This window comes from Corynebacterium provencense (genome assembly GCA_900049755.1).
GTDB classification, from domain to species: domain Bacteria; phylum Actinomycetota; class Actinomycetes; order Mycobacteriales; family Mycobacteriaceae; genus Corynebacterium; species Corynebacterium neomassiliense.
The window spans coordinates 537,378-766,484 of the sequence record LT160592.1 but is presented as its reverse complement, the minus strand read 5'-3'; the positions used below and the strand labels follow the sequence as shown (position 1 = coordinate 766,484).

The 229,107-nt window shown below is 66.5% G+C and carries 219 protein-coding genes, 2 tRNA genes and 2 pseudogenes (1 of these 223 cut by a window edge); 155 read left to right on the top strand and 68 right to left on the bottom strand.

The window, feature by feature from the left end:
* Positions 1–154: 154 nt before the first annotated feature.
* The 8 genes from BN3906_RS03480 to BN3906_RS03445 all read left to right on the top strand — a co-directional run bounded on the left by BN3906_RS03480 (position 155) and on the right by BN3906_RS03445 (position 12,875).
* A complete protein-coding gene (locus BN3906_RS03480; protein WP_261796814.1) occupies positions 155–1,270 on the top strand; it encodes a hypothetical protein in 1,116 nt (371 codons plus the stop codon).
* Between the two features lie 17 nt (positions 1,271–1,287).
* Complete coding sequence (locus BN3906_RS03475; protein WP_066585989.1) at positions 1,288–2,766, top strand: recombinase family protein; 1,479 nt, start codon at positions 1,288–1,290, stop codon at positions 2,764–2,766.
* Positions 2,767–2,841: 75 nt separating this feature from the next.
* The gene (locus BN3906_RS03470) at positions 2,842–3,432 is read left to right on the top strand and encodes an antirestriction protein ArdA (RefSeq protein WP_066584129.1); all 591 of its coding nucleotides are present in this window, start codon (positions 2,842–2,844) and stop codon (positions 3,430–3,432) included.
* 317 nt (positions 3,433–3,749) lie between these two features.
* Positions 3,750–5,063, top strand: a complete 1,314-nt coding sequence (locus BN3906_RS03465; protein ID WP_025253818.1) for an ISL3 family transposase — start codon at positions 3,750–3,752, stop codon at positions 5,061–5,063.
* A 222-nt stretch (positions 5,064–5,285) separates the two neighbouring features.
* Positions 5,286–7,883: a type I restriction-modification system subunit M gene (locus tag BN3906_RS03460; RefSeq protein WP_066585987.1), complete on the top strand. Its 2,598-nt coding sequence runs from the start codon at positions 5,286–5,288 to the stop codon at positions 7,881–7,883.
* Entirely contained in the window at positions 7,876–9,105 is a 1,230-nt protein-coding gene (locus tag BN3906_RS03455) for a restriction endonuclease subunit S (RefSeq protein ID WP_078057213.1), read from the top strand. Before BN3906_RS03460 ends, BN3906_RS03455 begins: the two co-directional genes overlap by 8 nt.
* Before the next feature lie 9 nt (positions 9,106–9,114).
* Positions 9,115–12,306: a type I restriction endonuclease subunit R gene (locus BN3906_RS03450; protein WP_066584121.1), complete on the top strand. Its 3,192-nt coding sequence runs from the start codon at positions 9,115–9,117 to the stop codon at positions 12,304–12,306.
* A 2-nt stretch (positions 12,307–12,308) separates the two neighbouring features.
* The gene (locus BN3906_RS03445) at positions 12,309–12,875 is read left to right on the top strand and encodes a recombinase family protein (RefSeq protein ID WP_078057076.1); all 567 of its coding nucleotides are present in this window, start codon (positions 12,309–12,311) and stop codon (positions 12,873–12,875) included.
* Positions 12,876–12,886: 11 nt separating this feature from the next.
* On the opposite strand, the gene BN3906_RS14985 is transcribed toward BN3906_RS03445, so the two are convergent.
* From BN3906_RS14985 to BN3906_RS03420, 6 genes and pseudogenes are all read right to left on the bottom strand, one after another.
* Positions 12,887–13,825: a hypothetical protein gene (locus tag BN3906_RS14985; RefSeq protein WP_261796884.1), complete on the bottom strand. Its 939-nt coding sequence runs from the start codon at positions 13,823–13,825 to the stop codon at positions 12,887–12,889.
* 499 nt (positions 13,826–14,324) lie between these two features.
* Positions 14,325–14,636 (bottom strand): annotated as a pseudogene (locus tag BN3906_RS15335) (relaxase/mobilization nuclease domain-containing protein); the annotation flags it as partial.
* Between the two features lie 142 nt (positions 14,637–14,778).
* Positions 14,779–15,156: a ribbon-helix-helix domain-containing protein gene (locus BN3906_RS03435; RefSeq protein WP_147592738.1), complete on the bottom strand. Its 378-nt coding sequence runs from the start codon at positions 15,154–15,156 to the stop codon at positions 14,779–14,781.
* Between the two features lie 200 nt (positions 15,157–15,356).
* The gene (locus BN3906_RS03430; RefSeq protein ID WP_066584113.1) at positions 15,357–15,713 is read right to left on the bottom strand and encodes a hypothetical protein; all 357 of its coding nucleotides are present in this window, start codon (positions 15,711–15,713) and stop codon (positions 15,357–15,359) included.
* A gap of 2 nt (positions 15,714–15,715) precedes the next feature.
* Positions 15,716–16,081: a hypothetical protein gene (locus BN3906_RS14360; protein WP_147592736.1), complete on the bottom strand. Its 366-nt coding sequence runs from the start codon at positions 16,079–16,081 to the stop codon at positions 15,716–15,718.
* A 75-nt stretch (positions 16,082–16,156) separates the two neighbouring features.
* On the bottom strand, positions 16,157–20,329 hold the full coding sequence (locus BN3906_RS03420) for a DNA polymerase (RefSeq protein ID WP_066584103.1): 4,173 nt from the start codon (positions 20,327–20,329) through the stop codon (positions 16,157–16,159).
* Between the two features lie 169 nt (positions 20,330–20,498).
* On the opposite strand from BN3906_RS03420, the gene BN3906_RS03410 reads away from it, so the two are divergent.
* Positions 20,499–21,718, top strand: a protein-coding gene (locus BN3906_RS03410; protein ID WP_147592734.1) for an IS3 family transposase whose coding sequence is annotated in 2 segments (ribosomal slippage) — positions 20,499–20,769 and positions 20,769–21,718 — 1,221 coding nt in all. Because the reading frame shifts where the segments join, the coding sequence is not laid out codon by codon here.
* Here BN3906_RS03410 and BN3906_RS13975 read toward each other — a convergent pair.
* A complete protein-coding gene (locus BN3906_RS13975) occupies positions 21,719–21,919 on the bottom strand; it encodes an excisionase family DNA-binding protein (protein WP_078057212.1) in 201 nt (66 codons plus the stop codon).
* A 628-nt stretch (positions 21,920–22,547) separates the two neighbouring features.
* Here BN3906_RS13975 and BN3906_RS03405 point away from each other — a divergent pair.
* The 4 genes from BN3906_RS03405 to BN3906_RS03390 all read left to right on the top strand — a co-directional run bounded on the left by BN3906_RS03405 (position 22,548) and on the right by BN3906_RS03390 (position 27,481).
* The gene (locus BN3906_RS03405; RefSeq protein WP_066584086.1) at positions 22,548–24,866 is read left to right on the top strand and encodes an FtsK/SpoIIIE domain-containing protein; all 2,319 of its coding nucleotides are present in this window, start codon (positions 22,548–22,550) and stop codon (positions 24,864–24,866) included.
* A complete protein-coding gene (locus BN3906_RS03400; protein ID WP_066584082.1) occupies positions 24,859–26,220 on the top strand; it encodes a type VII secretion-associated protein in 1,362 nt (453 codons plus the stop codon). Before BN3906_RS03405 ends, BN3906_RS03400 begins: the two co-directional genes overlap by 8 nt.
* Positions 26,221–26,277: 57 nt before the next feature.
* Positions 26,278–27,072, top strand: a complete 795-nt coding sequence (locus tag BN3906_RS03395) for a FadR/GntR family transcriptional regulator (protein ID WP_078057073.1) — start codon at positions 26,278–26,280, stop codon at positions 27,070–27,072.
* Between the two features lie 124 nt (positions 27,073–27,196).
* Positions 27,197–27,481: a WXG100 family type VII secretion target gene (locus tag BN3906_RS03390; protein ID WP_078057072.1), complete on the top strand. Its 285-nt coding sequence runs from the start codon at positions 27,197–27,199 to the stop codon at positions 27,479–27,481.
* Between the two features lie 84 nt (positions 27,482–27,565).
* Here the strand turns inward: BN3906_RS03390 and BN3906_RS03385 are convergent, their stop codons facing one another.
* The 4 genes from BN3906_RS03385 to BN3906_RS03370 form a co-directional block, all read right to left on the bottom strand.
* A complete protein-coding gene (locus BN3906_RS03385) occupies positions 27,566–28,801 on the bottom strand; it encodes a tyrosine-type recombinase/integrase (protein ID WP_066584079.1) in 1,236 nt (411 codons plus the stop codon).
* Between the two features lie 224 nt (positions 28,802–29,025).
* Complete coding sequence (locus tag BN3906_RS03380; RefSeq protein WP_066584078.1) at positions 29,026–29,601, bottom strand: MmpS family transport accessory protein; 576 nt, start codon at positions 29,599–29,601, stop codon at positions 29,026–29,028.
* Positions 29,598–29,999, bottom strand: coding sequence for an ImmA/IrrE family metallo-endopeptidase (locus BN3906_RS03375; protein WP_066584071.1), 402 nt, complete (start codon positions 29,997–29,999; stop codon positions 29,598–29,600). Before BN3906_RS03375 ends, BN3906_RS03380 begins: the two co-directional genes overlap by 4 nt.
* Positions 29,986–30,456, bottom strand: a complete 471-nt coding sequence (locus tag BN3906_RS03370) for a hypothetical protein (protein ID WP_066584061.1) — start codon at positions 30,454–30,456, stop codon at positions 29,986–29,988. Before BN3906_RS03370 ends, BN3906_RS03375 begins: the two co-directional genes overlap by 14 nt.
* A gap of 158 nt (positions 30,457–30,614) precedes the next feature.
* Here BN3906_RS03370 and BN3906_RS03365 point away from each other — a divergent pair, with 158 nt between their 5' ends.
* The 35 genes from BN3906_RS03365 (at position 30,615) to BN3906_RS03190 (ending at position 51,272) form a co-directional block, all read left to right on the top strand.
* Complete coding sequence (locus BN3906_RS03365; RefSeq protein WP_066585978.1) at positions 30,615–30,842, top strand: hypothetical protein; 228 nt, start codon at positions 30,615–30,617, stop codon at positions 30,840–30,842.
* Between the two features lie 31 nt (positions 30,843–30,873).
* Positions 30,874–31,671: a phage antirepressor N-terminal domain-containing protein gene (locus tag BN3906_RS03360; protein ID WP_078057070.1), complete on the top strand. Its 798-nt coding sequence runs from the start codon at positions 30,874–30,876 to the stop codon at positions 31,669–31,671.
* Positions 31,668–32,177, top strand: a complete 510-nt coding sequence (locus BN3906_RS03355) for a hypothetical protein (protein WP_066584060.1) — start codon at positions 31,668–31,670, stop codon at positions 32,175–32,177. Before BN3906_RS03360 ends, BN3906_RS03355 begins: the two co-directional genes overlap by 4 nt.
* Positions 32,174–32,671, top strand: coding sequence for a hypothetical protein (locus BN3906_RS03350; RefSeq protein ID WP_066584058.1), 498 nt, complete (start codon positions 32,174–32,176; stop codon positions 32,669–32,671). The genes BN3906_RS03355 and BN3906_RS03350 overlap by 4 nt, the downstream gene beginning before the upstream one ends.
* Positions 32,672–32,934: 263 nt before the next feature.
* Positions 32,935–33,008 (top strand) — tRNA-Leu (locus BN3906_RS03345).
* A 790-nt stretch (positions 33,009–33,798) separates the two neighbouring features.
* Positions 33,799–34,011 (top strand): helix-turn-helix domain-containing protein, encoded by a 213-nt coding sequence (locus BN3906_RS03335; protein ID WP_066584054.1) that lies wholly within the window; start codon positions 33,799–33,801, stop codon positions 34,009–34,011.
* Entirely contained in the window at positions 34,008–34,292 is a 285-nt protein-coding gene (locus BN3906_RS03330; RefSeq protein WP_066584051.1) for a hypothetical protein, read from the top strand. The genes BN3906_RS03335 and BN3906_RS03330 overlap by 4 nt, the downstream gene beginning before the upstream one ends.
* Positions 34,289–34,489, top strand: a complete 201-nt coding sequence (locus BN3906_RS03325) for a hypothetical protein (RefSeq protein ID WP_066584049.1) — start codon at positions 34,289–34,291, stop codon at positions 34,487–34,489. Before BN3906_RS03330 ends, BN3906_RS03325 begins: the two co-directional genes overlap by 4 nt.
* Positions 34,486–35,499, top strand: coding sequence for a hypothetical protein (locus tag BN3906_RS03320; RefSeq protein WP_066584048.1), 1,014 nt, complete (start codon positions 34,486–34,488; stop codon positions 35,497–35,499). Before BN3906_RS03325 ends, BN3906_RS03320 begins: the two co-directional genes overlap by 4 nt.
* Positions 35,496–35,846, top strand: a complete 351-nt coding sequence (locus BN3906_RS03315; protein WP_066584047.1) for a hypothetical protein — start codon at positions 35,496–35,498, stop codon at positions 35,844–35,846. Before BN3906_RS03320 ends, BN3906_RS03315 begins: the two co-directional genes overlap by 4 nt.
* Positions 35,847–35,858: 12 nt before the next feature.
* Positions 35,859–36,695, top strand: a complete 837-nt coding sequence (locus BN3906_RS03310) for a hypothetical protein (protein ID WP_066584046.1) — start codon at positions 35,859–35,861, stop codon at positions 36,693–36,695.
* 1 nt (position 36,696) lies between these two features.
* Entirely contained in the window at positions 36,697–37,167 is a 471-nt protein-coding gene (locus BN3906_RS03305; protein ID WP_066584043.1) for a single-stranded DNA-binding protein, read from the top strand.
* A gap of 782 nt (positions 37,168–37,949) precedes the next feature.
* Positions 37,950–38,219: a hypothetical protein gene (locus BN3906_RS03295; RefSeq protein WP_066584038.1), complete on the top strand. Its 270-nt coding sequence runs from the start codon at positions 37,950–37,952 to the stop codon at positions 38,217–38,219.
* Positions 38,216–38,536 carry a hypothetical protein gene (locus tag BN3906_RS03290; RefSeq protein WP_066584035.1) on the top strand — a complete coding sequence of 107 codons (321 nt, stop codon included), beginning with the start codon at positions 38,216–38,218 and terminating at the stop codon, positions 38,534–38,536. Before BN3906_RS03295 ends, BN3906_RS03290 begins: the two co-directional genes overlap by 4 nt.
* A 148-nt stretch (positions 38,537–38,684) precedes the next feature.
* Complete coding sequence (locus BN3906_RS03285) at positions 38,685–39,125, top strand: hypothetical protein (protein ID WP_147592732.1); 441 nt, start codon at positions 38,685–38,687, stop codon at positions 39,123–39,125.
* A 74-nt stretch (positions 39,126–39,199) separates the two neighbouring features.
* Positions 39,200–39,643, top strand: a complete 444-nt coding sequence (gene dut / locus BN3906_RS03280; RefSeq protein ID WP_066584029.1) for a dUTP diphosphatase — start codon at positions 39,200–39,202, stop codon at positions 39,641–39,643.
* Positions 39,643–40,293, top strand: coding sequence for a helix-turn-helix domain-containing protein (locus BN3906_RS03275; RefSeq protein ID WP_066584026.1), 651 nt, complete (start codon positions 39,643–39,645; stop codon positions 40,291–40,293). The genes dut and BN3906_RS03275 overlap by 1 nt, the downstream gene beginning before the upstream one ends.
* On the top strand, positions 40,290–40,523 hold the full coding sequence (locus BN3906_RS03270; RefSeq protein WP_147592730.1) for a hypothetical protein: 234 nt from the start codon (positions 40,290–40,292) through the stop codon (positions 40,521–40,523). Before BN3906_RS03275 ends, BN3906_RS03270 begins: the two co-directional genes overlap by 4 nt.
* The gene (locus tag BN3906_RS03265) at positions 40,520–40,720 is read left to right on the top strand and encodes a hypothetical protein (protein ID WP_066584018.1); all 201 of its coding nucleotides are present in this window, start codon (positions 40,520–40,522) and stop codon (positions 40,718–40,720) included. The genes BN3906_RS03270 and BN3906_RS03265 overlap by 4 nt, the downstream gene beginning before the upstream one ends.
* Entirely contained in the window at positions 40,717–41,091 is a 375-nt protein-coding gene (locus BN3906_RS03260; protein ID WP_066584016.1) for a putative PDDEXK endonuclease, read from the top strand. The genes BN3906_RS03265 and BN3906_RS03260 overlap by 4 nt, the downstream gene beginning before the upstream one ends.
* Before the next feature lie 9 nt (positions 41,092–41,100).
* A complete protein-coding gene (locus tag BN3906_RS03255; RefSeq protein ID WP_066584014.1) occupies positions 41,101–41,511 on the top strand; it encodes a hypothetical protein in 411 nt (136 codons plus the stop codon).
* Positions 41,508–41,702, top strand: coding sequence for a hypothetical protein (locus BN3906_RS03250; RefSeq protein WP_066584011.1), 195 nt, complete (start codon positions 41,508–41,510; stop codon positions 41,700–41,702). The genes BN3906_RS03255 and BN3906_RS03250 overlap by 4 nt, the downstream gene beginning before the upstream one ends.
* Positions 41,699–41,851 carry a hypothetical protein gene (locus BN3906_RS14650; RefSeq protein WP_154669486.1) on the top strand — a complete coding sequence of 51 codons (153 nt, stop codon included), beginning with the start codon at positions 41,699–41,701 and terminating at the stop codon, positions 41,849–41,851. Before BN3906_RS03250 ends, BN3906_RS14650 begins: the two co-directional genes overlap by 4 nt.
* Before the next feature lie 270 nt (positions 41,852–42,121).
* The gene (locus BN3906_RS03245) at positions 42,122–42,634 is read left to right on the top strand and encodes an excalibur calcium-binding domain-containing protein (RefSeq protein WP_066584008.1); all 513 of its coding nucleotides are present in this window, start codon (positions 42,122–42,124) and stop codon (positions 42,632–42,634) included.
* Positions 42,635–42,815: 181 nt separating this feature from the next.
* The gene (locus BN3906_RS03240) at positions 42,816–43,031 is read left to right on the top strand and encodes a hypothetical protein (RefSeq protein WP_066584005.1); all 216 of its coding nucleotides are present in this window, start codon (positions 42,816–42,818) and stop codon (positions 43,029–43,031) included.
* Positions 43,032–43,033: 2 nt separating this feature from the next.
* Positions 43,034–43,321 (top strand): HNH endonuclease, encoded by a 288-nt coding sequence (locus tag BN3906_RS03235; protein ID WP_066584003.1) that lies wholly within the window; start codon positions 43,034–43,036, stop codon positions 43,319–43,321.
* Positions 43,322–43,680: 359 nt separating this feature from the next.
* A complete protein-coding gene (locus BN3906_RS03230; protein WP_147592728.1) occupies positions 43,681–44,328 on the top strand; it encodes a hypothetical protein in 648 nt (215 codons plus the stop codon).
* Positions 44,329–44,444: 116 nt separating this feature from the next.
* Entirely contained in the window at positions 44,445–45,836 is a 1,392-nt protein-coding gene (locus tag BN3906_RS03225; RefSeq protein ID WP_187119881.1) for a terminase large subunit domain-containing protein, read from the top strand.
* 48 nt (positions 45,837–45,884) lie between these two features.
* Entirely contained in the window at positions 45,885–47,267 is a 1,383-nt protein-coding gene (locus BN3906_RS03220) for a phage portal protein (protein ID WP_066583995.1), read from the top strand.
* Complete coding sequence (locus tag BN3906_RS03215) at positions 47,267–48,406, top strand: VG15 protein (protein WP_066583993.1); 1,140 nt, start codon at positions 47,267–47,269, stop codon at positions 48,404–48,406. Before BN3906_RS03220 ends, BN3906_RS03215 begins: the two co-directional genes overlap by 1 nt.
* Positions 48,407–48,459: 53 nt before the next feature.
* The gene (locus BN3906_RS03210; RefSeq protein ID WP_066583991.1) at positions 48,460–48,990 is read left to right on the top strand and encodes a hypothetical protein; all 531 of its coding nucleotides are present in this window, start codon (positions 48,460–48,462) and stop codon (positions 48,988–48,990) included.
* 5 nt (positions 48,991–48,995) lie between these two features.
* Positions 48,996–50,084, top strand: coding sequence for a phage major capsid protein (locus tag BN3906_RS03205; RefSeq protein WP_078057069.1), 1,089 nt, complete (start codon positions 48,996–48,998; stop codon positions 50,082–50,084).
* 63 nt (positions 50,085–50,147) lie between these two features.
* Positions 50,148–50,603 carry a hypothetical protein gene (locus BN3906_RS03200; RefSeq protein WP_066583986.1) on the top strand — a complete coding sequence of 152 codons (456 nt, stop codon included), beginning with the start codon at positions 50,148–50,150 and terminating at the stop codon, positions 50,601–50,603.
* Positions 50,600–50,968: a hypothetical protein gene (locus BN3906_RS03195; RefSeq protein WP_147592726.1), complete on the top strand. Its 369-nt coding sequence runs from the start codon at positions 50,600–50,602 to the stop codon at positions 50,966–50,968. The genes BN3906_RS03200 and BN3906_RS03195 overlap by 4 nt, the downstream gene beginning before the upstream one ends.
* Positions 50,961–51,272: a DUF5403 family protein gene (locus tag BN3906_RS03190; protein ID WP_147592724.1), complete on the top strand. Its 312-nt coding sequence runs from the start codon at positions 50,961–50,963 to the stop codon at positions 51,270–51,272. The genes BN3906_RS03195 and BN3906_RS03190 overlap by 8 nt, the downstream gene beginning before the upstream one ends.
* 16 nt (positions 51,273–51,288) lie before the next feature.
* On the opposite strand, the gene BN3906_RS14355 is transcribed toward BN3906_RS03190, so the two are convergent.
* Positions 51,289–51,510 carry a hypothetical protein gene (locus BN3906_RS14355; RefSeq protein WP_147592722.1) on the bottom strand — a complete coding sequence of 74 codons (222 nt, stop codon included), beginning with the start codon at positions 51,508–51,510 and terminating at the stop codon, positions 51,289–51,291.
* A gap of 176 nt (positions 51,511–51,686) precedes the next feature.
* On the opposite strand from BN3906_RS14355, the gene BN3906_RS03180 reads away from it, so the two are divergent.
* From BN3906_RS03180 to BN3906_RS03105, 16 genes are all read left to right on the top strand, one after another.
* Positions 51,687–52,322 carry a phage tail tube protein gene (locus BN3906_RS03180; protein ID WP_066583966.1) on the top strand — a complete coding sequence of 212 codons (636 nt, stop codon included), beginning with the start codon at positions 51,687–51,689 and terminating at the stop codon, positions 52,320–52,322.
* 186 nt (positions 52,323–52,508) lie between these two features.
* On the top strand, positions 52,509–52,880 hold the full coding sequence (locus tag BN3906_RS03175) for a hypothetical protein (RefSeq protein ID WP_066583963.1): 372 nt from the start codon (positions 52,509–52,511) through the stop codon (positions 52,878–52,880).
* A gap of 86 nt (positions 52,881–52,966) precedes the next feature.
* Complete coding sequence (locus tag BN3906_RS03170; RefSeq protein WP_147592720.1) at positions 52,967–53,293, top strand: hypothetical protein; 327 nt, start codon at positions 52,967–52,969, stop codon at positions 53,291–53,293.
* A gap of 15 nt (positions 53,294–53,308) precedes the next feature.
* On the top strand, positions 53,309–56,239 hold the full coding sequence (locus tag BN3906_RS03165; RefSeq protein WP_066583952.1) for a phage tail protein: 2,931 nt from the start codon (positions 53,309–53,311) through the stop codon (positions 56,237–56,239).
* Positions 56,239–57,135 carry a hypothetical protein gene (locus tag BN3906_RS03160; RefSeq protein ID WP_066583950.1) on the top strand — a complete coding sequence of 299 codons (897 nt, stop codon included), beginning with the start codon at positions 56,239–56,241 and terminating at the stop codon, positions 57,133–57,135. Before BN3906_RS03165 ends, BN3906_RS03160 begins: the two co-directional genes overlap by 1 nt.
* On the top strand, positions 57,135–58,361 hold the full coding sequence (locus tag BN3906_RS03155; RefSeq protein WP_066583949.1) for a Gp37-like protein: 1,227 nt from the start codon (positions 57,135–57,137) through the stop codon (positions 58,359–58,361). The genes BN3906_RS03160 and BN3906_RS03155 overlap by 1 nt, the downstream gene beginning before the upstream one ends.
* A 335-nt stretch (positions 58,362–58,696) precedes the next feature.
* Positions 58,697–59,455: a hypothetical protein gene (locus BN3906_RS03150; protein WP_147592718.1), complete on the top strand. Its 759-nt coding sequence runs from the start codon at positions 58,697–58,699 to the stop codon at positions 59,453–59,455.
* 100 nt (positions 59,456–59,555) lie between these two features.
* Entirely contained in the window at positions 59,556–59,738 is a 183-nt protein-coding gene (locus BN3906_RS14350; protein WP_147592716.1) for a hypothetical protein, read from the top strand.
* Positions 59,735–59,989: a hypothetical protein gene (locus BN3906_RS03140; RefSeq protein WP_066583943.1), complete on the top strand. Its 255-nt coding sequence runs from the start codon at positions 59,735–59,737 to the stop codon at positions 59,987–59,989. The genes BN3906_RS14350 and BN3906_RS03140 overlap by 4 nt, the downstream gene beginning before the upstream one ends.
* Positions 59,990–60,272: 283 nt before the next feature.
* Positions 60,273–60,635, top strand: coding sequence for a collagen-like protein (locus tag BN3906_RS14975; protein WP_147592714.1), 363 nt, complete (start codon positions 60,273–60,275; stop codon positions 60,633–60,635).
* 8 nt (positions 60,636–60,643) lie between these two features.
* Complete coding sequence (locus BN3906_RS03130) at positions 60,644–60,940, top strand: hypothetical protein (protein WP_066583939.1); 297 nt, start codon at positions 60,644–60,646, stop codon at positions 60,938–60,940.
* A complete protein-coding gene (locus BN3906_RS03125) occupies positions 60,940–61,608 on the top strand; it encodes a glycine-rich domain-containing protein (protein WP_066583938.1) in 669 nt (222 codons plus the stop codon). The genes BN3906_RS03130 and BN3906_RS03125 overlap by 1 nt, the downstream gene beginning before the upstream one ends.
* A gap of 50 nt (positions 61,609–61,658) precedes the next feature.
* The gene (locus tag BN3906_RS03120; protein WP_066583936.1) at positions 61,659–63,005 is read left to right on the top strand and encodes a peptidoglycan DD-metalloendopeptidase family protein; all 1,347 of its coding nucleotides are present in this window, start codon (positions 61,659–61,661) and stop codon (positions 63,003–63,005) included.
* Between the two features lie 549 nt (positions 63,006–63,554).
* Positions 63,555–64,847, top strand: a complete 1,293-nt coding sequence (locus BN3906_RS03115; RefSeq protein WP_066583933.1) for a DUF4185 domain-containing protein — start codon at positions 63,555–63,557, stop codon at positions 64,845–64,847.
* The gene (locus BN3906_RS03110; protein ID WP_066583930.1) at positions 64,840–65,196 is read left to right on the top strand and encodes a hypothetical protein; all 357 of its coding nucleotides are present in this window, start codon (positions 64,840–64,842) and stop codon (positions 65,194–65,196) included. Before BN3906_RS03115 ends, BN3906_RS03110 begins: the two co-directional genes overlap by 8 nt.
* Positions 65,197–65,416: 220 nt before the next feature.
* A complete protein-coding gene (locus tag BN3906_RS03105) occupies positions 65,417–65,776 on the top strand; it encodes a hypothetical protein (protein WP_147592711.1) in 360 nt (119 codons plus the stop codon).
* A gap of 87 nt (positions 65,777–65,863) precedes the next feature.
* On the opposite strand, the gene BN3906_RS03100 is transcribed toward BN3906_RS03105, so the two are convergent.
* Together BN3906_RS03100 and BN3906_RS03095 are read right to left on the bottom strand one after the other, a co-directional pair.
* Positions 65,864–66,397 (bottom strand): hypothetical protein, encoded by a 534-nt coding sequence (locus BN3906_RS03100; protein ID WP_147592709.1) that lies wholly within the window; start codon positions 66,395–66,397, stop codon positions 65,864–65,866.
* On the bottom strand, positions 66,394–66,726 hold the full coding sequence (locus BN3906_RS03095) for a hypothetical protein (protein WP_147592707.1): 333 nt from the start codon (positions 66,724–66,726) through the stop codon (positions 66,394–66,396). Before BN3906_RS03095 ends, BN3906_RS03100 begins: the two co-directional genes overlap by 4 nt.
* A gap of 328 nt (positions 66,727–67,054) precedes the next feature.
* Between BN3906_RS03095 and BN3906_RS03090 the strand changes: the two genes are divergently transcribed.
* The 7 genes from BN3906_RS03090 (at position 67,055) to BN3906_RS03055 (ending at position 72,088) form a co-directional block, all read left to right on the top strand.
* Positions 67,055–67,372: a WXG100 family type VII secretion target gene (locus tag BN3906_RS03090; protein ID WP_066583915.1), complete on the top strand. Its 318-nt coding sequence runs from the start codon at positions 67,055–67,057 to the stop codon at positions 67,370–67,372.
* A 180-nt stretch (positions 67,373–67,552) separates the two neighbouring features.
* A complete protein-coding gene (gene rplM, locus BN3906_RS03085; RefSeq protein ID WP_066583912.1) occupies positions 67,553–67,996 on the top strand; it encodes a 50S ribosomal protein L13 in 444 nt (147 codons plus the stop codon).
* Positions 67,993–68,505, top strand: a complete 513-nt coding sequence (gene rpsI, locus BN3906_RS03080) for a 30S ribosomal protein S9 (protein WP_066583910.1) — start codon at positions 67,993–67,995, stop codon at positions 68,503–68,505. The genes rplM and rpsI overlap by 4 nt, the downstream gene beginning before the upstream one ends.
* Positions 68,506–68,779: 274 nt before the next feature.
* The gene (gene glmM, locus BN3906_RS03075; RefSeq protein ID WP_066583908.1) at positions 68,780–70,126 is read left to right on the top strand and encodes a phosphoglucosamine mutase; all 1,347 of its coding nucleotides are present in this window, start codon (positions 68,780–68,782) and stop codon (positions 70,124–70,126) included.
* 125 nt (positions 70,127–70,251) lie between these two features.
* Complete coding sequence (locus BN3906_RS03070) at positions 70,252–70,572, top strand: hypothetical protein (protein WP_147592705.1); 321 nt, start codon at positions 70,252–70,254, stop codon at positions 70,570–70,572.
* Positions 70,573–70,661: 89 nt separating this feature from the next.
* Positions 70,662–71,765 carry a hypothetical protein gene (locus BN3906_RS14340; protein WP_147592703.1) on the top strand — a complete coding sequence of 368 codons (1,104 nt, stop codon included), beginning with the start codon at positions 70,662–70,664 and terminating at the stop codon, positions 71,763–71,765.
* Positions 71,759–72,088, top strand: a complete 330-nt coding sequence (locus BN3906_RS03055; RefSeq protein WP_066583896.1) for a hypothetical protein — start codon at positions 71,759–71,761, stop codon at positions 72,086–72,088. Before BN3906_RS14340 ends, BN3906_RS03055 begins: the two co-directional genes overlap by 7 nt.
* Before the next feature lie 131 nt (positions 72,089–72,219).
* Here BN3906_RS03055 and BN3906_RS03050 read toward each other — a convergent pair whose 3' ends face one another.
* On the bottom strand, positions 72,220–73,164 hold the full coding sequence (locus BN3906_RS03050; protein WP_078057067.1) for a dienelactone hydrolase family protein: 945 nt from the start codon (positions 73,162–73,164) through the stop codon (positions 72,220–72,222).
* 274 nt (positions 73,165–73,438) lie between these two features.
* Here BN3906_RS03050 and glmS point away from each other — a divergent pair, with 274 nt between their 5' ends.
* The 6 genes and pseudogenes from glmS to groL all read left to right on the top strand — a co-directional run bounded on the left by glmS (position 73,439) and on the right by groL (position 81,854).
* Positions 73,439–75,322, top strand: coding sequence for a glutamine--fructose-6-phosphate transaminase (isomerizing) (gene glmS / locus BN3906_RS03045; RefSeq protein ID WP_066585970.1), 1,884 nt, complete (start codon positions 73,439–73,441; stop codon positions 75,320–75,322).
* Positions 75,323–75,382: 60 nt separating this feature from the next.
* Positions 75,383–76,489 carry an alanine racemase gene (gene alr, locus BN3906_RS03040; protein WP_066583894.1) on the top strand — a complete coding sequence of 369 codons (1,107 nt, stop codon included), beginning with the start codon at positions 75,383–75,385 and terminating at the stop codon, positions 76,487–76,489.
* A 7-nt stretch (positions 76,490–76,496) separates the two neighbouring features.
* Complete coding sequence (gene tsaE / locus BN3906_RS03035) at positions 76,497–77,063, top strand: tRNA (adenosine(37)-N6)-threonylcarbamoyltransferase complex ATPase subunit type 1 TsaE (protein WP_066583892.1); 567 nt, start codon at positions 76,497–76,499, stop codon at positions 77,061–77,063.
* Between the two features lie 279 nt (positions 77,064–77,342).
* Positions 77,343–79,807: pseudogene (gene tsaD / locus BN3906_RS15400) on the top strand (tRNA (adenosine(37)-N6)-threonylcarbamoyltransferase complex transferase subunit TsaD).
* Between the two features lie 123 nt (positions 79,808–79,930).
* On the top strand, positions 79,931–80,230 hold the full coding sequence (groES, locus tag BN3906_RS03025) for a co-chaperone GroES (RefSeq protein ID WP_066585967.1): 300 nt from the start codon (positions 79,931–79,933) through the stop codon (positions 80,228–80,230).
* Between the two features lie 7 nt (positions 80,231–80,237).
* Positions 80,238–81,854: a chaperonin GroEL gene (gene groL / locus BN3906_RS03020; protein ID WP_066583890.1), complete on the top strand. Its 1,617-nt coding sequence runs from the start codon at positions 80,238–80,240 to the stop codon at positions 81,852–81,854.
* Between the two features lie 201 nt (positions 81,855–82,055).
* Here groL and BN3906_RS03015 read toward each other — a convergent pair whose 3' ends face one another.
* Positions 82,056–82,373 (bottom strand): WhiB family transcriptional regulator, encoded by a 318-nt coding sequence (locus tag BN3906_RS03015; protein WP_066583888.1) that lies wholly within the window; start codon positions 82,371–82,373, stop codon positions 82,056–82,058.
* Positions 82,374–82,819: 446 nt separating this feature from the next.
* Here BN3906_RS03015 and shbA point away from each other — a divergent pair, with 446 nt between their 5' ends.
* Positions 82,820–83,419 (top strand): RNA polymerase sigma factor ShbA, encoded by a 600-nt coding sequence (gene shbA, locus BN3906_RS03010; RefSeq protein ID WP_066583885.1) that lies wholly within the window; start codon positions 82,820–82,822, stop codon positions 83,417–83,419.
* On the top strand, positions 83,416–84,459 hold the full coding sequence (locus BN3906_RS03005; RefSeq protein WP_066583884.1) for a hypothetical protein: 1,044 nt from the start codon (positions 83,416–83,418) through the stop codon (positions 84,457–84,459). The genes shbA and BN3906_RS03005 overlap by 4 nt, the downstream gene beginning before the upstream one ends.
* A 22-nt stretch (positions 84,460–84,481) precedes the next feature.
* Here BN3906_RS03005 and BN3906_RS03000 read toward each other — a convergent pair whose 3' ends face one another.
* The gene (locus BN3906_RS03000) at positions 84,482–84,901 is read right to left on the bottom strand and encodes a DUF5319 domain-containing protein (protein ID WP_227871189.1); all 420 of its coding nucleotides are present in this window, start codon (positions 84,899–84,901) and stop codon (positions 84,482–84,484) included.
* 168 nt (positions 84,902–85,069) lie between these two features.
* On the opposite strand from BN3906_RS03000, the gene guaB reads away from it, so the two are divergent.
* From guaB to BN3906_RS02965, 7 genes are all read left to right on the top strand, one after another.
* Positions 85,070–86,599, top strand: a complete 1,530-nt coding sequence (gene guaB, locus BN3906_RS02995) for an IMP dehydrogenase (RefSeq protein ID WP_066585961.1) — start codon at positions 85,070–85,072, stop codon at positions 86,597–86,599.
* Positions 86,600–86,634: 35 nt separating this feature from the next.
* The gene (locus tag BN3906_RS02990) at positions 86,635–87,792 is read left to right on the top strand and encodes a GuaB3 family IMP dehydrogenase-related protein (protein ID WP_066583874.1); all 1,158 of its coding nucleotides are present in this window, start codon (positions 86,635–86,637) and stop codon (positions 87,790–87,792) included.
* Positions 87,793–87,918: 126 nt separating this feature from the next.
* Complete coding sequence (locus BN3906_RS02985; protein ID WP_261796813.1) at positions 87,919–89,826, top strand: amino acid transporter; 1,908 nt, start codon at positions 87,919–87,921, stop codon at positions 89,824–89,826.
* A gap of 95 nt (positions 89,827–89,921) precedes the next feature.
* Complete coding sequence (gene guaA, locus BN3906_RS02980; RefSeq protein WP_066583871.1) at positions 89,922–91,511, top strand: glutamine-hydrolyzing GMP synthase; 1,590 nt, start codon at positions 89,922–89,924, stop codon at positions 91,509–91,511.
* Between the two features lie 251 nt (positions 91,512–91,762).
* Entirely contained in the window at positions 91,763–92,509 is a 747-nt protein-coding gene (gene imuA' / locus BN3906_RS02975) for a DnaE2-dependent mutagenesis accessory factor ImuA' (protein ID WP_227871247.1), read from the top strand.
* Between the two features lie 77 nt (positions 92,510–92,586).
* Complete coding sequence (locus tag BN3906_RS02970) at positions 92,587–94,203, top strand: Y-family DNA polymerase (RefSeq protein WP_066585955.1); 1,617 nt, start codon at positions 92,587–92,589, stop codon at positions 94,201–94,203.
* Between the two features lie 9 nt (positions 94,204–94,212).
* Positions 94,213–95,214: a ferredoxin family protein gene (locus BN3906_RS02965; protein ID WP_066583869.1), complete on the top strand. Its 1,002-nt coding sequence runs from the start codon at positions 94,213–94,215 to the stop codon at positions 95,212–95,214.
* Between the two features lie 100 nt (positions 95,215–95,314).
* Here the strand turns inward: BN3906_RS02965 and BN3906_RS02960 are convergent, their stop codons facing one another.
* The 4 genes from BN3906_RS02960 to BN3906_RS02945 form a co-directional block, all read right to left on the bottom strand.
* A complete protein-coding gene (locus BN3906_RS02960; protein WP_066583867.1) occupies positions 95,315–96,025 on the bottom strand; it encodes a methionine ABC transporter permease in 711 nt (236 codons plus the stop codon).
* Complete coding sequence (locus BN3906_RS02955; RefSeq protein WP_066583864.1) at positions 96,022–97,071, bottom strand: methionine ABC transporter ATP-binding protein; 1,050 nt, start codon at positions 97,069–97,071, stop codon at positions 96,022–96,024. Before BN3906_RS02955 ends, BN3906_RS02960 begins: the two co-directional genes overlap by 4 nt.
* Before the next feature lies 1 nt (position 97,072).
* Positions 97,073–97,972, bottom strand: a complete 900-nt coding sequence (locus BN3906_RS02950) for a MetQ/NlpA family ABC transporter substrate-binding protein (RefSeq protein ID WP_066583861.1) — start codon at positions 97,970–97,972, stop codon at positions 97,073–97,075.
* A gap of 105 nt (positions 97,973–98,077) precedes the next feature.
* Positions 98,078–98,683 carry a helix-turn-helix domain-containing protein gene (locus tag BN3906_RS02945; RefSeq protein WP_066583858.1) on the bottom strand — a complete coding sequence of 202 codons (606 nt, stop codon included), beginning with the start codon at positions 98,681–98,683 and terminating at the stop codon, positions 98,078–98,080.
* A gap of 113 nt (positions 98,684–98,796) precedes the next feature.
* Between BN3906_RS02945 and BN3906_RS02940 the strand changes: the two genes are divergently transcribed.
* Entirely contained in the window at positions 98,797–102,096 is a 3,300-nt protein-coding gene (locus tag BN3906_RS02940) for an error-prone DNA polymerase (RefSeq protein ID WP_066583852.1), read from the top strand.
* Between the two features lie 36 nt (positions 102,097–102,132).
* Here the strand turns inward: BN3906_RS02940 and BN3906_RS02935 are convergent, their stop codons facing one another.
* Complete coding sequence (locus tag BN3906_RS02935) at positions 102,133–103,071, bottom strand: MinD/ParA family ATP-binding protein (RefSeq protein ID WP_187119880.1); 939 nt, start codon at positions 103,069–103,071, stop codon at positions 102,133–102,135.
* A gap of 241 nt (positions 103,072–103,312) precedes the next feature.
* Positions 103,313–104,803: a lipase family protein gene (locus BN3906_RS02930; RefSeq protein ID WP_078057066.1), complete on the bottom strand. Its 1,491-nt coding sequence runs from the start codon at positions 104,801–104,803 to the stop codon at positions 103,313–103,315.
* 101 nt (positions 104,804–104,904) lie between these two features.
* Here BN3906_RS02930 and BN3906_RS02925 point away from each other — a divergent pair, with 101 nt between their 5' ends.
* Positions 104,905–105,981 (top strand): CE1 family esterase, encoded by a 1,077-nt coding sequence (locus BN3906_RS02925; RefSeq protein WP_066583849.1) that lies wholly within the window; start codon positions 104,905–104,907, stop codon positions 105,979–105,981.
* 38 nt (positions 105,982–106,019) lie between these two features.
* On the opposite strand, the gene BN3906_RS02920 is transcribed toward BN3906_RS02925, so the two are convergent.
* Entirely contained in the window at positions 106,020–107,513 is a 1,494-nt protein-coding gene (locus tag BN3906_RS02920; RefSeq protein ID WP_078057065.1) for a C1 family peptidase, read from the bottom strand.
* Complete coding sequence (locus tag BN3906_RS02915; RefSeq protein WP_066585943.1) at positions 107,510–108,910, bottom strand: C1 family peptidase; 1,401 nt, start codon at positions 108,908–108,910, stop codon at positions 107,510–107,512. Before BN3906_RS02915 ends, BN3906_RS02920 begins: the two co-directional genes overlap by 4 nt.
* Before the next feature lie 144 nt (positions 108,911–109,054).
* On the opposite strand from BN3906_RS02915, the gene BN3906_RS02910 reads away from it, so the two are divergent.
* The 10 genes from BN3906_RS02910 to BN3906_RS02865 all read left to right on the top strand — a co-directional run bounded on the left by BN3906_RS02910 (position 109,055) and on the right by BN3906_RS02865 (position 119,586).
* The gene (locus tag BN3906_RS02910) at positions 109,055–110,518 is read left to right on the top strand and encodes a circularly permuted type 2 ATP-grasp protein (protein ID WP_078057209.1); all 1,464 of its coding nucleotides are present in this window, start codon (positions 109,055–109,057) and stop codon (positions 110,516–110,518) included.
* A 10-nt stretch (positions 110,519–110,528) separates the two neighbouring features.
* Positions 110,529–112,340: an alpha/beta hydrolase family protein gene (locus tag BN3906_RS02905; RefSeq protein WP_066585940.1), complete on the top strand. Its 1,812-nt coding sequence runs from the start codon at positions 110,529–110,531 to the stop codon at positions 112,338–112,340.
* 77 nt (positions 112,341–112,417) lie between these two features.
* Positions 112,418–113,848, top strand: a complete 1,431-nt coding sequence (locus BN3906_RS02900; RefSeq protein ID WP_078057064.1) for a M18 family aminopeptidase — start codon at positions 112,418–112,420, stop codon at positions 113,846–113,848.
* Between the two features lies 1 nt (position 113,849).
* Positions 113,850–114,338, top strand: a complete 489-nt coding sequence (locus BN3906_RS02895; RefSeq protein ID WP_066583845.1) for a tRNA (cytidine(34)-2'-O)-methyltransferase — start codon at positions 113,850–113,852, stop codon at positions 114,336–114,338.
* A gap of 48 nt (positions 114,339–114,386) precedes the next feature.
* Positions 114,387–115,244 (top strand): bifunctional methylenetetrahydrofolate dehydrogenase/methenyltetrahydrofolate cyclohydrolase, encoded by an 858-nt coding sequence (locus BN3906_RS02890; protein ID WP_110482435.1) that lies wholly within the window; start codon positions 114,387–114,389, stop codon positions 115,242–115,244.
* Between the two features lie 13 nt (positions 115,245–115,257).
* Positions 115,258–115,632 (top strand): DUF3017 domain-containing protein, encoded by a 375-nt coding sequence (locus BN3906_RS02885; RefSeq protein ID WP_078057063.1) that lies wholly within the window; start codon positions 115,258–115,260, stop codon positions 115,630–115,632.
* Between the two features lie 192 nt (positions 115,633–115,824).
* Positions 115,825–116,982 carry an extracellular solute-binding protein gene (locus BN3906_RS02880; protein WP_066583836.1) on the top strand — a complete coding sequence of 386 codons (1,158 nt, stop codon included), beginning with the start codon at positions 115,825–115,827 and terminating at the stop codon, positions 116,980–116,982.
* Positions 116,979–117,788 (top strand): sulfate ABC transporter permease subunit CysT, encoded by an 810-nt coding sequence (gene cysT / locus BN3906_RS02875; protein WP_066583834.1) that lies wholly within the window; start codon positions 116,979–116,981, stop codon positions 117,786–117,788. The genes BN3906_RS02880 and cysT overlap by 4 nt, the downstream gene beginning before the upstream one ends.
* Positions 117,785–118,594 carry a sulfate ABC transporter permease gene (locus BN3906_RS02870; protein WP_066583832.1) on the top strand — a complete coding sequence of 270 codons (810 nt, stop codon included), beginning with the start codon at positions 117,785–117,787 and terminating at the stop codon, positions 118,592–118,594. Before cysT ends, BN3906_RS02870 begins: the two co-directional genes overlap by 4 nt.
* Positions 118,591–119,586, top strand: a complete 996-nt coding sequence (locus BN3906_RS02865; RefSeq protein ID WP_066583829.1) for a sulfate/molybdate ABC transporter ATP-binding protein — start codon at positions 118,591–118,593, stop codon at positions 119,584–119,586. The genes BN3906_RS02870 and BN3906_RS02865 overlap by 4 nt, the downstream gene beginning before the upstream one ends.
* 65 nt (positions 119,587–119,651) lie before the next feature.
* Here the strand turns inward: BN3906_RS02865 and BN3906_RS02860 are convergent.
* The 6 genes from BN3906_RS02860 to BN3906_RS02835 form a co-directional block, all read right to left on the bottom strand.
* A tRNA-Leu gene (locus tag BN3906_RS02860) sits at positions 119,652–119,737 on the bottom strand.
* Positions 119,738–119,836: 99 nt separating this feature from the next.
* The gene (gene metX / locus BN3906_RS02855) at positions 119,837–121,000 is read right to left on the bottom strand and encodes a homoserine O-acetyltransferase MetX (protein ID WP_066583826.1); all 1,164 of its coding nucleotides are present in this window, start codon (positions 120,998–121,000) and stop codon (positions 119,837–119,839) included.
* Between the two features lie 9 nt (positions 121,001–121,009).
* Positions 121,010–122,350 (bottom strand): O-acetylhomoserine/O-acetylserine sulfhydrylase, encoded by a 1,341-nt coding sequence (locus BN3906_RS02850; protein WP_066583819.1) that lies wholly within the window; start codon positions 122,348–122,350, stop codon positions 121,010–121,012.
* Positions 122,351–122,521: 171 nt separating this feature from the next.
* A complete protein-coding gene (locus BN3906_RS02845; protein WP_078057062.1) occupies positions 122,522–123,688 on the bottom strand; it encodes a SufD family Fe-S cluster assembly protein in 1,167 nt (388 codons plus the stop codon).
* Between the two features lie 118 nt (positions 123,689–123,806).
* Complete coding sequence (locus BN3906_RS02840; protein WP_078057208.1) at positions 123,807–124,592, bottom strand: ABC transporter ATP-binding protein; 786 nt, start codon at positions 124,590–124,592, stop codon at positions 123,807–123,809.
* 281 nt (positions 124,593–124,873) lie between these two features.
* Positions 124,874–127,135: an NADP-dependent isocitrate dehydrogenase gene (locus BN3906_RS02835; protein WP_066583816.1), complete on the bottom strand. Its 2,262-nt coding sequence runs from the start codon at positions 127,133–127,135 to the stop codon at positions 124,874–124,876.
* 383 nt (positions 127,136–127,518) lie between these two features.
* Between BN3906_RS02835 and BN3906_RS02830 the strand changes: the two genes are divergently transcribed.
* Positions 127,519–128,775, top strand: a complete 1,257-nt coding sequence (locus BN3906_RS02830) for an MFS transporter (RefSeq protein ID WP_066583813.1) — start codon at positions 127,519–127,521, stop codon at positions 128,773–128,775.
* A gap of 115 nt (positions 128,776–128,890) precedes the next feature.
* The gene (locus tag BN3906_RS02825; protein ID WP_066583810.1) at positions 128,891–129,865 is read left to right on the top strand and encodes an exodeoxyribonuclease III; all 975 of its coding nucleotides are present in this window, start codon (positions 128,891–128,893) and stop codon (positions 129,863–129,865) included.
* Between the two features lie 11 nt (positions 129,866–129,876).
* Here BN3906_RS02825 and BN3906_RS14960 read toward each other — a convergent pair whose 3' ends face one another.
* Together BN3906_RS14960 and BN3906_RS02820 are read right to left on the bottom strand one after the other, a co-directional pair.
* Positions 129,877–130,011, bottom strand: a complete 135-nt coding sequence (locus tag BN3906_RS14960; protein ID WP_261796875.1) for a hypothetical protein — start codon at positions 130,009–130,011, stop codon at positions 129,877–129,879.
* The gene (locus BN3906_RS02820) at positions 129,965–130,672 is read right to left on the bottom strand and encodes a TDT family transporter (protein ID WP_261796812.1); all 708 of its coding nucleotides are present in this window, start codon (positions 130,670–130,672) and stop codon (positions 129,965–129,967) included. Before BN3906_RS02820 ends, BN3906_RS14960 begins: the two co-directional genes overlap by 47 nt.
* A 96-nt stretch (positions 130,673–130,768) precedes the next feature.
* Here BN3906_RS02820 and BN3906_RS02815 point away from each other — a divergent pair, with 96 nt between their 5' ends.
* From BN3906_RS02815 to yhjD, 3 genes are all read left to right on the top strand, one after another.
* Positions 130,769–131,698 carry a LysR family transcriptional regulator gene (locus tag BN3906_RS02815; protein ID WP_066583804.1) on the top strand — a complete coding sequence of 310 codons (930 nt, stop codon included), beginning with the start codon at positions 130,769–130,771 and terminating at the stop codon, positions 131,696–131,698.
* Between the two features lie 11 nt (positions 131,699–131,709).
* A complete protein-coding gene (trpS, locus tag BN3906_RS02810; protein WP_066583802.1) occupies positions 131,710–132,747 on the top strand; it encodes a tryptophan--tRNA ligase in 1,038 nt (345 codons plus the stop codon).
* A 174-nt stretch (positions 132,748–132,921) separates the two neighbouring features.
* On the top strand, positions 132,922–134,076 hold the full coding sequence (gene yhjD / locus BN3906_RS02805; protein WP_227871193.1) for an inner membrane protein YhjD: 1,155 nt from the start codon (positions 132,922–132,924) through the stop codon (positions 134,074–134,076).
* A 66-nt stretch (positions 134,077–134,142) separates the two neighbouring features.
* Here the strand turns inward: yhjD and BN3906_RS02800 are convergent, their stop codons facing one another.
* The gene (locus BN3906_RS02800; RefSeq protein ID WP_078057060.1) at positions 134,143–135,552 is read right to left on the bottom strand and encodes a D-alanyl-D-alanine carboxypeptidase family protein; all 1,410 of its coding nucleotides are present in this window, start codon (positions 135,550–135,552) and stop codon (positions 134,143–134,145) included.
* Positions 135,553–135,588: 36 nt separating this feature from the next.
* On the opposite strand from BN3906_RS02800, the gene BN3906_RS02795 reads away from it, so the two are divergent.
* The 6 genes from BN3906_RS02795 to BN3906_RS02770 all read left to right on the top strand — a co-directional run bounded on the left by BN3906_RS02795 (position 135,589) and on the right by BN3906_RS02770 (position 143,962).
* The gene (locus tag BN3906_RS02795) at positions 135,589–136,926 is read left to right on the top strand and encodes an adenosine deaminase (protein ID WP_066583794.1); all 1,338 of its coding nucleotides are present in this window, start codon (positions 135,589–135,591) and stop codon (positions 136,924–136,926) included.
* A 169-nt stretch (positions 136,927–137,095) separates the two neighbouring features.
* On the top strand, positions 137,096–138,847 hold the full coding sequence (locus tag BN3906_RS02790) for an ABC transporter ATP-binding protein (protein ID WP_066583791.1): 1,752 nt from the start codon (positions 137,096–137,098) through the stop codon (positions 138,845–138,847).
* The gene (locus tag BN3906_RS02785; RefSeq protein ID WP_066583789.1) at positions 138,844–140,598 is read left to right on the top strand and encodes an ABC transporter ATP-binding protein; all 1,755 of its coding nucleotides are present in this window, start codon (positions 138,844–138,846) and stop codon (positions 140,596–140,598) included. The genes BN3906_RS02790 and BN3906_RS02785 overlap by 4 nt, the downstream gene beginning before the upstream one ends.
* Before the next feature lie 18 nt (positions 140,599–140,616).
* Positions 140,617–141,255 carry a TetR/AcrR family transcriptional regulator gene (locus tag BN3906_RS02780; protein WP_066583785.1) on the top strand — a complete coding sequence of 213 codons (639 nt, stop codon included), beginning with the start codon at positions 140,617–140,619 and terminating at the stop codon, positions 141,253–141,255.
* Between the two features lie 184 nt (positions 141,256–141,439).
* Entirely contained in the window at positions 141,440–142,504 is a 1,065-nt protein-coding gene (locus BN3906_RS02775; RefSeq protein ID WP_078057207.1) for an ABC transporter substrate-binding protein, read from the top strand.
* Positions 142,505–142,579: 75 nt separating this feature from the next.
* The gene (locus tag BN3906_RS02770; RefSeq protein WP_261796811.1) at positions 142,580–143,962 is read left to right on the top strand and encodes an aminotransferase class I/II-fold pyridoxal phosphate-dependent enzyme; all 1,383 of its coding nucleotides are present in this window, start codon (positions 142,580–142,582) and stop codon (positions 143,960–143,962) included.
* Positions 143,963–144,130: 168 nt separating this feature from the next.
* On the opposite strand, the gene BN3906_RS02765 is transcribed toward BN3906_RS02770, so the two are convergent.
* On the bottom strand, positions 144,131–144,808 hold the full coding sequence (locus tag BN3906_RS02765) for a LiaF domain-containing protein (protein WP_066583782.1): 678 nt from the start codon (positions 144,806–144,808) through the stop codon (positions 144,131–144,133).
* Between the two features lie 191 nt (positions 144,809–144,999).
* Here BN3906_RS02765 and BN3906_RS02760 point away from each other — a divergent pair, with 191 nt between their 5' ends.
* The 7 genes from BN3906_RS02760 to BN3906_RS02730 all read left to right on the top strand — a co-directional run bounded on the left by BN3906_RS02760 (position 145,000) and on the right by BN3906_RS02730 (position 152,268).
* Complete coding sequence (locus BN3906_RS02760; RefSeq protein WP_078057059.1) at positions 145,000–146,016, top strand: sugar ABC transporter substrate-binding protein; 1,017 nt, start codon at positions 145,000–145,002, stop codon at positions 146,014–146,016.
* Positions 146,013–147,086 carry an ABC transporter permease gene (locus BN3906_RS02755; RefSeq protein WP_066583777.1) on the top strand — a complete coding sequence of 358 codons (1,074 nt, stop codon included), beginning with the start codon at positions 146,013–146,015 and terminating at the stop codon, positions 147,084–147,086. The genes BN3906_RS02760 and BN3906_RS02755 overlap by 4 nt, the downstream gene beginning before the upstream one ends.
* The gene (locus BN3906_RS02750) at positions 147,083–147,883 is read left to right on the top strand and encodes an ATP-binding cassette domain-containing protein (RefSeq protein ID WP_066583769.1); all 801 of its coding nucleotides are present in this window, start codon (positions 147,083–147,085) and stop codon (positions 147,881–147,883) included. The genes BN3906_RS02755 and BN3906_RS02750 overlap by 4 nt, the downstream gene beginning before the upstream one ends.
* A gap of 87 nt (positions 147,884–147,970) precedes the next feature.
* Positions 147,971–148,669 carry a hypothetical protein gene (locus BN3906_RS02745; RefSeq protein ID WP_066583767.1) on the top strand — a complete coding sequence of 233 codons (699 nt, stop codon included), beginning with the start codon at positions 147,971–147,973 and terminating at the stop codon, positions 148,667–148,669.
* A 13-nt stretch (positions 148,670–148,682) separates the two neighbouring features.
* On the top strand, positions 148,683–150,266 hold the full coding sequence (locus BN3906_RS02740) for a serine/threonine-protein kinase (protein WP_066583765.1): 1,584 nt from the start codon (positions 148,683–148,685) through the stop codon (positions 150,264–150,266).
* Between the two features lie 145 nt (positions 150,267–150,411).
* A complete protein-coding gene (locus BN3906_RS02735) occupies positions 150,412–151,371 on the top strand; it encodes a hypothetical protein (protein ID WP_066583762.1) in 960 nt (319 codons plus the stop codon).
* 9 nt (positions 151,372–151,380) lie between these two features.
* On the top strand, positions 151,381–152,268 hold the full coding sequence (locus tag BN3906_RS02730) for a hypothetical protein (RefSeq protein WP_066583760.1): 888 nt from the start codon (positions 151,381–151,383) through the stop codon (positions 152,266–152,268).
* A 94-nt stretch (positions 152,269–152,362) separates the two neighbouring features.
* Here the strand turns inward: BN3906_RS02730 and BN3906_RS02725 are convergent, their stop codons facing one another.
* From BN3906_RS02725 to BN3906_RS02710, 5 genes are all read right to left on the bottom strand, one after another.
* Complete coding sequence (locus BN3906_RS02725) at positions 152,363–154,177, bottom strand: FUSC family protein (protein ID WP_261796810.1); 1,815 nt, start codon at positions 154,175–154,177, stop codon at positions 152,363–152,365.
* Between the two features lie 89 nt (positions 154,178–154,266).
* Complete coding sequence (locus BN3906_RS02720) at positions 154,267–155,541, bottom strand: SatS C-terminal domain-containing protein (protein WP_066583759.1); 1,275 nt, start codon at positions 155,539–155,541, stop codon at positions 154,267–154,269.
* Between the two features lie 11 nt (positions 155,542–155,552).
* On the bottom strand, positions 155,553–155,741 hold the full coding sequence (locus BN3906_RS14335) for a hypothetical protein (protein ID WP_110481095.1): 189 nt from the start codon (positions 155,739–155,741) through the stop codon (positions 155,553–155,555).
* Positions 155,738–156,739: a C40 family peptidase gene (locus BN3906_RS02715; RefSeq protein WP_078057057.1), complete on the bottom strand. Its 1,002-nt coding sequence runs from the start codon at positions 156,737–156,739 to the stop codon at positions 155,738–155,740. The genes BN3906_RS14335 and BN3906_RS02715 overlap by 4 nt, the downstream gene beginning before the upstream one ends.
* Positions 156,736–157,038 carry a hypothetical protein gene (locus BN3906_RS02710; RefSeq protein ID WP_066583758.1) on the bottom strand — a complete coding sequence of 101 codons (303 nt, stop codon included), beginning with the start codon at positions 157,036–157,038 and terminating at the stop codon, positions 156,736–156,738. The genes BN3906_RS02715 and BN3906_RS02710 overlap by 4 nt, the downstream gene beginning before the upstream one ends.
* A 62-nt stretch (positions 157,039–157,100) precedes the next feature.
* Here BN3906_RS02710 and upp point away from each other — a divergent pair, with 62 nt between their 5' ends.
* Positions 157,101–157,748 carry a uracil phosphoribosyltransferase gene (gene upp / locus BN3906_RS02705; RefSeq protein ID WP_066583755.1) on the top strand — a complete coding sequence of 216 codons (648 nt, stop codon included), beginning with the start codon at positions 157,101–157,103 and terminating at the stop codon, positions 157,746–157,748.
* Positions 157,749–157,827: 79 nt separating this feature from the next.
* On the opposite strand, the gene BN3906_RS02700 is transcribed toward upp, so the two are convergent.
* The 4 genes from BN3906_RS02700 to BN3906_RS02690 all read right to left on the bottom strand — a co-directional run bounded on the left by BN3906_RS02700 (position 157,828) and on the right by BN3906_RS02690 (position 162,211).
* Positions 157,828–159,480, bottom strand: coding sequence for a hypothetical protein (locus BN3906_RS02700; RefSeq protein ID WP_066583753.1), 1,653 nt, complete (start codon positions 159,478–159,480; stop codon positions 157,828–157,830).
* Between the two features lie 45 nt (positions 159,481–159,525).
* Positions 159,526–159,684: a hypothetical protein gene (locus tag BN3906_RS14330; protein WP_147592701.1), complete on the bottom strand. Its 159-nt coding sequence runs from the start codon at positions 159,682–159,684 to the stop codon at positions 159,526–159,528.
* 203 nt (positions 159,685–159,887) lie between these two features.
* The gene (locus BN3906_RS02695) at positions 159,888–161,354 is read right to left on the bottom strand and encodes a phospho-sugar mutase (RefSeq protein WP_078057056.1); all 1,467 of its coding nucleotides are present in this window, start codon (positions 161,352–161,354) and stop codon (positions 159,888–159,890) included.
* Positions 161,351–162,211: a purine-nucleoside phosphorylase gene (locus tag BN3906_RS02690; protein ID WP_066583750.1), complete on the bottom strand. Its 861-nt coding sequence runs from the start codon at positions 162,209–162,211 to the stop codon at positions 161,351–161,353. Before BN3906_RS02690 ends, BN3906_RS02695 begins: the two co-directional genes overlap by 4 nt.
* Positions 162,212–162,342: 131 nt before the next feature.
* On the opposite strand from BN3906_RS02690, the gene BN3906_RS02685 reads away from it, so the two are divergent.
* Positions 162,343–163,536 (top strand): amidohydrolase, encoded by a 1,194-nt coding sequence (locus BN3906_RS02685; protein WP_078057055.1) that lies wholly within the window; start codon positions 162,343–162,345, stop codon positions 163,534–163,536.
* Between the two features lie 10 nt (positions 163,537–163,546).
* Here the strand turns inward: BN3906_RS02685 and BN3906_RS02680 are convergent, their stop codons facing one another.
* The 7 genes from BN3906_RS02680 to BN3906_RS02650 all read right to left on the bottom strand — a co-directional run bounded on the left by BN3906_RS02680 (position 163,547) and on the right by BN3906_RS02650 (position 171,429).
* Complete coding sequence (locus tag BN3906_RS02680) at positions 163,547–164,185, bottom strand: DUF1707 SHOCT-like domain-containing protein (protein WP_066583746.1); 639 nt, start codon at positions 164,183–164,185, stop codon at positions 163,547–163,549.
* A gap of 10 nt (positions 164,186–164,195) precedes the next feature.
* Complete coding sequence (glpK, locus tag BN3906_RS02675; RefSeq protein ID WP_066583743.1) at positions 164,196–165,842, bottom strand: glycerol kinase GlpK; 1,647 nt, start codon at positions 165,840–165,842, stop codon at positions 164,196–164,198.
* A gap of 39 nt (positions 165,843–165,881) precedes the next feature.
* On the bottom strand, positions 165,882–167,699 hold the full coding sequence (locus BN3906_RS02670; protein WP_066583741.1) for an acetyl/propionyl/methylcrotonyl-CoA carboxylase subunit alpha: 1,818 nt from the start codon (positions 167,697–167,699) through the stop codon (positions 165,882–165,884).
* Between the two features lie 119 nt (positions 167,700–167,818).
* Positions 167,819–168,646: a sulfurtransferase gene (locus BN3906_RS02665; RefSeq protein ID WP_066583739.1), complete on the bottom strand. Its 828-nt coding sequence runs from the start codon at positions 168,644–168,646 to the stop codon at positions 167,819–167,821.
* Positions 168,647–168,761: 115 nt separating this feature from the next.
* Positions 168,762–169,457 (bottom strand): Maf family protein, encoded by a 696-nt coding sequence (locus tag BN3906_RS02660; protein ID WP_066585912.1) that lies wholly within the window; start codon positions 169,455–169,457, stop codon positions 168,762–168,764.
* 43 nt (positions 169,458–169,500) lie between these two features.
* Positions 169,501–169,752, bottom strand: a complete 252-nt coding sequence (locus BN3906_RS02655) for a hypothetical protein (protein WP_066583737.1) — start codon at positions 169,750–169,752, stop codon at positions 169,501–169,503.
* Between the two features lie 90 nt (positions 169,753–169,842).
* Complete coding sequence (locus BN3906_RS02650; protein ID WP_066583735.1) at positions 169,843–171,429, bottom strand: acyl-CoA carboxylase subunit beta; 1,587 nt, start codon at positions 171,427–171,429, stop codon at positions 169,843–169,845.
* A gap of 72 nt (positions 171,430–171,501) precedes the next feature.
* Here BN3906_RS02650 and BN3906_RS02645 point away from each other — a divergent pair, with 72 nt between their 5' ends.
* Genes BN3906_RS02645 through BN3906_RS02625 form a run of 5 tightly spaced genes read left to right on the top strand, consistent with a single transcriptional unit; the run spans position 171,502 to position 175,772 of the window.
* The gene (locus BN3906_RS02645) at positions 171,502–172,374 is read left to right on the top strand and encodes a biotin--[acetyl-CoA-carboxylase] ligase (protein WP_066583726.1); all 873 of its coding nucleotides are present in this window, start codon (positions 171,502–171,504) and stop codon (positions 172,372–172,374) included.
* 7 nt (positions 172,375–172,381) lie between these two features.
* Entirely contained in the window at positions 172,382–172,945 is a 564-nt protein-coding gene (locus BN3906_RS02640) for a hypothetical protein (RefSeq protein ID WP_066583722.1), read from the top strand.
* Complete coding sequence (locus BN3906_RS02635) at positions 172,942–174,207, top strand: 5-(carboxyamino)imidazole ribonucleotide synthase (protein ID WP_066583720.1); 1,266 nt, start codon at positions 172,942–172,944, stop codon at positions 174,205–174,207. The genes BN3906_RS02640 and BN3906_RS02635 overlap by 4 nt, the downstream gene beginning before the upstream one ends.
* A complete protein-coding gene (gene purE / locus BN3906_RS02630; protein ID WP_066583718.1) occupies positions 174,204–174,737 on the top strand; it encodes a 5-(carboxyamino)imidazole ribonucleotide mutase in 534 nt (177 codons plus the stop codon). The genes BN3906_RS02635 and purE overlap by 4 nt, the downstream gene beginning before the upstream one ends.
* Positions 174,738–174,746: 9 nt before the next feature.
* Positions 174,747–175,772, top strand: coding sequence for a YdcF family protein (locus tag BN3906_RS02625; protein ID WP_066583715.1), 1,026 nt, complete (start codon positions 174,747–174,749; stop codon positions 175,770–175,772).
* A gap of 49 nt (positions 175,773–175,821) precedes the next feature.
* Here BN3906_RS02625 and BN3906_RS02620 read toward each other — a convergent pair whose 3' ends face one another.
* From BN3906_RS02620 to BN3906_RS02600, 5 genes are all read right to left on the bottom strand, one after another.
* Positions 175,822–176,076, bottom strand: coding sequence for a hypothetical protein (locus BN3906_RS02620; protein WP_227871196.1), 255 nt, complete (start codon positions 176,074–176,076; stop codon positions 175,822–175,824).
* Positions 176,076–176,918, bottom strand: coding sequence for a carbohydrate ABC transporter permease (locus tag BN3906_RS02615; protein ID WP_066583713.1), 843 nt, complete (start codon positions 176,916–176,918; stop codon positions 176,076–176,078). Before BN3906_RS02615 ends, BN3906_RS02620 begins: the two co-directional genes overlap by 1 nt.
* Positions 176,915–177,937 carry a carbohydrate ABC transporter permease gene (locus tag BN3906_RS02610; RefSeq protein ID WP_066583711.1) on the bottom strand — a complete coding sequence of 341 codons (1,023 nt, stop codon included), beginning with the start codon at positions 177,935–177,937 and terminating at the stop codon, positions 176,915–176,917. Before BN3906_RS02610 ends, BN3906_RS02615 begins: the two co-directional genes overlap by 4 nt.
* A gap of 119 nt (positions 177,938–178,056) precedes the next feature.
* Positions 178,057–179,325, bottom strand: coding sequence for an ABC transporter substrate-binding protein (locus BN3906_RS02605; RefSeq protein WP_078057054.1), 1,269 nt, complete (start codon positions 179,323–179,325; stop codon positions 178,057–178,059).
* A 162-nt stretch (positions 179,326–179,487) separates the two neighbouring features.
* A complete protein-coding gene (locus tag BN3906_RS02600) occupies positions 179,488–180,660 on the bottom strand; it encodes an ABC transporter ATP-binding protein (protein WP_078057053.1) in 1,173 nt (390 codons plus the stop codon).
* A gap of 61 nt (positions 180,661–180,721) precedes the next feature.
* Here BN3906_RS02600 and BN3906_RS02595 point away from each other — a divergent pair, with 61 nt between their 5' ends.
* The 4 genes from BN3906_RS02595 to BN3906_RS02580 all read left to right on the top strand — a co-directional run bounded on the left by BN3906_RS02595 (position 180,722) and on the right by BN3906_RS02580 (position 184,710).
* Positions 180,722–182,023, top strand: coding sequence for a sensor histidine kinase (locus BN3906_RS02595; RefSeq protein ID WP_237559637.1), 1,302 nt, complete (start codon positions 180,722–180,724; stop codon positions 182,021–182,023).
* On the top strand, positions 182,020–182,757 hold the full coding sequence (locus BN3906_RS02590) for a response regulator (protein WP_066583709.1): 738 nt from the start codon (positions 182,020–182,022) through the stop codon (positions 182,755–182,757). Before BN3906_RS02595 ends, BN3906_RS02590 begins: the two co-directional genes overlap by 4 nt.
* Positions 182,758–182,910: 153 nt before the next feature.
* The gene (locus tag BN3906_RS02585; RefSeq protein ID WP_066585903.1) at positions 182,911–183,900 is read left to right on the top strand and encodes an ABC transporter ATP-binding protein; all 990 of its coding nucleotides are present in this window, start codon (positions 182,911–182,913) and stop codon (positions 183,898–183,900) included.
* 3 nt (positions 183,901–183,903) lie between these two features.
* Positions 183,904–184,710, top strand: a complete 807-nt coding sequence (locus BN3906_RS02580) for an ABC-2 transporter permease family protein (RefSeq protein ID WP_227871198.1) — start codon at positions 183,904–183,906, stop codon at positions 184,708–184,710.
* 247 nt (positions 184,711–184,957) lie between these two features.
* Here the strand turns inward: BN3906_RS02580 and BN3906_RS14645 are convergent, their stop codons facing one another.
* Positions 184,958–185,119, bottom strand: a complete 162-nt coding sequence (locus BN3906_RS14645) for a hypothetical protein (protein WP_154669485.1) — start codon at positions 185,117–185,119, stop codon at positions 184,958–184,960.
* 335 nt (positions 185,120–185,454) lie between these two features.
* On the opposite strand from BN3906_RS14645, the gene BN3906_RS02575 reads away from it, so the two are divergent.
* The gene (locus BN3906_RS02575) at positions 185,455–186,147 is read left to right on the top strand and encodes a hypothetical protein (protein ID WP_066583706.1); all 693 of its coding nucleotides are present in this window, start codon (positions 185,455–185,457) and stop codon (positions 186,145–186,147) included.
* Here BN3906_RS02575 and BN3906_RS02570 read toward each other — a convergent pair.
* Positions 186,131–186,841 carry a TIGR03089 family protein gene (locus BN3906_RS02570; protein ID WP_066583701.1) on the bottom strand — a complete coding sequence of 237 codons (711 nt, stop codon included), beginning with the start codon at positions 186,839–186,841 and terminating at the stop codon, positions 186,131–186,133. The two genes, BN3906_RS02575 and BN3906_RS02570, sit on opposite strands and share 17 nt — an antisense overlap.
* 130 nt (positions 186,842–186,971) lie before the next feature.
* Between BN3906_RS02570 and BN3906_RS02565 the strand changes: the two genes are divergently transcribed.
* Complete coding sequence (locus BN3906_RS02565) at positions 186,972–188,906, top strand: bifunctional ADP-dependent NAD(P)H-hydrate dehydratase/NAD(P)H-hydrate epimerase (protein ID WP_066583698.1); 1,935 nt, start codon at positions 186,972–186,974, stop codon at positions 188,904–188,906.
* 57 nt (positions 188,907–188,963) lie between these two features.
* On the opposite strand, the gene BN3906_RS02560 is transcribed toward BN3906_RS02565, so the two are convergent.
* The gene (locus BN3906_RS02560; RefSeq protein ID WP_261796809.1) at positions 188,964–190,472 is read right to left on the bottom strand and encodes an LCP family protein; all 1,509 of its coding nucleotides are present in this window, start codon (positions 190,470–190,472) and stop codon (positions 188,964–188,966) included.
* 517 nt (positions 190,473–190,989) lie between these two features.
* Between BN3906_RS02560 and BN3906_RS02555 the strand changes: the two genes are divergently transcribed.
* The 4 genes from BN3906_RS02555 (at position 190,990) to BN3906_RS02540 (ending at position 194,962) form a co-directional block, all read left to right on the top strand.
* Positions 190,990–191,898, top strand: coding sequence for an SDR family oxidoreductase (locus BN3906_RS02555; protein WP_066583694.1), 909 nt, complete (start codon positions 190,990–190,992; stop codon positions 191,896–191,898).
* A 150-nt stretch (positions 191,899–192,048) separates the two neighbouring features.
* Positions 192,049–192,936: a glycosyltransferase family 2 protein gene (locus tag BN3906_RS02550; protein WP_187119903.1), complete on the top strand. Its 888-nt coding sequence runs from the start codon at positions 192,049–192,051 to the stop codon at positions 192,934–192,936.
* 99 nt (positions 192,937–193,035) lie between these two features.
* Positions 193,036–194,157 carry a mannose-1-phosphate guanylyltransferase gene (gene manB, locus BN3906_RS02545; protein ID WP_066583693.1) on the top strand — a complete coding sequence of 374 codons (1,122 nt, stop codon included), beginning with the start codon at positions 193,036–193,038 and terminating at the stop codon, positions 194,155–194,157.
* Positions 194,158–194,656: 499 nt separating this feature from the next.
* The gene (locus BN3906_RS02540) at positions 194,657–194,962 is read left to right on the top strand and encodes a WhiB family transcriptional regulator (RefSeq protein ID WP_066585896.1); all 306 of its coding nucleotides are present in this window, start codon (positions 194,657–194,659) and stop codon (positions 194,960–194,962) included.
* Positions 194,963–195,030: 68 nt separating this feature from the next.
* Here BN3906_RS02540 and BN3906_RS02535 read toward each other — a convergent pair whose 3' ends face one another.
* Positions 195,031–195,540 (bottom strand): metallopeptidase family protein, encoded by a 510-nt coding sequence (locus BN3906_RS02535; protein WP_066583690.1) that lies wholly within the window; start codon positions 195,538–195,540, stop codon positions 195,031–195,033.
* A gap of 92 nt (positions 195,541–195,632) precedes the next feature.
* On the opposite strand from BN3906_RS02535, the gene BN3906_RS02530 reads away from it, so the two are divergent.
* The 3 genes from BN3906_RS02530 to manA all read left to right on the top strand — a co-directional run bounded on the left by BN3906_RS02530 (position 195,633) and on the right by manA (position 198,849).
* Positions 195,633–196,112, top strand: coding sequence for a DUF3499 family protein (locus BN3906_RS02530; RefSeq protein ID WP_066583687.1), 480 nt, complete (start codon positions 195,633–195,635; stop codon positions 196,110–196,112).
* 120 nt (positions 196,113–196,232) lie between these two features.
* Entirely contained in the window at positions 196,233–197,621 is a 1,389-nt protein-coding gene (locus tag BN3906_RS02525) for a phosphomannomutase/phosphoglucomutase (RefSeq protein WP_066583682.1), read from the top strand.
* Position 197,622: 1 nt separating this feature from the next.
* Positions 197,623–198,849, top strand: a complete 1,227-nt coding sequence (manA, locus tag BN3906_RS02520; protein WP_174217092.1) for a mannose-6-phosphate isomerase, class I — start codon at positions 197,623–197,625, stop codon at positions 198,847–198,849.
* A 39-nt stretch (positions 198,850–198,888) separates the two neighbouring features.
* Here manA and BN3906_RS02515 read toward each other — a convergent pair whose 3' ends face one another.
* Positions 198,889–199,776, bottom strand: coding sequence for a hypothetical protein (locus BN3906_RS02515; protein ID WP_066583680.1), 888 nt, complete (start codon positions 199,774–199,776; stop codon positions 198,889–198,891).
* A gap of 578 nt (positions 199,777–200,354) precedes the next feature.
* Between BN3906_RS02515 and BN3906_RS02510 the strand changes: the two genes are divergently transcribed.
* From BN3906_RS02510 to secA, 8 genes are all read left to right on the top strand, one after another.
* On the top strand, positions 200,355–200,726 hold the full coding sequence (locus BN3906_RS02510; RefSeq protein WP_066583678.1) for a DUF4259 domain-containing protein: 372 nt from the start codon (positions 200,355–200,357) through the stop codon (positions 200,724–200,726).
* A gap of 131 nt (positions 200,727–200,857) precedes the next feature.
* The gene (gene ahcY, locus BN3906_RS02505) at positions 200,858–202,375 is read left to right on the top strand and encodes an adenosylhomocysteinase (protein WP_066585892.1); all 1,518 of its coding nucleotides are present in this window, start codon (positions 200,858–200,860) and stop codon (positions 202,373–202,375) included.
* A gap of 17 nt (positions 202,376–202,392) precedes the next feature.
* Entirely contained in the window at positions 202,393–203,061 is a 669-nt protein-coding gene (locus BN3906_RS02500) for a dTMP kinase (RefSeq protein ID WP_066583666.1), read from the top strand.
* A gap of 87 nt (positions 203,062–203,148) precedes the next feature.
* Positions 203,149–203,823 (top strand): MtrAB system response regulator MtrA, encoded by a 675-nt coding sequence (gene mtrA / locus BN3906_RS02495; RefSeq protein ID WP_066585888.1) that lies wholly within the window; start codon positions 203,149–203,151, stop codon positions 203,821–203,823.
* A 13-nt stretch (positions 203,824–203,836) separates the two neighbouring features.
* Complete coding sequence (mtrB, locus tag BN3906_RS14955) at positions 203,837–207,742, top strand: MtrAB system histidine kinase MtrB (protein ID WP_390620314.1); 3,906 nt, start codon at positions 203,837–203,839, stop codon at positions 207,740–207,742.
* Positions 207,743–208,236: 494 nt separating this feature from the next.
* On the top strand, positions 208,237–208,554 hold the full coding sequence (locus BN3906_RS14950) for a hypothetical protein (protein ID WP_261796808.1): 318 nt from the start codon (positions 208,237–208,239) through the stop codon (positions 208,552–208,554).
* Positions 208,555–208,798: 244 nt separating this feature from the next.
* Complete coding sequence (gene hpf / locus BN3906_RS02475) at positions 208,799–209,479, top strand: ribosome hibernation-promoting factor, HPF/YfiA family (protein WP_066583663.1); 681 nt, start codon at positions 208,799–208,801, stop codon at positions 209,477–209,479.
* 265 nt (positions 209,480–209,744) lie between these two features.
* Positions 209,745–212,312: a preprotein translocase subunit SecA gene (gene secA, locus BN3906_RS02470; RefSeq protein ID WP_066583660.1), complete on the top strand. Its 2,568-nt coding sequence runs from the start codon at positions 209,745–209,747 to the stop codon at positions 212,310–212,312.
* A 106-nt stretch (positions 212,313–212,418) separates the two neighbouring features.
* Here secA and BN3906_RS02465 read toward each other — a convergent pair whose 3' ends face one another.
* The gene (locus tag BN3906_RS02465) at positions 212,419–213,066 is read right to left on the bottom strand and encodes an Rv3235 family protein (RefSeq protein ID WP_187119879.1); all 648 of its coding nucleotides are present in this window, start codon (positions 213,064–213,066) and stop codon (positions 212,419–212,421) included.
* Between the two features lie 59 nt (positions 213,067–213,125).
* On the opposite strand from BN3906_RS02465, the gene BN3906_RS02460 reads away from it, so the two are divergent.
* A complete protein-coding gene (locus BN3906_RS02460) occupies positions 213,126–213,536 on the top strand; it encodes an HAD family hydrolase (protein ID WP_066583658.1) in 411 nt (136 codons plus the stop codon).
* A gap of 2 nt (positions 213,537–213,538) precedes the next feature.
* A complete protein-coding gene (locus BN3906_RS02455; RefSeq protein WP_066583656.1) occupies positions 213,539–214,066 on the top strand; it encodes a DUF6912 family protein in 528 nt (175 codons plus the stop codon).
* Here the strand turns inward: BN3906_RS02455 and rsgA are convergent.
* Complete coding sequence (gene rsgA / locus BN3906_RS02450; protein WP_066583655.1) at positions 214,063–215,082, bottom strand: ribosome small subunit-dependent GTPase A; 1,020 nt, start codon at positions 215,080–215,082, stop codon at positions 214,063–214,065. The two genes, BN3906_RS02455 and rsgA, sit on opposite strands and share 4 nt — an antisense overlap.
* Positions 215,083–215,088: 6 nt before the next feature.
* Positions 215,089–216,372: a 3-phosphoshikimate 1-carboxyvinyltransferase gene (gene aroA / locus BN3906_RS02445; protein ID WP_066585882.1), complete on the bottom strand. Its 1,284-nt coding sequence runs from the start codon at positions 216,370–216,372 to the stop codon at positions 215,089–215,091.
* Positions 216,373–216,520: 148 nt separating this feature from the next.
* Here aroA and BN3906_RS02440 point away from each other — a divergent pair, with 148 nt between their 5' ends.
* The 3 genes from BN3906_RS02440 (at position 216,521) to rsrA (ending at position 218,289) form a co-directional block, all read left to right on the top strand.
* Positions 216,521–217,237: an SOS response-associated peptidase gene (locus tag BN3906_RS02440; protein WP_066583653.1), complete on the top strand. Its 717-nt coding sequence runs from the start codon at positions 216,521–216,523 to the stop codon at positions 217,235–217,237.
* A gap of 64 nt (positions 217,238–217,301) precedes the next feature.
* Positions 217,302–217,937 (top strand): sigma-70 family RNA polymerase sigma factor, encoded by a 636-nt coding sequence (locus tag BN3906_RS02435; protein ID WP_066583648.1) that lies wholly within the window; start codon positions 217,302–217,304, stop codon positions 217,935–217,937.
* A 7-nt stretch (positions 217,938–217,944) separates the two neighbouring features.
* The gene (rsrA, locus tag BN3906_RS02430) at positions 217,945–218,289 is read left to right on the top strand and encodes a mycothiol system anti-sigma-R factor (protein ID WP_066585880.1); all 345 of its coding nucleotides are present in this window, start codon (positions 217,945–217,947) and stop codon (positions 218,287–218,289) included.
* A gap of 124 nt (positions 218,290–218,413) precedes the next feature.
* On the opposite strand, the gene BN3906_RS15395 is transcribed toward rsrA, so the two are convergent.
* Positions 218,414–218,488, bottom strand: coding sequence for a 50S ribosomal protein bL37 (locus BN3906_RS15395; protein WP_370513275.1), 75 nt, complete (start codon positions 218,486–218,488; stop codon positions 218,414–218,416).
* Positions 218,489–218,623: 135 nt separating this feature from the next.
* Positions 218,624–218,884 carry a WhiB family transcriptional regulator gene (locus BN3906_RS02425; RefSeq protein ID WP_066583646.1) on the bottom strand — a complete coding sequence of 87 codons (261 nt, stop codon included), beginning with the start codon at positions 218,882–218,884 and terminating at the stop codon, positions 218,624–218,626.
* A gap of 496 nt (positions 218,885–219,380) precedes the next feature.
* On the opposite strand from BN3906_RS02425, the gene BN3906_RS02420 reads away from it, so the two are divergent.
* Complete coding sequence (locus tag BN3906_RS02420) at positions 219,381–219,821, top strand: hypothetical protein (RefSeq protein WP_066583644.1); 441 nt, start codon at positions 219,381–219,383, stop codon at positions 219,819–219,821.
* A gap of 101 nt (positions 219,822–219,922) precedes the next feature.
* Here the strand turns inward: BN3906_RS02420 and BN3906_RS02415 are convergent, their stop codons facing one another.
* A complete protein-coding gene (locus tag BN3906_RS02415) occupies positions 219,923–221,224 on the bottom strand; it encodes an Rv3212 family protein (RefSeq protein ID WP_066583642.1) in 1,302 nt (433 codons plus the stop codon).
* Between the two features lie 205 nt (positions 221,225–221,429).
* On the bottom strand, positions 221,430–222,800 hold the full coding sequence (locus tag BN3906_RS02410) for a DEAD/DEAH box helicase (protein WP_066583640.1): 1,371 nt from the start codon (positions 222,798–222,800) through the stop codon (positions 221,430–221,432).
* A 133-nt stretch (positions 222,801–222,933) separates the two neighbouring features.
* Between BN3906_RS02410 and BN3906_RS02405 the strand changes: the two genes are divergently transcribed.
* The 5 genes from BN3906_RS02405 to BN3906_RS02385 form a co-directional block, all read left to right on the top strand.
* Complete coding sequence (locus BN3906_RS02405) at positions 222,934–223,155, top strand: DUF3107 domain-containing protein (protein ID WP_066583638.1); 222 nt, start codon at positions 222,934–222,936, stop codon at positions 223,153–223,155.
* Positions 223,156–223,372: 217 nt separating this feature from the next.
* On the top strand, positions 223,373–224,350 hold the full coding sequence (locus tag BN3906_RS02400; protein WP_066583636.1) for a DUF3152 domain-containing protein: 978 nt from the start codon (positions 223,373–223,375) through the stop codon (positions 224,348–224,350).
* A gap of 10 nt (positions 224,351–224,360) precedes the next feature.
* Positions 224,361–225,572, top strand: a complete 1,212-nt coding sequence (locus BN3906_RS02395; protein ID WP_078057203.1) for a TIGR02569 family protein — start codon at positions 224,361–224,363, stop codon at positions 225,570–225,572.
* A complete protein-coding gene (locus BN3906_RS02390) occupies positions 225,553–228,987 on the top strand; it encodes an ATP-dependent helicase (RefSeq protein ID WP_078057051.1) in 3,435 nt (1,144 codons plus the stop codon). Before BN3906_RS02395 ends, BN3906_RS02390 begins: the two co-directional genes overlap by 20 nt.
* A gap of 1 nt (position 228,988) precedes the next feature.
* Positions 228,989–229,107, top strand: the start of a protein-coding gene (locus BN3906_RS02385; protein ID WP_066583634.1) for an ATP-dependent helicase. 3,517 nt of this gene lie beyond the right edge of the window; the window shows 119 of its 3,636 coding nt (coding positions 1–119); it begins with the start codon at positions 228,989–228,991; its stop codon lies off the right edge, out of view.

The following is a 229,107-nucleotide window of genomic DNA, read 5'->3' as shown; positions in this document are numbered from 1 at the left end:
CGTGACGCGACGTACGACGACGAGTGTAGGCGAGCCGGCCCTTACCGTACAGCCGTTTTTCCGGTACAGTTCCGGTCAGAAGTTCGTCGGGGGGCTGCGCGAGGGGTGCAGGGGACCGTCCGGCGACGGGGATCTGTGACAAGGGGGAACACAGGTGCAGACCCAGCCACCACCGTCCCTGCCGAAGAGCCGGCAGCCTTTCCTCCGCGTACTCATGCCTGCGGTGATGCTTGTCGCCGTGCTGGGCATGGTCGCGGCGATGGTGCTGTCTGGCATGGCGAGGAATCCGACCACATTCCTTTTCCCGTTGATGCTCGTGGGGAGCATGTTGATGATGTTCCAACCGGGCGGTCAGGATGTCGACGAGACCCGTCGCAGCTACCACCGTCATCTTGACGCTCTCTCCGACGGGCTCCGACGCTCCAGGAGAGAACAGGTGGAGCAGGCACTCGCCAGGCACCCCCACCCTGGGGCCCTCTGGACCTTCGTCACAGGGGACGACGAGAGGATCAACGGGACGGACCGGGAGCCGGGGGTCGTGCGCATCGGGACAGCGGTCCAGGCTCCGGACGACCCGCTCGACATTCCTGTGGACACCCCGCCCGAGGACCTTGAACCTGTGTGCGCGATGTCCCTGAGAGACCTGGCGATCCGCCATGCCACCGTCGAGGCTCCGGTCGCCGTCGACCTGCGCGAGTTTCCTGTGGTGGCGGTCACCGGTAAGGACGCGTCCGGGCTGGTCAGGGCAGTGCAGGGTGCACTGGTCATGCAGGACGAGGACACTGTGACTGTCACAGGTCCGCACGACCGCTGGTTGCCGCACCATGGTCCGTTGTCCGTCTGCTTCCTGCACGGTGGACCGCCGGCCACGCCGGTGGGACAGAACAAGGACACTGCCGCCGGCAGAGAAGTGGGGTGCGCCGTCGTAGCCCACCCCGACCGGGCGACCGAGGACGCTGCCCGCGACGGGGGTCTGCTTCTCCGCGCCGAGGACGGGGTGCTGTCTGCATGGACAGTCGACGGGTGGCGTCCTTTCGCCGTCGCCGACAGTCTCAGCGATGTGGAACTGGCGGCGTTGTGCAGGTCCCGGTGCCGTCACCGGCAGGAGAGGTCGCTGCTCGACCTGCCCGGAGGAGAGCTACGGGCACCGGTCGGTACGTCGGGAGGTGCCCCGGTCTACCTCGACATCAGGGAAGCCGCGAAAGGCGGGATCGGCCCCCACGGACTGTGTATCGGCGCCACCGGGTCGGGGAATTTTGAACCAGGGTAGTGGGTACGATGGGGTGTATGACCGACTCACCGCACCCCCGTGCCGCCATCTACGCACGTATCTCGTTGGACAAGAAAGAGGAGGCGGGCGTAAAGCGCCAGGTTCACCTATGCACCAAGCTCGCTGAAGCCGACGAGGCTGTGATCATCCCCGACGGCAAGTTCGTCGACAACAACATCTCCGCCTTCTCCGGTTCCCGCCGACCTGAATACGAGCGCCTGCTCCAGACCATCGAGGCTGGTGACATCGACACTGTCTATGTCTACGCCTTAGACCGACTCGCGAGACGGACAAAAGATACGCTCACACTCTTCGAGCTCTGCGAGCACCATGGCGTGAAGGTGAAAGCCACGCGCGGCTACAGTATCGACCCTTCCGACCCGACCTCCCGGCTGGTCATCGTCATCCTTGGGCTCATTGCCGAGCAAGAAAGTATCGACCGTGCAGCGCGAATCAGGTCAGCCTACGAGGACCGTGCCCGCACAGGCCGACCGAAGACCGGTGGCCGACGCATGTTCGGCTACGAGGCAGACGCGGTGACCATCGTGCCCGCCGAAGCCGAGGCGCTCCAGGAGGCCGCGCGCATGGTCGTGAGTGGCAAGACACTCCGCGAGGCTGCGCGCATGATTAACTCGCGCGGTCTGACTACGACGCTTGGCGCACCCATGAGCGCCTACACCCTGCGTGACCTGCTGTTGAATCCCCGCGCCAACGGCAAGTCCACCTTCAACCCAACTGACCCCGAAACCGGCTACCGACTGGTCAAAGACCGCCAGGTTGTTGGTAGGGGCTCCTGGCCTGCCATCATCGATGATGAGTTGTTCGCCCAGGTAGGCGCTGTCCTTAACGATCCCTCTCGGCGTACCGCTCACGCCGGGGCCGCTCCCACCAAGTTTCTCTCTGGCGTGCTCAAGTGCTCTTGCGGAGCGCCGATGTATCACCGCACACGGGCGCGGAAAGGTGGCCGAGCGCACTACTACGCGTGCAAGCGCGAGGTCGCCGGAGCCACCCACACGTCGGTCACCGACGACGTAGACGACTTCATTGAGAAGGTCGTCTTTGCCCGCATGGCCAAGCCGGACGCTTTCGACGTCCTCCGTGTCGCTTTGTGTCCGGACGACAGCGACGAGACCGGCGATAGGCTTCAGGAACTGGTGGCCCGACGAGCCGCACTACTTGCCCGCAGGGAGGAGCTGGAACAGCACGTCGTCGACGGAGCTATGGACACGTCTGCCTTCGTGAGGCTTGAGAACAAGTTCAGCCAGCAGATCGAGGCTGTCGACGTCGAGGTCCAGGAACTGACGATGCCGACCACGGCTGACCCCATCCTGGCGGACATCGCCGACGCTGTGGACTTTCCCGCATGGTGGGTGGGGGCTTCGATCGAGGACCAGCGGCGCCTCGTTCATCTGCTGATGGCGATCCACATTACGCGTGGCACGCCTGGGGCAAAATCTTTCGAGCCGGAGCGCGTGAAAGTGGTCTGGAAGTCGTAGATCACCGTACAGAAGCGGCAGAGCCGCATCCGGGGACAGAAGTGACCTACACCCACTCACAAGAGAGGCCGTCCCATGTCCCTGCCCACGACCACCCCCTCCATCCACACTCACGCCCCGCGCGTGTGGGCTGGGTGTCTGCACTGCTACAACTCCGGCCGCCTGGTCGGTGCCTGGTACGACGCTGCCGACATCGCCGACGCCCCGCACGTCTTCGACGTCGAGCGCATCCACCGCGACGGTGGGTACCTGAGCACACCCGAGTGCGAGGAACTCTGGTGCTTCGACATCGACAACATGCCCACAAGCGGGGAGATGGACCTGCTCGAAGCCACCCGATGGGGTGAGGTTTACATCGAGTTGGACGCTGAACACCTGTGGCCCGCCCTGTGCGCCTGGGTGACGACCGGGATGTACACCGAAGACAGTCATGGCACACCCTGCGTCTCCGACTTCATGGAGGCCTACAGCGGCCACTGGGATACGTGGGAGGACTTCGCCTATGACCTCATCGACCAGACCATCGACATGAGCGGATGGGACGAGCTGGCACAGAGGTACTTCGACTACGCTGGCTTCGTGCGCGACCTTAAGCACGACTTCTCGGTCGAGGGCTCCGAACGCTTCAGCGGTGAGTTCGGCGTTTACATTTTCCGCAATTACTGATAGAAATAGCTCTGCAATCGACACATGTGCGCTTAAGCCCTACCTGCCACTCATGGCAGGTAGGGCTTATTTTTTCAGCGTATGGAGAACGCCGTGGGAGCCACTGTTGCTCGGGGGGAGGGCAACTTTCGTGAGTCCCTCGGGGGAGGGGACTCTTTTTGTCTCAACCACGACGTTCGGTAGGAATCTGGCTCTTCGCGGTTCGGAGTGCGTAGATAGCTGAAGGGCGGGACGCGGGGTGGTACAACATACAGAGGCCCTGGCCGGTACAAGATGAGAGTTGCGAAGCTTCCATCTGACCGAACCAGGACCCTACCGTGCACCCTACTGGCAACCTCGTCGCCGACACCATCTGCCGCACCGCAGAACTCGGTCTGACGATCACCGATGCCGCCGACGCCGGCACCCTCACCATCATCAACGCCGAGCCGGTGGACGTAGCCGACACCTGCCCGGACTGCGCGATGCCTGGGGTGAAGCGGGACCACATCCGACGTCGACTCGTCGACCTACCGGTCGTGGGGTTCCCCACCCGCCTGAACGTCCGGGTACCCCGCTTCACATGCACCAACCCCACCTGCAGCAGGAAGATCTTCCAGACCTCACTGGCCTGCGCTGACGACGGGGCGAAACTCACCCACCGGGTGACCCGCTGGATCCTCCAACGCCTCGCCATCGACCGTATGAGCGTGGCCGCCACGGCGAAGGCTCTCGGAATCGGCTGGGAGTTGGTCAATACCGTCGCCGTCACCGCGGCCCGGAGCATGGTCTACGCTGACCCCTCCCACCTGGCTGGGGTCCGGGTCCTCGGCGTCGATGAGCACGTCTGGAAACACACCCGCCGACCCGGCGAGCCGTCTTCGATGGTCACCGTGCTGGTGGACCTGACCCCGCTGACCGACGGGGCAGGCCCGGCACGTCTGATCGACATGCGCCCGGGGCGGTCCGCAGACGTCCTGAAAACCTGGCTGGGTGAGCGGGACCCGGACTTCCGGGCCGGGGTGCAGGTCGTGACGATGGACGGGTTCACCGGCTACGCCACCGCCGTCGACCACTCTCTCCCTGCGGCGCGCAAAGTCATGGACCCGTTCCACGTCGTCCACCTGGCTGCAGAGAAGCTCAGCGGGTGTCGGCAACGCCTGCAGCGAGAAACCACCGGACGTCGGGGGCAGAAAGACGATCCGCTGTACAAGCACCGCCGGGCGCTGCTGACCAGGACCGATTTCCTCACCGACCGGCAGCGCCAGCGCCTGGATCGGCTGTGGGACACCGACGATGACTACGTCGCGTTGCAGGTGACCTGGGAGTTCTACCAGGACCTGGTCAGTGCCTATGGTCAGCCGGACAGAGCGCGGGGCAAGAAGTTGATGGGCAGGGTGATCGGCACCCTGCGCAAGGGCCTACCGACGGGGCTGGAGGAGCTGGCGCAACTCGGCCGGACCCTGTGGCGCCGACGGCACGACATCCTGGCGTACTTCGATATCGGCGCATCCAACGGTCCGGTCGAGGCCATCAACGGCAGGCTGGAGCATCTACGCGGCATCGCCCTAGGGTTCAGGAACCTCGACCACTACATCTTGCGGTCGCTGATCCACTCCGGCCAGCTGCAGGACCGGATCAACGCACTCTAAATCGAGAAGAGCCAGGAATCTTCGCACAAGGTCGGACACCGTGCAGGGTAGTTACCGCAACAAGCGAAACTATATGTTCCATAATCGTCAATTGGTCAGTTATGGTACAATGGAGAACCAGAACAGCGATTGTGGAACATCTTTCGGGCGTTGCGAGTCACGTCTCGACCCTCTCCGTCCAGAGGTGTCCATAATCGAGCGATTATGAACAGTGAGGTCCTCGTGAACAAACAAGAACTGGCCAACCGCATCTGGGAATCGGCCAACAATATGCGCTCCAAAATTGAAGCCAACGAGTATAAGGATTACATCCTCGGCTTCATCTTCTATAAGTTCCTCTCGGACCAGGTCGAGCAGTTCCTGCTACTCAACGACGCTGAGCCGGAAGACCTGCCTGATGCTCTGGTTGAGACGGACACCGACACTGTATCCCTGGTGCGCAACAACTTGGGATACTTCCTCACCTACGAGAACCTGTACTCCACGTGGCGGGACATGGGCAACGATTTCTCCATCGCGCACGTGCGTGAAGGGTTAGCCACGTTCAAGCGCAACATTGCTCCAGAGCGCAAGCATGTCTTCGAGGACATCTTCAACACCCTTGAGACCGGCCTGTCCAAGCTCGGCACTACCGATACCGCACGAACCGCTGCCATCAAAAAGCTACTGGAGCTTATCGACGACATCCCCACCGACGGCAAGCAGGGCTATGACGTGCTCGGCTACATTTACGAGTACCTCATCGAGAAGTTCGCGGCCAACGCAGGTAAGAAGGCGGGCGAGTTCTACACCCCACACGAAGTCTCGCTCATCATGAGCAACATCGTCGCCGACCACCTCAAGGGCCGCGAGGAGATTCAAATCTATGACCCGACCTCTGGCTCTGGCTCCCTGCTACTCAATATCGGCCAAGCCGTTGCCAAGCGCATGGGCGACCCAAGCCGCATCAAGTATTTTGCCCAGGAACTGCGCGAGAACACGTACAACCTCACGCGAATGAACCTGGTCATGCGTGGCGTGAAGGCTGACAATATTGTCGCTCGCAACGGTGACAGCCTGGCTCATGACTGGCCAATGTTCGACGAGTCCGACCCGGTGCAGACCTACCAGCCGCTCTACGTGGACGCGGTTGTCTCCAACCCGCCATATTCCCAGAAGTGGGAGCCGGAAGGTAACGAGGCTGACCCACGCTTCTCACGGTTTGGTCTGGCGCCCAAGACCAAGGCTGACTACGCCTTCCTGCTGCATGAGCTGTTCCACGTCAAGCCCGACGGTATTCTCACCATCGTCTTGCCGCACGGCGTGTTGTTCCGTGGTGGCTCTGAGGCTGACATCCGTCGCAATCTCATCGAGGCCAACCACATCGATGCCGTCATCGGCCTGCCCTCCAACATCTTCTACGGCACGGGCATTGCCACCATCATCCTGGTGCTCAAGCAGGAGCGTGACCGCGATGACGTGCTGTTCATCGATGCTTCTCAAGGCTTCGTTAAGCAGGGTAAGTACAACCACCTGCGTGCCCGCGACATCCAGCGGATCGTTGATGCTGTCCACAACCGTGAGGACGTGCCACACTTCGCTAAGGTCGTGACCCGCGACGAGATTCGCGAGAACGACCATAACCTCAACATTCCGCGCTACGTGTCTGCCACCCTGCCGCCGGAGGCTGTAGACCTGTACGCCACCATGCACGGTGGTATTCCAGTGTCGGAGATTGACGCCCTGGAGCACTACTGGACTGCGCTGCCTGGTCTGCGTGAGGCTCTGTTCACCGAAAACGCCAATGGCTACGCGGAGCTGAACACCACTAACCTCCGTGAGGCTGTCGACCAGCACCCTGCAGCTCAGGCACTGCGTGACCAGGTCAATGCAGCACTATCTGACCTGCCAGAGAAGCTGCATGCGCTGCTTGTGGACAGCGCCGCCACCGTGCCACTCAACACCACCGAAGACCAGCTCAAGGCTGGCCTATTCGACCGGCTCGACCCTGTACCGCTGGTTGATGCCTACGAGGGCTACCAGGTTCTCCATGACAGCTGGATCAACACTGCTGCTGACCTAGAGGTCATCCAGACCGAAGGCCTAGACGCCGTGCGGGTCAACGACCCTGTCATGGAGATGAAGACCCGCAAGGGTAAGAAGGAAGAAGTCCAGGTCGGCTGGGAGGGGCGTATCGCCCCCAATGAGTTGGTGCAGGAACTCTACCTGCCGCAGCTCAAGGACCAAGTAACCCAGCTGAGCCGTGACCTAGACACAGCGGTATCGGAGCTGACGCAGCTCATCGAGAGCTTGAGCGAAGATGACAAGACCGACCTGGCCGAGGTACTCAACGATAAGCAGGATGCTTTCACTGCTGCTGCACTGAAGAAGGCCATCAAGGAGCTACCGAAGCTACCCAAGGGCCAGACCTGGCCGGAGGGCAGTGTCGAGGCTGTCATGCTCAGCGCCAAGGCCCTCATCGAGCAGCGTGACACACTCAAGAAGGACCTCAAGGTTGCCGAACAGCAGCTTGAGGCAGACACCTACGCCACCATCGAAGCGCTCACCGACGCGCAGGTAGACGAAGTGCTCACCGCCAAGTGGATCACTGCACTCATGGATGACCTGCGGGACATCCCTGGTCACGTGCTTGCAGGTCTTGCAGCCCGCGTTCAGGCGCTGCACGACAAGTACGCGGTAGCGCTGACCGACCTCGACGTGCAGATTCGCGAGACGGAGCAGCAGCTGGCTAGCCTGCTCAGTGGACTCACGGGCAACACTGCCGATATGCAGGCTGTAACTGCACTGCAAGAGCTGCTGGGCGGTGGTCGTGATGCCTAAGCAGAACGTACCCGCACTGCGGCTGGAGGGCTTCGATGGTGAGTGGGAGACTGTGCCTCTGAACACCTTCACTGAAAGGGTGCAGCGGAAGAACACAGACCTGCAAAGCACCCTACCGCTTACTATCTCTGCTCAGTACGGTCTGGTGGATCAGATCACCTACTTCAACAATCGAGTGGCCAGTGCGAATCTCCGAAACTATCTGCTCGTAGAGAATGGTGAATTTGCATATAACAAAAGCTTTTCAGCCGGACATCCTGTTGGAACTGTAAAACGTCTCGACAAGTACGACCGTGGCGTCCTGTCATCTCTCTACATTGTGTTTCGACTCTTGGAACATCCACCCATTGATGGAGATTTCCTAGTCACTTTCTTTGAAACTTCCAGCTGGCATAGGTTTGTAGAAGCCAATTCCGCTGAAGGCGCGCGAAACCACGGCTTGCTCAACATATCTGCTCAAGACTTCCTGGAAGTTCCCGTTACGCTTGCACCCACCCTCGAAGAACAGCAGGCCATCGGCGCTATCTTCACCAATCTCGACGCGGCCATCAACCAGCACATGCTCAAGCACAAGGCGCTGCAGCAGGCCAAGACGGCGCTCATGCAGTGCATGTTCCCGCAGGAGGGCCAGACAGTGCCCGAGCTGCGGCTGGAGGGATTCGACGGTGAGTGGGATGTCGTTAAGGTAGGAGCAATCGCAGACTCGTTTTCTGGGGGAACACCTACTGTTGGCACAAACGCGTTCTACGGTGGGGACATCCCCTTTATCCGTTCCTCAGAAATTTCTAGCTCATTCACTGAGTTAACCCTTACTGAGGCAGGGCTTCATTTCAGTTCTGCCAAGATGGTTCAGCCAGGGTGGGTGCTCTACGCGCTTTATGGTGCGACTGCGGGTGAAGTAAGCCTAGCTAAGATTGAAGGTGCCATTAACCAGGCGATTCTCGCGCTAATTCCACGTGATGGGTTTAACGCTGCCTACCTAGTGGCATGGCTAAGGATGAACAAGAAGAACATCACTGACACGTACCTGCAAGGCGGGCAAGGTAATCTGTCCGGCGCCTTAGTAAAGAACTTGGAAGTCTTCATTCCACCCACCCTCGAAGAACAACAGGCCATCGGCGCAGTGTTTACCCGGCTAGATTCCCTCATTGCCGCTGAGGCTCAGTACATCGAGTCCCTCAAGCAAGCCAAGACGGCGCTGCTGCAACGGATGTTCATCTAAGGAGCTGTCATGACCACATCATTTCGCTGCGAGGCTGAGTTCGAGGCGGCGCTCATCGACCTGCTCACCCGCCACGGTTGGAGCGATGAGCTACTGCGCTACCCGACGGAACAACAGCTCATCGACAACTGGGCCAACATTCTCTACGCCAACAACCGGGGCCGTGACCTGCTGGGCGATGTGCCACTCACCGAGGGCGAGATGGCGCAAATCATCGAGCAGATCAACGTGCTGCGCACGCCGTTGGCTCTCAACGAGTTCATCAACGGTCGCACAGTCACCATCACCCGTGATGCGCCGCAGGCCCACAACTTCGGCGTGGAAGTCAGCCTGAAAATATATGACCGCCTGGAGATTGCCGGTGGCCAGTCGCGCTACCAGATTGCCGTCCAGCCTCGTTTCAAGACCGCTGATGAGCTGCTGCCGAAACGACGCGGCGACCTGATGCTGCTCATCAACGGTATGCCGGTCTTCCACATCGAACTCAAGCGCTCAGGCGTGCCTGTCTCGCAAGGCGCCAACCAGGTAGCCAAGTACGCCCACGAGGGCGTCTACCAGGGCATCTTCTCTCTGGTGCAAATCTTTGTGGCGATGACCCCGGAGGAAACACTCTACTTCGCCAACCCAGGGTCAGCTAAGTTCAACCCGGACTACTTCTTCCACTGGGCGGATTTCAACAACGAGCCGGTCAACCAGTGGGACGATGTGGCACGAGCACTACTGTCTATTCCGATGGCGCACCAGCTCATTGGTTTCTACACTGTCGCCGACCGGGCCTCTGGCAACCTGTTGGCCATGCGTTCCTACCAGTACTACGCAGCCTCTCGTATCGCTGACCGTGTGGACCGTCACGACTGGGACAGTGGTGACCAACTCGGTGGCTACATCTGGCACACCACCGGCTCTGGCAAGACGATTACCAGCTTCAAGACCGCGCAGCTTATCGCAGACTCCCACAACGCCGACAAGGTAGTGTTCCTCCTCGACCGTGTGGAGCTGGGCACGCAGTCGTTGGAGAACTACGAAAGCTACGGTGGCGACAGCATCGCCGTGGAAGATACCTCCAGTGCTGCCACGTTGATAACGTTGCTCAAGAACAAGCACTCCACCCTCATCGTGACCTCCCTGCACAAGATGAGCAGGGTTAATGCTGATTCCGTCAAGAAAGCCGACCTGGACATCATCCGCTCCAAGCGTGTGGTGTTCATCGTCGATGAGGCACACCGCACCACCTTTGGTGACATGCTCGCGACCATTAAGCGCACTTTGCCGAACGCGCTGTTCTTTGGGTTCACCGGCACGCCCATCCACGACGAGAACCAGAAGAAGCACTCCACCACGACCACGCTGTTTGGCAATGAGCTGCACCGCTATTCAATTGCCGACGGTATTCGCGACGGTAACGTCCTCGGCTTCGACCCGGAGATGGTGGAAACCTTCCGGGCGCATGATGTGCGCACTGTGGTTGCTCTCCAGGAGGCCAAGGCCACGTCCGTGGACGAGGCTCTGGCGGACCCCAAGAAGGCGGCTGTCTACTACAAGTTTATGGACAAGGACCAGGTCCCGATGGCCAGCGTCTATGAGACAGACACCGACAGTGGTACCAAGCGTGTCGCCAAGGGTATCGAAGACTACCTGCCTATCACTCAGTACCGTCAAGACAACCACCGCCAGGCGGTTGCCCGCGACATTAACGAGCACTGGGCACAGTTGAGTCGGGGCAGTATGTTCCATGCCATCCTGGCGACCTCCAGCATCCCTGAAGCAGTGGAGTACTACCGCATCTTCAAGGCGCAGTACCCGCACATTAAGGTCACGGCGCTGTTTGATCCTAATATCGACAACACTGGTGACAGTCAGCTGTTCAAGGAAGACGGTTTGCTGGAGATTCTCCGCGACTACAACGCTGCCTATGGCCAGCACTTCACCATGCCGACTCACGATGAGTTTAAGAAGGATGTTTCCAAGCGCCTGGCCCACAAGGCGCCCTACAACACCAAGGCCTTCCTCGATGACCGTAGCCAGCACATTGACCTACTCATCGTGGTGGACCAGATGCTCACCGGCTTCGACTCCAAGTGGCTCAGCACCCTCTACATGGACAAGGTTATCGAATACGAGTCCATTATCCAGGCCTTTTCACGCACCAACCGCATCTTCGGCCCGGAAAAGCCGTTCGGTTCCATCCGCTACTACCGCAAGCCACACACGATGAAGAACAACATCGACCGTGCGGTGAAGCTGTATTCAGGTGACAAGCCTTTCGGCCTGTTCGTGGACCACCTCGACGAGCACCTTAAGGCCATCAATGAATGTTTTGAGATCATTACAGTGCTGTTCACTGACCCGGCGACCGGCCAGACGGACTTCTCGAAGCTGCCCGATTCTGAGGCTGACCAGGGCGAGTTCGCCAAGACCTTCAATCGGATGTACCGCGAACTCCAGGCAGCACAGGTGCAGGGCTTTACCTGGGAGAAGGACACCTACTACTTCGATGCACTCCCTGAACCTATCGTGGTAACGCTCACCGAGGACGTCTTCACCACATTGCTCACCCGTTACAAGGAACTTGGCAAGGAGGGAGGCGATCCAACTGACCCACCCGGTGGGGCAGATGACGCGCCCTTCGATATTGACGTGCACATCACGCACATCGACACCGACCGCATCGATGCCGAGTACCTCAACAGCAAGTTTGAGAAGTACCTCAAGGCACTCCAGGACGGCGTGGCAGAGCACATGCTCGATGATCTGCTGGAGCAGCTACATGATAGTTTCGCCCGCCTAAGCCAAGACGACCAGCGCTACGCTAACCGTTGGCTGCATGATCTCCAGGCAGGCGACGTGGCCCTGCAACCGGGCAAGACAGTGCAGGACTACATCAACGAGTACCGCATCACCGAGCGTGACCGGCAGCTGGCACGTCTTCATGAGCGACTGGGGCTGGATACGGGACTATTGCGCCGAATACTCGACAGCCGTGTTACGGCAGCAACCATCAACGAGTACGGGCGTTTCGATGACCTCAAGGCATCCATTGACCTCGACTTGGCTACCGCCTACTTCACCGAGGTCACTGGCGCACCAGTGTCGAAGTTCAAGGTTCGTGCGATGCTGGACAAGCTCCTGCGCACCTACATCATCGATGGCGTGCTGCCTGCTGACCTCACGGTGACCGAGGAAGAGCTGACAGGTGAGTAAACATGCTTATTGGATATGCCCGCGTCTCAACAGCCCGCCAGGGCCAGTCACTCGACACCCAACGTGAAGCGCTCGTTAACGCGGGCTGTGACCCTAAACGCATTTACGAGGACGTTATCTCCGGCACCAACTGGAACCGCCCCGGTCTCGACGACGCATTGGCCTACATGCGCTCTGATGACACCCTGGTGGTCACCCGTCTCGATCGCCTGGGCCGTAACCTCGCCGAAACTGTCAACACCATCGCTGACCTCGCTGAGAGGGACATCAACGTCCGCGTCCTGGAGCCTGCACTCGACACCAGCCGACCAGCCGACAAGGTAGTAGTCAACGTTATGGCGAGCCTGGCCGAGTGGGAGCGGGACCTTCTCGTCCAACGCACCCGTGAAGGTGTGGCCCATGCCCGGGCTGAAGGCCGAGTGGCAGGACCGAAGCCGAAGTTGAGCATGGAACAGAAGCAGCAGGCCGCGAAGTTGGTCGACAGCGGCGAGAGCGTCGCATCGGTGGCACGCACCTTCAACGTCTCGCGGCAAACCATCTATCGCGCGCTGCATGAGGTCAAAGAATAGGATGATGGCACCTATCGATTACGCCTCAACAACGCCTTGTAGTCCTCCACGGGCCAGCGCCTTCCCATCCACACAGCAGCCGCAGCAATGGCTGCGATGGTCACGCACATGAGTACCACGGCACCGAGTGCCCAGCCCACACCTGACCACCACGTGTCAGCAGCCCATGCACGTGACCACATCTCCGGCACAGCCGCAGGGATACCGAGCAGTGATGCACCCATCCAGAGACCGCCCGCAACCACGATCACACCGACACCCAGCACAGTCACGAGCAGCACAATCGACACCACGCTAACCGTGCGATCTTCCAAACGCTCATCGAGACGATCCACCTCCGTCACCGTGTGAGCGGTGGCAGTCTCCAACCGCTTACGCTCACGGGCGACTCCCTCGACACCATCGTCCACCATCTTCTTGAACGACCGCTCATAGCGACTAAAAGTCCGGTCCATAGTCGCCTTCAGGTGGTCGAGGACCATCGGACTCAAGCGCTTCTCGACGCTGACGCTCAGCCTCTCCACTGCGTCGTCGCTGAGACTCAGCGGCCCTTCGACGAGTTCGAGCACGGTCTTCAGCAAGTCGCCCATCGACGTTAGCGGCGCCACGATCCCGGTCACCGACTTCTGCAGTCCCTCGTGCTGGCGCTGAATCGCCACCGGCAGCGCGGCCGCGATCTCCGCCATCGACTTCATCGAGGCCGTCGCTTGAGCCATCGCCGTCTCGTATTCCTTCGTCCCCACTGTTGAACGCTGCAAGGACTCCATGCGCTTGTTCAAGTCCGTCAGTTGCTTCTGATAACTCGCCAAGTGCAGCTCCACGTCCTCGGGCATCCCGACCGGCAGAGCCTTCACGTCCTCGACTTGTTTCGTTAGCGCCGTCAGCTGCGAGGCCAACTTGTTCAGCAACTCCGTGCTGTCCGTCCGTTGCCGTCGTTTGTTGTCCACCATTGTTGTCAATCTCCATTCCATCAATCAGTCGTTCTGCGTGTATTTCATGTAGCCGAGCGCGAAGCCCATCCATCGTGTAGTCAGAGCCGAGTCGAGACCCGGCAGTAGCCGCCTTAGAGCTGCCCTTGCCGTTGCGATCGGTCAAGCGCAGCTCCTTGCCGTCGTCGCCGACCAATGCGAACGACGACCGCTCGCTCTTGCGCGTGCGCTTGCCCCGCCCCTTGCGTGAGAAGGACAGGTGATACTCGAAGGCGATCTCTTCCATCACTTCCAAGCCAGGCTCCACACCACCACCGCCGTCGATGTCGAGGGCAGCGATTACGCGGTCGTCTTCTAACAACTCTTCGATGCGAGCACGGGCAAACTCACGCCAGGTCTCGCGTGTCAACTCCGACAGCGACAAGTCTGAACCGTCAATGTCAACGCCCTTCGCCTGCGCCACCCGCTCGTCGCGCGACAACGACACCGGATCACGACCAAGCACCTTCAAACCGAAGACCTCCATCACGTCGTCGTTGGTCTCGCGGACACGCCACGCGTTGCCTACCGCCTTCGGCGCGGCCCTCCCAGTTCCACGATCATGGTTGGCAACAATGATGTGGTTGTGAACATGTGCGGTATCGGTATGAGTAGCGACGACCACGTCGCAATCAGGAGCCATCTTCGCGGCCAAGGCGAGGCCCGCCGCATGCGCCTTCTCCACGTCCAAGGGGTTGTCAGGGTCTAGTTCGTCGGGACTAAACGACTGGATGATGTTGATCGTCTCGTTACGGCGCTGCACCGACTCCTGAACTCGCGACCGAGTTTCCATCACCCACACCACGGGGTTACTTCCGCGTGGACCGACAACGGAGACAGCAGCAGCACGCACCGAGCCAGCCTTCATAGCCTTCTTCGTTCCGTAGACGGCGTAGATCACGGCAGCGGCAGCATCCCTCGAGCGCTGAACCTTGCTAACAGACACGATCCACTGCCTCCCGCACGTGGCCTACGAGATCGTCGATCACACCGGGGACACCAAGAAGCCCCGGCAGTTCGTCGTCAGACCACCCATTCACGTGACAGATACGAACTATCTGGTTGATGTTCACGCCGACGCGGCACACCTCAGCGACCAAGCGGTCGAGCGCTTCGCGCAACTCCACCACTTCAGGCGGCACCGGAGGAGCCGCCACTTGCTCACCTACACCGACAGGCAACCTATCCGCCATCGCAATGATCGCCAGTCGTACAACCTCGCTATCGGTGACGCCGAGAGCCGACGCGGTGCTGCGCACCACCTCGTCCTCGGAGTCGCCGAGGCGCACTGTCATTCGTCGTCCGTTATTCATGCTTCATCACTCCTCACGCCAGCCCGCCCTGTGGGCTTACGCCCACCTGCCACATCCTGACTGTTCTGCCATCGGTATGCCTCGCTTCGCATTGGCACCTCGCAGACCAGTCAGGATGTGGGGCCAGCATCACCCTTGTCAGACATTCGGCCCTGGGGGCCTCGTCTGCCGGGTGAGCTGGCTAAGGGCGCTGCCGCCCCCTAGAACCCCTGGCTCCCGCCGACATAGCCGGTGCCACCACCGCCGTCGCTATCGACAAAGTCGTGCGGCAAGTGGTGACCGTCGGCGGGGACAGCGTCCGTGGCCGCATCGTCTACATTTGCCACGTCGTCGATGTCCACGTCGTCGACGACGTGGCGGTAGAATTCGGACACTGACACGTGAGCAAACTTCGCCCACTTCGACCGTGACTCGGTGACTGCCTGACGCACGGCACTACCGAGCACACGATCCGCTTCACGAGCGGCCTCCTCGGCTTCAGCCTGCAGTTTCAGCACCTGCTCCTGGACACGCTCGGCCCGAGCAATTGCACGATCAAGCTGCTTCTTCGTTGCCACGATTAAAACCCCATTTCTGGCTCATCATGAGCCGATTGCTTTGTCTGTTCCGACCAGGACCGCGACGGCACCGGCCGATGTTGTTGTGCGCGCTGACGCTGTTGTGCGCGTCGACGTTTACGCTTTTGTTCTTTGCCCTCTTGTTCTCGCCGCACGCGCGCGAGCCGCGCCACGTTGAGATCGCGCGTCACGGAATCCAGGTCCACGCACGCAGCCTGAAATTCCGCATCGTCATAGACGGGGGCAGGCCGGACTGCCTTCATCTCCTTGATGGCCTGTTGGGCCGCAACCACCTTCTCCGGACTAGGCCAATCGGCAGAAGCGATAGCACCCGCGAGGTGGACGAGGAAGTGATCTTGAGAACTCATCACTATCTCCTTAGGTTGTGTGCTTAACGGACGTGGCCACGAACACTGGGGGGCCGCGTGTGCCAAATTGGACGCTCACTTGCACTCACTCCAATCCCGACCCGGCCCCGCACTGTCCGCGAGGACTGGAACGTGCACGCCGTCGGCGGAGGGAAGGGCGACACTTGAGAAGGCATCGAGCACACACTGTCGCACCTCCTCAACGCGGTCCTTTGGCACCGACAGAACAACCTCGTCGTGGACGAAAATGCGGATCCTTCGTTGCACGTCCTCGGGCATGGCAAGCACACCGTGGAGGAATACGTCGCGAGCCGTTCCTTGGCCGTAAGCGGCAGGCGCTCGGGTGTACGCTTTGTCCCGATTAACAGCGACACGTCGACCGAAACCGGTCGTCACATACCCTGAGGTCTCCGCGCCTTTGCGCAGTTGTTCCTTGAAACTTTCGAGGCGAGGGAATTCGAGATGAAGGCTCGACAGCATCCGCTCCGCTTCGGCCACACTGCAACCGACATGCGCGGCAAAGGATCTCGCTCCCATGCCGTAGTTCGCCGCGTGCGCGAGCGCCTTCGCATCCGGGCGACGACCGGGATCACCGAACACCCGCACCGCCATTTCCGTGTGCGCATCACGACCTTCGGCAAACAGCGCCGCGTAGGCCTCATCACCGGCAGCAGCCGCCATGCAGCGAGCATCAATCTGCGACAGGTCGACAGACAGCAACCGCTCGCCCGGCTCGGGCAGGATCATCGCCCGCTGCGCAAGCAAGCGCTCACCACGCGAGCCAAAGATCGTCATGCCCGGCTTCGTCGTACTCAACCGACCCGTGGCTTGCGACGGCTGGATGGACGGGAACACCCGATCACTGCGCAGGTACTTCTTCACCGTCTTCGCCGGGCTGCGCGTCTCCAATAGCGCCACCATGTTCTCGCAGACTTCGACGACCTCACGCGAGTCAGAGTGCTGCTCGGCAAGCTCACTGAAGGCGTCTTTTGTCGTTGTCGGCGCACCCGTCTTCGTCAACGGTAGCTGGGCCCCGTAACGCTGAAGGTAGGACTGAATAGCTTCTTTACCGGCCTTCGTCGCCCACGGGGCCTTACCCTCATCCGGGATGCCGACGGTATTGACGAGCCAGCCACGGATGCCGTTTTTCACTGTGTCTTCGTCGGCCAGCGTTTCTTCAACGAGATCGACATCGACGCGGATACCCCGCGACTCAACGCCAGCCAGCACGCGAGCGACCTCATGCTCATAGGCCACGTACTCCGCATCCGGTACACGCTTCACGAGCGCACAGTGGACATCTGCCGTGGCACGCACATCCTGTCGGGCGTACGCAACATACTGCGGATCATCGACTGGAATCTGGTCGAAACCACCGTGCTGGCTGGCCAGAGCCTTCAGCGCCGTGTCACCATCGGCCAGCAACTTACCGCCGAGACCGAGGCGGGTAGCCACAGCGTCGAGGTGGTACTTCTTTCCCGTCGTGGGAGGGTCCACGAGACGGGCAAGCACGAGAGTGTCCTCGACGCGCTGCTCGGGCGACGGAGCAAAGCCATATAGGCGCTCCAGCGCAGGGAGATCGAAATGTGTGATGTTGTGCCCGACAATCGTGCCCGCGTTTCGCAGAACCGGCAGCAGCTCACCGGCGATGTCCGTCGTTGTCCTGATCTCGCCACCATCCACCTGATACGCCGCCAAGCGAACCCACGCAGGGTCATCGGTCGTGTGCAACCCATCGGCGCTAGCGGTCTCCAGGTCGAATACCACCGTGGATGCGCCAGTGTTGTCGGCATCGACAGCACTACCGCCAGGTGCAGGAGGGGGAGTGGGGCTACCACCGTCCGGGTCGTTGAGGCCGCCAGGACCACCACCGTTCCCGTCCGGGCCGAGATAGGTCACCTTAAAGCGCTTCGTGTGGTTGACCATCCCGGCCATCTTGACGACGAAACCAGCAAGATTACGGTCCTGAAGCTTCGTGTACACCCGACCCAACCGCTGCGCGGTCACCTCGTCCAGGGTCTGGATGTCTGACGGGAGCGGGATAAAACCCTGCGTTTCGCGAATCTTGCACTCCACGTCATAAGCACGGAAGGGCTCATCAAAGTTCACGCTCACCCAGTGCAGATGCGCCAGGTCCTCAAGTTCGCTCTCATTGTGCTGTGCCCGCTGCTCGCGCACGCCAAACATGAGGTCACGCCTACCAGCGTGCTCAAGGACGCCACCCACCACGTGGTACCAGTCCTCAAAGCTACCCACCGGCTGGCCCGGTGCCGGGGCAGGCTCACCAGCAACGATCCAGGCCCGGATGAGTGTGAACGCGGCTTCCAGCAGGGCCCGTCGGTTGTCTTTGACCCACACCAACAGGTCCGGGTGTGTGAAGTCGTCGCGAGCTTCTGGGCTCGCCAACGGCGTCTTCATCTCGACCATCACTGTTCGACGTCCAAGATCCTTTTTCACCGCGACGTTGTTTCCGGCTGCAAAAACGCAGGCTGAGTTCTTCACCGACAAGTGCCGGGACTCGCCGAGGATACGACCCTCGTAGTAGGTGGAGGTCAGCATGGCGGCCAGCGACAGGCTACCGATCCCCTCACCGGTCTCATCGAAGATCAGCATCGTCTGACCAGCGAGAAGCGCCGACGTGAGTACCTTCTGCATCTCTTCATCGTGATGGGGCATCTTCTGCACCCGCGCGCCGTAGCCGTGAGCAATCATGCTCACGGCAGACAGCAACAGGCCCTTGCCTGTGCCCGGTGTGTTAGCCGAGATGACGTGCATTGGCGAGGTCTCGCACGACGGGCGGACAAGCAGGGTGAGTACCATGCCGATAGCACGGGTCCGGTCAGCTTCCGTCTTGAACGGGAAGTCGGCGTAGACCTCCTCCAGGAGCTCGCGGGCAGCTGTGACCTCTTCCTGTGACGGGTCATCCGGCACGTGGAAGCCGTCGAGATCATCGGACAAGTCGAGTAACAGGCCGGTCTCTTCGTCGTAGCCGGGCTCGGACAAGACCCTGCCGCTCGGGGTGAGCACAGGCGTCTCCACGATGCCCTCGATGCGGGGATACCGTCCGACACGTGCGCCGTTGAAAACGGTAGCCGCGTCTTTGTCAGACAGCGCCCGAACCTTCGACTTCGTCTGCGTGGAGTGAACAATCCGAATCGCCTGCGCCGACAAATCCACCGCCAGAGCGTTACTCACCGGAATGAGGTGTTTGCGTCCATCACGATGCACGAGACACACGAGTTTGTGGTCGGTGCGAAAAAGCCGCTTACCAGCGAACTTCTCATATACCGCGTTGTCTACCGCGTCCCAGATCTGGTCGTCGGGCAGGTCCGTGCTAATAATCGGCTTGGCCGATCCGTCAGACCCCTGCGAAGTATCCTTCGTAGGTATCGTGCTGCTCAAGCTGGGCCGCTTCTTGGCAGGCTTATCCTCGGCCTGTTTGACCCACAGCTCCAGCATCTTCTCCCGCTGCGCGGGGGAATCAATACCGCCAAGCACATCGTCGATGCCCTGCTTACCGCTACCGGGGAAGCGAACGAACCGGACGGGGCTCGCGCCCCACTGTCGACAGAGCTCGCCGATACCTGCGGCCCCGTCATAGACCCTGCGGTTCCTCGCGGCGTCAGCGTCGGCGACGATATAGACCGGCAAGCCACCGACAAGCTGAAACGCCGAGCTAGGGCCATCATCGCCACCCATCCAGGACGTGATTCCCGACAGGCCGTAGACCGCAGTGCTCTCATCGCTTGCCGACATCACAGCCAGTGCCTGCTTCGTGCCCTCGACCACGAGGACACGGCGGGTCGTATCATCCACAGCCCGACGCTCAATGAGTGCTGGGGTGGGGTAGCCGGAGTCCTTGCTGGGGCCGATGTATTTGGGTGAGCGACCGTCGGTCAGCGTGACAAAGCCAGGCTGTGGCTTGGCCTGCCAGGTCTCACCCTTACCGGCCTCGGTCAGTGGGAACACCAGAGCGGGCAGCGCACCGTCGCGGTCACCGACCCATCGCAATGGATCGGGCAAATCATCCCTCTCCCAGGCCGTGTACGCACCGGACGCCTCGATCACATCGTCGCTGATCGCCGATGTCTGAAGCTCGGTGAAGTGCTCCGCAGAAAGTCGCTGGTCAAGTACAGATTGGACTGGCGCGGAGGAAGCGGAGTGGGTAGCATCAACTTCAGAAGCATTACCCAGATCCGCTTCTTTTGCCCCGTCGCTAGCAACGGCGGGGTTCTTCTCTTCCGTCATGTCTTAGGCACCCCCTACGAGGGATGCCAGACGCGAGCGTTGCTCGGACGACAAGGTAGGTGCAGCCGAAACGAGCTCGTCAATGGCGACATCGATGGGATCCTGGCCCTACCCTCGTTGAGTGGACACCCGATTTAGCGGGATCCGTCCCGCACGAGAGGATGTCACCATGACCGACAACACCGCTGGCCGGCGACCACGGCGAAACTTCAGCCCGGAATACAAACACGAAGCCGCCCGACTGGTCATCGACACCGGACGCACCATCGCCGAAGTCGCCCGCGAACTCGGCGTCGGTGCCCAGACCTTGGGCAAGTGGGTCGCCACCGAACGCGCTAAAGACGCCGGTGAACCCACCGGTGAGCTGGACCTGGATGAACGCGCCGAACTCAAACGACTGCGCCGCCAGGTCGCTGATCTGCACAAGGACAATGAGTTTCTGGGAAAAGCAGCAGCCTTCTTCGCTGCCAAGCAGCCACCGACGAACGGTTCGAACTGATGGCGCAGGAGAAGGCGAATTACGAGGTCACCCGTATGGCCCGCCTGCTGAGAGTGTCCCGGTCTGGGTTCTATGCCTGGGCGGCCAGGCAAGCGAGAGAACCATCGCCCAGACGCCGTGAGCGCGACGACCTCGACGCGAAGGTCCGGACGGTGTTCACCGAGTCCGACGAGGTCTACGGCGCTCCCCGGGTGCATGCCCAGCTGGCTCGTGAGGGGACGGTCGTTGACCGCAAGACCGTGGCGAAGTCGATGCTGCGCCAGGGCTTGGAGGGGATCAGTCCCAAGAAGTTCTCCCCGGTGACCACGCTGCCTGGTGTCAACACCCACGCGATCCCCGACCGGGCACGACGTTGCTGGGACAAAGGCGGGCTCGACCGGTGCTGGATTTCCGATATCACCTATCTGCGCACCGGTGAAGGCTGGGTGTATCTGGCGGCGGTCACCGACGCGCATTCCCGGCGGATCATCGGCTGGGCGATGGACACCCACATGCACACTGACCTGGTGGAACGAGCCCTGCGTATGGCCCACACGATACGCGGTGAGCTGCCCGTTGATGTGGTGTTCCACGCTGATCGTGGGTGCCAGTTCACCAGCGAACAGATGCACCGGGTGTGCCAGGACCTGCAGGCACTGCAGTCAATGGGCCGGACCGGGGTGTGTTGGGACAATGCGATGGCCGAGAGTGTGTGGGCGACGCTGAAGACCGAGTTCTACGACCGGTACACCTGGCACACCCGGGCCGAGGCTCGGCAGGCTGTGGCCCGCTGGATTGAAGTGGTCTACAACCGACGACGGCTGCACTCGTCGCTGGGGTATGTGCCGCCGGTGGAGTTCGAAATGAATCTGTTCAACAAACCTGCTGCTGAGGAACCTGAGGCAGCTTAGTTACCTGTCCACGATTTGCGGGCAAGGCCCATCCGGGCCAACGGGGGTCAGCAATGCATCGAGGTCCTCACGCCGCACCTTGATGCGCGAGCCTGTTTTATAAGCAGGTAGTTTGCCCTGGGCAATCCACATGCGAAGTGTTGAGTAGGCGCCGTAACCTTCTTCTACGGCTTCTTGAAGAGTGACTAGAGGAGCACTCATGAAAAAACTCCAGACAGCTTGAACTGTCCGGAGAGGGGTGCTTTCCCGGCTTGTCACCCAGGCGGCCTGAAGAACCGTGCGCAGCTCGCCAGCGGGGGGAGACCCCGCCATCGCTTTACAGGAGCGCTAACTCCCTACCTGGCCTCTTTCACTGCCTGGCGTGCCGCTCCAGGACTTACGCAATGTTTTCATTCTCGTCGGAGGATTACCGGTGCTACCCGTTCGGTGTGCTACACCGTGGTAGGAGATCTCATTGCTCCCATCCACCCTCGGGGTTATCCCCGCTCCAGCGACTCGCATACCGTCACCGAAGTGCTAGCGACAACATTACCAACATGCAGCGCCCAGCGTCAATAGGTAGTGCTGATAGGCGGTGCCGGTGCTTGCGGCATGGGGGCGTTAGGGGGATCGGGGGCCATTTTCGGCCCCTCTATGAATTTTCGGAAAAACACATTAGTGGGTAGAGGCCCAATATCGCACTGATAGTTGTTGCATCCCCAGTAATACGTTTTTCCGGATTTCTACGTTTTGAGTGAAAACATCCCCCTGATCCCCCGTGCAGTGCTGATTTGCCCCCCCAAGTGGTACCAACAACCCATGTTCGTTTAAATCCGAGTTCCTCCGGTCCGTGGTCACCAGCTTCGCGCACCATCATCCGCCGAGCGAACTGAACTTCGTGCTCGTCGACTTCAAGGGAGGGGCAGCATTCTCCGGAATGGAGCGTCTGCCCCACACATCAGCGGTGATCACCAACCTTTCGGAGGAGGCGTTGCTCGTCGACCGGATGAAGGACGCCCTGCTCGGCGAGATGCACCGGCGGCAGGAGAAGCTCCGGGCGGCGGGAATGACCACGGCCACGGACTTCAACGGCACCAGCCCCGGGGAGATGCCGTCGCTGCTGGTCGTGGTCGACGAATTCTCCGAACTCCTGATTACAAGACCAGAGTTCGCCGAGGTGTTCGCGGCGATCGGCAGACTGGGACGCTCCCTCGGCCTCCACCTCCTCCTCGCCAGCCAACGCCTGGAGGAAGGCAGGCTACGTGGTCTGGAGTCGCACCTGAGCTACCGGGTGGCGTTGCGGACCTTCTCGGCGGCGGAGTCACGGGCTCTCATCGGTTCACCGGCAGCCTATGAGCTTCCCGCCTCCCCGGGGGAGGCGATTCTCGCCGAATCGGCGGGAGGAGCAGGTCAGATACGCTTCAGATCCGCCTATGTGTCCGGGCCGCAGACTCCGGCGGACCGGGGACCGGTCAGAGAGCTGGGGGCCGGGCAGGAATCGACGGGAACGGTGATGGAACTGGTCATCGACCGTCTCGCGGGGCCCAACCTCAACCCGATCTGGCTGGAACCGTTGCCTGTCGACCTGCCGGCCAGTCTGCTGCTCGGAGAAAACCGAACCTGGGGTACCGGAACCGACGGTACGGGCCCGGATCTCCGACCGGTACCTGTCGGTCTGGAAGACCTTCCCTTCGACGGTGTGCAGAAACCCTGTGAAGTTGACCTGCGACGACGCCACTGGGCGGTCGTCGGATCACCGGGGACCGGGAAAACAACCGTGCTGCGGACGTTGACTGTCGGTCTCGTCCTCGGCAACCCGGGAGTGGTCGTCTACGTCTTCGACCCGGGTGGTTCACTGGCCGGTCTGGCCCGGTTGCCGCAAGTTGCTGCGGTTGTCGGGGTTGATCTGGTCGACAGAATGTTCGATGAGCTTGAGCAGGATCCTCCGGAAGGGGTCACCCACCGGATACTGCTGGTGGACGGGGTCGACGCTCTCGGGGAGGCAGACAGGCGGCTTTCCGCACTCGTCGCAGGGGGTCTGGAGAGAGGGGTCCATGTCGTCGTCACCGCACTGCGGTGGACCTTCCGGCCCAGTCTGCGTGACCTGCTCGTCGGGCAGCTGGAACTTCGGTTGCCTCCGGGAGAGTCCAACCACAGGGACATCCAACGCAGTCTTCCGGATGCCCCGGGCAGGGGTGTGTCCTGGACCGGACATCAGGTACAGATGGCGTGGTCGGACGCTGAAGCCGTGGAACACGCCCGCCGCGTCAGCGCGGCCCGTGGGGACACCGTCAGAACCATGCGGGTACTGCCGGCGTCAGTCACCTACCGTGCCGTGGTGGCAGAGGCTTCGGAGGCGGTGGAAACTGCGGAAGCGGTGGAGAGACGGGGAGACGGACACGGTGATGACAGGCGTACGGACGGGGTTCTCCTCGGGCTCGGAGGCGCCGACCTGGGACCGGTGTACTGGGATCTGCGGACCCTGCCTCATCTGACTGTGGCGGGGAGATCAGGTTCCGGGGCGACGACCGCCCTGCGCACTGTGGTCACCGATCTTGCAACCCGGAACCTTCACCGCTCCGACCAGGTTGAGCTGCTGGTGACCGACGTTCGAAGAGGACTCCTAGGCCTTCCCGGATACCGGTCCCCGGTGGGCTTCGTCACTGAACTGGAGCAGGTGACGGCCGTCCTCACCGCAAGGATTCCCGGCGACGTCACCGAGCTGAGTCCGGAGTCCCTGAGAAACCGGAGCTGGTGGTCCGGACCCGACTACATTGTCGTCGTCGACGACCTGGACCACTCCACGGAGCTGGCCGCGGCGCTGGAAACAGTCGTCCCGTTGCTCCCGTACGCCGCAGACATCGGCCTGCATCTGGTCACCGCCAGACGGAGCGCTGTGCTGGGCCGCAGCACCTACACACCCCTGTTCCAGGGCATCCGCGACAGTACAGCCTGGATCCTGTTGTCCGCGCCGCGAGAGGACGGGCCAGTCGCAGGACAGGCCCTGTGTCCCCGGCCACCGGGACGCGGACTCCTCGTACAGAACACGGTGGAGGAGCTGCAGATCGCCGTCACCGGAACGGGCGACATCCCCGGGGCAGACCGGAGTTCAGCGGACCGGCGGTCGGAACAGGAACCGGAAACAGAAGGGAAGGACGAGCATGTCTGAACAGTGTCCGTCCGGAGCCACAGGGTCGCAGACCGGGACAGTCTTCCGGGCACTGGCACTGGTGGAATCAGGGATCCTGGTCAACGGATCGGCCGTGACTGACCTGCTCAGCGGATTCACCGTCAGTGGTGACATCGACGGCACGGCCGTCAGTGGTGACATCGACGGCACGGCCGTCAGTGGTGACATCGACGGCACGGCCGTCAGCGCCGGTGCTGTGCCTCGTGACTCACCGGAATGGAGGAGAACCGGTATAGCGCTGACCCGGCTGGAGGCGGTGCGGGAACTGGTGTCGGAGGTTCTCACGGCCCGCGCCGCCGACCCCGAGTTGACCAGTCCCAACCCACTTGTCCCACGGACCAGGTTCCCCTGGGGAGTGGGAGAACCCCACACCGACATCATCGTCGTCGGAGATGAGGCAGCGGTCACGGCGTCCTACCTGAGATCGGTCGGGTTGCGCGCCAGGGTCGTGGACCCCACCGACGCCGTGAAAATCGCCGCGGACCTGGCGATGGCACGCGCCGAACTCGAGGAAATCGAGGCCTCCGTCTCCGATGGATCGCGCTCCGGCAGCAGGTCCGCCGACCGGGACACCGCACACGTCCGCCCGGCTTACCTGTCCAGACCGTCAGACCCGGATGTCAGCGTCGACGACGGGAGTGCCGGACACCGTGTGCGGACAGTGGCCGCTGTGATGACAGGACTGGTGGTCCTGGTCCTCTGCGTCTTCGGCGTGGTGTCAGCGACAGGCGGACAGGCCACCAGCGGTGACCGTGCGCTACCGGACGGTGTGCAGACACAGGCAGGATCAACATGGCCGCCGGCGGGAACGGTCGGTTCCACGACAGTGGGAGAACAACCCCGGGGGGACGGGGAAGGACTGGCCCCGACATCTGCGTCTGCTGAAAGTGTCACGCCCGGGGAATGGAATGACCCCGTCCGGCACGGCAGTCACGGAGACGACCCCCGGGTGTCCCGCGCAGATGTGCCTGTCACCGTGGGACTGGAAGGTTGGACCATCAGTGAGGCCACGAGGAACCGGGAGATTTGGATGTCGGAGGACCCGGACATGAGGATCCTCGTGGCCGCTAAACCGGCACCGGTGGGTACCCAGGACCAGCTGGACGCCCGGATGCTCACAGCGCTTGAGAAAGTGCCGGGAGTTCGCGTGCTCTCACGGTCACCGGTCGACTACGAGGAGTCGACCAGCCGGTCGGTGACCCGCTGGCAGGTGAGACTGATCGACGGCCACCAGGTCTCAGTGGGATGTCAGTACCGTCCGGCGTCCGGTGATGTCACCGCAGACCGTACTGCGGTCTGCGACCGTTTCACGGCCACCGTGAGGGTGGGGTGAGGACGGGGGGACGCGTCGGATCCGGAGCAACGGTCATCGGGTGGTAGAACCGGAGCCATGAATGAACACTCCGACCCAGAGCGCTCCGCGCCTCGGACCAGCACTCATTCGCTGGTGGTCGAGGCGATCGAGAACCGCATACTGTCAGGCGAACTGGGGGTCGGAGACGCACTGCCACCTGAACGCCAGCTCGCCGAACAACTCGGGGTCAGCAGGGCCGCCGCCCGTGAAGCCATCCGGGTCCTGGAAAGCCACGGAGTTCTCGAATCCCATGTAGGTTCCGGGACCCGGGCCGGTACATTCATCGCCGCCACACCGACTGTCGCACTGAGCCGCTTCCTGAAACTGCATGTGGCGCTCAACAATTTCGCGCTGGAGGAAGTGGTCCAGACCAGACTGATCCTGGAGGTCGAGAGTGCCGCAATGGCGGCGCGCCGGGGTGATCCGGAAGTGCTGCACCGTATGGGGGAGGAGCTGGCCGTCATGGACCGACAGGACATCGGCAGGGAGGAGTTCGGGGACGCCGACACCCGCTTCCATGTCGCACTGGCGCGAGGAGGAGGGAACAGGCTTTTCGCAGACATGACACAGGCGATACGCGAGTCCCTGAGAGCGCCTCTGCTGGAAGGCTACCGTGCCCACCTGGACTGGGACGGTCTGCGGGATCTGCTCCAGGAACAGCACAGGTCACTGCTCGAGGCGGTAGCCGCCGGAAACGGCGAGCAGGCGGCGGAACTCGCCCGCGAGCATATACGGACCTCCTACCGCGCGTTGCCCGGTCTGTGCAGTGACGAACAGGAGCTGATCACCGGGGCGGGTGCCCCCGGGGCAGGCGACACCGGACAGGAATGAACCTGGCGGGCACCGGCGGAGTCTAACTGCAGGGACGGTCCCGACCAGGGGCCGCTGCGGGGCAGGGACGTCGTGAAACTGTGACCTCCCCGGCAGATCCGGAACAACTATCCAGGGGGAATCCGTGAGCTTCAGGACAACAACTGACGTAATGCACTCCACTGCAGGCAAGGTGGACAACGTCAATGAGCAGGTGCACGCAGAGCTGAACCGGCTTCAGGGGGTGGTCGACTCTCTCCGGGGAGTATGGAAAGGAGAGGCACAGGCGGCGTTCGCGAACCTCATGGTGAGGTGGAATGACTCTGCCCGGGAACTGAGGAGCGCGTTGGTGAGCATTTCCGAGAACATCCGCTCCAACGCGCGGGCATTCCAGCAGGTCGAGGACGACAACACCGCCGCATTCCGGTGAGATCGTCCGGAAGTCGTCAACAACAGCAGCAGACACGGGGAGTCAATCAATGATCCAGTACAACTTCGCCAAGAAACACCACGACTAGCCGACTGACCTGCCACGACCCCCATCAACCACCCTCAGCACAGGCGACCCATCCCGCACCGATCCCGCAAGAGATTCCACCGACGCCCTCGCCGCATCCTGAGCCCCACGAAGCCAATGCGCATACACCCGCGACGTCGTCGGCACACTGTCACCAATCAACGCCGCCACCGTCGTGATCGGTTCACCGGACTGCAGCATCGACGAGGCGTACAGATGCCTCAGCCCATGGAACCGCCACAACCTGTCATCCAGGCCCACAACCGCCCCCAGCACACGCATCACCTGAGACAGCTGGATCGAAGACGTCCCACGCCCACCAATCCCCGGCACCACCGGATCCTCAGGGCCACGGCCCACACGCCACTGCTCGAGCTCTCGTGCCATCGCCCGCGACAGTGGCACGACCCTCCGAGACCGCTTCGTCTTCAGCCCGCTGTAGACCTGCAGCTTCTTGATGCACTGCCGCTCGACGTGGATCCTGCGCCCCTCCAGATCCACATCACGCCACTGCAGGCCCGACAGCTCCCCGACACGCAGACCAGTGTCCACACCAAGTCGTATCGCCATCGCCAGCCACGGAGCAGGACGGAGCTTCGACCGGCCGGCAACCTTCTTCACGCGCCCGTTCGCGAACTCCCCGCCTGCCTCCGCTGCCCGGCACATGGCTTTGACCTGATCGAAGGTCGGCACCTCACGCTCCTGGACCTCACGGTCCTGCAGGATCGACGACTTCAGCGTCGACGGCACCGGGGACCTCGAGATCAGACCATCCTCCACCGCACGGTCGAATATCCCCTTCATCCGGGAAATGTGCTGTCCCGTGGTCGTATCAGCCAGGGGGCGGCCTCCCTTCCACGGGCGTCCGCGGTACAGGTCGGTCGCCCACTTCTTGATGTGGCTCGACCGGATCTGGCCGACGGGCATGTCCGCCAAGTCGCCCAGGTTCGCCCTGAATCCCTCGCGGACACCGCGGGTGCCGTCGTTGCGTGCCTGCGCTACCCACTCGTCGACCAGCTGCGCGAGGGTTGTTTTCTCGTCGGCGGGGTCGATCCAGGTGCCGCGGGCAAGTTTCACGCCCTGGTCCTTGTCGAAGTCCTTCGCGGCTTTCTCGGTCGTGAAGGTCTTGGAGTGCTCCTTGCCGGAGGGGTCCCGGTAGCGGACCACCCACTTCGGTTTCTTCCACCCGTCGGGGAGTGGGTCGCCCTTCTTCGGCCGTCGCTGGATGCTCACGGTATGCTCTCTTTCGTCTGATGCGTTCGGACATTCTGGCCCTCATCACCCTGCCCGGTGGTGGGGGTTTTCACTGTCGCTGAGCGGTGCGGGTGGCACCGGTGCTCGTAGCGTGTGACGTGTCGCCGGGGCTTTGTCCTTTCACCCGGCGATGCGCGGGGTCGGGACCGCGCTGTCTGTGGGTAGTCCGCCCCCGGTCGCTGGTGCTGCGGCCGGGGGTTTCCTCACATCTTGTCCATGTCGGGCGTGCAGGTCACGACCGCGTAGTCGCCCGTGGAGGTGGATTCGGTGATGACCTCACCGTTCCACAGGATGCGGCAGGTCAGGGTGCCCGCCCCGTCGAGCTGCCCGGTCACGTTGTTCATGAGGGCATCCCACTTCGTGTCGGCGGGAATGTCCTTGGTCCACCCGGATGCCACACCCTGCTCCTGGGCGGTGTTCCCGTTCTGCAGCCAGCTAGCGTTGATCGGGGCACCGTCGGATTCGAGGACGAGCTGCATCACGTTGCCGTCGGACTCGGTGCCGGGCTGTGCTCCCGACTGGTCTCCGGACTCGGTGCCGGGCTGCGCCTCCGGTGCGGCGGCGGCTGTGCTGTTCGCCGAGGCGGTGTCTTTCTTGTCGTCACCGCCGCCGGCTACTCCGGCGATGATGATGATGACGACGATGATCGCCAGGATGATGAACCACACGCGCTTGTAGAAGGGCTTCTTCTTGGGGGGTTCGGGCTGCTGGTACGACTGTGCGGGGTACGGCTGTCCGGGCTGCTGGGGCTGCTGGCCGTAGGGGTTCTGGTCGGTCATGGGGTGTCCTTCTTGAGTGTCATGTACAGACGAATGTGGTGCTGTGAGCATTCGAGCTCGTCTGCGAGTGCTGGGATACAGGGCCCGCACCACGTGTAAGCTTCGGCGAACTCTTCATCGGTGAAGAGGAGCCTTAATGCGAATCGGTCAGCGCGGCGTTCCTGTTTCAGGGTGAAGATTCCGGGGGTTGTGGTGGTGTCCTGGTAGGCGGCGTGCCCTAGCTCATGTGCGAGGACTGAGCGGTACATGCCGACGCTCAGATTACGACGTGTGCTGATGGTGCGCCTGTGATGGGTGTAGTAGCCGGGTGGGCCGTCGTCGTGGTGGGTGAGGGTGACGCCGAGGAAGTCGGCGATCACCGCGAGTGTGGTGAACCCGGTGGCGTTAGTCGAAGTCACGTTCCTCCTGGTCCTTTCGGGCGTCCTCGTCTTCGCCGCTGTAGGCGACAGAGCCGAGGGGAAGACCATTGTCCTCACCGTCCGGACGTGGGGGCACCCGGTCGTGCGATTTCTTCGCCCGGCGCTCAGCGAGCATGTCGAGCTCTGGGGCGAATGTCGCGGGGTTGAGCTGTCGCGCGAGTTCGAGGGAGAGCTGGCCGGGGGTTGCTGTTGCCACCAGTTGACCGTCCGAGTCGAGGAACTGCTCGACCTCGTCGTACTCGAGGTGCCCGAGCTCTACGAGTGCCTGGACGGGGTTGATGTCCAGGCCTCTCGAGATGGTCACCAGGTCGTCCATCGACAGTCCATCGTTGACGCGCTTGTTGGCGGTCTTGCGGGTGACGTTGAGGAGCTCGGCGATCACGTCGTCGGTGATGCGTCGGTGGGAGGTCTCTGCGAACCACTTCTTGGTGTCCATGCGGAACACCTTAGCGGGTAACTATCTACTCAGCAAGTGGGGAGCTACGTGCACTTTTGGGAAGAGGGGTCCCTCGATGTGTAACCACAGGGTTGCAACTTCCCGGAAAGTGAGTAGTGTTCGGGACAGCAGCCCAGCAAACGGAGGTGAAAAAGGGAATGCTTCTACTCTCTCTTGACGAGATCGACCGGGTTAAGCGGATGAACCGCATCGATTCATGGACGGCCATGGAGGACCTGACCCACATCACGCGGAAGACGTGGGCAAAGACGGCGAGCACTCGTCGGGCGTCCTGGGACGTGATGGAGGCGCTGGTGAAGATCGGCGCCCGACCTGAGCGGCTCCTCGTCTCCATGTCGGCCGCCGAACAGCCCGCCGCCGCCTGACCCCCACCCAACACATGAAAGGAGGCCCCGGATGCATCCCGGAGCCAACGCCAAGAATCCTACCAACCTTGTCCCAGTCTCGGTACCCGGTGCCGCCCCGATCATGGCTGTCCAGCAGGACGGCAAGGAGTGGGCGAGCGTCACCCACATCTGCAAGTCTCTCGGGATTGATCCGAAGAGTCAGCGTCGGAAGCTTCACGCGAAGTCGTGGGCAACCGAGGTCATGATGACCCTGGTTGCCGATGACGGCAAGGAGCGCGAGATGCACCTTGTGGATCGCCGCACTCTGACGATGTGGCTCGCCACGATTGATGCCGGCCGTGTCGCCCCGGAGCACCGTGAAGCACTGGAGGCGTACCAGGCTGAGGCTGCCGATGCTCTCGACAAGTACTTCCACTCCGGTGGTGCGATCAACCCGCGTGCCGATGAGCACCAGATCAACGCCCTGCTGCGTCAGGCACAGATGCAGATGGAGCTGTGCCAGGCCGCACGCGGACTGATCCACGAAGATCACCTGGAGGCGAAAGCGCGCATCGTCCTGGCCCGTGGACTCGGTGAGACCCCGGAGTTGGAGCCTGCGACCCGCCCGCTGTACGCGCAGGACTACCTCGCGGAGAAGGGCCTGTCGGACAGGCAGCGTAAGGCGAAGGCCGGGGTGTTCGGCAAGAGGCTCAAGAAGGCGTACATCGACCGTCACGGTAGGGAGCCGGAGAAGTACCCGCTGAACTTGTCGAACGGGCAGGTGAGGCACGTCAACGGTTACACCGAGGCAGATCGTCCACTGATGGATGAGGTCTGGTCCACCTACTTCGGGGAGGTGCTGGCATGAGCGCGCTGACTGAGTCACAGGCACAGGCCCTGTGGGATGGCCTGCGGGAGAACCTGCTGGCCGTGGAGGACAGTATTCGTCAGATCATCGCCACCAGGGCGTGGGAGCCACTCGGGTACGAGTCGTTCGCGGCGTGCTGGGAGGATCGCCTGTCCGACGTGAAGCTCAGCAAGGAGCTCCGCGCGGTCGTGATCTTCGCAATGTTCGAGGATGACGCGACCCCGGCTGACGCTGCCCGTGCTGTCGCCGGCGCCGGGGTGCGGGAGGTCACCGCCCTGCAACTCGCCTGGAATCGGGGCATGGACGCCCACGATGCGGCGTTCGTCACCCGGTCGAAGCCGAAGACCAGGCCCGCCGCCGGGGCACCCCGTACCGTCGCCACGACCTTGCAGGCAGGGGAGTACGAGGCTTTGCGCGCTGCTGCTGCGGAGTCGGATGCGTCCCTGTCGGAGTACGTGCGGGCGTGTGTGGTCCAGGTCTTGTCGTCGAGGACGTGGGCAGCATGACCGACACGAAGCGTTGCACGAAGTGCGGGGAGACGAAGAGCGCGACCGGGTTCCACCGGAGCAGGTCCAAGCGTGACGGGCTGTACCCGTGGTGCAAGGAATGCACACGCGCCTACGGCCGCGCCTACTGGGAGGCGCACCGGGAAGAACGGCTCGCCAAGAAGCGCGCCTACTACGAGGCTCACAGGGAAGAACGGAACGCCTACGACCGCGCCTACGACGAGGCTCACCGGGAAGAAAAACGCGCCTACGACCGCGAGAGAAAAGCCTTGCTCGGGGACCTCCACCGTGACCGGCGGCAGGAGATCACCCGGAAGTACGCGACCAGGTCCGGCCGGTGGTCCGAGGCGGAGGACCGGTACCTCGCCACCAGCACAGACCGTGTCGTGGACGACGCCCTCGCGCTCGGCAGAACCTACCAGTCCGTGCAGTACCACCTCCGCCTCCTCCGCAAGCGTGGTGTGCCCCTCGCCCGGGACATGGCCACCGTCTAACCCCCTTTTGTCCCTCTGCTGGGGAAGAGCGGAGGGGCCGCACCGCCGCAGATGAGTCTGCCATCCCTGTCGTGGGGGAGCGGGTGCGCACGGTCACCGGAATGCCGGCTGACCTCGATGTTTGAGAACTGAATCCTGGAACCCGGTCGGGGAGATACGGGTGGCGAGCGCTGGTGTGTAGACGCGCCATGACCCACCCACACCCACGTGTCGTGCTTAGCAGCGGCGTGGAGGGAACGACTGACCGGGGTATCCAGACCCTTGCTCATGTAGGCCAACTGGCAGAGCCGCCGTCCTCAAAAGACGGTGGATGCGGGTTCGACTCCCGCCATGAGTACCGGGGTCCAGATGACCCCTCGGGGGCGGGACGACTGAGCAACGCTCATGGTGCCGTCGCAAGCACAGTCCATGACCCGCTTCGAACACGGAGAGACTGCCGCTGCCGCCTCCACACCAACTCGCAATCAACCGAAAGGAGATATCAGTGCAGACCATTGTCCTGATCATCACCATCATCGCTGCACTGTTCTGTGTCGGATGCGCAGTGTTTGCCTGGTGGTGCAATCACCACTGACTACTGGTTGCCAGCTCTGATTTGTTGGACACGATTCTGTTTGTCCCCCTTGGCGTCAGTCCAACTGATCGTGACTTGACCGGCCCTACCCATGAACCTCTCACTGTCCTGGTCCCGGATCTTGTCCCAAGACCCACCCCGGAGTACCGAAGCAGGATGGTCGCCAGAGCCTTCAACGGTCACCGACGTCACTGTTTCCCCGGTTCGGTTAGTGATGATGTAGGCGCTTCCTCGCAACCAGTCAACATCGACTAGCCGACGCTGTTGCGCCGCTCGCCCCTCTTCGATCTCTGCGAGCTTCGTTTGCGCTGCCGCCGCGATCCGCGCTGACTCTTCTGCGGCTGCCGCAGAGTCGTGTGATTCCGTGCGCGCCTTTCTCGCCTCCCAGGCTTGCCACGCCGCAACGCCTGCAGCGACGACGGCGACCACGACACCGACCAACGAGATCACATCAGAAGTATCCACGCAACGAATCAAACCACATAGGCAACGCCGCCCCCGATGCCTGCAAGCCACGGGGCGGCGTCACTGACCCACCACGAAAGGAAAGGCCATGACCAAGACCATACCGCCCGACCGCACCTACTACACCACCGCCGAAACAGCAGCTCTCACCGGCATCAGCGAAACCACACTGCGAAAAGGTGCCAAGACCGGCGACCCCGGGGCCCTGTCCCTCCGCCCCCTGCACATCCGCGAGACCTGGACCTGGTCCCGCGCCGCCGTCGACCGGTGGGTCCGAGGAGAAACGGAGACAGCGGCGTGACCCCGGAAGAACAGCTCATGAAGTCCATGGTCGACCACCCTGCTGGTCGTCATCGTCGTCCGCCGACACCGGTGGACTGCCTCGGCCCCACCCACGGTGAGCCCGCGCCGGGCACCGCGTTCGACGCGGTCGGCCTCATCCTCGCCGTCTTCGCCGCAATCGCCCTGGTCGCCGTCGCCGGCGTGATCGGAGGACACCTGGCAGGCCCGGCCGGAGCCACAATCACCGCCGCCATCACCACTGTCAGCCTCACCGCATTCATCCGACAGGAAACCCGATGAACCTCCCGACGTCGCGCCGGGATCTTGCGGTCCTGGTCCGCCACCACATCGACCCCGAATCAGACGCGCACACCCGCATCGACCCCACCGCCGGCCTCCTGCAAGCCGCCGGGTTCATCCGCTGGACCGGCGCACCCCGCCGACCCGGATGGGCACCCACCGAAACCGGCATCACCCTCATCAAGGAGACAGAATGAGTAGACAGCTCGCCAAGCATGAGATGGCTGCCCCCGGATCCGCGGAACACCGGAGGATGATCACCGCCTCGAAAGTGCCGGCGATGATTCGAGACCGGGAATCAGGGGAGTACCTGGGACTCGGCTACGAAGATGCGTTCACCCTGTGGCACGAGATGGCAGGGCTATGGGAACCACCCGCCCTCGACGACGACACGCAGGCCATGTTCGACAACGGACACGACATGGAACCCTCCGGCAGGGCGAAATGGAAGCGACAACACCCCGAATGGTGGGCCACCGAAGGCGAAGTCGCCTACACCGACCCTGACCTCCCATTCCCGAACCAGGTCACCCTCGACATCCGCGTCGGACGCGGTTCACGCCGCGGCATCGTGGAGGTCAAAGCGCCCCGCAAAGACGACGGAGTCCACGACAAGTGGAAAGCCCAGGTCATGTTCCAGATGGGTGTCACCGGGTGGCGTGACGCGTGGATCATCCTCATGCCCACCTGGGGTGAGGCACGCATCGAGCAGATCGAATGGGACCCGGACCTGTACGAAGCGATCGTCGAGGACGCCACACACTTCTGGGACCTCCTGCAGGACGGTACGCCGCCGGACATGGGCGGCTCCGAGCACGCCAAGGACATCCTCGCCACCATGCATCCCAGCCCGAACGCGAAGAGTCGGATGGAGGTGTCTGAGGAGACGATGCGGAAGTGGATGCAGGCTGTCCGCCACGAGCAGAGGGCCACCGCGTTCCGCCAGCGTATAGAGAACCGGATCATGCACGCCATGGGGGACGCGGGGAAAGCGGTGTTCGAGGGGTCGGTGGTTGCGACCCGGTCGGCCGGACGGTTCGCGAAGACCCGCCTACCGCACACGGACGAGGCGAAAGCGGCCGTCGCCGCGTGCACCGTCGAGAAACCCACCCTCGACACGAAACGTCTCAAGGCTGAGTACCCGGACCTCTACCAAGCGGCCACCGCCGCACCCTCATTCACATTCAAAAGGAGCTACTGGTCATGACCAACGACCCCTACGGCTGGAAAGCGAAGTACTTCCAGGCGCGGCGCGACTACGCCCGCCTCCTAGAAACGATCAACGGCATCGCGCTGACCGCCGAGTCACAGCTCGACTCCATGCGCGACGTGGACCTCGTGCGAGTCAAGGAGCACTACGACCTGGAGGAAGAGCGAGACCGGGTCCAGAAGCGAAGCTCCGAGGAATACCACGACCACATCGACACGATGCGCAGCCTCTCGCACCTCCTCGCACAAGCCCTCGGCCACCTCCGTGCAGGCCGGAAGAAGGAGGCCCTCGAACTCGTCGGGCAAGCTGCCCACACCGTCAACAGCCAGATCGCCCCTTTCTGAAAGGACACCAGCATGACCAGCACAGAACTCACCACCCAGGCCCATGAGGCAGAGATCGTCACCCCAGACGTCACCGACGACGGTCTCGCCCTGCTGCAGAAGCAGGCTGAGGCTCTCGGAGCAGCCCACAAGATCGCCACAGTCCTCTGCTCGACCGGCATGGTCCCGCAGGCCTACCGTGGCAAACCCGACGACGGGGCAGCCGCGATCCTTTACGGAGCGGAAGTGGGGCTGAAGCCCCAGCAGGCACTACAGCAGGTCTTCGTTGTCCACGGGCAGCCCAGCATCTATGCCCGCACCATGGTCGGCCTGCTCAAGGCCCGCGGCTACCGCTTCGAGACCGTCGACACCTCCGACGAGTCGGTCACCGTCCGCGCTACCAGCCCCCGGGGTGAGGTCGAGGAAGCCACGTGGGACATTGCCCGCGCCACGAAGGCCGGCTACACGTCCAACAAGAAGTACACGACTGACCCACAGGGCATGCTGTACGCCAAGGCCGCGTCCGAAGTGTCCCGCAAGATCGCCCCCGACGTCCTCCTCGGCATCCGATACTCGGCCGAAGACCTCGAGCTGGAACCCCTCCCAGTCCGTGCGACGGCGGAGCGGGTGGACCGGCCGAGGAAGGGCCGCTCGGCTCTGGACCGGGCGAAGAAGAAGCCCGAGCCGGTGCAGGATGATCCGCAGGTCAAGGCCGCTGAGGGGATCGAAGCGGCCGGTGATGCTGAGACCCTGGACAAGATCCTGAACTGGGCAGCGAACCAGGGACTCACCGCCGGTCAGCTCGATCACCTGCAGGATCTTGCCGCGCAGCGCGCAACCGCCCTCGGCCTGACCGCAGAGGAGGCCTGACGTGGCGCTGGCGACCAGCATGTTCACCGGAAACCTCACGAAGGACCCGGCGCTCAGGGAGTTCAGCGGCCGGAAAGTCTGCTACTTCACCGTCGCGTTCTCGCGCAACAGGTTCAACCAGCAGACAAACCAGTGGGAGCAGTTCGACACGACATTCGCGGAGTGCTCGGTGTCGCAGCGGTCGGAGAGGGACGGCAAGCCTGAGGCCGTGGCGCAGCAGCTCAGTAAGGGCATGAAAGTGACCGTCACCGGTGAAACTTTCATGTCGGAGCGTCAGGGCAAGGACGGGACCACGTACCGGAACTACTGCTGCTACGTGGCTGATGTGGCGGTCACCGTGAAGCCACAGTCCCAGCAGTTGTCCGGGTGGTCTGGGGGAGTCCAGCAGCAGCCACAGGCGCAGCAGGGCGGATTCGGCGGTGGGGTCACGGATGACCCGTGGAATGCGGGCCCGGAAGAACCGCCGTTCTAGATGACTGTCCGGATCGTCAGGCCTGGTCGTGGCAGTCACCGTCACGCTGATGACATGACCGCCCGCGGGGTGGCCGGATGGATGGGGTGCGAGGTCTGCCAGCACGGTAGGCCTCTTTTCCTGTCCGCCGCCGCGGCGCAAGCAATCGCGAGAATCCTCGCACAGTTACAGGAAGGAGGGGACAGGGAGGGATGACATGGTTCAAAGCTGACGACGGTTTCTACGACCATCCGAAGGTACTGGGGCTGTCGATGGCGGCCCGGGGCTTGTGGATCACGGCGGGTACCTGGTGTGCGAAGCACCTCACGGATGGGGTGATTCCGGCCCGGCAGGTTCGTGCTCTCGGTGGCACTCCGGCGCAGACTCGAGCTCTGATTCAGCACGGATTGTGGTTCGAATCGGAGGACGATTCTGGTGCTAAATCGTATGCGTTTCATGGGTGGAATGACATGCAACCGTCCCGAAAAGAGATTCTTGAATCGCGGGAAAGAGAACGCGAAAAGAAACGGGAATGGCGCAAGCGAAAAGACCGTGAGCAGGGGAAACGTGAGAATGTCCCCGGGGGACAAGACGGGGGACAAGACCAGGGACATTTTCGTCCGTCCCGGCACCCCGACCCGACCCGTCCCGACCCGACCCGTCCCGACCACCTAGTAGTAACCCCCTGTAGTCCCCCTGAGGGGGACGCGCCTACGGCGCCAACCCCCACCCCGAAGCCACCACCGAAGCGAGGGACCCGCATCCCCGACGGGTGGTCACCGGGAGCCGCCCTCCGCTCCCAGATGGCCGCAGAATGCCCCGGCGTCGACCTGGACTACGAAACCAGGAAGTTCACCGACTACTGGGCCGGAGTGACCGGACAGCGCGGCACGAAAAAGGACTGGGACGCCACCTGGCGCAACTGGATCCGCCGCGCCGGAGAAACCACCGGCACCGCCAACCGCTCCCAGCAACCGTCACACCGCCACGGCTACACCGCGCAGGAGTGGCTGCCCGAAGCGCCGTGGGACTACGTCGACGGCGAAGTCCTCGACACCAAGGAGCTCACATGAACCCCCTCACATACGAGCAGATCGCCGCCGCCGTCCTCGCCGAAATCCGGGCGATCTACCCCACCGGCCGGAAACCAGACCCCGACATCACCACCGCATGGGCAAGGGTCCTCGAGCGCGGCCACATGATGCTCCCCGCCGCCGTGTGGCGTGACGCCGTGATCACCTGGTCCGTGTCCCACTCCGACCCGCCCACCCCACACGACCTGATCACCGCAGCCCGCCAGGTCGTCGCACAGTGGGAGGCCGACCCCGCCCGGCGCCGGGACCTAACCACAAGTGACGCGCCTGGATCTGAGACACAACTAGATGGGTAGAAGAGACAGGGTGAGGACACCGCCGCCAGGTGGGCGCAAGCCCGCGCCGGAATCGCAGAACGGGCCAAGGCCAGGGCCAAAGCGCGGGATGAGGAGCACGCCCGTGTCCGGGCCCTGCTCGACACCACCGAACCGCCGGGTGATGGGCATGACTGATCCGCCACGCCGGTGTCTGCGAGTCGGCTGCCCCCGGCCGCGCAGTGACCCGGACCAGGTGGGCCTGGGCTTGTGCGACGAGCACAATCGCCAGCTCGCCCAGGGGACGATCGGGGAGGGGATGGACCCGACGGTGCGGGAGCATCCGGTGGCTCAGGCGCAGGAACTGGTCGCGGACATGCGCCGGGAGGGGGAGTCGATCAGGGGCCTGGCCAGGCGCACGGGCCTGTCGAAGGACCTGCTGTGGCATGTGACGCGGGGGACTTTCACGCATGTCCGGTCGGAGGCGTGGGAGGAGATCCTGGAGGCTCACGCCCGGCTGGAGTTCGAGCGTCGGCACCCGGTGTGGCCAAATCGGCGCCCGCTGGGGGCTCTCGCGGCCGAAATCCTGTCCTGTGGGCAAGGAGTCCAACTTGCCCTCTTCGACCCGTGAAAACCCCGGTTTCGTGCACTCGTCGCACACCACACACCACACGAAAAACGAACACACTCTCGAATCGAGGAACCATGAGAATCAACTACCAACTGACGAGACCCGCCTACGCGCACCTGCACCGGCCAACCAAAGCACACCCCGACGACGCCGGCATCGACCTCCGCGCAGCCACCACCGGCATCCTCCAACCCGGCGAATGGGCACCCATCCCCACCGGCATCCGCCTCGCCCTCCCCAAAGGCTGGGAAGCACAAATCCGCCCCCGCTCCGGAGGTGCAGCCAACCACGGCGTGACCGTCCTCAACACCCCGGGCACCATCGACGCCGGCTACCGGGGTGAGATCCGCGCCATCCTCATCAACCACGGGCACGAGCCCTGGACCTGGGAGGAAGGCGACCGCATCGCCCAACTCGTCGTCAAAGAAGTCCCACACGTCATCCTCACCGAAGCCGACAACCTCGACCAGGACACCACCCGGGGGACCGCCGGACTCGGCAGCACAGGAGTCCACTAATGGACACGAGAATCACCGTCCACTACGACCATCGGACCCGCCTGTGGGTGTGCTCCCCACCCGGATCATGGCCCACCGACTGGCCCACCTGGCACCGCGCCATGGACGAAGCCAACTGGCACGCCCAAATGCTCCGCGACATGCACCTAGTCCGACCGCCCTGGGCACTCCGACGACGCCTCCGAGCACTCCAAGCCCAGGGCTACACGCCCGAGTGGATCGCCAAGAAAATCCAGGCCAACGTCTCCGACGTCACCACCTGGTCCACCGACCCACACAGTGCGATCAAATCCCCCACCACCAGCCGCCGAATCGTACGCTTGTACGACTGGGTTGATGAGCACACCGGCGGGCGCATCCGAGACACCGGCCCCACACCCGAAGCCACCGCCAACGGATGGTTCCCACCCGCAGCATGGGATGACATCGACAACCCCGACGAAAACCCCGCCGTCACCGAAGGCGCCCTCCAAGACCTGCTAAAAGCCCTCGTCGACCGCATGGGCTCGCAGAAGCAGGTCGCTGACGCCGTGGGAATCAGCACCGGCCACCTCTACAACCTCCTCACCGGGCGGTACCACGAGTCCAAGAAGTGGGAGCGGGCCTTCCGCGACCTGTGGGAATCCCTCGCCACACAGGCAGCAGCATGAGGATGCTCCCGATGGACCGGGCGTGCCTCCAGGAGATCGCCACCACCGGCACCACCACAAGACCGTGGCTCGCCCGCGACCTCACCGACACCGGACTCATCGTCCCCGCCTGCCACGACCGGCCACCGCACGTGTGCACATCCACCGCCTGCCCCGACTACTGGCGGTGGACGCTCACCACCACCGGGCGGAATCACCTCCCAGGAGCACAAATGGAGATCCCCCTATGAAGAACGATCACTGCACCTGCATCCCCTGTCAGGCCTGCATAAAAGCAGATCTGCTTGAAACCTCCAAGGCCACATTCCCCAACGCCCTCACCGGAGACCATTTTTCACTCTCCAACAGCGGAATCTCCCTCATCTCCGGCTTCGGACTCGCCGAGACCAGAAGCGACGAAGTCCCATACAAGGAGGTATTCCAGTGACCCGCAATCGAAAATCCGCGAAAGCCGCCGGGGCCCGCTTCGAGCGGGAAGTCGCTGACTTCCTCGCCACCCGCGTCGACGACCGCATCGACCGCAGGGCCAAAACCGGGGCGAAAGACAGGGGTGACATCACCGGCGTCCGCCACCGGGGCCACCGCGTCGTCATCGAATGCAAGAACACCGCCCGGCCGAATCTCGCCGGCTGGATCACAGAAGCGCACACCGAAGCGGGCAACGATGACGCCGCCGTCGGCCTGGTCGTCCACAAGCGCCACGGCGTCGCAGACCCCGCCCAACAGTGGGCCACCATGACCCTCTCCGATTTGGTGTTCCTCCTCACTGGGGAACCACAACCAGACCGCTACGAATAGGAGACCACCATGACCACTACCCGATTCGACCAGCGACCCGGCCCCTACGGCCACTGCATGACCTGCGACGCTGTCTTCACCACCCCGGAAGAAGCCCAAGCGCACCTCGAAGCCACCTACCAAGCATCGAAAACCGACCCGGAGCTGAAAAGCCACCCCGTGAGAGGGACGAACCTCACCCGGGCGCAGCGCATCCAATCGCACATCGACACACTCGTCTCTGACAAACTCCGCGAGTACGGAGACCTCGACGGGCGGGAACTCATCATGAACGAGGACACCGCCTACGAGGTGGTCCTCGACCTTCTCCGGGAGATCAACCGAGACGACGACTACACCGTCGACGAGGCGATCACCGCCCTCACCACCCTGCGCGAGCCAGACATCATCACCGCTCTCCGTGAGGAGGTGGACGCATGACCACCCGTATCCGTCGTGGCCGCCGGAACATCACCTGCACCAAATGCGGCAAGGACACCAGCACCAGGCACCCGGACACGACCCTGTGCGCCGAGTGCCGCGCCCATGCCCGCCCGCATACCCCGGTCAACATCGGCGCCATGCCGAAATCAGCCCTGGACGACTGGCTGGCAGCAGGGGGTGCACGATGACCGATCCTGTCCACGACCTCGTCCCCGAACCCCGGGACTTCCTCGTCCGCTTCGAAGTTCCCGTGTGCTGCCTGCACCGGGACGACGCCGTCACCTGCGCACTCCAGACCATCACCGACGACCACCTCCTGGAAGTGATCGAACAATGACCCGCCCCATGTTCCGCCCGCAACCAATCCGCCGGCCCCGCTCGTGGCGTGCCCGGATCGCCCGCTGGCTCACCGGACACCCACGACACACCGCCCACCAGACCTGGAGGTACTGACATGACCACGAGCATCGCGGGAGGCGGGGGAATGAGCGCGAAGTCATTTGGTTCTAACCCCGCACTTACCCCCACCTGTTGAAGAGGTGAGTAGTGTGCCCTACATTTCTCCCAGTGACTAGATCGGGTCACACCCATGAGGAGAAAAGACCACATGCACCGCAAAGCACTAATCCTGGCGACTGCCGCCGCCCTGTCACTGACCCTCACCGCCTGCGGGTCAGACGACAACGAGACCTCGACCACAACGACGGCGACCTCGACCAGTCGTGCAGCGACGACGACCAGCAAGACCACCACCACGACTGCGCGCACCACCAGTGACGCACCACTGCCCACCACCGAGGAACCCGCCGCAGCAGTGATCATCCCCGGTGACGACGACGACACGCACGTCGACGTGGACGCCCCCCGCCACATCCCCGACCCGGTGCCCGCGTACACGCCCGACCCGGAACCCGCCTACACTCCGGCGCCGGCGCCCGAGCCCGCGTACACCCCGGACCCGGCCCCTGTCGTGGAACAACCCGCCGACACCTCGGGATTCCAGTACCAGAACTGCACCGCCGTACGCAACGCCGGAGCGGCCCCCATCCACCCCGGCGACTACGGCTGGGGCGATCACCTCGACCGAGACAACGACGGAGTCGCCTGCGCCGGAGACTAACCCCTCCCACTCTCGCCCCCACTGTCGCCCTTCACGGGTGACGGTGGGGGCTTTGTCATGCTCACACCATGCTCCTCGGAGAACTCGACGGACCCCTCATCATCCTCGGCACCCTCGCCGCAGGATTCCCCCTCACCCTCCTCGCAGAGTGGGCCTACCACCACACCCACAAGGACTAGCCATGGACCACCCGGAGATCATCGCACCCATCGCCACCTACACCGTCACCTACGGCCTCGACCAGGACGGTGACCTCGCCACCACCGAAGTGTGGACCAACCACGAATCCGCCACACGCCCCGTCCCCATGATGATCAAGGCCGGGATGATCGCCCTGGCACAACAGTCCCTCACCCTCGACTGCCTCCCCACCCCCCACGATGACGAGGACGACTGACAATGGCACAACGCGAACGCTCCACCACATGGCGGCGTCGCGTCGCCAGGGAACGCCGCCGCCTCGAACACGACCCAACCCTCGCTGTCTGCTGGCTCTGCGGTGACCCCATCGACATGACCCTCCCCGTCGACCACGACCGGGCCTTCTCCCTCGACCACGTCGTACCAGTCGGACGCGGCGGCGACGAAGCACACGGCGAAGCACGACCAGCACACAGACAATGCAACAGCCAGCGCAGTGACGGACGCAGCGCAATCAAACACGCCACCACCCTCCTCGACTGGTGACCCCCAGACCCCACACCACCCACCAGCACACCACACGCAACCACGACGAAACGGAAAAACCATGCGAACCGCACGCCACACCCTCGACCACTCGCACACTCGTTCGCCCCTGTTCGACTGCACACTTGAAGCCCTGGGGGGTGCCTCCCCTCCCACCCAGAGCCCCCCACCTACCGGTATTGGTATCCGCGCCCACGACCGGCCAGCTACCAGCGGTTCCAACCTGCTGCCGGTGGAACTATTCGAACACCGTCTAGAATCGAGACGCAGTCTCGCCCCGTCCGGTGCCGCTACCTGCCGATTTCTACTGGCCGTCGAGTTCCACCGGGGTTCCACCGGGGGCTTCTATCGTGCTGCGCATGGCGGAGAAGAAGCCGGCGGTGGCCCGGAAGCAGTGCGGGACGACGGCCGGGTACCGGCAGCACATCAAGCGTGGGGAGCAGACGTGTGAGGCGTGCCGGGCTGCTCATCGGGAGCATGAGCGTGCTCGTCGGGCGGGTGAGATTCGTCCGCGGGGTGAGTCTCGGGCGAAGAAGTGGGAGCGGCAGGAGGCTGCTGCGGCGGTGGTGGTCGACGGGCCGCCGGTGGGCCAGGAGGGTGATCGTCCGGCGTTCTTGAAGCGTCAGGGCCGTGCTCTGTGGGATGAGATCACGGGCGCCTACGACCTGGACGCGGGTGCGAAGGTGGTCCTCGGGGAGGCGTGCCGGATGCGCGACCGGTTGGAACGCTTCTCGGCCGCGCTGTCGGTGCAGTCGACGTTGTGGTTCGAGCTGGGGGAGCCGGAGGAGCTGCGCACCGGGGATGTGCAGGTCCAGGTGGTGGTGAACAACATGATCGGGGAGGCGCGGCAGATGCAGGCGGCGGTGGCAACAGCGCTGAACAAGATCGGTGTGCTGAAACAGGCCGAGGCGAAGTCTGATGGCCCGTCGGTGGAGGACCAGTTGGCGGAGAAGCGCGCTGCGCGGCGTGCGGCGGCGGCGAAGGCTGCCCGGGAGGCTGGGGAGTGACTGCGTCGGCCGCAGATCCGCGGTTGGTGGTGCCGGGGTCGCTGATGGAGCCGCGGACCTCCCCGGTGGGCAACCAGGTTCCGCAGGTTTTCCACGCGCCGGAGTGGACGTACAGCGTGGGGGAGGACATCACGGACCTGGCGGCGGTGGTCGGCATGGACCTTCTGCCGTGGCAGCAGTTGGTGCTGAACAACGCGATGGCCGCGGACCCGGTCACGGACAAGTTCCAGGCGTTCCAGGTCGGGTTGGTGGTGCCGCGGCAGAACGGGAAGAACTTCATCGTCCGGGCGCGCCTGCTCGCAGGACTGTTCCTGTTGGGTGAGGAGCGCCTGGTGCATACCGCGCACCTTTTCCGCACGGCGCACAACGAGTACGAGGAGCTCAAGAAGATCATTGAGGCCACGCCGTGGATGCTGGCGAAGGTGAAGAAGATGCCGGATTCGAAGGAGACGGCGATTATCTTGAAGGACGGGCGGCGGCTGGATTTCCTGGCCCGGTCGTCGCGGTCGAATGGGCGTGGCCTGCAGGGTGACTGTGTGATCCTGGATGAGGCGTTCGCACTGTCGGCGACGCTGGTGTCGGATCTTCTTCCGACGCTGTCGTCTAGGCCGTCGCCGCAGGTTTGGTACACGTCTTCGACGGGTTTTGACTACTCGGAGACGCTGCTGAATGTGCGTGAGAAGGCGGTGGAGCACCCGGAGGACAACAAGCATCTCGCGTATTTCGAGTGGTCGGCTGATCCTCGTGGTGATTGGCGGTCTGTGGACGCGGTGCAGCAGTCGAACCCGTCGCTGGGCTACCTGCAGACGTGGGAGTGGATCAGTGAGACTGAGCTGGGGGTGATGGATGAGGAGTCGTACAAGCGTGAGCGTCTCGGCATCTGGGCCGATGCCAGCACCGACGCCGCGATTGGTGTGGACTTGTGGGGTCGCAGTTTTGCCACGCCGGAGGCGCTCATTGGTACGAAGGTGAAGCGTCGGTCCTTGGCGTTGGAGGTCACGCCGGATCGGGATCTGGCGGTCCTCGCTGGTGCTGCCGAGCTTGTCGATGGCCGGGTCGTGGTCGACATTATCGCTGCGAAGCCTGGGGTGGCATGGGTCCAGGACGAGGTCGCCCGCGTGGTGAAGAAGCACAAGCCGTACGCCGGGGTGGTCATCGATTCTTTCTCTGGGACGGCGGCGTTGGCGCCGCGGTTGTCGGAGGCTGGTGTGCCGGTGTCGCTGGCGTCGACTCGTGACATCACGTCGGGGACGGCGACCTTGTACGACATGCTTGTCCGACGCGATGAGGACGGGTTCCCTGCCCCGTCGGTGCTCCACGGTGAGCATCCGCTGTTGGATGATGCGGCGCATACGGCCCGGCGACGCCTGGTGGGGACCAGTAAGTCGGCGTGGACGTGGCAGGCGTTCGGGGAGGTTCGGGTGGAGCCGTTGCGGGCGGTGACTCTGGCGGTGCGGGGGCTGGAGATGGAGCCGGTGGTGAAGAAGCGGAGGGGCCGTGTGGCGTGATATGTCGCTAGCTGCTGTGCATATTCCCAGGTGGGTGACCATATTCGCATGACCCCTGAGAAGATCAAGGCATTTTTCGACCGGTTGCTGTCCCGGCTGTCACGGCAGCAGCAGGAGTGTGAAGCGATCGATTCTTGGCTGTGGCCGCAGGAGCGTGGGTTCGAGCTGCCGAGGAAGGCGACGTGGGAGCATAGGGCGCTCGCTGACCTGTCTCGCACCCCCTGGCTCCGGCTCGTCGTGGACAATGTGGTTCAGGCGATGTTTGTGGACAACATCGTGGGGACCAGTGGCGCTGACGAGCGGTTGCGGCAGACGTGGTACGGCAATGGTCTGCAGTCTGCGCAGGTTGGCATGCACCGTGCGATGGTCGCTTATGGTCATGCGTACGGTGTGGCGCAGGCGTCGAAGGACCCGATGCCGCGGGTCCGGTTCGTGTCGCCGAACAGGATGGCGGTCGAGTATGAGGCGTTGGGGGATCCGTACCCGTCGGCTGCTCTTGAAGTCCTGGACGCCAGGGTCGGGTCCTACAGGTTGAGTGTGCCGGGGCAGACTTTCGCGCTCAGGAAGGGTGTCCCGGTTCCTGGTTCTGTGATGGACGGGCTGGTTGTCGGGGAGCCGGCGCCGACGGGTCTGGATTTCGTGCCGGTGGTTCGATTCGCGAATCGTGAGGATCTTGATGGGCGGGTGACGGGGGAGGTCACGCCATTCATTCCGTCTGCGGCGAGGATCAACAAGACCGCCTATGACCGTCTGCTGGCACAGCACTACAACTCATGGAAGGTGAAGACAGTCACCGGGCTGGAGCTGCCGTCACTGCTGGACGAGGACGGCGATCCGACCGATCAGCTCGACCCGGCCGCCACTGAGCAGTTGAAGTTGAAGTTGGCGCAGGATGACATTCTGGTGGCAGAGAAGCCGGATGTGCAGTTCGGCACTCTGGATGCGACCGCTTTGGACCCGTTCGTGAACAGTTGGCGGTCGGACATTGAAGCCTTGGCTGCTGTGTCGCAGACGCCGGCGCATGCGTTGACAGGGCAGCTGGTGAATCTGTCCGCAGATGCTCTGGCCAGTGCCAGGGCCCCGTTGACGAAGAAGGTGTTTGAGCGGCAGGTGTCCGCCAGTGCGTCGTACTCGCGGCTGCTGCGGGCTGCCGCCACTCTGGCGGGCTGGTCGGATCTGGCGGAGGACTCGCTGGTTCGTGTGACCTGGCAGGACATGGAGATCAGGTCGCTGGCTCAGGCCGCGGATGCTCTCGGGAAGCTGGCGACGCAGCTGGGGATCCCGGCTGAGGGATTGTGGCGGATGGTGCCGGGTGTGGAGTCCGCTGATATTGAGGAGTGGACCCGTCTGAAAGATGAGGCGTACGAGCGTGACCCGTTGGCCGCGTCATTCTCTCGCCAGGTTGAGAGCACTGTGTCTGAGGTGTCCTGATGGCGAGGACGCATGCCGGTGACAAGCTGACGGAGGAGCATCGGCGTCAGCAGGTGAAGGTGGGGGATTCGCTGGCGAAGGTGCTGGTGAAGCTGTTTGCCCGGCTGTTTGACTGGTCGCGGATTGATGAGTCTGCGGAGGAGTTCGCGCGGCAGGCGGCTGTGGAGATCGCCAGGTACCGGGAGGCGTCCCGGATGCTCAGCGTGGACTACCTGCATGCTTTTCATGCGGTGGAGGCTCCGGATGCCCCTGCCCCGGTGGAGGAACCGTCGGAAGTTGATGAGGTGGAGATTGCGAGGGAGATTCTGGCGACGACTCGGGGGGTGGCGAAGTCTCTTTCTCGGAAGGGGTATTCGGAGTCTGAGGGTGTGGAGCGGACACGTCAGTCGGTGGTGGGGAAGGCAACGAAGCTGGCTGCTGATGGTGGCAGGCAGGTGATTGAGGCCGAGGTCAGGCGGGGGAATGGGCCGGTCGGGTACGCCAGGGTCGTCGACGCTGACCCGTGCCCGTTCTGCGCAATGCTGGCTTCTCGTGGCCTGTACTTCGCGGGGGAGGAGGCTGCGGGGACACTGCTGTACCGGTCGGACGCGTTCACGGCCTCGAACGCGAGGTTCGTCGGCGACGGCCGGTTCAAGGTACACGACCACTGCCAGTGCACGATGGAGCCGGTGTACAAGGTCGACGGGAAGATCAACCTGCCCGGCAATGGGAATCAGCTGGCCGAGGAGTGGGCGCAGGTTGCTGCTGGGCAGGAGAATCCGTGGCTGGCGTGGCAGCGGTGGCGGAATTCGGGGACGCTGCCGGAGAACTACGACGGGCCACTGGATGGGACTCGGCGGCCGGCGCCGGTGCATGGGCAGTCGACGGGGAGGCGGAAGCGGCCGGCACCGGCGAAAGCGTCGGAGCGGAGGAGTGCCGAGAAGAACCCGATGGCCGGTGCCTGGGATTCCCAGCGGTATCGGGCGTACGCCGACGAGCTGGAGAAGCGTGCAGTAGGTGTGCAGCAGGAGATTGCGGAGTTGAAAGCGCGGGGTCAGTCGGATGAGGACATTGCTGTGATGTCCCTGACACAGGAGCACAAGGCCCTGGTGTCGCGAATCGCGAGGTACCGCAAAGAGGCTGAGAAGCTGAGCGCATGACAGGCCGGGAGCCTGTGGATCATCTCAACGCCTGGAGCGAAAGAGGACAAGAAGTGCCCGAGAATCTGACTGACGACAACACTGACGTGCAGGCCCCAGCCCAGGAGGCGGAGCAGGTGGACAGTGCCGACGAGTCCCAGGAGCTGGATGCTCCGGAGCAGCCGACTGGCGAGGTCGACGCTGCCGAGGATGTGTCCGATGAGGCTGATGCTGAGTCTGATGAGGATGACGACGACGATGATGTCGTGGATTCCGCGGATGATGAGGCGTGGCGGAAGCGACTGCGGAGGAAGAACCGTGAGGCGAAGAAGCTTCGTGACCGTGCTGTGAGTGCGGAATCGGAGTTGGCGAAGTACAAGGCGGCTGAGCAGACCGGCCTGCCGCTGGAGCTTGCCGCTCGCTTGCAGGGGTCCACTCCGGAGGAGCTGAATGCTGATGCTGAGAAGTTGCTGGAACTGGTCGGGAAGAAGAGCTTTGTGCCTGGCGCCCCGCCGGCCACTGGTGATCGTCAGGGGGATTTCCGGGTGACACCGGAAACTGAGACCGATCTGGGGAAGATCGGTGCTCGAATCTTCGAGAGGTAAGTGCTATGGCTGCTCCGCAGCATCTCCTGTACACCCCTGGGCAGGTTGCCACATCAATGCTGGCTGCCCTGCGTTACAAGTCCACCCTGGCGCGCATCGTGAACCAGGACTTCTCCAAGGAGTTCACCGCTGGTCGTGGTGCGACTGTCACGGTGAAGCGACCTGTCATGATCGAGAAGGCGCGACGGTACACTGCCGCCGATCGTGCTGCCGAGAACGCCATCACCTACTCCAACCTGCTGCAGCCGTACACCCACGTTACCGTGAGTGATCAGGTGTACCAGGCCGTGAAGCTGCCGGACGATTTCCAGACCTTCACCCTCACCGACATTGAGCGTGAGGTCGTTGCCCCGATGGCTGAGTCCGTCGCGGAGGACATCAACGCGATTGTCGCTGAGGCTTTCGCTTCGGTCCCTGCCGGGCTCACCGCGATCGACAAGGCTGCGAAGGGCGCGATCGTCGGTGTTGACGGGAAGACGTACACGGACATCAACGCCCTTCGCGCCGCAGGCGTGCAGTTCGCCGGCTATGGGGCGAAGGTGTCCGTCAAGGCCGCTTCTCTCACCGCTGCGGACAATGCGGGTGTCCTCCCCGCTATCCGTGCTGCGCACCAGCTTTTCGCCGAGCGTGGCGTCCCGGTGGACAACCGGACTCTCGTCGTCGGGTCCGGGTGGGAGGCTGCGCTGCTGTCTCAGGATCTGCTGACGAAGGTCAACGAGTCCGGCAGCGCTGACCAGCTGCGTCGTGCGACCATCGGCACCCTGTATGGCTTCACCATCGTGGCGGACTACACCATCGATCCGCTCGCCGCGTACGCGGTGCAGCGTGACGCGGTGACCCTGGTGACCCGCACGACCGTCGCCCCGCGTGGTGCAGCGTTCGCTGGCACCGCCAGTGCTGATGGCTTCACCCTGCGGTACCTGCAGGACTACGACGCTGACCATCTGCAGGATCGTGCGGTCACCGACACCTTCGCTGGTGCTCAGGTCCTCGATGCTCAGCGCATCGTGAAGTTGACTGGCACGGCCGGTTTCGAGGAGAAGGCTGCTGCTCCTGCTACGCCTCCCGCCACTCCTCCGGCTTCTGGTGAGTAGCTCTGTCTGATGCTCCCACTCATTCTCTTGGGTGGGGGCCTGCCTTGATGGGAGGAGGCCCTCGTGGCTGACAGGGTGCGGTTGATTGACCCTGCTGATTTGGAGCGGTCCCTGCCGTCTGATGCTGGTCCGGTGGACGAGGGTCTGGCTGTGTGGGTGATTGAGATGGTCAGTGCTGCGGCGCTGGACATCACGAAGCGTCCGTGGGCGGATCCGCTGGATGTTCCGCCGGGGGCGATGGCTGTCCTCGCGCTGGCCGCGCGGCGCCTGTACACGAACCCGGATAGGTTCACGCGGGAGCAGTCTGGCGACTACTCCTATGGCCTGGACGCGTCGGTGACGAAGGCGGACATCTTCACGCCGAATGAGCTGAAGACGTTGGGTGAGTACCGGGCGGTGCAGCGTGTGAAGGGGTTGGGCACGGTCGGGGTGACCCGGGGTGACGTGTGCGCTCCGTCGACCGTGTATGTGCCGGACGGGTCGGAGTTCGGTTTCCCGTGGTACGGGGGTGGATGGTGAGCCTGATCAATCGGGTCGGGTCGTCGCACACGGTCACTGTGGTGCTGCGTGAGATGCGGGATGGTGACCGTGCCAGGCAGGTGCCGGTGGAGACTGGTCGGGTGACTGTGTACGGCCGGTTGCAGGAGTCGTCGTCGGAGGACATCACCGCGGCGGCTGCGGCGGGGGAGATCGGGGTGATGACGGTCAAGAATTTCATCTGTCCGCGGTTCCCTGGCGATGATTTGTCGCAGGTCATTGACGGTGACGGGGTGCTGTACAACGTGGTCGGTGAGCCGAAGCGGCACCGTGGGAGTCGTGCGACGGCTCGTGATGTGGTGCGTCTGCGGGAGGCCGGTGTGGTGAGAGGTGGCCGTGATGGCTGAGGTGTATCCGGACGCGAACAAGAAGGTCGCGAAGATGGCGGGGGTTCGAGCTGAGGTGAAGAAGACTTCGACGGAACTGCTGGCGGCAGTGCAGGCGCAGGCTGCGACGCATCACAGGACCGGTGACTTCTCTGACTCGTTCAAGGAGGGGCCGGCTGGTGGCCCTGACCGTGAGGTGTTCACTGCGCATCCGGCGGCTGTGGCTTTGGAGCTCGGTCACTTTGCGGAGAAGCGGGACGGGACGCTGGGCAAGTGGGTGCCTGGCCAGTTCAACCTGATCAAGGCAGTGAAGGGGATGAGCTGATGGGTTTGGAGCCGGTTCATGGGCGTGTCGATGTGGTGGCCTCCCTGGTGGAGGGCCTGTCCGTGGCATTGCCGGGCAGTGTGGTCCGTGCTGACCGTGACGCGGCGTACAGGCCTGATGTGGTGATGACGGTGGTGTCGGTGGCGTCGTCGCGGCAGTTGGGGGTGCTGCCGGGGGCTCGGTGGGCGGTGTCGGCGACGGCGGTGTTGGCGACGACGGGCCCTGATTTTGATGTCACTGTGACGGAAGCGGAGCGGGTTGGGGATGCCCTGTTGTCGCTCACCGGGGCGGGTGAAGTGCGGTTTTCTAGCGTGAAGTGTGACAGCGAGCCGGTCCGACTGTCACCGCACAATCCGACGGGCGCCGAGATGGTGTCCCAGACTTTCTCGCTGATTGCGAGGAGAGGAGCCTGAAATGGCTGATGAGATTTACCGCGATGATGCGGTGTTCATCCCGGGCCGGGGTGGCGTGCTGATCGCCCCGGTCGGCACCCTGCCACCCACTGCTTCAGAGTTGCAGCAGTGGGTTGATGCTGGTGCTGTGGGTGCGCTTGGCGCGTTCCTGCCGCTGGGCTACACGTCCTCCGATGAGCTGCCGTCGATCGACGCGGATGTCGAGGGTGGTGAGGTCAAGGGCGCGTGGGAGAATAGCGCGCTGCGGACCACGAAGACGACCATCACCGAGTCGATCACTGTGACGCCGATCCAGTGGTCGGAGAAGCCCCTCACTCACCGGTTCGGCCCGGGCGTCATCGATGACGAGAAGGGGCATTTCCACGCCCCGGCGGTCTACTCTGCGACCGAGGTGGCGATGCTGGTTGTCATCATCGATGGTGCCAGTGTGCTCGGCATCGAGTACTACAAGGTCAGCTCGTCTCCTGAGGGTGGTATCGAGCTGGACCCCGAGGCGTTTGCTGGCCTTCCGGTGAAGTGGACGGTGCTCACCACCCTGGTGACTGACGGGACGGAGTCGAAGATGCGTCGCATGACGGTGATCGAGGGGGCGTTGGTGAAGCCGGTGGCCCCGGCGCCCCCGTCGTCTGGCGAGTAGTGTCGCAGATCAGACTGTGGTGGGTGTGACTGGTGCATTCTGCACTGGTCACACCCACTTTCCTGATTGGAGTCCGAGATGACCAGTCCGATGCCCGTCCCCGAATCGGCGCATACCCCGCAGCATGCAGTGTCCGAAGCGTCAGCGCCGGTTGTGAATCCGTCCACCCCTCCTGAGGGGGCGCTCGTGGATGAGATGCCGGCCCTGTCCGGCCTTGTCCCGGAGCAGACCGCGGAGAGTGTGGACGAGGGTGTGGATGCTGCCTCCATGCCGGCTTTCCGCTCGCTGCGAGGACAGCTGCCGGCAGCCAGGTTCCATGTGAAGGCGCAGCTCGCGGCATTGGAGAAGATGGTGCCGGAGGGGATGAAGGGCGCCAGTGAGGATATGGTGCTGGACAAGCTGCCCGAGGTGGACAGGATGTTCCAGGCTATGCAGGATCTGGTGCTTGATCGCGCCGCGGACCGCGAGGCGATGACCGCGTGGCTGTGTGAGCAGGAGAATGGGGAGGGTGCTCTTCTGGCCGCGTTCGGGAAGCTGTCGGAGTCCCTGGGAAACTGATCGCCCTCCACGATCTGCTTGAGTGGTTCGGTGAGGCCCTGGTCCCGGATTTTGCTGAGCACTACCACCTGCGTCTGGTGGAGGTCGTGGAGGAGTGGGACCCGCGTGAGGTGCTGCTGCTGATCCTGGGGCTGCCCGCGTCGTCTCGTTTCCAGGGCCGCTTGATGGGGGAGAAGCGTCCTGGCTGGGATGACATGCTGTGGCTCACCCTGGACCTGCGGAACGCGGTCGAAGCGCTGCGGGTCATGCGGTCCGACGAGGGCAAGAAGCGGGGCGCGAAGAAAACCGACTTCCGCGAGTGGGAAGCTCGCCCTGGTCGCGAGGCTGAGAAACGTCGCCGAACACGGGCGAATCTGGACAGGCTGCGAAGATCTGCTCGCAGAGCGGGTGGCAGGCTGGATGTCGCCCCCTGATCGTGGGAGGCACCTGTGGAGGCAGGCAAGGTCAGTGTCCGCGTCTGGCCTGACACGCGTCAGTTCCGCACGGAGTTGAAGAAGACCCTCGACCGGGTGGAGAACGCATTCAGGGTCGATATTCCGGTTGTGGCGGATGCTGATGGTCTTGCCCGGTCTGTGTCGCAGGCGGTGAAGGTTGCCCAGGATGCGGCGGGGAAGATCGATGTGCAGACTGATGTGGACGTGTCATCCCTGTCTGCGTCTGCTCGTCGGGCGGCTGAGGCGGCGCAGGCTGCCGCTAGTGAGATCGATGTGCAGATGGACGTGGACGCGTCGTCCCTGGCGGGGTCCGCTCGTCGTGCGGTGGCGACTGCCCAGGCTGCGGCGGGTGAGATCGATGTGCAGATGGACGTGAAGTCGGCGTCCGTCGCGGGGCTGGCGGCTGCGGCTATGGCTGCGACCGCGGGGGTTCGTCTGATGGGGTCGGGGATGCTGTCCGCGGCGGCGAAGGTTCTCGTCCTGTCGGGGGCGGCAGGGGCGGCGACGGTGGCAGTGGCTGGCCTTGCCGCTCCTCTGGCGTCCCTTGCTGCTGCGGCGGTGTCCGCACTGGCTCCGATAGCCGCGCTGGGGGCGGCCCTTGCCGTGCCAGCTCTCACGGGTGCTGCTCTGGCAGTGGGGACGCTCAAAGCCGCGTTCGACGGCTTCGGTGATGCCCTGTCCGCGGAAACCGTGGAGGACTTCAACGCGGCGATCGCTGACATGGGTCCGGCCGCCCAGGCGGGGGCGACCGCCCTCCGTGGGCTGAAGGAGCAGTTCTCCTCAGTCGGTGATGCCGTGCAGGAGGACTTCTGGGGAAGCTTCTCCAACATCGGCGATCTCGCGTCCCTGATTGCGCCGATCCAGGGGGCGATGTCATCCCTGGCGGTGGACATGGGCACTGCGGCGTCCGGCGTCGTCGCATTCGTGTCAGCGGGGACCGGCCTGCAGGCTTTCACCACGCTGGCTGAGGGCGGGTCCGCTGCAATGGGCAATCTAGTGTCCGCTGTCGGGAATCTGATCCCTGGAATTGTCGCCGCTGGTGCGGCTGCCACCCCGGTACTTCAGTCCATCACCGACGGCATCAGCCGTGCTGCCGAGGCGTGGTCGGGCAAGATGGTCGCTGCTTTCCAGGACGGCTCCCTGCAGACTTACTTTGAGGGTGCTGTGGCTAAGGCGCAGGGACTGTGGGATGTCTTGTCACAGCTCGGGTCGATCGTCTCCGGCGTGTTCTCGGCGATGTCCTCGGCGGGCATGCCGCTGCTCGGTGTGCTGGGGCAGGCGATAGATGCGACGGACCGGTGGGTGAACTCGGCGCAGGGCATGTCGACCCTGTCGTCGTTCTTCTCGGCGATGTCCTCGGCGGTAGGCGCTGTCCTCCCGATTCTTGGTCAGGTGGCTGGGATCATCGGTGGGACCGTGGCACCGGCGATTGCGGATCTTGTGCAGAACGTCGCGCCGGGACTGTCTGCCCTGATCGACGGTATCGGTCAGGGGCTTGCCGCGATCGCGCCGGCTGTGGCGCCACTCGGTGCTGTGATCGGACAGCTCGGTACCGCGCTCGCGCCGATCGCTGGGTCCCTCGGTCAGATGATCGGGTCCGTCGTCTCCGGTCTGACTCCGGCGATCGGCGCGCTGACGCCCCTTGTCGACACGTTCGCGAGCGTTTTCCAGTCACTCGAGCCGGTGATTTCCACGGTCGCGTCCGTGATCGGTGACGTTCTCGTGCAGGCTCTTTCCGCCATGCAGCCGTGGTGGGATGCGATCGCTCAGGTCTTCCAGATCCTCGCGCCGGTAGCCCAGCAGTTGGCGGAGACTCTGGGTGCGGCGCTGGGCACGGCGATCCAGGCGCTCGCCCCGGTGATCCAGATGCTGGCGGAGGTGTTCGTCCAGCTTGCGCCGATCATCGGGGAGATCGCTACGACTATGGGTGGTCTTCTGCTCCAGGCGGTGACGGCGATCGCGCCGTTCATCCCGCAAATCGCGCAGGCTTTCATGGCGATTCTGCAGGCGGTCATGCCACTGCTGCCAATCATCGTGCAGCTGGCGGCGTCCTTGATTGAGTCGCTGTTGCCGATCATTGTGAGCCTCCTGCCGGTGATCGTTTCTTTGTCAAACACTTTTGCGTCGATCGTGACTGCGGTGATGCCGGTGATCGAGATCATCCTCAAGGTTGTGAGCGTGTTCCTGCAGCTGTTGGCGACGATCATCAGCTTCGTGGCGTCCGCGCTCGGGATGATCGTCTCGTTCGTCGCCGGTGTGATTTCAGGGTTCGTGTCCATGGTGTCGACGGTGATTGGCGCTATCGCGGAGTTCGTGTCCGACATTATTGGGAAGATCGCGGATCTGGTGTCCAGGTTCCTCGGGAAAGTTCGTGACCTGTGGAATAGGGTCACGTCGGCGTTCTCGGAGGGCGTGGGGAAGGCGGTGTCGTTCGTCGCCGAGTTGCCGGGGAAGGCGGTCGCTGCGATCGGGAACCTCGGGTCTCTGCTCGTCGATTCGGGCAGGGCACTGATTCAGGGGTTCATTGACGGTATCAAGTCGATGATCGGGAAGGTGACCAGTGTGGTGTCTGGTGTGGTCGACAAGGTGCGCGGGTTCTTCCCGTTCTCCCCGGCGAAGGAGGGTCCTTTCTCTGGTCACGGGTGGGTGCTCTATTCCGGCAGGTCTGTCGGTGAGGCGTTTGCGCAGGGTATCGAGGACCGGGCCGGGCTCGCGGCGGCGGCATCGGCATCGATGATGGCCGCGACCAGCAGGAATCTCTCCGGCTACCGGGCTGACATCGGTGGCTCGGGCGGGCCGGGCAGTGGGGCTGCGGTGGATACGTCGATCAGTATCGGCACGATCGTCGCAGCGGATCCGACAGCGCCGTTGCGTGAGGTGGAGTCAATGCAGCTGAGGGCAAGGATCAAGGCGGGGGTGGCGTGATGCTGACGGTGACATGGACTGACCCGCGGGGGAAGATCTGGGACCTGTCGGGCGGTACCGAGGGGGTGATCCTCGACCTCGGGCAGGAGGGCCTGGACTGGTCCGGGATTGAGCACACGTGGCTGCGGGGTGACAGTGTTTGGGCTGCGGCAAGACTGTCTCGCGGCATTCACCCGCTCAAGATCAGCATCGGCTACAGCCCGGCGACCGGTTGGTTCACCGGTGATGCCCTGTACCGGCTGATCGACGAGTGGTGGACGCAGGCCAACTCCCCCTTTGAACTGGGAACTCTCACCGTCACCCGCCCCGATGGGGAGACCCGGTCGCGCCGGCTGCGCCTGGCCGAGAGTCCGGACACTTCCTACACCTTCGACCCCGGCTTGGGCGAGGAGCCCGTCGTGGAGGCCTGGGTGCTCACCGGCGATGGGCCGTGGTGGGAGGGGCCGGAGCAGGTCTACCGCTACGACGCTGACGACGTCAGTGGCACGTCGACACCGTTCTACGGGCCGACGGGCGCCGGGTGGCCGCTGTACATCTCAGCGGGTGTATCCGCAGGTGACGCGTGGGTGGCGAACCGAGGTCAAGGGCCGATGTGGCTGCGCTGGACGATCGCAGGACCGGTCGTCAACCCGGTGTTCGGTATTGGAGACGCGGTGCTCGCGTATCAGGGCAGCGTGCTTTCCGGGCAGATCATCGAGGTGGAGACCGACCCGACCATGCGCAGCGTGATCGACACTGCCGACATTGCGCGGCCCTCTCTGTACGAGCAGGTGAGCGGGACCTGGGCCGCGGCCCCGGTGGGTGACAGGGTGCCGGTGGTGATTCGGGCGGATTCTATCGGCGCCGGCGGGTCGATCACTGCTACCGGTCGCGCCAAGTATGCGAGGGCGTTCTGATGACGACGATGTACAACACTGCCGGCGGTCCCGTCGAGGAGCCGTTGTCGGTGGAGCTGGTCGACTTCGGTGGGCGGGTTCTGGGTCACGTGGGCGCGTTCGAGGAGATGCTATTCACGTTCGTGGATCGGGCTGCGGATGTCAGCAGTCTGAGGGTGCCCCTCACTGAACTGACAGCACGTCTGCTGCCCTGCGATGGGCGGACGCTGATCGCGATGCGCTACAACGGGCTGACCCATCTCACGGTTCCGGTGGATGCGAAGGTGGTCAGTGGAGATGATCCGACTCTGGCGATGCTGGAAGTGACCGGGGCTGGTGGGTGGACGCTGCTTGACGGGCAGGTGCTCCCCCCGGGCCTGGCTGACGGGCTGACCACCTCCGCGGCCGAGTTCGAGGTGACCGGGCCGCTGGAAACGGTGATCAAGAGGCTGGTCACCGTCGGTACTTTGCGGGTGAGCCACCCTGTCTATGTGACTCCTGACCAGGGCCGTGGCCCGGAGGTCACTGCCCGTGGGGCGTGGGTGTCTGTGGGGGATGCTGTCCGTGGCCTGCTCACGGGCACTGGTTACCGGCTGGAGGTCACTCCGTGGGTGCCGGGGGACCAGCCAATCACGGACCAGGTCGGAGCGGTGTGGCCGTTCGTGGCCGTGGACGTCGTGCCCTACCGCCGCCGGCCGGGGCTGGTGTGGTCGTCTGAGGGTGGGGATATTGCGAGCTGGGAGGTGTCACGGTCCAGGGCCACGATGACCAGGGTGGTTGCCAGCAATGGTGCCGAAGACGTGGTGGACAGGTATGACCTGGAGCAGCGTCGTGAGGATGAGGGTCAGCCGTGGTGGGCTATCCGTGAGGGGTATCGCAAGGTTCAGGACCCCGCCCCGCTCGGCGAGAACGGGGTGGACCCGTTTCGCGTCCGGGAGAATCTGGAGGTTCAGGCGGCGGTGGCGCTGTCGGAGACCGCGGCGTCGGAGTCCGTGTCAGTGAAGATCAACGCAGGAACTCATTGGCAGCTTGGTGCCGGTGAAGGTGATGGTTGGTATCGGCCGGGCGATTTGGCCACGGTGGTGCTGCCGTTAGTCGGAACAGTCGAGGAGGTCATCACGGAGGTGGAGGTGAAGATCACCCCGAGTGAGCTGACGGTGACGCCGACGGTGGGTACCCCGGATTCGACGGTTCGGGAGCCGGTGGCTGACATGGCACGGCGGATTGGTGCTCTGGAGAGGGAGTAATGGCGATTTCAGTGGTGGGGACGGCCAACACGACGATCGGTCCGTCACAGTTCGCGGACATGATGTCCCCGGTTGCGCCGCGTTTCCTCGTAGGTGGTCCGACGGAGCTTCAGCCGTCGTACAACCAGGGCACTGTGACGGTGCAGCCTGGTGGGGCGTGGGTGTCTGGGGCACGTGTAACTCTGACGGGCACGAACACGGTGTCCGTGCCTTCGGTGTCCTCTGGCTCAAGGTGGGGTGTGGTACTGCTGCGGGTGGACTGGTCTGCGGGGACGGCACAGCTCGTGCATGTGGCCTCGAGCTCGTTGCAGACTTCTGGGACACCGAACCCCGCCATGATCAATCGCATCCCCGGGGTTATGTACGACGCGCTGATTTGCCAGGTCAGGCGTGATGCTGGCACTTCTGCGGCTGGGGTGTTCCGCGATTACCGGATGTGGGGTGGTGATGGTGGCCCGATTCGTGTGTCACAGGCGGCGCTGGATACCCCGGCGTGGCTGGATCTGCGACCCGGGGCAATGATTTCCACGGACCAGGGCACGTACACGAAGCGGCTGGATAATGACGGTACGTGGCGTGCGGTGGGCACGGACTCGAATCCGTGGCGCATGTGGACGCCGACTCTGCGCTTCTATGGCAACAGTGCGGTGAACGGGACCAGCGGTGGCACCGTCGCAGGTCATGGCAATGGCTCCGAAGTGAGCGCCCGGTACCGCGTGGTGGACGGGATGCTGGATGGGTATGTCTACATCCGCGCCGGGTCCACCGGAGCGACCTGGGGCGATGGGCAGATGACCGTCGATCTGCCGTTGGCGTGTGCGTCATGGCAGGAGGACACGTGGAGCATGGGTCACCTGTACACCACCGGGTACGGCGGTGACGGGTCCTACGACTGGCACGCGGAGATGCTGATCAAGAGGGGCTGGACGCGCGGCATGCTATGGACGAACCCGACGATCGGGGACACGCGGCTTGCTCCCTACGTGTGTCAGACGCCGAACGGCGGCCCCGGCACCGGCGTGCCCTACATCCTGGGCGGCTACCCGGTGGGCACATGGACTTTCCACGTGAACTACCCGGTGAGTGAGGTGTGACGTGCGGGGTCTTCAGTGGTCCCCGTACCGGTGGGATCCGGTCATCCGCCCCGACGAGGATCTGAGACTTTCACTCCGACATGGTGGTGACGTGCAGGGCATGGAGGCCCTGGTCGGGGGTGAGGTCCGGAGGTTCGCCCTGTCTCCGGAGGGGGCAGAGCTGGTGATCCCCGCCGACGAGACGGATCGGATCCCTGACCGGACGCCGGTGGTGGTCCGTGTGAAAACCGGTGGCGTGTGGACGGTGTTGACCGAGGGGCACGTAGTGAGGAGGGTGCTGTGAGTAGGAGAGCGGATCCGCTGGTGGTTGATCAGGTGATGCTGGTGCCGACGGCGGGGCCGATGGGCCCGATCGGGCCTGCCGGGCCGCCTGGGGAGCCGGGGCCGGTGTCTGGTGGCCCGGTGCAGTGGCACGGGCAGGGGGCACCGCCTGAGTACATCGAGGGTGCGAAGCCTGGTGACACGTGGCTGGACGTGCTGACAGGGACAATTTACGAGCTGGAGGCTGACGCCGACGGCAGGATGATCAGGTAGGAGAAGACTATGGCGTGGGTGCAGACTGGGTCGATTAAGGGGCCGAAGGGTGACCCTGGCGAGCGTGGGCCCGCAGGTGAGCGCGGCCCGGAGGGGCCGCAGGGGCTCCAGGGCGAGCAGGGCATCCAGGGTTGTCTCTTATACACATTTAGATGTGTATCAGAGCCAGCTACATCCGCTCTGGGTCCACGGGCCTTACTTGGGGCTACGGGCNCCGCAGGGACCGCAGGGCGAGCGCGGCGAGGACGGCGCCGACGGTAAAGGCATCAGCATCACCGGCTCTGTGGCGAGCGAAGCTGCGCTGCCTACGGGCCTGACCAGCGCAGATGCTGGTAAGGCGTACATCACGCAGGATGATGGCAAGCTCCACGTCTGGGCCGGCGATTCGTGGGCGCCGGCTGTCGACTTCCGCGGCCCGCAGGGTCCTCGCGGCGCCGAGGGGCCGCAGGGTATCCAGGGGCTCCAGGGCCCTGCCGGCGAGCGGGGCCCTGCCGGGGAGAAGGGCGCGACGGGGGAGAAGGGCGATACCGGTGCCCGTGGTTCGCAGTGGTTCACCGGCGCAGGCACCCCCGGCACGGTGAGCGGTGCGATCACGGGCGACATGTACCTCGACACGACATCCGGCACCGTCTACAAGCTGGACTAGGGGGGATCATGGCTTGGACACCGCAGGGGTCGATCAAAGGCCCGAAGGGCGATCAAGGCCCGGCCGTCGACACGTCGACACTGGTCCCGCAGTCGGATGTCGCGGTGCCTGCCACCGGCGGCAAGATCGTACGCCGTGGCACCTCGGGGCAGGTCACCGTACCGCACATCCCACAGACTGCCACTGACGCTGTGAGCAAGTCGTACGTCGACGGAAACTACGTCAGTGGCGCGTTCACTGTGGTCACGTCCACCACCCGGCCCACGTCCGCACCTGCCAACCAGATAACCCTGGTGATGTCCTGATGGGCCTGTTTCTCGGCACCACCGCCCCCTCACAGATCATGGTTGGCACGTCCCCGGCGGCAGCCGTGTGTCTGGGCACCGACGAGATATGGCGGGCAGCGCGGGAGTGGCAGGAGATCACTGCCACCACCACCCTCACCGTCCCGGCGTGGGCTGCCTACATCGACTTCGTCATGCTCGGGGCCGGCGGTGGCGGGTCGGGAGGCAACAACGCGAACGCCCACGGTAACGGTGGCGCCGCCGGGCAGTGGAAACAGCTGCTCGGCCGGGACATCGCAGCGGGCACCCCTATCGTGGTCACAATCGGACAGGGCGGTGTCGGGGGCGCCGGTGGCCCCAACTCACCGGGGGCGGCCGGTGGCGACACCACAGCGGCCGTCAACGGTGAAGTGGTCGCCACCGGTACCGGCGGGGCCGGCGGAACCGGCACCGGTGGGGCGGCCGGCAAGTCCCCGGGACCGACCACCCTCACCGTCCCCGAGGGGTACGGCTACGGGCAGCCGGACAGCACGACGTTCACCAGCGGGGGTGAGCAACCGACCATCGAAGCAGCCGGCAACCCACCCGGCGGGGGCGGCGGACCGGGGCGGGGGGCGTTCCTCTTCGGCGCGAAAAAGGGCGGCGACGGAGCTCCCGGCCGGGCGTGGATCCGATTCCGCAGCTGGTGAAAACGTCGCAGTGCGGGCAGCAACCATGACAGGACGGAGATGATGACGCCATGGTCACTCACCCGATGAAACCCGGCACCTACACCGTGTCCAGCGGCTACGGCACCCGGTGGGGGACCTTCCACGCCGGCCTGGACCTCGCCTGCGCGGTGGGCACTCCGATCTACGCGGCAGCAGACGGAATAGTCGTGCAGGGCAAAGACCGAGCACAGGGCAGCGTCTCCGGCTTCGGCTCCTGGATCTGGATCGACTGCCAGGAATCAGCAGGCGTGGACCTGATCTACGGCCACGTCCACCACCCCGGGATCCTCGTCAGAGCGGGAGACCGGGTGACCGCAGGACAGCAAATCGGCGTGTCCGGCAATGAGGGGCAGACCACCGGACCGCACCTACATTTCGAGGTGTGGGGGCCACCCGGCAGGACCGGCGGACAGCACCGCGACCCCGCCGCATGGCTGGCGGGCGCCACTCCACCAGGGGAGAAACCATCTACTACGGGAGGTTCCATGACAATCTTCGGCGTCGACGTGTCCCAGTGGCAGGACGGCATGAGCCTGGCGCAGGCCAAGGCGGAGGGCATGACGTTCGCCATCATCCGCCTGTGCGACGGCACCTACGCGGATCCAGTGTTCCGGAGTCATCTCGATGACGCGGAGACCGCTGGCCTGCTGGCGGCCACGTACTGGTACCTCCGTGCCCCGTCAGAGGGGACCACAATCTCCCAGCAGGTCGATGTGATCGACCGGCAACTCGGGGGGAGGAAAGACCTCGGGGTGTGGATCGACGTCGAATCAGTGAACAAGGAGACCGGCGAGAAGACCCTGACGGGCGCCGATGTGCGCGCAGCCCGCGACGAGCTCACCCGACGCGGCTACCGTGTCCCCGGCATCTACACCGGAGCATGGTACTGGGAGCGCATGCCCGGCGGGGAGCCCAGCATGGACGGTCTCGGATGCCTGTGGGTGTCCAACTACGGGCGAAATCTCGTCGGACCGCCGAAGTCCCTGTATGCCGGTGATGGTGGAGACAATCACCCCGGATGGTCCTACCCCCTCGGCGACCGGAAACCCGACCTGCTGCAATTCGGGTCTCAGGCGCAGGTCGCTGGAAAATCCGTCGACATCAACGCATACCGCGGGACCAGGACCGACCTCGAAGCCCTGTTCAGTGGAATTCGCCACACCGCACCATCTGCGCCCGTGGCACAGATCAGTGACAGTCGACGGATCGAGCTCGCCCTCGACAAGCTTGCCGGCCCCGAGAAAGAGCCAGACGGGACGCCAAGCTTCACCGGGTGGTTCGATGGAATGACGCTCGTCGAGGACGTCAAGCAGATCAAGCATGACGTCTCCGACATTAAAGCCATCCTCCAGAAGCTACCGACTTCCCAGGAGTGACGGCAGGTGGGAGAAATCCGGCAGTGGAGGGATGAAGCTCAGTAGTGACGCTGGGTCCTCCCACACCGGGTAGACCAGCACCGGTCCGAGGCTGAGCAGGGAGGTCCACTGCCCGTCTGGTCGCTGTTGCCAGCAGTCGCTCGTGTGGTCAGCCCGGGATAGGCACCGGAGCGGTTTCCCATCCCGGTACGGGGTGACCAGCACAGTAGCGTCGGCGGGACGTTCCCCCCAGAACGCTGTTTCACTGTCCTGGGTTCCTGGGGCGGGCAGTGATGGTCTAGTCTCTGCGGCCGCGGTTCCTGTGCCGGCGATTGCTGCCACGGTGACCGCTAATGCGGCTAGGGAGCGGGTGAAGCGCATGGTGTGTCCTTCCATGGTGGGGATAGTGGGTGTCCATTTTCCTCAAGCGGAGCACTCGAACTGTGTGTTACCTGTGGGGCTGATGATAGAAGAACTGTGCAGGTAGCGGCGCATGTCGCACACCGAGCGAGCACCCCCCACTGCAAGGGACAGTGAAAGCTGTACGAACCACTTTCACGAGGAGTTGACTTGAGCACTCTCATCCACACGTCGGCCGGGTACGGTGGCCTCGCATCCGGTGACACCAAACCGACCGACAAGTTCCAGGTGAAGGGAACAGATCTGGGCTACCTGTTCACCGGCGGTAAAGGGGCCTGGGTCGGTGGACTCTTCGGCGACACGTTCAACAAGCCCGACCCGCACGGTGCCACACCGGCCGGTGGTGACCAGTGGAGGTCACCGGTGCTCGGGCGCACATCCAACCGGGACTTCCTCACTCGTGGTGCGGTATGGGACAACTTCGCAGGAGCGCCGAACACTGGCGGAAGGGCGAAAGAGATCTTCCCCTACCGGCACGTTGGCGCCAACGTCGGCCAGGTCAACTCCGGGAACTTCGACGCGTTCACAGTCATCCCGAACGACGCTATCCAGGTCCCGGACGGCCGGTACTTCGCCATGGGTTTCCGGGTCCGTGAATGGCTCTCCAACCCGACTCAGGCAATGTGCTGGACCATCAGCAACGCCTGGTTCTGGTCTGACGAGCCGAACGCTGACACCTGGCAGGTCGGCCGCTACCGCGACAATCTGAACCGCTTGTACGAGTGGGACGTGTGGGATGCTCGCGGGAAGTTCTTCCAGAACGCTTCGTTCCTCATGATGCCGAATGACGACAACCTGTACGTCTTCGGCTCCCGTGAGGGGCGCAAGACCGGTGTCGGCACCGAAGCTGACGGCGTCTACCTGCGCAGAGCTCACTACAACAACTGCTTCACCGACACCGAATGGGAGTACTGGGGATGGACCGGCGACCGGTGGGAATGGGGAAAGAACATCACTCCGACCCCCATCCTCCAGCCTCTCACCCCCGGGGGCTTCATCGGTGAACTCAACGTCCAGCGCATCGCAGGGAAGATCGTCCTGACCTACGCTGACACCGTTGCCGGGTCTGTCGCACTGACCGCCGACCGGCCCGACGGTGTGTGGTCTGCCCCAACAGTCCTCGTCTCCCGCGTGCAGTCGGCAGCCCAGTACGCCCCATCCGTCCACCCATGGAACACGAACCTCGAGGACGCGTACTTCCACCTGTCCGCGTGGCCTCAGATCAGCGTCCCCGGTGTCTTCCAGACCTCACTCGCGTACTGCACTCAGGGCTGGCGCGGGTCCCTGGTCTCCGATTCTGGGATCGTCGGATCCCTGTCGACCAAGAGCCTCTCTCTCGACACATCGACGATGAACCGTGACGATGCTGCCCGTGCGATTCAGCGGGTCATCGACGCTTCGGCTGAGGTCAACCCTGAGATCAAGGAGGCTGCAGGTGAGTAAAGTTCCGGCCTGGTTGTGGCGGAAGATCATCTACCTGGTCGTGTTCGCTGCCGCCGTGGTCGCCGGCGCCCGTGGCTGGATCGACGCCGGGGACATTGACGGTCTGGCCGACCAGTGGGCGGAGATCCTCACCGCCGCTGTGTCCCTCCTCGCAGCTTCGAAAACCCACGAGGGGTCCGACGATAAGGCCACGTCCTCCGAGGTCGCCACGTCCGTCGATGCTCTCAACGCGGTCCGGGAGGTGGTGACCTCTCTCCCCGACAGTGTCGTGCAGGCGATACGGGCTGAGGAGCGGGGGGAGTACCCATCTGCGGATTCCCAGAGTGTTGGCGACTACTACCGGAGGTGATCATGGACGGGGCGTTGATTGCTGCATTGGCCACCGCGGTCGTCGGCGTGATCGGCGGGTTGTGGCGGATCCGTAAGGAGCAGCAGGAGCTGGTGGCCGCCCGGATCGCCGCCGAGGCTGACCAGCGGAGCTATATAACGCTCGGTGTGCATAAAAGAAAAGCCCTGGGGTGTCTCTTAGGGGCCGGTTTTTGGCTCCCCCCCCCCCCCACACATATATGGTGGCCCCGTCCCCGCCGCGGATCGCCGCCGAGGCTGACCAGCGGAGCGCCGCGGTGCAGGCGGCGGAGGCGGCGGTGGGGGTGGTGCGATCGGCGATGGAGACCCAGGGGGAGACGGTCACATCTCTGCAGCGCCGGGTGGATGACCAGGGGCTGCGGCTCACCGAGTCGGAGCGGCAGCTCACCCGACAGGCGGAGCGGATCACTGACCTGGACATGCGCCACGGTGTGGCAGTGTCGCACATTGCGGAGCGGGAAGATGCGGCGGACGAGCACCTGGGACCCGACAGGCCGGCGTGGCTCCCCCCGATCCCTGACCTGATCCGCCCTGATGTGGACGCCGCAAGACGGCCACGGTAGGGTGCCCCCTAGGTCCCCACCTTGGTGGGGATGATCCGGTGTCCTTGTCAGGACGGATCTGCTCCCCACTCGCGTGGGGTCGGCCCCCTAGTCCCCGGACTGGGGGGCCTTTTTTCGCGTCCATGTGCCTATGGTCGCCTGCGACATGCCGGTGATCTTCGCCAGCCTGTACCCGGTCGCACCTGCTTTGTGTGCGGCGATGACCGCCTCACGCTCCGCAGCCTTGGCGAGATTCAGCTCGTCAGTGAGCCGCTTCCGGCGTCTCGCAGCGTCCCGTGCGACGGTGAGCCGTGAGCCGAGGATGGCCGGCCACTCCTCCATGAAAGTCACCAGGGCGTCGGCAAGCTCGTCCCAGGTCTGCCCGTCGATGGACAGGTCCAGGACCTCCCCGTCGGCGCGGGTGGCCCGCACCCCTCCCAGCTTGCCGTTGAGGGGCTTGTCCCAGATCGGTGTGCCGTCAGGGTAGGAGCAGTAGTCGAGGGTGAGGGTCAGCCCGGGCAGGTCCACCGTGGTGTGCGCCGGGGCGTCCGCCAGTGCTTCGCGGATCTTCGGCTCGATGTCGTCCCGGTCGGCGATGGTGTCGGGCATGAGGTCCAGGTCGAGGGGCAGGTCGGTCATCATGCCACCGCCTGACGGGCGGCCTTGGCGGCAGCGGTGAGCAGTCGTGGGCGCTCCGGATTCCGGACGGCCGTGTCGAGGTCGGCGAGGATGTCCGGATCGATGTCTTCGCGGGCGGTGGCCTGCCAGTAGCAGCCGTGGGCGTCCTCCCAGTCGGACTCGGCGACGGTGCGCCGGTGGACGGCGTCCACCTTCTCGGCAGTGGACAGGGCGGGGTCCGCCTTCGCTGCAGCGGCGGCAGTGGTCGCCTCATCGAGGGCACGTCGGGCATTGACCAGGCGGTAGGCGGCGAGCACGACGGTCTCAGTGGGGGTGGGGATGGAGTGTGCCATGGTGTCCTTTCTCGGGAGGGTCTTTCCCTCTCTCTTGCTGATACCCATATGCTACAGGGGGTGCGGTACTTCAGCAACTGTAGTAGTGAAGATTCTTTGTGGCGTTTGTCACACCCCCGCACCCCGCCCTCCCGCTACGATGATCCCGTGGGTTGAGCGCCGCCGGGACCCTGATCTGTGACCGGCGCACCCCCCCCTGACGCTCCCCACACGGCCCCCACTGTCCCCGGACGGTGGGGGCCTCTTCTCGTCTCCCATCCCGCAAATATCCCGCACGGCGTCGCGCCCAGCACGCTCAGCACGCCCCACACGCCCACCGCGCGGCACTCTGACCTGCGGCGGAACCGCGACCTGCGACAACAATAAGTCCCAGTACAATTTCGCAACCATCGCTCAGGCGTCGGTGGACATCCGCACCACGAGCAGCAACATCAACAGCACACTTGACCAGCTCAAATCAGATATTGCGCCGATGACTGCGGAATGGGAGGGGGAATCCTCCGCCGCATACCAGGACGCCCAACGCAGGTGGGACAACGCGGCCGCGGAACTCAACACGGTGCTGCAGTCTGTGGCGAGGGCAGTTGAGGACGCCAACTCGCGGATGAGTCAGATCAACACAAGCGCGGCGAACAGCTGGGCCTGACCGGAATTTGGGCCTCAACGGCAGCTCCGGTACCATTTCCAGGGTTGCGGTCACACCGGTGCGCGTCATGACGTGCACTCGTGTGGCCGGTCCGCGGGTCCCAACCGGCCGCCGCGGACGTGACCGGGGCGCACCCGGTCAGGGCAGGGCCGGCAGCTCCACGAAGAACAAGGAGTCCATGTGACTACTTTCCACCCGAAGAGCGGTGACATCACCCGTAAGTGGTATGTCATCGACGCCACTGACGTGGTTCTGGGTCGTCTCGCCACCCATGCAGCGAACCTGCTGCGCGGCAAGGGCAAGGCCATCTACGCCCCGAACACCGACTGCGGCGACAATGTGATCATCATCAACGCCGACAAGGTCGCCATCTCGGCCAACAAGCGTGACCGTGAGTTCCGTTACCGCCACTCCGGATACCCGGGCGGACTGAAGACCATGTCCCTGGGTCGCTCCCTGGAGCTGCACCCGGAGCGTGTCGTGGCAGAGGCGATCACCGGCATGATGCCGCACAACCGTCTCTCCCGCCAGTCCGTGAAGAAGCTGCGCGTGTACGCGGGTGCAGAGCACCCGTTCGCCGCTCAGCAGCCCGAGACCTACGAGATCAAGAAGGTGGCCCAGTGAGCGACAACGAGAACTACGAGGCCGCTGAAGCCGTGAGCGAGGAGTTCGTCGCCACCATCGGTGACTCCGTCGCCGAGGTCGAGGAGTTCGACGAGGCCGCTCCGGTCGTCGCCGACCTCTACGAAGGCCCGATCCAGACTGTCGGCCGCCGCAAGGAAGCAGTCGTCCGCGTCCGCATGGTCGCCGGTTCCGGCCAGTTCACCTGCAACGGCCGTACCCTGGAGGACTACTTCCCGAACAAGCTGCACCAGCAGCTGATCAAGGCTCCTCTGGTCCTCCTGGACCGTGAGAACCAGTTCGACTTCCAGGTCAACCTCAAGGGTGGCGGACCCTCCGGTCAGGCGGGCGCCATGCGTCTGGCCATCGCCCGTGCCCTGAACAAGTACAACCCGGAGGAGCGGGCTGCCCTGAAGAAGGCCGGCTTCCTCACCCGTGACGCCCGTGCCGTCGAGCGCAAGAAGGCTGGTCTGCACAAGGCCCGTCGCGCTCCCCAGTACTCGAAGCGCTGACTGGGCGGGGCCTGTGCCCCGTACCGGCTGTTCGCGGTGGTCCGGTTCTCCGGAACTGCCACCGCACTTACGCCGTCCCGCACCGGACCATGTGTCCGGAACCGGGACGGCGTTGCTTTTTCCAATGGTCCTGCACTGCCCATGTACGGCGGCTCCGGTCGGCGGAACTGCCCGGCGCCACGGGTGTGAACGCCGTCACCCGGAGGAGACTCCTGTCCTGTCGGCCTGTCCCGGAACACAGTCAACGGCTTCGGACCCACTAGACTTGCTGCCCATGAGCAGACTCTTCGGAACTGACGGGGTACGCGGTCTGGCCAACCGGACCCTGACCGCAACACTCGCACTACGGCTGGGGGCGGCGGCAGCGCGGGTACTCACCGAGACCTCCCCGAATTCACAGCGCCGACCGGTGGCCGTGATCGGCAGGGACCCTCGGGCATCAGGCGAAATGCTGGCGTCGGCACTGTCCGCAGGTATGGCGTCACAGGGGGTGGACGTCCTCGATGTCGGCGTGCTCCCGACTCCGGCGGTCGCTTTCCTCACAGACGACTACGGGGCAGACATGGGTGTGATGATCTCCGCCTCCCACAACCCGATGCCCGACAACGGGATCAAGTTCTTCGCGGCAGGTGGGCTGAAACTTGACGACACCGTCGAGGACGAGATTGAGGCAGCGATGCTGGAGCTGCCGGAGACCGGTCCGACAGGTGCGGGGATCGGGCGGATCATCGAGGAGTCCGGGGACGGTCTGGAGCGCTACCTGTTCCATCTCGCCTCGTCTGTGCCCGCCCCCCTCGACGGGATCAGGGTGGTCGTCGACTGTGCCAACGGTGCTGCCAGTGATGCTGCTCCGAAGGCCTATGCACAGGCAGGGGCGGACGTGGTCGCGATCCACAATCATCCGAACTCCTACAACATCAACGACAACTGCGGTTCCACGCACATCGACGTACTCCGCACCGCAGTTCTGGAGAACCATGCGGATCTGGGTCTGGCCCATGACGGTGACGCCGACCGTTGCCTGGCGGTCGATTCCGAGGGCAACGTCGTCGACGGTGACCAGATCATGGCGATCCTCGCTGTAGCGATGAAAGAGGAGGGGGAGCTTCGGAAGAACACCCTTGTCGCCACGGTCATGTCCAACCTCGGGCTCGCCCTGGCGATGAAGGAACACGGCATCGCACTGAGGAGGACAAGGGTGGGTGATCGTTACGTTCTCGCCGAACTCAATGCCCACGACCTTTCTCTCGGTGGAGAGCAGTCGGGTCACGTCGTCATCCCGGCCCACGGTACAACCGGGGACGGGACCCTCACGGGGCTGTCGATCATGGCGCGCATGGCGGAGACCGGGGAATCCCTGAAAGAACTGGCGTCTGTGATGACCGTGCTTCCGCAGACCCTCGTCAATGTTCCGGTCGAGGACAAGGAGAAGATTCACTCCTCCCCGGTTGTCGCTGACGCGGTCGCCGCGGCGGAGAAGGAACTGGGGGACTCGGGAAGGGTGCTGCTGCGTCCCAGTGGAACGGAGCAGGTCTACCGGGTGATGGTCGAGGCGACAACGGCAGCCGAAGCCAAGCGTGTGGCAGGTGGCCTCGCTGCCGTGGTGATATCGGAGGGGTGACCGGCCACGGTCTCCCGGGAGTTCCGGAATCCGGGTGGGGACGCCGAGGGAACCCGCAGGTCTTCCGCGGAGTCTAACAGGGGTGAGCCGGACGCCGCCGGGACATGACTGGAGGAGGGAGACCCGTGGACAGAATGTATGTCGATTCGGACAGAGGGAGGAGAGCTGTCGCGGCCGCCGCTGATGCGGTGGCGCTGAGGCTGGCGGAAGCGGGTGGCCGCTCCCCGGATATTCCCCCGGGGGTGTTCGGAACCGGTCTTGCAGAGCGTCAGGCGACAGTTTTCGCGGCTGTCGGAGCAGTGCAGGAGGAGAGGCGCAGGTTGCTTGCACTCCTGGGCCGGATGCTGGAATCGGTGGACCGTTCCCTGGCCCAGATATCGGCAGCAGATGACGCCTCCTCCGCTGCCGTCGCCGCGAGCGGTCGCGGTGGAGGTGGCCTCCGGTGAGCACAGCGCAGCAGCGTATCGACACCGCTCTGGGCAGTCTGGCTGCTACAGCGGCGGCCACGGGGTGTCCACAGTCCCAGGTTCATCGGATGTGTGAGGTTTCCGAGTACACGAGGGGGCTCGACACGCTCACCCTGTCAGGGAGTGCGTCAGGGACCGTTGACCTGGCCCTGCAGGCGGGAGCCGTCGGTGACTGTGGGGTCAGCGGGCTCGTCACCGAGGCTGCCGATGCCGTGAAGGGGATAGCAGGGGGGGAACCCTGCCGACAGTTGTGCCGGACCGGCGATGTTCTCGCGACAGTCGATCAGGCGTGGCAGGGAGTTGCCGGTTCGTTGGCGAGCTGCGGCGCTTCGATGGAACAGATCACCACGGGATGCGCGGATGCCGTTGCTGTTCTGGTGGACAATGTGTGCGGGCTGATCGGTTCCGTGTCCGGCGCAGTCTCCGGCACGGGTTCGGTTGCAGGGGGACCACTGTCCTGCGAACTGGCGGGAGAGCTTGCCAGGGGTGCCGTGGACACGGTGACCGGACTGCTGGAGCAACGCAACTGCAGTCTTGAGGCTGTCGTAGAGATTACGGCGGGTGACTGCAGCTCCGCAGCGGAGGCGGTCTGCCCGGTTCCGGAGCACGAGGCCTGTGCGCCCGAAAAATGCCCGCAACCTGGGGAACAGGGTGATGCTGACATCTGCGGCACCACCGTCGCAGAGTGCACCGACGGCACCGACGGCACCGACGGCAATGACGGTGCAGGCGGGATGTGCGGGGACGAACAGGATGACACGGTCGCCACCTGTTCGGAGGTACCGGTCCAACCCACCCCTGGTGATGCCGGGGTGCCAGAGCAGTCAGAGCAATCGGAGCCGTCGGAACGGGGCGGTACCGGGACCTCAGAGAGCGGGTCACCGTCTCCGGACACGGGTGGGACAGGCAGCGTGGACCCCGTCGAGGGGTTCGACAAGACCGGACGCACACCTTCCCAGGAGGTTCCGGCTGTCCTCTCTGCAGGGGTGGAGCCCGGAGGCGACGGGGGAGGCGTCGGGGGAGCCGACGCGGCCGGTGGGAACGGAGAACCGGGCAGGGACGAGTCGATGCAGGACAGCAGCGTCGGAGCGGGAGAGAGCTGGAGTCCGGATGTGTGGGTCACCGCTGACGGGGTGCAGGCGGAAGCCCCGGAGACGGCAGGTGAATGGTGAGTGGGACGGCGTGGTACCGCAGTGAACAGAGGCAGAGTCACGGGGCAGAGCTCACGGACAGTCACCGTCGCGCCGTGGAGAAGTACATGGGGTCGGTACACGCACTCAGCGAGGAGTTCCTCGCCGCGTTCCGTGCACAGACGGAGATACTGCAGAAACTGGCGGAGCAGGTCAGCGCCGAGACCGCCGTCGACGAACAGGAAAAATTGCCGGGGGCCGGGCGGGCTGTGCTTCATGATGTCAGCGGAAACCGGGGGCAGCTGCGGCCGCGTGGTGGCAGAACGTTGTCAGGCCCTGAGATCTTCAACGAGGGAGGAAGATAGGACCCGGTGCCCGGAAAACGGGCTGTGCCTGGTGGGCTGACCCGTCATCCGGAGGCGACTGCGGAGACGGCTACACGTCAACAGGTGGACGTACGTCGGATCGACGGTGTCCGTATTCCCGGCGTTGACGGTCAGAGCTTCAGGAGCGCCTGCTGCAGTTTGTCCACCGGATCGCCGAATTCCGGCAGAGACTCGAACAATTCTCTGCGCGTTGCGGTGGCCGTGCCCTTGACAGCGGTCTCCGGGTCGTGGAATGTGGCGCAGTCACGGGACAACGAGGAGTCCAGGGCACCGTCACCGGTGATGAATCCGACCATGAGTGCTCTCAGGAGATCCTGCACTCCGAACTCCGGGCCGGCTCCACCCAGGAGTGCCTTGCGGAGGATCGGTTCGCTGAAACCGGCGGGGGAACCCTTGAGGATGCGGCGGTAGACCACCGGACCCCGCCAGTTCGCAGCAAGACGGGAGGCGTTTCCGGCGGGAACGGTTCCGGGGCGTCCGGCGTCGAGCACCAGTCCCGGTGTCTCCACCCTGCGGGCTGCCCCGTAACAGCTCGGGGTGGTGTCCGACGGGTACACCGCGATCACACCCCGCAGGGACGGTCTGTTCTGCCGGTCCTGCCCGGCAGGCGCCCGTCCTGCTGCGGTGAGCACAGCAGCCCCGGCCCCCATGCCGTGTCCGGCCAGGTACAGGCGGTCCGGGTCTGTGACAGTGGTGCCCGACCCGAACTTCACCCCGGTGAGTACCTGCAGTGAGGACTCAAGGTCTGCAGCGAAACCGGCGTGGTCGGTGACGAAACCGGTCTCTGTGTCCGGGGCAGCGACCGCAATACCCCAGCTGGCGAGATGACGAAGTGTCACATGGTAGGCGTCCACCCCGGTGCACCAGTCATGTCCGAATACCAGACCCGGAACAGAGATACGGCCACGGCGTCCGACACGGCCTGCGCCACCGGAACCCTCCACCGGCACGTAGATCCTGCCGGGCAAGCCGGTCACACCCAGGTCACCCACTTTCACATCGTAGGGGCCCGGTCTGCCCAGTTGATCGACGAGATTCTTCACTTTGACAGCCACGTTCCCAATAGTAGGGGAACAGGCCCCTGCCGGTCCTGCGGCAACCCGGGATCGCTGCGACCTGCGGCGGTATTCCCCGGCTTTCGTTCAGCGTCAGCCCGGCCGACGCCGACGACTTCCCCCGCCCCGGGCGTCCCCGCTCTCTGCTCCGTACCTCCCCCGCCCGGGCCGGACAGCGCCCACCGACCTTCTGTGACGGTGGTGCACTGTGGTCGGGACGTCTCCGGGCACACCGGAGTAACCCCGCGGCGTCGCTCTCGGTAGGGTAGTGCGCATGTGTGGAATCGTTGGTTACGTCGGAGACGCGGCACGCAACGTCAGTGCCCTTGACATCGGTCTGGACGCACTGGCGCGGATGGAGTACCGGGGATACGACTCCGCAGGGATCGCGGTCGTCCGACCCGGTGAGCTTGTGGTGGAGAAGAAGGCCGGCAAGTTGGCGAACCTGCTGGACCAGATAGCCGCCGACGGTGGCGGAGACAGTTCCCGGTTCGCCGGGTCGACCTGCATCGGTCACACCCGATGGGCGACCCACGGACGACCGAACGACGTCAACGCTCACCCCCACGTCTCTTTCGACGGCAAGGCCGCGATCGTCCACAACGGCATCATCGAGAACTTCGCCGAACTCCGTGCCGAGATTGAGGCCGCCGGTATCGAACTGACCAGCGAGACGGACTCCGAGGTTGCCGCCCATCTCCTGGCGCTGGCATACAACGCAGGCCCTACCGCAGGTGATTTCGAGGCGTCCGCCCTGTCGGTCCTGAGGCGACTGGAAGGCGCGTTCACCCTCCTGTTTACCCATGTCGATGAGCCGGGGAAGATCATCGCCGGCAGGCGGTCCACCCCGCTGATCATCGGTGTCGGCGACGACGAGATGTTCCTCGGCTCCGATGTGGCGGCATTCATCGCGCACACCCGTCAGGCTGTCGAGCTCGGTCAGGACAACGTTGTCGTGATCACCAGGGACTCCTACCGGGTGATGGACTTCGACGGGACCCCCGCCGAGGGACGTCCGTTCACCATCGACTGGGATCTGGCCGCCGCGGAGAAGGGCGGGTTCGACTCCTTCATGATGAAGGAGATCTTCGAGCAGCCCGCAGCCATCCGTGACACCCTGGCCGGCCACTTCGTCGACGGCCGGGTCATTCTCGACGAGCAGCGTCTCTCTGACGACGACCTCCGGCAGGTCGACAAGGTCTTCGTCGTCGCCTGCGGTTCCGCCTACCATTCCGGCCTGCTGGCGAAGTACGCGATCGAGCACTGGGTGAGACTACCTGTCGAGATCGAGGTCGCCAGCGAGTTCCGGTACCGGGATCCGGTCCTGGACAAGCAGACACTCGTCGTCGCGGTCTCCCAGTCCGGTGAGACCGCCGACACTCTCGAAGCTGTGCGGCACGCGAAGACCCAGGGAGCCCGGGTACTGGCGGTGTGCAACACCAACGGCTCCCAGATTCCGAGGGAGTCGGACGCCGTGCTCTACACGCACGCGGGCCCGGAGATCGGCGTGGCGTCCACGAAGGCCTTCCTCGCGCAGATCGCCGCGAATTACATTGTCGGTCTCGCGCTCGCCCAGGCCCGCGGCACGAAGTACCCGGACGAGATCGAGTCGATCTTCGACCAGCTGGAGGAGATCCCCGCGAAGATCGAGCGGGTTCTTGGCCTCAAGGGCCAGATCCACGAGCTTGCCGAGGAGCTCGGACCTATTCCGACGATGCTCTTCCTCGGCAGGCACGTCGGCTATCCGGTCGCCCTGGAAGGTGCGCTGAAGCTCAAGGAGCTGGCCTACATCCACGCGGAGGGTTTCCCTGCCGGGGAGCTCAAGCACGGCCCGATCGCCCTGATCGAGGAGGACCTCCCGGTCGTCGTCGTGGTTCCGTCGCCGCAGGGCAGGGAGATCCTGCACTCGAAGATCGTGACGAACATCCAGGAGATCCGGGCACGGGGCGCGCGGACGATCGTCATCGCCGAGGAGGGCGACGAGTCTGTGCGGCCCTACGCGAACTTCCTGCTGGAGATCCCGGCGTCCGGAACTCTGCTGCAGCCGCTGCTGTCGACGGTGCCTCTGCAGTTCCTCTCCGCCGAGATCGCCCGGCAGTGTGGTAACACCGACATTGACAAGCCCCGTAACCTGGCCAAATCGGTCACGGTCGAATAGGTAAGGAACGGAACCACGAACACCCACGTTCTCGCAGAAACTGTCGTCGATCTCGGGGCGGTGGCCCACAACGTGCGGACACTCGCCGCACATGTCGCCCCGGCGGGCCTGATGGCTGTCGTCAAGGCGGACGGGTACAACCACGGAATGGTCGACATCGCGCGTACTGCCGTGGACGCCGGCGCGTCCGCTCTCGGGGTCGCGACCCTCGGCGAAGCTGTGGCACTGCGTGACGCCGGCGTCGCAGCACCGGTCACCGCATGGATCTGGTTGGCGGAGGGCGAGGATCTCGGTGACGCTGTCGCACGTGACATCACCTTCGGGATTCCCTCGGTGGCGCACCTCGATTCGGTCGTTGCTGCGGCGACGGCCGCCGGCAGAACAGTGAAGGTCGGACTGATGGTGGATACCGGCCTGTCCCGGTCCGGTATCAGCCCTGCGGAGTGGCCGACTGCCCTCGATCGCGCGGACGCTGCCGTGGATTCGGGAAAGATCGAGGTCACCGGACTGTTTTCTCACCTTGCCAGTGCCGATGACCCGATCTCACCGGTCACCGACCTGCAGGAGCGGCGGTTCTCTGCGCGGATCGAGGAGTGTCGGGTCCGTGGCCTGGACGTGCCGGTGAACCATATCGCCAACACTCCTGCGGCACTGTCCCGGGTGGATCTGCGCCATGAGATGGTGCGTCCTGGCGTGGGGATGTACGGGGTGGACCCGTGCGCGATCCCCAGTGGAGTCGACCTCCGGCCCGCCATGACACTACGCGCGAGGGTGGTGACCACCCGGCTTGTCGCAGCAGGTGAGGGCGTCAGCTACGGGCACCACTGGACCGCCCCGGTGGACACCAGGACGGCAGTGGTCGCACTCGGATATGCCGACGGTCTTCCCAGGGCCTTGTCCGGGAAGTTCGGGGTGACGGTCAACGGCACGTGGTTCCCGCAGATCGGCCGGGTGTGCATGGACCAGATCGTCATCGACCTGGGCCCCGCTGCGGACACCGACGGCCCGGGCAGCAGGGTGCGCCCCGGTGACTGGGCGGTGATCTTCGGTGAGGGAGGACGCCCTGTCCGGGAGATCGCGGACGCCGCGGACACGATCGACTACGAGATTCTCACCATGCCGCGCGGGCCCAGGGTGGCGCGGAGGACAATTCCGGTGCAGGAGTGATTCTGCCGTGAATGATCTGCGCGCCGACTTCACCGGGCCTTCGGGGGAGGTGACGGCGCAGTCGGCTGCCGACATGCGGAGTCTGGGGGAGGACCTCGGTTCTGTCCTGGAGCCGGGAAGTGTGGTGGTGCTGACCGGCCCGTTGGGCGCGGGCAAGACCACGTTCACCCAGGGGATCGCCCGTGGTCTCGGGGCTGCGGGCAAGGTCCGTTCCCCGACCTTCACCGTGGTCCGGGAGCACCGGCCGGGTATCAGGCCGGACGGGTCGGAGGGGACCGGCATGCTGCACATGGACGCCTACCGGCTCCTCGGTGACGCCGTGGACACGGCGGTGGGGCCGCAGGGCGCGGACCTGCCTCGTGAGACTGTGCTGGACATGCTGGAGTCCCTGGACATCGACGATGATCTCAGTGACCGGGTACTCGTCGCGGAATGGGGTCGGGGCGTGGTGGAGGCACTGTCGTCCCGTGTGATCGACGTGGAGATCCTGCGGTCCGACCCAGAGGAGGGTCCGGGTGTGGGGGATCTGGCGGAGGAGCCCCCCCGGATTCTCCGGTGGGCCTGGTCCAGCTGAGCGCGTGCCGGCTCTGTGCCGCGTCTGCCCGTGCTCGCCACCCCCGGTTTCACCCCTGAACATTACAGAACACAGGTTTTCCTCCGATGACTGTTGCGTGTCAGGGAGGGGGCGTGCATAATGGGCCTCGGATCACTGTGAGGGGTGTATCCAACAGGACCCCCGCCGCAAATGGAGAGTGCGGCGGGGTTCCGCCTTATCTTCAGCAAGGTTCGGGGGAGTGGACGCGGCTGGCCGGCGGTTCTATCCCGCCGCCGCCGCAGACTAGACTTCGTCCCCATGCATGTTCTCGCGGTAGACACCTCCACCTCCTATGTCGTCGCCGGAGTGGTCGACGTCCCGGCCCCGGACACGGCCGGGAGCAGGAGTGGGACGGGGGCCGTTTCGGGGAGCCGTCAGGGGGAGCTGCGCACCCTTGCGCAGCGTTGCGTCCACAGTCCTCGGGGGCATATGGAGATTCTCACCCCCGGTATCGTCGAGTGTCTCGCCGAGGCCGGCCTGTCTCCGGCCGACCTGGATGCCGTCGTGGTCGGTACGGGCCCGGGCCCCTTCACCGGGCTGAGGGTGGGGATGGCGACGGCGGCGGCTTTCGGGGAGGCACTTTCGGTGCCGGTGCACGGAGTGGAGAGTCATGTCGCCGTCGCTTCGGGGGGAGTGGTGGGCCCGGCTGCGGTCGGAGTGTCTGACCCGACCGTCCTCGTCGTCAGTGACGCCCGTCGCCGGGAGTGGTACTGGTCGGTGGTGGACACCCGTTCCGGGCGGACGGTCGAGGGTCCGGCGGTCACTTCACCCAGCGTCCTCACCGCAGAACATCCGTCGGCGACCGCTGCAGTGACCCGGGAGGTCGCCGGAGGGAAGGTCGCGGTTCCGGAGGGCTGGAACTGCGTGGACAGTGACGCTTATCCGACGCCGGAGGGACTGGTCGCCGCCGCGCTCCACCGTCTCACCGCAGCCGGGCTGACGCGTCCCGGCACCCCTCTTCGTGCTCTCTACCTGCGACGTCCGGATGCGGTGGTGCCGGTGCGCAGGCCCGTTTCCGAGGCCCTGGACTTCAGCGGGGTGGATCTGGATGAGGCGGTCGGCACCCCGGTCGTCACCGCGTTGACGGTGGAGGACGCCGAGGCGTGCGCCGGGATCGAGGCGCTCAGTTTCGAGGGCGACTCACCCTGGTCCGCCGATGCCTTCCGCTCGGAGATCACCGCAGGGCACACCAGGTACATCGGACTGTTCCGGGAGGGTGAGCTGCTGGGGTACGCGGGAATGGCGATGACGGGGCCTCTGTCTGACCCGGAGTTCGAGATCCACACCATCGCGCTCGCCCCTCCTGCCCGCGGCCACGGTTGGTCGGTGCTGCTCATGGACCCGCTGATGGAGTTGGCTGACCGCCACGGCGGCCCGGTTTTCCTGGAGGTCCGTACCGACAATGCTCCTGCGGTGGGACTGTACCGTCGCTACGGGTTCGAGGTCACGGGCGTCAGGAAGGGGTATTACCAGCCCTCGGGAGCGGACGCGTACACGATGCGGCGTCCGGCCCGCGGGACCCGTGAGGTCCCGGGAAGGTCGGCGTCCTCCGGGGTGGACGGCAACGCGGCAGCTCTCCGGAATGACGTCGCGCCTGTTGTCCCGGACGGGGGCGTGCTGACGGTCCTGGGTGTGGAGAGTTCCTGTGACGAGACGGGTGTCGGGATTGTCGAACTGGGTTCGGACGGCACGGTCACGATGGTGAGCAACCGGGTCGCCTCGTCGATGGAACAGCATGCGAGGTTCGGTGGGGTGGTCCCGGAGATCGCGTCGAGGGCGCATCTGGAGGCATTCGTCCCGACCCTGCAGGCTGCGAGGGCGGACCTGGAGGCTGCGACAGGGAGGACCCGGCCGGACGCCGTGCCGGGGCCCTGCTCGTCGGTGCGGCGGCGGCGAAGGCGTGCGCCGCGGCGTGGGGGGTTCCCTTCTACGGGGTCAACCACCTGGGAGGGCATGTTGCGGTGGACACGCTGCACACCGGTGACCCCGGACGGGACGCCGGTGTGCCCGGTGATCTTCCGCATGCGGTGGCACTGCTGGTCAGCGGCGGGCACACGCAGATTCTCGAGGTCCGGGGAACGGGCCGGCCGATGAAGGAGCTCGGCTCGACTCTCGATGATGCGGCGGGGGAGGCCTATGACAAGGTGGCCAGGCTCCTCGGGCTCGGGTATCCGGGCGGTCCGGTCATCGACAGGCTGGCCTCAGGGGGCGACCCGGAGGCTGTCAGGTTCCCGCGGGGACTGTCCCGGACGTCCGGGCAGGAGTACGACTTCTCCTTCTCCGGTCTCAAGACCGCGGTGGCACGGTATGTGGAGCAGGCGGGACGTCGCGGGGAGACCGTGCCTGTGCAGGATCTGTGTGCGTCCTTCCAGGAGGCGGTGGTCGACGTGCTCACCGCCAGGGCCGTGCGGGCGTGCCGTGACACCGGTGCCCGGGTGCTGCTGCTCGGTGGTGGTGTGTCGGCGAACCGGAGGTTGAGGGAACTTGCGGCGCAGCGGTGTGCGGACGCCGGGATCACCCTGCACGTGCCTGAACCTGCCCTGTGCACCGACAACGGGGTGATGACGGCGACGCTGGCCGCCCATCTGATCAGGGCGGGTGCGGCCCCCAGCGGCCTGGGTGCGGCCACGGACCCGTCCCTGGATGTCGAGGTTCCGCTTGTGCGGCCCGCCGTGGCGCCGGGGCGGGCGGACAGTCTGGCAGTCGAAAGGGTTGAGGGCTAGCACTTGGAGGGGTAGAGTGCCAGTTGGTTGATTGACACACAGTTGTTCACCCGCGACGACGGCTGTGCAGGCACCAACCGGCACATGCTCTTCATCCGACCCGAATACACGGAGGTATTCATCGTGGCCAACGTCAACATCAAGCCGCTCGAGGACCGGGTTCTCGTCCAGATCGTCGAGGCTGAGACCACCACCGCATCCGGTCTGGTCATCCCCGACTCCGCCAAGGAGAAGCCGCAGGAGGCCACCGTCGTGGCCGTCGGTCCGGGCCGCTGGGCCGATGACGACGACCGTATTCCGATGGACGTCAAGGAGGGCGACACCGTCGTCTTCTCCCGTTACGGCGGTACCGAGCTGAAGTACGACGGCGAGGAGTACCTGCTCCTCAGCCAGCGCGACATCCTCGCCGTCATCGAGAAGTAGGAGCCCCATGTCGAAACTCATCGCATTTGACCAGGAGGCCAGGGAAGGTCTCCAGCGCGGTGTCGACACGCTGGCGGATTCCGTGCGCGTCACCCTCGGCCCCAAGGGCCGGAACGTCGTGCTGCAGAAGGCCTTCGGTGGCCCGACCGTCACCAATGACGGCGTCACCATCGCCCGGGACATCGATCTCGAGGATCCTTTCGAGAACCTCGGGGCCCAGTTGGTGAAGTCGGTCGCCATCAAGACGAACGACATCGCCGGTGACGGCACCACGACGGCCACCCTGCTGGCCCGGGCACTGATCAACGAAGGACTGCGGATAGTCGCCGCCGGGGGTAACCCGCTGGAGCTCAACAAGGGCATTTCCGCGGCCGCCGACAAGGTCCTCGAACTGCTCCGCGAGCGCGCCACCCCGGTGGCGGACAGCTCCTCGATCGCCAATGTCGCCACCGTCTCCTCGCGCGACGCTGAGATCGGTGGGAAGGTCGCCGAGGCGATGGAGAAGGTCGGCAGGGACGGCGTGCTCACCGTCGAGGAGTCGCAGTCGGTCGCCGACGAACTCGTCGTCACCGAGGGTGTCTCCTTCGACAAGGGCTACCTGTCCCCCTACTTCGTCACCGAAGAGGAGACCGGCCACGCGGTCCTGGAGAACGCCCTCGTCCTCCTCGTGAGGGAGAAGATCAGCTCGCTGCCGGACTTCCTTCCGGTTCTCGAGCAGGTCGCCAAGTCCGGCAAGCAGCTGTTCATCGTCGCCGAGGACGTCGAGGGTGAACCGCTGCAGATGCTGGTGGTGAACTCGATCCGGAAGTCGATCAAGGTTGTCGCGGTCAAGGCTCCGTACTTCGGTGACCGCAGGAAGGCCTTCATGGACGACCTCGCCGTCGTCACCGGAGGCACCGTGGTCGACAAGGAGGTCGGTGGAAACCTCGCCGACGTGACCCTCGACCAGCTGGGTACCGCCCGACGGATCACGGTCACCAAGGACGAGACCGTCATCGTCGACGGTGCCGGCACGGCCGAGGCGCTCGAGGCGCGGCGCAACCAGATCCGTGCCGACATCGAGCGCACCGACTCAACCTGGGACCGTGAGAAGCTCGAGGAGCGTCTCGCGAAGCTGTCCGGCGGCGTTGCCGTCATCCGCGCCGGAGGTGCGACGGAGACCGAGGTCAACGAGCGCAAGCTGCGCATCGAGGACGCCATCAACGCCGCACGCGCCGCCGCCCAGGAGGGCGTCATCGCCGGTGGCGGTTCCGTCCTGGTGCAGATCGCCGCGGAACTCGAGGACTTCGCCGGTTCCTTCGACGGTGACCAGGCTCTCGGGGTCAAGGCCCTGGCCCGTGCCCTGCGTCGTCCGGCGTACTGGATCGCGGAGAACGCCGGACTTGACGGTGCCGTCGTCGTCTCGCGGATCTCCGACCTGCCCAACGGTGAGGGCTTCAACGCCGCCACCGGGGAGTACGGCGACCTCGTCGCACAGGGGATCATCGACCCGGTGAAGGTCACCCACTCCGCCGTGGTCAACGCGACCTCGGTGGCACGGATGGTGCTCACCACCGAGACCGCTGTCGTGGAGAAGCCGGAGAAGGCCGCTCCGTCGGCAGCCGGCCACGGCCACCAGCACTGACCGTTTTCCCGGGCAGGTTTTCCCCGGCAGATTCTCGGGGACAGCTGTCCCGGACTGTTCGACGAGGGGCCCGGTTCCGTTCACGGAACCGGGCCCCTCGTGTGTTGTTCCGGTGTCTGCCGCCGGGGTTCCGGCGGGTCCGGGGACGCGCAGGTGTCCTGACGGCAGACACCGACCCGTTTCGCGGGAGTCCTGTGGATCCTACGCGGAGACCCTGGTGGCGGTGCGGCTGATTCTGGCGGCACGGTTACGGCGGTCGACGGTGGCCCGCTCGGACTCGCTCATCCCGCCCCAGATGCCGTAGACCTCACCGACGGCCAGGGCGTGGTCGCGGCACTTCTCCAGTACCGGGCACTCCCGGCAGATGGCCTTGGCGCGGTGCTCGCGCATGGCACGTGCGCGTCCCCGCTCCCCGTCGGGATGGAAGAACACCGAGGAGTCTGCACCTCGGCATGAGCCGTGGAGCTGCCACTCCCAGAAATCGGCTGTCGGACCCGGAAGCTGGCTCGGCTGCGGCATGCTGTGTTCTCCTCGTGACAGTGGATCACCGTCTTGTGATCCGTTGACCACAGCATCGCCTGCGGTCGTGAACGCCAGGTAACAGCCTTTTGTGCGGCAGATGTCGAATGTTCTGTCCGTGTGTCCCGGAACGTGGATCCCCTGTTCGTCCCGTATTTCTCCCGGGAACAGACATTAGGGGAGAAAGTTGCCGACGGCAGGGTGAACCGGGAAAAAGAACCCCCGTAAGGGGGTGAAGTAGAGATGCTGCTACAACATGAATGTATTTCGAACACCGTTCGATCAGTGCGGGACGGCGGTCGGACCTGTGGTAATTTCCGAATGGCCCGGTACTTGGATCGGTCTGGATCGGTCTGGAGAGGTCTGGACCGACACATCCATATACCGGAGCGGGTACCAGGGCAGGCGCCGGAGAAGGCCGGCAGGAAACTGACGAAGACGGGACGATGAAGACGACTGACGACACTGACGAGCAGCTGTCCCGGTTGGTTCCCGCCGCCGTGGCAGGGGACCGGTCTGCGGTCCAGCAGGTCATCAATGTCGTCCATCCCCAGGTGCTGCGATACTGCCGGCTCCGGGTCCAGCCCACCCGGTACCCGACTCCGGAGGACCTTGCGCAGGAGATCTGCCTCGCCGTCGCCCGGGCGCTGCCGGGATACCGGGAGGAGGGTCGTCCGTTCATGGCGTTCGTGTACCGTATAGCCGCGAACAAGATCGTCGACGCCCGCCGTTCCCAGAGCCGCGACCTCTCCGTTCCCACTGACGACGTGCCGGACAGTGAAGTGACTACCGACACTCCGGAATCCCTCACAATTGAGGGCAGTGCGTGTAACGAAGTCTCCGAACTCCTCGATGTGCTGGGCGAGAAGGCACGCAGGATCGTGACCCTCAGAGTCTTCGGCGGATATTCCGCCGAAGAGACCGCAGCAATCGTCGGTTCGACGGCTGGTGCTGTGCGCGTCGCACAGTTCCGGGCCCTGGCCAAGATGCGCTCGGTACTCGAGGAACGGGACAGCGGGCACGAGGATGTGAGGACACAGCGATGAGCGACCGGTACCCGGACCAGTTCGGCGAATCCTCTGTGCCCGAACCGGGGGAGGGGACCCGGGTGTCGGAACCCGGATTCGGCGAGGACACCGCGGCCCTTCACGCAGTCGACCGGCTCATCGACGACATCGCCGCCGGCGTAGTACCGGAGGACGGCGACAGGCTCCTCGGACTCCTCGCTGCTGCCAGGGGTGAGCTTGACCGCGCCGCCCGGCTCCACCCCGTGCTCCCGCCGGATGTCACCTCGGTGCTGCCGGACACGGCGTCCGGTGACGACACCGCCACCGAAATCTTTCCCGTCCCCGCGCGCGTCCCGGGTCCGGAGGCCGCAGTGTCCCCCGAAGAGGAGGCAGATGTCGTCCCGCTCGCCACGGCGACCGGACGTCACCGGCAGGGACGCCGGGGTCTGGGACTGACCGGAAGAGCCGCAGCCGCAGGCGGACTGTCCGTCACCGGCATGGTGATCGCCGGCGGTGTCGCTGCAGCGATAGCTGTGGGCGGTTTCGGAGTCGCCGCATACCACGGTGCGATTCCGGGTATCCCCGGGCACAGTGAGGTGACCGGACCGGAGGAGACGTCCGGCACACCCACCTCCGACGGCGACGCCGGCAGCTCCCGGGGAACCTCTACGGCGCGGAAGTCCGCCACCACCACGACCACCGCACCTGTGTCGGAGCCCGCCGGTGCGGCTGACGGTTCACCGGTCGGACTTCCGGAGGACCCGGGAGAGCTCCCCGGGCAGACGTCAGGTCAGGCGGAGCCCACCGAAACCACCCCGTCCGCGGAGCCCACGACGGATCCGGGGACTGACCCGACGGACACGGACGATCCCACCGTGACGACCTCCCCGGACGGTACCGGGGAACCGCAGCCGACCACCGCACCCGCCGGCCCGGCGGATCCTTCGGCCGAGCCGCTGCCCGGCCCGGCGGATCCTTCGGCCGAGCCGCTGCCGGTGGTCCCCGGCGCTGACGGTGCACCGGGACTGCCGGAACCTGCCGTGCAGCAGGCCGCAGGGCTGCGGATCCCGTACCTCTGACCGGGCCTCCGGCCCGCAGGTCTCAGTGCCCGAACCGCGGGTTGTGTCCCCGGCGTCCCCGGTTCATCCAGTCGACGGCGTCCGCATAGCCGGCGCAGTATTCCCAGGACACGTAGAAGTCCGGGTCCGGGTCGGCGCCGGGCTCGTGGACGGGGACCGTGTCCCCGTTGAGCATGGTGGTGATGTTCGCCGTGATGATCGGCCAGTCGTAGTAGTGGAGCTCGTCGCAGTCCTCGCAGAGCATCGAGATCCCCCGTACCCCCCGGGGCTCCAGCAGGGTGCGGAACCGTCGGATATTCGCCAGGTCCTCCTGCAGCATGAGGCGTTCCTCCTCGGAGACAGGTCCCGCAGGACCGTCGTCGTCCGGTTCGAGGAACGATGCCGGGTCATTCGGGTCCCCGGCGAAAGGGTCCGGCGGCATCAGGGCGTCATCGAAGTTCACGTACTCCACCGTACAGGTCCGCAGCCGGGATGTCGGCGCTGATGTCGGCCCACCGGCGGCGGGGGGTTATCCTGATCCGTACACGGTCGCGCTGGACCGGCGCGCGACATCGGGTGCACACGACCCAGACAAGGGCGGTATCCACGGATGCAGGAGGATCTCAAGGGCATGAGCGACGTTCAGTACGTGACCACCGGAGGCGACGACCCGAGGAAGGTGGAACTTGTCGGCCTGACCTTCGACGACGTCCTTCTTCTTCCCGCGGCGTCTGACGTCATCCCCTCCAATGTGGTGACGAAGACCAGGCTGACCAGGAACATCACGCTGAACGTGCCGATTATTTCAGCGGCGATGGACACCGTCACCGAAGGTCGGATGGCAGTGGCCATGGCACGGCAGGGGGGAATGGGTATCCTCCACCGCAATCTTTCGGTGGAGGACCAGGCCGAGCAGGTCGAGATCGTCAAGCGCAGTGAGGCCGGCATGGTCTCCGACCCCGTGACCTGCACCCCGTCGATGACCATCGCCGAGGTGGACGCCCTGTGCGCCAGGTACCGTATCTCCGGGCTTCCGGTCGTCGACGGTGACGGCATGCTCGTCGGCATCTGCACCAACCGTGACATGCGCTTCGAGGAGGATTTCTCCGTGAAGGTCGCCGATGTCATGACCCCGATGCCGCTCGTGGTCGCCCAGGAGGGCGTCTCCGCCGACGCCGCCCTGCGCCTGCTGCGTGAGAACAAGGTAGAGAAGCTTCCGATCGTCAACGGGGCGGGGAAGCTCACCGGCCTGATCACCGTGAAGGACTTCGCGAAGCGTGAGAAGTTCCCGGACGCGGCAAAGGACGGCTCGGGACGGCTGCTGTGCGGCGCCTCCATCGGAACCGGTGAGGATTCCTGGCGGCGTGCAGGTGCACTGGTGGACGCCGGGGTCGACGCCCTGGTCGTGGACACCGCACACGCCCACAACACCGGCGTCCTGGAGATGGTCGCGCGGGTGAAGAAGGAGTTCGGTGACCGGATCGACGTCATCGGCGGCAATCTCGCCACCCGGGGTGCGGCCGAGGCGATGATCGAGGCGGGCGCTGACGCGATCAAGGTCGGTATCGGGCCGGGCTCGATCTGCACGACCCGTGTCGTCGCCGGCGTCGGGGCACCGCAGATCACCGCGATCCTGGAGGCGGCCGTCCCTGCCCGCAGAGCTGGTGTCCCGATCATCGCCGACGGCGGAATGCAGTACTCCGGGGACATCGCCAAGGCCCTCGCCGCGGGTGCCTCGTCGGTCATGCTGGGCTCACTTCTCGCCGGGACCACGGAAGCCCCGGGTGAGATCACCGTGGTCAACGGTAAGCAGTACAAGATGTACCGGGGTATGGGGTCCCTCGGGGCGATGAAGGGCCGTGGACTGCACGGGGAACAGCGTTCCTACTCCAAGGACAGGTACTTCCAGGCCGACGTGAAGAACGAGGAGAAGCTGGTTCCGGAGGGGATCGAGGGACGGATCCCCTTCCGCGGCAACGTCGACGGGATCGTCTACCAGATGGTCGGTGGGCTGCGTGCGGCGATGGGCTACACCGGTTCCCACACCATCGACGAGCTCAACGACGCGCACTTCGTGCAGATCACCGGAGCAGGGCTGCGCGAGTCCCATCCGCACGACATCACCATGACCGTCGAGGCACCGAACTACTACCAGCGCTAGACCGGTCCCCGGAGCGCTCGGGAAGGAACACACACATGCAGGATCAGGTCAGTATCGGAATGGGTCGGTCGGCCCGACGGGTCTTCGGACTCGACCAGGTCGACATCGTCCCCTCCCGTCGCACCCGCTCGTCCCATGACGTCGACACCACCTGGAAGATCGACGCCTACCGCTTCGACATCCCCGTGATGACCCACCCCTCGGACGCCGTGGTCACCCCGGAGCTCGCCGTGGAGTTCGGCAGGCTCGGTGGTCTCCCCGTCATCAACGCCGAAGGCCTGTGGGGTCGTCAGCCGGATCTTGAGGGGGCACTGGCCAAGGTCCGTGCCGCCGCCGGGGGAGATGATCCCCTGGGTCTGCCGGAGCCGGGTTTCGCGGCGCAGGCGGTTCTGCAGGAGCTGCATGCCGCCCCCGTCGACAACGGGCTTCTGGCGGAGCGGATCGCCCGGGTCCGGGACTCCGGGGTCACCTTCGGTGTGAGGGTTTCGCCGCAGAACGCCCGTGAACTGGCGCCCGCGCTGATCCGTGCAGGCCTCGACCTGCTGGTCATCCAGGGCACACTGATCTCCGCCCAGCATGTCTACTCTGACGGTGAACCCCTGGACCTGCGGGAGTTCGTCGGTTCACTGGACGCACCGGTCATCGCCGGCGGTGTGGTGGACTACACCACCGCCATGCACCTGATGCGCACGGGTGTGGCCGGTGTCATCGTCGGTGCGGGCACGACGACGAACGTCACCACCCTGGGGATCGATGTGCCGATGGCCACCGCTGTGGCGGACGCCGCGGCTGCCCGGCTGGACTACCTCGACGAGACGGGCGGGCGGTACGTCCACGTCATCGCCGACTCCCAGCTGATGTCCTCCGGTGACATCGCCAAGGCCATCGCCTGTGGTGCGGACGCGGTCGCGCTCGGTGCACCCCTGGCGTCCGCGGAGAATTCGGGTGGTCAGGGATTCTTCTGGCCTTCTGTCGCCGCCCACCCCCAGCTGCCCCGCGGGGAGGTGGACTCGGTCTCCGGTGCCTACGGTTCGCTGACCCGTGAGACCGTTCCGCTGGAGAAGCTCCTCTTCGGCCCGACGGACAACCCCTACGGTGAGGAGAATCTTGTCGGCGGTCTGCGCCGCTCCATGGCCAAGTGCGGGTACACCGACCTCAAGAGCTTCCAGAAAGCACCTCTGGTCGTCCGTTGATCTGACCTTCTTCCTGCAGGTCACGATCGTTCTTCAGGGCGGTGCCCTCCACCTTTCGGTTGTTTATGCCGCTCACTGTCTCCGGTATCTTGTCCGGTGACCGTGAGCGGCGTACTTTTTCCGCTCATGCAGAATGCACAGGGCGCGTCACCCATGCGCCTCGACGCCTTCACGGCGCAGAATCCCGGGCCTCTCCGTACCCCCGCCAGGGACAGTCGTCATCCCTGGTGGCAGGTGCTCTGCCTGTCCGGTGTGGACTACTTCTCGACCCTCGGCTACCAACCCGGCATCGCCGTCGCGGCCGCCGGCGCGCTCGCCCCGGTCGCCACTGTCATCCTGGTTGTCGTCACGGTGTGCGGGGCTGTCCCGGTCTACCGGCGCATAGCCAGGGAGTCGCCGGACGGACTCGGTTCGATCGGCATGCTGGCGCGCATGGTCACGGGGTGGAAGGGGAAACTGCTCATCCTGGTTCTCCTGGGCTTCGCCGCCTGCGACTTCATGATCACTGTGTCACTGTCGGCGTCGGACGCGGCGACCCATCTGCTGAGCAGTTCCTCGGATCCGTGGGTCATACCGGTGAGTCTCGCACTCGTCGCCGCCCTGGCGGCCGTGTTCCTCAGGGGCTTCCGCGAGGCCGTGAGGGTCTCCGTGGTGCTGGTGACCGTCTACCTGGGGCTGACTGCTGCGGTGCTGGTCGGCGGGCTGTGGCGGATCGTCACTGAACCCGGCCATGTCGCGGACTGGACCGGTGCACTGCAGGCGGGTCATTCGTCCCCCTGGGCGATGATCGCTGTCGCCGTGATCGTCTTCCCGAAGCTTGCGCTGGGACTGTCCGGATTCGAGACCGGTGTGTCGGTGATGCCGTTGATCCGTCCGACGGACCCGGACCGTCCCCGGGAGTCCCGGATCCGGCTCGGACGGCGGCTCGTGCTCGTCAGCGCCCTTGTCATGAGCGCCTTCCTCATCGCCTCGTCCTTGTGCGTGACGATGCTGGTGCCCGGTGACCAGTTGGCCGCAGGAGGGGACGCCAACGGCAGGGCACTGGCCTGGCTGGCGCATGAACAGTACGGAGACGTGGTGGGCAATGTCTACGACACCGCGACCATCGCGGTCCTCTGGTTCGCCGGGGCGTCGGCGATGGCGGGGCTGCTCGCACTCATCCCCAGGTATCTTCCTGCGTTCGGCATGGCCCCGGAGTGGGCCCGCAGGTCGCGCCCCATGGTGATGGTGCTCAGCGCTGTGGCGGTGGTCCTGGTTCTGGTCTTCCGGGCGGACGTCGACGCCCAGTCGGGTGCGTACGCTACCGGGGTCCTGGTCCTGCTGACCTCGGGAGCGGTGGCGGTGACCCTGTCTGCCTCACGCGCGGGCCAACGTCGGCTCCGGGGCCTGTTCTCCGTGGTCGCGGTGGTCCTGGGGTACACCCTGGTGGCCAATGTCCTTGAGCGTCCGGACGGCGTCCGGGTGGCGGTGTGGTTCATCCTCGGTATCCTCCTGGTCTCCGCGGTGTCCCGGGTGGGCCGGTCCCTGGAGCTGCGGGGCAACGAGGTCCGCTACGACCGCGCCGCGGAGAATATCCTGCGTGCCACGGTCGCCGGTTCCGGGGAGCTGCGGCTGGTCCCTCACGCGGTGACCCATGACGGCGGTGACGGCGGCTACGGTCGCTGCGACCGGCAGGTGCGCAGTGTCAACCGGCTGGTCGACGACCGTCCGCTGGTCTTCCTGGAGATCACTGTCCGCGACCCCAGCGCCTTCTCCCGGCCGTTGGAGGTCAGCGGGAGTTCTGTCGACGGTGTGCCGGTGCTGCGGGTCGCGGCCACGGCGGTGCCCAACGCTGTCGCGGCGCTCGCCCTGGACATCCGGGAGTTCACCGGGGTTGTCCCGGACCTCTACTTCGGGTGGGGTTCAGGTTCGCCGGTACGGGAGATGCTGCGTTTCCTGGCCGTCGGACGGGGTGAGAATGCGGCGGTGACACGGGAGATCCTTCGCAGGGCGGAGCCGGACGAATCCCGGCGTCCCCGGGTCCATGTCGGGTAGTCCGCCGCCCAGGTTGTCGGCCGGTCCACCGGCCGGTCCACCGTCGGGAGGGAGCCCGCGCGGGCGGCGGGCGGGCGTCAGGTAAGGTGAGCGGCGTGACACACTCGCAGAATCCCGGTTCCCCGGGCAGTCCCCGTCCGGTTCTCGTGGTGGACTTCGGTGCCCAGTACGCGCAGCTCATCGCCCGTCGCGTCCGTGAAGCCCGGATCTACTCCGAGGTTGTCCCGCACACCATGTCCGCCGAGGAGATCGCCGCGAAGAATCCCGCGGCGCTCATTCTCTCGGGAGGGCCTTCCTCCGTCTACTCCGACGGTGCCCCCGCCCTGCAGCCGGGGCTGCTGGATCTCGGCGTCCCCGTCTTCGGTATCTGCTACGGCTTCCAGGCCATGACGCACGCCCTCGGGGGGACGGTCTCCCGTACAGGTGACCGTGAGTACGGCCGTACCGACGTCACCGTCGACGGCGGAAAACTGCACTCCGGTTTCGAGAAGACCCACAAGGTCTGGATGAGCCACGGGGACGCGGTCTCGGAGGCTCCCGAAGGCTTCGAGGTCACCGCGCATTCCGCGGGTGCCCCGGTCGCGGCCTTCGAATGTGTGGCGAAGCAGATGGCGGGGGTGCAGTACCACCCGGAGGTGCTGCATTCACCGCACGGCCAGGAGGTCCTCACCCGCTTCCTCTATGACATCGCGGGCCTGGAGCCCACGTGGACCGCCGGGAACATCGCCGAGCAGCTCATCGAATCTGTCCGTGAGCAGGTCGGTCCGACCGGCCGTGCGATCTGCGGCCTGTCCGGCGGGGTGGATTCCGCTGTCGCCGCCGCCATCGTCCAGCGCGCCATCGGAGACCGTCTGACCTGTGTCTTCGTCGACCACGGTCTGCTGCGGCAGGGAGAGCGGGAGCAGGTCGAGCATGACTTTGTCGCCGCCACCGGAGCCAGGCTCGTCACCGTGGATGAGCGGGAGGCGTTCCTGTCGAAGCTGGCGGGGGTGACTGACCCGGAGGCCAAGCGCAAAGCCATCGGCGCGGAGTTCATCCGCTCCTTTGAGCGTGCTGTCGCCGGTGTGCTCGCCGACGCCCCCGAGGGTTCCAGCGTCGACTTCCTCGTGCAGGGGACCCTGTACCCGGATGTCGTGGAGTCCGGCGGTGGCTCCGGTACCGCGAACATCAAGAGCCACCACAATGTCGGCGGACTGCCGGACGATGTCGAGTTCACCCTCGTCGAGCCGTTGCGTCTGCTGTTCAAGGACGAGGTCCGTGCGGTGGGGCGTGAGCTGGGGTTGCCCGAGGTCATCGTGAACCGTCAGCCGTTCCCCGGCCCGGGTCTGGGGATCCGCATCATCGGTGAGGTCACCGCTGAGCGGCTGGAGATCCTGCGGGCGGCGGACGCCGTGGCACGTGAGGAGCTCACAGCTGCGGGGCTGGACGACACGATCTGGCAGTGCCCTGTCGTCCTGCTCGCCGACGTCCGTTCCGTGGGCGTACAGGGCGACGGCCGTACCTACGGGCATCCTGTGGTGCTGCGGCCGGTGACCAGTGAGGACGCCATGACCGCCGACTGGACCCGCGTCCCCTATGACACGCTGGAGCGTATCTCCACCCGGATCACCAACGAGGTCGCTGAGATCAACCGTGTCGTCCTGGACGTGACAAGCAAGCCGCCGGGAACCATCGAGTGGGAGTGACGCCTCCCGGCGTCGTCCGGGGTGAGGCCCGGCCGGATCGTCTCTGCACTGCAGGACGTCTCCGGCCGGGTCTTTCCGGTTCCGTGCCGGGGAACGACAGACAGCCGGAGGAGACAGCTTGACCATATTATAGAACAGGTGTTTGATAACTGGGGAGAGTCGGGACGCTCCCCTCCGGTTCCCGGTGTAGAAAAAGGGGACGTGAAACACCAGTTCAACAGGGACGAAGGGAGGTCTTCTCCGTGGGTGCAATGTCCGACTACGGAACCTCTCCGATCGCTGATGTGGTCGATGACCTGCGTCGTCGTATCACGCTCATCGCCGGGGGAGGGCAGGGGGTCGCCCCGGCACCCGCCGTCGCCCCCCTGCAGGAGCAGGATTCACTGGTGGTACCGCAGTGGCTGGGCCGTCACCTTGTCAGGGGCGGCCTGCCACGCGGTGCTGTCACCGACGTGACCGCCTGCCCCACCGCCCTGGTGGAACTGGTCTCTGCGGTGACCGCGGCAGGCGGATGTGCGGCTGTCGTCGGCTGGCCCCGTCTGGCACTGGCCGCGGTCGCAGCTGCCGGAGGAGACCTGGACCGGACCGTGGTCGTACCGGACCCGGCCCCCCACACCGGAGCAGTGCTGGGAACCCTCGTCGACGGGCTCGACCTGGTTGTGCACCGCACGGAAATGCCTGTCACCCCGACAGCGGCACGCCCGGTGGAGGCGAGGCTGCGGCGAAGCCGGTGTGCCCTGGTGGTCTGTGGGGGATGGCCGGGTGCCAGGCTCCATCTGGACTGGAGGATCGACGGGGTGACCGGACTGGGACGGGGGTCCGGCCGGATCCGTGGGGTCACGGTGTCCGGCAGCGCCCACGGACAGGGGCAGCCGCCCGTGACGTTCCGGGAGTGCGTCGGTACCCCGGCACAGCGGACCGGTGTCCAGGATGAGGCACTGTCCGGAGTGCAGGAACCCGGGGTGCAGGAACCCGGAGTGCTGGAGAGGGCGCAGTGAACGTACAGGGGAGAGGTCGCGGTACCGGTCCCGGCTCTGTGACAGGCCCCGGGAACCGGACCATTGTCCTGCGGTTCATGGACTGGCAGGTGTACGTGGCCGCGTGTGCCAGGGGATGGGACCTGCTCGCGCCGGCTGCGGTCGTGGAAGACCACCGGATCATCGCAGCCAACGGTGCCGCCCGGCGCAGCGGCGTGGTCACCGGGATGAAGGCCCGTCATGCCCTGGGTATCTGCCCCTCGCTGAACATCGGGGACGTCGACCGGAGTGCCGAAGGGGCGGCGCATGAGGAGGTTCTCGCCGGGTTGGAGCAGGTCACTGCTTCGGTCGAGACCCTGAGGCCGGGACTGGTCGCGGTCTCTGCCCGGTCCCTGACCCGCTACTACGGTTCGGAGAGCCGGGCCGTGGAACTGCTGGTGGACGCTGCCGCCCGCGCCGGGGCGGACTGTCTCGCCGGGGTGGCGGACGAACTGGTCACAGCCGTATGGGCGGCAGCTGCGGGGGTGAACGTCCCTCGGGGAGGGTCAGCGTCCTGGCTTGCGGGACTGCCGCTCGGTGTACTGGTCTCGGAACCGGTGCTCGGGGCGCCCGTAGCCATGGTGGAGACCCTCTCCGGTCTGGGGATCCGGACTCTGGCGGATTTCGCGGCCCTTCCCCGACGGGATGTCGTCGGAAGATTCGGGGCAGTGGCCGCGGCCTGGCACCGTGCCGCCGCAGGGGAGCCGGAAAGGACCGTGTCACCCGTGCACGTCTCCGGTCCTCCCCGGGTGACGGTGGAGCCGGAGGAGCCGGTGTGTTCCACGGAGACGGCCGCCTTTCTCGCCCGTCGGGCCGCCGCCGGACTGCATTCCTCGCTCGCGGACACCGGAACTGCCTGCCTGCGTCTGGCGGTCACCGCTGTCCTCGCCCCGCCTCCAGGCTGGACCGGGCCACACACGGTGGAGAGACTCTGGCGGTGCAGGGAACCGCTGACCGAGGAGGACACGGCACAGAGGGTGCGGTGGCAGCTGGAGGGCTGGCTGACCCGGGGTCTTTCCCGGGGCCTTTCCCGGGGCCGTACCCGCACAGGAGAGATTCCCGGCATCCTGTCTGCCGGAGATGACGGGGCAGAAGAAGGGGGAGAGGGACTCTACGGGGTACGTGCGGTGACGCTCACCCCGGTGGAGTGTGTTCCTGCAGGAAGCATCGCCGAGCCGTTGTGGGGAGGGACCGACGACGGTCTCCGGTCCGCGCGTGCCGCCGCCGCCAGAGCCCAGGCACTCATCGGCACCCGGGCGGTCCTGCGGCCGGTTCTCCGGGGAGGTCACGGGGTTGTCGGCAGGGTGGTCACCGTACCGTACGGGGAGGAGGATCCGGAGGAGATCCGCTCACTGCCCACACGCAGGTGGGAGGGGGAGCTTCCCGCCCCTCTGCCGGGACTTGTTGCAGAGACACCGGTCCGCCTGCTCGGGGTGGACGGCCGGGACATTGTCGTCACCGGGCGTGGTGCCGTGAGTTCGCCGCCTGCAGTGCTGCGCGTCCGGGACCGGGACTGTGCCGTCACCGGCTGGGCGGGTCCCTGGCCTGTCGACGAGCGGTGGTGGAACCCGCAGGAGGCGGACCGGTGCGCGCGGCTGCAGGTCGCCACCGACGAGCCGGCGGCACATCTTCTGCGCTGTCGGGGAAGTGAGTGGATCATCGAGGCGAGCTACTAGAGTGCAGATATGTCCACAACGCGAAACCCGCGGTCAGGAATCCCCGCACTGTGCTCCGACCAGACCCGGGAACCCCTGCCGGGGACAGCCAGAACCGGGGCCCGTACCCTCGCACTGGAGCATCCACGAGGCTGGGGCAGGGACATCCTCGACGGTGAAGCACTGGGGGCAGAGCTCTCCGCACAGGTCAAGAGCTGGCTCAAGGCGAACAGGGCACAGCTGCAGTTCATCCGCAGGCCCGGACGGGAGGGGCAGAAGGACCACGGCAGTGTCACACTCTTCATCGCAGACGCCTCCACAGCGGTGCCGGTGCTGGAGAAGATGGAGCTGGCAGGTCCGGAGGAGCTGACGCAGGTTGATCTCTCCACACCGGGTCACACCCCCGGGGCGGAGAAAGTCAGTGACCCTCTGCTGCTCGTCTGCACCCACGGCAGGAGGGACCGGTGCTGTGCGGTGAAAGGACGCCCGACGGCGGCGGCACTGGCACGGAAGTTCCCCGGGTTGGTCTGGGAGTCCTCACACACGAAAGGACACCGCTTCGCTCCGTCGATGATCCTTCTGCCGTGGAACTACTCCTTCGGGACCCTCGACGCCGACCGGGCCGTGGACATGTTCGCCACCGTCCTCGCCGGTGAACTGCCGGTCGAGGGGAACCGGGGACGGGGAACCCTGGGAGCTCCGGGTCAGGTCGCGGAGCTCGCTGTCGCCGAAGTCCTCAGAGACGCCGGACGCCCCGCCGCCCCGGGTGAACTGGTCGTCGAATCGGGTCCGGACAGTCCACAGTCGTCCTCGGCCGGGAAGAGCGGAGGACGCGCGGCGACGAAGGTGGTGCACGTGACCAGACCTGCTGTGCCGGACAGTGGCGGGCAGGCACGCACCTGGTCGGTCACCCTGGAATCACAGAGGTGTTACCCTGTCGTCTCCTCCTGTGGTGACAGGCCGAAGGAAGGGAAGTCCTGGGTGGCTGTCTCAGTTGCCGGCGACGTGGACGACAACAACGCCCGGCGGTGACTCCGCCGGGCGTCTGAGCTGTTCTGAATGGGGGGCAGGAGCGGGATCAATCCCGGAAAAGCCCCGGCCCGGAGAACATCTCCGGGGAAGACTGACGCACCTAGCGGCGCATGATCTTCCGGGCCAGCCAGTTGCCGAAGAGCTGGGCAACCTGGACGATGATGATGATCGCGACCAGGGTGACGTAGGTGACGTTGTTGTCGAAGGCGCGGTAACCGTACTGGATGGCGAAGTCGCCCAGTCCGCCGGCACCGACGTAACCGGCCATCGCGGACATGTCGACGATGGCGATGAACATGAATGTCGCGCCAAGGATCAGTGGGCCCAACGCTTCAGGGATGATCACCGTGAAGATGATCCGCAGCGGTGACGCGCCCATCGCACGGGCAGCTTCGATGACCCCCGGGTCGATGCCGACAAGGTTCTGCTCGACAATCCTGGCGGCGCCGAAGGCTGCTGCGATGATGATGGCGAACGTGGCGGCGTTGATCCCGAGGATCGTGCCGACGACGATCTTCGTCAGTGGTCCCAGGGCGGTCAGCAGGATGATGAAGGGGACCGGACGGACGATGTTGACCAGCAGATTGAGGATCCAGAACACCGGGCGGTTGGCCAGCACCCCGCCGCTGCGGGTCGTGTAGAGCAGGAGACCGATGACGAGACCGGCCAGGCCACCGCCGACCAGTCCCCAGATCGCCATGTAGAGCGTCTGCCCGATGGCGTCCCGAAAGATGGGGCTGAGGTAGTCCCAGTCGGTGTCCTTGGCGAGGATGAGGGTGTCGAGGACACCGGAGGTGTCTGTGCCGGTCATCGGATCTCCTCGATCTCGGTCGTGGTGGACAGGGAGCGGTGGAACTCGTCGACTGCCCGTTCTCCGGCGTCGTCCGTGGCGGTCATCCGCACGGTGAGACGGCCGAAGGAGTGCTGCTGCAGCGTTGTCACACCGCCGTGGACGATGTTGACGCTCACGCCGGCACGCTCAGCTTCGGACACGGCGTGGAAGAACCCTGCCCCCTCCTTCATCGTGACGGTGAACAGGCGACCCACCCCGGTGTTGAGGTCGGATGCCTCGATGAGGTCCGGGGTGTTGCGCAGTGAGGTGGCCACGAAGTTGGCGGCGACGTCGGTCTTCGGTGAAGAGAAGACCTCGTAGACGCTGCCCTTCTCGACAACCTTGCCCTGCTGCATCACCACAACAGTGTCCGCGATGGTGCGCACGACCTCCATCTCGTGGGTGATGACGACGATGGTGATCCCGAACTCCTCGTTGACCTTGCGCAGCAGTTCCAGAACCTCGCGGGTCGTGGAGGGGTCGAGTGCGGAGGTCGCCTCATCCGCCAGGAGCAGGGAGGGGTTCGTGGCCAGGGCACGGGCGATGCCCACGCGCTGCTTCTGCCCGCCGGAGAGCTGTTCAGGCCATGACTTCCCCTTGTCCGCCAGTCCGACGAACTCGAGGAGCTCCGTGACCCGTGCCTCCCGGTCCTGACGGGACATTCCCTGCAGTTTCAGCGGGTAGGCGACGTTGCCTGCAACTGTGCGGGAGGTCAGCAGGTTGAACTGCTGGAAGATCATGCCGATGTCGCGGCGGATGTCCCGCAGCTGCCGCTCCGAGTATCCGACGATGTTCTTCCCGTCAAGGAGAATCTCGCCGCTGTCGGGGACGTCCAGTCCGTTGATCTGGCGGACCAGGGTCGATTTTCCGGCACCGGAGTATCCGATGATGCCGACGATCGACCCGCCGGGGATGTCGATGGAGACGTCGTCGAGAGCGACGATCTGCTTCTTTCCCTGACGGAAGGTCTTGTTGACGTGCCGGAACTCGACGGATGTGCCGGTCCGGGCTGCGGGGTCCGACATGTTACTCGCCGGCGCCTTCGTTGCGGAACTGCTCTTCGGTGTCGGAGAGGATCTTGTTGAGTTCGTCCTGGGACTTCTTGACCTCGACGGCGGAACCGGAGGTGTCCTCCTGGACGGCCTTCTGGACCTCCGGGTCGTGGAAGATCTCGACCAGCTTCAGGTAGTCTTCGTTGTTCACCTGGTCTGCCCTGGTCGCCCAGACGTTGATGTAGGGGGCGGCGGCAGGATCGTCCGGGTTGTCCTTGACGATGGCGTTGTCGGGGGTGACGCCGGCGGAGACCATGAAGTTGTTGTTGATCGCCGCGACCTTGCCGTCGTTGTAGGCGACCGCGGTCTGTGACGCGTCGACAGCGGTGACCTTGACCTTGGACTTGTCGGTGTCGATGTCCGCGGGGGTCGGTGCGACGAGGTTGTCTTTCTTCAGGGTCACCAGACCGGCCTTCTCAAGCACGAAGATCGCACGTCCACCGTTGGTGTTGTCGTTGGGGATGACCACTTCGCCGGCTTTTGCGATGTCATCGACTGTCTTGGCGTCCTTGGCGTAGATCCCCATCGGGAAGATCTCCGTTGATCCAAGGACCTTGAGGTCGGTGCCGGACTTCACGTTGTACTCGGCGAGGAACTGGATGTGCTGGAACTGGTTGACGTCCAGGTCACCTTCATTGAGTGCCTGGTTCGGAGTGTTGTAGTCCGTGAACCCCTTCATCTCCACGTTGAGACCTGCTGCCTTGGCCTTCTCCTGGAAGACCTTCCACTGGCTCTTGTCCGCTTCGGTGGAGCCGATGGTGATGACGTCGTCGTCGGATCCGTCTGAGGCGCAGGCGGTGATGCCGGCGGCGAGACCGAGGGTGACTGCGACGGCTGCGGCCTTGCGGAACAGCGGGGTACGGCGGATATGCATGGATTCTCCTGTGCTGGGTGGTGCCTGGACGTCAGATCCGGAAGTGTCCGGATGATTGTAGTAGTACTACCGTTTAACGGACCGCTCTGTCTAGTCGAGTTCCTTTCACGCTGATTCTGAGGGGTCCGGCACGGTGGCGTTCAGGTGCACCCGTTCGCCGCTGCGACTGCTGAGGCCGAGGTATTCCACGGCCTGCGGGCCGCCGGCGCCGAACCAGTGGGGAAGGGTGCAGTCGAACTCCGCGGATTCCCCGGGCTCCACCGTGTATTCATGGCCGTCGAGGACCAGTCTCAGGGTGCCGGCGAGGACGTAGATCCACTCCCGTCCCGGGTGGGACCGCATGTCCGGAACCCGGTCCTGCGGGCGACGGGTCCCGGGGACCACCGTCTTGTGTGCCGAGACCGGTCCCTCCCCTCCCAGGTCGAGGTGGACCACTCCGCCACGGGTGAGTGGCCGGATGTCGATCCTCGGGTCCCCGGTCCCAGGTGAGCCGACGAGGTCGTCGAGGGAGACCCGGAAGAGTTCGGCGAGGGGGAGGAGAAGGTCGAGGGAGGGGCGACGTTTCCCGGATTCGAGCCGGGACAGGGTGCTGCGTGAGATCCCGGTGCCCTCGGAGACGTCGGCGAGGGTGAGCCCGCGGGCGGTGCGGGTCGCCCGGAGGCGGGGTCCCACACGGTCCAGCAGGTGGTCGGTGCGGTGCTGCTGTGCCATTCCGGCAACCCTAGTTGCTTTCCTCTTTTCCTGTCCCCCGTTCCCGTATCTCCGGCAGCGCCGGGAGAAGCGGTTCGCGCCAAAGCTTCCGCACATCTGCTATATTCGAACATATGTTCAGTCGTGGTGGTCCGCTCAACTGGTCACGTCTGGAGAGACTGCTCTCGGGGAAGGACTCCGGACCACTGCATGCCGTCGGTGTGGGGGAGAGCGGACGCGACACCCTCTGGAACTCCGACGTGTCCGCCGACCTGACCGGCCCTGCCCGCCGGAACACCGGTGCGGCAGCACCGGTGCCTTTCGCAGAACTCCACGCCGCAGGATCCTACAATTTCCTCCGCGGTGCAGGAGACCCGGAGGAGATGGTCGCCACCGCGGCGTCCCTCGGCCTCACCGCCCTGGCACTGGTCGACAGGGACGGCCTGTACGGTGCCGCCCGTTTCGCCACCGCGGCCGCCGGGTACATCTCCCGGACCGGCTGCGGCCCCGCCACGGTCTTCGGAGCGGAGCTCAGTGTCAACGGTCCGGGGTCGGCACCGTTGACCGTGCTCTGCCGGGGACCGGAGGGGTACCGCAGACTGTCCCACGTGATCACCCGGGCCAGACTCGGCTCGGGCGGGCACCGTGACAAAGCCACCGTCACCTACCCGGGACTGTCGGAACTGGCTGACGCCGCCGGCGGCCACTGGACCGTGCTCATCGACCACGGTCACCTGGACAGCGGAGCCGGGGTGACGGACATCATCGAGGCCTTCGGAGCGGAGTGCTGTGTCATCGAACTGCAGCTCACCATGAGCCCGGAGGACGTCGACCGGAACCTGGCCCTCCACGGGCTGGCACAGGCACACGGTGTCAGGGAGACGGTGAGCGGTGCCGTGACCTGCCCGACCCCGGCGTCCTCCCGGCTGGCGGGGGCGAAGGCCGCGTTGAACGGCAGGACCGACGTCACCGCCGCATCCCCGGTAACCCACCCGCTCGGCGGGCCGTGGCTGCGGTCGGGGGAGGAGATGCTGGACGCCGCAGGTGACTGCACCTGGCTGAGGGACGCCGTGGTCAGGAGTGCGGAGATAGCCGCAGGATGCGCCTTCACGCTCAACCTTGTCGCTCCCGGCCTGCCCCACGCCGACGTCCCCGACGGCTGGAGTGACATGGAGTGGCTGAGGGAACTGACCCGCAGAGGAGCGGACCGACGGTACGGCCCGCAGGAGACCAACCCGCGGGCCCGGGAAGTCATCGACCATGAGCTGGCCATCATCGAGCAGCTCGACTTCCCGGGGTATTTCCTCATCGTCCACGACATCGTCGACTTCTGCCGCAGATCGGGGATCTTCTGCCAGGGTCGTGGTTCGGCGGCCAACTCCGCCGTCTGCTTCGCCCTCGGCATCACCAACGTCGACGCCGTCGCAGCGGACCTGCTGTTCGAGCGGTTCCTCTCCCCGGAGCGGGACGGTCCTCCGGACATCGACCTGGACATCGAGTCCACCCGACGTGAGGAGGTGATCCAGTACGTCTACGACAGGTACGGCAGGGACTACGCCGCCCAGGTCGCCAATGTCATCACCTACCGGCGTAAAGGTGCGTTGAGGGATGCCGCGCGCGCCCTGGGACACGACCCTGGACGGGTGGACGCCTGGTCCCGGGGGGTGGAGGACCCGCCGGCGCCGGTCACGGACCTGGCCTCCCGGCTGCTCGGACAACCTCGCCACCTCGGCATCCACTCCGGTGGAATGGTGATCTGTGACCGCCCTGTCTCCGATGTCGTCCCGGTGGAGTGGGCGCGCCGGGCGGACCGCTCGGTGGTGCAGTGGGACAAGGACGACTGCGCGGCAGTCGGACTGGTGAAGTTCGATCTGCTGGGACTCGGCATGCTCGAGGCACTGCACCACTGTGTCGACCTGGTGGAGGAGACCACCGGCAAGAGGATCGAACTGTGGCAGCTCGCCCCCACCGACCCGGAGGTCTACGCCATGCTCGCCAGGGCGGACGCCGTGGGCGTCTTCCAGGTGGAGTCCCGTGCCCAGCTCGCGACACTTCCCCGGCTGAGGCCACGGACCTTCTACGACCTGGTCGTCGAGGTGTCGCTCATCCGTCCGGGGCCGATCCAGGGAGGGTCCGTGCACCCCTACATACGACGCAGGAACGGTGAGGAACCCGTCACCTACGACCACCCCTGTCTGGAACCGGTGCTCAGGAGGACCCTGGGCGTCCCCCTGTTCCAGGAGCAGCTCATGCAGATCGCGGTGGTCGTCGCCGGATTCAGCGCCGCCGAGGCGGACAGTCTCCGCCGGGCCATGGGGTCGAAACGCTCACCGCAGAAGATGGAGCGGATGCGTTCACGGTTCCTCTCCGGGGCAGAGCGGCTCCACGGGTTGACCGGGGAGGTGGCCGACAGTCTGTGGAAGAAAGTCGTCGCCTTCGCCTCCTACGGTTTCCCGGAGTCCCACGCCCAGTCCTTCGCCTCACTGGTGTACTTCTCCGCATGGTTCAAGTACCACTATCCGGCGGAGTTCTGTGTGGCACTGCTGCGCGCCCAGCCCATGGGCTTCTACTCCCCTCAGTCACTCATCGCCGACGCCCGACGCCACGGTGTCCCCGTCCTGCCCGTCGACGTGAACTTCTCGGGCGTCGGGGCGACGGTCGAGACGGTCCGTGACGCTGACGGCCGGGGACAGGTGGGGGAGCCCGGTGCCCGCGTCCGCGGCATCCGCCCGGGGCTCACCTCCGTCCGCGGCATCGGTACCGGGGTTGCTGAAGCGATGGTGGAGGCGAGGAGAAAGGTGGGGCGGTTCAGCACGGTGGCGGACCTGTCCAGGGAGGCCGGGCTCGGGGTCGACCAGGTTGAGGCGCTGGCACGTGCAGGAGCCTGCGACTCGTTGGGGCTGACGCGTCGCCGGGCGGTGTGGGCGGCGGGCCAGGCGGCCACGGAAAGACCCGGGATGCTCCCCGGCATCTCCGTGGTCTCCACACCGGCGCTGCCCGGCATGAGTGCCCTTGAACTGGCGGCCGCGGACATCGCCGAAACAGGGGTGACCACTGACGGTCACCCCGTCCGACTGCTGCGCAGGACACTCGACGCCTGGCCCGGACCCTTTCCGGTGGTTCCGGCGGAATCCCTGCTGTCGGTGGAGGACGGGCGGCGCATCCTCGTCGCCGGAGTGGTGACCCACCGTCAGCGGCCCGCGACGGCGGGTGGGGTGACTTTCCTCGGTCTGGAGGACGAGACAGGTCTGGTCAACGTGATGGTCTCCCCGGGACTGTGGCGGGCACGCAGGGCGGTGGCTTCCGGGGCGGGGATGCTGATGGTCCGGGGCATCGTGGAGAACGCGAACGGGGCGGCGACAGTCCGCGCGGACCAGTTGTCGGCGCTGGAGACCGCCGAGGTGCTGGCAGGACGCTCCCGGGACTTCCGGTGACAGGTGAGGGCGCCGGTGGCGGGAAACGGGGTGCCCTCAGACGGCGGCGTGGCGGTGCCAGGAGGTGAAGTCCTCCGCCACGGTCGCCGCCAGTTCCCGGTACGCCAGCAGGGTCGCGGGCCTCAACCTGGCGAGATCCACCACCGCCCCCTCGGACAGGTGGCGGTCAAAGGGGACCGGGCACACCGCCCTGGTCCGGGAACCGAAATGACTGACAAGCACCGCCGGATCCACCGCAGCCTGCCCGGGGCGGGCGCCGGAGACCACGACCACAGCATTCGCAGCAAGAGCACCTCGCCCGTGGGCTTCCAGCCAGTCGAGGGTGGCCTCCGCAGACTGCACCCCGTCGAGGGCGGGGGAGGTGACCAGGACCAGGGTGTGCGCCAGGTCCAGTACCCCGGCCATCGCACTGTGGAGAAGTCCTGTGCCGCAGTCGGTGAGAATGATGTTGTAGTGGTGCTGGAGGATGTCGACGGCGCGGCGGTAGTCGTCCTCACTGAACGCCTCCGACACCGCCGGGTCACGGTCCGACCCGATGACCTCGAGCCTGCTGGAGGACTGACTGGCGCACGCCTTCACCTGTGGGTAACGGGAGAAGTCGGGCACGGCCAGCAGATCCCTGACGGTCGGGGCGTCCGGGGGTTCCCCCACCCTGCGTGCAAGTGTCCCCAGGTCCGGGTTGGCGTCCACCGCGACGACCCGGTCACCGCGCAGTGAGGCGAAGACCCCGCCGAGAGTGACAGTGGTGGTGGTCTTGCCCACACCACCTTTCAGGCTCATCACGGCGATCCTGTGGTCGCCGCGCAGTGGCGTCCTGATCCTGTCGAGGAGCCCGCGCTCCGCCGCCTGCCGCGAGGATTCGCCGGGATTCACCCTCCCACGTGACAGCCGGTGCACGACACGACGCCATCCCCCCGGAGGCGCAGCTTCCACCGCCCCCCCGCAGATCATCCGGTCCCAGTTCTCCCCAGTCATTTCCCCCGTTCATGGGCACGACCGTACAGTACCGTCCGCGACGGCGGAAGGCTCAGACCCCCCGGGCAGGGGCAGAGGTCCTGCGGGCCCCGACAATCCGGTCCGACAAGCCGGTCCGCCAGGCCGGCGATGTTTATAAGAGAAAGGGCCCCGACAATCCGGTCCGACAAGCCGGTCCGCCAGGCCGGCCCACCGCCGACCCTGCAGCCCCGGCCCGCCGCCGGGCCGTCAGTCCACGGACTCAGTCCACGGACCCGGCAGACTCCGTCAGTTCCCCGCAGTTGGAGGGTGCGGGCACATTGTTGAACCGGTCGTTGATGTACCGGAACGCCGTGCCCGCCTGAGTGAGCAACGGCACAGCATGGTTGATCGCCGAGCGGGGGAGAAGCGAGGCGGTCTCCTCCGTGGTGAACTGCACGGTGGCTCCCAGCGAGCAGTAGTCGGCGGCAGTGTCCCGGGCCTGGCTCCAGGGGATCGTGTCATCGTTTCTGCCGTTGACGATGAGAACCGGGGAGGCGGGCCTGCGTGAACCCAGCCGCAGGTTCGTGTCGGACAGCACGTCGCGCAGGCGCGGATCCTCCCGGATGATCTCCGGGAACGACCTGCCGTCCCGGGTCAGAGTGCGCGAGTCCCGCAGACCCCAGTTGAGCACTGAGGTGATGATGCACTCGTCTGCCGTGGAGGAGACGTATCGGTGGCCCTCCTCGTTGAAGTACTCGTCCTTCAGGGAGACCAGTTCCGGGTGTCGGGCCCACACGCCGTTGAGGGCGTAGCCGAGCACACCCGCGATGAGATTGCCGTCGACGGCCCCGGCGACGGTGTCGAGCCTTCCGGGGGGAGCTCCGGCGAACGTGCCACGCACATTCAGTTCCGGCGCATAGGACGCCGCGAGTTCGGCTGCCCCTGCCGCGGCACCGCCGCCCTGGGAATACCCGAAGAACGCCACGGGTGAGTCCGCCGGTGCTCCGGCGAACTCCAGTCCTGCGCGTGCACCGTCGAGTACGGCGTGACCTTCCTCGGTGTGGTTGACGTAGGTGTGCTGACCGGGGGTTCCGAGGCCGATGAGGTCGACGACGACGACCCGGTAGCCCAGTGCGGAAGCCAGGGCGTGGAAAGGGTACTCGTAGTTGATGTTGAGGTTCAGGGTTCCGTTGTCCGTCCCGACCCCGGCGAGCAGGGCACCGGAACGGGACGGGGCGCAGTGGTCTCCTGCACCGCGGGTCCCCGGAGCGAAGACGACGGTGGGGGTCGGGCCGGGACCGTCCCACTTCCCGGAGGGCTGGAGAACCACCCCGCTGGTGGCGACCTTCACCCCGTCCTGGGTGGTGGAGGTGTACAGGATCCGGTCCGCCCTGCCGGGGGCGTCACCGGTGTCGAAGGCGTCGAGGAGCTGGGGGGCGAACTGGCTGCGGATCAGGGATCCGGGGGTTGCCGGGATCCGGTCCGGCGGAGTGTAGAACGGGTCGTCCGCGGGCAGCGCGATGGTCGGGTCGGAAGCTGTGAGCGACGGGGGAACGCCGGGAACCGTGGCGTCCCCGGCGGTGGCGGGGGTGACGGTCGAGACTGTCACGGCGAGTGCGGTGGCCACCGCGAGCGCGGTGGTCAGGACCGGCGGAGCGGTCGGGGAGCGGTGCGTGTGCAGGTGTGCCGACCGGCGTGGGTGACGGCGGGCGAGAACCCGGGTGAGGGTACCGGTGTGACCCGGGGCAGATCGGAATCGGAGAAACGTCATGGACCGAGACGATATACCTTGCCAAACAACATTGTCTTCATAATCAACATTTTGATGTACGCCACATTGACCCCCGCCCCTGGAGCCTATAGAACGGGGGAGTGCGACACGCTGACCCGACCACCCCACACCGGAAGAATCGTCTGCGTCTCACCGGCACTGTCGTCGCGCTCGCGGTGACAGCCGGTGTCGCGGTCTACTCCTCCCGTGCCGCGGTCGGTGAGGCACCGGAGGTTCTCGAAGCCTACCGGCACGGCACGGTGGCACGGACGGCTGTCGACAACACCGCTTCCGTGTCCGCCGACCTCGGGAAGGGTGAGCTACTCACCGGCCCCGCCCCCGGGGAGACCGGACGGGTGACAGTGGACAGTGCGGGTGTGACCCGGTCGGCGATACTGGCCCTGCCGGAGGACTACCACCCGGGGACCCCGACCCCGGTCCTCCTCGCATATCCGGGGTACGGACAGACCCCTTCGGAGATGCGAACCTTCTCCCGCCTCGACGACCTGCCGGCGATAGTCGTGTTCATGCAGGGGGTGGGCAACACCTGGGAGGGTGCACCGTACTCGCAGACCTCCGACGGTGATGACCTCAGGTTCACCCGTGACATGCTCGCCGCGTTGAACAGCACCTACAACGTGGACTCTTCGCGTATCTACGCGACGGGCATGTCGAACGGGGGCGGTTTCGTGGCCAAGCTGGCCTGCCGGATGCCGGAGACCTTCGCCGCGGTGGCGTCGGTCGCCGGCGCCTACTACCCGGGGACAGGGAAGGACTGCAGGACGCCGTCCACCTCGTTCCTCGAGATCCACGGTGTACAGGACCCGGTCATCGGCTACAACGGAGGCAGCCGGCACGGGACGGTCTACCAGCCGGCCCGGGAGCGCGCCGAGGTGGTCGCGGACCGGAACGGATGTGCGCCGGACCCGGTGACCACCGCGCTCGCCGATGACGTCCGCAGGGTCCAGTGGCCCATGTGCGACGGGGACCGTGACGTCGTCCACCTGCGCGTCGGCGACGGCGGACATACCTGGCCGGGGGACGCCACGGGCACGTCCGGCGGTGCAGAGGCAGGCAGCAGAAGGGCGGCGAGCAACGCCGCCCGGGCCACCAGTTACTCGCTGGACGCCACGACCGAGGTCTGGGCGTTCGTCAGCTCCCACCGGCTCCAGGGGTGAGGAAAGCCCGGTACTTCTGTGCCGGTCTTCTCGGGAGGTCAGTCCGCCAGTGCCCCCATGGGGTCCCAGGCGGGCAGGACGTGCGGGGCAGGGGCCCCGTCAGTGCCACTGTCAAGCACTGACCGGTATTCCTCAGGCAGCCGGTCGCGGTGGACGGCGAGCGCGAAGACGTACTCGCCGAACCAGGAGTCGTTCATCGTCCAGAAGCCCTTGTCGGCGTTCTTCGACCCCCAGGAGTTCTCCACCCTCCATTTCACCGGGTTTCCCGCCTCATCCAGGTCGACACCGGTGAAGACCATGGCGTGGGTCATCAGCGACTCCCCGGTGAGCAGACGCTGCTGCTTGTTCATCGCGTCCGTACCCAGTTCCACCCCGTAGAAACCGGTGTAGTCGTGCAGCCGGGCGTCCCACACCCCCCGCTCACGGTCACACTGGGCGGCCGTGTCGCAACCGAACCACACCGGCCTGCCGTCTCCCAGGGCGTCCACCGCCACCGTCCGGAGAACCTCCGGGGGCACGTTGAGGTAGGTCACCGGATCAGCTCCGACAACATTGCCCAGGTAATCCACCGTGAACAGTTCGCCGTAGGGAGACGAGTCCCGGGGGTCGTTGACGAGACACACGTACTCCCCGAGATCGTCCGGCAGGTAACGCCGCGCGAACTGCAGCGGGGTGACGGTGCCCTCCCGGTGGAACTCACCGTCGGAGTCGCGGTACTGCCAGACAAACTCCTCGGGGGGGACACCGAGGTGGGCGGTGAGGATCCGGTGCACAGACCCCAGGGCCTCACGGTGGACACGGCTGACCTCGGCGTCCCCGGCTCCGGTGTTGACGGTCTCGCGGATACGGAGCGCACCGGTCCGAGTGGCTGTGGCGATGTCACGGTTCATCTTCGCGGTGTGCGACGACGACCAGGTCTCGGGCATGGCGTACTTCGGCACCACACCGTACTTCTCGACCAGCGCGACGAACATGTTCCACTGGCCCCCGTCCTCGGCGGGATGGTCGAGGAGGTGCTGGACCGTACGGTCGTCAGTCGGCCTGTCGGCGAGTTCCACCATCGCGGTGAAGAAGTAGTTGGCCTTCTCCAGCTTGTCCCAGTAGTGCAGCCATGCCTGGGACAGTTCCAGGTCCTTCACCCCGGTGTCGGCGATGATGTTCCCGCGCAGCGAGTTCAGGCCCGCGAAAATCCAGCACCGGCCGGAACGCATCTGGTCGGTCACCGACCACGTGTCGACCTTGACCGAGGTGGTGGGGTCAGTGGACGCCAGAATGCTGCGGTCGAGGGTGATCTTGCTGATGTCCGTCGCGGTCGCAGCGTTACGTGCGGTCCGCCATGCAGGATCGGCTTCCACGGAGCTGTTGAGCCCGTCGAGGAATTCCGGGCTGATGCCGGCCGGGCCGGTGGTGACTGTGCCGGTGGTGCCGGCGGTGTCGGTGACTGTCACGCTGCTCTCCTTGTCTCCGGAGTCTCCGGTGTCTCCGGTGTCTGTGGTGCTCCTGCTGCCTGTCGCGTCTGTGGTCACGGTCATGCCATCGCGTCCCAGACCGGGAGGACGGTGGTGTCACCACGGTCCAGTGCGGACAGGCCGGGGAGGTCGTCGCCGGTGGCGGTGGTGATGAACCTGCGGTGTGCGACGATCTGGAAGACGTTGTCGTCGAACCAGGCGTCAGTCATCGTCCCGTAGCCCTTCATCGAACCGGCTCCGGCGAGTTTCGCGTGCTCACCGTGACTCTTCGTCCCCCAGGAGTTCTCCACCCTCCAGGTACCCGCGGCGGGGTCGTGTCCGGTGAGGACCATACCGTGGGTGAGCATGGACTCCCGGCTGCGCATCTGCTCCGCCTTCGACGATCCGGTTCCCCGGGAAGAGTCGGTGCCGTACAGGGCGTCCCGTTCATACAGGTCCCTGTCCCAGATTCCCAGGGCCGCGGCGAACTGCCTGTTGACGTCGCAGGCGAACCACACCGGTTCCCCGGCGTCCAGGGACGCCGTCGCGATCCGTCGCAGGTCGGAGATGTCGGCGTTGACGTAGGAGAAGTCCGGGGTGCCCCACATGTTCGTCTCTTCGGCGACGGTGTAGGCCGCGCCGTAGGGATTCTCCCCGCGGGGGTCGTTGACGACACTGATGTAGTTGTCCAGACCTCCGGTGAGGTCGTCTCCCAGGACCCGGTCGCGGAACTGCAGCGGGGTGAGGGTGCCCTCGTCGTGGAACTCCCCGTCCTTGTCCCGGTACTTCCACGTGAAGGTGGCCGGGGGAACTCCCAGGTGGACGGAGATGACCCGGTGGACGTCCCGCATTCCCGCACGGACCAGGGGTTCGGTGGACGATGCCCCGGCCCCGCCGAGTGCAGCCTCCCGCAGCTTCCAGGCGGTGGCCCTCACCGTGGTCGACAGGGCGGAGTCGAGCTGCCGGGTCAGGCCGGAGGCGTAGGTCTCACCCATGGCCTGCTTCGGCATCACCCCGTACTTCCCGATCAGGTTCACCAGGTAGTTCCACTGGCCGCCGTCGTCGGCGGGGTGGGCCAGCAGAGCGGCGACGAGCCGGTCGTCGAGGTCGGTGACACCGGAGCGGAACAGTTCGTCAAGTCTGCGCAGTGTCCGGTAGGACTTCTCCAGTTTGTCGTGGAACTGGAGGTGGGTCTCGGAGAACTCGAAGTCCGAGGTGCCCAGTGACCCGGCGATACGGTGCCGGAACACGTTGAGGCCGGCGAACATCCAGCACCGGCCGGACTGCTTCTGGTCGGTCACCGAAAGTGAGTCGAGTTTCACCTCGGTCGTCGGGTCGACCGAGGTGACCGCGGCCCGGTTGAGGGTGACACCGTCCACGTCGGTCGAGGTGACGGCATTGGTGGCGATCCGTAGAGCGGGGTCGTCGGCCGCACTGCGCAGCCCTGCGAGTACGCCGGGGGTGAGGGTGAAATCAGGCATGAGTCTGTTATACGCGGTGGACGGACGCGGTGGACGGACGCGGTGGAGGTTCCGGCCGCCGTCCCTGCCGGACACCCGTCAGGTTCCCCGGTCCGGTTCCCCGGCTGCGCTGCGGATCGGAGAACCTCGGTCTACCCTGGGCAGATGGAGCCCCTGGAGATCATCGACACCCTGGACCCCTCGGACGTGGCGTCCCGTCGCCGCGCCGCAGACTCCGACCTCGTCGCCCGCGGCGTCACCTTCGGGGTCAAGGACGCCGACGGGAAACTGCACGGTCACGAAGTCTTCGACATCGAACCCGTGCCCCGCGTCATCGGAGCAGCGACGTGGGACCGGCTCGCCCGCGGGGTGGAACAGCGGACCCGCGCCCTCGACCGCTTTCTCGACGACGTCTACACCGTGGATTCCCCGGAGGACGCCGCCATCGTCCGGGCCGGTCGCATGGACGCCGCAATCATCGCCCGGTCACCGGGGTACACCCCCCTCGGACGCAGCTACCCCGCAGGCCGTGTGCGCACCCGTGTCGCCGGTGCGGACCTGGTCTGCGACGACCGGGGCAGGTGGGCGGTGCTGGAGGACAATGTCCGCATGCCCTCCGGTCTGACCTTCGCACTGGCGGCCAGGTCTGTGACCCGTGACCACTGGCCGGAGCTCCTGGCCGGGGTCCGGGACCGGTTGCGGCCCGTGACCGGTGCCCTGGAGATGTTCTGCGCGACAGTGGAGGACGCCGCGCCACCACCTCATCCGGATCTGCCGTCCGGACCCGACGCGGCGTCCCGCCATGTCGTCATCGTCTCCGAAGGTGACCACGACCCGACGAGGGCGGAGCAGCGGGCGGTCGCCGAGGCGGGCGGATTCCACATCAGGACCTGTGACCTGCTGCGGGTCGAACAGGACGGGGGAGTGCCGGTCGTGGTCGATCTTGCCTCGGGAAGGCGGGTCGACGTGATCTACCTGCGGGTCGAGGAGAACCGGCTGGCGGAAGGGGTGCCGGGGATCGGTGGGCCCCTTGCCGCGGGCACGGTGGGCATGGCGAATGCGCCGGGCAACGGGCTGGCCGACGACAAGGCGGTCTACGCCTCGGTTCCGGAGATGGTGCGTTTCTACCTGGGCGAGGAGCCCCGGCTGGGGCAGGTGCCGACCTGGCTGTGCGCGGATCCTTCGCAGCGGATGGAGGTTCTGGACCGTCTGGACGAACTCGTCGTCAAACCTGTCGACGGTTACGGAGGGGCCGGTATCACCATCGGGCCCGAATGCAGTGGTGCCCGCCTGGCGGAGCGGAGGGCGGAGATCCTCGCCAGACCTGAGGCGTTCATCGCCCAGGAACGGGTGGAACTGTCGACCCTCCCGGCGCTCGACGGTACCCGTCGGCACGTGGACCTGCGGATGTTCAGTCTTCTCACCGGTTCGGGGGCCTCGACCGTGCCGGCGGGGCTCACCCGGGTGGCCCGGGCGGGGTCGCTGATCGTCAACTCCTCCCGGGGCGGCGGGGGGCGGGACACCTGGATTGTGGCGTCCTCGCCGGAGGAACTGTCCGTGGGTTCCGGTGTCTCCGACGACCCCGGCAGCACCGACGGTGCCGTCGGCCGCGCCGCCCCGGTCGGGTAGCCTGCAGGGCGTGAAGCACACCACCGCCGTCGACATCGCCCCGGACGGTTCGGCACTCGCGTTCGTTCTCCGGGATGACGCCGTCCCCGACGGTCTCCCCGTGGCCATGCAGGCACCGCTGGTCGACGGGGTCCTGGGGCCGGCCCGTCCCGTGAGGATCCCCACCGACGGACCGGCGGTGGCGGTGAGGTACTCCCCGCACGCCCACTGGCTGGCCGTGGAAATCGCTGCGAGCGGGACCGAACGCACCGAGATCTGGCTGGTGTCCACCGATCCCGGTGACGATTCCGCGGTCCTGCTGCGCGACATCTCGGACGCCAAGACATCCCTGGTGGAATGGAACTCCGGTGTGCTGGCGGTCGACGCGGTCCGTGACGACGGTGTGGCCGAGGGGCGTCTGGTCTCCCCGGACGACGGGTCCACGCAGGTCATCGACCGACGGGTGGACGGGAAGCTCGTCGCGGCGAACGCCGGACACGCGTTGATGAGGGTGGGGCCCCGGGCCAACCGTGAACTGCTGCTCATCGGGCCGGACGGCTCGTGGCGTCCTCTGCTGCCCCCCCAGCCCGGAGCGACGACGGACGCCGGCTGCATCCTCCCTCCCCGCAGTGACGGTGAGCCGGTGCTGCTGGTGTGCAGTGACCACCACAGTGACCGGCGACGGGTGCTGCGGGTCCACGCGAAAAACGGTGTGATGCGCAGCCGGGACCTCATCGCCCACCGTGAGGCTGACGTCGACGAGTTCTGTGTCAGCAGGGACGAGGCGACCGCCGCGGTCCTGTGGAACAGGTCCGGCAGGTCCTCCCTGGAGCTCCTGCAGCTAGACCGGGACCAGCGGGTGCTGGTCCGGCGTGCGGTCCCGCTCCCCGGCCTCGTCGCCCGCGGGCCGAGACTCACCGACGACGGGTCGGTGCTGGCGCTGACGGTGGAGAGTCCCGGGTCACCTCCGACGGTGCACCTGGTGGACACCCGTACCGGTCATTCGACCGCTGTGGCGGGGGAGGGCGGTTCCGGGTCCCGTCCCGGTGAACCGGAGCTGGTGCACTACACGGCACGCGACGGGGTGGAACTGTCCGGCTGGCTGTACCGGGCGGCCGGCGCCGACGGGGGCACCGCCGCGGGTCCGCAGCCGACGCTCGTGCACTTCCACGGTGGTCCGGAGGGGCAGTCCAGACCCGAGCACCATGATGTGCTGCGCGCGGTGATCTCCGCAGGGGTCAGTGTGTTCACCCCGAACATCCGGGGGTCGTCCGGCAGCGGCCGGGTCTTTCAGCACGCAGACAACCGGTACGGCAGGTTCTCCGGGATCAGGGACCTGGAGGACTCGGCGAATTTCCTGGTGGACGCCGGTTTCGCTGACCCGGCGCGGTTGGCCGTCAGCGGTCGTTCCTACGGCGGCTACCTGGTCAACATCGCGGTCACCTGGTTTCCGGACCTGTTCCGCGCCGCGGTCTGTGCCTGCGGGATGAGCGACCTGGAGACCTTCTACCGGAACACCGAACCGTGGATCGCCTCCGCCGCGTACCCGAAGTACGGGTACCCGATCCAGGACGGTGAACTGCTGAGGTCGGTCTCACCCCTGCGCCGGGTCCTCGACGGCGGGGAGGTGAGGACGCCGGTCCTGTTCATCCACGGTCTCCACGACACGAACGTCCCGCCGAGCGAGTACCGGCAGATGAAGGCCGCCCTGGACGACCGTGGGGTTCTTACACAGGCCCTGGAACTGGAGGACGAGGGTCACGTCTTCGTCCGTGAGGTGAACCGTCAGCGCATTGCCGAGGCCATGGTCGGGTGGTTGCGGCGGCACGGGGTGGCCGACTGAGCGGGGGGAGGGTACACCGGGCGGGTCCGGAAGGTGGGCGGGGCCGACGTGTCCGCACCGGTGGTTAACTGGAGGACATGACCTCTCCCTCGCCCGACTCTGTGCCGTCTGATTCCGCCGTGGCCTTCGCCCGCCGGTTCACCGACTTCATCGCCGCGTCGCCGTCCAGCTACCACGCCGCCGCGGAGGTGGCCCGACGTCTGGAGCAGACGGGATTCACCCGTGAAGACGAGAGGACGCCGTGGAACGGTGACGGGGGCACCGGTGCGGTGGCACCGGGAGGTCACTTCATCGTCCGGGGCGGGGCAGTGGTGGCCTGGCAGATCCCGGTGGGGGCGGACCCCGCCACGTCCGGTTTCCGGATTGTGGGGGCGCACACGGACTCTCCCGGGCTGAAGCTCAAGCCGGTCGGTGACCTGGCAGGTCCTGCGGGGTGGCGTCAGGCTGCCGTGGAGATCTACGGCGGTGCGATACTGCCGTCCTGGCTGGACCGTGAACTGCGTATCGCCGGAAGGATAGTCCTGGCCGACGGACGGGAACTGCTCGTGGCGACCGGCCCGGTCCTGCGGGTCCCGCATCTAGCCGTGCACCTGGACCGCAGCGTCAACACCGGTCTGACCCTCGACCGTCAGCGACACATGCAGCCGGTCCTCGCGGTGGGGGCGGACACTCCCACGGTCCTCGATGTCGTCGCCCGGGCCGCTGTCGACCGGGGCGAAGGGACGGCGGGAGGAACACGGACGGAGGTGACGGCACAGGACATCGTCTCCCACGACCTCATCACCGTCGACGCCCAGCACGGTGAGATCTTCGGTGCGGAGTCCGACTTCATCGCCGCCGGCCGGATGGACAACCTCAGCAGTGTCTTCGCCGGTCTGGAAGCCCTGAGGTCGCCGGGGTCGACGGGCTTGTCGGGGTCGTCGGAGTTACTGACCGTGGCGTCCGGCGGCGGGGGAGAGGACCGCGGGACAGGAGGCGCGGACATCCGTGTGTTCGCGGCCTTCGACCACGAGGAGGTCGGGTCAGCGTCGGCGTCCGGTGCCGCCGGCCCGGTCCTGGAGGATGTGCTGGTCCGCATCGCCGCAGGTCTCGGGGCATCGACTGATCTGACCCGGGCGATGTACGCACGTTCGGTCTGTGTGTCGGCAGATGCGGCACACAGCGTCCATCCGAACTATGTCGGCCGGTACGACGCGCTCAACCACCCGGTGATGAACTCGGGTCCGGTGCTCAAGGTCAACGCCGACCAGAGGTATGCGACGGACGCGGTGACTGCGGCACTGTGGCGTAGGGCCTGTGCGGCTGCCGGTGTGCCGTGCCAGGTCTTCGCCTCCAGCAATGACGTCCCCTGCGGTTCCACGATCGGACCTGTGACGGCCACCCGGCTCGGGATCCCCACCGTTGACGTGGGGATTCCCCTGCTGTCGATGCACTCGGCCCGGGAGATGGCCGGGGTGAGGGACCTTGTCTGGTTCACGGACGCACTCCGCGCCTTCTGGAGGATGTGAGATGCCCGGTACCCCGTTCTGCCGGGTTCTGTTCGACCAGCCTGTGATCCCCCCGAACACGGGCAACGCGATCCGCATGTGCGCCGGGACGGGTGCGGCACTGCACCTGGCGGGCCCGCTGGGGTTCGACTTCAGTGACCGGCACGTGCGCCGCGCCGGGCTGGACTACCACGATCTGGCGTCGGTCACCCTCCACGACGACCGGGACGCCGCCCTGCGCCACCTCCTCCGCCACGGGGCACGGCACGTCTACGCGTTCACGACCCGGGCGCGGACCTGGTACACCGATGTCAGGTACGAGCCGGGGGATGTGCTCATGTTCGGGACGGAGCCGACGGGCCTGGAGGACGCCGCACTCGAGGATCCCCGGGTGACCATGCAGGTGCGGATTCCCATGCTGCCGGGGCGGCGCAGCATGAACCTGTCCAACGCGGCCGCTGTCGCCGCCCACGAGGCGTGGCGGCAGGCGGGGTTCCCGGGGGCGGTGTGAGCAGGTCCGGCTCTTCCCACGGTGTCTGCGGCGGATAGGATGGACGCCGTGACTGCGATGAAGCTGGACGGAAAACTGTACCGGGACGAGATCTTCGCCGATCTCACCACCAGGGTGGCCGCGCTGAAGGAACGGGGTGTGACTCCCGGGCTGGCGACGGTGCTGGTCGGGGACGACCCGGCCTCCCGGTCGTACGTGAAGATGAAGCACCGTGACTGCGAGCAGATCGGGGTCAACAGCATCCGGAAGGATCTTCCCGCCGACGTGACCAGGGAGGAACTTCTCGGGGTCATCGACGAGCTCAACGCAGACCCGGCCTGTACCGGGTACATCGTCCAGCTGCCGCTTCCGGGTCACCTCAACGAGAACGAGGTGCTGGAGCGCATCGACCCCGCCAAGGACGCCGACGGTCTGCACCCGGTGAACCTGGGCAAACTGGTCCTCAATGAACCCGCGCCGCTGCCCTGCACCCCCAACGGTGCGATCTCGCTGCTGCGCCGGTTCGGGGTGCAGATCGACGGGGCGAAGGCCGTGGTCATCGGCCGGGGCGTGACGGTGGGCAGGCCCATCGGACTGATGCTGACCCGTCGGACCGAGAATGCGACGACGGTTCTGTGCCACACCGGGACGAGGGATCTCGCCCGGGAGACCCGTGACGCCGACATCATCGTCGCCGCCGCGGGCCGGGCGCACATGCTCACCGCTGACATGGTGAAGCCGGGGGCGGCGGTGCTTGACGTCGGGGTGTCCAGGGTTGACGGCAGGCTCGCGGGGGACGTGCACCCCGACGTGTGGGAGGTCGCCGGTGCTGTCGCTCCCAATCCGGGGGGTGTCGGTCCTCTGACGAGGGCTTTCCTGGTGCGTAACGTTGTCGAGCGCGCTGAGCGGCTCGCAGGTCTGGCGTAGCGGGGAGAACCAGGTGGCCTCCGGGACGGACGACCAGGCTGACGTGGTGCCGCTGAGCGACGCCGAACGTCGTGAGCTGCTGGCGAATCCGCATGACGCCGCGACTCCGCCCTCGAGGGTCACACGGAACCTCCAGATGCTGTCGGTGGTGCTGTTCCTGGTGGTGGTGACGGCCGGGGCCGTGCTCATCTTCACCGACCACTGGCGTAAGGGGACGGTGGCGGTGGGGGCGGGGATGGTGTGGCTGGGACTGATCCGGTGGTGGGTCGATTCCCGGATCCTGGGGGTTTTCGCCGTCCGTTCGAGGAAGTTCGACTCCTGGTTCTGTGTGATTGTGGGCGTCCTGTTGGCTTTCACGGCGCTGTCGATCGACTCACTGGGGAGCTGAGGGGGCAGTCGGTCACGGCCGGGGGAGGTGCGCCGCGGCATTTCAGTGAGTGCCGTGGCGTCCTGTGTCAAGTATTTCATTCACGTACTTCCGAATACCCGGGCCTGCGCCGGGGCCGGGGATAACGTGTCAACCTGTTATAGACAGAGCAGTCTGTCTGAGTTTCCGGTCGATCAACCCGCAGGAGAACGGATGAACACAGGGACAGGTCCGGGGGTGGTGCTCGCCGGACTCGGGGTCGTCGCCCTCGGCGTCATCTTCGCGCTGCCCGGCGGAACCACGGACGACCCGGACGGCACCGACGTCTCCTCCGGGTCTCACCGGGTCAACCTGGTGGCCTACTCGGTACCCAAACCGGGATTCGAAGCGGTCATCGCCGGCTACCGCCAGACCGACGAAGGTCGGGACACCGGATTCGCCGAATCCTACGGAGCCTCCGGCGACCAGTCCCGTAAAGTCGCCCGGCACGTGCCCGCCGACCTGGTGAACTTCTCCCTGGAACCCGACATCACCCGGCTGGTGAAGGCCGGTCTCGTCGACGAGAACTGGAAGAAGGACATCCCCGGCGATGAATCGGGCCGGTCGGTCCCCTTCGGCTCCGTGGTCTCCTTCGTCACCCGCGCCGGTAACCCGAAGAACCTGACCAACTGGGACGATCTCCTCGCCCCGGGAATCGAGATCATCACCCCCAACCCCGCGAGCTCAGGGTCGGCGAAATGGAACCTCCTGGCACCCTACGCAGGGTGGTACTTCCAGGCGCTCGAGGACAACCGCGGAGATGCCGCAGCCGCCCACGCCACCGCCCTGGAGAAGGTCACGGAACTGGTCACCGGGCACATCCATGTCCGGCCCAAGTCCGGCAGGGAAGCCACCAGCGCCTTCGAACAGGGTCAGGGCGACGTCCTGCTGTCCTACGAGAACGAGGCGATCCTGCTCGCCCGCGACGGTGACGACATCACCTACCTCAACCCCACCGACACCTTCCGGATCGAGAACCCGGTCGCCGTCGTCACCGGGGACAAGGTCGGTGACGACGCCGCGGCCACGGCGTTCCGCGACTACCTGTTCAGTCCGGACGCCGAAACCCGGTGGGCGTCACAGGGCTTCCGCCCGGGACCCGACCTCTTCTCCGGGACGACACCGGTGATCGACTCGCTGCCCGCCGACCAGCGTGACGCCTTCCGTCCCACCCGCAACGTGTGGAGCATCGACGACCTCGCCGAACAATTCACCGGTCTCTTCCCCGACCTCGCCACCGGTGAGAACGCGAAGAAGGGCTGGCCTCTCGTCGACGCCGTGCTCTTCGGCACCGACGGCGCGGTCACCGGGATATACGGAGGGCAGTCATGACAACCGTACTCAGCCGGCCTGCACAGGCCTCCAAGCTCAGCATGGGCACAGCGGTACTGTGGCTGTCCGTCATCGTCCTCCTCCCGTTGGCTGCCCTGACCACCCAGGCGTTCGGTGAGGGATGGTCCGGGTTCCGGGATGCGGTGACCGCCACCGGATCCCTGGACGCCCTGCGGGTCACCATCGTCGTCTCCGCGGTGGTCGGCGTCATCAGCGCCGTCACCGGAACCCTGGTGGCATGGGTCCTGGTCCGGGACGACTTCCCGGGAAAGAAGGTCGTCGACGCCCTGATCGACCTGCCCTTCGCACTGCCGACCATCGTCGCCTCCCTGGTGCTGCTCAGCCTCTACGGCCCGGACAGTCCCCTGCACATCACACTCAACGCGACCCGACCGGCACTGGTCATCGCCCTCGCCTTCGTCTGCCTCCCCTTCGTCGTCCGTGCGGTCCAGCCGGTTCTCATGGAACTCGACGGTGATGTCGAGGAGGCTGCGGCCTCACTCGGCGCGAACAACGCCACCATCTTCCGTCGCATCATTCTGCCGGCCCTGGTCCCGGCGATCCTCTCCGGTACCGGCCTCGCCTTCGCACGGGCACTCGGAGAATTCGGGTCGGTCGTCCTCATCGGAGGCAACATCCCGGGCGAGACCCAGGTGGCCTCCCAGTACATCCAGGAGCAGATCGAGTCCGACGTCCCCCATGCCGCGGCAGCGGTCTCCGTCGTGCTCCTTGCCGTCACCTTCCTGGTGCTGCTGGGACTCCGGTTCGCCGGTGAAGCGAAATCACGGAAGGAGCAGCGCATATGACGCTGTCACGCAGAACTGTCCTCACCCTCCGGATCCTCGCACTGGCGTGGATAGGCGTCCTCGTCGTCCTCCCGGTGGGCACCATCCTGTGGCGCGCCCTGTCCCCGGGACTCGACCAGTTCTGGGCGTGGATCACCACCCCGGCGGCGATCTCGGCACTTAAGACCTCACTGCTCATCGTGATCATCGTCGTGCCTCTCAACGTGATCTTCGGGATCGTCGTCTCACTCGGGCTGGTCCGCGGAAACCTGCCCGGCAGGAACATCATCCAGGCCGTCGTCGACCTGCCCTTCTCCGTGTCCCCGGTGATCGTGGGGGTGTCCCTGATCCTCCTGTGGGGTCACGGGGGCTGGTTCGGCGGAATCGAGTCGACAGGGTTCCAGGTCATCTTCGGCCTGCCCGGCATGGTCCTGGCGACCATCTTCGTCACCCTGCCGTTCATCGTCCGGGAGGTCGAGCCGGTTCTCCACGAGATCGGCACGGACCAGGAGCAGGCAGCCGCCACCCTGGGAGCGTCCCGGTGGCAGACATTCCGGCGGATCACCCTTCCCTCGATCCGGTGGGGGCTGTCCTACGGTGTGGCACTGACCGTCGCCCGGTCCCTCGGGGAGTTCGGTGCCGTGATCATGGTCGCCTCCGGGTTCGCCGGAGGCGGGCAGACACTCACCCTGCTGGTCCACTCCCGCTACATCGACGACCACAACGTCTACGGCGCCTATTCGGCCGCCACCCTCCTCATGGCCGTCGCCGTCATTGTCCTGGTCATCATGACCGCACTCCAGAAGCAGCAGAAGGTGAACCGATGACCATCTCCGTGTCCCACGCAGTGAAACGCTACGGTGACTTCAGGGCCCTCGACGATGTCTCCGTCGAGATACCGGAAGGATCCCTCACCGCCCTCCTCGGCCCGTCAGGATCCGGCAAGTCCACCCTGCTGCGCACCATCGCAGGTCTGGAGACTCCCGATTCCGGGACCGTCACCATCGACGGCCGTGACGTCACCCACCTCAGCCCCCAGGACCGTGGTATCGGTTTCGTCTTCCAGCACTATGCCGCATTCAAACACATGACGGTGCGGGACAATGTCGCCTTCGGCCTGACGGTGCGCAGACGACCCAAGGCCGAGATCACCGCCCGGGTCGACGAGCTCCTCGAGATTGTCGGACTGGCGGGCTACCAGACCCGCTATCCCGCCCAACTGTCCGGTGGCCAACGCCAGAGGATGGCCCTGGCCCGGGCTCTGGCGCCGAATCCGGGCGTCCTTCTCCTCGACGAACCTTTCGGTGCGTTGGACGCCAAGGTCCGGGAGGACCTGAGGACCTGGCTGCGTCACATGCACGAGGAGTTCACCGTGACCACGGTCCTGGTCACCCACGACCAGGAGGAGGCCCTCGACGTCGCGGACCGCATCGCCGTCCTCTCCGCCGGACACATCGAACAGACCGGGACACCCGCCGAACTCTACGACCGGCCGGCGACACCGTTCGTGCAGTCCTTCCTCGGCCACGTCACCGAACTGGACGGGCAGACGGTGCGACCGCACGACATCCGGCTCGGCCTGACCTCGGATCTCGCCGTACCCGGCAATGAAGTGCCCGCCACCGCCGTCCGGGAGGCAGTCATCGACCGTGTCGCCGTGCTGGGGTTCGAGGTGCGGGTCGAACTGAAGGACGCCGTGACAGGTGTGCCGTTCACCGCACAGATCACCAGGGGGGACGCCAACGCCCTCGGACTGTCCGAGGACAGCGCAGGTTCGCACCTCTACGCCCGGGCCACCGAACTGGGACACGGAGCCTAGCCGGAGGTCACAGACTCTCTCGGGTCTGTGACCTCCGGCCGGTGCGGTTCGTGAACCGCTCACTGTGTCCGGAGGGGGACTTGAACCCCCACGTCCGTTAATAGGACACTAGCACCTCAAGCTAGCGCGTCTGCCATTCCGCCACCCGGACATGGATGGACATTCAGCGTTGAACTGCGCTGAAGACCCGGTTAGCCTACCGCGGCCGCCGCCGGAATGGCAAGTCTGTAACCTGCCCCCGGCGACGGTGTCAGCGGCGGGCCAGGAGCTCCGCCTTGGTCAGGAACTTCTCGAGGATCAGGCTCATCTGACGGGTCTCCGTGAGGAATCCGTCATGCCCGGTAGGGGAGGTGATCTTCGACAGTCCGATGAAGTCACCGAGATTCCGGGAGAGATGCTCCTGCTGGTGGTAGGGGTAGAGGATGTCGGTGTCCACGCCGGCCACCATCGTCGGAACCTCCGAGGAACCCAGGGCCCTGTTCATGCCGCCCCTGCCACGTCCGACATCATGCCGGTTGAGTGCGTCGGTGAGGATGACGTAACTGCCGGCGTCGAATCTCCCGACGAGCTTCTCCGCCTGTCGGTCAAGGTAGCTCTCGACGGAGAACCGCTGGTCCGGGGACCAGTACGGACCGTAGGGATTCTCGCCCTCCTGGGGGTCGGTACCGAAGCGCTCGTCGAACTCGAGCTCGCCCCGGTACGTCAGGTGTGCGATACGGCGGGCCTGCCCCAGTCCACGGGCGGGGATACGACCGGTGCCGTGGTAGTCGCCGCCCTGCCAGTCCGGATCGGTGGTGATGAACCGGATCTGTGCCGACTGCATACCGATCTGCCAGGCAGAGGCGCGGGCGGACACGGCGACGGGCAGTGCCGCCTCGACCATGCCCGGGTACATCAGCGACCATTCGAGCACCCGCGCACCACCCATGGACGCGCCGATGACGGCCCGGAGACGTTCAATGCCGAGGACGTCGACAAGCAGCTGCTTCTCCGCGACCACCAGGTCGCGGATGGACAGCGCCGGGAAACGTGAACCCCACCGTCCTCCGTCAGGATGTTCGGAGGACGGGCCGGTGGACCCCTGACAGCCGCCGAGACAGTTGGCGCACAGCACGAGGTACCGGGTGGTGTCCAGGGCAAGGCCCGGACCGATGATGCCCGGCCACCAGTCGACGGCGTTGCCGTCCCCGGTGAGTGCGTGCTCGATGAGGATCACCGGGCGGTCGACGACGTCGGCCGGGGACAGGGGACTGTCGGAGCCCGTGTGGTCCGCCGGGGCGTCCGCCGGGTCGTAGAAGGCGAACAGTCTCAGCTGTGCTCCCGGAATGTCGATGCCGGCCTCGGTCGTGAAATCTCCGATCGACAGTGTCGTGGAGCTGTACGCTTCCGGGAGCAGGGCGGGGTCGGCGGTCACTGTGCCGCCCTACGCCAGTGCGGCGAAGCCGAGCTTGAGGTCGGCGATGATGTCGTCGACGTCCTCGATACCGACGGACAGCCGGACGGTGGCCCGGTTGATCCCGGCCCTCTCCAGCCCGTGCTGGTCAGACTGGGAGTGGGTTGTGGTGGCGGGGTGGACGACCAGGGAGCGGACGTCACCGACGTTGGCGAGGTCGGAGTGCAGCTTGAGGGCGTCGATGAACGTCCAGGCCTTGTCCTGGGCCTCGTCAGACCAGGCGTCGTCGACGGCGAGGTCGAAGGAGAGCACCGAACCGGTGAACTCCAGTCCCAGCTTCTCCTTCACGGCGTACCAGGGGGAGGAGGGCAGGCCGGCGTAGTTGACCTTGGCGACGGCGGGGTTGGCGTCGAGGAACTCCGCGACCGCCCTGGCGTTCTCGTTGTGACGGCGGACGCGCAGCGCCAGGGTGTCCAGGCCCTGGATGGTGGCCCAGGCGTTGAAGGGGGAGAGCGTTGCGCCGGTGTCGCGGAGCAGACCGACACGGGCCTTGAGGCCGAAGGCAGGCTCACCGAGATCAGCGTACTTCAGGCCGTGGTAGGCGGGGTCCGGGGTCACGAAGTGCGGGAAGACCGGCTTGCCGTCGCGCTCGACGGTCCAGTCGAACTTGCCGCCGTCGACGAGGATGCCGCCGAGGCCTGAGCTGTTGCCGGTGTAGAACTTCGTCAGGGACGCCACGACAACGTCGGCGCCCAGCTCGAGGGGACGGACCAGGGCGGCGGTTGCCAGAGTGTTGTCGACGATCAGGGGGACGTTGTTCCTGTGCGCGACCTCGGCGACAGCGGGGATGTCGAGGACGTCGGCCTGCGGGTTGGCGAAGGTCTCACCGTAGAAGGCCTTGGTGTTCGGACGGACGGCCGCCTGCCAGGCGTCGATGTTGTCCGGGTCCTCGACGAAGTTGACCTCGATGCCGAGACGGGCGAGGGTGACGGCGAACAGGGTCTCGGTGCCGCCGTAGAGCCGGGCGGAGGTGACGATGTGGTCACCGGCGTCAGCGAGGTTGAGGAACGCCGCAGTCTCGGCGGCCTGTCCGGAGGCGAAGGCCACGGCGTGGACGCCGCCCTCCAGTGAGTTGATCCGGTTCTCCAGGGCTTCCTGGGTGGGGTTGGTCAGACGTCCGTACACGGGGCCGAGGTCCTCGAGGGCGAAACGCTGCTTGGCGTGCTCGGCGGAGTTGAACACGTAGGAGGCCGTGAGGTAGATCGGCTGGTTACGGGCACCGGTGTCGGAGTCCACGGTCTGGCCGGCGTGGATGGCGCGGGAGGCGAATCCCCAGTTGGAGACGTCGCTGTTGTCGTACTTGGTGGTCATGTACTGCCCCTTCAGGATCAGGTTCGGGAACGTGATGTTTCGCTGGGACAGAACAGTAGTGGACGGTGCGGGAAAATGGCAAACAGCTCGGTCTAGTTCTCCGTATTATTCCTGGTCAGAAGTGGTGAAGGGGGTAGACCAAGCTGTTCACCCGTGAGTTGCCGGACAGTGTCACAACTTCTCTGCACCGCGGGCGGCGGAAACGAGCTCCGTGACCCGGTCGCGGACCGAGGCCGGGATACGGTCGTCTTCGAGGTTGAGGAAGCCCTGCACGATGAGGTCCCTGGCGGCGTCCTCGTCCATGCCGAGGGCCTTGAGGTAGTCGAGCTTCTCGTCGTCGATCATGCCGACCGACGCCTCGTGCGACAGCTGTGCCCTCGCGACCCTCGCGTCCAGGGAAGGCACCGAGTTGATGCCGCCCCCGTCGCGGAGAAGCAGGCCGTCACACTCCAGGAATCCCCTGACATCGGGCGCCGTCGACGTCAGTGTGGACGCATTGCGGATGCGACCTCCGTCACTGACCATCCTGGCCACCATTTCGGCCTGGGCTCCGGGGCCGGTCATGACGGTGAGGTCCTCCATGCCCCGGTCAGTACCCTCAGGCGCGAACACGATGCTGTGGGAGGTGCACCTGGCGTCCTTCCCCAGTTCCGTCACGGAACTGGACCGGGCCTTCTTCAAGGCGGAGACGGCGACAGACACCGAACTCAGCACCGCGCCCTCGCCGACCCTGGTTCGGTCGTAGGTGTACACGGTCATCTCCGGGCCCCAGCGGTCGACATCCACGCTGCGCAGGCGCGCTCCCTCCCCGATGAACGTTTCACCAACGGAGACATGGGTGCCGCGGGTCAGTCCCGGGGCGACAGCGGAACCGGACACCGAGTCCACCTCGGCGTTCCGGCCGATCACGGTGATGTCGTGGACGAACTGCCGTTCCTGGGGCACCGTCATGACGGTGAAGGACTGGCGGGGCAGTTCGACCCGCGCATTGTCTCTGACCCAGGTGAACGTGCCCAGAGGTGTCCTGGTCGACTCGAACGCCCGGCGCAGGGTGTCGTCGTCGTCGGGACTGATCAGGCTCCACATCAGGTCCTGGACCCACGGATAGGTGGTCAGTGCCTCCGCCAGGGGGAGGACGATGACGTCCGGGTCACTGGAGTCCATGGTCGAGTATCCGTGGTCGAGCACCACCGTGGTGGACGAGCGACGGGCAGGGTCCTCCCACCCGACCTGGGCGAGGAGTTCAGGGCCCGCGGCATCCGGGCCGACGGTGGCGGAGAATTCGGCGGCGGTCGTTCCGGTGTCCGCGGTGGTGGGTGTGGTGGCGGGGGCGGTCATGACGATCGCGTCCTTTCGGTGGATGATCGGTGGGACCCGGTGCGGGCCCCGGTGGTGACTGTCAGGCGGTGACTGTCGGGCGGTGACTGTCAGGTGGTGGAGGCGCCTTCAGGGACGCTCACTGAGGCTCATGGTGGTAGCCGTCGGTACGGATGCGGTCGAACATCTCCCGGGGGTCCCCGGAACTGACGATCGTGCCGTCGACCATGAGATGCGCTTCAGTGGCGTCGAGACTGTCGAGGATGAACCCGGTGTGGGTGATGATCAGCCCGGCCCGGCGGCGGCCCCGGTCATCGGTGGAGCTGAGCAGATCGTTGACCGCCCGACCGACGACGTTGACCTGCTCCAGGTCGACTCCGGACTCCGGCTCGTCGAAGAGGCACAGCTGAGGTCCCTGCAGCGCAAGCTTCATGACCTCGAAACGTTTCGCCTCCCCTCCGGAGAAACCGCAGTTGACGTCACGGTCGTCGAGATGGTCGAGGCCCAGAGCCGAGGACACGGACTCCAGCCTGTCGGAGGCCCCGACCGCTGCGGCCAGTCTTTCGACGGACACGCCGGCCAGTGCGGGCGGACGCTGGAAGGCGAGGCCGATGCCCGCCCGGGCGCGTTCCTCCAGCTCCATGGTGGTGATGTCCTCGCCGCGGAGGGTGGCGGTGCCCGAGGTGATCCGGAACGGGTGGAGCCCGATTATCCCGGCGAGGAGCGTGGACTTCCCGGAACCGTTGGGGCCGAGCAGGATGTGACGCTCACCCTCGTTGACGGTGAGGGTGACGTCGTGGCAGATGGTGGTCTCCGCGCCGTCGTCGGCGACGGCCGCGATGTCGACGCCTCTGAGCTCGAGGAGAGGGGCTTCCCGCGGGGTCTCGGCGGCGTTGGTCTGGCGGTCTGTCTGGGAGTTGGTCATGGTGACGGACACCCGGCTTTCAGTTGGTGGGGTGTGGTGTGGGTACTGTCCGGGCGGAATGCCCTTCACCCCTGATCATACGATCGTTTACCCCCGCCCACTGCCACGGTGGACGTCTGACACCCCCGCATGGAGGGTAGTTACGGAAAACCGTGAATACTGTTGACGCCTGTTGTCGGTGCCCCTGCCGCAGGACAGGGAAATGCCCCGGGGTCCGGGACCAGTCTCCTGGTCCCGGACCCCGGGGCGCGCTGTCACCTCGACGGGTGTGCCGGTCGGACTCAGCTGCCGGCGAGCTCCCTGCGGCGGGCGGCCAGACCGTCGATGATGTCGTTGAACGTGCCTGACGGACGCATCACCGCCGAGGTCTTCTCGTCGTCCGGAAGGTAGTAGCCTCCCAGGTCGACCGGATGGCCCTGGCAGCCACGCATCTCGGTCTTGATTGTCTCCAGGTTGCTCTCCAGAGCTTCGGCGACCGGGGTGAAGATCTCGGCCAGCTCCGGGTCCGTGGTCTGGTCGGCGAGATTCCTGGCCCAGAAGGACGCCAGGTAGTAGTGACTGCCACGGTTGTCGATGTCACCGATCCTGCGGGCCGGGGACTTGTCCTCGTTGAGGACCCTCTCGGTGGCGGCGTCCAGGGCGTCGGCGAGGATCGGGGTCCGGGGATTGTCGTCGGTCTCGCCGAGCTTGCGCAGCGACTCAGCCAGTGCGAGGAACTCGCCCAGCGAATCCCACCGCAGGTAGTCCTCCTCGATGAGCTGCTGGACGTGCTTGGGGGCGGATCCGCCCGCACCGGTCTCGAACAGTCCACCACCTGCGATCAGGGGAACGATGGACAGCATCTTCGCGCTGGTCCCCAGCTCCATGATCGGGAAGAGGTCGGTCAGGTAGTCACGCAGCACATTGCCGGTGACCGAGATGGTGTTCTTCCCGGCGCGGATGCGGTCCACGGACAGCTGGCACGCCTCCTCGGGGGAGAGGATCCGGATGTCCAGGCCCTCGGTGTCTCCGACGAGTTCGGTGTCCCCGAGGTACTCCTCGACCTTGCTGCGGATGTTGCGGTCGTGGGCGCGGGTCGGGTCCAGCCAGAACACGGCCGGGTCACCGGTGGCACGGGCCCGGGTGACCGCGAGCTTCACCCAGTCGCGGACGGGGATGTCCTTGGCCTGGCAGGCGCGCCAGATGTCACCGGTGGCGACCGTGTGGGACATGAGGACCTCACCGGCACTGTTGACGACCTCGACGGTACCGTCGGCGGGAATCCTGAAGGTCTTGTCGTGGGAGCCGTACTCCTCGGCCTTCTGCGCCATGAGACCCACATTGGGGACGGTGCCCATCGTCGTGGGATCGAAGGCGCCGTTGCGGCGGCAGTCGTCGATGACGACCTGGTAGACACCCGCGTAGGAGGAGTCCGGGATGACGGCGAGGGTGTCCTGCTCCTGGTTGTCCCTGTTCCACATGTGCCCGGAGGTGCGGATCATGGCGGGCATCGAGGCGTCGACGATGACGTCGGAGGGTACGTGCAGGTTGGTGATGCCCTTCTCGGAGTTGACCATCGCGATGGCCGGTCCTTCGGCGAAGCCCTTCTCGAAGGCGGCACGGATCTGTTCAGCGAGCGCCTTGTCCTCCAGGTTGTCGAGACCGGAGAGGATCGCGGCGAGTCCGTTCTCCCCGTTGAGGCCGCGGGGCAGGAGCGTGTCACCGTAGCGGTCGAAGACGTCCGCGAAGAACGCGCGGACGACGTGGCCGAAGATGATCGGGTCAGAGACCTTCATCATCGTGGCCTTGAGGTGGGCGGAGAACAGGACGCCCTCCTCCCTGGCACGCTGGACCTGGGCCGCGAGGAAACCGTCGAGCGCTGCGGCGTGCAGCACCGTGGCGTCCACGATCTCCTTGTCCAGGACCGGGAGGGACTCCTTGAGCACGGTGACGCTGCCGTCGGAGGTGACGAGACGGATCTGGAGGGTGTCGTCTCCGTCGATGATCACGGATTTCTCGTTGTGGCGGAAGTCACCCTCGGACATGGTGGCGACGTTCGTCTTCGAGTCACTGCTCCAGGCGCCCATGTGGTGCGGGTGCTTGCGGGCGAAGTTCTTGACGGCCCTGGGGGCACGACGGTCGGAGTTGCCTTCGCGCAGGACCGGATTGACCGCCGACCCCTTCACCGAGTCATAGCGGGCCCGGGCGTCCTTCTCCTCGTCGGTGACCGGCTCGTCCGGGTAGTCGGGGAGTGCGTAACCGTCGGCCTGCAGTTCGGCGACAGCGGCCTTGAGCTGCGGGACGGACGCCGAGATGTTCGGGAGCTTGATGATGTTGGCCTCGGGGGACCGGGTGATCTGCTCCAGTTCCGCGAGAGTGTCGGGAACACGCTGGTCCTCCGGGAGGAGATCGGAGAATGCGGCGAGGATGCGTGCGGCGAGTGAGATGTCACGGGTCTCGACCTCGACGCCGGCGGTGCCGGTGAAAGCCTGGATGACAGGCAGTAGAGAATAGGTCGCCAGGAGCGGTGCCTCGTCGGTACGTGTGTAGATGATTCTGGCCATGGGCAGGTACTCCCTTATGTCTTCTCGCTGTGGACGGTCGCCGACACGGTCTTCGGTGCACGTCCGGTGTAGTCGTCTCGTCATTCTGCGGCGCGCGGTGTCGCCGGAATCTACGTGGACGATGATACGGCAAAGCAGTGTCATCCACGTGTCGAGGGTGTGGCAGTACCGGGAAGGCGAAGGGGACTGTCATGCAGGTCACAGTGCCCGGAATGCGATGACGGCCGAGCGGTGATACGCCGGTCACATGTGGTGTTCCAGAGTTTGCGGTCCGGCGCCGTCCGTGGTCGCATAGGTGCTTCACCGGACTGCCCCGAACAGAGGAGAGGAACCCGGAACCAGGTTCCCCGCCCCGCCCGACACCCTAAAAAGGTGATGAAAGAATGCTTGATTCGATGGCTTCACTGCACCGTACCCCTCTCCGTCTACCTCATCCGCAACGACGTCCCATGCCCCGGCAGACCGAAATGGGGCGCAGGAGACGCCCGGTGGCGATGGCCGCCCTGGCCCTCGGCGGCTTCGGGATCGGGACCACCGAGTTCGTCTCCATGGGCCTGCTCAGCTACATCGCCGACGACTTCGGGATCACCGAGGCCCAGGCCGGCCACGTCGTCACCGCCTACGCCATGGGGGTGGTCGTCGGCGCGCCGCTGATAACCACCCTGACCGGTCACATACCGCGCCGCCGGCTCATCATCCTGCTCATGGTCGCGTTCACCGTCGGCAACGGACTCAGCATGTTCGCACACTCCTACGGACTTCTCATGGTGTCGCGGTTCATCGCGGGCTTCCCCCACGGCGCCTACTTCGCGGTGGCGAATCTCATCGCGGCGTCCATGGCGGAACCGGGACGCCGGGGTCAGGCGATAGCACGGATATCACTGGGCCTGGCCACCGCAACGGTGATCGGGGTACCCGCAGCCCAGTGGACAGGATCCGTGCTCGGCTGGTCGGCGGCCTACGGCGTCGTCGCGTTGATCGGCCTGGCCACCCTCGTCGGACTGTGGGTGTCCATGCCCCACATGACACTCATGCCCGTGACCAGGCCGGCGACCGAGGCCGGGGCCCTCGTCAACTCCCAGGTCTGGCTCACCCTCCTGTCCGGGGCCGTCGGATTCGGCGGAATGTTCTGCGTGTACACCTACATCTCCTGGACGATGACGGACCGTGCGGGCTACCCGGAGAACATGATGTGGTTCGTGCTGATGGTGTACGGCATCGGAATGGTCGTCGGAAACATGGTGGGTGGCAGACTGGCGGACCGTAACATCGACCGGTCTATCGTCTTCGCCTTCCTCGTCATGGCGTGCATGCTCGTGGCCTTCTACTTCGGCAGCACCGTGGCTCCGCTGGCGATCCTGCTCTTCGGACTGGTGTCGGTGGGTGGCGGAATTCTCGTCATCGTGATGCAGACGAGGTTCATGGAAGTCGCCGGCAGGGCCCAGAACCTGGCCGCGGCGATGAACCAGTCGGCCTTCAACATCGCCAACGCCTCGGGTGCCGCCATCGGCGGCCTGGTGATCGACCACGGCTACTCCTATTCCGCGCCGGCGTTGGCTGGTGCCGGTCTGGCCCTGGCGGGGCTTGCCGTGTTCATACCGGCGCACCTGCTCTACCGGCGGCATGCCGCGCAGGAGTGAAACCGGTACCCAGGAGTGAAACCGGTACCACGGGCTGCTTACGGAGGTCTGTGCGGGAAGCCCGCACTGGGAGGTGCCGGCCGCGGCGTCCGGGGTGGCGTTATGGTTGTGCTCCATGAGCCTCACTGTCGCCACCGTCAACGTCAACGGCATCCGAGCCGCCGTCAAGCACCGCAACGAGAACAACCACGGGATGCTGCCCTGGCTGGAGGAGACTCCGGCCGACGTGGTCCTGCTCCAGGAAGTCCGCGCCAGCGAAGCCCAGACGGAGGAGGCCCTGGCGCCGGCCCTGGCGTCCGGTTGGAACCTCGTCCAGGCGGAGGCCGCGGCGAAGGGACGCGCGGGGGTGGCCGTTCTCTCCCGCCACGGGATCACCGACGTCCGCATCGGTTTCGGTGACGTACCCGGTGCCGGGGAATTCCGGGACTCCGGCAGGTGGATCCAGGCGCGGACCGCGGGCATCACGGTGGCCAGCGTGTACCTCCCGTCCGGGACGGAGAACACCGTCAGACAGGACGAGAAGTACCGCTTCCTCGACGTGATGGGTCTCTGGCTCGACGAGTGCGCGTCCACGGGCGACCAGATGGTCGTCGGCGGCGACTGGAACATCTGCCACCGTCGGGCGGACCTGAAGAATTGGCGTCCCAACCGTAAGAAGTCGGGATTCCTGCCGGATGAGCGGGCGTTCATGGACTCGGTCTTCGGCACCTACCCTGATGCCGTGAGCCAGATCGGGGACGCCACGGACTCCGGCCGCACCGGCAATCCGGCGGGCCCGGTCGGGGCATTCGCCGGGGCGGTGGACTACACCCCGTCAGAGGTCGCCCGCGCCCGGCTCACCGCCGGCCCTGCCCGGGACCCCCGGTGGTTCGACGTCCTGCGCAGACTGCACCCGGAGCAGACCGAGGGACCGTACTCGTGGTGGACCTGGAGAGGCAAGGCCTTCGACACCGGGGCCGGCTGGCGCATCGACTACCAGGCGGCCACCGCACCACTGATGGAGCGGGCGGTCCGGGCATGGGTCGACAAGGCCCCGGACTACGACCTGCGGTGGAGCGACCACTCTCCGGTGATGGCGGAGTACCGGTAGGGTGAGGTGCCCTACTGCAGTACCAGACGAAAGGCGACACCTGCGGTGGCCGCCACCACGTGGATGCACAGCAGGACGAGAAGGACGGCACTGACCACGTCAATCCACCCCTCCCCGGTGGCGGCGGCCAGTGTGTGGGTGCCCAGGCTGCAGGTGCCGACCGGGAAGGTCGCCGCCCACCAGGACGGGTTCGCCGCCGGCAGGTCTGCGCCCTGCCGAGTTATAGACCCGGGCGAAGGCGGGCAGGGCGGTGAGCAGCGAGGCGAAGAAGAAGACCGAGCCTGGGAGGGGGTGACCGAGTTGTGCGGCGTTCGTCGCCGCGACCATCGGTGTGACCAGCGGCAGGACTCCCGGAAAAACTGCGGAGACCTTCCTGCGGACCAGACGGGTGCACTGGACGGCGAAGACGACGAGTGCGGCGGCGGAACCGATGATCCAGGTTGCGGCGTGCGTACCGGCCCACCCGAGGTTGGTGTCTGCCGCGGACCCCAGGGCCAGCACCCCCATCGTCATCATCGACCAGGCTGGTACGTCATCGAACATCGGCGCTCGGACTGTGCCGGTCACCAGGGATATGAAGACCACTGCGGCGACTGCGGTGACCGCGGTACCGACACCGGTGGAGACGTGGACGCCGAGCAGGGATGCGGTGACGGACAGGCCCATGACCGCACCGCCCCAGGCTGCTCCGGGACCGGGCAGAGGTGGTGCGGTTTCCGTGGCCGGTCGTGGCGTCCGTGTGGGACCGGAGTTCGGTGTGGTGGAGTCTGCCGGGCCTGCCGGGGTGAGTCTGTGCCGTGACGACATGCGTTCGACGCTAGGACAGATATGCGTTGACCTGGGGTAACGAGATCTGCTGTCGGAGGTACAGGAGAGCTTTGTGACCGGGGATACAATGCCGGTATGTACCCCAATGTCCCCCCGGTCGACCAACTGGTGACGCTCATCGCAGTAGACGAGCACCGCAGTATCGCCTCCGCCGCGCGGGCCCTCGGCTTCAGCCAGCAGACGGTCAGTGCACGGGTGGCGTCCGCGGAGAAGACCCTCGGGGTGAAGGTGTTCCGGCGGGGAATCGGAGGCTCCGAACCGACCGAAAGGGGACGAACCGTACTCGACGCCGCCCACAGCTACCTTGACGCCGCGGGGACCTTCTCCCGGGTGGTCGCCGGGGCCGCCAGACCAGACGCCGCCCGTTCCCTGACCGTCGCCGTGTCCAACACGGTCGCCGAACTGTACTTCCCCTCGTGGGCTGCCCGGTTCCACCGACAGAACCCCCAGGTCAGGGTGCTTCTCCACCCCTGTAACTCGGCGGCGGTGGGGGACGCCGTCGCCGACGGCGAATGCCCCCTGGGATTCGTCGAGGGCACCACGGTGAGCCACGGCCTGGATTCGGCGGTGGTCGGCGTCGACGATCTTGTTCTCGTGGTCCCTGCCTCACATCCCTGGGCGCACAGGGATGCACGGACCGGGGTGGGTGTCACCGCCGCAGAACTGCGGCGAACCCCCCTGATCATGCGTGAGCGCGGCTCCGGCTCCCGGGACGTTGTCGAGGGCGTCCTCGGGACAGTCGCCGAACCTGCCGGGGTCTTCGGGTCACTGTCGGCGCAGAGGGCGGCGGTGACCGGGATGGGTGAACCGACGGTGATCGCGGCGCGGGCGGTGTCCCGGGAACTCAGGACGGGTGAGCTGGTGCGGGTGCCGGTCCGGGACGTGACCTTCCGGAGGCTGATCAGGGCGGTGTTTCCCCGTCACGGCAACCTTGACAGGGACGCCGCAGCCCTGCTCGACATCGCGCGGGAGGGAGTCGGCGGAGCGACTGTTCCCGGCCTGTAGAATGGCCGCCCATGAGTGATGATGTCGTCAGCGCGGACACCAGTGGCGCTGTGCAGCGTGTCCTGTCCGGAATCCAGCCCACCGCAGACTCCTACCACCTCGGGAACTACCTGGGGGCGGTGAAGCAGTGGATCGGACTGCAGAACGACTACGACGCCTTCTACTTCATCCCCAACCTCCACGCCATCACTGTCGACCAGGACCCGGAGGCTCTGCGTGCCAGGACGACGGCAGGTGTCGCCCAGTTGCTCGCCCTCGGCATCGACCCGGAGAAGTCGACCATATTCGTGCAGTCGCAGGTTCCGCAGCATGCGGAACTGGCATGGGTGCTGACCTGTCTCACCGGCTTCGGCGAGGCGTCACGTATGACCCAGTTCAAGGACAAGTCCGCCAGACGCGGCGCTGAGCGGACCTCCGCAGGACTGTTCATGTACCCGATGCTCATGGCCGCGGACATCCTCCTGTACAGCCCCCAGCTGGTTCCGGTCGGGGAAGACCAGAGACAGCACCTGGAGCTCACCCGCAACCTCGCGGAGCGGTTCAACGCCCGGTACGGGGAAACCTTCGTGGTGCCCGAGGGATTCATTCCCTCCGGTGCCGCGAAGATCTACGACCTGCAGGAACCGACGGCGAAGATGAGCAAGTCGGGGACGAACCCGAAAGGCATCGTCAACCTGCTCGACCCGCCGAAAACCTCCGCGAAGAGGATCCGGTCCGCTGTGACGGACAATGACGACGAGATCAGGTACGACAGGGACGCCAAGCCCGGTGTGTCCAACCTTCTTGTCATCCAGTCCGCGCTGACCGGCCGAACAATCGACGAGATCGTGGAGGGTTACCAGGCTTCAGGGGCGCGATACGGTGCACTGAAGGCGGACACCGCGGACGCTCTCGAAGCTTTCACCACCCCGTTGAAAGCCCGGTACGACGGGTACATGGCTGACCCCGCGGAGCTGCAGCGCATCCTCGACCGGGGTGCGGACAAGGCGAAGGCAGTCGCCGAGCCGCTGGTCGCGAAAGTCTACGAGCGGATGGGTCTGCTGCGGTAAGGGGATACGAGGCCGGCCGTGAGGTGCAGACGGCACGGTTGTGGGCCGGTACAGGCAGGTGCCGGACCAAGACGTCGACGCGACGAGATGCGGGACATCCGTCGAAAAGCGGCGCCGGCACCTAATGTGGGTGTGACGCTTCAGCAACCTACCCGACGACCGTGAGGACATCCGATGGCCGCCACTACGACGAAGACCGACGACCGAAAGACCGGTGAGGGCGATTCCCGGAACACGGTGTCCCGCAGCGGGGGAGGAGACAGTGGGGACAACGGCAGTGGTCCTTCCCCGGTGGAGAAGCTCCGCGACAGGTGGCCCTGGTTCGACCACCTGATGCACATGAACGAGCGCTACGGGGACCAGGGAGGCAACCACTACGCGGCAGGTATCACCTACTTCTCCGTGCTCTCCCTGTTCCCGCTGCTCATGGTCGTTTTCGCCACGATCGCCACGGTTCTGGCGGGCAACGGTGATCTTCTGGACGATATCATCGACCGGATCCGGAATTCGGTGTCCGGCAGTCTGGGGGACACTCTCACCGACATTCTCAACCAGGCGATCTCTCAGCGCGGAAGCCTCTTCAGTATCGGTATCGTGCTGTCCCTGTGGACCGGTCTGGGCTGGATCGGCAACCTGCGTGCCGGGATCTCCTCTGTCTGGAAGGCTCCGCTGAACGCGGACAATTTCCTGAAAGGCAAGATCAGCGACCTCGTGGGGCTGGTCGGTCTTCTGCTCGCCCTTGTCATCGCTTTCGCAGTGACCGCTGTGGGTTCCGGCGGGTTCACCTGGCGGATCATCGAGGTTCTCAACCTTGAGCACGTCACCGGTATCAGGGTCGTCGTATGGTTCATCGCTTTGCTCATCGCCCTGGTCGCCAACTGGGTCGTGATGTTCTGGATGCTCGCATTCTTCCCCCGGGTCCATGTCCCGCGGAAGGCGGCGGCGCGCGGGGCGGTGATCGGTGCTGTGGCCTTGGAGATCTTCAAGCAGTTCGCCACGGTGTTCTTCAACACGACGATGTCGAATCCTGCAGGTGCTGCTTTCGGTCCGGTGATCGGGGTGATGGTCCTGATGTACCTGCTGTGGCGTATCACCCTGTACTGCTCCGCCTGGATCGCGACCACGCCGGAGGCTCTCGCCGAGGAGGTTCCGGACGCCCCGGAACCGGCCGTGATCGAGGTGCGCGCACGTGCGGTGCGGCAGCAGGGCGAGGAGGATGCCGTCCGCAGGGCCGGACTGGTCGGTGTCGGTGCCGTGGCGGGGGTCCTTCTCGGTGGCACGGTGGTGAAGGTGGGACGCTTTCTTGCCGGCCTGTCCCGCAGGAAGTGAGGACGCCGGGGGCTGCCTGACTGCGGGACCTTCACGCTTTACGTACCCGCGTGGGCCCCGGCCGGTTCAGTCGTCCGCGCGGATCCGTCGCCGCCGCATCCACCGGAGCCCCGTGATTGCCGCCATTCCCGTGACGAGGACCGCCCCGACGACGGCTGCCACCGCAGTCCCGGTGTCGGCCCACCCTCCTGCGGAGGTGCCCGGGGCCGGCGGAAATCCCGGGGTGGGATCTGCGCCTGACGAGGTGGCAGCGGATACCTCTGGCGGGGAACCTCCGCTGTCCGGACCGGACAATTGTCCGACTGTGGCTGACTCTGTGTCTGACCCTGTGCCTTTCTCTGCGGCGCTGAAGGCGGCGTCGAAGATTCCCTCCGCCTGTACCCACGGTCGTCCTGCGGCCAGTGTCGCGTTCAGCATCACCACCCCGTAGGTCCGGCCGTCCCGTGAGACCGCGGCGGCATAGGTGTGCCGGGCATTGTCGGTGAATCCGGTCTTGCCGCCGATGGTGCCGGGATAGTCGTGGAGGAGTCCGTTGTCGCTGGAGATCTGGAAGGCGGGGTTTTCTCCGAACCCGGGGAACGTCGCTTGCCGTGTACCGAGGAGGGTGCGGACGTCTTCCCGGAGAAATGCGGCGCGGTAGACCAGGGCCAGATCGTAGGCGGTGGTCTGGCTCTCGGGTGTGTCCAGTCCGTTGACGGTGGTCACGCGGGTGGCCCGGGTGCCCAGGGAATCGGCGAGCGCCTGCATCTTCGTGACGGTGGCGTCCTCTCCTCCCAGGGCTCCGGCCAGGGCGAGTGCGGCATCGTTGCCGGAGTTCATCACCAGTCCCTGCAGCAGCTGCCGTGCGGTGTACCTGCCGCCGGGGCCCACGCCGACCTTTGACCCGTCCACGTTCGCCATCTCCCCGGTGACCGGCACGGTCTGGTCCGGGTCGAGTTCGTCGAGGGCGACCATGACCAGCAGGATCTTGATGACCGAGGCGGGGCGGTACAGGCCGTAGGGGTCCTTGGACGCGAGGACGTCACCGGTGTCGACGTCGTAGAGGACGTAGCTGCCGATACTCAGTCGTTCCGGGACGTCCACCCCGGTGGCGGCGACGGCTCCGCAGCTCTCCATGCCGGGACCTCCGGGTCCGGGACGTTGCACCGTGACCACCGGGGGTGTGTCCGCGGTCCGGGCGGCGTCACGGTCGAACGCCCTGGGCAGTCTGAGGTCGTAGCGGCAGTCGTCGGTCCACAGGGCATGGTCGCGGGGCAGAGGTGTCCCTGCGTCGACGGTCAGGGGAAGCCACGCCTCCCTGGGCATCCCGTTGAGGCCGGTCTCCGCCACGGCTGCGGGAACAAGGTACGGCACAGTGCCGGGAATGACGGCGGGCACGGCGGCCAGGGACAGAAAAGCCAGCACGGTCCCCGTTCCGACGGCCAGCGGGGTCGGGCCGGTGCGGGAGTGTCGGCGGGGGAGCCGGGGAGTGTTCATCGTGGGATCAGCATACCGGCGGTATCGTGGGGGACCATGACTGAACCCTCGTACTCCTCTGTCGATCCCGAGATCGTCCGCACCCTGCCGAAGGTCGTGCTCCACGATCATCTGGACGGTGGGCTGCGTCCCCGGACCATTGTCGAGCTTGCCGCCGAGACAGGCTACGACGGTCTGCCGACCACTGACCCCGGTGAACTGGAGAAGTGGTTCTTCGATGCCGCGAACTCCGGGGACCTGCCGACCTACCTGACCACTTTCGACCACACCACCGCTGTGATGCAGACGAGGGACGCCCTGGTCAGGGTGACCCGGGAGGCTGTCGAGGATCTCGCCGCCGACGGTGTGTGCTACGCCGAGCTGCGCTATGCCCCCGAACAACATCTCGCAGGTGGCCTGACCCTGCAGGAGGTCGTCGAGGCGACGGTCCAGGGTGCCAAGGAGGGGGAGAGGGCTGCCGCGGAGGCGGGTCACCGGATCCACGCGAGACTGCTGCTGTGCGCGATGCGTCACGCCGACCGTGCCCTGGAGATCGCCCAGCTGCTCGTCGACAACTACGGCGAACACAGCCCGGGGGAGGGTTACGTCGTGGGGTTCGACATCGCCGGCGCGGAGGACGGTTTCCCCCCGTCGAACCATGTGGCGGCTTTCGACCTGCTGCGCAGCAGTCTCATCCCGGTCACCGTGCACGCGGGCGAGGCTGCGGGTGTGGAGTCTGTCGCGGACGGGCTCCGGCAGGGTGCCGTGCGCATCGGTCACGGAGTCCGAATCTACGAGGACATTGAGGCGGAGATGTCCGGCCTGGAGCTCGGTAAGGTCGCCAGGTTCGTCCGTGACAGGAGAATCCCACTCGAGATCTGCCCGACCTCCAACACCCAGACCGGGGTCTGCGACTCTGTGGAGGACCACCCGTTCAACCTGCTCTATGAGCTGGGTTTCACCTGCACTGTCAACACCGACAACCGGTTGGTCTCCGGGTGCACGATGAGTGGTGAGATGGTCAAGCTCGCCGAGGCCTTCGACCTGGAGTACTGGCAGCTGCTGGAACTGACGACGAATGCCCTGGAGAACGCGTTCTGTGACCAGCCCTTGCGTGAGTCTCTGGAGAGGGAGGTCATCTACCCCGGTTACGCCGAGTTGGGTGACGCGATGGATCTCGCCGTCGACGAGGGGTCGGCCGCGGCCGCGGCCTCGGGGATCGATGCCCTGCACGGGGAGCATGTGCACTCTCACGGGGTGGGGGCAGAGGAGGTCGAGCTGTCGATGGAGAACCTCAGGGCGGAGCTTGAGCAGCTGGGGCTCAGTTTCGATGACGGTGACGGGGATGCTGACGGGGATGCCGGCAGTGACGGCGGGGCGGACGCCGGACGGTAGCAGGTCTCAGGGGCCGGACGTCGACGGTCGTGGTGCCGTAGCGACGTCCCGGAACCGCAGAGGGCACGGCGGAGGGGTGGACAGGGGTCTCGGGTATTGCGGGGAGGCCACCGACGATCTATTGTGACTGGGATTCTCGGTTAGGTACCGCAACCCTTTGAGGAGGACCATGTCCGGTCACACAGAAGACCCGGCTCCGGAGCCGGCGGCGCCGACGGTGGAGGACAACCGGCAGGAACAGAAGGCGGGGGCGGCCGCGCTCAAGGAGCTGCTGCGACCCGTCTCCGGAAGGCTGTTGGCAGGGCGTCTGCTCTCCGTGGTCTCCGCGGTCCTGGCCGTGTTCCCCTACGTTGCACTGGTGAAGATCGGGGCCCTGCTCATCGAGGCCGGCGGGGAAGGTGACCGTGTGGACGAGGACGCCGTGAACCGCTGGCTTCTCATCCTCGTCGGGACTTTCACCGGCCGGCTCGTCGCCTACTTCCTGGCCCTGGGTATCACCCATTTCGCGGATATCGCGCTCGGCCACCACATCAGGCTCCGTATGGTCAGGCGGTTCTCGAAGGTCCCGCTCAGCTGGTTCACCTCCACGAACTCCGGCAGGGTCAGGAAAGGCCTCCAGGATGACATCGGTACCGTCCACTACCTGATCGCACATCAGCCGGTGGACGGCACCAGTGCGATCGTCATGCCTCTCGCGCTGATGGTGTACGCCTTCGTGGTGGACTGGCGGCTGGGGCTTCTGTCGGTCGCGGTGATTCCCCTGTACATGGGCGCAATGTCGGTGACCATGAAGGGGATGGGGGAGAAGACCGTCGAGATGGACCGGAAGCTCGGTGACGTCTCGGCACGGATGGTCGAGTTCGTCACCGGGATCTCCGTGGTCAAGGCGTTCGGCAGGGTCGGTCGTGCCCACAGTGCCTACCAGCGGTCGGCGGACGAGTTCTACGACTTCTACTGGCGCTGGTGTCAACCGCTGATCCGGGTGTCTGCACTGGGCCAGTCTTTCCTGGCGATTCCCCTGATCCTTCTCGTCAACCTCGGGGGAGGTATGCTGCTCGTCCACGGAGGGCAGGTCGGGGCAGCAGATGTCCTGGCCACAACGCTGATAGCGCTGCTCGTCCCCTATTCCCTGGAAACCATGATGAGTGCGACCTGGTCACGCCAGATCGCCGGTGCGGCGGCACTGCGCCTGCTCGGGCTGCTGGAGACCCCTGTCCTGGAGGATGCGGAGGAGGGTGAGAGGAGAGTCCCCGCATCGGGAGATGTTGTCTTCGACCATGTCACCTACACCTATCCCGGTTCCCGGGAACCTGCCGTCGATGACGTGAGCTTCACTCTTCCGGAAGGGAAGGTCACCGCTCTGGTCGGTGCGTCCGGTTCGGGTAAGTCAACCATCGCCACTCTCCTGGCCCGGTTCGACGACCCGGACTCCGGAACCGTGAGCATCGGGGGAGTCCCTGTTCGGAACATCGCCGACCTTTACTCCAGGGTGGGCTTCGTGCTCCAGGACCCGCAGCTGGTGTCCGTGAGTATCCGGGACAACATCGCACTCGGCAGGCCGGACGCCACCGACGAGCAGGTCCGGGCGGCAGCCCGCGCGGCCCATGTCCTCGACGAGATCGAGGCGCTTCCCGACGGTTTCGACACGATCTACGGATCGGACACGGGCCTGTCGGGCGGCCAGGCCCAGCGCATCGCCATCGCCCGGGCCCTGCTGGTGGACGCTCCGGTCCTCATCCTCGACGAAGCTACCGCGCTGACCGACCCTGAGTCCCAGTACGAGATCCAGCAGGCACTGTCGGCGCTCGCCGAAGGGCGGACCGTCCTGGTCATCGCCCACCGTCCTGAAGCTGTCGCCGGGGTGGACCGCATCATCCGCGTCGCCGACGGACGCATCACAGACACCGAGGTGAACGCATGAAACTCCCGTTGACTGACATTGTCCCCCGGATGAGCCGGATGGTGTCCGAACCGAAGGCCATGATTCCCGCTCTGGGCGTCAGCGCCGTGGCAGGGCTGATCGAGGGTCTGGCACTGGCTGCAGTACTTCCCGCCATCTCGTCGCTCGCCGCGGACGAAGCATGGTGGGGGCTGTCCACGGGCGGTTGGCTGATCGTCTTCGCCGTCCTGTCCCTGTGCAGCGTGGGATGCAACTTCCTGATGAACAAGCTGAACTACGCGGTCGCCCTGGACTTCCTGCGTAGTATCCACCGGTTGGTCGGGGACAGGGTGTCCAGGCAGCCGCTGGGATGGTTCGCACGCCCGTTGGCGGGACGGTTGTCCCGGATGGTCTCGGCGGAGCTGATGACCACCGGTGAGATCTTCGCGCACATGATCGGGCCCCTGGTACAGAAACTCGCCACCGCGGTGGTCGTCATCGTCGCAGCCTGGTTCTGGAATCCGCTGCTCGGACTCGTCCTCACCCTCTCCGTTCCCGTGTTCATCCTCATCACCTTGTGCTCGACCGCGCTGGCCAGGCACGGGGACAGGATGCACGAACCGGACGAGGAGACTCTCGCGAACCGTATCGTGGAGTACGCCCAGTGCCAGGGGGCGCTTCGTTCCTGTGGACGCAGCGAGAACTTCGTCCCGCTCACGGAGGCCATGGACAACGCTCTCAGATCGAAGAAACGCTCGATGTGGAGCGAGATCCTGGGCATGATGCTCTCCGGAGCCGTGACCCAGGGAGTGATCGTCGCGCTGATCGCGGTCACAGGCTCGCTCGCAGTCTCCGGTGCCCTGGACCCTGTTCCCGCGCTCGCGTTCATCGGCCTGGCACTGCAGTTCACCTCCACGCTCAGTTCCATCACCCAGAGTGCCATGGGGCTGGAGACCAGGCGGCCCCTCCTCGACAGCATTGACGAGGTTCTCACCGCCGAACCTCTGCCTGAGCCTGAACAGGCGGCCGAGCTGGACGATCCGGGCTCGATTGAGCTGCGCGACGTCACTTTCGGCTACGGGGACACCCCGGTGCTCCGCGATATCTCGTTCACCGTGCCCTCGGGAACCATGGTCGCTCTGGTCGGTCCTTCAGGGTCAGGCAAGACTACGGTGGAGAAACTGATTTCACGGTTCTACGACACCGACGCCGGCGAGGTCCTTGTCGGTGGTGTCCCCGTCACCCGGCAGACCACCACCCAGCTCATGTCACAACTGTCCATGGTCTTCCAGGACGTCTATCTCTTCGACGACACCCTGGAGGCCAATATTGCCGTGGGACGTCCGGACGCCCCGGCCGCGGAGATCCGCCACGCTGCCGACCTGGCCGGGGTGACGGACATTGCAGAAAGGCTTCCCGACGGCTGGTCCACCAGAGTGGGTGAGGGTGGCAGGGCACTGTCCGGCGGTGAGAGGCAGCGCGTCGCCATTGCCCGGGCACTGCTGAAGAAGGCACCGACAGTTCTGCTCGACGAGGCCACCTCGGCCCTCGACGTGGAGAACGAGGCACACATCGTCGCCTCGGTCGAGCAGCTGCGCAGGGAGGCGACCGTACTTGTCGTCGCCCACCGGCTGGACACCATCTCCCGCGCGGACAAGATCGTCCTTCTCTCCGCGGACGGGACCATCGAGGCGGAGGGGACCCACGAGGAGCTCCTCGCCTCCGGGGGGACCTACACCAGGTTCTGGAGTCGGCTGCACGATGCCCGGGGATGGCGACTGGTCGAACGGTAGCCACGATAGGGTGTGCCCATGGGAACCGGCAGAACAGCAGGAAAGAAGACGGGACCGAAACCCTCATTCACCAGGGATGATGTCATTGATGCGGCGCTGGACGCCGGGATAGCTGATTTCACCCTTGCCGAGGTGGCGACGAAGATCGGAGTGGTCACCTCCGCCGTCTACCGCCGTTTCGACTCCCGTGACGACCTCCTCGACGCCTGCCTGTCCCGTGTGGCTTCCGCGGTCGCACTTCCCCGGCCAGGGATGAGTTGGCAGGAGATCTGCCGACTGTGGGCGGATGAATGCTGGCGGATCTGCGGAGTGTTTCCGGGGCTGGTGCAGGTCGTCTACTCGTATCCGGCGGCCTTCACCAGGATCGGCAGTGTCGCCGCAGCCTACGCTGACGCTCTCGCAGCCCACGGAAGGACGGTCGGGCAGGCCGGTTTCGCCCTCGACTTCATCGGGGACACGGTGTTCTCCTGCCGCCTCGGAGTGGAGGCGATGCGGTCCGTCGACGAGTCAGGGGAGTCGGGGCTCGAACGCGCGAAAGAGCGGACCGACGCCTCCCATCCGATCCAGCCGGAGGACTCCTGGGCCGACCGCGGTTTCGTCGACCTGAAGGTGGACTTCATCATCGACGGCCTGGAACGGAACTGGCCTGCGCTGTGACGCGGCGTCCCGGTCCGGCAGGCTCAGTGGTGAGGTTAACTGTCACACCTGTTCTCAATCGGGGACGGCAACGGTAACCTAATCAAGAACAGTGTTCGCTGTTCTGCTCTCACGGGAATATCCGTGGAGGAAGTGGTCCACCTCCTCCACGGACTTCACCGTCCACAACGTCGAAGGAGCCCACATGTCCGTTCCGTCAGCACCGTCAGCACCGTCAGTATCAGGTACCCGGCATTTCATACGGACTGCCGCCGGAGTCACCCTGTCCCTCGGACTTGTCGCCGGCATTGCCGCCTGCGGCTCCGACAGCGGCTCCGACAGCGGCTCCGACACTGACCGGGCCGAGACGGCGACCAGCACCGGGAGTGCGGCTGGCACCACCGTCAAGCTCCACAGCGCCTTCGGGGACGCCGACTACCCCGTCGCCCCTGAGCGCGTCGTCGTCACAGCGAGTGCCCTGGACAATGTCCTGGCACTCGGGATCACCCCCACCGCTGTGGTCATGACCCAACAGGACGAGAACGCGCCGTGGAGGGCAGGAAAGCTCGACGGGGTCGACAAGATCATGGTCGCCACCTACGGCGACATCGACGTCGAGAAAATCGCTGCGGCGGACCCCGACGTCATCATCGGAGACATCTACTGGATCGACTCCCAGGACGAGTACGACCGTCTCTCAGACATCGCCCCGACCCTGAACGGTCCCTCGCAGGACCCGACGCAGGCCACCTGGAAGGAGCGTCTCACCCAGCTCGGTGAACTGTACAACCGCAGTGACGACGCCCAGAAGATCATCGACGGGGACGCCGACCTCTTCGCCTGGGCACGCGAAGAGCTCTCCGGTCTGCAGGGGAAGACCGGGTGGATCGGAAGAGACCAGGGGGAGGGGAAGATCGGGACCTCTCCCGACCCGACCGAGGCGTCCAACTCCTTCCTGGGAGACCTCGGTATGACCCTGCCGTCCACCATCCTCGGAAAGGAGCCCAACGCGGCCAGCGGTGCCTACGTCGTCAGTCCGGAACAGTATGACGAGTTCGCCGCCGACTTCTCGGTGATCTACGCCCCCGAAGGAATCGCCGCACTGGAGAAGAACCCGACCTTCGCTGACCTGCCCCAGGTGAAGAACGGGACGATGATCGAGGGAGACTACGCGATGGTGCTCGGACTGGCACAGCCGAGCTCACTGCTGCGGGCCTGGGCACTCGACGAACTGCGCCCCACACTCGAGAAGGTGGCAGGCGAGAATTGATCGGTGAGAAGTGACCGGTGGGCGGTGACCGGCGAGCAGTGACTGAGGGGCCGGGGGCTGTGGCATAGTGGAACTGTGTCAGCGTCCCCCTCCCGGTCCACCCCGCAGTCAGCTCTGGGACCTGTACCGGAAACGGGGGAACGTGCGGCGACGGGTGCCGGGGATCTGCCGTTGCCGATCAGCGGCTCCACCGCCGCGGGAATCGTCGAGAGTATCCGCGATCTCGTTGACCGGGGCGTCCTCACCGGTGGGGACAGGCTGCCCCCGGTCCGGGGTCTGGCGGACACCCTGGGGGTGAACCGCAACACCGTCCAGTCCGCGTACCGTCAACTGGTCACCGCGGGCGTGGCAGTGAGCAGGCGGGGTGCGGGAACGACCGTCGCCGGCGTGCCCGGGACGGTTACCGAGGGGGCGGCCAGAGGTCCGGGCATCGGCTCACCGGGAACACTGGTGGACATCGGCCACGGCAATCCGGACGCCACTTTCCTCCCGGACCCCGCCACCGTGAGGTTGAGCCCCGCTCCGCCACCGTTGTACGGCACCTCCGCCACCCACCCTGAACTGGGTCGGGTCGCACTGCGCCTGCTCGGTCCCGATCTCGCCGACAGGGCGGAGGACGCCGTCATCAGTGTCACCGCCGGCGCCGTCGACGCCATTGAACGTCTGCTCGCCACGGTCACCGTCACCGGAGACGCCGTGGCACTGGAGGACCCCTGCTTCCTCAGCTCCGGGACGACGACCAGACTGGCGGGGTACCGTGTCTTTCCCGTCCCCGTCGACGGTGAGGGCATGCAGGTGCAGCCGTTGCGTGACGCACTCGCAGCGGGCGCCAGGGCGGTGGTGTGTACTCCGCGGGCGCACAATCCGACCGGTGTCAGCCTCACTCCCGGGCGTGCGTCTGCGCTGCGCGAGGTGCTGAAGGAGCATCCGGGCGTCCTGGTGGTCGAGGACGACCAGTTCGCGGGACTGTCCCGCTCGCGCTATGAGACCGTCATCCCGGCCGGGCACCCCCGCTGGGCTCTGGTGAGGTCCATGTCGAAGTCGCTCGGTCCGGACCTGAGGACAGCCCTCGTAGCATCGGATCCGGAGACCGCTGAGCGGTTGTCCCGACGGATCAACGGGGGGACCACCTGGGTCAGTCATCTTCTGCAGCGGACGGTTGCCGCCATGCTCTCTGACGGTGCCGTCCGAAGTCAGCTCTCCCGGGCGTCAGCGCACTATGCGTCGCGTAACCGGGTGTTCCTCGGGAAGTCGGCGGAGGCGGGGCTCAGTTCGCCCAGCGTGGACGGGCTGAACATCTGGGTGGACCTTGGAGTGCCTTCCACGGCGGCGACGCGGGAGCTCAGATCCGCGGGCTGGATAGTCCGCGACGGCGCCCTGTTCCGGGCGCGGCCGGCCGTGGGGCAGGGGTGGCCGGTGCCGGCGGTGGCGGGGCGGAGGAGACCTGTGTGCGGCTGACCGTGCATGAGCTGGATGACGCCGAGATGGACCGCCTGGTCGCCGATCTGGCTGTCGTCGCGGGCAGGTGTCTGTGACGTCCACAGGCACCGCGTCACGCTGATCTGTACCGCGTTGATCTGTACCGCGTTGATCTGCGCCGCAACGTTCCTCCGTGGTGCACAGGAGTCACAGTCCGGTGAGCCGTTGCAGGAATCCGGGTCTCGCGCCGGGATCTGCGACCCGGACCTCGAGGTCGCCGAACACTGACCTGCCTGTGACTGTCACTGTGGGTGCTCCGGGCATGTTGCGGGTGTTCTGGTCCAGTTTCACGTCGCCCAGGATCAGGGTCATGCGGTTCTCCACGGCGACTCCCGGCGGCACGGTGATGCGGATGTCCCCGAACACGGAGTTGACCTCGATGACGGTGCCGGGGGTCGTCAAGGTGGCTTCCCGGAGGTCGAGGTCGAGGTCGCCGAACACCAGCCGGTATCCCTGGTGCCCGGTGAGCTGCATGTCTCCCCTGCGGTGCAGGTCACCGAACCAGAGTGACTGCACGGGTGCCGGCGCGCCGGGGGACACCTGTCCGGTGTGCACGTTCCCCGGTCCCGTGGCGGTGGCGGCCTTCTCCGCGAGCCTGTCCAGGCCGGTGCCGTCGGTCGGGGAGGTTCTCCCGGAGATCATCTCCTCGAGTCGTCCGAACTGTGCAGGATCTGTGATCCCCCACACGGCGTCGCTGAGTTCGGAGAACTCCCCGAGGTCGATCCTGCCCTGCCCGACGGCGAGTGTGAGCCTGTCGTTGAGCGCGCTGCGCCGGGAGTCGTCGATCCGTTCCGGCAACGGGTCGACGGGTTCGTGCTGTTCCATGCGCCCGAGGATACCGGGGGACTGCCGGGCAGGTCGTGGGCCGCACCGCCGGGCGCACACCGTTCCGGACAGTTCCGGTGGCTGACCATGCTCCGGTGCAGGTGGGAAGCACTGTACCGATCAACTGTATCGGTAAACATGCAGGTCAGTCGGTTTGACTTGCTGCGCGCGGGAGCCTTGACTGACGATCTGTGACTCACGTGAAGACTTTCAGGACCGCCGCCGTCGCCACGGCGGCACTGCTTGCAGCGACGCTCACCGCCTGCTCGTCCACCGGCGGGGCACCACGCGGCGACGGCAGCGGGTCCGGTGGTGGAACCGTGGACACCCCCCGCTACGTCGTGAGCATGGTCAGCCACGGTGCCCCCGGGGACACCTTCTGGGACCTGGTGCGCAAAGGGGCGGAGGACGCCGCGCAGAAAGACAACATCGAACTGCGCTACAGTGCCGATCCGCAGGCACCCAACCAGGCACAGCTGGTCCAGACCGCCATCGACTCCCAGGTGGACGGGATCGCAGTGACCATGCCGAACCCGTCGGCGGTCGGCCCGGTGGCAGAGAAGGCGGTCGACGCCGGCATTCCTGTCGTCGGTCTCAACGCCGGAATGGAGCAGTACACGAAGTACGGGCTCACCGGCTTCTTCGGCCAGGAGGAGTCGGTCGCGGGAGAGAAGGCAGGGGAACGGCTCAGGACAGAGAAGGCGAAGAAGGTCCTGTGCGTCATCCATGAGCAGGGCAACCAGTCCCAGGAGGACAGGTGCGCCGGTGTGAAGAAGGGACTCGGCTCCGCGGGGGAGACGGAGACGCTCTACGTCAACGGTCAGGAACTCACCTCCGTGCAGTCCACCATCAGGGCGAAGCTGGCACAGGACCCTTCGGTGGACTGGATCATGAACCTCGTCGCCCCGGTCTCGCTCGTGGCCGCCCAGGCAGCCACCGAGGCCGGTCGTACACCGGGAGAGGACATCAGGATCGCCACCTTCGACACGGACGCCGAACTGGTCAAGGCCATCCGGGACGGCAGGGTCGACTTCGCGATCGACCAGCAGCCCTACCTTCAGGGATACATGGCCGTCGACGCACTCTGGCTGGCGAAGCGCAACGGCACCACGGTCGGCGGCGGTCGTCCGGTGTACACGGGACCGAGTTTCGTCGACGCCACCAACGTCGACGTCATCGCCGACGCGGCGCAGGAGGGCCTGCGATGAGCCCGACAGACCGTGTGGACCGCACCGGGGACGCCACGGAAAAGCTGTCCACCGGCAGCGGTGTCCCGCGGACCCGCAACGGGGTGACCGCGGTCCTCCGCCGGCCCGAACTGGCGAGCATCGTCGGCGCGGTGGGCGTCTTCGTCCTGTTCATGGTCGTGGCGCCCAGCTTCCGGTCGCTCGACTCCTTCGCGACGGTCCTGTACACCGCGTCAACGCTCGGCATCGTCGCTCTCGCCGTCGGCCTGCTCATGATCGCCGACGAGTTCGACCTGTCCACGGGTGTCGCCGTGACCACGACCGCACTTGCAGCGTCGATGATGAGCTACAACTGGCACCTCCAGACCTGGGTGGGTTCACTTCTGGCGCTGGCGGTGGCCCTGGCGGTCGGATTCTTCAACGGGTGGATGGTCACCAAGACCGGGGTACCGAGCTTCCTGATCACCCTGGCCACGTTCCTCATGCTCCAGGGGCTGAACCTTGCGGTGACCAAGATGATCACCAACGCGGTCGCCACCCCCACTATCTCCGACATGCAGGGATTTGAAATCTGCCGGAGGATCTTCGCCGGTTCCTTCTCCGTCTTCGGGGTCAGTGTGAAGATCACCGTGCTGTGGTGGGTGCTGTTCGTCCTGGTCGCCCACGTCGTCCTGTTCCGCACGAAGTTCGGCAACTGGGTGTTCGCCGTAGGGGGGAATCCGTCGGCCGCAAGGGCAGTCGGGGTGCCTGTCGACCGGGTGAAGATCATCCTGTTCATGGTGGTCGCGGCGTCCTGCTGGTTCGTCGGGCAGCACAACCTGTACAACTTCGACTCCATCCAGGCAGGTCAGGGAGTCGGCAACGAGTTCTTCTACATCATCGCCGCAGTTGTCGGAGGAGTGGCGATGACGGGAGGCAAGGGCACCGCCGTGGGCACCGCTGTCGGCGCCCTGATCTACGGGATGACCACACAGGGCATCGTCTACGCAGGGTGGAACCCGGACTGGCTGAAGTTCTTCGTCGGTGCGGTCCTGCTCCTCGCCGTCCTGTCCAACAACTCCTTCTCGAAGTTCACGGAGGCACGCAAATGACGTCAGTGACCCCAGTGACGCCGGTACCGCCGGTGTCAGGGCACATCATCGAACTCCGGGGTATCGGGAAAACCTACGGTGCCTTCCGGGCGTTGACGGACATCAGTCTCACCGTGGACGCCGGAACAGTGACATGCGTCCTCGGTGACAACGGGGCGGGAAAGTCGACGCTCATCAAGATCCTCGCCGGGCTCCACCGTCCGAGCGAGGGAGAGATGCTGGTCGACGACACCCCGGTCACCTTCGGTTCGCCCCGCGACGCCCTGGACCACGGTATCGCCACCGTCTACCAGGACCTCGCTGTGGTGGGGGAGATGCCCGTGTGGAGGAACTTCTTCCTCGGCCAGGAACTCACCGGGCGCTTCGGGATGCTGCGCGAGGCGGAGATGAGGGAGATCACCGCGGAAAGACTGCACCGCATGGGTGTGGACCTTCCCGACGTCGCGGTCCCGGTCTCCTCCCTGTCCGGGGGGCAGCGTCAGGTCGTCGCCATTGCCCGTGCCGTGTACTTCGGCGCCCGGGTGATCATTCTCGACGAACCTACCGCGGCTCTGGGTGTGAAGCAGTCGGGCATGGTGCTCAGGTTCATCGCCGCTGCCCGTGATGAGGGCGTCGGCGTCATCTTCATCACCCACAACCCCCACCACGCGTACATGGTGGGGGACCGGTTTGTCCTGCTGAACCTCGGACACCGAAAGATGGACGCCACCCGCGACGAGGTGACGCTCGACGAGCTGACCCTGGAGATGGCCGGGGGCGGCGAACTGTCCACCCTGGCCCATGAACTGGAGAGATGAGTCGCAGGTTCCGACCGGTCAGCTAAGATGACCCTGTCAGAGGCAGCAGTACAGATAAGAATCACCTGATCAGGGAGAGGTGCGACGGTGCGACGTGGGATTCTTCCGGGCCAGCTGGTCGTCGACGACCTGGTCGGGCAGTGTGTCGTCCTCAACCCCGGCCAGCAGCTGACGACCGGAAGGGCGGCGGAGTTCGCTGTCGGGGACGACGACGAGTTCATGCACCGGAAGTTCCTCCAGTTCTGGTCGGACGGTCCCACGTGGACGGTCACCAACCACGGGTCACGGATCAGTGCGACAGTCCACCCCCGGGGACACAACTCCTTCGCACAGCTGCTGGTCGGCCCCGGTGCCAGCCACCCGCTTCCGCCGGGACTGTCCTCCGTCGTCTTCGCGACGTCGTTGTGCACCTACGAACTGCACCTCACGGTGGCGCGGACACTGCAGCCGCCCGACCCTGCCCCGGTGGCGTCCGACGACCTCACCGTGGGCCGGTTCACGCCCAACACCGAGCAGAGGCTGCTGCTGCGGGCACTGGCACAGCCGCTGGTGGACAGTCCGGGTGCCGGTATGGACAGGGTGCCCGCTGTCCGCGACCTCGAGAGGATTCTCGGCTGGTCCCAGAAGAAGGTCAACACGAAGATCGACTACCTGTGCCGCACACTGGAGGCCAACGGGGTCCCCGGGTTTACTGCACGTACCGGAAATGCACCGGCCCGTAGATTCGCTCTCGCCCGGTACGCGCAGGAGAACTACTGGTCGTTGAAGAGCCGTGGAACGTTCTAGGACAGGGGGACGGATGGACACCGGTACCGACCCCGGCACCAGTGCCGGCACCGACACCTCGCCGGCACCCGGCGACCGGGCCTGGACAGGTTTCCTGGGTTACCTGCGCGAACGTCACGGACTGGACAGGCTGACCGAGATCGGGCGCGGCGGAATGGGCCGGGTGTACCGGGCCTGGGACGGCGACCTGGACAGGTGGGTGGCGGTGAAGGTGCTCGCCAGTTTCGCCGCCACCCCTTCCTCTCTCAACCGTTTCCGTCAGGAGAGCCGGATTCTCGGGCAGCTGAGGCATCCGGCGGTCGTCGGTGTCCACTCGGCGACCACGTCGCCGGACGGCGTGGCCTACTTCATCATGGACCATGTGCCGGGGGAGGACCTGGGCACCCGCATCGCACGGCGTCGTCAGGCGCAGAGGCCCTTCACAGTGGCTGAGGTGGTGGACCTGCTCACCCCGGTGGCGGACGCCCTGGACACGATCCACCGGATGCAGCCGCAGGTGATCCACCGGGACGTGAAGCCGGCGAACATTCTTGTCCCGGACCAGCCGTCACTGTGGCCGGCCGGAGTGCTCACCGACTTCGGTATCAGCCTGACCCAGGACGCCACCCGTGTGACCTCGGAGGGCATTCTCGTCGGTACCGACTCCTATCTTGCCCCGGAGCTGTTCCGTGAGGTCACCGGCGAGGGCCCGGTGGCGGGGGCGTCGGTCGACCTGTACGCGCTCTCCCTCATTGTCTTCGAGATGCTGTCCCTGCGGTCCATGCGTGAGCTGACGGGGAAGGACGCCTGGTACTACGCCCGTCGTTACCCCGGACTGCCCTCCACTGCCCTGGCTGTCCGGGACCGGCCCCGGGCGGCTGCGGTCGGAGCGGTCCTGGAGAGAGCTCTCGCGGACCGTCCTGACGACCGGTATCCGACTGCCACTGCCATGCTCGGCGCCTTGTCCGCCTCCGTCGGGGCGGTGGCCGGTGCCGGTGGAAGCAGCGGTGCCGCCCCGGTTCCCTCAGATCGTCCGGAGACAGTTCGTCCGGAGACGCTGCCGCATCCGGTGGGGAGGCGGGTCGGCGTTCCGGTGCAGGGTCCCTCCCGGGATGTGGAGCCGGGTCGGCTCAGGAGGGGCCACAGGCGGGGGAGGACGGCGGCGGTGCTTCTTGTCGTGGCGGTCCTGGTTCCGGCCGTCGCCTACCCGGTCAGTGGCCTGGTCCGGTATCCGGCCTGGTCAGGTAGCACACAGGGGGTCGCCTCGGCGTTCCCCGGGATCATCCCGGACCGGCAGAACCGGAAAGGATGGTCGGGTCTGTCCTGCGCGGAGGCCTCGCCGGGGCCCGGTGAATTCGGACGGATCCTGTGCTCGGGACCGTCGCGCAACCTTGTGGTCGCCGATTTCGGCAGTGCAGGAGACCGGGAGAAGTACGGTTCGGCGGCGGATCTGACGACGTTGCTGTCGGGAGACTGTGCAATCCGGACCGGGGCTGTGGACCAGGGCAGCGGTGCCGCGCGGGTGGTGCTGCCCCAGCAGGAGGGGAAGGACCGTTACTCACTTCTGCTGGCTTCGGCCACGGCAGAGTCCGACATCCGGAACATTCCGGTGTGCTGACAGTTCGCTGACACCCCTGTCGGGCACGGTGCCGGGTGTATTAGAGTTCACTGAGGGTAACTACCGGTGGGAACCGGACACTACCTCTGAGCACCGGAGAAACCCGGCGACAACCGGAGACGACGAAAGAAGTGAGCGGACACAGATGCCCAACTACAACCTGTACACCGAGCTGGCGTTGGACAAGGACATGCCACCGGCGGAGATCGGCCAGTTGCTGGACAGCAGGATAAACACTCTGCTGGGGCAGGGTTACCAGCAGAATTCCCCGGAGGTCGACCAGCTGGCCACTGCCCGGGCGATCCTCTCCGACCCAGTGAAGCGGGACACCTACGAGGCGGCTCTCGCAGGGCCGGACGGGGTGGTCGACGTCAGGTGGCTGCACGGTCTCGCTGACAGCGCACCCTCTGTACCCTCCGGTTCCTCCTCACATCCTGCCCCTGCTTCCCCGTCATCCCCCACGTTCCCGGAGTCTCTGTCCTCCCGGAACCCGGTCTCCGGGGCATCGGGCCAGGAGAGCTTCCCGACCTCGTCGGCATCTTCGTCTTTCTCCGAAGTGTCCTCTGATTCTGCTTCCTCGTCCGCCTCTGCGGCCTCCCCGTACGGTTCCTCCTCTGCCGGTGCAGCGGATGCGAGCCAGTCTTACGGGGCGACGCCGTTCAGTCAGCCCGCGCAGGGCAGTTCCAGTTCCACCGATTTCAGCAGCCGCTTCGCCGCCGGCAGTTACGGGGGAGCTTCCGGGCCGCAGCCTGCCGCCGCACCCGTGTCGCAGACGAAGCAGTTCGGGTCTGCGGAGATCTCTGTGGAGGGGCGGTCCCGCAGCCAGTCGAAGGTGTATCTCGCCTGCCTCGCAGTCATCGCTCTCGGCATGCTCTACCCGCTGGTGATTCTGTTCACCGCGGGTGAGGATGACGTGGACGCCGTCTACAGCATCCTCAAGGCTCTTCTCTTCACCGTCGCCCACGCGGTGGCGTGGCTGGCTGTCGCGGAGGCTATCTGGAGTGCCCGCCGTATCCTGGCCCCTTCCGGGGCGGCCGGTTCTCAGGCCCGGCCGGTGGCGGGTGCTCCGGCGCAGTTCGGTACGACAACAGCTGCAGGGGAGTAGGGCTGCTGTATGCCGGATGAGAATCAGCCGGGGACCAGCCCCGGGCGGTGGTCGCGTCAGGCTTTCGGGGAGGACGCCGCCGGGTACGGGAATACCCCGGTAGCGGACGGGTTCGGCTCCGCGCCGGTAGCGGACGGGTTCGGCCCCGCGCCCTCGGGTGTGCCGTCACAGTCAGCGTTTCCCGTCCGTGCTTCTCTTCTCATCGGTGCTGCCGCGGTGGTGCTGGCGGCGGTGTCTGCGTTCGGCTATTTCACCCGGTGGATCCGGGTCTCTCTCGACCTGTCACAGGGCCGGTACGGGCCGCAGATAGAGGCCGTGATCAACGGTTTCGGCCAACTGACTCTGAGGGAGAACTTGACCGGGTCCAGTGAGACCGACCTTGAGACCAGGTACCTGGTCTTCGCTCTCGTACCTCTGACCCTGGTGGTCCTGGGAATCGTCGTCACTCTGTCACGACGGCTGCCGGTTGCCGGGGCTGTCCTGCTGTGCCTCGGTGGTGTCGGGGAGATCGCCAGCGCCGTGGTCGGCCTCCTGACCGACGACAGAGAAGCTGTCACAGGCTCAGCAGAGGGACTGTCCGACTACGAAAGGGATCTGGTCGACGAGTTGGTCCGGGCGCTCAGCACGTCGAAAGGTCCGGGCCAGTACATCGTCATCGCAGCGGGTCTCCTGCTTGTCGCGCTCGGAGTACTCCTGGTTTTCACGACCGTGACCGGGCGCCGGAGTGTTCCCGCCGTTCCGGCCGCCACTCCAGTCCCAGCTCCGGGTGTCCGGCAGCCGGGTCCACCGCAGATCCCGGGCCCGTCCGGACAGTTCACCTGGCCGGATTCCGCACCCGGTCCGCGTAACCCCGGTGGACAGGACGGACAGTCCGGGGGCCCGTCGCCGGCCCCCTGAGCGGCCCTCACCGACTGACTGTGTACGGGTCGGGTACCTGCCCCGGGGCCGGGACATCCGGTTGCCCCGTGCCCGGCGACCCTGTCGTCCGAGGTCACGGTGTCGACTGCTGCACGGACCCCTGTCCTCTGCCCGGGCTGTCCGTGTCCGTGGCGTCCCCGCCCATGTCCCGTACCTTTTCGGCGAGCCGGGTGACCTCGGTCGGGGACACGCTCCTGTCACCGGCGGTGGTGCAGAAGTCCAGCAGCTGGTATCCGACCCGTTGGACAGCCAGATGCCGGTACCAGTTTCCCTCGGCGAACGCGGGGGAGTCCAGTGCCACGGTCTGGGCCGAGTGTCGTTCACTGAGCAACTCGTACTGGAGGTCCCGCCGCTGCGGCAGGGCGTCCTTCACCGTAGGCGCGGTGAGAAGCTGACCGAGCAGGGCACCCATCGCGCCGGTGCACCGGTCGACCAGGCGTCCCTCGTGCCGGATCGCCGCGGACCGCGGGTAGAGCCACAGGGCGGCAAGAGAGAACACGGTCGCCAGCCCGATCTCCGACCACCTGGCCGCCACCACCTCGCCCAGCGGAAGGTCGACGGTACCGCCCATCAGCAGGGCCAGTGACGTGGAAGCCGTGACAGTCAGCGCATAGTTCCTCACCACGAAAACCTCGGCGAAGAACTGGCAGACCGCCAGCGCGACCAGCAGGGACCAGTCCTGGACCTGCAGCAGGTGCAGCAGCGCGAACACTCCGACCCCCGCCACGGAACCGATGACCCTGTGAAGCCCCCGGATGGTCCCCGACCGACGTTCCGGATTCCACTGCAGTACCAGGAGCGCGGAGAGCACCGCCCAGTCAGGCCTGTCGAAGCCGCACGCCGTGCCGGCTACCCCCGCCAGCAGACACGCCACCGTCACCTTGACAGACGCCATGGTCGCCCCGGAGTACCGGTGGAGGGAACGGTAGATCCTGTACCTGACCGAAGGCCGGGCCAAGGGGACGGTGTGACGGGACAGGTCGATGTAGTTCGGCATGTCAGAGAGGTCGTCGGAGGTCGTGCTGTCACGTTCGACCGCGGGATTGCAGCGGGCCAGGGTGATGTGGGCCGCCAGTGTCCTGCGGACCAGCTCATCTCCGGGTGCGGTGCCGGTGCCGTCGGTGTGGCGCGCACCGGTGACCTCCCCGCCCCGGGCATGACCGGCGTCGAAGAGCATGTCCCATGTCGAGACGAGCAGTGACTCCACCCGGTGGCTCTGGGCGACGGTGTGCGCGGCGTCAGCAGCGTACACGGCCACGGCGTTCTCCAGCCGTTCCACCGCGGCAGTCTCCGGACGGTGGAACCCCCACAGTGCCGGCACCATTCCGATGACTGTGGCGGTAGCTGCACCGACGAGGGCCCAGGCGCCGACCTCGACGGGGTTCATCCCCTGTCTGGCGACCATCGTCGCACCGCCGGAGACCATGACGAGGAAGAACCCTCCGGGCGGAGGGAGCCGCAACGCATTCTGCATGAACACGACCACCGCTGACAGGGCAGTGGCGAAGACCGCGATGAACAGCAGCCACCAGCGTGAGCCACCGGCGTCGATCTGGGGCCAGACCAACGACCCGACGGATGCCCCCGCCATCTGGCCGAGGGACAGCAGGACGCCGGCAGTCACCATGATGCGCAGTCTGGAACGGTAGGGGTGGCCCTCGCCGTAGATCACGGCGAAACTCCCGCCGGTGATCAGCAGCATCTGTGTCTCGTAGCCGGCCAGGAGCGCCACCCCGGCGGGCAGCACCACCGCCAGGGCCGCGCGCAGTGCACCGGGCCAGGTGGGGCCCGGACTGTGCACGGCCGTGAGCATCGCCCACCACCCCGGAACGGGGGGCGGGGTCTCTCCCGGTTCGCAGGGACGGGACGGCGGGGTAGGGCTGGTCACCTGTCAACTATAGGACCGGCCGGACCACCTCTTCCTGCCGGGACGCAGGACCGTGGACTCCGTCCGCAGCTGCGGGGCCGGCGCGGGGATCAGAACTTAGTGAACCGTTCCGTGAGCTTCTTCTCCAGCTCGCTCCAGCCCTCGACCTCTTCGTCGAACGGGGCGGTGGGGGTGCCGGAGGACGGGGATCCGAGCATGTAGGCGATGTAGTCCTGCAGTCTCGGATAAGCCAGAAGCACCTTGTTCACGGCGTCGTCCCCTGCCCAGTCGGCGGCGTCGGCCAGCAGTTCATAGGCACGTCCGAGCTGGTCGGTGTCCACGGCACGGGTGCCTTCGGCGATGTCCTCACGCAACCCGGTGAAACCGTAGTCGTTCGTGGGGTGGACGGTTGTCTCGAGTTCGCCGGCGTTGGCGAGTGACACCAGATCACCCCAGGTCTCCATCGCCGCGAGATCATGGTCCCTGGCATCGATGATCCACCGCACCAGTGACCGGCCGGAGGGGAAGGTGTTGATCATCCCGTCCTTGCCGAGGAAGACCGGCTCGCGGTCACCCACGTAACACCGCAGGGTGTACACAGTGGTGCCGTCGACGGTGATCCGGACGGGATCGATCCCGGCCTCCGACCATGGGGTGCTGTCGTACGGGTCCTCGTCCACTGTCTTCTTCGCGGAAGCGGACTCCTCCTCGACCTGTCGTCTGTCCTCCTCGGCGGCGGTGGCGGCCGCGGCGTCGGCGTCCTTCCTGGCCTTCTCCGCCGCGTCGATGTCCTCCTGTGCGGTGGAGACAGCGGTGTCGTCGACCTCAGGGGTGACGAACTGTTCGTCGACGAGGTCGAGCAGTTCCTTCCAGTTCGACAGGACCGTCCAGCCGACGTTCGACCATTCTCCGAGCCCGTTTTCACCGGCGTAGTGGTCGGCACCACGGGCGGTGTTGCCGAGGATCGAGTATGACCTGAACCAGGTGGTGATCCGGTCGATTCCGCAGACCTCCCCGATGGAACGCAGGACGTCGAACGCTGAGCTCACTGCCTTGACATTGTCGAATGAGGGCCGGCCGGCCAGACGGTCGGGAACTTCGATCAGGCTGATCTTCCCGCTCGCGCGCGGGGTGACCTTCGCCGCAGGATTATCGGTGAAGGAACGCCACCGCGGGTGGTCGCTGAGGTCGTGGTCGCCTGCTGAGGAGTGGGACCGGATCCACGCCAGCAGTGCTGCGGGGGAGGAGAAACCGAAGATACCCGTGTCGTCCCCGAGGAATGCCTGCCACTGCTCGCCCCGGGCGGTCCACCCCGGTGCCCAGAGCGTGTAGTAGGTGCCGGTGGTGGACTCGATTTCGAGGGGTACGATGCCGCGGTCTGTCATGGAGGGTCATTCTACCGGTGCCCCGGGCGGGTTGTCCCCGACCGTGCCCCTGAAGCAGGTGTGAAGAGGCTGCGGTCCAGCACGGGGGGAACTGTGGGAGGAGGGGAACCGAGGAAGAGCCTGGCGTGGTAGTCCGGGACCGGCGGTACGGAGATGATCCTGGCCAGGCCGGCCCGGCGGCCGCTCATGCCGCCTGTCATGCTGTCGGACGGTAGAAGCCGTGGAAGGCCATACCGGAGTTCGTGGTTCGCACCGGCGAGAGCTGGACCGGGTCCCCCGCCTCGATCATCATCCCGTCGCCGGTGACCATGGCCACATGTCCGTCCCACACGGCGAGGTCTCCGGGGGCGATCTGGTCTGCGGGCACCGGTGATCCCACCGCCTGGGCTGAGGCGGTGCGGGGGATGTCCACCCCGGCCCGGGCGTAGGCCCACTGTGTCAGGCCGCTGCAGTCCATCCCCACTCCGGGGGTGGTACCGCCCCAGGCATAGGGGGTTCCCAGGGCGGACCTGGCGGCCTCGACTGCCGCGGCAGCTTCCGGCGAGGGGGCGCCCGGGCCCCCGTCAGCGTCCCCGTCCACTCCGGGGTCCGGTTCCCCGGTCGCGGTGGTACCGGTGTGTCCCGGGGAGGGCACGGGATCGCCCTCCGGTGCTGCCCCTGACACCGGTGTGGAGGGTACCTCACCGGTGGACGGGGACCGGGGAGGTTGCGGGGTCGCGGCATCCACCACTGCGACCCTGTCGGCGAGGGCGTCGAGCTCCGACTCGAGAACGGCCATCCGACGGGCGGCGCGTTCGAGGTGGTGCCAGGCGGTCTCCGTCGCACATATGCCGGTCAACGGTCCGGGGGGACCGGATCCGAGGAGAACGGTCAACTGTCGGACGCAGTCAGAGGCGATACCGGTGACGTCCCCTGCCGCCCGGGTGACCGATTCGACGGCTCCGTCCCCGAGTGCCTCGAGGTCACCGGACAATCCGAGCAGGTCCCGTGCCCTGCCTGCGGCATCCGAGAGTGAGGCGACGACTGCACCACCGGCATCACCGGACAGCGCGGATTCCACGTCGGCGGGAACGGCGGCCAGAAGACCGGGGAGGCCGGTGTCCGCGAGCAGGGGGGCGAGAGGACTCTCGCCCGTGGTGACAGGGGCCGGGACGAGCCCTGCGACGGGGGAGACGAGTGCGGTGATGTCAGGGATCATGCGGCGTCACCGGGGGACCGGTCGAAACGGCGGGCTGCGGCGTCCTCGTGAGAGGTGAGGGACCGGTTGAGGCCGGTGAGCGCGGCACCTGCGTCCGAGTAGTACCTGGACAGTCCGAGGGCGCAGCTGTGCTGCCGTTGTCTTGCTGTGGTGAAGGCGGTCAGGAAGCGGGCGGCCCCGGGTACAGGGAAGTGCGCGGGGGTGCCGCCTCCGGGGGCGGCGGTCAGGCGCCCGGCGGCCTCGTCGACGAGGGCGGATGTGCGTGCGAGCGAAGTCAGGTCAGCTGCTATTCCTGTCATGTCTGAGTAGGACTCCGGGAGTGGTGCAGTGGTTCCCGTCCCCGCCCAGTAGTTTGGAACCCATGGAGATTGTCGAGGTAAACCATCCGCTCGTAGCATCACGGCTGACGATCATGCGGGACGCACGAACCGACAACGCCGCCTTCCGCGCGGCTCTGGCGGACCTGGGGATGATGCTCATCTACGAGGCGTCCCGTAACCTGCCGGTCGAGCAGTTCGATGTCCGGACGCCGGTCGACGTCGCGACCGGGCACCGGCTGTCGGACCCGCCGATCATCGTCCCGATCATCCGGGCAGGGCTGGGTATGGTCGACCCGGCGTTGGCGATGATTCCCGATGCCCAGGTCGGATTCATCGGCATGGCGCGCGACGAGAAGACCCACCAGCCTGTCCCGTACCTGGAGGCACTGCCGGAGGACCTCACAGGGCGCACCGTGTTCCTCGTCGATCCGATGCTCGCCACCGGCGGTTCACTGCTGCACGCCCTGCGGCTGCTCGCCGACCGTGGTGCAGCCGACATCACCGTGGTGTGCATGGTGTCCGCGGTGCCCGGGGTGGAGGCGGTACGCGATTCAGGCCTGCCTGTCGGGCGGCTCTACACCGCGACTGTCGACCCCGAACTCAACGCTGACGCCTACATCGTCCCCGGGCTCGGTGACGCCGGAGACCGGCTCTACGGACCCCGGAACATCGACCTCGACGGCCTGTGAACCGGCCTGTGAACCGCAGGTCAGTGTCCGCGTCCCTGCGGACCCGGGAAGGGGAAGGTCCGGGGCGTCCTGCTGCAGGTCACCGCGGCGACTCCTCCGGACCGCAGGTTGCCGTCATCGGCTCCAGGGCCGCGGTCACGGAGAACTGTCCCGTCAGGGTGTAGGTTCCGGGTTCGGTGAAGCGGGCTGTCGTCCAGTTGCCGTCGTCGGTGGGGGCCAGGCAGGCGGTACGCGTTCCGGCACTGTCACCGGTGGTGGCGGTGAGGTACCGGTTCGGCCGGATTCTGAGCAGATGGTCGGTGCCCACGGCGTCCCGGGGGACGTCCACCACCATCGTCGCCGCCCCGGACTCCTCCAGTGTCAACGGCGCGGGGACGATCACGGACGGCTGCGCGACCTTGTACAGGGTCCAGTCCCGGTTGGCCCAGACCTCGTGGAGGTACGGCAGTCCCGAACGGATGAGTTCGGCCTCCCCGGACTGCTGCCGTATCGGGGAGGACGAGACAGCGACCCAGGCCACGGCATTGTCCGTCAGCCAGTCACGGTAGGAGCTTCCGGTCAGCGCCCCAGGCTCATGGAAGACCGGGTTGTAGCGCATGTCGGACTGGTTCTCCCAGCCCCTGGCGAGGGGTACGGACCGGGTTAGCAGGTTACTGCCGGCGTGGGTGTCCGTGTCCACCAGTTCCACACGGTGGTTGGTGACCGCACCTTCGGCCACCAGGGTGTCGAGCTGTTCGGTCAACGGCGTGTAGAGGGCAGCTGAGTCACCGCCGTCGGCAACCGTGACCTGGTCGTACAGTGAGACGAACAGGGCGTACACCAGGGCCGGGGACAGCAGCAGGGCGAGAACCCGCGGCGACTTCAGGGACCAGTACATCACGATGCAGGGCAGGACGAGGTAGAAGAACCTGCTGATGTTGGACCCCACACCGGTGGGGATCACGAAAAGCACCACGGCTGCGGCCAGCGCCAGGGGGGCGATCCAGCGGACCGGGGGCGGTGGCGCCTCCCCGTCTGTCCGGTCGGGGCCACCGGTGAGTGCGACTGCGGCACCCGCACCGATGACCAGTGACCACACGAGGGTGGTCCACGGGAAAGGCTGTTGCCCGGGGGCTCCGAACAGGAGAGCCGGGACCGCCACGCCTGCGGCAGCTCCGGCCAGGGCGGACCAGGTCATGCGGTTCCGGTGGTCCGGGAAGAAGAGGAACGGCAGGATGACCATGCCGGCGAAGGCGGGTGCCAGCGGGCTGGCCAGGCCGGAGACAGTGAGCAGTACGGCTCCGGGGACCGGCCGCCGGTAGTGGAAGGCGAGCGCGGCGGCCGTCGCCAGCGTGGCGCCGACAGCGAAGGTCACCCGCCCGGAGAGCATGTTGAACACCGCGGCGAGGGAGACCGACCAGGTCATCAGGGCGGGATGCGTCGCACTCCGGGACAGCGGGAGGGCGAGGGCCGCGACGGCGAGGGTGCACAGGCACAGCAGTGTCAGGGAACCGGTGACCGAGGTCAGCGCGGGGACGATGAGGGAGTAACTTCCGGGGGCGACACCGCCGAACCAGTCGAACCAGTAGGTGACGCCGACGCCGGACCGGTTGGCCGATTCGCGTGCGAGGGACGCCTGGAGGTCTCTCATGGGAGGGTCGAGGACGCCGAGGGCGACCGTGGCGGCAAGTGTGAGGGCCAACGGGGCCCAGGTCACTGCGGGGCGTCCCTGGGCGGCGGGGACTCTCGGCATCGGACTCCTAGTCGGGGACAGGGGGACAGGGGATCTGAGGCGTCCTCAGCGGGCGGTCAGCCTGCGGACTGTCGCGGTGAGCCCGGCGAGGGCCTCGTCGACGACCTCGGCGTCCACCCGCCGGTCGGCGCCACCGTCAGGCACCGGCCCGGCGACCTGCAGGTAGAACTTGGCCTTGGGCTCGGTACCGGAGGGACGGACCACCACACGGTAGTCCAGGGTGGCGGTACCGGCTGCGTTGTCCCCCGGTGCTGTGCCACCTGCCGGTGCTGACCAGCGGACACGGAAACCCGCCTGTGTTCCGGCCCCGGGGTCCAGTGGCTCGACCGTGGCAGGACGCCCCGCGCTGAGCTCGGCAGGGGGAGATGCCGCCCACCCGGCGACGAGGGCCCGTCTCTTCTACACATCTAGGTGTGGATAAGAGACAGGGGTACTGCCGGCGTGGGTGTCCCCTTCCCCCAGTTCCACCAGGCGGTTGGGGGACGCACCCTCCGCCACCCAGGTGCCCTGCTGGTCGACCAGCTGCTGGCCTGTTTCTTAATCACAATTAGGTGTGTAAAAGGGAAAGGGGCAGGGGGAGATGCCGCCCACCCGGCGACGAGGGCGGCGGCGGCTGAGCGGCCTGACAGCCGCACGGAGACCTGGGAGGTGCGCACCACACCGAAGGTCTCGTCGAGGTCGGCAAGTTCATCGCGCAACGTCCGGCCCCGGGCCTTCAGTTCTGCGGCCCACACCGCGGTGACCAGTGCGGTGGCCACCCCGTCCTTGTCCGCGACAGTGCCCGGGGCAGGGCAGGTGCCGATGGCCTCCTCACAGGCGAAGACCAGGTCTCCCGGTGCGTCCCCGGCAGCGCGGGCCAGGTACTTGAAACCGGTGAGGGTCTCGCGGAAATCCCAGCCGGAGGCGTCGGCGATCCTGCGCAGCAGTCCCGAGGAGACCACCGTCGTGGCGACCACGGGTCGCGGGGTCGCGTCGTCCCGGTGCACGGGAACCAGGTGCCGGGCCAGCAGGGGACCGGTCTCGTCACCGCGCAGCATCCGGTAGCCGCGGGGTGCCTCAGGGTCGGGGATGCCCACCATGCACCTGTCGGCGTCCGGATCCAGGGCGATCAGGAGGTCCGGCCGCTCCTGCGGCGCGGCGGCGGCTGCGGTCTCAAGGAGCATGTCACAGCTGCCGGGCTCCTCCGGATTGGGGAAGGAGACCGTGGGAAACTCCGGGTCGGGCCACCGCTGGGCGGGGACTGCGGCAGGAGAGCGGAAACCCGACATCCGGAAGACGTCGTCGAGGACGGTGCCTCCGACCCCGTGGAGCGGGGTGAACAGAACCCGGAGGTTGCGGCGCGCGGTGAGAACTGCCCCGTCACCGGAACCCACCAGGCCGGCGATCGCGGTGAGGTACCCGTCGACCGCGTGGACGTCGAGATGCACGTCCGGGGAGCGGGGGATCTCCGGTGCGGGAGGGGTCTGGGCCACAGCCTCCTCGATCTCCCGGTCCGACGGGCTGACCAGCTGGGAACCGCCGGCCAGGTAGAGCTTGTAGCCGTTGTCCCCACGGGGGTTGTGACTGGCCGTGATCTGCACCCCGGCATCCAGCCCACGGTCGCGGACGAGCCATGCCAGGACAGGGGTGGGGGTCGGCAGGGGCAGGAGGGTCACCTCGCACCCGGCCCCGGCGAAGGTCTCCGCCGTGGCCCGGGCCATCGCATTGGAGCCGTACCGGGAGTCGAAACCGACGGCCACCCGTGGGGTGGTGACGCCCTGCCCGTGCAGCCACCGGGCGACACCGGCCGTGGTGCGCGTGACGGTGGAGACGTTCATGTGGTCCTCGCCCCGGCCGACCGGGGCCCGCAGACCTGCGGTACCGAAGGTGATCACCGTGCACCCACCACCACGTCGCCGGCGACGAGCCGGCCGAGCAGTCCACCCATCGTGGTCGCGGCCTCAGCCCCTGCGGCGAGGACCTCGCGGTGGTCGAGCGGCTGTCCGGTGATTCCCGCGGCCAGGTTGGTGACCAGGGAGATCCCCAGCACCTCCATACCCGCGGCCCTGGCCGCAATTGTCTCGTGGACGGTCGACATACCCACCAGACCCGCGCCGAGGACGCCGAGCATCCTGATCTCCGCGGGAGTCTCGTACTGGGGGCCGGGCATCATCGCGTACACCGCCTCCCTGATCCCCGGACGCAGGCCGGCGACCAGCGCCCGCAGACGCGGGGAGTAGGCGTCCACCATGTCGACGAACTGTGCGCCCCGCAGGGGCGAGCGCATCGTCATGTTGAGGTGGTCGCTGATCAGCACCGGTTCACCGACCTGCATCCCCGGAGTCAGTCCACCCGCGGCATTGGTCAGGACCACCGTACGTACCCCGGCCGCGGCCGCGGTACGTACCGCGTGGGTCGTACGCCACAGTTCGTGCCCCTCATAGGCGTGGATCCGCCCCAGCAGGACCAGAACCCGGTTCCCCCCGATCTCCGCACTCCGCACCGTGCCCCCGTGGCCCTCGGCCGTCGGCGGAAGGAAGCCGGGCAGGTCGGACATAGGGAATTCCACGGTGCCCACGGCGTCCCCGCACAGGACGTCAGCTGCCGGACGCCACCCCGATCCGAGGACGACCGCCACGTCGTGGCGGGGTCGCCCGGTCTTCTCCGCGAGTGCGGCCGCCGCGCGGGCGGCGAGCCCGGCGGGAGAGTCGGGCGGGGTTTCCGGTGGTGTCTGCTGGTGCGGCACAGTCATGGCACCAGCATAGGACGCCCCGGGAATGGGAGGCCGGGCGGTCGGACGACTAAGGTGGAGAGGTCACTGTGCGGCGTCGCGACCCGCACCGTCATCGAGCGTGCATCTAGCGTGGAGGAGTCCTGCGATCCGTGAGTAGCACCGGCGCCGTTGAATCGGCCGTCACCACCTGGTTGGTCGACCACCACGACGAGATCATCGGCTGGCGCCGCCATCTCCACGCACATCCGGAACTGTCACACGACGAGGTCCGGACCACCGCATTCATCGCCGATGAACTACGGGTGGCGGGCCTGGAACCGGTCCTGCTGCCGGGCACGGGGCTGACCGTGGACATCGGTGGGGACGCCTCCGGCCCGGCGGTGGCGTTCCGCGCGGACATCGACGCCCTGCCGGTCACCGAGGAGACGGGTCTGGAGTTCTCCTCCCTCAACCCGGGTGTCATGCACGCCTGCGGCCACGACATCCACACCACGGTGGTGCTCGCCCTGGCCTGCGCCCTGGCGGAGTACGACCGCGACCACGGACTCGACCAGCGTGTCAGATGCATCTTCCAGCCCGCCGAGGAGGTTCTCGACGGGGGTGCCACCGACGTTATCCGGGCGGGCGCGTTGGACGGCGTCAGCCACATCTTCGCCGTCCACGCGGAACCGAAGCTCCGCGCCGGCCAGATCGGGGTGAGGGTCGGCGCCATCACCTCTGCCACCGATGTCGTGGAGATCGTCGTGAAAGGCCAGGGGGGTCACACCGCCCGCCCCCACCTCACCTCGGACGTCATCTACGCCGCCGGGCTGCTGATCACCGGGCTTCCCGGGCTCCTGTCGCGCCGGGTGGACCCCCGTACCGGTACGGTGCTGACCTTCGGCGCGGTCAACGGAGGGTCGGCATTCAACGCGATGCCGCAGGAGGTCACCCTGCTCGGTACCCTGCGGACCGGGAGTCCGCTGGTCTGGCGTCAGCTCGGCACACTGTTCCCCCTGCTGGTCGACCAGCTGCTGGCACCCACCGGCGCCACCGCGGAGATCCGCCACACCAAGGGCGTTCCGCCGGTGACCAACGACGACGCCTGCACCGCCCTGATGGCACAGGCGGTCAAGGACGTTGACCCGCATGCACTGCAGGAGGCACCGCAGTCGTCCGGGGGTGAGGACTTCAGCTGGTATCTCGAGCACGTCCCCGGTGCCATGGCACGCCTGGGTGCGTGGAACGGTCAGGGGGAGAAGGCCGACCTGCACCAGGCGGACATCATCTTCGACGAAGCGTGCATCCCTGTGGGGGTCCGCCTGTTCGCCGGGGTTCTCGAACAGTTCCGCAGACTGGACTGACGTGTCCGGGTCAACGTCCTTTCCGTGACCGGCCCTGCCCGCCGCCCGGTTTCCTGCCGACCCTGCCTATCGCCCTGTGCGCCAGGTCCATCGCATCTGTGGTGATCTCCGCCTGGATGAGGCGTCGGCGGGCCTTCTTCTCCTCGAGTTCGAGCTGGTGCGCCTGGCGCAACCTGCGCACCCTGGCCCGTTCCAGCGCCCCGGGGGAGGGCACGTACCAGGAGTCGGGACCAGGTTTGACCACGTAGAGCAGGACTGCGACGGCGGCGATCACGGCGACGGGGACGACTGCGGCCGTACCGCCGATGATGACCGCGGCAGCCACCCCGGCCACAGTGGTCAGCATCATGATTCCCGCCCGGGGGTTGGCTCCGCGCCGGTGCTGTTCGGCGATTTCGGTGGCGGAGTACACCGCGACCCCGTCCCCCACCGGGCCGGCCTGAGCCGCCGGCAGTGCAGGCAGGTCCGTGAACTGGGCGTCGATCTCTGCGCGGGTCAGGGCTCCGGCGACGGCCCGGCACCGTTCGTCGTACTCTGTGACGCTGAGACGGCCGTCCGAGAAATGGACGCCGAGGACCCCTATCGCACGGTCGCGGTCGGCGTCCCCCACACGGACACGGTTGTCCCGGGCGTCGTAGGGATCATTCATGGGACCGAGTCTAGTCGGACTGCACCCGGTCGGTCCGTGCCTCCCCGCCCTGTTCCCGGGCCCACCCGACGGCCTGCTCCACCGCCCGGTTCCACAGGGCATAGGCGTCGTCCCTGTCCTTTCGGGACGCGGTGGGAAGGTAGGTCGACTCCTCCTGCCACAGTGACCTGATCTCGGCGGTGTCGCTGAAGTAGCCCACGGCCAGGCCGGCAGCGTAGGCGGCGCCCAGGGCTGTCGTCTCCGTGACACGGGGGACGGTCACCGGCACCCCCAGCTGGTCGGCCTGGAACTGCATGAGCAGGGAGTTGCCCACCATGCCGCCGTCGGCACGCAGACCGGTGAGGGGTACCCCGGAGTCCGCGTTCATCGCCTCGACGACCTCCCGGGTCTGGAAGGCGGTGGCCTCCAGTGACGCCCGTGCGATGTGCGCCTTCGTCACGTACCGGGTCAGGCCCATGATGACACCCCTGGCGTCCGGTACCCACCGTGGGGCGAGAAGCCCGGAGAAGGCGGGGACGACCACACACCCGCCGTTGTCGCTGACGGTGCGGGCCAGCGGTTCCACCTGGTCGGCGGAGCTGAAGAACCCCAGATTGTCACGGAGCCACTGCACCAGGGCTCCGGTCACCGCCACCGACCCCTCCAACGCGTACACGGCGGGGGCGTCGCCGAGCTGGTAGGCGACCGTGGTGATGAGGCCGTTCCCGGAAGTTCTCGGCTCGGTACCTGTGTTGAGCAGCAGGAAGTTTCCCGTGCCGTAGGTGCACTTCGCTTCCCCGGGTTCGGTGCAGGCCTGCCCGAAGGTTGCCGCCTGCTGGTCGCCGAGGATGCCTGCCACGGGGACGCCGTGGACCGGGCCGGAGCGTCGGACGGTGCCGACGACCTCGGAGGAGCTGACGATCTCGGGGAGCAGTGACTCGGGTACACCCAGAAGACCGCACAGTTCCGGGTCCCACCGGCGGGTCCTGATGTCCATCAGCATGGTGCGGGAGGCGTTGGTCACGTCGGTGACGTGGCGGGCGGCATCGCCGTGGCCTCCCAGTCTTCCCCGCCCCGCCCGGCCTGAGCGGGGCGGGCGGGTGAGTTCCCAGATGAGCCAGGAGTCCATCGTCCCGGCGGCGAGCTCACCGCGTTCCGCCCGTTCCCGCACACCGGGCACATTGTCCAGGATCCACCGGATCTTGGGTCCGGCGAAGTAGGTGGACACCGGGAGTCCGGTACGCCGGCGGATCAGTTCCCCGGAGCTCTCCTCGAGCTGTGAGCAGAAGTCGGTCGTGCGGGTGTCCTGCCAGACGATGGCGTTGTACACGGGCTCACCGGTCTGACGGTCCCAGATGACCGTGGTCTCACGCTGGTTCGTGATACCCAAAGCGGCGATGTTCTCGGTACCGATGTCCGCCCGGGCGACGGCGTCGGCGATGGCGCGTCTGGCGTTGAGCCGGATCTCCTCCGGGTCGTGTTCGACCTGTCCCGGGCCGGGGAAGATCTGCCGGTGCTCGAGCTGACTGACGGAGACCACCTGCCCCCGTGGGTCGAAGACCATCGCCCGGGTGGAGGTCGTGCCCTGGTCGAGGGAGAGGATGAACCCCTTGTCACGACGGCTGTCGTACTTCGCGCCGGCATCCGTGCGGCGGAAGCGGGAGAACAGATCGGACATTTCCGGGGCCTCTCGTCAGTGCGGTCGGGGTGGGTACCGTCAGAGCAGCTGGAGCATCAGCTGCGACTTCTTCACTCCGTCGCCGGCACTGACCGACAGGCCGGAGACGGTCCCGTTCTTGTGCGCCCGCACAGCGTTCTCCATCTTCATCGCCTCAAGCAGCAGGACCGGTTCACCTTCGGTGACTTCCTGGCCTTCTTCGACGAGGACGCTGACCACGGTGCCCTGCATGGGGGCGAGGACGTCGTCGCCGGAGGCGGACGCCGCGGAACCTCCTGCGGACCGTCGGGCAGGACGCCGTACCGGAGCACCGGTGGCGAACAGGTCCCCGGGGACACTGACCTCGACCCGTCGGCCGTCGACCTCGACGGGGATGGTCCTGCGGGAGGGGACGTCCCCGTCGGCGGCAGGAGACTCGTCGGGTTCGACCGTGTTCCGCCACTCCTCCTCGATCCACCGGGTGTACACGTCGAAGTGGTCGACGGTGAGGGGGTCGGCAGCGGCGTCTGCGGCTGAATCCCCGGCGAGCTCCGGGGCGAATGCGGGGTCCCGGACGACCGCCCGGTGGAACGGAAGGACCGTGGGGATACCTTCGACGGTGTACTCGTCGAGGGCCCGGGCGGCCCGGCGCAGGGCGTGGGCACGGTCCTCGCCGGTGACGATGAGCTTGGCGAGCATGGAGTCGAACTGGTCACCGATGACGGATCCCTGCTCCACCCCCGAGTCCACCCTGACTCCGGGGCCGGCGGGCTCCCGGTAGGTGGTGAGGGTACCGGGGGAGGGCATGAAACCGGAGGCGGCGTCCTCACCGTTGATGCGGAACTCGAAGGCGTGCCCGCGGATCTCCGGGTCGGTTGTCCGCGACAGTTCCCGGCCCTCGGCGATACGGAACTGTTCCCGGACGAGGTCCCATCCGGTCACCTGTTCGGTGACAGGGTGTTCGACCTGCAGGCGGGTGTTGACCTCGAGGAACGAGATGAGCCCGTCGTCTCCGACAAGGTATTCCACGGTGCCGACACCCGTGTAGTCGGCGGCACGCATCACGGCCCTGGAGGCTTCCCGCAGCCTGGCGTCCTGCTCCGGGGTGAGGAAGGGTGCGGGTGCCTCCTCGATGAGCTTCTGGAAGCGGCGCTGGAGGGTGCAGTCACGGGTGGAGGCGACGACGACGTTACCGTGGGTGTCGGCGACGACCTGGCACTCCACATGCCGTGCCCGGTCGAGGTACCGTTCGACGAAGCACTCCCCGCGCCCGAAAGCTTTCTCCGCCTCCCTCGTCGCGGACTCGAACAGGGCCGGAATCTCCTCCAGGGTGCGCGCCACTTTCATGCCGCGCCCCCCGCCGCCGAAGGACGCCTTCACCGCGACCGGCAGACCGTACTCTGTGGCGAAGTCGATGATCTCCTGCGCGTCGGTGACAGGCTCCGGGGTTCCGGGCGCCATCGGGGCCGAGACCTGTTCGGCGTACCGACGGGCGGTGACCTTGTCTCCCAGTTCACCGATGGTGCGCGGTGAGGGGCCGATCCAGGTCAGGCCCGCGTCGATGACGGCGCGGGCGAAATCGGCGTTCTCGGACAGGAATCCGTAGCCGGGGTGGACGGCGTCCGCACCGGAGCGTACTGCGGCGTCGACGATCTTCACGATGTCGAGGTAGGACTCGGCGGAGGTCTGGCCGCCGAGTGCGAAAGCCTCGTCGGCGAGCCGGACGAACGGGGCGTCCGCGTCCGGCACGGCGTACACGGCAACAGAGGAGATACCCTCGTCGCGGGCGGCGCGTATCACGCGCACCGCGATCTCGCCACGGTTGGCGACCAGAACCTTCCTGATCTTCCGCGGGTCATTCCGGTGTTCTGCCGGCACGTGCTCTCCTCTTCTCCTGCTGACGACGTCTGGTGACAACCGCCTGACGTTACAACGGGAACCACCGCCGCTGCCAGCCCGGCTGTTACAACCGGGTCAGCTGACGTCAGCGACTGCTGTCAGACGGCCTCGACCGGCATTCTGACCATGTTGCCCCACTCGGCCCAGGAACCGTCGTAGCAGCGGACATCCTTCCTGCCGAGCAGGTGGTGGAGGACGAACCACAGGTGCGCGGCCCGCTCGCCGGTCCCGCAGTAGGTCACCACCGGATCGTCGGGGGAGAGGAAGGAGAAGGCAGCCTCGAGGTCCTGTCTGCTGCGGAACCGGCCGTTGGGGTGGACCATCGTCGACGGGTCGGTGTTGACCGCCCCGGGGATGTGACCGGCGGCGAAGTCCGCCGGGTCGCGGAGGTCGACCAGCTGCATGTTGCGCCGGTCGTTCCGGTCGGCGAGCACTTCGTTGACGAAGATCCGGTGGGTGCTGTCGTCGCGTTCGATGACGGGGTAGCCACGGGTCGGCCCGGGCGGGACATCGTAGGAGGTTTCGCGTTCCTCCTGCATCCAGGCCTCCCGTCCACCGTCGAGGAGGCGCACGTCGGGGTGGCCGAAAAGGTCGAACACCCAGAAGGCGTAGGACGCCCACAGGTTGGACTCGTCGCCGTAGATGACGACGGTGTCGTCCCGGGTGATGCCCTTGTCGTCCATGAGCCGGGCGAACGCGGCACCGTCGAGGAAGTCCCGGCACACCGGGGCGCCGAGGTCGTTGTGCAGGTCAATGCGGATGGCGGTCGGGAGATGTCCGATGTTGTAGAGGATGCTGTCGGAGTCCGACTCGACGACCTTGAGCCCCGCTCCGCCAAGTTTGGCGCCCAGCCAGGAGCTCGTCACGAGACGCTCGGGGTGGGCGTACTGCTGCAGCGCGGGGCTGGGGTCACTCTCGATTCCCATGGGTACGGGTACCGCCTTTCATGTCTGCTGATCAGTCTAACTGCGGGGGTCCCCCCACGTGACCTGTGGGGCTGCAGATCACACTGACAGGGCCCGGGACGGTGGTGCGGCCGGGTCACCGCGTCCAGAAATCGGACACGGACAGACCGAACTCCTCCAGTGCACGACGCAGGACCGGCAACGACAGTCCTATGACCCCGGACGGGTCCCCGTCGACGCGGTCGATGAACCACCCGCCGAGAGCCTCCAGGGTGAAGGCGCCGGCGCATTCCAGGGGTTCACCGGTGGCGGCGTAGGCTTCGATGTCCCTGTCGGAGACCCGGGCGAAATGCACCTGCGTCGAGGACGCCACGGAGATCCGTCGGCCCCGGTGCACGACCGCGTGTCCGGTGACGAGAGTGGCGGTGCGTCCCCGCTGGGCCTTCCACCGCTCGACGGTGCGTTCCACGGTGTGGGGTTTGCCCTGCAGTCGGCCGTCGAGCAGGAGCATGGAGTCTCCGGCGACGATCACGGCGTCGCTCAGGAGGTCAGGCCCGGGGTCACCGGTGAGGACGCCGGCGGTGGTGTCCCGGCCTCCGTCCGCTGCAAGGCGTCCGGCCACCGCATCTGCCTTGACCTCGGCGAGGTGGACGACGGTCTGTTCGGGTGTGGGTGCGACGCCCCGGTCGGCGAGGCGGTCGGTGAGTTCGGCGACGGCGGCGTCCTCGTCGACGTCGGGGACGACCACCAGTGGTTCGGTTCCGGCGGCACGCAGCACGGACAGCCTCGAGGGGGAGGAGGACGCCAGTACCAGGACCGGGCGGTCGGGCAGTGTGCCGGTGTTGTCGGGCACGGCGGGTTCAGGCACGGCGGGTTCAGGCACGGAACCCGGCCGGGGAGAAGGTACCGGAGTTTCGTCGTCCGACCCCGGGAACACCCCAGGCCCCACGCGGATCGCGGCGCAGTGCCTCGCGCGGGTCCTCGTAGCGTCCGGTGGACGACGACAGTTCACCGGCCAGCGAGGTCAGGGCGAGGGAGACGGCCCGGGCGACACGGTCCTGTTCATCAGGGTCTGCCCCCGGCAGGCCGCGGAGCACGGTCACCGGGACGGGCGGATTGTCGGTCATGTGGAGTTCTCTTTTCGGCTCTGGGGCTTCTGTTCCGTGACTTCTGGCCCGGGATTTCGGACCTGGGATTTCGGACCTGGGACGAATCCTCTACAGAGGAAGATTGCCGTGCTTACGGTCCGGGGCGGGGACGACCTTGCGTTCCAGCAGTGCCAGCCCGTCGATGAGCCGGCGGCGGGTCTCGGACGGGGCGATGACCGCGTCGACCAGCCCACGGGCCGCGGCAGCGTAGGGGGTGAGAAGCGTGTCCTCGATCTCCTCGGTGAGCTGGCGTCGCAGCGCCTCGACGTCCCTGCGCTTCCGGGCAGCCTTGGCGAGGGTGTCGTCGTGGACGACGGTGACGGTGTTCGCGGCGTCCGCGTGGGAGATCCGGGCGGTGGGCCAGGCCAGGACCAGGTCAGCGCCGAGTCCCTTGGATCCCATGGCCACGTACGCGGAGCCGAAGGCTTTCCGGACCACCACGGTGAGCACTCCGACGGATGCTTCGGCGACCGCGGCGAACAGTGGCGCGGAACGTCGCAGCAGTCCGGACCGCTCCTCGTTCACGCCGGGGAGGAAACCGGGGGAGTCGACGACGAACACCAGTGGAATGTTGAATGCGTCACACATCCTGATGAAGCGGGCGGCCTTCGCCGCGGAGGCGGCGTCCAGGGCACCTGCCAGTACCGCCGGCTGGTCGGCGACGATCCCGACCCCCCGGCCGTCGATGCGGGCGAAGGCGGTGAGGACGTTCCCGGCATGGTCGGCGGACAGTTCCAGCAGGCTGCCCGGGTCCACGGTCCCCGCGAGGACGTCGAGAATGTCGTAGCCGGCGAGCGGGGAGTCGGGGATGACCGTGTCGAGGGCCGCGGTGTCCGGGTCGGAGGGCTCGACGGCGGGAACCAGTGCACGGTTGTTGGAGGGCAGCTGTGCCAGCACATCGTGCACCAGGTCCAGGGCGGCGGTGTCGTCGGCCGCGGTGAGGTGGGAGGTCCCGTTCCCGGCGAGAACCGTCACCCCTCCCAGCTCGTCGGCGTCGACCTCCTCCCCGATGACACTGCGGGTGATGTCCGGGTCGGTGAGGTAGAGGTGGGCGCCCTCCACCGCGATGACGATGTCCGCCAGCACCGGTTGGTGGGCCTCCGTCCCCGCGGTGGGTCCGGCGATGACGGAGATCTGCGGCACAACGCCGGAGATCCTCGACCGCAGCCGGTACAGTTTCGCCGACATGCCCAGGGACGCCACCCCCTCCTTCACCCTGGCGCCGGAGGAGTCGTGGATCCCGATGAGCGGCACACCGGCACGTTCGGCGAGCTCCATGACCTTGATGAGCTTCTCCCCGTGGGTTTCACCGACGGTACCGTCGAAGACGGTGGCGTCCTGGGAGAACACGCACACCTGACGGCCGTCCACGGTGCCGTAACCGGTCACCACACCGTCCGTGACAGGGCGTTCGCGGTCGAGGTTGAAGCTGTTCGACCGGTGCCGGGCGAGAGCGTCGATCTCCACGAAAGAACCGGGGTCGAGCAGGGTGGTGACCCTTTCACGGGCGGTGAGCCGACCGGCGTCGTGGACGGCGGTGACGGCGTCCTCTCCGGAAGGTGCGAGCGTCTCGGTGAGACGGTTGCGCAGATCCTGCAGCTTGCCGACTGTGGTCGACATGTCGGTTGAGGTATCGGCAGGGGTGGGAGCAGTCATGGGGGACAGTCTAAGAGAAGTTGCCGCGGCGTCGTTACTCTGTCCTGTCCGTCACCGTTATCCTCGACAGTCATGAGCACCCAGACACACGGTATTCCCGCCCGGCCTGACCGGGGCCCCGTCGACGCCGGCCGGATCAGTGACCTGCTGTCTGCGGCGGGCGTGCGTGACGTGACGGTGCGGCACGTGGTGTCGACGGGGTCGACGAATTCCGACCTGGCGGCCGAGGCCGCCCGGGGGTCGGCGGCAGACCGTACGGTGCTGCTCGCGGAAGTGCAGGAGACCGGACACGGGAGGATGGGCAGGCCGTGGTCCGCGCCCGCCGGCTCACAGCTGATCTGCTCCGTTCTGCTCGCCCCGGAGTCCGTCGACCCCGAGCGGCTCGGTGAGCTGCCGCTGTTCATCGGCGTGGCCTGTGCGGAAGCGGTGCGCGAACTCGGCGTCCCCGCTGTCCTGAAATGGCCCAACGACCTGCAGGTCATCCATTCCGGTCGGCCGCTCAAACTGGCCGGCATCCTCGTCGAGGCGGCCGGTTTCACCCCGCCGGCGATCGTGCCGGGCATCGGGCTGAACCTGTCGGTCACCAGGGAGGAGTTCGACCGGGCCGGACTGGCCGCGGCAACCTCCCTGACGCTGGAGGGGGTCGGGATACCCGACGTCGCGGAGAGAGAAAGGGTCACCGCGGTCCTGCTGCGCCACCTCTTCGCCGTGGACGGGGCGTGGCGGGAGAACGGGGACGCCGCGGCGCAGGTCCGGGCCCGCTACCGTGAACTGTCCTCGACCCTCGGAACCCTGGTGAGGGCGGAACTTCCCGGAGGCGGGGAAGTCACGGGCACGGCCGTGGACCTGGGGCCGCACGGGGAGCTGGTCATCGGGACCACCGACGGTGGACGCCGTACCGTGACCGCCGGTGATGTGGTGCACCTGCGACCCGGGGAGGAGTGAGCGGGCGATGTCCAAGATCCGCTTCGCGCCGGAGGAGGTGATTCTCGCCGACCTCAGCCCCAGTCGGCGCAGTGTCGTTTTCCCGGTGCTGGAGCTCGTCCTCGTCACCGGGGTCGTATGGATGCTCGTCGGCCTGCTGGACGCGCACCTGGCGGGGGCGGCGGTCACTGCCGTGGGGTACTACCCCGGAAATCCGGCCCTCGTGCCCGGCCTGCCAGGGGTGTCCTCCACCGCGCTGCCGGCCCTGTGGTGCCGGCGGATACTCCTGGTCCTGTGGGTCTGGGTGGCCTGGCGCCGGAGTCTGCGCAGACTCGTGCACCGTCAACGCTGCCGGATCATCCTCACCGACCTGCGCCTGGTCACCGCGTCGGGGGACTGGCGTTCCCGGATCGGGGAGGTGCCGCTCGACTCCGTCGTCGACGCCCGTCGCCGGGGACAGGCGGTGGAGGTGCTGACCAGGTTCGACAGGCGGCCGCTGAGACTGGTCGACGTGCCCTACGCCGCGGAGTTCGTGGCAATGCTCAGGGCACAGGCTGCGCGCCGGAACCGGCCGGTATACTTGCGGGAGTGAGTGACGAACCTGATCTGCACCTGTCCCGGCCGGAAGCCCACGCACCCGGTATGCCCCTGGTCACCGTCATCGGGGACGGTCAGCTGGCACGGATGATGCAGCAGTCCGGTATCGGCCTGGGGTTGACGGTACGGCTGCTGGCCGGCAGCGGGGGATCGTCGGCTGCCCAGGCGACCGGGGATGTCTGGCTCGGCGACTACACCGACGAGAATGTCGTCCGGGCGGTGAGTGACGGGGCGGACGCCGTGACCTTTGACCATGAGCACGTCCCGAACCGTTTCCTCGAGGATCTCATCGCCGCCGGGGTCAACGTCCAGCCCCGGCCGTCCGCTTTGATCAATGCGCAGGACAAGCTGGTGATGAGGCGACGTCTGCGGGAACTGGGCGCCCCGGTTCCTCCGTTCGCCGAGATCCTGTCCGTCGCCGACGGGGAGGGGTTCTGGGACGCCACCGACGGAGCGGTGTGCCTGAAGACCAGGCGTGGCGGTTATGACGGCAAGGGCGTCTGGTTCCCCGCCACGAGGCGGGAGACGGCGTCCCTCGTCGCTGAACTGCTGGACCGGGGTGTTCCGCTGATGGCGGAGAAGAAGGTCAGACTGGTCAGGGAACTGTCGGCGATGGTGGCGCGCACACCCTCCGGGCAGACGGAGTCGTGGCCGGTCGTCGAGTCCGTGCAGAGGGACGGGGTCTGCAGTCTGGCCGTGGCTCCGGCGCCGGTGGCGACCGACGGCCAGGCGCGTGTCGTGGCGCAGGCGCACACACTCGCCCGTGACATTGCCGCGGAACTGGGGGTCACGGGCGTGCTCGCCGTCGAGCTGTTCGAGACCCTCGATGAGGCGGGGGAGCCGGAGATCATCGTCAACGAACTGGCGATGCGTCCGCACAACACGGGCCACTGGACCCAGGACGGTTGCGTGACCAGTCAGTTCGAGCAGCACCTGCGGGCAGTCCTCGACCGCCCGCTCGGGTCCACGGCCATGACCTCCACCACCACCGTGATGGCGAACATCCTCGGTGACCCTGACGGTGACCCGGAGATGCCGACTGCCCGGAGGATGGACGAGGTGTGGCGGCGTTATCCCACGGCGAAGATCCACCTCTACGGAAAACAGTGGCGTCCCGGACGCAAGATCGGCCACGTGAACATTTCGCTGCCCACCGGGACAGCTGCGACACCGGTGAACGTGGAGAACCTGCGCAGGGACGCCGAGCTCGCGGCAGGGTTCCTCGTCACCGCCACCTGGAAGGACAGGGGAGAATGACCGGTACAACCGACAGAGGGCCCGCTTTCGACGGTCCCGCGGCAGGGATCATCATGGGGTCCGACTCCGACTGGCCCACCGTGGAGCCGGCAGCCCGGGTCCTCGCAGATTTCGGCGTCCCGCACGAGGTCGGCGTGGTGTCCGCACACCGCACCCCGGAAAGGATGCTGGACTACGCCCGCGGGGCCCACACCCGGGGCCTGAAGGTGATCATCGCCTGCGCCGGGGGTGCCGCCCACCTGCCGGGCATGGTCGCGGCCGCGACCCCGCTGCCGGTGATCGGCATACCCCGTGCGCTGGGCAACCTTGACGGTCTCGACTCACTGCTGTCGATCGTGCAGATGCCCGGCGGGGTGCCCACAGCGACCGTCTCCATCGACGGTGCGAAGAACGCGGGGCTGCTCGCGGTGCGGATCCTCGCCACCGCACACCCGGAACTCATGGAGCAGATGGTCGACTACCAGTCGACGATGCGTGACGAGGTGCTGGCAAAGGACCTGAAGCTCAGGCAGAAACTGATGGGCGGTTAGTCCACCCCGATGACACCGTTGCTCCTGGTCAGTCTGCTGCTGGTCCTGCTCTTCCTCGTCACCGCGTGGAGTGTGAAATCCCGGTCCAGGTGGGGAGGTAACGGAATCCTGGTCTGGGCACTGGGCCTGCTGGCGTGGGTGTGGCTGCTCATCGCCGCGACAGGGGCCGGCTTCCCGGGCACCATGTGGTGCGCATTCGCTGTGGCCCATGCCGCCGTCGGTGCGGCCGGCTGGATCGTCGCCCGGTGGATGGGGGACACCCTGCCCGGAAGTGACGGCCGGGGCTGGTACCACCTGGCCACCGTCATCGCCGCAGCGGAACTGCTGAGCCTCGGGGCGGGTGCGCTGGTGCTGGTGGCTGTGCCGGTGGGCAGCCTCGGGGAAGGCGGAGACGACGGCAGGATCGCACTGGTCGTCATGGGTGCCGTCGGTCTGCTCCTGTGGGCCGGTGCCGTCTGGTCCATGCTGCACTACCTGAGGGATGTCGCACGCGGCCGGCGGCGTGCCGCCCCTGGACGGGCGGACGCCGTGATCGTGCTCGGGGCGGGACTGGTCGACGACAAGGTCAGTGACCTGCTTGCCTGCCGGTGTGACCGGGGTGCGCAGGCCTGGTACACGGTGACCGCCAGGCGCCCCGCACGGAGTACACCGTTGATCGTCTCCGGCGGCAGGGGAGAGGACGAACCCTGCACCGAGGCTGAGGCGATGCACCACTACCTCGCCTCCCGTGGATTCCCCCGGGCAGCGGTCATCGAGGAGGGGGACGCCACGGACACCACCGAGAACCTTCACTTCAGTCTCGACCTGCTGGAGGAGCGGGGCGTCCACGATCCGTCGGTGGTGGTGTGCACCTCGGACTTCCACGTCCTCAGGACGGAAAGGATCGTGGAGATGCTCGGACGGGAACGGGGTGACAACGGCCTGCCGTTCTCCGCGGTGGTGCTGGGTGCCCCGACTCCGAGGGCCGCGATCCCGGCGTCCTACCTGCGCGAGTACGTCGCACTGATGCTGCACCGGATTGTCGGACGGGCCTGACCCGGCCCCTGATCCCGGGGTCCTGACCCGGGGCGGGGCGGAAGGGCTCTCAGTCCCGGTAACGGTTCCACTGACGCCAGGCACCCCAGGTCAGCAGGAGAAAGACGAGGAGGACCAGGGAGGGCCACACCGCGGCGTCCCCGGTCAGGTTCCACACCGCCTGGATGAGGGCGAGGACGTCGAACACGGCGAGGAACCCCAGCACGGACTCCCACACCGTGCGTCGTCGCCGGTACTCCGAGGCGGGCAGGTGCCTCGGGCCCGGGTCTGCAGAACCCCCGTCCCCGGCTCGGTTCCCGGACACTACTTCAGGCCGCCGGCGGTGAGGCCGGCGACGATCCGACGCTGGAAGACCAGGACCATGATCACCAGCGGGACGGTGACCAGGGCACCTGCGGCCATCACCGCCGCGTAGGGGTACTCGTAGGCGTTGGCGCCGGAGAAGCGGGCGATGGCCACCGTCACCGGCTCGGTCGATGTCGAGGACAGCTGCTTGGCCAGCATGAACTCGTTCCAGGTGTTGATGAAGGCCAGGATGGCGGTGGTGAACATCGCCGGTGCGGCCAGCGGGAGGATCACCTTCCGGAAGGCCAGACCTCGGGACGCACCGTCGACCCGGGCGGCCTCCTCCAGCTTCCACGGAAGTTCGCGGAAGAAGGAGGTCAGTGTGTACACGGTCAGGGGCAGGACGAAGGAGATGTTCGGGATGATCAGCGCCTGGTAGGAACCGATCCACCCCAGGTCGGTGAACAGCTGGAACAGGGGGGTGACCAGTGCGATACCGGGGAACATCGACGCAGCGAGGATGATGCCGGTGACGAACCCTTTGCCACGGAAGTCGACCCGGGCCAGCGCGTAGGCGGTGAACACGCCCACCGCCAGTGCGATGGCGGTGGTTCCCGCGCCGATGAGGAGGGAGTTGCCGATGGCGCGCAGGAAGTTGTTCCCCTTGTCGGTGGCCAGTGCCTCACTGAAGTTCTCGAGTGTGAGGTGGCTGGGCAGGGGAGTGGTGTCGAAGGTGTGGCTCTTGTCCCTGAATGCTGTGACCAGCATCCAGTAGAACGGTGCGAGCGCCCAGACGACGATGACGATGACGCCGAGGTATCCGCCTACGGTGCGCAGCAATGAACGGCCGTCGCGGTTCATCGGGTGATCTCCTCTCCTGTGGTGGCGGGCGTCGCGTCGGTGTCGCGGTGCCGTCGACGCTTCTTCTTCCCCTGGTCCTTCGGCATGTTCTGCGTGCCTGCGACATCAGCGCCGAGGAACTTCACCATGATGAATGCGACCGCGAAGATGAGCAGGAATATGAGTGTGGAGATCGCGGAGGCGGAATTGAAGTTGCCGCCCTGCATGTCAGAAATGACGAGCTGGCTGAGCACGGCGGTGGGGGAGTTCGCCGAGGAACTGATCATGATGACCGGCAGGTCGTACATGCGCAGTGCGTCGAGCGTGCGGAACAGGATGGCGACCATGAGCGCCGGCCGGATCAGCGGAAGGGTGATCCGCGTGAACTGGGCCCAGCGGGATGCACCGTCGACCCGCGCCGCCTCGTAGACCCCCTGTGGCACCATCTGCAGACCGGCGAGGATGAGCAGTGCCATGAACGGTGCGGTCTTCCACACGTCCGCGATGATGACCGCGAACCTCGCAGCCCAGGGGTCGGTCGTCCAGGCGATGTCCAGTCCGGTCAGCGAGTTCACGATGCCTTCCGGGGCGAAGATGAACTGCCAGAGTTTGGCGGTGACCGCGGTGGGGATGGCCCAGGGGATGAGCACTGCGGCGCGCAGCAGGCCACGGCCCAGGAAGCTGCGGTTCATCACCGTCGCCATCCACAGGCCCAGCACCGTCTCGAGGGCGACGGTGACGACCACGAAGAACAGGGTGATCTTCAGCGCGGGCCAGAAGTCCACGGCCAGGTTACCGGGGGCGCAGGTGGACACGGTCCCGTTGGGTGACATGCACCGTTGGGTCAGCCAGTACAGGTAGTGGTCGAATCCGGCGAAGCCGCCCTCGACGAACATTCCGGTGGACTTGTCCAGGTGTTTGTCTGCCTGGAAGGACAGCCAGACCGCGCGGAGCACCGGGTATCCGATGACGACGGCCAGCAGGGCGATGCTGGGTCCGACAAGCCAGACGGCCCGGAGGTCGCGTTTCTTGGTTCTCACGGGAGGACACCTTACAAAAGCGGGACGGGGTGGAGGACGTGTGCGGGGTACGCGGAGCACGTGTGGGCTCCGGGGTGGAACGGAAAGGGCCCCGCACCGGTGGCGGGGCCTTTCAGGAACTAGCCGGTGACGTTGCGGATCGCGGCATCCATGTCCGTCGTCGCCTTGTCGACGTCAGCGGTCCCGTTGACGGCGGCGTAGGCGTTGTCCTGGACAGCCTTGGACAGGGCATCGTAGCTGGGGGAGACAGGACGCGGTTTCGCGTTCTCCAGGGACTCCTTGAGCACCGGGAGGTACGGGAAGTCCGCGATGAGGGACTGGTCGTCGTAGATCGAGGCGAGAACGGGCGGGAAGGACGCCTCGGCGAAGGACTTCTGGTTCTCCGGGTCAACGATGAACTTCATGAAGTCCAGGGCGGTCGCCTTGTTCTTCGAATTGACGTTGATGCCGTTGTTGTACCCGCCGAGGGTCGACACACCCGTACCGTCCTTGCCGACCAGCGGCTGGACCTCCACCTTCCCGCGGGTGGCGTCCGCCTCCTGGGCGTTGGTCCACATGTACGGCCAGTTGATCGCCATCGCTGTGGAACCTTCGGTGAAGGCCAGGTTGGTCTCCTCCTCGGTCGCCGCGGTCGAACCCGGGGCGATGGTGCGGTCCTTGTATGCGTCGACGAGGGCCTGCAGGCCCTCACGGGAGGCGTCCGAGGTGACGGTCGGCTGTCCGTCGTCACCGAGGATGCCGCCACCCCATCCGTCCATGAAGTTCCCCGTGGCGATGGTGATGCCCTCGTACTGCTTGAGCTGGGTGGTCAGGCAGTCCTTGTTCTTCTCGAGCACGGCCCGGCAGGCGGCGACGACGTCATCCCACTTCTGGGGGGCTTCCGGCACGAGCTCGGTGTTCCGGTAGAGCAGCTGACCGTTGGTGTTCTGGGGCAGGGCGTAGAGGGTGTCGTTGTAGGTCGCGGACTGCACCGGGGCGTCGAGGATGCCGTCGGTGGAGACCTCCAGGTCCCCGGTCAGCGGCGCAAGCCACCCGTTGGCGGCGAACTGGGCGGTCCAGACCACGTCGAGGGCCATCACGTCGTAGTCCGAGGAGCCTGCCTGGAGGGACTGGACCAGGGTCTCACGCTGGGCGTCCGCTTCGCCCGCAAGTTCCTTCAGTGTGACCTGCTCGTCCGGGTGGGCGGCATTCCACTTGTCGATGACGGGGCGGAGCTTTCCGGTGTCGTTCTTGCCCATCGCGAAACTGATCGGTCCGCGGGAGGTGTTCGACGCCGTGTCTCCGCCGGAGCTGTCGTCGTCGGAGGAACAGGCGACCAGGCCGGCGGTGAGACCGGTGGCAGCGAGAATGGCGAGCAGCTTCGTCGGAAGCTGAGGAAGGTGAGCCATGGGCCTGACCTTTCAGTTGGGGTCCTCAGTGAAACGTCCCCGTCGGCGGTGTGCCGTCGGGTGCTCCGGACGAGTCTAGTATCTCCGGTGCCTCTGCGGGGGCATCCGTGGGACACGCTCACCGTGCCGCGCTTCCGTTTCAGGGGTGGGGAGGGGGGCCGGTCACTCCCCGTCGCCGTCACCACGGACGGTGGATGCGCCGTCAGTACCGGCTGTACCGGCTGTACCGGCTGTACCGACCGTGCTGACGCCGGCGCGTACCCTCTCGCCCGCAGAGTCGAAGAAGTACACCCGGGCATTGTCCGCCAGACCGAAGACCACGGTGTCCCCGATCGGGGGCAGGGCACCGGGTGAATCAGCTGTCCGTGCCGTCACCGGCCCGTACGCGGTGTCCGCGTACACGTTGGCGTCCGCCCCGAGCTCCTCGACGAGGGTGACGGTGCCGGTCAGACCGGCGCTGCCGGCGCCGTGGTGGCCGGGACCTCCGGTGTCGACGACCGTGAGATGCTCCGGACGCACCCCCACCTGAACAGCCCCGGCAGGCAGATCGACGCCCAGTTCCGGCAGAGAGGCACGTACCGACGGCAGGGTCCCGCCGACAGTCAGCAGGTTCATCGACGGGGAACCGATGAATCCCGCCACGAAGGCGTTGACCGGGTCGCGGTAGAGGTTCTGGGGGGTGTCCACCTGCTGGAGTTCACCGTCACGCAGCACGGCCACCCGGTGCCCCATCGTCATCGCCTCGACCTGGTCGTGGGTGACGTACACCGTGGTGACGCCGAGATTCTGCTGCAGTTTGACGATCTGGGCGCGGGTCTGGACCCGCAGCTTCGCATCCAGGTTCGACAACGGCTCATCCATGAGGAACACCTGGGGTTCACGGACGATGGCCCTGCCCATGGCCACCCGCTGACGCTGACCTCCCGACAGATCCTTCGGCTTGCGGTCCAGGTACTCCGTGAGGTCGAGGATACGGGCCGCGTCCTCGACCCGTCGGGCGATCTCCTCCTTCGGACGCTTCTTGATGGAGAGGGCGAAGCCCATGTTGTCCCGCACGGACATGTGCGGGTACAGGGCGTAGTCCTGGAACACCATCGCGATGTCCCGGTCCCCGGGTTCCTCACCGGTGACGTCTCTTCCGCCGATGGAGATGGTCCCGCTGCTGGTGGGCTCCAGTCCCGCCAGGGCCCGCAGGGTGGTGGACTTCCCGCACCCGGAAGGTCCGACGAGGACAAGGAACTCTCCGTCGGCGATCTCCAGGGTGAGGTCCCTGACGGTGGGGGAGTCCGCTCCGGGATACCGGATGTTCACATGATCGAAGACGACGTCAGCCATGCTGCCGGATCATACCGCAGGCTGACCCGTGAATCGGGCGGACGACGTAGAGTTACCCCTCGTGGAGGACACCGGTGGAGCAGCGGCCGTGCAGGCCCCTGCGGGCAGGTTCTGGCGGGACCGTGGATTCTGGCTGCAGTTCATCGTCCAGTCCGTGGTGTTCCTGTTCCTGGGGATGCTGGACGTCGTCAGTGCGGTCAACGCGGTCGAACCACTGGGGGAGTCCGCTACCCCCGGTCAGTCGGTCACCTCGGACGCGGGCACCGTCACCGGCGTGCTTCTGGCCGGAGGGTACGGCATCTCCTTCATCGGACTGCTGCTGCAGCGTCGGCGCCCTGAGACGGGGCTCGCCGTCGTCGCCGCGGGATCCCTGACCGCCGCGGCGGCCATGTCGCCGGTGTACATGCTGGGTGCGGGCATCGTCGGCTACGAGGCCTGGTTCATCTCCGGGTACGTCCGTCGTCACCGTCGACGGTGGCTCGCCCTGCTGTCGGTCGGCGCGGTGGCCACGGCGTTGCTCGCGGTCCTGGCGTCCGTGTTCGGCTTCGGCTGGGGCGGTACCGGGGCCGCGGTCGGCGACGTCCCTGTGCGGGAACTGACGGTCACCCTGTCGGTCCTGGTCCTGCTGGTCATCGTGTCGGTGGCACTGTGCTGGCAGCTCGGCCTGGGGGTACGCCGGCAGCATGAACGCATGGAGAACCTCGCAGCCCGGGCCGAACTGTCCGCGGTGACCGAACGCAACCGGATCGCCCGTGAGATGCATGACATCGTCGCACATTCGTTGACCGCCGTCATCGCCCAGGCCGACGGTGGCAGATATGCGGGCAGGAAGGACCCGGACAAGGCGATCGAGGCCCTGGAGACCATCGGTTCCACGGGCAGGGAGGCACTGGCCCAGATGCGTCAGCTGCTCAGCGTGCTACGCGACGACGGTCTGCGTGGGACCTCCGCCGCCCCCGGCGTCGCCGGTGTGCCTGCTCTCGTCGAAGACGCCCGGCGGTCCGGACTGGAGGTCGACCTGCAGGTGCTCGGGCGCCCCCGGGAAGTTTCCCCGACTGTGGGACTGACCGTGTACCGCACGGTGCAGGAGTCGCTGACGAACATTCTCAAACACGCCGGGCGGGTCGGGGTGACGATCGTGATCGACTGGACCGCGCCGGGCCGCCTGACCATCACCGTGGACAATTCCCCGGGCACGCCGGGGGAGTGCCTCGTCGACCCGGAGTCCGCTGCAGGGGGAGCAGGAGGACAGGGGCTGCTCGGCCTCAAGGAGCGGGCCCGGGTCCACGGGGGCTCGGCGGGGTGGGGTCCCTCGGACATCTACCCCGGCGGGTGGAGGGTGACGGTTAAGCTGTCGACATGACCGGTACCACCACTGTCGGCCTCGCCGACGACCAGCAGCTGGTCCGCGCAGGTTTCGCCATGGTGCTCGACTCGCAGGACGACATCACCGTCGCCTGGCAGGCGGTGGACGGGCGGGACGCCGTCCGTGCGGCCCGCGAGCATCCGGTGGACATCCTGCTCATGGACGTGCAGATGCCTGACATGGACGGGATCACCGCGACCAGGCTGATCGTCGACGGGCGGGTGGCAGGCCCGTCAGGTGCCCCTACCCGTGTCGTGATGCTCACCACCTTCGACAACGACGAGTACGTCATGGACTCCGTCACCGCCGGTGCCAGCGGATTCCTCCTCAAGGACGCCGATCCCGAGGACCTCATCGCCGCGGTCCGTACAGTCGGGGAATCCTCCGCAGTGATCTCGCCGAAGGCGACCGCACGTCTGCTGCGCAGGGTCAGGGAGGACAGTGCCGGAGTTCCGGCGTCCCCGTCCCGGCAGGTTGTCCGTGTCCCGGACGAGGACGACTCCCTCGGGCTCGTCGACCCCCTGACCCCCCGGGAGCGGGAGATCCTGGTGCTCATGGCCAGGGGGGCATCGAATACGGAGGTCGCTGCCCAGCTGTTCGTCTCACTGCCGACGGTGAAGACCCATGTGGGGCGGATCCTGGCGAAGACCGGTTCACGGGACAGGGTGCACGCGGTACTGTTCGCCTTCCGGCACGGGCTGGTGGACCCGGTCAACCTGCTCGACGGGTAGGCGCGGGAGAGCGGCCCAACACTCCGGCCTCAGAACCGGCCTCACACCCGGCCCAACACTCCGGCCTCATACTCCGGTATGAGCCGGGAGGGGCTGTCGGCCTCAGGAGGATCAGACCGTGGACCGATGTGCGGGTCGGCCGGGCCGACGACCATGGTAGCCATGATCACAGTCACTGAACTGCACAAGAGATACGGAAGCCACGACGCCGTGGCCGGCCTGTCCTTCACCGTCCCCGACGCCACCGTCACAGGCTTCCTCGGCCCGAACGGGGCCGGTAAGTCAACCACCATGCGCTGCATCCTCGGACTGGACCGGCCCACGTCAGGAACCGTGACCTTCGACGGCCGGGACTTTCCCTCCCTCGCGGACAAGGCGTCCACCGCAGGCGCGCTGATCGAAGCGGACTGGTTCACCCCCGCCAGGTCGGGACGGTCCCACCTCAGGGTTCTCGCCCGTGGAGCAGGGGTGCCGGACCGGAGGGTCGAGGAGTGCCTCGAGATCGTCGGACTGACATCCGCGGCGAAGAAGAAGGTCGGGGGCTACTCCCTGGGCATGAAGCAGCGGCTCGGCCTGGCGGCGGCCCTTCTCGGCGACCCGAAGCACCTCATCCTCGACGAACCGGTGAACGGTCTCGACCCGGAAGGGGTCAGCTGGATGCGCCGCACCATCCGCAGCCTGGCGGATGAGGGGCGCAGCATCCTCGTCTCCTCGCACCTGCTGTCCGAGATGCAGCTGACGGCGGACCGGCTGGTGGTCATCGGCCGGGGGCGGATGATCGGCGAGTACACGATGTCCGAATTCCTCGCCGGTGGATCCAGGGTCCTCGTCGAGACGCCGGAGCGGCACACCACCGCAGTTCTGGCGGACCGTCTCCGCGACGCCGGCTTCACCGCCGGATTCACGGTGGGGGACGCCACCTCCGTCGGGCCCTCAACCGGAGGCGTCGAACTGCTCGTCGACGTCCCCGAGGGGGGAACCGACGCCGAAGTTCGCCGGGCCGTCGCCGAAATCGCTCTGGCGGCGTCAGTGCCGGTCACCGGGCTGCGGGTCGAGTCGGCCGACCTCGAGACCCGTTTCCTCGCCGCCACCTCCGGTGCCCAGGAGTACCGGACCGAATCCGCCGTAACCGGAAGGAACTGAACCATGTCACCGACGTCAACAGCAGCAGTGCAGGGAACCTCGACGGTCTCGGGGAGGTCTGCCGTGCCACGGGTGTCTCCCCTGAACCCGCTCCGGGCGGAGATCACGAAACTGTTCAGTGTCCGCTCCTCCGCCGTGTACGCGATCCTGCTCACCGGTTCGCTCTACGGTCCTGTCACCCTTGTGGCACTGCTCAGTGAGGGCAGTCCGGACCTGGACTGGTCCACCCTGCTCACCGGACTGCCGATCTTCCAGCTCATCGCCGTGATCTTCGCAGCCTCGGGCACCGCGGGCGACATCCGTAACCACATGCACGCGCAGGCGTTCCTCACCCAGCACGGACGCTGGCAGTGGGTGATCGCGAAAGTGACGGTCACCGCCGTGTTCACCGCGGTGACGTACGCTGTCGGCACTGCGCTGGCGGTGGGGATCGGCGGCGTCCTCGGAGGGCATCTCGTGCTCGGCACCGGTGTGCACATGGTCACGGTCGGCCTGGTCACCTCCGTGCTCTTCGCCGCGATGTGTGTGGGACTGGCCTGCATCCTGCGAGGCCAGGTTGCCTCGGTGGCTGTACCTGTCGCCTGGATGCTCGTCATCGACGGCATGCTGGGGATGGCGGCCGGGTCCATCGACCTCTTCCGGCCCCTGGCGGCCGTCGCTCCTGTCCAGCGAATGAACCAGTTGATGGGTGGATCAGATCCACTGGACCTCGGCCTGAGTACCGCGGTCTGCTACCTGGTCATTGTCGGTTGGTTCGTGGTACTCACCGGCGCGGGTCTGTGGCGTGACCGCAGGACGGACGTGAGGTAGCCGGGAGCCCGTACCGGCGGAGGAACCGCATCCGTTGCCCTGGTAGGGGCACTTCCGGTCGACCGCGGAACTCTCCCGGGTGCGGTGCAGCGTCCGGAGGAGACCGCCGGGAAATCTCTGGCGGGGGTCGCACCACTTCCCGGCACCTTGCTGAGGCAGGCGGAGGCCCCGCGCCGCCGAACCTGTCGGCGTCGCGGGGCCGGGTGCGAGACAACCGGGCTCCGGCTGGTGCCCGGGGGCGTGTCGGTCAGTTACGCCCGTCGGTGGAGCCGACGGAGGTCAGACTGTCCTTGATGAACTCGGTGAGGATACCCCAGCCGTTCTCGATGGTGTCATGGGCGGTGTCGAGGAGCCACCACACGGGGTTTCCGGCATCGGAGACTGCGAGGGATCCGAGGATGTCAAACATGAGGAGAGCCTTTCAGGAGAGTGTCACCGGACACAGTGCCCGCTGACAGGGAAAAGGAATCTGGTTGTGACCACACCACAACGGAGCGGTCACGCGCACGATCCTAGCAGCGAATCGGTGACCGTCGCTCACGCCGGCTCACCCCCCCGGACCGGCGAGCCGGTCACTCCGGGCGCCGGACCGGCGAGCCGGTCACTCCTGTCTCGTATCCACATCTAGCTGTGTCTAAGCCGGCTCACCCCCCCGGACCGGCGAGCCGGTCACTCCGGGCGCCGGACCGGCGAGCCGGTCACTCCGGGCGCCGGGCCGGGGCGTCCCCGGTACGCTCGGGACACATGGACATCAGCATCGGTGGGACAGACAGAACCCTTCACCTTGCGGACATCTGGTCACCGCTGGACACTCTCCCGGAGGATCCGCCCGGTACCGTGGCCACCGGATTCCGGACACGCGGATGCACCGCTGTGGTGACGGTGGCACCGCTGGATTCCCAGATGATGCCTGTCGACCGTGACGAAGTCGTCGCGGGCATCAGGCCGTCCCTGATGGAGTTTCACGCCGGACTCGTCGAAGCGGACGCGGGGGAGACCCCGGCGGGCGACATCGTCGTGTACACCCTCGTCAAGACCCTGCCTCCCACCGGTGCCGGGGAGGACCCGGGCGAGGTCCCGGAGGAGGACGCCGGGAACTCCCGCTACGGCATGCAGTACAACCTCACGGTTCATCTGGCCGTCGACAACGGCGAGTACCTCGAACCATGGCAGATCCAGGGTTTCTTCACCGAGACGGGGGTGACAGGGATGCGTGACGCCGCGGTCATGGACCTCAGCCGTCGTGCCGGGCTGATCAGAATCGGGGACAACGGTCTTGAAGGCTGGTTCGTCGACCCCTACGATCCCACTCTCACTCCCGCGGACGGCTACCTCCTGTCCAACCTGGGCGAGGCCAGGGAGTACGACGACCGCTTCCCCGACCACCCCCTGTCCCGGGCCCGGGAGTTCCTCGACGCGGTCACGGCCCTGGACTGACCGTCGCCTTCTCCACCTGTGCCAGCTGTTCCAGCCGCTGGCGGTCGGCATCCGTGCTCAGCACAACAGAACCGCCGGTGAACAGGGGGAGCAGACGCCGGACGAGACCGTCGGCGTCCTCCCACCCCGTACTGACCAGTCGGACGCCCTGACCCGACCGGGCCGCCAGGTGCCTGAGATCGTCCCCGGTCAGCTCGTCACCGGTGACCGTCACGAGCGCCGCAACGGTGTCCCCGGTGACGGGCCCCGTGTAGCGGTCTGCCTGTACCCGCAGGTCCGGGATGAGATCTGTGACGCCGAAGGGGACGGTCCCGCCGGACTCCACCACACCACGTCCGAAAGGGTCCCCGGAGATCTGCAGGATCTCGGCGTCGAACCCGGTGGCGAAGGCGGAATCCGGGTCAGCGGTGAGGAGAGCGGCGGCATCCGACGCCGCGGGTGACGACGGGGAACACACCGCAGCCCCCGCCTGCCAGCAACCCGGCACCAGGACAGCGGGAAGCCAGTTCGTCGGACAGTCCACCACGACAACGTCTCCCGGGCCCAGCCCCAGTTCCCCGGAGAAGTAGTTGCCGGCCTTCGCCGCCCAGTTGGCGACCGTCGCCGCGGAAAGTTCCATCCTGCCCCGGGGGGTGTAGGTCGTTATCCGGGGGCAGGAGGGGTCGCTGGCGAGGAGCGGGGCCGTCAGATCCATGGGGCCAAGACTAACGTCCCGTCACCGAGTGCGCGGGGGCGGGGCCGGGCTGACCGGGCCGTCGACCGTACGGGGGAGGGGCGTCCCGGTGACGGCATCTGCCCCGTGTACAGGCGGTAGCGTGGGTGCCATGGGCCACGAAGACACCACCCCGACCACCGTCACAGACTCCCCGGAAGACACTTCAGCAGACACCTCCACCGTGTTCACCGTCGACCAGATCCGGCGGGCCGAAGAACCCCTGCTCCATGACCAGGTCAGACCCGATGAACTCATGCAGTCCGCGGCATCCGCAGTCGCTGCCGCCGCCAGACTGATCATGCGACAGTGCCCACCGGTGAAGGACGCCGCACGTGTCCTGCTCGCAGTCGGCTCCGGAGGCAACGGAGGAGACGCCCTGTATGCGGGACGTGACCTCCTTGCAGGAGGACACCAGGTGGACGCCGTACTGCTCGGACGGGACCGACACACCGGGGATGTCCGCGTCCACGACCGGGCCCTCGAGGCGTTCACGGAGGCCGGCGGACACGTCATCGGCTACGCAGACCTGTGGACACGGCGTCCCTGCCCCTACCGCCTGCTCATCGACGGGGTCCTGGGGACTGGCGGGTCCGGGGGAGTGGATCCCCGGACCGCCACCGTCCTCGATTTCGCCGGTAGACGGTTGATTCCCCTGCTGTCCGTCGACGTCCCCTCGGGTACGGACGCGGACACCGGCGCTGACCCCGGGCCCGTCGAAGTCACCGATCCACTGGACGGGCATACCGACCGTGTTCCCGCCCATGCCGTCGCCGATGTCACCGTGACCTTCGGAGGCTGGCGCCGGGTCCACGCCGTCAACCCGCACTGTGGGCAGGTGCTGCTCGCAGACCCGTCACTGGATTCGGGACGGTCGATCGGCGGTGAACTGCAGAAGCTCGACGCCTGGTGGAGCGGAAAGCCGGGTGTCCACATCGGCTTCGCTGCCGTGGAGCCGACGCCCGACCGTCGCGGGCCGACACCGGCCACCGGTGTGGGAGGCTACCTCGAAACCCACGGCGACACCCACGGCGACACCCACGGTGACACGCACGGCCACACGCACGGTGACGGGCACACCTCACCCCTGCTGTCACCCGGCCTGAAGGCGACAGGTCTCTCCGGGCCGACGGAACCGGGTCCGGACGACGACAAGTACACCGGCGGCGTCGTCGGGATCTGCGCAGGATCAGACAGATATCCGGGCGCTGCGGTCCTGGCGACGACCGGGGCTGTACGGGCGACCAGTGCCATGGTCCGCTACGTCGGGACCGGTGCCGCAGAAGTGCTCCGCGCCACTCCCGAGGTCATTGTCTCACCGACCGTGGAGGAGACCGGCCGGGTGCAGGCGTGGGTCGTCGGTCCCGGACGGGGAACCGGGGACGAGGCCGCCGCGGAGCTCGCGGAGCTGCTGGGACGGCAGGAACCCGTGCTCGTCGACGCTGACGCCCTCACACTGCTGGCCGCGCACCCGGACCTGCGTGAGGCACTGATCGCCAGGTCGCCCGGGGACTACTTCCGGGGAGGAACCGACCACCAGACCCTGCTGACCCCCCACGCCGGGGAGTTCCGCAGACTGGCGGCAGCAGTCAACAGGTCTCTGCCCCGGGGGGTTGAGCCGGTACCTGACCCCTCCGAGGGGCGCATCGTGGCAGCAGTCGCCCTGTCACGGGTGATGCACTGTTCGCTGCTGCTCAAGGGCAGGAACACCGTGGTGGTCGACCGGGCGGTCCCCGCGTCGACCGGAGCGGCACCGTGCATCCGGGTGACATGTGTCGACGCCGGGACGTCGTGGGGGGCGACTCCGGGTTCCGGGGATGTGCTGTCCGGGATCACCGGGGCGCTGATGGCGGCCAGCGCCGCGCAGCTGCCCGGTGAGGTCTTCTCTGCCGGTGAGGCGGCGGCACTTCATGCCTCGGCCGCCGCGGTGGCCGCGGAGACTACCGAGGGTTACGCCCCGACGTCGGCGTCGAAGATCGCGGACGCCGTGCCGCGGGCCTGGGCGCGCAGTGGACCGCCGTCGAGGTCACGCCGACGGGTGCGGTGAAGTGAGAGCCGGTTAAGGGGGAACCGGTCAGGACAGCCCGCCGTGGGACGGTTCCGGTCAGTTCACACACATGGGGCCGTCGGTGCCGGCGGAGATGGGTGCCTGCCGGTCCGTCGTGCCGTCCGTGGTTCCGGGCGTTCCTACGGCGTCCTCCGAGCTGGTCGTTCCACCGGTGGTTCCCGTGGTACCGGGGCCGTCGGATCCGGACAGGGTCCGGGTGTCGTCTGCGGTGTCTCCGGGGCCGTCGTAGGTGCCGGACAGGGTGACGCTGATCTGACCGGGTGCCAGGCTGGCATCCTCCACGACCTCGAGGCCACCCAGTTTGCGAGCCAGGTCGCGGGCGGCGGGGTCCGAGGCGTCGGCGACGTTGACCTGGCTCTCGGAGACCCCGGTCTCGGTGTGGTTCCCGACTTCACCGACCGTGAACCCGGCGCCGGCGACCAGGTCACCGACGCGGGTCGCCAGACCGTCGACATTGCCCGCGTTGAGCACCGAGACCGTGGACTCGGCGGGATCGTAGTCAGGGATTTCCTCTTCCGGTGCGGCGGAGGTCTCCGTGGCACCGGACCCGTCGTCACCGAGGAGGGTACGGAAGAAGGCGTGGACCTGGTCGGGATTCACCGTCACCACCGATTCTCCGTAGTCGCCGGTTCCGTCGATGCTGGTGACAGGAATGGTCTGGAAGGTGACGTTGCCCCCGGAGAGGTTCTGCATCTGGGTTGCCAGCCCCATGATGTCCCAGCCTGAGTCGATGGTGACCGACCGTGACACCGCGTCGTTGAGTTTTCCCAGCTGACCGGGGTCGGACAGGGTCCGGGCGCTGAGGATCTTGTTCGCCAGGCTGGCCAGGTACGCCTGCTGGCGGGTGATCCGGTCCAGGTCCCCGCGGGGCAGGTCGTGGCGCTGCCTGACGAAACTCAGGGCGTCTCTGCCGTCAAGTGTCTGTCGTCCCGCCGGGAACTTGGCCCCTGACAGGGGTTCGTCGACAGGGTTGTTGAGACATACATCCACACCCCCGACTGCGTCGGTGAGCAGGACGAACCCCAGGAGACCGACCTCTGCGTAATGGTCCACACTGATTCCGGTGAGGTTGGCGATGGAGCTCACGAGGGCCTCCCTGCCGGCCTGCACCGCTTCCGAGCTGATCCGGGCCTCGTCGGGGGTCTCTCCGGCGGCCGCGGCCTTCTCCGTCAGTTCCTGCTCCCGGTAGAACTTCGTACTGCCGTAGACAGAGTTCAGTTTGACGTTGCCGAGTTCCTCGCCACCGTTGACGTAGGTGTCCCGGGGCAGGGAGACGGCGGTCGCGGAGGAACCGTCGTTGGGGATCCGGATGAGGATCATTGTGTCGGTGCTGGTGGTCTCCTCCTCACCTGCCCGCAGCATGTCAATCTCATCCTGTGACAGGGGGTTGCCTTTGGCGTCCGTGCGGGAGTCGATGCCGACGAGCAGGATGTCGGTGGCACCGTCGGCCTGGTTCCCCAGGTCGAGCCCGCCGGTGGTCGCCAGGTTCCCCGAGAGTCTTCCCACCGCGGAGTACGCGTATCCGCCGCCGACGAGAAGGATCACGGCCAGGACGCTGAGGACGACCTTGACCGGTGTGGAACCGAGCTGACGGTGGTCGTGCGGACCGGAGGACCGCTTCGCCGTCCCGGCCGCCCGTCGCCGGGCGCGGCGGGGACGGTCCGCGGGGGGGGACGCTGCGGCGCCGGCAGCCGCGGGGGCCCGCGCCCCGTTTTCTCTCCTGTGCCCCCCCCCCCCCGGGGGGGCCCCGCGGGGGCAGCTGGGGGGGGGGGGGGTGGCCGTCCCGGATGCGGCGTGGTGTGCGGTCGTCCGGCCGTGCGTGGCGTCCGCGGCCGCCCTGGGACCCGGAAGGTCGGGACGGCCGGTCGGATTCGCTCATTCTTCACCTTTCGGACGCCGCGTCGGCGACGGGCGTCGACGCGTTGCAACGGGGGAGGACCGTGGAGAGCACAGTCAGGCGCAGATTGTACTAGCCCGACCTGCGATGTCCACGTGACGGCCGCCACCGTGTCTCCCCGGCGGAAGACCGGCCGGTACCCCTGCGTCGCTAAGATGGCACGACATGGACACATCCGGATCAGGGGTACCGGTCTTCCCCGCGCAGCAGGGTACGACCGTTGCCGTCGGAGCGGCAGGCCAGGTGGGCCGGGAACTCGTCGCCACCGGAGCAGTGCCGGTGACCAGGAGGGACATGGACCTGCTGGCGTCCCCCCGTGACCTGCGGGAGACGGCACTGCGGTTGTTCGCGTCTGCGGACACGGTGGTCAACGTCGCGGCCTGGACAGCTGTGGACGCCGCCGAAGATCCGGTCAACGCAGCCGCGGTGGAAGGTGTCAACGCGACAGCGCCCGGTATTCTCGCGGCCGCCGCCGCCGAGGTGGGTGCCCGTTTCCTCCATGTCTCGACCGACTACGTGTTCTCCGGCGTCCCGGTTCGGGCGGACAGGCCGTGGCAGGTGGACGACCCCGTGGACCCCGTGAACGTCTACGGTGCGACCAAGGCCGCAGGGGAGGACGCCGTGCGCGCCCACGGGGGAACCGTGGTGCGGACCGCATGGGTGTGGTCCGGGCCGCATGAGCCGGGCCGGGACTTCGTCTCGACGATGGCGGACCTCGCCGCATCGGGCCGGGACCCGCTCGTCGTCGACGACCAGACAGGCAGGCCGACCAGGGCAGGAGACCTGGCCGCCGGTCTGATGGAGCTGTCGCGCCTGACCGGCGAACTGCCCCCCACCCTCCACTACACAGACTCCGGGGAGCCGGTCACCTGGTTCGGATTCGCCCGGGAGGTCTTCCGGCTGCTCGGCCACGATCCGGACCGGGTGGGGGCCTGCGCCAGCGGTGACCGACCGTCTCCGGCGCGCCGTCCGGCATGGTCGGTGCTCGACCTGTCCGACTGGTGCAGGCTCGCCACGGCACCGCCCCCGTGGAGGGATTCCCTGCGGGAGGGGCTGTCGGTCGCAGGGGGGTGACCACCGGCCACACCCGGCCGGGTTGGGCCGTGCCGTCGGCACCGTGGGATAGGGTGGTCGATCGTGGATACGCCGTCAGACAGCTCCCTGAACAAGAATTCGGGCGGGTCCCCGGAAAGTTCCCCGGGCCGGCCCGCCAGACCCCTTGCGGTGATCACCGTGACCTTTTCGCCAGGTGAGTACCTCGCCCGGTTCCTCGACTCCGTGCCCGGTGCGGTGTCTGCCGGAGCGGTCGTTGTCATGGCCGACAACGGATCGACCGACGGCGCCCCCGAGGCTGCCGCCGCCCGGGAGGGTGTGGAGCTGCTGCGGACCGGGGGCAATATCGGCTACGGGGCCGCGATGAACCGGGGAGTCGAGGCGGTGAGGGCACGTCGGGACGCCGGGGAGGTCGACGACGAGTTCGTCCTCATTTCGAACCCGGACGTGGTCTTCACCCCGGGTGCGGTGGACCGGATGATCGAGGCGGCGCGCCGGCATCCGCGTGCCGGGGCCGTCGGGCCGTTGATCCGGGACCCCGACGGTTCGGTGTACCCGTCCGCGCGGGCGGTGCCGACCCTCTTCTCCGGTATCGGCCATGCGCTGCTGGCACCCCTGTGGCCGGGAAACCCGTTCAGCAGAAGGTACCGGGACGACTCCGACATGTCGCACGAGCGGACCTCCGGCTGGCTGTCCGGTTCCTGCCAGCTGCTGCGGTGGGAGGCTTTCGACGAGGTCGGGGGATTCGACGAACGCTACTTCATGTACATGGAGGACGTGGACCTCGGTGACCGTCTCAGCCGCGCCGGCTGGGAGAACATTTTCACCCCCGACGCCGAGATCACCCATGCCCGGGGGCACTCGGCGTCCTCCCATCCCGAGATCACCGTGCCCGCCCACCACGAGTCCGCCTACCGCTTCCAGGCCGACCGTCTGACGGCCCCGTGGCAGGCGCCGGTGCGGCTGGTGCTCCGAGTGGGGCTGAAGGTCCGCGGTGCGGTCATGCTCTTCCTCGCACGTCGTGCACTGCGTTCATCGCGGAGCCGGGGATCCAGCTGAGCGGAGGGTACGCTTTCTCTCATTTGCCCATCTTTCAAGACCGCCGGGGCGGCGGAGTCACCGGCCGTCCCCTCCAGTGAAAAGGACACGACTGTTCCCATGACCGACCGTAGTTCCGGCGCCGTCAGCGCCGGTGACCTCGCCGCGTCCACCGATGCCGTCATACTTGTGGGGGGAAAGGGGACCCGGCTGCGTCCGTTGACGACGTCGGTACCGAAACCCATGCTGCCGGTGGCAGGCTACCCGTTTCTCCAGCATCTCCTCGCCCGGATACGGGAGGCCGGGATGACCCACGTCGTCATGGGCACCTCCTACCGGGCGGAGGTGTTCGAGGAGTACTTCGGTGACGGCAGTGACCTCGGTCTCGACATCGAGTACGTCGTCGAGAAGGACCCTCTGGGAACCGGAGGTGGTATCCGGAACGTCTGCGACCGGCTGCGCCATGACCGGGCGATGGTGTTCAACGGTGACGTGCTGGGGGGTACGGATCTCGGCGCAGTGCTGAGGACCCATGTCGACAATGACGCCGATGTGACACTGCATCTTCTCCGGGTGGCCGATCCCCGTGCCTTCGGCTGCGTACCCACCGACAGCGAGGGAAGGGTGACGGAGTTCCTCGAGAAGACGGAGGATCCGCCGACCGACCAGATCAATGCCGGGTGCTACGTGTTCCGGCGCAGCATCATCGAGGGGATCCCGGAGGGCCGGCCCGTTTCCGTGGAGAGGGAGGTGTTCCCGGCGCTGCTGGAACGGGGTGCCCGGGTGTACGGGCATGTCGACCAGGCCTACTGGCGTGATCTGGGTACCCCTTCGGACTTCATCCGCGGTTCCTCGGACCTGGTGCGCGGGATCGCGCCGTCTCCGCTGATCGAGGGCAGGCACGGTGAGGCACTGGTCGACCCGTCCGCAGCGGTCGCGGGCGGGGCGCTCCTGTTCGGCGGTACCGTGGTGGGTCGCGGGGCCGAGATCGGTGCCGGCGCCAGGGTGGACACCTCCGTGATTCTGGAGGGGGTGGTTGTCGAGGCGGGGGCGACACTGGAACGGTGCGTGATCGCCGCCGGTGCCCGGATCGGTGCCCGGGCCCATCTGGTGGACTCGGTCATTGGGGAGGGGGCTGTCATCGGCGCCCGCTGCGAGCTCGTCGGCGGGTCCGGGTTCGCCAGGGTCTGGCCGGGAGTGCAGATCCCCGACGGAGGGCTCCGGTTCTCCAGCGACATCTGACCCGGCGGTTCAGGGGGCGGAGGCGGAAGGTTCCGAATATTGTGCCCTCCGAGCCGTATTGCGGCCCCCGTGTCCATATATTGTGGTGTGGCTACGCTACCTATTGCATATATCGGTACAATTCTGGACATATTTCCGCTGTCGCCTGTGAGGCGTGTGACAGATGTGGTCAGTGGTGCCGGTGGGCCGACCGTCGAGGCCTCCACCGGTTGAGACTTGTAATTCTGTATGTGTAATCTCTGGTGAGTAGACAACCGGCCGCCGGCCTGCCAACCTGCGCCGGTGACCACGTAGACGGGGAATGAGCAGACGGAGAGGAGGCGGCGTGGACGACAGAGATGATGTCCGCCACGGCGCTGATCCGGGTGATTTCCCCGCATTCCCGGAGCCGGTGTCAGAAGGGGCCACGGCGGTGGATCCGTCGGCGACGGCCGTCACACCGGTGACGGCGTCGGGACGGGCCCGGCGCCGGCGCGATCTTCTGAGGGAAGCCGCCGAAATGTCGGGAGGTGTCGTCGACGGCGCCCCCGTCAACGGATCCGACCTCACCGACGACTTCGACGCCTACTACGACCGTGTCGTCCAGGAGTGGCAGGAGCAGGCGCTGTGCGCCCAGACGGACCCTGAGGCCTTCTTTCCGGAGAAGGGGGGGTCGACCCGGGAGGCGAAGAGAATCTGCCGTGCGTGCAGTGTGCGTGACGAATGTCTCGAATACGCTCTGGAGCATGACGAACGTTTCGGCATCTGGGGAGGGCTCTCCGAACGGGAGAGACGCCGGCTGAAGAAGCGTCTCGGGCAGCTGTAGGCGGAGTGCCGGCCGGAGCTCAGGACCCCGGTCCACCCGCCCCGGCCCGCACCTCCGCGGTGTCCGGCTCAGTCCCAGTCGAAACCCGGGTCAACCAGGTCAGGGGTGACGTTGAGGTAGGTCGCCACCAGACTGGCGATGATGAACCGCAGCCACTGCTCGAGTTCCGCACGGTCAGCCGACCTCTCCTCGACCGGCCGGCGGAAGACGATCAGCCGGGGGCGGGTCGGGTTACCGTCCTCGTCCACCCCCACCGGGACGAGACGGCCCAGGGGCACCGGTCCGTCCGAGGCGACCTCGTCGGACCACTGCGGCACCGAGGCGTCCATCCTCATCCGGGGGATCATGTCCACGGCGATGTCCAGCCCGTCGAGACGACTGCCGAAGCGTTCGAGCACGTCGGCGTACACGTCCAGGACCGCGGCGTCGAACTGCTGGGACCTTGTCCGGTGCCGGGGGAGGTCCGGCATCAGGATCCCGCGCAGGCCCCGGCCACGACGGTCACGACGGGCGGCACGGACCTCACCGAAACCCCGTCCACCGTGCGGCCCGCCCTCTCTACGCGTGGATGCTGTCATGGTCCTGATCCTAACCCCGGGTACTGCGCCACCGGTGTTGCGACAGGCGGCAGGGTGCAGGGTCCGACGCCCCGTCCCGCCCGGGGGCTAAAATGTCGGCTGTGACTGACTACCGACAGTGCTCCCGGCCGGGATGCAGCGCCCCCGCCGTGGCCACGCTCCGCTACAACTACCGGGCCAGCAGGGCGACCGTCACTGTGCTGGGCCCGGCGGGAGACCCGCACAGCTGGGACCTCTGCAGCCGGCACGTGGCCCGGCTCACCGTGCCGGAGGGGTGGGAGCTGGTCCGGCAGGATGTCCCGGCGCCGGGACTTCCGGGGGACGCCGACCTCAGCGACTTCACCGACGAAGAGATGGAGGTCCTGGCTGCCGCCCTCGAGGCGGCCGCTGACGGGGGAGACCGGTTCGGTACCGCTGTCACCGCCCCGACGGATCTGCGCCCTGCGCAACCAGCGGCCCGGATCGTGCGCCGGGAGGACATTCCCCGGCCCACCGGTCACCACCCGTCGCGGGGCAACCTTCCCCGGCACACCCCTCCACGACACCTTCACGCGGTGAAAGACGGTGAGTGACACCCCGGTCCCTGCGCGGGCCCCTGCGAACCGCAGCGGACCCCGGACAGTACCGGTGCAGGCGCAGTCACCGCCCCCGCCAGTTTTCCCTCACCGAATCCCGAACCCCAAGGAGTTCACATGACGTCCTCAGCCCACAGCCCCCGAACCCGGGACGGACTCGCTTCCGTCGTCAAGGCCTATGACGTCCGAGGAGTGGTCGGTGAAGGCATTGACGCCGACCTGGTCCGGGACACCGGAGCAGCCTTCGGCAACCTCATGCGTGCCGAGGGGGCCTCGACCGTCGTCATCGGTCACGACATGCGCCCGAGTTCTCCGGACCTGGCTGACGCCTTCGCCGCCGGCGTGACATCCCAGGGACTGGACGCGGTCCAGCTGGGTCTCACCTCGACAGACGAGCTCTACTACGCGTCCGGTTCCCTTGACTGCCCGGGCGCGATGTTCACCGCCTCCCACAACCCGGCGAAGTACAACGGGATCAAGATGTGCCGTGCAGGTGCCAGGCCCGTGGGACAGGACACCGGTCTGACGGAAATCGTCGACATGCTCGTCGACGGTGTCCCCCCGTACCATGGCGCCGCCGGTACAGTCACGCAGAAGGACGTCCTCGGCGACTACGCCTCCTACCTCAAGAAGCTCGTGCCCCTGGACGGTATCCGTCCGCTCACCGTCACAGTGGACGCGGGCAACGGCATGGGCGGACTGACGGCCCCCGCCGTTCTGGGGACGGAGCCGTCCCTCACCCTCCACGACCTGTACTTCGAACTCGACGGGACCTTCCCCAACCACGAGGCCAACCCCCTTGACCCGAAGAACCTCGTCGACCTCGAGAAGTACACCGTAGAGACCGGGTCCGACATCGGTGTCGCCTTCGACGGGGACGCCGACCGCTGCTTCATCGTCGACGAAAAAGGAGAGGCGGTCAGCCCGTCGGCGATCTGCGCGATGATCGCGGAACGCTACCTTGAGCAGAACCCGGGCGCCACCATCATCCACAACCTCATCACGTCGAAGGCTGTCCCGGAGATCATCCGGGAGCACGGGGGACACCCGGTGCGCACCAGGGTTGGGCACTCCTTCATCAAGGCACGCATGGCCGAGGAACACGCGGTGTTCGGTGGCGAGCATTCCGCCCACTACTACTTCTCGGACTTCTTCAACGCGGATTCGGGCATGATCGCCGCACTGCACGTGCTGGCCACCCTGGGAGCCGGGGACAGGCCGCTGTCGGAGCTGAAGAAGCAGTACTCCCGCTACGAGGCGTCAGGGGAGATCAACTCCCGGGTCGACGACCAGGCGGGCCGCACCGCAGCTGTGGTCCGGGCCTTCGCGGACGAGACCACGTCCACGGACGACCTTGACGGGGTGACGGTCGAGCTCGCCGACGGTTCCTGGTTCAACGTCCGTGCCTCGAACACCGAACCCCTCCTCAGGCTGAACGTGGAGGCGCCGACACGTGCCCGGATCGATGAGATCGTCGCCAAGGCACTCGGGGTGATCCGGGGCTGACATGTCCGACAACTCCGGTACAGCCCCGGCCACCGATTCCGTGATCCGGATCGACGGGACGATCCGCAACTACTCCTGGGGCTCCAGGACGGCACTGGCCGACCTCACCGGGCGACCCCTGCCGACCGAGCACCCCGAGGCGGAGATGTGGTTCGGAGCCCATCCCGCCGCACCCAGCCGCGTCACCGGCACGGACCGGTCACTGCTGGACGTCATCACCGCTGACCCTGACGGCCAGCTCGGTGGACACCGGCGCAGTGACCGTCTGCCGTTCCTTCTGAAACTGCTCGCAGCGGACCAGGCTCTCAGTCTTCAGGCGCATCCGACCCGGCAGCAGGCCCAGGAAGGGTTCGCGAGGGAGAACGCGGCAGGAATCGCGCTGACCGCGCCGAACCGCAACTACCGCGACGACAACCACAAGCCTGAGCTCCTCGTGGCGCTCACTCCCTTCGCGGCGCTGGCAGGATTCCGTCCTCTGCACCTGACCAGGGAACTGCTGGACCATCTGGCCGTGCCGGAGCTGGCGTGGACGACGTCGCTGCTCGGCTCCGGAAGTGACGACGAAGACCTCCGTGCACTGGTCACGACCTGGATCAGTCTCCCCTCCGCCACCAAGAAGCAGCTGGTGAAGGCAGTCGCCGAACGGTGCAGGGGCCTTCTCGCAGAAACCGGCGCGACCCCGGACCGGGACTGGATGCGGGGCCCGGCCTCGGTGGCGGTGGAGCTGGCGGATCAGTACCCGGGTGACTCCGGTGTCCTGATCTCGCTTCTGCTCAACCATGTGGTCCTGCAGCCGGGGCAGGCGATCTTCCTGTCTGCGGGCCAGTTGCACGCCTACGTCCGCGGAACCGGAGTGGAGATCATGGCGAACTCCGACAATGTTCTGCGCGGCGGGCTGACGACAAAACACATCGACGTTCCCGAACTGATGCGGGTGATGGACTTCAGCCCGGTGGCTGACCCCGTGTGTCCACGGGACAGTTCGGGCCGGTTCTCGGTACCGGTGTCAGATTTCGGTCTCCGTGAGATCAGGGGGACGACCCCGGTGACGGTCGACGGGCCCGCAGTGGTCCTGGGTGTCGCGGGTGACACCGACGTGTCGTGGCAGTCGCCGACGGGGGAGAGGTCCGAGGCGCTGCGGCCGGGTCAGGCGGTGTGGGTTCCCGCCGGAGCGGGAACTGTGCAGGTGGCCTCGTCCGGCCGGGGGTTCGTCGCCACCGCCGGCTGATCCGTCCGGACCGGAGACAGGCCGGGGGTATCTCTGAGGTCAGGGTTCCCGGGACTGAGGTTCCTGCTGGTCCGTGGCAGTGCCCGTCTCTGCAGGTGCACCGGCGGTCGTGGAAGCGGCAGCACTGCCCGTGATTTCGGGGATACCGGTCTCAGGGGACTCAGACGGCTCGGCAGACTCAGTGGGCTGTGGAGAGGTACTGTTGTCCGACCCGCCTCCGGCCCCGTCGGTGGAGGTCGGCGTCCCGGAGCTTCCCGGGGTAGAGGGCAGAACCGAGAGGCCCGTCGGGAATCCGGGCAGGGAGGGCAGACCCGTGTCCGGGTCGGTCGGCCACAGGCCCGGGACACCGTCACCACCGTCGCCGTCGGGGTTGTCACGTCCGGTGTCGGCGTCGTCCCCACGGCCTCCGGTGCCGCCGTCCCCGCGTCCCGGAGCTGTACCTGTGCCACCGGGAGAGCTGCCGGAGTCTCCGGGGTAGGCCGGGGCCAGTGTCTGCCCGCCGTTCCAGGCGTTGGGCGGCAGGTAGGGGTCCTCGCTCAGTGGGACCACACCTCCTCCCGAGGGGCCGGGCAGGGCGATGACGGGATCAGGTGTGCCGCTGGGCCTGGGAGCGGTGGTGGTGCGCGACTCCCGGGTGGGCATTCCGGTTCCTGTGGACGCGTCCACGACTTCCCTGCGTTGGACGACCTCACTGCCGGACACGCTGTTGCGCCAGGTGACGACCCCGACGATGACGGCGGCCACGAGTCCCACGACGGCGAATCTCGCCACCAGTCGGTTGCCCCGCCGCGCGGCGAGGGCTTCTGTACGCAGCAGCTCCTCGTGGTGCGCGGTGGTGGCACCGGTGGCATCGCCGGTACCGTGACCGTCGGGGGTTTCGGGGGTCAGGGAGTACCTGCCGTCCGGGGACTGCGGATGATTCGACATGGTCCTCGGTCACGCTCCTTTCGGGGCCGCCACGGGGTTGTGTCCGTGTACAACTGTCCTGCGGTGAGTTGCAGGGGTGGTGGTGAGGGGTGCAGATTGTCCAGGTGGCGGTCCGGGGAGAGGCAGAGGACGCCGGGCACCGGGTGCCGGAACCTGTCAGGGAGTTGGGGAGGTGTTCAGTGGAGAGAAAGGTAACAGAATGGTCACGATATTGCCCACCGTACCACGACCGGCGCGGAACGCATGAACCCGTCCCACGGTTCTCACTGTGATGAAGGTGAATTATTCTGTTCCTGTACTGACAGGCATATGTTTCAGATAGATTCGCGGGACACCGGAGCGGTGTCCCGCGACGGGCAGGGTCCCCCCGCCGCCGCTGAGGTGTCCGGGCGACAGTGTCTGTGCGTCTGCGCGGTCGGTCGGGTGGTCCGGTTGTGCGGTCCGGTTATACGGTCGCCTGCGCGGTAATGTGGGGCGGGTAAACCCCTCCGGGACACGCCACCGGGTCAGTGACAGCAGACCGGGGACCCGCCGGGACAGCATGAGCGGAAAGCACGAGCACAGGAAGGTGGGTGGCGATGAGCAGCTGGGACGAGGCCGTGTTCGCCGACGAGAACAGCGCGGAGTTCCTCGCCGAATGCGATGAACTGGACGGAGCTGACCTGGTCCGGGCGCTGGAGGACGCGTGCACTGTCGCGCTCAACCATGCCGAACCCGGGGACGCCGACCACATGACCGGGTTGTGCGCGGCGACCGTCGCCTCCATCTGGTGCGGGGCACCCTTCACCGCCGCCGAGGTCGCGGACGACCATCCACTGGTGCGCTCCTGGATCGGGGAATGCCCCGACGAACTCCGGGAAGTCGCGCTGCAGCTGCTCGACCGGCATCTCGAAACTCTCGGGGACGGTGCCCCCGACGGTCTCGAGACCTCGGTGGAGGCGTTGGGGTGACCGGTGCCTGAGTCCCCCGTCCGGGGCCGCGGTAGTCTTGACTGGGTTTCCCGGTAATTCTCCGGTTTCGATTCCTGACCACACCCCGTACGGCAGTGGACACTGCCTGCCACGAGAAGGAGTACTCACCCATGGCCGATTCCTCCGTCGGAATTCCCGCCGACCTGACCTTCGATCCGGTAGCCGACCTCACTGTCGACAGTGCCGGAGATCTGCAGTACAAGGTCAGGGACCTCAGTCTCGCAGAGTTCGGCCGCCACCAGATCCGGCTCGCAGAGTACGAGATGCCGGGCCTGATGGAGCTGCGGCGCGAGTATGCGCAGGAACAGCCGCTCGCGGGGGCCCGCATCGCGGGTTCGATCCACATGACCGTGCAGACGGCGGTGCTCATCGAGACCCTCACCGCACTCGGTGCCGAGGTCCGCTGGGCGTCCTGCAACATCTTCTCCACCCAGGACGAGGCTGCCGCAGCTGTGGTGGTCGGTGCCGGGACCCCGGAGGATCCGCAGGGTGCACCGGTGTTCGCGTGGAAGGGCGAGACCCTCGACGAGTACTGGTGGTGCCTGGAGCAGGTCTTCGACTGGGGTGACCGTCTGCCCAACATGATCCTCGACGACGGAGGGGACGCCACCAACGCCGTGATCACCGGATCACAGTTCGAGGGCAACGGCCTGGTCCCGGAGCCCACCTCCGAGGATTCCGACGAGTACCAGGCCTTCCTGCGGATGCTCGCCAGGGTGTACGGCAGGGACGCCACCCGGTGGACCCGTGCGGCGGAGTCGGTGAAGGGGGTCACCGAAGAGACCACCACCGGCGTCCACCGCCTGTACCACTTTGCTGACCAGGGAACACTGCCGTTCCCGGCCATGAACGTGAATGACGCCGTGACAAAGTCCAAGTTCGACAACCGTTACGGCACCCGTCACTCCGTCATCGACGGCATCAACCGTGGTACGGACATGCTGATCGGTGGCAAAGCGGCTCTCGTGTGCGGCTACGGTGACGTAGGCAAGGGCGTCGCCGAGGCCCTCAAGGGCCAGGGGGCCCGGGTGAAGGTCACCGAGGCTGACCCGATCAACGCCCTTCAGGCGCTGATGGACGGTTTCCCCGTGGTCACCGTCGACGACGCCATCGGGGAGGCGGACATCGTCATCACCTCGACCGGCAACCTCGGGATCATCTCCTTCGAGCAGATGCAGCACATGAAGAACCACGCTGTCCTGGGCAATATCGGCCACTTCGACAATGAGATCGACATGGCCTCACTCAACCACCGTCCGGACGTGACCCGGGTCAACATCAAACCCCAGGTTGACGAATTCACCTTCCCTGACGTCAACGGGGACCCGCTGAGCATTGTCGTGCTCTCCGAGGGCCGTCTGCTCAATCTCGGCAACGCGACCGGCCACCCGAGTTTCGTGATGTCCAACTCCTTCGCCGACCAGACCATCGCGCAGATCGAGCTGTTCACCAACGGTGACCGCTACGAGAACAAGGTGTACCGCCTGCCCAAGATCCTTGACGAGAAAGTCGCCCGGATCCATGTGGAGGCACTCGGCGGCAGGCTCACGAAGCTGACCAAGGAACAGGCCGAGTACATCGGTGTCGATGTCGAGGGCCCGTACAAGCCCGAGCACTACCGTTACTAGGCCGGGGTCCGGTCACCGTGATCATCGCCTTTGAAGGTATCGACGGCGCCGGCAAGAACACCGTCGTCACCGCCCTGGAAACAGAACTGATCGCCCGGGAGGTCCCCGTTGCCCGTCTCGCCTTCCCCCGTTACGAGACTTCGGTCCACGCCCGTCTCGCCTCTGCGGCGCTGCACGGTGGCATGGGGGACCTCGTCGACTCCGCCTACGGCATGGCGACACTGTTCGCACTCGACCGGGCGGAGGTCGCCGAGGAGCTCGCAGGATTCGACAGGGACGGTTACGTGGTCCTGCTGGACCGTTGGGTCGCCTCGAATGCGGCATATTCTGCGGCGCGCCTGTCGCAGGACGCCACATCCGGTGGCGCGAGTTCCGAGGTTGTCGCCTGGGTCGAGGACCTCGAATTCCGTGAGCTGGGCGTCCCCGTCCCCGACCTGCAGATCCTCGTCGATGTTCCGGACTCTGTGACAGCGGTCAGGGTCGCCGACCGTGCCTCCCGGGACGCCTCCAGGAGCATGGACGCCTATGAGGCCGACGGGGGGCTGCAGTCCCGGACACTCACCGCCTACCGTGACCTGGCCGCCGCAGAGTGGGGTTCCCCGTGGCTGGTGCTGGACAACAGCGGCGACCGGGCGTCCCTCGACGCCCGGATCGTCGAGCTCGCCGACGCGGTGGCGGAGGACTGAGACCGGTAGTCCGCCGTACGCGGGAGGTAGTGCCGGCATGTGACCTGGCAGTCCCCCGGAGACCTCGGGTGTGACAGACTGTTGACCATGGCTGCCAAGATTCTTGTCGTCGACGACGACCCCGCGATCTCCGAGATGCTGACCATGGTCCTTCAGGGGGAAGGGTTCGAGACGGTCACTGTCGGCGACGGAGCAGAGGCTGTCGAGGCCGCCCGTACCCGGCACCCGGACCTCATCCTGCTGGATCTCATGCTCCCCGGGATGAACGGTGTGGACGTGTGCCGTGCGGTCCGTGACTTCTCCGCTGTCCCGATCGTCATGCTGACCGCCAAGACTGACACGGTCGACGTGGTGCTCGGCCTGGAGTCCGGGGCGGACGACTATGTCCCGAAGCCTTTCAAGCCCAAGGAACTTGTCGCCAGGGTGCGGGCGAGGCTGCGCCGGTCCACCGAGGATGTCCCGGAGAGCGCCCGGGTGGGTGACGTGGTCATCGACTTCGGCGGCCACCAGGTGACACGTGACGGGGTGGTCATTCCCCTGACGCCCATCGAGTTCGAGCTTCTGGCGACGCTGGCCTCCCGCCCCCGTCAGGTGTTCTCCCGTGAGGAGCTGCTCGAGCGGGTGTGGGGCTACCGTAAGAACAGTGACACGCGGCTCGTGAACGTCCACATCCAGAGGCTGCGGTCCAAGGTGGAGAAGGACCCCGACAATCCCACGATCATCCAGACTGTGCGTGGTGTGGGCTACAAGACAGGTGAGTGAGGGCCGGGCGCCAGTGAGCAGTCTTCCCCCCGGCGCAGGTGAAGGTCGGGATGACAGGGGCACCGAGGGGGTCACGGACCCTCCGGTGCACCATGTCCGGCGTGCGCTCGGCCGCTCGATACTGCCGTTCTCCCGGGGCCGCGGCACCTCCCGTGCCGAACGTGGAACCACCGGTCACGGGGCGTCCCTCCCACCGGGAACCCCGCCCGTGCCCGAGGAGGACCCCCGGACGGTTCCGCGCGGTGAGCTCGAGGGGGTGGGCTACCGGGACATTGTCCGTCTGCTGCTGAGGCAGCCGAGGACCTTTCTCCACCGCAGCAGGCAGGTACTGGCACAGCGGTGGCGGACCTCCAGCCAGGTGCGCGTCATCGGCAGTGTGTTCCTGTCCTCCCTGGTGGTCATCATGACCCTGGGTTTCGTCCTGACCAGTTTCGTCAGCCAGCAGCTGCTGGACGAGAAGCATGACGTCGCCGTCGCCGCGATCGACAGCTCCCGGGCGACTGTGGAGGAGCAGATCCGTTCCTCGGACACCTCGAACTCCCTCCAGCTGAGGATCAATGCGGCCCGGGCGGCGCTGACCGAGAGGATCAGCGGCACCGACGAATCATCGGGAGGGTCGAGCACTGTCTTCGAGCCGGTGGTCATTGCCCCGGACATCAACGGCAGGGACGTCTCCAGTCCGGAGCAGCAGCAGATTCCCGAGAGTTTGCGCACATTCGTCAGGCAGGGGCGTGTAGCGGACCAGTACGCGACGGTGGAACGGGCGTCGGGGAAGTACAAGGCGCTGATCATCGGCAGTCCGGTCTCCTCGGACATCCAGGGGCTGGAGCTCTACCTGGTGCTTCCCCTCGACAACGAAGAGTCGACCCTGGGTCTGATGCGGGGTCTGCTGTTCGCCGGCGCGGTGGCGCTGATGGTGCTCCTGGTCGTCATAGCCTGGGTGTTCTCCCAGCAGCTCACCGTTCCTGTGCGCACCGCCTCACGTATTGCGGAGAGGTTCGCGGCGGGGCATCTGCGGGAGCGCATGGCCGTCGACGGTCAGGACGAGGTGGCGCGGCTGGCGATGAGTTTCAACGAGATGGCTGAGAATCTCTCCCACCAGATCCGACAGCTGGAGGATTTCGGTTCCCTGCAGCAGCAGTTCACCTCGGATGTGTCGCACGAGCTGAGGACTCCCCTGACCACGGTGAGGATGGCGGCGGACCTCATCCACGACAGTGCCGGGGACCTTGACCCGATGACCCGCCGGGCCTCGGAGCTGATGATCTCGGAGCTGGACCGGTTCGAGATGCTGCTCGGGGATCTGCTGGAGATTTCGCGTCATGACGCCGGGGTCGCCAATCTTTCCCTGGAGACCGTCGACGTCCGGGGGGTGGTGAAGTCCACCCTGGAACAGGTGCGCGCCATTGCCGAGGAAGTGGGCTGCACAATCAACCTGGATCTTCCTGAGGAGCCGGTGAATGTGCCGGTGGATTCCCGCCGGGTGGAGCGTATTCTGCGAAATCTGCTGGCCAATGCCATCGACCACAGCGAGGGCCGGCCGGTTGACGTGACCATGAGGACCGGTGACGGTTCCCTGGCGGTGACGGTGGTGGACCACGGGGTGGGGCTGAAGCCGGGGGAGGCGGAACTGGTGTTCAACCGGTTCTGGAGGGCTGATCCGTCGCGGGAGCGGCGGACCGGGGGAACGGGTCTGGGTCTGGCGATCGCCAAGGAGGACGCCCAGCTCCACGGAGGACGCCTGGAGGCTACCGGCGAGCCTGGTGTCGGAGCCTGTTTCCGGCTCACCCTGCCTCTGGTCCCCGGCGAGGAGGTGCGCACCTCTCCGCTGCCCCTGGAGGTCGACACCGTCCCGGTCTCCGCGGCGGTCCCGGCGGCAGCAGCTGGTCCGGCCCAGGGTGTCGAGGACGTTTCGGCAGGGTCAGACACCGTCGGAGCAGGTCCCGGTCCCGCGGACGATCTGGTCGACAGGGACGGCGGGGGAGTGCCCGACGGCCCGGCCGTTGGCCGGTTCTTATACGCCACGTGCGGCGGAACAAAGACCGGGGGCGGGGTCGCCGCCGGGGCCCTCGGGACCGGGGTCCCCGGGACTGTCGGCGAGCGGCACATCCGGCGCGTACCGAGGTCCCGCAGAGCAGTGACGGGGGCTCTGGCGGCGGCGACGCTGTTCGCCGCGGCGGGGTGTGCGTCGATTCCGGGCAGTTCGACCCCTGAGGTGGTGAGCACCTATGCCGCGTCGCCGAGTCTGGACAACGTGCCGTCACCCCAGGCGGGACAGGCCCCCGACCTTCTGTTGCGGTCGTTCTTCTCGGCGTCCGCCCACCCACTGAACAACCACCAGGCAGCCCGTGCCTTCCTCACCTCTGAGGCGGACGGGCAGTGGCAGGACGCCACGGGCACCCTCGTCCTCGACAGGATCGACCTCAATGCCGACGGCACGGCCTCCGGCAACCGGCTGACGTACACGGTCCGGGGAACTGTGACGGGGACGCTCGGTACGGGCGGCACCTACCAGCCCGGGTACCGGTCCTACGAGAACACGATCGACATGGTGCTCGTCGACGGCAACTGGCGGATAGACAGACTTCCGTCCGGTGTGATCATGGACCGCAACGACTTCACGTCGACGTACCAGCCCCGGGACGTCTACTTCCTCGACCCGACCCGCCGCTATCTTGTCCCTGACCGTCGGTGGACCTATTCGAGGCAGGACAATGTGGGTACCTCGCTGATGTCCCTGCTGGCGGCGGGTCCCCGTGACAGTCTCGCGGACGGGGTGGTCAGCGCCTTGCCGTCGGATGTGGTCGTCCAGGCACGCTCCGAGGACAACGGCAGTTTCACCGTGGACCTTTCCGGGCTCGCGGGTACCTCCGCCGACGAACTGCGGGCCCTGTCCGCCCAGATCATCTGGACGCTCGCCAGTTCTGATGTGCGGGGACCCTACCGGATTCTCGCTGACGGGGCGCCAGTCTCCACCCGGGGGTCCGGTTCAGGGCCGGGCGCGGATCCCGGTGGCAGGGAGACGCCCCGGGAGTCCTGGACTGTCGACGACGTCAGAGAGTTCGACCCCCACGCCATGCCGGCGCAGCCTCTGCGCGCCCTGCGTGACGGTGCTCTGGTGGAGGTCGGTGACAGCGGTGCGTCGACCGTCGACGGCTGGACGTCGTCGGGGCAGCTCGAATCGGCGGCGTTCTCGTCCGAGGGGATGGTGGCTGCGGTGAGCGGTCGTGGTGACGAGGAACGTCGCCTGCTTGTCGGTGAGCCGACGGAGTCTCCGGTGACTGTCCACACCGCCGGTCAACTGTCCCGCCCGTCGTGGACGGCCGGTGGGCAGACACTGTTCGCGGTGGCTGACGGGACCCGCGTCCTGAGGTGGGCGAGAGCGGCGTCCGGCGGCATGACAGAGGTGAACGTGGATTCGCGGGAGCTGGGGTCACTGGGTCTGGACCGGCCGATGATCAGTGAGTTCACCGTGTCCAGGGACGGGACCAGGGCGGCGCTGATCGTCAACGGTCGTCTGTACGTCAGTGTCCTCGAGAACACGGGGGCGTCCCAGGACTCCTCCGGACCGCGCCTGGGAACCCCGGTTGCGGTGGCTCCGAATCTGGGGGACACCGCGGTTTCGGTGGGGTGGCGTCCTGACGGTGCCCTGCTGGTCGGAACCCGGACGAACGACACCCCGGTCTGGGTCGTCGCCGTCGACGGCTCCCAGCAGACCCAGCTGACCTCACGCAATGTCACCGCGCCGGTGGTGGCTGTGGCGTCGACGGGGGTGACCGAGTACATCCTTGACAGCCGTGCCCTGCTGCAGATCGACTACGGGTCGGCGGGGTTCGGGGAGACCGATTCGACGGACGACTTCTGGCGTGAGGTTCCCGCACTGCAGGGGGCACGGGCGGTACCGGTCACGGTACGGTGAGAGTGGACAGCTGGCGTGGGGACGCAGGGGAGGGGCCGGATGCGGTGGAGTGGACGGGCGGGACGCCGCGCTGCAGCGGTGACGGAGTTCGCCGACAAGGTGCTCAGGGACGCCGCCTCACTGGTGTGGCGGGTGGACTGTCCCGCCTGCGCCCGGACGGAGGTGACGGAGGTGTCCGGCGGGGCGGGCCTGTGCAGGGACTGTGCGGTGGAGCTGCGTCGACTCCCTGAGCGGACCGGTGCGGCCGGTGTGCTTCCCGTCGTCGCCGCCGGCCCCTACGGTGGCGCGCACCGGGCCGTGGTGCTGGCGGCCAAGGACCACCACCGTCCGGACGCTGTGACGGTGATGGGCGAGGTGTTCGCGGGGGTGGTGAGGCATCTGGCGGGTCTCGGGGAAGTTCCGGACCCGAGGCTGGCCCCGGTGGTGCTGTTGCCGGCACCGACACGCCCGTCGGCGGCGCGGGCCCGTCGGCGGCGCGGGCCAGGGGAGGCTGCGTGGTCGAGCGGGCGGCGCAGGTGGCGGCGGCGGGTCTCGGGGGCGCGGCGGTGTGCTGCCCCGTCGCCTGTCTGGAGGAGGGCACTCCGGACTCGGTGGGGCTGGGGCGGGCGACACGGGCGGTCAACATGTCGCGGGCGGTGAGGCTCCGCCGGGAGGGGGTGACGGAGGTGCTGAGGATCCTGCGGACGCCGGGGGCGGTCGCCTGCGTCGTCGACGATGTCTGCACGACCGGTGCGACACTCACAACGTTCAGTCTGGCTCTGGCCACTTACGGGGTATTCCCCCGCGTGGGGGTGGTCGTGGCGCAGGCGTGAGGGCACTGTAACCGGGACGCGGGTGATGCAGGGGTGCCTGGTCAGCCGTTGAGCGGGTGTCGCAGGATGTTGAAGCGCGCTTTCCGGGTGTCACAGGGGTGTCGGCCGGGTGGAACCGGACACCGCGGGACAGCCGGACGTGGGGGTCTCCAGGTATGGTGGCGGTACAGGAAGGTCACCACTTCACGGGACGCCAGGGCATCCGGCCGTGGCCCCGGTGACCTCGGAAATCGGGAGGTTGAGCATGGCTGTCAACGAGCAGACCACCGCAGACGAGGGCGTTGTCGCCCCGGAGACCCAGGTTGAGATCACCGGCCGCAACGTGGAGATTCCCGAGCATTTCGCGGACCGGGTGAACGCGAAGCTCGCGAAGGTCGAGAGGCTCGACCCGACCCTGACCTACTTCCATGTCGAGCTCCAGCATGAGCGGAACCCGCGCCGGTCGGACGAGTCCGACAGGATCCAGATCACCGCCACCGGTAAGGGTCACATCGCCCGTGCCGAGGCGAAGGAGGATTCCTTCTACGCTGCGCTGGAGGCGGCCGTCGCGAAGATGGAGCGGTCCCTGCGCAAGGTCAAGGCGCGGCGCCGCATCTCCCGGTCCGGTCACCGTGCACCCGTGTCTGTCGGGGAGGCGACCGCTGACCTGGTCAGGGAGACGGAAGCGCCGGAGGAGACCCCCGGGCCCTTCGACGTGGACCCGTACGCCGACCGTTTCCTTCCCGGTCAGGTGGTCCGCAAGAAGGAACACCCCGCTACCCCGATGAGCGTTGACGAGGCACTCAGCGAAATGGAACTGGTCGGTCACGACTTCTTCCTCTTCGTCAACGAGGAGACCGGGAGGCCTTCGGTGGTCTACCGTCGCCGTGCCTACGACTACGGCCTGATCGCACTGAAGGCTCCGGTGGTTCCGGGGGCTGAGTGACAGGTATGCGGCGGGGAGTCCCCGGAGACAGTTACGGGACGGCACCGTGCGGTGCCGGGCCTGTACGGTCGGCCGGGGTGCCTGCACCTCTGACGTGACCTCGGTTCTGCGTCGGGCCCACGCGGGGGCGGTCCGCCTGTGAGGGCGGTGTGAAGGGGGACACGGTACGTCCGGGACGGGGTCCGGACCGGTATACTGGGGGTTCGATCACGCTCGACCATGCGCATCCATGCGCGACCGGCAACAGCAGAAGGACAGGCAGCACGTGCTAGGACTTTCGAAGATTCTCCGACTCGGTGAAGGACGGGCCGTCAAACGACTGGCAGCCGTCGCCGACCAGGTCATCGCCAAGGAGGAGGAGTACTCCTCTCTCAGTGATTCCGATCTGCAGGCGAAGACTGGGGAACTCAAGGAGCGGCTCGAGTCCGGGGAGACCCTGGACGACATCCTGCTCGACGCTTTCGCCACTGCGCGCGAGGCGTCCTGGCGTGTGCTCGGTCAGAAGCACTACAAGGTCCAGATCATGGGTGGCGCCGCGCTGCACTGGGGCTATGTAGCAGAGATGAAGACCGGTGAGGGCAAGACCCTGACCTGTGTCCTGCCGGCCTACCTCAACGCTCTGGCGGGCAAGGGCGTCCATGTCGTCACCGTCAACGACTACCTCGCGAAGAGGGACTCTGAGTGGATGGGCCGTGTGCACCGGTTCCTCGGGCTGGGCACGGACGTCATCCTCGCGGGCAAGCGTCCCGCTGAGCGGAGGGACGCCTACAACGCCGACATCACCTACGGGACGAACAACGAGTTCGGGTTCGACTACCTGCGTGACAACATGGCGCACTCCCTGGACGACCTGGTCCAGCGCGGTCACAACTACGCTGTCGTCGACGAGGTGGACTCCATCCTCATCGACGAGGCGCGTACCCCGCTGATCATCTCCGGACCCGTCGGCGGGTCCTCGCAGTGGTTCACCGCCTTCGCCCGCATCGTGCCGAAGATGCAGCTGGACATCCACTACGAGGTCGACCGGCGCAAGAAGACCATCGGCGTCCGCGAGGAGGGGGTGGAGTTCGTCGAGGACCAGCTCGGCATCGACAACCTCTACTCTCCGGAGCATTCGCAGCTCGTCAGCTACCTGAACAACGCCATCAAGGCCAAGGAACTGTTCACCCGGGACAAGGACTACATCGTCCGCAACGGTGAGGTGCTCATCGTCGACGAGTTCACCGGACGCATCCTGGAGGGGCGCCGGTACAACGAGGGTATGCACCAGGCGATCGAGGCGAAAGAGAACGTCGAGATCAAGAACGAGAACCAGACTCTCGCGACGATCACCCTGCAGAACTACTTCCGCCTCTACGACAAGCTCTCCGGGATGACCGGCACCGCCGAAACCGAGGCGGCCGAGCTCAAGTCGATATACAAGCTCGATGTCGCGCAGATCCCGACCAACAGGCCGAACCAGCGGACGGACGACGTCGACCTCGTCTACAAGACCCAGGAGGCGAAGTTCGCCGCAGTCGCTGAGGACATCGCCGAGCGGGTGGAGAAGGGCCAGCCTGTCCTGGTCGGCACCACCTCGGTGGAGCGGTCGGAGTACCTGTCCCAGCTGCTGCAGCGCCGTCACATCCGGCACAGCGTCCTCAACGCGAAGTTCCACTCCCAGGAGGCCGAGATCATCGCCCAGGCGGGTCGCCTCGGTGCGGTGACGGTGGCCACCAACATGGCAGGGCGCGGCACCGACATCGTCCTCGGCGGAAACCCGGACATCATCTGTGACATCACTCTCCGCGAGCGCGGGCTGGACCCGGTCGAGGATCCGGAGGCATATGAGGCCGCCTGGGACGAGGAGATCGTCAAGGCCCGTGCACGTTCCGAGGAGGAGGCGGAGAAGGTCCGCGAGGTCGGCGGGCTCTACGTCCTCGGTACGGAACGTCACGAATCCCGCCGCATCGACAACCAGCTCCGTGGCAGGTCCGCGCGCCAGGGCGACCCGGGGGAGACCCGGTTCTACCTGTCCATGCGTGACGACCTGATGACAAGGTTCGTCGGACAGACGATGGAGGCGCTGATGACCCGCCTCAACGTCCCCGACGACATGCCCATCGACTCGAAGATGGTCTCCAACGCCATCAAGGGGGCCCAGGCCCAGGTGGAGAACTCCAACTTCGAGATGCGCAAGAACGTGCTCAAGTACGACGAGGTCCTCAACGAACAGCGCAAGGTGATCTACGGCGAACGCCGGCAGATTCTTGAAGGTGAGAACGTCGAGCAGAACATCCGCAACATGCTCGACGACACCATCGCCGCCTACGTCGACGGTGCGACTGCCGAAGGCTATGTGGAGGAGTGGGATCTCGACGAGCTGTGGAAGGCTCTCGAGGCACTGTACGGGCCGGGGGTGGTCGCCCAGGACCTCATCGACGGCTCCGAGTACGGCAAGCCGGGAGAACTGTCCGCCTCACAGCTGCTCCAGGCACTCCAGGACGACGCCCACGCCCAGTACGACGAACTTGAGCAGGCGGTCGCAGCGATCGGCGGGGACGACCAGATGCGTCAGCTGGAACGCGGCGTCCTCCTCAACGTCGTCGACCAGAAGTGGCGCGAGCACCTCTATGAGATGGACTATCTCAAGGAGGGCATCGGACTGCGGGCCATGGCGCAGCGCGATCCGCTGGTCGAGTACCAGCGTGAAGGCGGGGACATGTTCCGCAGGATGAATGACGGCATCAAGGAGGAGACGGTGCGTCAGCTGTTCCTCATCCGTCGCCAGTACCAGGCGAACGCGGAGAAGAACAGTGCGGACGCCGCGACCTCCGGTGCCACACCGGCCTGAGATTCCGGGACCGAGATAGGAACCGGGAATCCCGGATCCGGTTCTCTGCCTGTACTCCACCGGTCCACTGTGGGACAGGTCCGCCACCCTCCGCGGGTGTACGGGTTCATACCAGGGTGACGCCCTCCACCCGCCACTTTGACCGGTGACGGGCCAGGTGGCCCACAACGGCACGGACACGGCCGTCCACTGCGGCACTCGCGGTGAACGACACCCTGCGCCGGTGTGAGGGGGGAAGACTCACACGCAGCAGCTGGGAGGCGACCCCCTGCCGGTGGTCGATGTCCAGTCTGATCCGGTTCCGGAGCTCGTCGATGACAGCCGGCGAGTAGGGTCCGCGCCGCAGTACACTGACCGGACGACGTCCGTCATAGGCCTCCAGCCAGCACTGCAGCAACCGTGCAATCTCCCTGGTGACGGCCTCACGGGCCTCGGGGCCGGGGCTGGACAGCACCCCGGTGACGTCCCTGCCGGGAGAGGAGGCGCTCGTGACAGCTTCCTGCCCGGGCGCTTCCTGCCCGGACACTGCCGCCGTCGCGTCACCGGGTGTGCCGGAACTGTCGCCGGATCCCCTGTGTGCCGCCGCCCCTCCTGCAGGACGGCGCAGGTACACCTTGCCCGGAACCGGTGCGGTACAGGCACCCGACCCGTTGACGTCTCCGTAAAGCCCTTCGGCGTCCCCCGCGTCCGCCGTCCCCTGTCTGTCCCCCGTGCCGTACGTGACGGCAGCAGAGGTCCTCCCCGAAATCCCCATGCGCCACATCCTAGACCGCGGACGGCGGGAAGGGGAGGGGGCGTGGCACAATACGGGGTATGCGAGCACTGATTGTGGACTACTGTGGCGTCCTTGACGGCGCGGAGGAGGACCGTCGGCGATGGCGCAAGGTCCTCACCGCCGCGAAGGAGGCCGGCTACGGCACGGCAATTCTCTCCAATGATCCGGGAGGTCCGGCTGCGGACCCGATCCGCAGCTGGCAGGAGGCCGGCTACGTGGACACCGTCGTCCTCTCCGGGGAGGTCGGGGTGGACAAGCCGGATCCCGGTATCTTCCGGATCACCGCGGACCGCCTCGACGTCCCGGTCAACGACTGCATCCTCATCGACGATTCCATCCTCAACATCAAGGGCGCCGTGGAGGCCGGACTCATCGGCGTCTACTACCAGCAGTTCGACCGCGCGATCGTGGAGATCACCGGTCTGCTCGGACTGGAAGGGAACTTCTGACCATGTCTGAGCAGCAGGGAACTGTCCGGGTGTATCTTCCCGCCACCTTCAGCATGCTCGGAGATCTCGCCCGGGACGGAAAGATCGCCGTTCCCTCCGGGGTGGGTTTCGCACTGACCCCGGCGCTGCGGGAGTTCTTCACCGCCGGCGATGACGAGGAGATCGAGTACCACGCTTTCCTCGAGGCTTCCCGGGCGTCCCTCCGGCTGCTCAGCGCGGGGGGTGAGGAGAAGTTCCCCCACCGGCGCGTGGTTGTGTCGGCGGACCTGCCCGCGGAGTCGGTCACGCCCGCGCCGGAGAAGGGGGATGCGGTTGTCGAGCTGTCACCCGCGGAACTGGAGGTCGGCCAGTTGGCGGCGGTCCATGTCGACGACAGCGGCAATGAGGCGGCGACCGCTGCTGCCGTGGAGGTCGTCGACGCAGCCGACCTGGGGGACGAGGACGCCGAGATCACGCTCGGCGACTGTGAGGACAACCTGATGAGCTGGTACGACGCCCGGGAACTCGGCGTCCTCGTCGAACTGCTCTAGAGCTCCCAGTCGTTGTTCGAACGCAGGGCCCCGAGCAGTGTCCTCACCGCGGTGACCCTTCTGGCACTGGCCCCGGTCAGACGGTCGAGCGCGCACTCCGGATCCGACGGGGGACCCAGGTGGGAACATCCGCGGGGACAGTCCGCGATGACGTCACGCAGGTCTTCGAATGCGTCGATGACCGTGTCCGGGTCGACGTGGGCCAGGCCGAAGCTCCGGATGCCGGGGGTGTCGACGATCCATCCGGGCTTTCCGGTGTCCGCGGGGTCGGGCAGGCGCAGAACCACGGACTGGGTCGAGGTGTGCCGGCCTTTCCCGACTCCGGAGACGGCCCCGGTGGCCCGGTCCGCGTCAGGTACGAGGCGGTTGACAAGCGTGGACTTTCCCACGCCGGAGTGCCCGATGAGAGCGGTGAGATGTCCACGGACCACCTCCTCCACGGGGTCGAGGGGGTCGTCGCGCCCGCAGACGATGACTTTCACGTCCAGGTCCGTGAACTCCGAGGCGAAGTCCGAGGGGTCGGCCAGATCCGATTTCGTCAGACACAGCACCGGGGTGAGGCCCCCGGCGTACGCTGCGATGAGAGCCCGTTCGACGAATCCGGAACGTGGCGGGGGATCTGCCACAGCAGTGACGATGAGAAGCTGGTCGGCGTTGGCGACCACGATCCGCTCGTAGGGGTCCGTGTCGTCGGCGGTACGGCGGAGGACGGTCCTGCGTTCCTCGAGGCGGACGATACGGGCAAGGGTCCCGTCACGGCCCGACGTGTCGCCGACGACGGCGACCCTGTCCCCGACGACGACGGGGGTGCGTCCCAGTTCGCGGGCACGCATACATATCGCGGGGGGAGTGTCCGGTGCAGCGCCGTCGAGTACCACCCCCCAACGTCCGCGGTCCTTCGTCACGACCATGCCTGTCTCGGCGTCCCGGTGGGTGGGCCTGTCTTTGGTCCTGGGCCGTGACCCGCGGCCCGGACGGACCTTGACGTCAGATTCGTCGTAACGCCGTCTCGCCATCAGGCGCTACACCCCCACCATCTGCGACCAACGCTGTTCGAAGTCCGGCAGTGTCTTGCTGGTGGTGGAGATGTCCTCGACCCTGACCCCCTCGGTGACCAGCCCGAGGATCGCCCCGGCGGTGGCCATCCTGTGGTCGGCGTAGGTGTGCCACAGTCCTCCGTGCAGCGGTGCAGGGTCGATGACCAGGCCGTCGTCGGTCTGGGTCACTCCGCATCCCAGGTTCGTCAGCTCGCTCTCCAGCGCAGTCAGACGGTCGGTCTCGTGTCCGCGCAGATGGGCGATCCCGTACAGGTGGCTGCGACCGTGTGCCAGCGCACAGAGAGCGGCCACGGTGGGCGTGAGCTCTCCGATGTCGTGCATGTCCCAGGTGATGCCGTTGAGGCGTCCACCTTCGTCACCGCGGACCACGAGACAGCCGGTGTGGGTCTCATGTTCCACGGACACCCCCATGTCGGCGAGGACAGTGCGGAACTGGTCACCGGCCTGGGTCGTGGTCACCGGCCAGTCGCGGACCCGCACCTCACCGCCTGTGACCGCCGCCGCGGCGAGGAACGGGGCAGCGTTGGACAGGTCCGGTTCCACCGACCAGTGACGTCCCCGGACGGGCCCGGGCCGGACAGTCCACCTGTTGAAGCTCACGTCCACCTCCACGCCGGCCTCCCGCAGCATCTCCACGGTCATCTCGATGTGCGGCTGACTCGGCACGGCCGGGCCGACATGGACGACGGTGACACCCTCGTCGAAGCGTGGGGCGGCGAGAAGAAGCCCTGAGACGAACTGTGACGATTCCGAGGCGTCGATCCGGACTTCACCGCCGTGGACCCTGCCTTCGCCCACGACCGCGAACGGCAGCGGTGAACTTCCGTCCCCGGATTCGATGATCTTGACCCCCAGAGCCCTCAGCGACGCCAGGGTGGTGCCCATGGGACGCGACCGTGCCTCACGGTCGCCCTGGAACCACACTTCTCCGTGCGCCAGGGCGGCGACCGCGGGGAGGAACCTGAGCACGGTACCGGCCAGCCCGCACCGGACCTCGCCGCCGTGCAGTTCGCCCGGGGTGACGATGACATTGTCCCCGTCGTTGACGACGGTGGCCCCCAGAGTGCGCAGGGCGTCCGCCATCAGCAGGGTGTCCCTGCTGCGCAGGGCGCCGGTGATCACCGAGGGTGCGTCCGCGAGTGCGGAAAGGAGCAGGGCACGGTTCGTGATCGACTTGGAACCGGGGACGGACACGGTGGCGGTGACGGGGGACGGGGCGAAAGGTGCGGCCCACGGTGTTGCACTCATGGTCTCCAGTGTTCCATGACCCCGCCCGTGGAGCCACGGCCGGGTGAGACACAGGCGGAGGCTCACGGCGGGAATGCCGGCAGGGACCGTGCGGGGCACAGGTCCGGTTCACAGGACAGACCGGGGCAGGACGCGTAGTTTGGCCGGTATGTGCGGCCGTTACGTCCTGTTCAGCTCCACCGAGACACTGGTCTCCGCCCTGACGACGCGACTGGGCGAACAGGTGCACCCGGTAGCGTCCGGCGGCGGCAGCGGCGGGCATATCATCGGACCCAGCTGGAACACTGCCCCGACCCACCGGATCCTCGTCGTCCGCAGGTTCAGGGGAAAGCTCATGCTGGGACCCGCTGTCTGGGGCTACCGGGCGCCGTGGAGTCCGGGCAGGGTTCTGTTCAACGCCCGCGGTGAGACCGCCTTCGACAAGGCGTCCTTCCGCGGGTCCGAACCGGCCCTGGTCGTCATGGACGGATGGTACGAGTGGTACGTGGACGGAGCAGGGGCGAAGACCCCGTACCTGGTCGTCGGGGACGGCGTCCTCACGGTGGCGGGGCTCGTCCGGCCCGACGGGGAGGGGAACCTGCGGTCGACCGTGGTCACCTCACGGTCGGTCGAACCGGTGGCCTGGCTGCACGACCGGATGCCGCGGCTGCTCTCCGGGGGGCAGGACGGGGGCGAGGCACTGCACTGGCTCGACGGGGACGGGCCCTCACTGCGCGCGCTGGCGTCCTCCCCTCCGGGTGGTCCGGACACTGCCGCACTGCAGGCCAGGGAGGTCGACCGTCGGGTAGGTGATGTCTCGGTGAACGGCCCCGAGCTTCTCCGCGATGTCGCCGGAGGCCGGCCCGGGGATATCATGGGGGAATAAGGCCGTTCACGTGAACCGTTGACTCCGGTGGAACGGCACAGACCGCCGACGATGCAGAGGAGCCATGGGCAATACCGTGAAGCGCACGGACGACAGCGACGAGCAGCTGCTCGCCCGCTTTGAGGCGGACGCGCTGCCCCTGCTGGACCAGCTGTACGGTGCCGCACTCGGTATGACACGGAACCCTGCGGACGCCCAGGACCTGGTCCAGGACACCTACATGAAGGCCTACCAGGCCTTCGGGTCCTACCGTCCGGGGACGAACCTCAAGGCGTGGATGTACCGGATCCTGACGAACACCTACATCAACGAATACCGCAAGGCCCAGCGTCGTCCCAGGGAAACCTCCGACGAGGAGGTCACCGACTGGCAGCTGGCGGATGTGGCTTCCCACGATTCGACGGGACTGCGTTCCGCCGAGATCGAGGCACTGCAGCGCATCCCCGACAACAGGATCCGTGACGCCCTCATGGAACTCTCCGACGACTACCGCATGGTCGTGTACTACGCGGATGTCGAAGGCCTCCCGTACAAGGAGATCGCCGAAATCATGGGAACCCCCATCGGGACGGTGATGAGCCGGCTGCACCGCGGGCGCAGACAGCTGCGCACCCGCCTCAAGGATGTCGCCGCGGAGCAGGGTATCGGACTGGACTCGACGGAACCTGCGAAGAAGACCGCAGCGAAGACGAAAGCGTGAGATGACGATGACTGACAACCAGAGGAAGTTCCACTCCGACTGCGACGACCTCGTTGACGTTCTCTACGAGTACGTGGACGGCGGGTGCGACGAGAGCCTGCGGGCACGGTTGGCCGCACATGTCGAGAACTGTCCGACGTGTCTGGAACAGCTGGGTATAGAACAGCAGGTCCGTCAGCTGCTCCGTGCCAGGTGCTGCAACTCGGCCCCGGAGGATCTGCGGGGCCGGATCGTCACCGCACTGCGGTCGACCACGGTCCGGAGGACAGTCGGTTCGGGGGACAGCGCCACGGTGACCGAGGTGACCGAGGTGACCGCGTCCGTCAGGCGGGTGCACTTCGACCGCGGCTGAGACTGGGCGGGAGCGGTCCGGAATGACGGGGGACCGGTGGAGCGGAGGTACCGCAGCCGGTGACGCCGGAGGCCCGTCCGGAGAATCTGAATTCTCCGGACGGGCCTCCGTCCTGTCTGTCGCCTCAGGCGTTCGGGCGCTTACCGTGGTTGGCGCCCTTCTTGCGACGGTCCTTACGCTTACGGCCACGCTTGCTCATGGTCACTCCTCAGATATGTCGACGGGTTTCCCCGAAAACAATCTCGGGGTTTGCAACTTCGCCAGTCTACCGAGGCGTGTCAGCGGAGTGGAAATCCCCCCGGTGCTGGCGCTGTTCCCCGGCAGTCCGTGCCTGTCAGACGGTGGCGCGGGTCCTGGTGCGGCCGCGGTTGTTACGGCGCTTGAGGGCGCGGCGCTCGTCCTCACTCATGCCGCCCCACACGCCGGCGTCCTGTCCGGACGAGATCGCCCAGGCCAGGCAGTCGTGGGTGACGGGGCACTTGTTGCAGACGAGCTTGGCTTTGGCGATCTGAGCGAGGGCAGGGCCGGAGTTGCCGACCGGGAAGAAAAGCTCGGGGTCTTCGCTGCGACAGATTGCCTGGTGACGCCAGTCCATGATGATCTTCTCCTTGAAAGGTAGTCGGTGTCTGCGGAAATGCAGGACAACTGCAGTCAGGACAGGGTGGTGGCCCCGGGCGCGGATGAACGCGCCCGGACCACACAGTGACCGGTCCGGGTCGTCGGGTGTGAACGGAAGAGAAGCGAAGCGGGGGCGGTTGTGGAAGTCACCCCGGCTGTCGCCGGATAGCGGAGGGAGCGTGACCCCGGTGATTAACCGGTGTGTAACCTGCAGGCCCTCTCGCTGTTACGAGATAGATAATGGCACGGAACCGACGGCTCCGCTAGGGGTGAGCGAAAAAGAGTGGGGCATGTCACAGTAGTTCGATTTGGTTCTTCGGGTAAGGCTCGACTAATAGACCGACCTGTTCGCGATTGCAGACTCGTGGACTCCTGGACTCCTGTCCTACCGGCCGACGTGCCCGACAGGTCGACGTGTCCGTCGGGGGCGTGCTCCGTCCGGACCGGGGACGCGGACGCTAGGATCGGTGACCATGAGTGCCCGTGGCCGCCGAGAGCAGAACAGTGCCGGAGAATCCCGTCCCCTCGTCCTTCCACCGAGCGTCCGCTACGCCGGATGGCTCGGAATCATCGAGGGGGCGGTCGGCCTGGCGGTGGCCGTTGTCATGATCGTCCGGGAACTCAACGGCTTCCACGACGAGGGAGCGAAGATCAGCGGCTACGGCACAGCGCTGTGGTTCATCATCTTCGGTGGGGTGGTCGCTGTCGCCGGTTGGTTCCTCAAGGACGGCAGACGGTGGGGCAGGGGGCCGGTGGCGATGGTCAGCATGATACTCGTGCTCGTGTCCTACTACATGTTCACCTCGGGGCGTCCTGAGCTCGGTGTTCCCACTGTCCTGGTGGGACTGGTGGGTCTCGCACTGTTGTTCAACCCGTCCGCCGTGGAGTGGGCGGCCCGCCGCTACGGCGACTGAGAGGCTGTGTCCGGCCCGGGTTCGCTCCGGCGGCCGGGACAGGAACGGCGCGCGACGGCCGGGACAGGAACGGCGCGCGACGGAGTCGGCGTGGCCGGGGGTCAGCCGCGGTCGCTGAGCCCGACCACGGTGTCGCCGCGCTGTTCGACGACCGTCTCCCCCTGGACGCGTAACGTCACCGGACCGCTCCAGTCGCCACGGTCCACGGGTATCACCCGCTCGATGTGTCCGTCGCTCCAGTCCACCACGGCCACTCCTGCCCGGACAGGCAGGAGAAGACGTCCTCCCATCGCAGCCCCGGTGCCCAGGGCAGGCACCGAGAACTTCGGGGCCAGGTCGGAGGGGCCGAAAGCTGTGACCCGTTCCCCGTCGAACCAGGTCATGTGGTGGGGGAGATCCGCCGTCTGCGGGATGAACAGGGACGGTTCCGCGGTACCGGCGACAGCACCGCCGGAGGACGCCGCCCGCGCCTCCGGCGACAGTACCGGGGCAGGCTCCGTGGGATACTCCCGGTACGTCCCGTCGGTGCGCAGAACCTGGAAGCGGTTGCCCGATCCGTCATCCGGGACGTAGATGACCACGGCGTCCTGACTGACGGCGACGAGCTCGGAACCTGCCGGCACCGTGAAGTCGTGGACCGTCTCCGGCTCGGAGGAGTCCTCCGGATCAGCGCCGAGAAGACTGACACGGCGCTCACCGTCGGCGTCGTCCGGACACTGCACCGCCACGGCCAGATTCTCCTTACGAGTCAGTGACGAGGTGAAGGTGCATCCGTCGGTCGGCTGGTCCCCGGGGTTGACCGGGATCTCCTGGTGTCCGACCTCCACGGTCCGTACAAGATCTGACCTCCACAGCTCCACACGGTCACTGCTGAGCACCCCGATGTGGTCCAGGGAACGGAAGAGGCGGACGTCGGAGTCGGCGAGGGCTGAACGGGTGTCCTCGTAGACGCCCGTGCCTACGCTGAAACTCGTGGCCTCGCCGCACCCCTTGGGCCCACGGTAGACCGCGACCACCCGGGACCAGCCGCCGGAGACACCGCACAGTTCCCGGTCCCGTGAGTAGGACCACACCTCGTGTCCGTCAGCGGCGTCGACGACGGAGACTCTCCCGGCACCGGTGAGCACCACTGCGCCGTCCAACGTCAGCGGTTCCGGTGAGACACCGGAGTCGGTCGAGGCTCTCCACACCTCTGTCAGTGATGAAGGAGGTGCAACGGTGCCGGAGGTCGAAGGGGCCACGGCGTCACCGGGTGCCGCGGTGGAGTGCGCGGTACCGCGGGCGTCGGACAGTATCCAGGTACCTACCACGACCAGCAGGACCACGACGACGATCAGCGCGGTGACGGTGAGATCGGTACGGCTGCGGCGCTCCGGAGAGGGGAGGACGGAACGGCGGCTCACCTGGGCGCCCCCGGTGAGCGGCGGGCAGGACGCCGGCGGGCTCTTTTACACACCGCGGTGTGTATAAGAGAAAGGGAAAGGACAGCAGGGCTCGCCACCCTGGTGGACTACCTGCGTGGGGGAGGGGACGCGGAATCGGTCAGGGTCGCGACCGCGTCGAAGGAAGCGGCGACCGACCTGCGCGCCGGACTCACCGAGCTGTCTCTTATGCACAGCTCGGGCGCTCCCTGCGCGCGGGTGCGGTGGCCGCCCCTGAGCCGTGGACCCGCAGAGGCCGTCCGACCCGGTCGGTCACACTGTCCGGAAGGTTGAACTCCGCGAGAAACTCAGGGGAGGTGGAGAACCACCGCGGAGGATCGGGGAAGCCGAGGCCGAGGGTGTCGTCGATGGCCTGCCACCGGGTCAGGTCGTCCCAGTCGACCAGGGTCACCGCCACGCCGGAGTGGCCGGCCCGTCCGGTGCGGCCGATCCGGTGGACGTAGGTCTTGTCGTCCTCGGGTACCTGGTAGTTGATGACATGGGTGACATCCTCGACGTCGATGCCCCTGGCAGCCACGTCGGTGGCGACCATGATGTCGACCGAACCGTCCCGGAAAGCCTCCAGGGACCGCTCCCTGTCGTTCTGTCTCATGTCCCCGTGGACGGCCCCGACGCGGAAGCCGAGCCCCGCGAGATTCTCGGCGACAGTCGCGGCGGTGCGCTTGGTGCGGGTGAACACGATGGTCCGGCCGCGGCCCGGGGTCTGCAGGATCCTGGCGAGGACGCTGAGCCGGTCGAGACGGTGTGACTGGAGGACAATCTGCCTGGTCGTGGCATGGGTGGCACGGGTGGAGGAGTTGTCCGCCCTCACCCTGACGGGCCGGTTCATGAAACTCCTCGTGAGAGCGACGACCGGGCCGGGCATCGTGGCCGAGAAGAGCATGGTCTGGCGGTGAGGGGAGGTCTGTGCCATGATCGCCGTGACGTCGTCGAGAAAGCCCTGGTCCAGCATCTCGTCCGCCTCGTCGAGGACGAGAACCTCCACATGGGACAGGTCGAGAATCTTCTGCCGGGACAGGTCGAGAAGACGTCCCGGCGTCCCGACGACCACATCTGTGCCGGCGGCAAGGGCGGTGGCCTGCTTCTCGAAAGGGACGCCGCCGTAGACGGCGGTGACGCGGAACGGTCGTACGTCACCCCCGGTACCTCCCCCGTTGCCTTTGCCGTCACTCTTGCCGTCGCTTTTCAGGGGCGACGCCGGTGCGGTGAGGTGGACGGCGGCTGCGGAGAGATCCTCGGTGACCTGGAGACAGAGCTCCCTGGTGGGCACCACGACCAGTCCACGGACCGTGCCGTCGAGGTCGGTGACGTCAGCGTCGTCGAAGAGGCGGTCGAGCACCGGGATCCCGTACCCGAGGGTCTTTCCCATACCCGTCCTGGCCTGTCCGATCAGGTCCTTGCCCGTCAGTGCGAGGGGGAGGGTCCTCTCCTGGATGGCGAACGCCCGGTCGATGCCCTGTTCACCGAGGGCGTCCACGATCTCCGCGGCGACGCCGAGGCTCCGGAACGTCGGTCGGGTGCTGTCCACTGCCACCATCCTCAAGTTGTCGTTGGCGCTATGATGGTCAACGTTACAGCGCCGGTCGGCCCGGGAGGCCACCGGCGCTCACCAGAGCCCGTCGGTGTCCGTCACTGCGGGACCATTTCGTCGAAAGGTGTGGTCTGCCCACATGGATATCAAGGTCGGCTTCGTCGCCTCCCCGCGGGACATCGTCATCAACTCGAAGGAGGACCGGGAGGCGCTGATCGACAGGGTCGGGAAGTTCCTCGCCGGTGACTCCGGCACCCTCAGCCTCGAGGACAGCAAGGGCGCGGTCGTGATCCTCGTCCGCGACCAGGTGGCCTTCATCGAGGTGGGCGCCTCGACCGCCCGCGCCGTCGGCTTCATCTGACAGGTACGGAGAGTAACGAGGGGATGCGGGGCGCCTGCACACAGTGACGCACAGGAACGAAGGTGGCCGGACGAGGGTCACCGACCCTTCCGGAAGCCGTGACAGCCGTCCCGCCTACTCCGGTGGGTCCGCGCGCCCCGGCGACGGGGAATTACGGGGACAGAGTGGTCGGAGACCTCCGACTGCAGCGGTCTACCGTCGCCGACGCTGGATCGCGGTGGGGGCGCTCATCGTCGTCCTGGTCACTGTCGGGGTGCTCGTCGACGTGTTCACCGGTGGTTCCTCCCCGGACAGCGGTGACCGGCAGGATGTCGTGGCGTCCTCCCCTGCGGGTGAGGACGCCGCGCCCCAGGACGCGGCATCGGCGGGGCCGCTGGCCGGCGCACCTGTCTCCCATTTGATCGATAAAATAAGAAACCCCCATGTAAGAAGCGAAAAAATGCTGGCCGGCGCACCTGTCTCGGACACGGTCGGCGAACTGCCGCCGGGCGGTGACTACACCCGCAGCGGAGCCGGAAGATGGCACGGTGTCGGGACCCCGGGCGCCGTCGCGGGGGACCCCGGCAGGGCAGGTGTGCGGACAGTGACCTATGTCGTGGAGGTCGAGGACGGCACCGACACCTCCTCCTTCGGAGGAGGCGACGCCTTCGCCTCCATGGTCGACGCCACCCTCGCAGACCCACGGTCATGGACAGCGGAGACCGATGACCCTGTCGTCTTCCGGCATGTGAGCGTCTCCGACGCCGGTGCCCCCGACCTGAGGATCCGCCTGACCACCCCCGAGACGACCAGAACCCTGTGCGGCGGAGAGATCAGGCTCGAGACCAGCTGTTTCGTCGGCGGTGGCGACGCTTCCGGAGAGATGTCCGGTGCCGCGGGGGAGGGAAGGGTGATCATCAATCTCGCGCGCTGGGTGCGGGGTGCTCTGCCGTTCCAGGGTGACGTCGGTTCCTACCGGCAGTATGTCGTCAACCACGAGGTGGGTCACGGACTCGGCCATGCGGCGCACCGGCCGTGCCCCGCCGACGGTGACCTGGCCCCGGTGATGATGCAGCAGACTCTGAGTCTGGCGAACCGCGACCTGGCGGAACTCGACGCCGGATCGGAGTACACCGATGACGCCGGCGACATTGACGCGGTGTGCCGGGCCAACCCGTGGCCCCGTCCCGACGGCGGCACCGCCTCCTCCCACTAGAGTGGTCCGCATGGCTGACACGACCCGCGACAGCGGCACCCGCGGTGGTGACCGCACCCCGGCAGGTGCGCCGACGGAGGGAGTCCGGGGTGCCTTTCAGGTGGGGTATTCGACTCCCGTCCGGCTCGGCGACGCCTGGGGGGACGGTTGGAGGTGCGACCACGTCGTCCTCACCCCGGTGTCCGACCCCGCACGGGCGACCTGGGTCGCACAGGTCATGGACAGGATCCGGCCGGCCGGGGTCAGTGTGCCCCGCCCGCTGAGGTCAACGGACGGACGCTATTCGGTGGGGGGCTGGACCGCCCGCTCTTTCGTCTCCGGACACCGCGCCCCCCGGTTCGACGAGGTGGCTGCGGCAGCTCTGAGCCTCAACGCGGCCCTGTCGGGGGAGCAGCGGCCGCCCTTCCTCGGCCCTGACAGGGTCACCCCGGAGCGGGGGGAGGAGCTCGTCGACGGTGACCTTTTCGCCGTCGCGGATGAGGCGGCCTGGTCCGACGATCCCGCCGGGCTGCTCGCTCCGGTCATGGATCCGGAGGCGGTGCCACGCGACGATGTCGCCGCGGCGATGGAGAAAGCGGCCGGCCTGCTTCCCCTGCGCGCGGACGTGAGTTCCGCCGACCAGCTCGTCCACGGGGATGTGCTGGGATGCACCGTCTTCGACGGCTATGCGGATCCGGCGGTGGTGGACCTGGTTCCCGTGTGGCGTCCGGCGGCATGGTCCGTGGCCCTTCTGGTGGTGGACGCCGTGGCCTGGGCCAATGCCGAGGATGAGCTGTTCGACAGGTGGAGCCACCTGCCGGATTTCAATCAGCTGCTGCTCCGGGCGGTGATTTACCGTCTGTTTGTCCACGCGGTGCTTCCGGACAGCCGGCCGGAGGCCTGGCCCGGACTCGAACGTGTGAGCGATATTGTGGCGGTGCGGGTGACCGGCCGGTCCGGTCGTGAGGGCAGTATGGATGCCGGCAGCGAAGATACGGACGACGGTGCAGCCGGTCCCGCCGCCACCGGTGTCACCGGTGTCACCGGTGTCACCGGTGCCGGGGAACACCCGGACGACCCGTCGGACACAGGAATCACGGCAGGCACGGCAGGCACGGCTGGTACGGACGGACAGGGCGGTTCGGAAGACACGCACACCGGACAGCAGACAGGGGCAGACAGTGACAGACGCGCGGGAAACATCGACTGGAAGGGATACCCGGATGCCGGGTCGTCCGAGTGACGCCCTTCCGTCAGGTGACGGACTGAACTCCGACCGGGCAGCCGCGATGGCGGACGCCAGCCTGCGCAGGAGAATCGGGTCAGCCGACAGCGTGCGGGTCAGGCTCGACCCCGGCGGCCCGGACGGGGCGGTGACTTCCGGTACCCGGGTGTGGAACGGGCTGGCGGGGGCACTGGTCGTCGACGACGACAGGGTGGACCGCGACCGGGCGTACGCGGTCCTCGGAGGACCGGGGACCGGCAAGACGTCACTGCTGCTCGACACCCTGGTGAACTACCTGCGTGGTGGAGGGGACCCGGAATCGGTCATGGTGGTGACCCCGTCGAAGGAATCGGCGACCGATCTGCGCGCCAGACTCACCGAGATGCTGCGGGACGATCCCGGGTACGCGGCCACCGGCACCCCGGTCCGCTCAGTGCACTCCTGGGCTTTCGCGCTGCTCCGCTCGGTCGCCGCCCGCCGTGGGGATCCTCTCCCCAGGTTGATGACGGGCGCCGACCATGACCTGATGGTGCGGGCCCTGCTCCGCGGCAACGCCGAGGACGGCAGCGGGTCCTGGCCGGAACGCATGCGTCCGGCACTCGGCCTGGTCGGATTCGCAAGGCAGCTGCGTGACCTGCTGCTGCGTGCGGAAGAGCGCGGTATAGGGCCCGACGAGCTGTCAGAACTGGGCCGGCGCCACGACATGGACATGTGGGTGGCGGCAGGAGACTTCCTGAGGGAGAGCCGTCAGGTGGGCAGGCTGTCGGGGGCCCGGGCACTCAACGCCTCGGAACTGCTGCACCGTGTCCTCGCGGAGTTCGACGGTTCCGCGGAAGGCCGGTCCGTGCTGGAGAAGCAGCGTTCCAGGATCCGTCTCCTGCTCGTCGATGACGCACACAACCTTGACCCGGCGTCCGCCAGGCTGCTCGACATGCTCACCGTCCCCGGCGCCCGTACCCTCGTCGCCGGTGACGCCGACCAGTGCGTCTTCCACTTCCGGGGCGCTGACGAGGAGTATCTCACCGGGATCGCCGCCGATCCGGACCACCGGGTGGTCCTGTCACGGTCCCGGCGACTCGGCCCGTCGGCTGTCACCGCGGTCAACCGGCTCACCCGGCTTCTGCCGCCGTCCGGAACCAGGATCCCGGTACGCGCCGCAGAGAACGGGGACGGGGATGCCGGGCAGGGAGGGCCGGTGCCTGACCTGACCGTCTGCAGGGCGCCCTCGGCCACTGCGGAACGCCTCACCGTCGCCGATGCCGTCCGCCGTGCCCATGTGAGCGACAGGGTGGCCTGGGACCGTATCGCTGTGGTGGTCCGTACTGTCGGACAGATCCCCCCGCTGCGACGTACCCTGCTCAGCCACGGCGTGCCGGTGAAGGTCGACCCCACCAGTGTGGTGCTCGCCGAACAGCCTCTCGTGGCGTCCCTGCTCCTCGCCGTAGAGGCGCTGACTCGTCCCCTTACGGTGGCGGAACTCCGACAGCTGGTGGAGAGCCCGGTCGGGGGAGCAGACCCGGTGATGCTCCGCCGGCTGGAGAGGGCGGTGGCACCGATCGTCGCAGGCAGCGGCACCGGGGCGATGGAAGCCGTCGCACTGCTGGTCACGGGGCGTGCCACCGACAGTCAGCGTGAGACGTGGTCCCGTGTCCTGGGCCCGCGGGAAAGGGACCTGCTCGACCGTGTCACCGGGGTCATCACGGCCGGGAGGGAGGCTGTCGATGCCGGCGGGTCGGTCGAGGCGGTGCTCTGGGCGGTGTGGCAGGCCACCGGACTGTCCACGCGTCTGCAGACCAGGGCGTTGCGCGGGGGCACGCTCGGATCCCAGGCGGACCGGGACCTGGACGCCGTGATGAGCCTGTTCGACCTGGCCGGAGACCTTGTCGAACGGACACCTGCGGTGAGCCTGGAGACCTTCCTTGACGGCGTCCGGGCACAGGAGCTCCCCACCGGCACCCGTGACCGTCGCGGAGTCCGTCCGGACGCCGTGGAGATCCTCCCCGCCCACGCCGCCGCAGGAAGGGAATGGGAGGTGGTCGTGGTCAGCGGCGTCCAGGAAGACACCTGGCCGGCCGGCCCCACCGTAGGAGGACTGTTCGGACAGCAGGAACTCGTCGACCTGGTTGACCGGGGAATTGAGCCGGGGACCCTGGTGTCCCGGGCCGCGCCCGCCCTGGCGGAGGAGCGCCGGCTCTTCCTTCTCGCCGTGTCCCGGGCGACGCGGAGGACCCTCGTCACCGCGGTGGAGTCGACCGGCGACGATGCCTCCGTTCCCTCCCGCTTCCTCGACGAAGTCAGAAACCACATGCAGGTCGCGACCCCCGGCGTCGGGGAAGTGGAGGACGCCGACGACCCCTGTCAGCCGCAACCCCATCCCGCTGAAGCCGTGTCCGGCACCCTCCCCCGGGTGCTGGCGATGGAACCCCTCGTCGCCGAGCTGCGGGACGCCGTGTGTGACCCCTCCAGGGACCCGGAGGAACGCCGTGCCGCGGCACGCAATCTCGCTGTCCTGGCCGACGCCGGCGTCTACGGGGCGGCACCCGGTGAGTGGTGGGGGACAGCGGAACCCTCGTCGACCGGGCCGGCGGTCGCCCACCGCAGGGGCGATGCCGGACCGACCCTGAGGATCAGTCCCACGACCCTGGAGAGCCTGGGCGTCACCCGGGGCAGCGCCGTCGACGGGTCCACAGGATCTGCGGGGCAGACGACCTCCCCGACGTCGACAGGCTGCGACCTGGCGACCTTCTTCGACAGCCTGAGGAGGGTCCCCGCCACCCAGGCGATGAAAGTGGGCACCCTCATCCACGCCCTCGCCGAAGGTTTCGCACGGGGGCTGACAGAACAGGAGGCCCGGGACTTCGTCAGCCAGGTCGTCCCATGGATCATCGACGGTCCCGCATGGACCGCAGGACCACTCGTGGAGAGCTGCCTCGATGGTGTCGAACGGCTGCACCGGTGGCTTCTCGAGCGGGAAGGAAACGGACGGACAGTGGAAGTGGAGAAGAAGCTGGAGCAGATGATAGGTCACACTCCGGAAGGCCTGCCGGTGATCCTGACGGGCCGGGCAGACAGACTGGAGACAGCAGCCGACGGGGCGACCACCGTGGTGGACTTCAAGACAGGGAAGACGGCGAAAACTGCGCAGCAGGCCGAAGACAGTGCACAGCTGGCGTCCTACCAGCTCCTCGTGGACATGGAGGACGGCCGCCGCACCGACGGTGCGATGCTCGTCTACCCGCGCGTGGAGACGGCGTCAGTGAAGACCCTGGGTCAGGGGATTCTCAGCGCCGACGACCTCGAGGCGTTTCGCAGGACCGCCCTGGCCACGGCGGCGAGAATCGCAGGACCGGGATTCCGGGCCACGGACAGTTGCGCGGGTACGGAGTACGCCTGCCTCTGCCCTGCCTGCCGGGCCGGGGAGCAGGTGGTCTGACATGGACACCATCGATCCCCTCGAACTGTCACAACGGTGGCTGCGGCAGGAGTTCCCGCCCACGGACCAGCAGGCCGCCGTCATCGGTGCCCCCGCCGGGCCCGTGCTCGTCGTCGCAGG

Excerpts from the sequence above, each read along its gene's own strand:
- BN3906_RS03475 (WP_066585989.1), top strand. The coding sequence starts at position 1,288 with ATGACCGACTCACCGCACCCCCGTGCCGCCATCTACGCACGTATCTCG.
- BN3906_RS03470 (WP_066584129.1), top strand. The coding sequence starts at position 2,842 with ATGTCCCTGCCCACGACCACCCCCTCCATCCACACTCACGCCCCGCGC.
- BN3906_RS03455 (WP_078057213.1), top strand. The coding sequence starts at position 7,876 with ATGCCTAAGCAGAACGTACCCGCACTGCGGCTGGAGGGCTTCGATGGT.
- BN3906_RS03450 (WP_066584121.1), top strand. The coding sequence starts at position 9,115 with ATGACCACATCATTTCGCTGCGAGGCTGAGTTCGAGGCGGCGCTCATC.
- BN3906_RS03445 (WP_078057076.1), top strand. The coding sequence starts at position 12,309 with ATGCTTATTGGATATGCCCGCGTCTCAACAGCCCGCCAGGGCCAGTCA.
- BN3906_RS14985 (WP_261796884.1), bottom strand. The coding sequence starts at position 13,825 with ATGGTGGACAACAAACGACGGCAACGGACGGACAGCACGGAGTTGCTG.
- BN3906_RS03435 (WP_147592738.1), bottom strand. The coding sequence starts at position 15,156 with ATGAATAACGGACGACGAATGACAGTGCGCCTCGGCGACTCCGAGGAC.
- BN3906_RS14360 (WP_147592736.1), bottom strand. The coding sequence starts at position 16,081 with ATGAGTTCTCAAGATCACTTCCTCGTCCACCTCGCGGGTGCTATCGCT.
- BN3906_RS03420 (WP_066584103.1), bottom strand. The coding sequence starts at position 20,329 with ATGACGGAAGAGAAGAACCCCGCCGTTGCTAGCGACGGGGCAAAAGAA.
- BN3906_RS13975 (WP_078057212.1), bottom strand. The coding sequence starts at position 21,919 with ATGAGTGCTCCTCTAGTCACTCTTCAAGAAGCCGTAGAAGAAGGTTAC.
- BN3906_RS03400 (WP_066584082.1), top strand. The coding sequence starts at position 24,859 with ATGTCTGAACAGTGTCCGTCCGGAGCCACAGGGTCGCAGACCGGGACA.
- BN3906_RS03395 (WP_078057073.1), top strand. The coding sequence starts at position 26,278 with ATGAATGAACACTCCGACCCAGAGCGCTCCGCGCCTCGGACCAGCACT.
- BN3906_RS03380 (WP_066584078.1), bottom strand. The coding sequence starts at position 29,601 with ATGACCGACCAGAACCCCTACGGCCAGCAGCCCCAGCAGCCCGGACAG.
- BN3906_RS03370 (WP_066584061.1), bottom strand. The coding sequence starts at position 30,456 with ATGGACACCAAGAAGTGGTTCGCAGAGACCTCCCACCGACGCATCACC.
- BN3906_RS03365 (WP_066585978.1), top strand. The coding sequence starts at position 30,615 with ATGCTTCTACTCTCTCTTGACGAGATCGACCGGGTTAAGCGGATGAAC.
- BN3906_RS03360 (WP_078057070.1), top strand. The coding sequence starts at position 30,874 with ATGCATCCCGGAGCCAACGCCAAGAATCCTACCAACCTTGTCCCAGTC.
- BN3906_RS03355 (WP_066584060.1), top strand. The coding sequence starts at position 31,668 with ATGAGCGCGCTGACTGAGTCACAGGCACAGGCCCTGTGGGATGGCCTG.
- BN3906_RS03350 (WP_066584058.1), top strand. The coding sequence starts at position 32,174 with ATGACCGACACGAAGCGTTGCACGAAGTGCGGGGAGACGAAGAGCGCG.
- BN3906_RS03335 (WP_066584054.1), top strand. The coding sequence starts at position 33,799 with ATGACCAAGACCATACCGCCCGACCGCACCTACTACACCACCGCCGAA.
- BN3906_RS03325 (WP_066584049.1), top strand. The coding sequence starts at position 34,289 with ATGAACCTCCCGACGTCGCGCCGGGATCTTGCGGTCCTGGTCCGCCAC.
- BN3906_RS03320 (WP_066584048.1), top strand. The coding sequence starts at position 34,486 with ATGAGTAGACAGCTCGCCAAGCATGAGATGGCTGCCCCCGGATCCGCG.
- BN3906_RS03315 (WP_066584047.1), top strand. The coding sequence starts at position 35,496 with ATGACCAACGACCCCTACGGCTGGAAAGCGAAGTACTTCCAGGCGCGG.
- BN3906_RS03310 (WP_066584046.1), top strand. The coding sequence starts at position 35,859 with ATGACCAGCACAGAACTCACCACCCAGGCCCATGAGGCAGAGATCGTC.
- BN3906_RS03295 (WP_066584038.1), top strand. The coding sequence starts at position 37,950 with ATGGCCGCAGAATGCCCCGGCGTCGACCTGGACTACGAAACCAGGAAG.
- BN3906_RS03290 (WP_066584035.1), top strand. The coding sequence starts at position 38,216 with ATGAACCCCCTCACATACGAGCAGATCGCCGCCGCCGTCCTCGCCGAA.
- BN3906_RS03285 (WP_147592732.1), top strand. The coding sequence starts at position 38,685 with ATGACTGATCCGCCACGCCGGTGTCTGCGAGTCGGCTGCCCCCGGCCG.
- dut (WP_066584029.1), top strand. The coding sequence starts at position 39,200 with ATGAGAATCAACTACCAACTGACGAGACCCGCCTACGCGCACCTGCAC.
- BN3906_RS03275 (WP_066584026.1), top strand. The coding sequence starts at position 39,643 with ATGGACACGAGAATCACCGTCCACTACGACCATCGGACCCGCCTGTGG.
- BN3906_RS03270 (WP_147592730.1), top strand. The coding sequence starts at position 40,290 with ATGAGGATGCTCCCGATGGACCGGGCGTGCCTCCAGGAGATCGCCACC.
- BN3906_RS03265 (WP_066584018.1), top strand. The coding sequence starts at position 40,520 with ATGAAGAACGATCACTGCACCTGCATCCCCTGTCAGGCCTGCATAAAA.
- BN3906_RS03255 (WP_066584014.1), top strand. The coding sequence starts at position 41,101 with ATGACCACTACCCGATTCGACCAGCGACCCGGCCCCTACGGCCACTGC.
- BN3906_RS03250 (WP_066584011.1), top strand. The coding sequence starts at position 41,508 with ATGACCACCCGTATCCGTCGTGGCCGCCGGAACATCACCTGCACCAAA.
- BN3906_RS14650 (WP_154669486.1), top strand. The coding sequence starts at position 41,699 with ATGACCGATCCTGTCCACGACCTCGTCCCCGAACCCCGGGACTTCCTC.
- BN3906_RS03245 (WP_066584008.1), top strand. The coding sequence starts at position 42,122 with ATGCACCGCAAAGCACTAATCCTGGCGACTGCCGCCGCCCTGTCACTG.
- BN3906_RS03240 (WP_066584005.1), top strand. The coding sequence starts at position 42,816 with ATGGACCACCCGGAGATCATCGCACCCATCGCCACCTACACCGTCACC.
- BN3906_RS03235 (WP_066584003.1), top strand. The coding sequence starts at position 43,034 with ATGGCACAACGCGAACGCTCCACCACATGGCGGCGTCGCGTCGCCAGG.
- BN3906_RS03230 (WP_147592728.1), top strand. The coding sequence starts at position 43,681 with ATGGCGGAGAAGAAGCCGGCGGTGGCCCGGAAGCAGTGCGGGACGACG.
- BN3906_RS03220 (WP_066583995.1), top strand. The coding sequence starts at position 45,885 with ATGACCCCTGAGAAGATCAAGGCATTTTTCGACCGGTTGCTGTCCCGG.
- BN3906_RS03215 (WP_066583993.1), top strand. The coding sequence starts at position 47,267 with ATGGCGAGGACGCATGCCGGTGACAAGCTGACGGAGGAGCATCGGCGT.
- BN3906_RS03205 (WP_078057069.1), top strand. The coding sequence starts at position 48,996 with ATGGCTGCTCCGCAGCATCTCCTGTACACCCCTGGGCAGGTTGCCACA.
- BN3906_RS03190 (WP_147592724.1), top strand. The coding sequence starts at position 50,961 with ATGGCTGAGGTGTATCCGGACGCGAACAAGAAGGTCGCGAAGATGGCG.
- BN3906_RS03180 (WP_066583966.1), top strand. The coding sequence starts at position 51,687 with ATGGCTGATGAGATTTACCGCGATGATGCGGTGTTCATCCCGGGCCGG.
- BN3906_RS03160 (WP_066583950.1), top strand. The coding sequence starts at position 56,239 with ATGCTGACGGTGACATGGACTGACCCGCGGGGGAAGATCTGGGACCTG.
- BN3906_RS03155 (WP_066583949.1), top strand. The coding sequence starts at position 57,135 with ATGACGACGATGTACAACACTGCCGGCGGTCCCGTCGAGGAGCCGTTG.
- BN3906_RS03150 (WP_147592718.1), top strand. The coding sequence starts at position 58,697 with ATGATCAATCGCATCCCCGGGGTTATGTACGACGCGCTGATTTGCCAG.
- BN3906_RS14350 (WP_147592716.1), top strand. The coding sequence starts at position 59,556 with ATGGAGGCCCTGGTCGGGGGTGAGGTCCGGAGGTTCGCCCTGTCTCCG.
- BN3906_RS03130 (WP_066583939.1), top strand. The coding sequence starts at position 60,644 with ATGGCTTGGACACCGCAGGGGTCGATCAAAGGCCCGAAGGGCGATCAA.
- BN3906_RS03125 (WP_066583938.1), top strand. The coding sequence starts at position 60,940 with ATGGGCCTGTTTCTCGGCACCACCGCCCCCTCACAGATCATGGTTGGC.
- BN3906_RS03120 (WP_066583936.1), top strand. The coding sequence starts at position 61,659 with ATGGTCACTCACCCGATGAAACCCGGCACCTACACCGTGTCCAGCGGC.
- BN3906_RS03100 (WP_147592709.1), bottom strand. The coding sequence starts at position 66,397 with ATGATGACCGACCTGCCCCTCGACCTGGACCTCATGCCCGACACCATC.
- BN3906_RS03095 (WP_147592707.1), bottom strand. The coding sequence starts at position 66,726 with ATGGCACACTCCATCCCCACCCCCACTGAGACCGTCGTGCTCGCCGCC.
- glmM (WP_066583908.1), top strand. The coding sequence starts at position 68,780 with ATGAGCAGACTCTTCGGAACTGACGGGGTACGCGGTCTGGCCAACCGG.
- BN3906_RS14340 (WP_147592703.1), top strand. The coding sequence starts at position 70,662 with ATGTGTGAGGTTTCCGAGTACACGAGGGGGCTCGACACGCTCACCCTG.
- BN3906_RS03055 (WP_066583896.1), top strand. The coding sequence starts at position 71,759 with ATGGTGAGTGGGACGGCGTGGTACCGCAGTGAACAGAGGCAGAGTCAC.
- glmS (WP_066585970.1), top strand. The coding sequence starts at position 73,439 with ATGTGTGGAATCGTTGGTTACGTCGGAGACGCGGCACGCAACGTCAGT.
- groL (WP_066583890.1), top strand. The coding sequence starts at position 80,238 with ATGTCGAAACTCATCGCATTTGACCAGGAGGCCAGGGAAGGTCTCCAG.
- BN3906_RS03015 (WP_066583888.1), bottom strand. The coding sequence starts at position 82,373 with ATGCCGCAGCCGAGCCAGCTTCCGGGTCCGACAGCCGATTTCTGGGAG.
- shbA (WP_066583885.1), top strand. The coding sequence starts at position 82,820 with ATGAAGACGACTGACGACACTGACGAGCAGCTGTCCCGGTTGGTTCCC.
- BN3906_RS03005 (WP_066583884.1), top strand. The coding sequence starts at position 83,416 with ATGAGCGACCGGTACCCGGACCAGTTCGGCGAATCCTCTGTGCCCGAA.
- guaB (WP_066585961.1), top strand. The coding sequence starts at position 85,070 with ATGAGCGACGTTCAGTACGTGACCACCGGAGGCGACGACCCGAGGAAG.
- BN3906_RS02990 (WP_066583874.1), top strand. The coding sequence starts at position 86,635 with ATGCAGGATCAGGTCAGTATCGGAATGGGTCGGTCGGCCCGACGGGTC.
- BN3906_RS02985 (WP_261796813.1), top strand. The coding sequence starts at position 87,919 with ATGCAGAATGCACAGGGCGCGTCACCCATGCGCCTCGACGCCTTCACG.
- imuA' (WP_227871247.1), top strand. The coding sequence starts at position 91,763 with ATGTCCGACTACGGAACCTCTCCGATCGCTGATGTGGTCGATGACCTG.
- BN3906_RS02970 (WP_066585955.1), top strand. The coding sequence starts at position 92,587 with ATGGACTGGCAGGTGTACGTGGCCGCGTGTGCCAGGGGATGGGACCTG.
- BN3906_RS02965 (WP_066583869.1), top strand. The coding sequence starts at position 94,213 with ATGTCCACAACGCGAAACCCGCGGTCAGGAATCCCCGCACTGTGCTCC.
- BN3906_RS02960 (WP_066583867.1), bottom strand. The coding sequence starts at position 96,025 with ATGACCGGCACAGACACCTCCGGTGTCCTCGACACCCTCATCCTCGCC.
- BN3906_RS02955 (WP_066583864.1), bottom strand. The coding sequence starts at position 97,071 with ATGTCGGACCCCGCAGCCCGGACCGGCACATCCGTCGAGTTCCGGCAC.
- BN3906_RS02950 (WP_066583861.1), bottom strand. The coding sequence starts at position 97,972 with ATGCATATCCGCCGTACCCCGCTGTTCCGCAAGGCCGCAGCCGTCGCA.
- BN3906_RS02945 (WP_066583858.1), bottom strand. The coding sequence starts at position 98,683 with ATGGCACAGCAGCACCGCACCGACCACCTGCTGGACCGTGTGGGACCC.
- BN3906_RS02940 (WP_066583852.1), top strand. The coding sequence starts at position 98,797 with ATGTTCAGTCGTGGTGGTCCGCTCAACTGGTCACGTCTGGAGAGACTG.
- BN3906_RS02935 (WP_187119880.1), bottom strand. The coding sequence starts at position 103,071 with ATGACTGGGGAGAACTGGGACCGGATGATCTGCGGGGGGGCGGTGGAA.
- BN3906_RS02930 (WP_078057066.1), bottom strand. The coding sequence starts at position 104,803 with ATGACGTTTCTCCGATTCCGATCTGCCCCGGGTCACACCGGTACCCTC.
- BN3906_RS02920 (WP_078057065.1), bottom strand. The coding sequence starts at position 107,513 with ATGACCGTGACCACAGACGCGACAGGCAGCAGGAGCACCACAGACACC.
- BN3906_RS02915 (WP_066585943.1), bottom strand. The coding sequence starts at position 108,910 with ATGCCTGATTTCACCCTCACCCCCGGCGTACTCGCAGGGCTGCGCAGT.
- BN3906_RS02910 (WP_078057209.1), top strand. The coding sequence starts at position 109,055 with ATGGAGCCCCTGGAGATCATCGACACCCTGGACCCCTCGGACGTGGCG.
- BN3906_RS02900 (WP_078057064.1), top strand. The coding sequence starts at position 112,418 with ATGACCTCTCCCTCGCCCGACTCTGTGCCGTCTGATTCCGCCGTGGCC.
- BN3906_RS02895 (WP_066583845.1), top strand. The coding sequence starts at position 113,850 with ATGCCCGGTACCCCGTTCTGCCGGGTTCTGTTCGACCAGCCTGTGATC.
- BN3906_RS02880 (WP_066583836.1), top strand. The coding sequence starts at position 115,825 with ATGAACACAGGGACAGGTCCGGGGGTGGTGCTCGCCGGACTCGGGGTC.
- cysT (WP_066583834.1), top strand. The coding sequence starts at position 116,979 with ATGACAACCGTACTCAGCCGGCCTGCACAGGCCTCCAAGCTCAGCATG.
- BN3906_RS02870 (WP_066583832.1), top strand. The coding sequence starts at position 117,785 with ATGACGCTGTCACGCAGAACTGTCCTCACCCTCCGGATCCTCGCACTG.
- BN3906_RS02865 (WP_066583829.1), top strand. The coding sequence starts at position 118,591 with ATGACCATCTCCGTGTCCCACGCAGTGAAACGCTACGGTGACTTCAGG.
- BN3906_RS02850 (WP_066583819.1), bottom strand. The coding sequence starts at position 122,350 with ATGACCACCAAGTACGACAACAGCGACGTCTCCAACTGGGGATTCGCC.
- BN3906_RS02845 (WP_078057062.1), bottom strand. The coding sequence starts at position 123,688 with ATGACCGCCCCCGCCACCACACCCACCACCGCGGACACCGGAACGACC.
- BN3906_RS02840 (WP_078057208.1), bottom strand. The coding sequence starts at position 124,592 with ATGACCAACTCCCAGACAGACCGCCAGACCAACGCCGCCGAGACCCCG.
- BN3906_RS02835 (WP_066583816.1), bottom strand. The coding sequence starts at position 127,135 with ATGGCCAGAATCATCTACACACGTACCGACGAGGCACCGCTCCTGGCG.
- BN3906_RS02830 (WP_066583813.1), top strand. The coding sequence starts at position 127,519 with ATGCTTGATTCGATGGCTTCACTGCACCGTACCCCTCTCCGTCTACCT.
- BN3906_RS02825 (WP_066583810.1), top strand. The coding sequence starts at position 128,891 with ATGAGCCTCACTGTCGCCACCGTCAACGTCAACGGCATCCGAGCCGCC.
- BN3906_RS02820 (WP_261796812.1), bottom strand. The coding sequence starts at position 130,672 with ATGTCGTCACGGCACAGACTCACCCCGGCAGGCCCGGCAGACTCCACC.
- BN3906_RS02815 (WP_066583804.1), top strand. The coding sequence starts at position 130,769 with ATGTACCCCAATGTCCCCCCGGTCGACCAACTGGTGACGCTCATCGCA.
- trpS (WP_066583802.1), top strand. The coding sequence starts at position 131,710 with ATGAGTGATGATGTCGTCAGCGCGGACACCAGTGGCGCTGTGCAGCGT.
- yhjD (WP_227871193.1), top strand. The coding sequence starts at position 132,922 with ATGGCCGCCACTACGACGAAGACCGACGACCGAAAGACCGGTGAGGGC.
- BN3906_RS02800 (WP_078057060.1), bottom strand. The coding sequence starts at position 135,552 with ATGAACACTCCCCGGCTCCCCCGCCGACACTCCCGCACCGGCCCGACC.
- BN3906_RS02795 (WP_066583794.1), top strand. The coding sequence starts at position 135,589 with ATGACTGAACCCTCGTACTCCTCTGTCGATCCCGAGATCGTCCGCACC.
- BN3906_RS02790 (WP_066583791.1), top strand. The coding sequence starts at position 137,096 with ATGTCCGGTCACACAGAAGACCCGGCTCCGGAGCCGGCGGCGCCGACG.
- BN3906_RS02785 (WP_066583789.1), top strand. The coding sequence starts at position 138,844 with ATGAAACTCCCGTTGACTGACATTGTCCCCCGGATGAGCCGGATGGTG.
- BN3906_RS02780 (WP_066583785.1), top strand. The coding sequence starts at position 140,617 with ATGGGAACCGGCAGAACAGCAGGAAAGAAGACGGGACCGAAACCCTCA.
- BN3906_RS02775 (WP_078057207.1), top strand. The coding sequence starts at position 141,440 with ATGTCCGTTCCGTCAGCACCGTCAGCACCGTCAGTATCAGGTACCCGG.
- BN3906_RS02765 (WP_066583782.1), bottom strand. The coding sequence starts at position 144,808 with ATGGAACAGCACGAACCCGTCGACCCGTTGCCGGAACGGATCGACGAC.
- BN3906_RS02755 (WP_066583777.1), top strand. The coding sequence starts at position 146,013 with ATGAGCCCGACAGACCGTGTGGACCGCACCGGGGACGCCACGGAAAAG.
- BN3906_RS02750 (WP_066583769.1), top strand. The coding sequence starts at position 147,083 with ATGACGTCAGTGACCCCAGTGACGCCGGTACCGCCGGTGTCAGGGCAC.
- BN3906_RS02740 (WP_066583765.1), top strand. The coding sequence starts at position 148,683 with ATGGACACCGGTACCGACCCCGGCACCAGTGCCGGCACCGACACCTCG.
- BN3906_RS02735 (WP_066583762.1), top strand. The coding sequence starts at position 150,412 with ATGCCCAACTACAACCTGTACACCGAGCTGGCGTTGGACAAGGACATG.
- BN3906_RS02730 (WP_066583760.1), top strand. The coding sequence starts at position 151,381 with ATGCCGGATGAGAATCAGCCGGGGACCAGCCCCGGGCGGTGGTCGCGT.
- BN3906_RS02720 (WP_066583759.1), bottom strand. The coding sequence starts at position 155,541 with ATGACAGACCGCGGCATCGTACCCCTCGAAATCGAGTCCACCACCGGC.
- BN3906_RS14335 (WP_110481095.1), bottom strand. The coding sequence starts at position 155,741 with ATGACAGGCGGCATGAGCGGCCGCCGGGCCGGCCTGGCCAGGATCATC.
- BN3906_RS02715 (WP_078057057.1), bottom strand. The coding sequence starts at position 156,739 with ATGATCCCTGACATCACCGCACTCGTCTCCCCCGTCGCAGGGCTCGTC.
- BN3906_RS02710 (WP_066583758.1), bottom strand. The coding sequence starts at position 157,038 with ATGACAGGAATAGCAGCTGACCTGACTTCGCTCGCACGCACATCCGCC.
- upp (WP_066583755.1), top strand. The coding sequence starts at position 157,101 with ATGGAGATTGTCGAGGTAAACCATCCGCTCGTAGCATCACGGCTGACG.
- BN3906_RS02700 (WP_066583753.1), bottom strand. The coding sequence starts at position 159,480 with ATGCCGAGAGTCCCCGCCGCCCAGGGACGCCCCGCAGTGACCTGGGCC.
- BN3906_RS02690 (WP_066583750.1), bottom strand. The coding sequence starts at position 162,211 with ATGACTGTGCCGCACCAGCAGACACCACCGGAAACCCCGCCCGACTCT.
- BN3906_RS02680 (WP_066583746.1), bottom strand. The coding sequence starts at position 164,185 with ATGAATGATCCCTACGACGCCCGGGACAACCGTGTCCGTGTGGGGGAC.
- glpK (WP_066583743.1), bottom strand. The coding sequence starts at position 165,842 with ATGTCCGATCTGTTCTCCCGCTTCCGCCGCACGGATGCCGGCGCGAAG.
- BN3906_RS02665 (WP_066583739.1), bottom strand. The coding sequence starts at position 168,646 with ATGGGAATCGAGAGTGACCCCAGCCCCGCGCTGCAGCAGTACGCCCAC.
- BN3906_RS02655 (WP_066583737.1), bottom strand. The coding sequence starts at position 169,752 with ATGACCGACAATCCGCCCGTCCCGGTGACCGTGCTCCGCGGCCTGCCG.
- BN3906_RS02650 (WP_066583735.1), bottom strand. The coding sequence starts at position 171,429 with ATGACTGCTCCCACCCCTGCCGATACCTCAACCGACATGTCGACCACA.
- BN3906_RS02645 (WP_066583726.1), top strand. The coding sequence starts at position 171,502 with ATGAGCACCCAGACACACGGTATTCCCGCCCGGCCTGACCGGGGCCCC.
- BN3906_RS02640 (WP_066583722.1), top strand. The coding sequence starts at position 172,382 with ATGTCCAAGATCCGCTTCGCGCCGGAGGAGGTGATTCTCGCCGACCTC.
- purE (WP_066583718.1), top strand. The coding sequence starts at position 174,204 with ATGACCGGTACAACCGACAGAGGGCCCGCTTTCGACGGTCCCGCGGCA.
- BN3906_RS02625 (WP_066583715.1), top strand. The coding sequence starts at position 174,747 with ATGACACCGTTGCTCCTGGTCAGTCTGCTGCTGGTCCTGCTCTTCCTC.
- BN3906_RS02615 (WP_066583713.1), bottom strand. The coding sequence starts at position 176,918 with ATGAACCGCGACGGCCGTTCATTGCTGCGCACCGTAGGCGGATACCTC.
- BN3906_RS02605 (WP_078057054.1), bottom strand. The coding sequence starts at position 179,325 with ATGGCTCACCTTCCTCAGCTTCCGACGAAGCTGCTCGCCATTCTCGCT.
- BN3906_RS02600 (WP_078057053.1), bottom strand. The coding sequence starts at position 180,660 with ATGGCTGACGTCGTCTTCGATCATGTGAACATCCGGTATCCCGGAGCG.
- BN3906_RS02590 (WP_066583709.1), top strand. The coding sequence starts at position 182,020 with ATGACCGGTACCACCACTGTCGGCCTCGCCGACGACCAGCAGCTGGTC.
- BN3906_RS02585 (WP_066585903.1), top strand. The coding sequence starts at position 182,911 with ATGGTAGCCATGATCACAGTCACTGAACTGCACAAGAGATACGGAAGC.
- BN3906_RS02580 (WP_227871198.1), top strand. The coding sequence starts at position 183,904 with ATGTCACCGACGTCAACAGCAGCAGTGCAGGGAACCTCGACGGTCTCG.
- BN3906_RS14645 (WP_154669485.1), bottom strand. The coding sequence starts at position 185,119 with ATGTTTGACATCCTCGGATCCCTCGCAGTCTCCGATGCCGGAAACCCC.
- BN3906_RS02575 (WP_066583706.1), top strand. The coding sequence starts at position 185,455 with ATGGACATCAGCATCGGTGGGACAGACAGAACCCTTCACCTTGCGGAC.
- BN3906_RS02570 (WP_066583701.1), bottom strand. The coding sequence starts at position 186,841 with ATGGATCTGACGGCCCCGCTCCTCGCCAGCGACCCCTCCTGCCCCCGG.
- BN3906_RS02565 (WP_066583698.1), top strand. The coding sequence starts at position 186,972 with ATGGGCCACGAAGACACCACCCCGACCACCGTCACAGACTCCCCGGAA.
- BN3906_RS02555 (WP_066583694.1), top strand. The coding sequence starts at position 190,990 with ATGGACACATCCGGATCAGGGGTACCGGTCTTCCCCGCGCAGCAGGGT.
- manB (WP_066583693.1), top strand. The coding sequence starts at position 193,036 with ATGACCGACCGTAGTTCCGGCGCCGTCAGCGCCGGTGACCTCGCCGCG.
- BN3906_RS02540 (WP_066585896.1), top strand. The coding sequence starts at position 194,657 with ATGTCGGGAGGTGTCGTCGACGGCGCCCCCGTCAACGGATCCGACCTC.
- BN3906_RS02535 (WP_066583690.1), bottom strand. The coding sequence starts at position 195,540 with ATGACAGCATCCACGCGTAGAGAGGGCGGGCCGCACGGTGGACGGGGT.
- BN3906_RS02530 (WP_066583687.1), top strand. The coding sequence starts at position 195,633 with ATGTCGGCTGTGACTGACTACCGACAGTGCTCCCGGCCGGGATGCAGC.
- BN3906_RS02525 (WP_066583682.1), top strand. The coding sequence starts at position 196,233 with ATGACGTCCTCAGCCCACAGCCCCCGAACCCGGGACGGACTCGCTTCC.
- manA (WP_174217092.1), top strand. The coding sequence starts at position 197,623 with ATGTCCGACAACTCCGGTACAGCCCCGGCCACCGATTCCGTGATCCGG.
- BN3906_RS02515 (WP_066583680.1), bottom strand. The coding sequence starts at position 199,776 with ATGTCGAATCATCCGCAGTCCCCGGACGGCAGGTACTCCCTGACCCCC.
- BN3906_RS02510 (WP_066583678.1), top strand. The coding sequence starts at position 200,355 with ATGAGCAGCTGGGACGAGGCCGTGTTCGCCGACGAGAACAGCGCGGAG.
- ahcY (WP_066585892.1), top strand. The coding sequence starts at position 200,858 with ATGGCCGATTCCTCCGTCGGAATTCCCGCCGACCTGACCTTCGATCCG.
- mtrA (WP_066585888.1), top strand. The coding sequence starts at position 203,149 with ATGGCTGCCAAGATTCTTGTCGTCGACGACGACCCCGCGATCTCCGAG.
- hpf (WP_066583663.1), top strand. The coding sequence starts at position 208,799 with ATGGCTGTCAACGAGCAGACCACCGCAGACGAGGGCGTTGTCGCCCCG.
- BN3906_RS02465 (WP_187119879.1), bottom strand. The coding sequence starts at position 213,066 with ATGGGGATTTCGGGGAGGACCTCTGCTGCCGTCACGTACGGCACGGGG.
- BN3906_RS02460 (WP_066583658.1), top strand. The coding sequence starts at position 213,126 with ATGCGAGCACTGATTGTGGACTACTGTGGCGTCCTTGACGGCGCGGAG.
- BN3906_RS02455 (WP_066583656.1), top strand. The coding sequence starts at position 213,539 with ATGTCTGAGCAGCAGGGAACTGTCCGGGTGTATCTTCCCGCCACCTTC.
- rsgA (WP_066583655.1), bottom strand. The coding sequence starts at position 215,082 with ATGGCGAGACGGCGTTACGACGAATCTGACGTCAAGGTCCGTCCGGGC.
- aroA (WP_066585882.1), bottom strand. The coding sequence starts at position 216,372 with ATGAGTGCAACACCGTGGGCCGCACCTTTCGCCCCGTCCCCCGTCACC.
- BN3906_RS02440 (WP_066583653.1), top strand. The coding sequence starts at position 216,521 with ATGTGCGGCCGTTACGTCCTGTTCAGCTCCACCGAGACACTGGTCTCC.
- BN3906_RS02435 (WP_066583648.1), top strand. The coding sequence starts at position 217,302 with ATGGGCAATACCGTGAAGCGCACGGACGACAGCGACGAGCAGCTGCTC.
- rsrA (WP_066585880.1), top strand. The coding sequence starts at position 217,945 with ATGACTGACAACCAGAGGAAGTTCCACTCCGACTGCGACGACCTCGTT.
- BN3906_RS02425 (WP_066583646.1), bottom strand. The coding sequence starts at position 218,884 with ATGGACTGGCGTCACCAGGCAATCTGTCGCAGCGAAGACCCCGAGCTT.
- BN3906_RS02420 (WP_066583644.1), top strand. The coding sequence starts at position 219,381 with ATGAGTGCCCGTGGCCGCCGAGAGCAGAACAGTGCCGGAGAATCCCGT.
- BN3906_RS02410 (WP_066583640.1), bottom strand. The coding sequence starts at position 222,800 with ATGGTGGCAGTGGACAGCACCCGACCGACGTTCCGGAGCCTCGGCGTC.
- BN3906_RS02405 (WP_066583638.1), top strand. The coding sequence starts at position 222,934 with ATGGATATCAAGGTCGGCTTCGTCGCCTCCCCGCGGGACATCGTCATC.
- BN3906_RS02395 (WP_078057203.1), top strand. The coding sequence starts at position 224,361 with ATGGCTGACACGACCCGCGACAGCGGCACCCGCGGTGGTGACCGCACC.
- BN3906_RS02390 (WP_078057051.1), top strand. The coding sequence starts at position 225,553 with ATGCCGGGTCGTCCGAGTGACGCCCTTCCGTCAGGTGACGGACTGAAC.